212 protein-coding genes, 5 tRNA genes, 1 pseudogene and 1 riboswitch (1 of these 219 cut by a window edge) are annotated in these 225,365 nt (G+C 69.3%); of the genes and pseudogenes, 80 read left to right on the top strand and 138 right to left on the bottom strand.

Annotated elements, in window-relative coordinates:
- From folP to dacB, 8 genes and pseudogenes are all read right to left on the bottom strand, one after another.
- Positions 1 to 613 carry the 5' portion of a dihydropteroate synthase gene (gene folP, locus QQX04_RS03180; protein WP_301126215.1) on the bottom strand. It extends 194 nt beyond the left edge of the window, so only the first 613 of its 807 coding nucleotides appear in the window; it begins with the start codon at positions 611 to 613; the stop codon falls past the left edge of the window.
- Between the two features lie 180 nt (positions 614 to 793).
- A complete protein-coding gene (gene folE / locus QQX04_RS03185) occupies positions 794 to 1,360 on the bottom strand; it encodes a GTP cyclohydrolase I FolE (RefSeq protein ID WP_301126217.1) in 567 nt (188 codons plus the stop codon).
- A 75-nt stretch (positions 1,361 to 1,435) separates the two neighbouring features.
- Positions 1,436 to 3,439 carry an ATP-dependent zinc metalloprotease FtsH gene (gene ftsH / locus QQX04_RS03190; RefSeq protein ID WP_301126218.1) on the bottom strand — a complete coding sequence of 668 codons (2,004 nt, stop codon included), beginning with the start codon at positions 3,437 to 3,439 and terminating at the stop codon, positions 1,436 to 1,438.
- Between the two features lie 149 nt (positions 3,440 to 3,588).
- On the bottom strand, positions 3,589 to 4,185 hold the full coding sequence (locus QQX04_RS03195) for an endonuclease domain-containing protein (protein WP_301126219.1): 597 nt from the start codon (positions 4,183 to 4,185) through the stop codon (positions 3,589 to 3,591).
- A gap of 180 nt (positions 4,186 to 4,365) precedes the next feature.
- Positions 4,366 to 4,500: pseudogene (locus QQX04_RS14625) on the bottom strand (type IV toxin-antitoxin system AbiEi family antitoxin domain-containing protein); the annotation flags it as partial.
- Between the two features lie 300 nt (positions 4,501 to 4,800).
- Positions 4,801 to 5,337, bottom strand: a complete 537-nt coding sequence (gene hpt, locus QQX04_RS03200) for a hypoxanthine phosphoribosyltransferase (RefSeq protein WP_301126935.1) — start codon at positions 5,335 to 5,337, stop codon at positions 4,801 to 4,803.
- A gap of 137 nt (positions 5,338 to 5,474) precedes the next feature.
- A complete protein-coding gene (gene tilS / locus QQX04_RS03205) occupies positions 5,475 to 6,476 on the bottom strand; it encodes a tRNA lysidine(34) synthetase TilS (RefSeq protein WP_301126220.1) in 1,002 nt (333 codons plus the stop codon).
- A gap of 6 nt (positions 6,477 to 6,482) precedes the next feature.
- Complete coding sequence (dacB, locus tag QQX04_RS03210; RefSeq protein ID WP_301126222.1) at positions 6,483 to 7,931, bottom strand: D-alanyl-D-alanine carboxypeptidase/D-alanyl-D-alanine endopeptidase; 1,449 nt, start codon at positions 7,929 to 7,931, stop codon at positions 6,483 to 6,485.
- A gap of 89 nt (positions 7,932 to 8,020) precedes the next feature.
- Here dacB and QQX04_RS03215 point away from each other — a divergent pair, with 89 nt between their 5' ends.
- The gene (locus QQX04_RS03215) at positions 8,021 to 8,545 is read left to right on the top strand and encodes an inorganic diphosphatase (protein ID WP_301126224.1); all 525 of its coding nucleotides are present in this window, start codon (positions 8,021 to 8,023) and stop codon (positions 8,543 to 8,545) included.
- Between the two features lie 288 nt (positions 8,546 to 8,833).
- Here QQX04_RS03215 and QQX04_RS03220 read toward each other — a convergent pair whose 3' ends face one another.
- On the bottom strand, positions 8,834 to 10,348 hold the full coding sequence (locus tag QQX04_RS03220) for a C40 family peptidase (RefSeq protein WP_301126226.1): 1,515 nt from the start codon (positions 10,346 to 10,348) through the stop codon (positions 8,834 to 8,836).
- 292 nt (positions 10,349 to 10,640) lie between these two features.
- On the opposite strand from QQX04_RS03220, the gene metX (QQX04_RS03225) reads away from it, so the two are divergent.
- Together metX (QQX04_RS03225) and QQX04_RS03230 are read left to right on the top strand one after the other, a co-directional pair.
- Positions 10,641 to 11,837 (top strand): homoserine O-acetyltransferase MetX, encoded by a 1,197-nt coding sequence (gene metX, locus QQX04_RS03225; RefSeq protein WP_301126230.1) that lies wholly within the window; start codon positions 10,641 to 10,643, stop codon positions 11,835 to 11,837.
- A 35-nt stretch (positions 11,838 to 11,872) separates the two neighbouring features.
- Positions 11,873 to 12,817 carry an alpha/beta hydrolase gene (locus QQX04_RS03230; RefSeq protein WP_301126233.1) on the top strand — a complete coding sequence of 315 codons (945 nt, stop codon included), beginning with the start codon at positions 11,873 to 11,875 and terminating at the stop codon, positions 12,815 to 12,817.
- 200 nt (positions 12,818 to 13,017) lie between these two features.
- Here the strand turns inward: QQX04_RS03230 and QQX04_RS03235 are convergent, their stop codons facing one another.
- Positions 13,018 to 14,337 (bottom strand): aspartate aminotransferase family protein, encoded by a 1,320-nt coding sequence (locus QQX04_RS03235; protein ID WP_301126234.1) that lies wholly within the window; start codon positions 14,335 to 14,337, stop codon positions 13,018 to 13,020.
- A gap of 159 nt (positions 14,338 to 14,496) precedes the next feature.
- Between QQX04_RS03235 and QQX04_RS03240 the strand changes: the two genes are divergently transcribed.
- Positions 14,497 to 16,026, top strand: coding sequence for a PucR family transcriptional regulator (locus QQX04_RS03240; RefSeq protein ID WP_301126236.1), 1,530 nt, complete (start codon positions 14,497 to 14,499; stop codon positions 16,024 to 16,026).
- Positions 16,027 to 16,317: 291 nt separating this feature from the next.
- On the opposite strand, the gene QQX04_RS03245 is transcribed toward QQX04_RS03240, so the two are convergent.
- Together QQX04_RS03245 and QQX04_RS03250 are read right to left on the bottom strand one after the other, a co-directional pair.
- The gene (locus tag QQX04_RS03245) at positions 16,318 to 17,823 is read right to left on the bottom strand and encodes a CoA-acylating methylmalonate-semialdehyde dehydrogenase (protein ID WP_301126237.1); all 1,506 of its coding nucleotides are present in this window, start codon (positions 17,821 to 17,823) and stop codon (positions 16,318 to 16,320) included.
- A gap of 241 nt (positions 17,824 to 18,064) precedes the next feature.
- Positions 18,065 to 19,318: a CAP domain-containing protein gene (locus tag QQX04_RS03250; protein WP_301126239.1), complete on the bottom strand. Its 1,254-nt coding sequence runs from the start codon at positions 19,316 to 19,318 to the stop codon at positions 18,065 to 18,067.
- A 519-nt stretch (positions 19,319 to 19,837) separates the two neighbouring features.
- Here QQX04_RS03250 and QQX04_RS03255 point away from each other — a divergent pair.
- Together QQX04_RS03255 and metX (QQX04_RS03260) are read left to right on the top strand one after the other, a co-directional pair.
- Complete coding sequence (locus tag QQX04_RS03255; protein ID WP_301126241.1) at positions 19,838 to 21,193, top strand: bifunctional o-acetylhomoserine/o-acetylserine sulfhydrylase; 1,356 nt, start codon at positions 19,838 to 19,840, stop codon at positions 21,191 to 21,193.
- Entirely contained in the window at positions 21,193 to 22,389 is a 1,197-nt protein-coding gene (gene metX / locus QQX04_RS03260; protein ID WP_301126244.1) for a homoserine O-acetyltransferase MetX, read from the top strand. The genes QQX04_RS03255 and metX (QQX04_RS03260) overlap by 1 nt, the downstream gene beginning before the upstream one ends.
- 3 nt (positions 22,390 to 22,392) lie before the next feature.
- Here metX (QQX04_RS03260) and QQX04_RS03265 read toward each other — a convergent pair whose 3' ends face one another.
- Positions 22,393 to 23,016, bottom strand: a complete 624-nt coding sequence (locus tag QQX04_RS03265; RefSeq protein ID WP_301126247.1) for a hypothetical protein — start codon at positions 23,014 to 23,016, stop codon at positions 22,393 to 22,395.
- Positions 23,017 to 23,294: 278 nt separating this feature from the next.
- Here QQX04_RS03265 and QQX04_RS03270 point away from each other — a divergent pair, with 278 nt between their 5' ends.
- Positions 23,295 to 24,140 (top strand): hypothetical protein, encoded by an 846-nt coding sequence (locus QQX04_RS03270; protein ID WP_301126250.1) that lies wholly within the window; start codon positions 23,295 to 23,297, stop codon positions 24,138 to 24,140.
- A 61-nt stretch (positions 24,141 to 24,201) separates the two neighbouring features.
- Here the strand turns inward: QQX04_RS03270 and QQX04_RS03275 are convergent, their stop codons facing one another.
- The 13 genes from QQX04_RS03275 to QQX04_RS03325 all read right to left on the bottom strand — a co-directional run bounded on the left by QQX04_RS03275 (position 24,202) and on the right by QQX04_RS03325 (position 36,579).
- On the bottom strand, positions 24,202 to 24,771 hold the full coding sequence (locus QQX04_RS03275; RefSeq protein ID WP_301126252.1) for a hypothetical protein: 570 nt from the start codon (positions 24,769 to 24,771) through the stop codon (positions 24,202 to 24,204).
- A gap of 136 nt (positions 24,772 to 24,907) precedes the next feature.
- Positions 24,908 to 25,198, bottom strand: coding sequence for a hypothetical protein (locus QQX04_RS03280; protein WP_301126254.1), 291 nt, complete (start codon positions 25,196 to 25,198; stop codon positions 24,908 to 24,910).
- Entirely contained in the window at positions 25,195 to 26,583 is a 1,389-nt protein-coding gene (locus tag QQX04_RS03285; RefSeq protein ID WP_301126256.1) for an arsenate reductase/protein-tyrosine-phosphatase family protein, read from the bottom strand. Before QQX04_RS03285 ends, QQX04_RS03280 begins: the two co-directional genes overlap by 4 nt.
- Before the next feature lie 2 nt (positions 26,584 to 26,585).
- Entirely contained in the window at positions 26,586 to 28,007 is a 1,422-nt protein-coding gene (locus QQX04_RS03290) for a tyrosine-protein kinase domain-containing protein (RefSeq protein WP_301126257.1), read from the bottom strand.
- A 61-nt stretch (positions 28,008 to 28,068) separates the two neighbouring features.
- The gene (locus QQX04_RS03295; protein WP_301126258.1) at positions 28,069 to 28,269 is read right to left on the bottom strand and encodes a PqqD family protein; all 201 of its coding nucleotides are present in this window, start codon (positions 28,267 to 28,269) and stop codon (positions 28,069 to 28,071) included.
- Between the two features lie 106 nt (positions 28,270 to 28,375).
- Complete coding sequence (locus QQX04_RS14630) at positions 28,376 to 29,347, bottom strand: nucleotidyltransferase family protein (protein ID WP_367312927.1); 972 nt, start codon at positions 29,345 to 29,347, stop codon at positions 28,376 to 28,378.
- Positions 29,348 to 29,547: 200 nt separating this feature from the next.
- Positions 29,548 to 30,408, bottom strand: coding sequence for a hypothetical protein (locus tag QQX04_RS03300; RefSeq protein WP_301126260.1), 861 nt, complete (start codon positions 30,406 to 30,408; stop codon positions 29,548 to 29,550).
- Positions 30,409 to 30,561: 153 nt separating this feature from the next.
- Positions 30,562 to 31,209 carry an acyltransferase gene (locus QQX04_RS14635; RefSeq protein ID WP_367312928.1) on the bottom strand — a complete coding sequence of 216 codons (648 nt, stop codon included), beginning with the start codon at positions 31,207 to 31,209 and terminating at the stop codon, positions 30,562 to 30,564.
- A complete protein-coding gene (locus tag QQX04_RS03305) occupies positions 31,127 to 32,320 on the bottom strand; it encodes an O-antigen ligase family protein (RefSeq protein ID WP_301126262.1) in 1,194 nt (397 codons plus the stop codon). The genes QQX04_RS14635 and QQX04_RS03305 overlap by 83 nt, the downstream gene beginning before the upstream one ends.
- A 287-nt stretch (positions 32,321 to 32,607) precedes the next feature.
- Positions 32,608 to 33,924, bottom strand: a complete 1,317-nt coding sequence (locus QQX04_RS03310) for an oligosaccharide flippase family protein (RefSeq protein WP_301126264.1) — start codon at positions 33,922 to 33,924, stop codon at positions 32,608 to 32,610.
- A gap of 56 nt (positions 33,925 to 33,980) precedes the next feature.
- Entirely contained in the window at positions 33,981 to 35,138 is a 1,158-nt protein-coding gene (locus QQX04_RS03315) for a glycosyltransferase (RefSeq protein WP_301126267.1), read from the bottom strand.
- The gene (locus QQX04_RS03320; protein WP_301126268.1) at positions 35,135 to 35,989 is read right to left on the bottom strand and encodes a glycosyltransferase family 2 protein; all 855 of its coding nucleotides are present in this window, start codon (positions 35,987 to 35,989) and stop codon (positions 35,135 to 35,137) included. The genes QQX04_RS03315 and QQX04_RS03320 overlap by 4 nt, the downstream gene beginning before the upstream one ends.
- Entirely contained in the window at positions 35,986 to 36,579 is a 594-nt protein-coding gene (locus QQX04_RS03325) for an LbetaH domain-containing protein (protein ID WP_301126270.1), read from the bottom strand. Before QQX04_RS03325 ends, QQX04_RS03320 begins: the two co-directional genes overlap by 4 nt.
- A 44-nt stretch (positions 36,580 to 36,623) precedes the next feature.
- Here QQX04_RS03325 and QQX04_RS03330 point away from each other — a divergent pair, with 44 nt between their 5' ends.
- The 3 genes from QQX04_RS03330 (at position 36,624) to QQX04_RS03340 (ending at position 39,925) form a co-directional block, all read left to right on the top strand.
- Positions 36,624 to 37,850: a glycosyltransferase family 4 protein gene (locus tag QQX04_RS03330; protein WP_301126271.1), complete on the top strand. Its 1,227-nt coding sequence runs from the start codon at positions 36,624 to 36,626 to the stop codon at positions 37,848 to 37,850.
- Between the two features lie 66 nt (positions 37,851 to 37,916).
- A complete protein-coding gene (gmd, locus tag QQX04_RS03335) occupies positions 37,917 to 38,948 on the top strand; it encodes a GDP-mannose 4,6-dehydratase (protein WP_301126273.1) in 1,032 nt (343 codons plus the stop codon).
- Complete coding sequence (locus QQX04_RS03340; protein WP_301126274.1) at positions 38,945 to 39,925, top strand: GDP-L-fucose synthase family protein; 981 nt, start codon at positions 38,945 to 38,947, stop codon at positions 39,923 to 39,925. Before gmd ends, QQX04_RS03340 begins: the two co-directional genes overlap by 4 nt.
- Before the next feature lie 75 nt (positions 39,926 to 40,000).
- Here QQX04_RS03340 and QQX04_RS03345 read toward each other — a convergent pair whose 3' ends face one another.
- The 3 genes from QQX04_RS03345 to QQX04_RS03355 form a co-directional block, all read right to left on the bottom strand.
- On the bottom strand, positions 40,001 to 40,510 hold the full coding sequence (locus tag QQX04_RS03345) for an acyltransferase (RefSeq protein ID WP_301126276.1): 510 nt from the start codon (positions 40,508 to 40,510) through the stop codon (positions 40,001 to 40,003).
- Positions 40,511 to 40,671: 161 nt separating this feature from the next.
- Positions 40,672 to 41,865, bottom strand: a complete 1,194-nt coding sequence (locus QQX04_RS03350) for an acyltransferase family protein (protein ID WP_301126277.1) — start codon at positions 41,863 to 41,865, stop codon at positions 40,672 to 40,674.
- Between the two features lie 52 nt (positions 41,866 to 41,917).
- Positions 41,918 to 43,381 (bottom strand): sugar transferase, encoded by a 1,464-nt coding sequence (locus tag QQX04_RS03355; protein ID WP_301126279.1) that lies wholly within the window; start codon positions 43,379 to 43,381, stop codon positions 41,918 to 41,920.
- A 122-nt stretch (positions 43,382 to 43,503) separates the two neighbouring features.
- Here QQX04_RS03355 and QQX04_RS03360 point away from each other — a divergent pair, with 122 nt between their 5' ends.
- Positions 43,504 to 44,910 (top strand): tyrosine-protein kinase domain-containing protein, encoded by a 1,407-nt coding sequence (locus QQX04_RS03360; protein WP_301126280.1) that lies wholly within the window; start codon positions 43,504 to 43,506, stop codon positions 44,908 to 44,910.
- 105 nt (positions 44,911 to 45,015) lie between these two features.
- On the opposite strand, the gene QQX04_RS03365 is transcribed toward QQX04_RS03360, so the two are convergent.
- From QQX04_RS03365 to QQX04_RS03375, 3 genes are all read right to left on the bottom strand, one after another.
- Positions 45,016 to 45,159 (bottom strand): hypothetical protein, encoded by a 144-nt coding sequence (locus QQX04_RS03365; RefSeq protein WP_301126282.1) that lies wholly within the window; start codon positions 45,157 to 45,159, stop codon positions 45,016 to 45,018.
- A gap of 169 nt (positions 45,160 to 45,328) precedes the next feature.
- On the bottom strand, positions 45,329 to 45,895 hold the full coding sequence (locus QQX04_RS03370) for an LPXTG cell wall anchor domain-containing protein (protein WP_301126283.1): 567 nt from the start codon (positions 45,893 to 45,895) through the stop codon (positions 45,329 to 45,331).
- A 91-nt stretch (positions 45,896 to 45,986) separates the two neighbouring features.
- Positions 45,987 to 47,756 carry a DUF4012 domain-containing protein gene (locus QQX04_RS03375; RefSeq protein WP_301126285.1) on the bottom strand — a complete coding sequence of 590 codons (1,770 nt, stop codon included), beginning with the start codon at positions 47,754 to 47,756 and terminating at the stop codon, positions 45,987 to 45,989.
- Positions 47,757 to 47,800: 44 nt separating this feature from the next.
- Between QQX04_RS03375 and QQX04_RS03380 the strand changes: the two genes are divergently transcribed.
- Positions 47,801 to 48,355: an arsenate reductase/protein-tyrosine-phosphatase family protein gene (locus QQX04_RS03380; protein ID WP_301126286.1), complete on the top strand. Its 555-nt coding sequence runs from the start codon at positions 47,801 to 47,803 to the stop codon at positions 48,353 to 48,355.
- A gap of 24 nt (positions 48,356 to 48,379) precedes the next feature.
- Here the strand turns inward: QQX04_RS03380 and QQX04_RS03385 are convergent, their stop codons facing one another.
- From QQX04_RS03385 to QQX04_RS03395, 3 genes are all read right to left on the bottom strand, one after another.
- Positions 48,380 to 48,964: a YdcF family protein gene (locus QQX04_RS03385; protein ID WP_301126288.1), complete on the bottom strand. Its 585-nt coding sequence runs from the start codon at positions 48,962 to 48,964 to the stop codon at positions 48,380 to 48,382.
- 188 nt (positions 48,965 to 49,152) lie between these two features.
- Positions 49,153 to 49,284: a hypothetical protein gene (locus QQX04_RS03390; protein WP_301126289.1), complete on the bottom strand. Its 132-nt coding sequence runs from the start codon at positions 49,282 to 49,284 to the stop codon at positions 49,153 to 49,155.
- Positions 49,285 to 49,439: 155 nt separating this feature from the next.
- On the bottom strand, positions 49,440 to 49,568 hold the full coding sequence (locus tag QQX04_RS03395; RefSeq protein WP_301126291.1) for a hypothetical protein: 129 nt from the start codon (positions 49,566 to 49,568) through the stop codon (positions 49,440 to 49,442).
- A 397-nt stretch (positions 49,569 to 49,965) separates the two neighbouring features.
- On the opposite strand from QQX04_RS03395, the gene QQX04_RS03400 reads away from it, so the two are divergent.
- A complete protein-coding gene (locus QQX04_RS03400) occupies positions 49,966 to 51,549 on the top strand; it encodes an HNH endonuclease signature motif containing protein (RefSeq protein ID WP_301126293.1) in 1,584 nt (527 codons plus the stop codon).
- Between the two features lie 269 nt (positions 51,550 to 51,818).
- Entirely contained in the window at positions 51,819 to 53,111 is a 1,293-nt protein-coding gene (locus QQX04_RS03405; RefSeq protein WP_301126294.1) for a glycosyltransferase, read from the top strand.
- Positions 53,112 to 53,384: 273 nt separating this feature from the next.
- Here QQX04_RS03405 and QQX04_RS03410 read toward each other — a convergent pair whose 3' ends face one another.
- Entirely contained in the window at positions 53,385 to 55,190 is a 1,806-nt protein-coding gene (locus QQX04_RS03410) for a DUF4012 domain-containing protein (protein WP_301126296.1), read from the bottom strand.
- A 344-nt stretch (positions 55,191 to 55,534) separates the two neighbouring features.
- Between QQX04_RS03410 and QQX04_RS03415 the strand changes: the two genes are divergently transcribed.
- On the top strand, positions 55,535 to 56,287 hold the full coding sequence (locus QQX04_RS03415; protein ID WP_301126298.1) for a WecB/TagA/CpsF family glycosyltransferase: 753 nt from the start codon (positions 55,535 to 55,537) through the stop codon (positions 56,285 to 56,287).
- A 130-nt stretch (positions 56,288 to 56,417) separates the two neighbouring features.
- Here QQX04_RS03415 and QQX04_RS03420 read toward each other — a convergent pair whose 3' ends face one another.
- The 5 genes from QQX04_RS03420 to QQX04_RS03440 are packed head-to-tail and all read right to left on the bottom strand — an operon-like array spanning position 56,418 to position 62,700.
- Entirely contained in the window at positions 56,418 to 57,362 is a 945-nt protein-coding gene (locus tag QQX04_RS03420; protein ID WP_301126300.1) for a glycosyltransferase family 2 protein, read from the bottom strand.
- The gene (locus QQX04_RS03425; protein ID WP_301126302.1) at positions 57,359 to 58,924 is read right to left on the bottom strand and encodes an O-antigen ligase family protein; all 1,566 of its coding nucleotides are present in this window, start codon (positions 58,922 to 58,924) and stop codon (positions 57,359 to 57,361) included. Before QQX04_RS03425 ends, QQX04_RS03420 begins: the two co-directional genes overlap by 4 nt.
- A gap of 35 nt (positions 58,925 to 58,959) precedes the next feature.
- Positions 58,960 to 60,462 (bottom strand): glycosyltransferase, encoded by a 1,503-nt coding sequence (locus tag QQX04_RS03430; RefSeq protein ID WP_301126304.1) that lies wholly within the window; start codon positions 60,460 to 60,462, stop codon positions 58,960 to 58,962.
- A gap of 9 nt (positions 60,463 to 60,471) precedes the next feature.
- Positions 60,472 to 61,758, bottom strand: coding sequence for a lipopolysaccharide biosynthesis protein (locus tag QQX04_RS03435; RefSeq protein WP_301126305.1), 1,287 nt, complete (start codon positions 61,756 to 61,758; stop codon positions 60,472 to 60,474).
- A 15-nt stretch (positions 61,759 to 61,773) separates the two neighbouring features.
- Entirely contained in the window at positions 61,774 to 62,700 is a 927-nt protein-coding gene (locus QQX04_RS03440; protein ID WP_301126307.1) for a glycosyltransferase family 2 protein, read from the bottom strand.
- A gap of 188 nt (positions 62,701 to 62,888) precedes the next feature.
- Between QQX04_RS03440 and QQX04_RS03445 the strand changes: the two genes are divergently transcribed.
- Positions 62,889 to 64,634, top strand: a complete 1,746-nt coding sequence (locus tag QQX04_RS03445) for a tyrosine-protein kinase domain-containing protein (protein ID WP_301126308.1) — start codon at positions 62,889 to 62,891, stop codon at positions 64,632 to 64,634.
- A 317-nt stretch (positions 64,635 to 64,951) separates the two neighbouring features.
- On the opposite strand, the gene QQX04_RS03450 is transcribed toward QQX04_RS03445, so the two are convergent.
- From QQX04_RS03450 to QQX04_RS03465, 4 genes are all read right to left on the bottom strand, one after another.
- The gene (locus QQX04_RS03450; RefSeq protein WP_301126310.1) at positions 64,952 to 66,433 is read right to left on the bottom strand and encodes a sugar transferase; all 1,482 of its coding nucleotides are present in this window, start codon (positions 66,431 to 66,433) and stop codon (positions 64,952 to 64,954) included.
- A gap of 44 nt (positions 66,434 to 66,477) precedes the next feature.
- The gene (locus QQX04_RS03455; protein ID WP_301126311.1) at positions 66,478 to 66,966 is read right to left on the bottom strand and encodes a hypothetical protein; all 489 of its coding nucleotides are present in this window, start codon (positions 66,964 to 66,966) and stop codon (positions 66,478 to 66,480) included.
- A 178-nt stretch (positions 66,967 to 67,144) separates the two neighbouring features.
- Complete coding sequence (locus tag QQX04_RS03460; protein ID WP_436968455.1) at positions 67,145 to 70,135, bottom strand: FAD-binding and (Fe-S)-binding domain-containing protein; 2,991 nt, start codon at positions 70,133 to 70,135, stop codon at positions 67,145 to 67,147.
- Between the two features lie 92 nt (positions 70,136 to 70,227).
- Positions 70,228 to 70,878: an arsenate reductase ArsC gene (locus QQX04_RS03465; protein WP_301126314.1), complete on the bottom strand. Its 651-nt coding sequence runs from the start codon at positions 70,876 to 70,878 to the stop codon at positions 70,228 to 70,230.
- 383 nt (positions 70,879 to 71,261) lie between these two features.
- Here QQX04_RS03465 and QQX04_RS03470 point away from each other — a divergent pair, with 383 nt between their 5' ends.
- Positions 71,262 to 72,338 (top strand): hypothetical protein, encoded by a 1,077-nt coding sequence (locus QQX04_RS03470; RefSeq protein WP_301126316.1) that lies wholly within the window; start codon positions 71,262 to 71,264, stop codon positions 72,336 to 72,338.
- Positions 72,339 to 72,433: 95 nt separating this feature from the next.
- Here the strand turns inward: QQX04_RS03470 and QQX04_RS03475 are convergent, their stop codons facing one another.
- Entirely contained in the window at positions 72,434 to 73,297 is an 864-nt protein-coding gene (locus QQX04_RS03475; protein ID WP_301126318.1) for a L,D-transpeptidase, read from the bottom strand.
- A 268-nt stretch (positions 73,298 to 73,565) separates the two neighbouring features.
- Between QQX04_RS03475 and QQX04_RS03480 the strand changes: the two genes are divergently transcribed.
- From QQX04_RS03480 to QQX04_RS03490, 3 genes are all read left to right on the top strand, one after another.
- Complete coding sequence (locus tag QQX04_RS03480) at positions 73,566 to 74,264, top strand: hypothetical protein (RefSeq protein WP_301126320.1); 699 nt, start codon at positions 73,566 to 73,568, stop codon at positions 74,262 to 74,264.
- A gap of 409 nt (positions 74,265 to 74,673) precedes the next feature.
- Positions 74,674 to 75,408 (top strand): hypothetical protein, encoded by a 735-nt coding sequence (locus tag QQX04_RS03485; protein WP_301126321.1) that lies wholly within the window; start codon positions 74,674 to 74,676, stop codon positions 75,406 to 75,408.
- A gap of 193 nt (positions 75,409 to 75,601) precedes the next feature.
- On the top strand, positions 75,602 to 76,186 hold the full coding sequence (locus QQX04_RS03490) for a hypothetical protein (RefSeq protein ID WP_301126322.1): 585 nt from the start codon (positions 75,602 to 75,604) through the stop codon (positions 76,184 to 76,186).
- Positions 76,187 to 76,323: 137 nt separating this feature from the next.
- Here the strand turns inward: QQX04_RS03490 and QQX04_RS03495 are convergent, their stop codons facing one another.
- Positions 76,324 to 77,130, bottom strand: coding sequence for a L,D-transpeptidase (locus QQX04_RS03495; RefSeq protein ID WP_301126323.1), 807 nt, complete (start codon positions 77,128 to 77,130; stop codon positions 76,324 to 76,326).
- 135 nt (positions 77,131 to 77,265) lie between these two features.
- Here QQX04_RS03495 and QQX04_RS03500 point away from each other — a divergent pair, with 135 nt between their 5' ends.
- From QQX04_RS03500 to QQX04_RS03520, 5 genes are all read left to right on the top strand, one after another.
- Positions 77,266 to 79,119 (top strand): DUF389 domain-containing protein, encoded by a 1,854-nt coding sequence (locus tag QQX04_RS03500; protein WP_301126324.1) that lies wholly within the window; start codon positions 77,266 to 77,268, stop codon positions 79,117 to 79,119.
- Between the two features lie 243 nt (positions 79,120 to 79,362).
- Positions 79,363 to 80,502 carry a quinone-dependent dihydroorotate dehydrogenase gene (locus tag QQX04_RS03505; protein ID WP_301126325.1) on the top strand — a complete coding sequence of 380 codons (1,140 nt, stop codon included), beginning with the start codon at positions 79,363 to 79,365 and terminating at the stop codon, positions 80,500 to 80,502.
- 35 nt (positions 80,503 to 80,537) lie between these two features.
- Positions 80,538 to 81,377: a methylenetetrahydrofolate reductase gene (locus tag QQX04_RS03510; RefSeq protein WP_301126326.1), complete on the top strand. Its 840-nt coding sequence runs from the start codon at positions 80,538 to 80,540 to the stop codon at positions 81,375 to 81,377.
- Between the two features lie 123 nt (positions 81,378 to 81,500).
- A complete protein-coding gene (locus tag QQX04_RS03515) occupies positions 81,501 to 82,241 on the top strand; it encodes an aquaporin (protein ID WP_301126328.1) in 741 nt (246 codons plus the stop codon).
- A 91-nt stretch (positions 82,242 to 82,332) separates the two neighbouring features.
- On the top strand, positions 82,333 to 82,629 hold the full coding sequence (locus QQX04_RS03520; RefSeq protein ID WP_301126329.1) for a hypothetical protein: 297 nt from the start codon (positions 82,333 to 82,335) through the stop codon (positions 82,627 to 82,629).
- A 60-nt stretch (positions 82,630 to 82,689) separates the two neighbouring features.
- Here QQX04_RS03520 and QQX04_RS03525 read toward each other — a convergent pair whose 3' ends face one another.
- Together QQX04_RS03525 and QQX04_RS03530 are read right to left on the bottom strand one after the other, a co-directional pair.
- On the bottom strand, positions 82,690 to 84,366 hold the full coding sequence (locus QQX04_RS03525) for an ABC1 kinase family protein (protein WP_301126331.1): 1,677 nt from the start codon (positions 84,364 to 84,366) through the stop codon (positions 82,690 to 82,692).
- A 38-nt stretch (positions 84,367 to 84,404) separates the two neighbouring features.
- The gene (locus tag QQX04_RS03530; protein WP_436968456.1) at positions 84,405 to 84,962 is read right to left on the bottom strand and encodes a PadR family transcriptional regulator; all 558 of its coding nucleotides are present in this window, start codon (positions 84,960 to 84,962) and stop codon (positions 84,405 to 84,407) included.
- Positions 84,963 to 85,312: 350 nt separating this feature from the next.
- Between QQX04_RS03530 and QQX04_RS03535 the strand changes: the two genes are divergently transcribed.
- Both QQX04_RS03535 and QQX04_RS03540 read left to right on the top strand, forming a co-directional pair.
- Positions 85,313 to 85,594, top strand: a complete 282-nt coding sequence (locus tag QQX04_RS03535) for a hypothetical protein (protein WP_301126333.1) — start codon at positions 85,313 to 85,315, stop codon at positions 85,592 to 85,594.
- Positions 85,595 to 85,748: 154 nt separating this feature from the next.
- Positions 85,749 to 86,387 (top strand): CueP family metal-binding protein, encoded by a 639-nt coding sequence (locus QQX04_RS03540; protein WP_301126334.1) that lies wholly within the window; start codon positions 85,749 to 85,751, stop codon positions 86,385 to 86,387.
- Between the two features lie 72 nt (positions 86,388 to 86,459).
- Here the strand turns inward: QQX04_RS03540 and QQX04_RS03545 are convergent, their stop codons facing one another.
- Complete coding sequence (locus tag QQX04_RS03545; RefSeq protein ID WP_301126336.1) at positions 86,460 to 87,440, bottom strand: FUSC family protein; 981 nt, start codon at positions 87,438 to 87,440, stop codon at positions 86,460 to 86,462.
- A gap of 31 nt (positions 87,441 to 87,471) precedes the next feature.
- Positions 87,472 to 88,539, bottom strand: coding sequence for a tocopherol cyclase family protein (locus tag QQX04_RS03550; protein WP_301126338.1), 1,068 nt, complete (start codon positions 88,537 to 88,539; stop codon positions 87,472 to 87,474).
- 412 nt (positions 88,540 to 88,951) lie between these two features.
- Between QQX04_RS03550 and QQX04_RS03555 the strand changes: the two genes are divergently transcribed.
- A complete protein-coding gene (locus QQX04_RS03555) occupies positions 88,952 to 89,458 on the top strand; it encodes a hypothetical protein (RefSeq protein WP_301126340.1) in 507 nt (168 codons plus the stop codon).
- Between the two features lie 8 nt (positions 89,459 to 89,466).
- Here QQX04_RS03555 and QQX04_RS03560 read toward each other — a convergent pair whose 3' ends face one another.
- A complete protein-coding gene (locus QQX04_RS03560; RefSeq protein ID WP_301126342.1) occupies positions 89,467 to 90,315 on the bottom strand; it encodes an oxygenase MpaB family protein in 849 nt (282 codons plus the stop codon).
- Between the two features lie 269 nt (positions 90,316 to 90,584).
- Complete coding sequence (locus QQX04_RS03565; RefSeq protein WP_367312929.1) at positions 90,585 to 91,088, bottom strand: DUF2871 domain-containing protein; 504 nt, start codon at positions 91,086 to 91,088, stop codon at positions 90,585 to 90,587.
- 100 nt (positions 91,089 to 91,188) lie between these two features.
- Between QQX04_RS03565 and QQX04_RS03570 the strand changes: the two genes are divergently transcribed.
- The gene (locus QQX04_RS03570; RefSeq protein WP_301126343.1) at positions 91,189 to 91,416 is read left to right on the top strand and encodes an RNA-binding S4 domain-containing protein; all 228 of its coding nucleotides are present in this window, start codon (positions 91,189 to 91,191) and stop codon (positions 91,414 to 91,416) included.
- A gap of 176 nt (positions 91,417 to 91,592) precedes the next feature.
- Here the strand turns inward: QQX04_RS03570 and QQX04_RS03575 are convergent, their stop codons facing one another.
- The 15 genes from QQX04_RS03575 to topA all read right to left on the bottom strand — a co-directional run bounded on the left by QQX04_RS03575 (position 91,593) and on the right by topA (position 106,406).
- A complete protein-coding gene (locus tag QQX04_RS03575; RefSeq protein ID WP_301126345.1) occupies positions 91,593 to 92,024 on the bottom strand; it encodes a VOC family protein in 432 nt (143 codons plus the stop codon).
- A gap of 457 nt (positions 92,025 to 92,481) precedes the next feature.
- Positions 92,482 to 92,557, bottom strand: a tRNA-Thr gene (locus tag QQX04_RS03580).
- A 34-nt stretch (positions 92,558 to 92,591) separates the two neighbouring features.
- Entirely contained in the window at positions 92,592 to 94,133 is a 1,542-nt protein-coding gene (locus QQX04_RS03585) for an alpha/beta hydrolase (RefSeq protein ID WP_301126346.1), read from the bottom strand.
- A 135-nt stretch (positions 94,134 to 94,268) separates the two neighbouring features.
- Positions 94,269 to 95,477, bottom strand: a complete 1,209-nt coding sequence (locus QQX04_RS03590) for a DNA polymerase III subunit delta' (RefSeq protein WP_301126348.1) — start codon at positions 95,475 to 95,477, stop codon at positions 94,269 to 94,271.
- On the bottom strand, positions 95,474 to 96,136 hold the full coding sequence (gene tmk / locus QQX04_RS03595; protein WP_301126349.1) for a dTMP kinase: 663 nt from the start codon (positions 96,134 to 96,136) through the stop codon (positions 95,474 to 95,476). Before tmk ends, QQX04_RS03590 begins: the two co-directional genes overlap by 4 nt.
- A 75-nt stretch (positions 96,137 to 96,211) precedes the next feature.
- Positions 96,212 to 97,234 (bottom strand): Gfo/Idh/MocA family protein, encoded by a 1,023-nt coding sequence (locus tag QQX04_RS03600; protein WP_301126351.1) that lies wholly within the window; start codon positions 97,232 to 97,234, stop codon positions 96,212 to 96,214.
- Positions 97,235 to 97,289: 55 nt separating this feature from the next.
- Positions 97,290 to 98,852 carry a hypothetical protein gene (locus QQX04_RS03605; protein WP_301126353.1) on the bottom strand — a complete coding sequence of 521 codons (1,563 nt, stop codon included), beginning with the start codon at positions 98,850 to 98,852 and terminating at the stop codon, positions 97,290 to 97,292.
- Positions 98,843 to 99,598, bottom strand: a complete 756-nt coding sequence (locus tag QQX04_RS03610; protein ID WP_301126354.1) for an ABC transporter ATP-binding protein — start codon at positions 99,596 to 99,598, stop codon at positions 98,843 to 98,845. Before QQX04_RS03610 ends, QQX04_RS03605 begins: the two co-directional genes overlap by 10 nt.
- Positions 99,599 to 99,741: 143 nt before the next feature.
- A complete protein-coding gene (locus tag QQX04_RS03615; protein ID WP_301126356.1) occupies positions 99,742 to 101,097 on the bottom strand; it encodes a hypothetical protein in 1,356 nt (451 codons plus the stop codon).
- Complete coding sequence (locus QQX04_RS03620) at positions 101,094 to 101,609, bottom strand: sigma-70 family RNA polymerase sigma factor (protein ID WP_301126940.1); 516 nt, start codon at positions 101,607 to 101,609, stop codon at positions 101,094 to 101,096. Before QQX04_RS03620 ends, QQX04_RS03615 begins: the two co-directional genes overlap by 4 nt.
- Before the next feature lie 113 nt (positions 101,610 to 101,722).
- The gene (locus QQX04_RS03625; RefSeq protein WP_301126357.1) at positions 101,723 to 102,610 is read right to left on the bottom strand and encodes a hypothetical protein; all 888 of its coding nucleotides are present in this window, start codon (positions 102,608 to 102,610) and stop codon (positions 101,723 to 101,725) included.
- Positions 102,607 to 103,131: an RNA polymerase sigma factor gene (locus QQX04_RS03630; RefSeq protein ID WP_301126359.1), complete on the bottom strand. Its 525-nt coding sequence runs from the start codon at positions 103,129 to 103,131 to the stop codon at positions 102,607 to 102,609. The genes QQX04_RS03625 and QQX04_RS03630 overlap by 4 nt, the downstream gene beginning before the upstream one ends.
- A 92-nt stretch (positions 103,132 to 103,223) precedes the next feature.
- Positions 103,224 to 103,484: a hypothetical protein gene (locus tag QQX04_RS03635; protein ID WP_301126361.1), complete on the bottom strand. Its 261-nt coding sequence runs from the start codon at positions 103,482 to 103,484 to the stop codon at positions 103,224 to 103,226.
- Between the two features lie 10 nt (positions 103,485 to 103,494).
- Entirely contained in the window at positions 103,495 to 103,710 is a 216-nt protein-coding gene (locus tag QQX04_RS03640) for a hypothetical protein (RefSeq protein ID WP_301126362.1), read from the bottom strand.
- 2 nt (positions 103,711 to 103,712) lie between these two features.
- Positions 103,713 to 106,406, bottom strand: a complete 2,694-nt coding sequence (topA, locus tag QQX04_RS03645) for a type I DNA topoisomerase (RefSeq protein ID WP_301126364.1) — start codon at positions 106,404 to 106,406, stop codon at positions 103,713 to 103,715.
- Positions 106,407 to 106,583: 177 nt separating this feature from the next.
- On the opposite strand from topA, the gene QQX04_RS03650 reads away from it, so the two are divergent.
- Positions 106,584 to 107,408: an inositol monophosphatase family protein gene (locus tag QQX04_RS03650; protein ID WP_301126365.1), complete on the top strand. Its 825-nt coding sequence runs from the start codon at positions 106,584 to 106,586 to the stop codon at positions 107,406 to 107,408.
- Between the two features lie 63 nt (positions 107,409 to 107,471).
- Here QQX04_RS03650 and QQX04_RS03655 read toward each other — a convergent pair whose 3' ends face one another.
- The 8 genes from QQX04_RS03655 to QQX04_RS03690 form a co-directional block, all read right to left on the bottom strand.
- The gene (locus QQX04_RS03655) at positions 107,472 to 109,616 is read right to left on the bottom strand and encodes a leucine-rich repeat domain-containing protein (RefSeq protein WP_301126367.1); all 2,145 of its coding nucleotides are present in this window, start codon (positions 109,614 to 109,616) and stop codon (positions 107,472 to 107,474) included.
- A gap of 222 nt (positions 109,617 to 109,838) precedes the next feature.
- Positions 109,839 to 110,534, bottom strand: coding sequence for a hypothetical protein (locus QQX04_RS03660; protein WP_301126368.1), 696 nt, complete (start codon positions 110,532 to 110,534; stop codon positions 109,839 to 109,841).
- 305 nt (positions 110,535 to 110,839) lie between these two features.
- Positions 110,840 to 111,913: an anaerobic ribonucleoside-triphosphate reductase activating protein gene (locus QQX04_RS03665; protein ID WP_301126370.1), complete on the bottom strand. Its 1,074-nt coding sequence runs from the start codon at positions 111,911 to 111,913 to the stop codon at positions 110,840 to 110,842.
- 143 nt (positions 111,914 to 112,056) lie between these two features.
- On the bottom strand, positions 112,057 to 112,407 hold the full coding sequence (locus QQX04_RS03670) for an iron chaperone (protein WP_301126372.1): 351 nt from the start codon (positions 112,405 to 112,407) through the stop codon (positions 112,057 to 112,059).
- A gap of 57 nt (positions 112,408 to 112,464) precedes the next feature.
- Positions 112,465 to 113,997, bottom strand: coding sequence for a DUF7059 domain-containing protein (locus QQX04_RS03675; RefSeq protein WP_301126941.1), 1,533 nt, complete (start codon positions 113,995 to 113,997; stop codon positions 112,465 to 112,467).
- A 228-nt stretch (positions 113,998 to 114,225) separates the two neighbouring features.
- Complete coding sequence (locus QQX04_RS03680; RefSeq protein ID WP_301126373.1) at positions 114,226 to 115,680, bottom strand: M20/M25/M40 family metallo-hydrolase; 1,455 nt, start codon at positions 115,678 to 115,680, stop codon at positions 114,226 to 114,228.
- On the bottom strand, positions 115,677 to 117,242 hold the full coding sequence (locus QQX04_RS03685) for an MFS transporter (protein WP_301126376.1): 1,566 nt from the start codon (positions 117,240 to 117,242) through the stop codon (positions 115,677 to 115,679). Before QQX04_RS03685 ends, QQX04_RS03680 begins: the two co-directional genes overlap by 4 nt.
- Positions 117,243 to 117,490: 248 nt before the next feature.
- Positions 117,491 to 119,782 (bottom strand): sodium-translocating pyrophosphatase, encoded by a 2,292-nt coding sequence (locus QQX04_RS03690; protein ID WP_301126378.1) that lies wholly within the window; start codon positions 119,780 to 119,782, stop codon positions 117,491 to 117,493.
- Positions 119,783 to 119,958: 176 nt separating this feature from the next.
- On the opposite strand from QQX04_RS03690, the gene QQX04_RS03695 reads away from it, so the two are divergent.
- A complete protein-coding gene (locus tag QQX04_RS03695) occupies positions 119,959 to 120,504 on the top strand; it encodes a SigE family RNA polymerase sigma factor (protein WP_301126383.1) in 546 nt (181 codons plus the stop codon).
- A gap of 2 nt (positions 120,505 to 120,506) precedes the next feature.
- Positions 120,507 to 122,345, top strand: coding sequence for a hypothetical protein (locus QQX04_RS03700; protein ID WP_301126384.1), 1,839 nt, complete (start codon positions 120,507 to 120,509; stop codon positions 122,343 to 122,345).
- Between the two features lie 25 nt (positions 122,346 to 122,370).
- Here QQX04_RS03700 and QQX04_RS03705 read toward each other — a convergent pair whose 3' ends face one another.
- Positions 122,371 to 123,699 carry an ion channel protein gene (locus QQX04_RS03705; RefSeq protein WP_301126386.1) on the bottom strand — a complete coding sequence of 443 codons (1,329 nt, stop codon included), beginning with the start codon at positions 123,697 to 123,699 and terminating at the stop codon, positions 122,371 to 122,373.
- A 137-nt stretch (positions 123,700 to 123,836) separates the two neighbouring features.
- Between QQX04_RS03705 and QQX04_RS03710 the strand changes: the two genes are divergently transcribed.
- On the top strand, positions 123,837 to 124,601 hold the full coding sequence (locus tag QQX04_RS03710; RefSeq protein ID WP_301126390.1) for a hypothetical protein: 765 nt from the start codon (positions 123,837 to 123,839) through the stop codon (positions 124,599 to 124,601).
- Between the two features lie 61 nt (positions 124,602 to 124,662).
- On the opposite strand, the gene QQX04_RS03715 is transcribed toward QQX04_RS03710, so the two are convergent.
- From QQX04_RS03715 to QQX04_RS03725, 3 genes are all read right to left on the bottom strand, one after another.
- Positions 124,663 to 124,974, bottom strand: a complete 312-nt coding sequence (locus tag QQX04_RS03715; RefSeq protein ID WP_301126393.1) for a hypothetical protein — start codon at positions 124,972 to 124,974, stop codon at positions 124,663 to 124,665.
- Positions 124,975 to 125,045: 71 nt separating this feature from the next.
- Complete coding sequence (locus QQX04_RS03720; RefSeq protein WP_301126396.1) at positions 125,046 to 125,378, bottom strand: pilus assembly protein TadE; 333 nt, start codon at positions 125,376 to 125,378, stop codon at positions 125,046 to 125,048.
- A complete protein-coding gene (locus QQX04_RS03725) occupies positions 125,375 to 125,629 on the bottom strand; it encodes a DUF4244 domain-containing protein (protein ID WP_301126397.1) in 255 nt (84 codons plus the stop codon). Before QQX04_RS03725 ends, QQX04_RS03720 begins: the two co-directional genes overlap by 4 nt.
- Before the next feature lie 177 nt (positions 125,630 to 125,806).
- Here QQX04_RS03725 and QQX04_RS03730 point away from each other — a divergent pair, with 177 nt between their 5' ends.
- Positions 125,807 to 126,313 carry a cupredoxin domain-containing protein gene (locus QQX04_RS03730; RefSeq protein ID WP_301126399.1) on the top strand — a complete coding sequence of 169 codons (507 nt, stop codon included), beginning with the start codon at positions 125,807 to 125,809 and terminating at the stop codon, positions 126,311 to 126,313.
- 9 nt (positions 126,314 to 126,322) lie between these two features.
- On the opposite strand, the gene QQX04_RS03735 is transcribed toward QQX04_RS03730, so the two are convergent.
- From QQX04_RS03735 to QQX04_RS03755, 5 genes are all read right to left on the bottom strand, one after another.
- Positions 126,323 to 127,384 carry an ABC transporter ATP-binding protein gene (locus QQX04_RS03735; protein WP_301126402.1) on the bottom strand — a complete coding sequence of 354 codons (1,062 nt, stop codon included), beginning with the start codon at positions 127,382 to 127,384 and terminating at the stop codon, positions 126,323 to 126,325.
- Complete coding sequence (locus QQX04_RS03740; protein WP_301126404.1) at positions 127,381 to 128,967, bottom strand: ABC transporter permease; 1,587 nt, start codon at positions 128,965 to 128,967, stop codon at positions 127,381 to 127,383. The genes QQX04_RS03735 and QQX04_RS03740 overlap by 4 nt, the downstream gene beginning before the upstream one ends.
- 10 nt (positions 128,968 to 128,977) lie before the next feature.
- Complete coding sequence (locus tag QQX04_RS03745; RefSeq protein WP_301126406.1) at positions 128,978 to 130,030, bottom strand: iron ABC transporter substrate-binding protein; 1,053 nt, start codon at positions 130,028 to 130,030, stop codon at positions 128,978 to 128,980.
- A 117-nt stretch (positions 130,031 to 130,147) separates the two neighbouring features.
- Entirely contained in the window at positions 130,148 to 130,873 is a 726-nt protein-coding gene (locus QQX04_RS03750; RefSeq protein WP_301126409.1) for a hypothetical protein, read from the bottom strand.
- A 227-nt stretch (positions 130,874 to 131,100) separates the two neighbouring features.
- Entirely contained in the window at positions 131,101 to 132,084 is a 984-nt protein-coding gene (locus QQX04_RS03755; protein WP_301126411.1) for a TadA family conjugal transfer-associated ATPase, read from the bottom strand.
- 242 nt (positions 132,085 to 132,326) lie between these two features.
- Here QQX04_RS03755 and QQX04_RS03760 point away from each other — a divergent pair, with 242 nt between their 5' ends.
- Positions 132,327 to 133,160, top strand: a complete 834-nt coding sequence (locus QQX04_RS03760) for an HAD family hydrolase (protein WP_301126414.1) — start codon at positions 132,327 to 132,329, stop codon at positions 133,158 to 133,160.
- A 123-nt stretch (positions 133,161 to 133,283) separates the two neighbouring features.
- A complete protein-coding gene (acs, locus tag QQX04_RS03765; protein ID WP_301126415.1) occupies positions 133,284 to 135,359 on the top strand; it encodes an acetate--CoA ligase in 2,076 nt (691 codons plus the stop codon).
- A gap of 126 nt (positions 135,360 to 135,485) precedes the next feature.
- On the opposite strand, the gene QQX04_RS03770 is transcribed toward acs, so the two are convergent.
- Positions 135,486 to 136,256, bottom strand: a complete 771-nt coding sequence (locus QQX04_RS03770) for an Rv1352/Rv1906c domain-containing protein (protein WP_301126417.1) — start codon at positions 136,254 to 136,256, stop codon at positions 135,486 to 135,488.
- A 115-nt stretch (positions 136,257 to 136,371) separates the two neighbouring features.
- On the opposite strand from QQX04_RS03770, the gene QQX04_RS03775 reads away from it, so the two are divergent.
- Together QQX04_RS03775 and QQX04_RS03780 are read left to right on the top strand one after the other, a co-directional pair.
- Positions 136,372 to 137,370, top strand: a complete 999-nt coding sequence (locus tag QQX04_RS03775) for a phosphotransferase family protein (RefSeq protein WP_301126420.1) — start codon at positions 136,372 to 136,374, stop codon at positions 137,368 to 137,370.
- Positions 137,371 to 137,595: 225 nt separating this feature from the next.
- A complete protein-coding gene (locus QQX04_RS03780; protein WP_301126421.1) occupies positions 137,596 to 138,117 on the top strand; it encodes a hypothetical protein in 522 nt (173 codons plus the stop codon).
- A gap of 69 nt (positions 138,118 to 138,186) precedes the next feature.
- Here QQX04_RS03780 and QQX04_RS03785 read toward each other — a convergent pair whose 3' ends face one another.
- The 3 genes from QQX04_RS03785 to QQX04_RS03795 all read right to left on the bottom strand — a co-directional run bounded on the left by QQX04_RS03785 (position 138,187) and on the right by QQX04_RS03795 (position 139,831).
- Complete coding sequence (locus QQX04_RS03785; protein WP_301126423.1) at positions 138,187 to 138,606, bottom strand: hypothetical protein; 420 nt, start codon at positions 138,604 to 138,606, stop codon at positions 138,187 to 138,189.
- Between the two features lie 68 nt (positions 138,607 to 138,674).
- On the bottom strand, positions 138,675 to 139,049 hold the full coding sequence (locus QQX04_RS03790; protein WP_301126425.1) for a hypothetical protein: 375 nt from the start codon (positions 139,047 to 139,049) through the stop codon (positions 138,675 to 138,677).
- Between the two features lie 200 nt (positions 139,050 to 139,249).
- Entirely contained in the window at positions 139,250 to 139,831 is a 582-nt protein-coding gene (locus tag QQX04_RS03795) for a hypothetical protein (protein ID WP_301126427.1), read from the bottom strand.
- 155 nt (positions 139,832 to 139,986) lie between these two features.
- On the opposite strand from QQX04_RS03795, the gene QQX04_RS03800 reads away from it, so the two are divergent.
- The 3 genes from QQX04_RS03800 to QQX04_RS03810 all read left to right on the top strand — a co-directional run bounded on the left by QQX04_RS03800 (position 139,987) and on the right by QQX04_RS03810 (position 141,261).
- A complete protein-coding gene (locus QQX04_RS03800) occupies positions 139,987 to 140,322 on the top strand; it encodes a YnfA family protein (RefSeq protein ID WP_301126943.1) in 336 nt (111 codons plus the stop codon).
- 212 nt (positions 140,323 to 140,534) lie between these two features.
- Entirely contained in the window at positions 140,535 to 141,026 is a 492-nt protein-coding gene (locus QQX04_RS03805) for a GNAT family N-acetyltransferase (RefSeq protein WP_301126429.1), read from the top strand.
- A gap of 37 nt (positions 141,027 to 141,063) precedes the next feature.
- Entirely contained in the window at positions 141,064 to 141,261 is a 198-nt protein-coding gene (locus QQX04_RS03810; RefSeq protein ID WP_301126431.1) for a hypothetical protein, read from the top strand.
- Positions 141,262 to 141,324: 63 nt separating this feature from the next.
- Here QQX04_RS03810 and QQX04_RS03815 read toward each other — a convergent pair whose 3' ends face one another.
- The 6 genes from QQX04_RS03815 to QQX04_RS03840 form a co-directional block, all read right to left on the bottom strand.
- The gene (locus QQX04_RS03815) at positions 141,325 to 143,391 is read right to left on the bottom strand and encodes a S9 family peptidase (RefSeq protein ID WP_301126432.1); all 2,067 of its coding nucleotides are present in this window, start codon (positions 143,389 to 143,391) and stop codon (positions 141,325 to 141,327) included.
- A gap of 60 nt (positions 143,392 to 143,451) precedes the next feature.
- A complete protein-coding gene (locus QQX04_RS03820; RefSeq protein ID WP_301126434.1) occupies positions 143,452 to 143,709 on the bottom strand; it encodes a YkvA family protein in 258 nt (85 codons plus the stop codon).
- Positions 143,710 to 143,852: 143 nt separating this feature from the next.
- Positions 143,853 to 144,545 carry a phosphatase PAP2 family protein gene (locus tag QQX04_RS03825; RefSeq protein WP_301126435.1) on the bottom strand — a complete coding sequence of 231 codons (693 nt, stop codon included), beginning with the start codon at positions 144,543 to 144,545 and terminating at the stop codon, positions 143,853 to 143,855.
- 49 nt (positions 144,546 to 144,594) lie between these two features.
- Complete coding sequence (locus QQX04_RS03830; protein ID WP_301126436.1) at positions 144,595 to 146,211, bottom strand: hypothetical protein; 1,617 nt, start codon at positions 146,209 to 146,211, stop codon at positions 144,595 to 144,597.
- A 106-nt stretch (positions 146,212 to 146,317) separates the two neighbouring features.
- The gene (locus QQX04_RS03835) at positions 146,318 to 147,973 is read right to left on the bottom strand and encodes an efflux permease Rv1217c-related protein (RefSeq protein WP_301126437.1); all 1,656 of its coding nucleotides are present in this window, start codon (positions 147,971 to 147,973) and stop codon (positions 146,318 to 146,320) included.
- A gap of 2 nt (positions 147,974 to 147,975) precedes the next feature.
- Positions 147,976 to 148,947: an ABC transporter ATP-binding protein gene (locus tag QQX04_RS03840; RefSeq protein ID WP_301126439.1), complete on the bottom strand. Its 972-nt coding sequence runs from the start codon at positions 148,945 to 148,947 to the stop codon at positions 147,976 to 147,978.
- Positions 148,948 to 149,164: 217 nt separating this feature from the next.
- On the opposite strand from QQX04_RS03840, the gene QQX04_RS03845 reads away from it, so the two are divergent.
- From QQX04_RS03845 to QQX04_RS03855, 3 genes are all read left to right on the top strand, one after another.
- Positions 149,165 to 151,408 (top strand): RNA degradosome polyphosphate kinase, encoded by a 2,244-nt coding sequence (locus QQX04_RS03845; RefSeq protein WP_436968458.1) that lies wholly within the window; start codon positions 149,165 to 149,167, stop codon positions 151,406 to 151,408.
- Positions 151,405 to 152,379, top strand: coding sequence for an NUDIX hydrolase (locus QQX04_RS03850; protein ID WP_301126440.1), 975 nt, complete (start codon positions 151,405 to 151,407; stop codon positions 152,377 to 152,379). Before QQX04_RS03845 ends, QQX04_RS03850 begins: the two co-directional genes overlap by 4 nt.
- Before the next feature lie 270 nt (positions 152,380 to 152,649).
- Positions 152,650 to 153,306 carry a TetR/AcrR family transcriptional regulator gene (locus tag QQX04_RS03855; RefSeq protein WP_301126442.1) on the top strand — a complete coding sequence of 219 codons (657 nt, stop codon included), beginning with the start codon at positions 152,650 to 152,652 and terminating at the stop codon, positions 153,304 to 153,306.
- Positions 153,307 to 153,423: 117 nt separating this feature from the next.
- On the opposite strand, the gene QQX04_RS03860 is transcribed toward QQX04_RS03855, so the two are convergent.
- Positions 153,424 to 154,053 (bottom strand): hypothetical protein, encoded by a 630-nt coding sequence (locus QQX04_RS03860; RefSeq protein ID WP_301126444.1) that lies wholly within the window; start codon positions 154,051 to 154,053, stop codon positions 153,424 to 153,426.
- Positions 154,054 to 154,512, bottom strand: a complete 459-nt coding sequence (msrB, locus tag QQX04_RS03865; RefSeq protein ID WP_301126448.1) for a peptide-methionine (R)-S-oxide reductase MsrB — start codon at positions 154,510 to 154,512, stop codon at positions 154,054 to 154,056.
- 459 nt (positions 154,513 to 154,971) lie between these two features.
- Between msrB and QQX04_RS03870 the strand changes: the two genes are divergently transcribed.
- From QQX04_RS03870 to QQX04_RS03900, 7 genes are all read left to right on the top strand, one after another.
- A complete protein-coding gene (locus tag QQX04_RS03870) occupies positions 154,972 to 155,946 on the top strand; it encodes a siderophore ABC transporter substrate-binding protein (protein ID WP_301126450.1) in 975 nt (324 codons plus the stop codon).
- 48 nt (positions 155,947 to 155,994) lie between these two features.
- Complete coding sequence (locus QQX04_RS03875; RefSeq protein WP_301126452.1) at positions 155,995 to 156,939, top strand: ABC transporter permease; 945 nt, start codon at positions 155,995 to 155,997, stop codon at positions 156,937 to 156,939.
- Positions 156,926 to 157,957, top strand: coding sequence for an iron chelate uptake ABC transporter family permease subunit (locus QQX04_RS03880; protein WP_301126454.1), 1,032 nt, complete (start codon positions 156,926 to 156,928; stop codon positions 157,955 to 157,957). Before QQX04_RS03875 ends, QQX04_RS03880 begins: the two co-directional genes overlap by 14 nt.
- Entirely contained in the window at positions 157,954 to 158,712 is a 759-nt protein-coding gene (locus QQX04_RS03885; RefSeq protein ID WP_301126456.1) for an iron ABC transporter ATP-binding protein, read from the top strand. The genes QQX04_RS03880 and QQX04_RS03885 overlap by 4 nt, the downstream gene beginning before the upstream one ends.
- A gap of 77 nt (positions 158,713 to 158,789) precedes the next feature.
- A complete protein-coding gene (locus QQX04_RS03890) occupies positions 158,790 to 159,188 on the top strand; it encodes a DUF2218 domain-containing protein (RefSeq protein WP_301126457.1) in 399 nt (132 codons plus the stop codon).
- Positions 159,189 to 159,247: 59 nt separating this feature from the next.
- The gene (locus tag QQX04_RS03895) at positions 159,248 to 160,030 is read left to right on the top strand and encodes an AzlC family ABC transporter permease (protein ID WP_301126459.1); all 783 of its coding nucleotides are present in this window, start codon (positions 159,248 to 159,250) and stop codon (positions 160,028 to 160,030) included.
- Positions 160,027 to 160,341: an AzlD domain-containing protein gene (locus QQX04_RS03900; RefSeq protein WP_301126461.1), complete on the top strand. Its 315-nt coding sequence runs from the start codon at positions 160,027 to 160,029 to the stop codon at positions 160,339 to 160,341. The genes QQX04_RS03895 and QQX04_RS03900 overlap by 4 nt, the downstream gene beginning before the upstream one ends.
- Before the next feature lie 158 nt (positions 160,342 to 160,499).
- Here QQX04_RS03900 and QQX04_RS03905 read toward each other — a convergent pair whose 3' ends face one another.
- The 3 genes from QQX04_RS03905 to QQX04_RS03915 form a co-directional block, all read right to left on the bottom strand.
- Entirely contained in the window at positions 160,500 to 161,897 is a 1,398-nt protein-coding gene (locus QQX04_RS03905; RefSeq protein ID WP_301126463.1) for a hypothetical protein, read from the bottom strand.
- On the bottom strand, positions 161,894 to 162,436 hold the full coding sequence (locus QQX04_RS03910) for a sigma-70 family RNA polymerase sigma factor (protein ID WP_301126464.1): 543 nt from the start codon (positions 162,434 to 162,436) through the stop codon (positions 161,894 to 161,896). The genes QQX04_RS03905 and QQX04_RS03910 overlap by 4 nt, the downstream gene beginning before the upstream one ends.
- An 83-nt stretch (positions 162,437 to 162,519) precedes the next feature.
- Positions 162,520 to 163,101: a DUF1349 domain-containing protein gene (locus QQX04_RS03915; protein WP_301126466.1), complete on the bottom strand. Its 582-nt coding sequence runs from the start codon at positions 163,099 to 163,101 to the stop codon at positions 162,520 to 162,522.
- 86 nt (positions 163,102 to 163,187) lie between these two features.
- Between QQX04_RS03915 and QQX04_RS03920 the strand changes: the two genes are divergently transcribed.
- The 3 genes from QQX04_RS03920 to QQX04_RS03930 all read left to right on the top strand — a co-directional run bounded on the left by QQX04_RS03920 (position 163,188) and on the right by QQX04_RS03930 (position 166,373).
- Positions 163,188 to 163,883: a Pr6Pr family membrane protein gene (locus QQX04_RS03920; RefSeq protein WP_301126468.1), complete on the top strand. Its 696-nt coding sequence runs from the start codon at positions 163,188 to 163,190 to the stop codon at positions 163,881 to 163,883.
- The gene (locus tag QQX04_RS03925; protein ID WP_301126470.1) at positions 163,880 to 164,788 is read left to right on the top strand and encodes a phosphotransferase; all 909 of its coding nucleotides are present in this window, start codon (positions 163,880 to 163,882) and stop codon (positions 164,786 to 164,788) included. Before QQX04_RS03920 ends, QQX04_RS03925 begins: the two co-directional genes overlap by 4 nt.
- Before the next feature lie 145 nt (positions 164,789 to 164,933).
- Positions 164,934 to 166,373 (top strand): hypothetical protein, encoded by a 1,440-nt coding sequence (locus QQX04_RS03930; RefSeq protein ID WP_301126472.1) that lies wholly within the window; start codon positions 164,934 to 164,936, stop codon positions 166,371 to 166,373.
- Between the two features lie 57 nt (positions 166,374 to 166,430).
- On the opposite strand, the gene QQX04_RS03935 is transcribed toward QQX04_RS03930, so the two are convergent.
- Positions 166,431 to 166,610 (bottom strand): hypothetical protein, encoded by a 180-nt coding sequence (locus QQX04_RS03935; protein ID WP_301126474.1) that lies wholly within the window; start codon positions 166,608 to 166,610, stop codon positions 166,431 to 166,433.
- A gap of 216 nt (positions 166,611 to 166,826) precedes the next feature.
- Here QQX04_RS03935 and QQX04_RS03940 point away from each other — a divergent pair, with 216 nt between their 5' ends.
- Entirely contained in the window at positions 166,827 to 167,054 is a 228-nt protein-coding gene (locus QQX04_RS03940; protein ID WP_301126475.1) for a hypothetical protein, read from the top strand.
- A gap of 81 nt (positions 167,055 to 167,135) precedes the next feature.
- Here the strand turns inward: QQX04_RS03940 and QQX04_RS03945 are convergent, their stop codons facing one another.
- Positions 167,136 to 167,339, bottom strand: a complete 204-nt coding sequence (locus QQX04_RS03945) for a hypothetical protein (protein WP_301126477.1) — start codon at positions 167,337 to 167,339, stop codon at positions 167,136 to 167,138.
- 103 nt (positions 167,340 to 167,442) lie between these two features.
- On the opposite strand from QQX04_RS03945, the gene QQX04_RS03950 reads away from it, so the two are divergent.
- Positions 167,443 to 167,518 (top strand) — tRNA-Lys (locus QQX04_RS03950).
- 22 nt (positions 167,519 to 167,540) lie between these two features.
- On the opposite strand, the gene QQX04_RS03955 is transcribed toward QQX04_RS03950, so the two are convergent.
- The 4 genes from QQX04_RS03955 to QQX04_RS03970 all read right to left on the bottom strand — a co-directional run bounded on the left by QQX04_RS03955 (position 167,541) and on the right by QQX04_RS03970 (position 170,442).
- The gene (locus tag QQX04_RS03955) at positions 167,541 to 167,891 is read right to left on the bottom strand and encodes an HNH endonuclease (RefSeq protein WP_301126478.1); all 351 of its coding nucleotides are present in this window, start codon (positions 167,889 to 167,891) and stop codon (positions 167,541 to 167,543) included.
- Between the two features lie 175 nt (positions 167,892 to 168,066).
- Positions 168,067 to 168,525, bottom strand: coding sequence for a hypothetical protein (locus tag QQX04_RS03960; protein ID WP_301126480.1), 459 nt, complete (start codon positions 168,523 to 168,525; stop codon positions 168,067 to 168,069).
- Positions 168,526 to 168,817: 292 nt separating this feature from the next.
- Positions 168,818 to 169,792 (bottom strand): alpha/beta hydrolase, encoded by a 975-nt coding sequence (locus QQX04_RS03965; RefSeq protein WP_301126482.1) that lies wholly within the window; start codon positions 169,790 to 169,792, stop codon positions 168,818 to 168,820.
- Between the two features lie 278 nt (positions 169,793 to 170,070).
- Entirely contained in the window at positions 170,071 to 170,442 is a 372-nt protein-coding gene (locus QQX04_RS03970) for a hypothetical protein (RefSeq protein WP_301126483.1), read from the bottom strand.
- 124 nt (positions 170,443 to 170,566) lie between these two features.
- Here QQX04_RS03970 and QQX04_RS03975 point away from each other — a divergent pair, with 124 nt between their 5' ends.
- The gene (locus QQX04_RS03975; RefSeq protein ID WP_301126484.1) at positions 170,567 to 171,157 is read left to right on the top strand and encodes a thymidine kinase; all 591 of its coding nucleotides are present in this window, start codon (positions 170,567 to 170,569) and stop codon (positions 171,155 to 171,157) included.
- Positions 171,154 to 172,470, top strand: coding sequence for an MFS transporter (locus tag QQX04_RS03980; RefSeq protein ID WP_301126485.1), 1,317 nt, complete (start codon positions 171,154 to 171,156; stop codon positions 172,468 to 172,470). Before QQX04_RS03975 ends, QQX04_RS03980 begins: the two co-directional genes overlap by 4 nt.
- 36 nt (positions 172,471 to 172,506) lie before the next feature.
- Here the strand turns inward: QQX04_RS03980 and gtfA are convergent, their stop codons facing one another.
- Together gtfA and QQX04_RS03990 are read right to left on the bottom strand one after the other, a co-directional pair.
- Positions 172,507 to 174,000, bottom strand: a complete 1,494-nt coding sequence (gene gtfA / locus QQX04_RS03985; RefSeq protein ID WP_301126486.1) for a sucrose phosphorylase — start codon at positions 173,998 to 174,000, stop codon at positions 172,507 to 172,509.
- 76 nt (positions 174,001 to 174,076) lie between these two features.
- Positions 174,077 to 174,799 carry an SIR2 family NAD-dependent protein deacylase gene (locus QQX04_RS03990; RefSeq protein ID WP_301126487.1) on the bottom strand — a complete coding sequence of 241 codons (723 nt, stop codon included), beginning with the start codon at positions 174,797 to 174,799 and terminating at the stop codon, positions 174,077 to 174,079.
- A 108-nt stretch (positions 174,800 to 174,907) separates the two neighbouring features.
- Here QQX04_RS03990 and QQX04_RS03995 point away from each other — a divergent pair, with 108 nt between their 5' ends.
- The 4 genes from QQX04_RS03995 to QQX04_RS04010 all read left to right on the top strand — a co-directional run bounded on the left by QQX04_RS03995 (position 174,908) and on the right by QQX04_RS04010 (position 178,999).
- On the top strand, positions 174,908 to 175,282 hold the full coding sequence (locus QQX04_RS03995; RefSeq protein ID WP_301126489.1) for a hypothetical protein: 375 nt from the start codon (positions 174,908 to 174,910) through the stop codon (positions 175,280 to 175,282).
- Positions 175,283 to 175,361: 79 nt separating this feature from the next.
- Positions 175,362 to 176,246 carry an alpha/beta fold hydrolase gene (locus QQX04_RS04000; protein WP_301126490.1) on the top strand — a complete coding sequence of 295 codons (885 nt, stop codon included), beginning with the start codon at positions 175,362 to 175,364 and terminating at the stop codon, positions 176,244 to 176,246.
- 10 nt (positions 176,247 to 176,256) lie between these two features.
- The gene (locus tag QQX04_RS04005; RefSeq protein ID WP_301126492.1) at positions 176,257 to 177,105 is read left to right on the top strand and encodes an aldo/keto reductase; all 849 of its coding nucleotides are present in this window, start codon (positions 176,257 to 176,259) and stop codon (positions 177,103 to 177,105) included.
- An 88-nt stretch (positions 177,106 to 177,193) separates the two neighbouring features.
- Positions 177,194 to 178,999 carry a BCCT family transporter gene (locus QQX04_RS04010; protein WP_301126493.1) on the top strand — a complete coding sequence of 602 codons (1,806 nt, stop codon included), beginning with the start codon at positions 177,194 to 177,196 and terminating at the stop codon, positions 178,997 to 178,999.
- Positions 179,000 to 179,015: 16 nt separating this feature from the next.
- On the opposite strand, the gene QQX04_RS04015 is transcribed toward QQX04_RS04010, so the two are convergent.
- Positions 179,016 to 179,612 carry a TetR/AcrR family transcriptional regulator gene (locus tag QQX04_RS04015; RefSeq protein ID WP_301126498.1) on the bottom strand — a complete coding sequence of 199 codons (597 nt, stop codon included), beginning with the start codon at positions 179,610 to 179,612 and terminating at the stop codon, positions 179,016 to 179,018.
- A 113-nt stretch (positions 179,613 to 179,725) separates the two neighbouring features.
- Here QQX04_RS04015 and QQX04_RS04020 point away from each other — a divergent pair, with 113 nt between their 5' ends.
- Both QQX04_RS04020 and QQX04_RS04025 read left to right on the top strand, forming a co-directional pair.
- The gene (locus tag QQX04_RS04020) at positions 179,726 to 182,107 is read left to right on the top strand and encodes a glycoside hydrolase family 3 C-terminal domain-containing protein (protein WP_301126500.1); all 2,382 of its coding nucleotides are present in this window, start codon (positions 179,726 to 179,728) and stop codon (positions 182,105 to 182,107) included.
- A 73-nt stretch (positions 182,108 to 182,180) separates the two neighbouring features.
- Positions 182,181 to 182,798 carry an SIMPL domain-containing protein gene (locus tag QQX04_RS04025; protein ID WP_301126504.1) on the top strand — a complete coding sequence of 206 codons (618 nt, stop codon included), beginning with the start codon at positions 182,181 to 182,183 and terminating at the stop codon, positions 182,796 to 182,798.
- A gap of 301 nt (positions 182,799 to 183,099) precedes the next feature.
- Here QQX04_RS04025 and QQX04_RS04030 read toward each other — a convergent pair whose 3' ends face one another.
- The 8 genes from QQX04_RS04030 to QQX04_RS04065 all read right to left on the bottom strand — a co-directional run bounded on the left by QQX04_RS04030 (position 183,100) and on the right by QQX04_RS04065 (position 192,225).
- Entirely contained in the window at positions 183,100 to 183,822 is a 723-nt protein-coding gene (locus tag QQX04_RS04030; protein WP_301126506.1) for a flavodoxin family protein, read from the bottom strand.
- A gap of 114 nt (positions 183,823 to 183,936) precedes the next feature.
- Positions 183,937 to 184,425 (bottom strand): beta-class carbonic anhydrase, encoded by a 489-nt coding sequence (locus tag QQX04_RS04035; RefSeq protein WP_301126508.1) that lies wholly within the window; start codon positions 184,423 to 184,425, stop codon positions 183,937 to 183,939.
- A gap of 254 nt (positions 184,426 to 184,679) precedes the next feature.
- On the bottom strand, positions 184,680 to 185,909 hold the full coding sequence (gene mmsB, locus QQX04_RS04040; protein WP_301126510.1) for a multiple monosaccharide ABC transporter permease: 1,230 nt from the start codon (positions 185,907 to 185,909) through the stop codon (positions 184,680 to 184,682).
- Positions 185,910 to 187,484, bottom strand: coding sequence for a multiple monosaccharide ABC transporter ATP-binding protein (gene mmsA / locus QQX04_RS04045; RefSeq protein ID WP_301126512.1), 1,575 nt, complete (start codon positions 187,482 to 187,484; stop codon positions 185,910 to 185,912).
- Between the two features lie 104 nt (positions 187,485 to 187,588).
- On the bottom strand, positions 187,589 to 188,749 hold the full coding sequence (gene chvE, locus QQX04_RS04050) for a multiple monosaccharide ABC transporter substrate-binding protein (RefSeq protein WP_301126514.1): 1,161 nt from the start codon (positions 188,747 to 188,749) through the stop codon (positions 187,589 to 187,591).
- A gap of 162 nt (positions 188,750 to 188,911) precedes the next feature.
- On the bottom strand, positions 188,912 to 190,417 hold the full coding sequence (araA, locus tag QQX04_RS04055; protein WP_301126516.1) for an L-arabinose isomerase: 1,506 nt from the start codon (positions 190,415 to 190,417) through the stop codon (positions 188,912 to 188,914).
- A complete protein-coding gene (locus QQX04_RS04060; protein WP_301126518.1) occupies positions 190,414 to 191,127 on the bottom strand; it encodes an L-ribulose-5-phosphate 4-epimerase in 714 nt (237 codons plus the stop codon). Before QQX04_RS04060 ends, araA begins: the two co-directional genes overlap by 4 nt.
- Before the next feature lie 114 nt (positions 191,128 to 191,241).
- Positions 191,242 to 192,225 carry a LacI family DNA-binding transcriptional regulator gene (locus QQX04_RS04065; RefSeq protein WP_301126520.1) on the bottom strand — a complete coding sequence of 328 codons (984 nt, stop codon included), beginning with the start codon at positions 192,223 to 192,225 and terminating at the stop codon, positions 191,242 to 191,244.
- 236 nt (positions 192,226 to 192,461) lie between these two features.
- Here QQX04_RS04065 and galK point away from each other — a divergent pair, with 236 nt between their 5' ends.
- The 3 genes from galK to QQX04_RS04080 all read left to right on the top strand — a co-directional run bounded on the left by galK (position 192,462) and on the right by QQX04_RS04080 (position 196,155).
- Complete coding sequence (gene galK, locus QQX04_RS04070; RefSeq protein ID WP_301126521.1) at positions 192,462 to 193,661, top strand: galactokinase; 1,200 nt, start codon at positions 192,462 to 192,464, stop codon at positions 193,659 to 193,661.
- 34 nt (positions 193,662 to 193,695) lie between these two features.
- Positions 193,696 to 194,670 carry a UDP-glucose 4-epimerase GalE gene (gene galE / locus QQX04_RS04075; protein WP_301126523.1) on the top strand — a complete coding sequence of 325 codons (975 nt, stop codon included), beginning with the start codon at positions 193,696 to 193,698 and terminating at the stop codon, positions 194,668 to 194,670.
- 129 nt (positions 194,671 to 194,799) lie between these two features.
- A complete protein-coding gene (locus QQX04_RS04080; RefSeq protein ID WP_301126524.1) occupies positions 194,800 to 196,155 on the top strand; it encodes a uracil-xanthine permease family protein in 1,356 nt (451 codons plus the stop codon).
- A 238-nt stretch (positions 196,156 to 196,393) separates the two neighbouring features.
- Here the strand turns inward: QQX04_RS04080 and QQX04_RS04085 are convergent, their stop codons facing one another.
- Positions 196,394 to 197,629 (bottom strand): glycoside hydrolase family 1 protein, encoded by a 1,236-nt coding sequence (locus QQX04_RS04085; RefSeq protein ID WP_301126526.1) that lies wholly within the window; start codon positions 197,627 to 197,629, stop codon positions 196,394 to 196,396.
- Positions 197,630 to 197,758: 129 nt separating this feature from the next.
- The gene (locus QQX04_RS04090; protein WP_301126527.1) at positions 197,759 to 198,109 is read right to left on the bottom strand and encodes a metallopeptidase family protein; all 351 of its coding nucleotides are present in this window, start codon (positions 198,107 to 198,109) and stop codon (positions 197,759 to 197,761) included.
- Between the two features lie 68 nt (positions 198,110 to 198,177).
- Between QQX04_RS04090 and QQX04_RS04095 the strand changes: the two genes are divergently transcribed.
- The 3 genes from QQX04_RS04095 to QQX04_RS04105 all read left to right on the top strand — a co-directional run bounded on the left by QQX04_RS04095 (position 198,178) and on the right by QQX04_RS04105 (position 198,517).
- A tRNA-Glu gene (locus QQX04_RS04095) sits at positions 198,178 to 198,250 on the top strand.
- 60 nt (positions 198,251 to 198,310) lie between these two features.
- Positions 198,311 to 198,384, top strand: a tRNA-Asp gene (locus QQX04_RS04100).
- 57 nt (positions 198,385 to 198,441) lie between these two features.
- A tRNA-Phe gene (locus QQX04_RS04105) sits at positions 198,442 to 198,517 on the top strand.
- Between the two features lie 105 nt (positions 198,518 to 198,622).
- On the opposite strand, the gene QQX04_RS04110 is transcribed toward QQX04_RS04105, so the two are convergent.
- The 7 genes from QQX04_RS04110 to QQX04_RS04140 form a co-directional block, all read right to left on the bottom strand.
- On the bottom strand, positions 198,623 to 198,901 hold the full coding sequence (locus QQX04_RS04110) for a hypothetical protein (protein ID WP_301126529.1): 279 nt from the start codon (positions 198,899 to 198,901) through the stop codon (positions 198,623 to 198,625).
- A 356-nt stretch (positions 198,902 to 199,257) separates the two neighbouring features.
- Complete coding sequence (locus QQX04_RS04115) at positions 199,258 to 200,703, bottom strand: glycoside hydrolase family 43 protein (RefSeq protein ID WP_301126531.1); 1,446 nt, start codon at positions 200,701 to 200,703, stop codon at positions 199,258 to 199,260.
- Positions 200,700 to 201,890 carry a glycoside hydrolase family 1 protein gene (locus QQX04_RS04120; protein ID WP_301126533.1) on the bottom strand — a complete coding sequence of 397 codons (1,191 nt, stop codon included), beginning with the start codon at positions 201,888 to 201,890 and terminating at the stop codon, positions 200,700 to 200,702. The genes QQX04_RS04115 and QQX04_RS04120 overlap by 4 nt, the downstream gene beginning before the upstream one ends.
- 43 nt (positions 201,891 to 201,933) lie before the next feature.
- Positions 201,934 to 202,707, bottom strand: a complete 774-nt coding sequence (locus QQX04_RS04125) for a VOC family protein (protein ID WP_301126538.1) — start codon at positions 202,705 to 202,707, stop codon at positions 201,934 to 201,936.
- Positions 202,708 to 202,717: 10 nt separating this feature from the next.
- Entirely contained in the window at positions 202,718 to 203,587 is an 870-nt protein-coding gene (locus tag QQX04_RS04130) for a carbohydrate ABC transporter permease (protein ID WP_301126540.1), read from the bottom strand.
- 1 nt (position 203,588) lies between these two features.
- The gene (locus QQX04_RS04135; RefSeq protein ID WP_301126541.1) at positions 203,589 to 204,518 is read right to left on the bottom strand and encodes a carbohydrate ABC transporter permease; all 930 of its coding nucleotides are present in this window, start codon (positions 204,516 to 204,518) and stop codon (positions 203,589 to 203,591) included.
- Position 204,519: 1 nt separating this feature from the next.
- Positions 204,520 to 205,818, bottom strand: coding sequence for an extracellular solute-binding protein (locus tag QQX04_RS04140; RefSeq protein ID WP_301126543.1), 1,299 nt, complete (start codon positions 205,816 to 205,818; stop codon positions 204,520 to 204,522).
- 113 nt (positions 205,819 to 205,931) lie between these two features.
- Between QQX04_RS04140 and QQX04_RS04145 the strand changes: the two genes are divergently transcribed.
- From QQX04_RS04145 to QQX04_RS04155, 3 genes are all read left to right on the top strand, one after another.
- Positions 205,932 to 206,516, top strand: a complete 585-nt coding sequence (locus tag QQX04_RS04145; RefSeq protein WP_301126545.1) for a TetR/AcrR family transcriptional regulator — start codon at positions 205,932 to 205,934, stop codon at positions 206,514 to 206,516.
- A gap of 93 nt (positions 206,517 to 206,609) precedes the next feature.
- A complete protein-coding gene (locus QQX04_RS04150) occupies positions 206,610 to 207,662 on the top strand; it encodes a Gfo/Idh/MocA family protein (protein ID WP_301126547.1) in 1,053 nt (350 codons plus the stop codon).
- Positions 207,659 to 208,135 (top strand): heme-degrading domain-containing protein, encoded by a 477-nt coding sequence (locus QQX04_RS04155; RefSeq protein WP_301126548.1) that lies wholly within the window; start codon positions 207,659 to 207,661, stop codon positions 208,133 to 208,135. Before QQX04_RS04150 ends, QQX04_RS04155 begins: the two co-directional genes overlap by 4 nt.
- 23 nt (positions 208,136 to 208,158) lie before the next feature.
- On the opposite strand, the gene QQX04_RS04160 is transcribed toward QQX04_RS04155, so the two are convergent.
- The gene (locus QQX04_RS04160) at positions 208,159 to 210,120 is read right to left on the bottom strand and encodes an amidase (RefSeq protein WP_367312931.1); all 1,962 of its coding nucleotides are present in this window, start codon (positions 210,118 to 210,120) and stop codon (positions 208,159 to 208,161) included.
- A 190-nt stretch (positions 210,121 to 210,310) separates the two neighbouring features.
- The gene (locus QQX04_RS04165) at positions 210,311 to 211,552 is read right to left on the bottom strand and encodes a pyridoxal phosphate-dependent aminotransferase (protein ID WP_301126549.1); all 1,242 of its coding nucleotides are present in this window, start codon (positions 211,550 to 211,552) and stop codon (positions 210,311 to 210,313) included.
- Between the two features lie 226 nt (positions 211,553 to 211,778).
- Between QQX04_RS04165 and QQX04_RS04170 the strand changes: the two genes are divergently transcribed.
- The gene (locus QQX04_RS04170) at positions 211,779 to 212,156 is read left to right on the top strand and encodes a phage holin family protein (protein WP_301126550.1); all 378 of its coding nucleotides are present in this window, start codon (positions 211,779 to 211,781) and stop codon (positions 212,154 to 212,156) included.
- 29 nt (positions 212,157 to 212,185) lie between these two features.
- Here QQX04_RS04170 and QQX04_RS04175 read toward each other — a convergent pair whose 3' ends face one another.
- The 3 genes from QQX04_RS04175 to QQX04_RS04185 all read right to left on the bottom strand — a co-directional run bounded on the left by QQX04_RS04175 (position 212,186) and on the right by QQX04_RS04185 (position 214,030).
- Positions 212,186 to 213,112, bottom strand: a complete 927-nt coding sequence (locus QQX04_RS04175) for a DMT family transporter (protein WP_301126552.1) — start codon at positions 213,110 to 213,112, stop codon at positions 212,186 to 212,188.
- Complete coding sequence (locus tag QQX04_RS04180) at positions 213,109 to 213,705, bottom strand: methylated-DNA--[protein]-cysteine S-methyltransferase (protein WP_301126553.1); 597 nt, start codon at positions 213,703 to 213,705, stop codon at positions 213,109 to 213,111. The genes QQX04_RS04175 and QQX04_RS04180 overlap by 4 nt, the downstream gene beginning before the upstream one ends.
- 127 nt (positions 213,706 to 213,832) lie before the next feature.
- Positions 213,833 to 214,030, bottom strand: coding sequence for a BldC family transcriptional regulator (locus tag QQX04_RS04185; protein ID WP_301126555.1), 198 nt, complete (start codon positions 214,028 to 214,030; stop codon positions 213,833 to 213,835).
- 220 nt (positions 214,031 to 214,250) lie between these two features.
- Here QQX04_RS04185 and QQX04_RS04190 point away from each other — a divergent pair, with 220 nt between their 5' ends.
- On the top strand, positions 214,251 to 214,427 hold the full coding sequence (locus tag QQX04_RS04190) for a DUF3073 family protein (RefSeq protein ID WP_301126556.1): 177 nt from the start codon (positions 214,251 to 214,253) through the stop codon (positions 214,425 to 214,427).
- Between the two features lie 141 nt (positions 214,428 to 214,568).
- On the opposite strand, the gene purM is transcribed toward QQX04_RS04190, so the two are convergent.
- The 6 genes from purM to QQX04_RS04220 form a co-directional block, all read right to left on the bottom strand.
- Entirely contained in the window at positions 214,569 to 215,675 is a 1,107-nt protein-coding gene (gene purM, locus QQX04_RS04195) for a phosphoribosylformylglycinamidine cyclo-ligase (protein WP_301126558.1), read from the bottom strand.
- The gene (gene purF / locus QQX04_RS04200; protein WP_301126560.1) at positions 215,672 to 217,147 is read right to left on the bottom strand and encodes an amidophosphoribosyltransferase; all 1,476 of its coding nucleotides are present in this window, start codon (positions 217,145 to 217,147) and stop codon (positions 215,672 to 215,674) included. The genes purM and purF overlap by 4 nt, the downstream gene beginning before the upstream one ends.
- Positions 217,144 to 217,746, bottom strand: a complete 603-nt coding sequence (locus QQX04_RS04205) for a DUF485 domain-containing protein (RefSeq protein ID WP_301126562.1) — start codon at positions 217,744 to 217,746, stop codon at positions 217,144 to 217,146. Before QQX04_RS04205 ends, purF begins: the two co-directional genes overlap by 4 nt.
- Before the next feature lie 70 nt (positions 217,747 to 217,816).
- Positions 217,817 to 218,740 carry a carbohydrate ABC transporter permease gene (locus tag QQX04_RS04210; RefSeq protein ID WP_301126564.1) on the bottom strand — a complete coding sequence of 308 codons (924 nt, stop codon included), beginning with the start codon at positions 218,738 to 218,740 and terminating at the stop codon, positions 217,817 to 217,819.
- Positions 218,740 to 219,804 (bottom strand): carbohydrate ABC transporter permease, encoded by a 1,065-nt coding sequence (locus tag QQX04_RS04215; RefSeq protein WP_301126565.1) that lies wholly within the window; start codon positions 219,802 to 219,804, stop codon positions 218,740 to 218,742. The genes QQX04_RS04210 and QQX04_RS04215 overlap by 1 nt, the downstream gene beginning before the upstream one ends.
- 95 nt (positions 219,805 to 219,899) lie before the next feature.
- The gene (locus tag QQX04_RS04220) at positions 219,900 to 221,273 is read right to left on the bottom strand and encodes an ABC transporter substrate-binding protein (protein ID WP_301126567.1); all 1,374 of its coding nucleotides are present in this window, start codon (positions 221,271 to 221,273) and stop codon (positions 219,900 to 219,902) included.
- A gap of 348 nt (positions 221,274 to 221,621) precedes the next feature.
- A riboswitch (Fluoride riboswitch) is annotated at positions 221,622 to 221,695 on the top strand.
- A gap of 42 nt (positions 221,696 to 221,737) precedes the next feature.
- Here QQX04_RS04220 and QQX04_RS04225 point away from each other — a divergent pair.
- Genes QQX04_RS04225 through QQX04_RS04245 form a run of 5 tightly spaced genes read left to right on the top strand, consistent with a single transcriptional unit; the run spans position 221,738 to position 224,411 of the window.
- Complete coding sequence (locus tag QQX04_RS04225) at positions 221,738 to 222,277, top strand: universal stress protein (protein ID WP_301126568.1); 540 nt, start codon at positions 221,738 to 221,740, stop codon at positions 222,275 to 222,277.
- Entirely contained in the window at positions 222,274 to 222,702 is a 429-nt protein-coding gene (locus QQX04_RS04230) for a fluoride efflux transporter FluC (RefSeq protein ID WP_301126569.1), read from the top strand. Before QQX04_RS04225 ends, QQX04_RS04230 begins: the two co-directional genes overlap by 4 nt.
- Positions 222,699 to 223,067: a fluoride efflux transporter FluC gene (locus QQX04_RS04235; protein WP_301126571.1), complete on the top strand. Its 369-nt coding sequence runs from the start codon at positions 222,699 to 222,701 to the stop codon at positions 223,065 to 223,067. The genes QQX04_RS04230 and QQX04_RS04235 overlap by 4 nt, the downstream gene beginning before the upstream one ends.
- Positions 223,068 to 223,111: 44 nt before the next feature.
- Positions 223,112 to 223,738 (top strand): TetR/AcrR family transcriptional regulator, encoded by a 627-nt coding sequence (locus QQX04_RS04240; protein ID WP_301126572.1) that lies wholly within the window; start codon positions 223,112 to 223,114, stop codon positions 223,736 to 223,738.
- Positions 223,731 to 224,411, top strand: coding sequence for a DUF1295 domain-containing protein (locus QQX04_RS04245; protein ID WP_301126574.1), 681 nt, complete (start codon positions 223,731 to 223,733; stop codon positions 224,409 to 224,411). Before QQX04_RS04240 ends, QQX04_RS04245 begins: the two co-directional genes overlap by 8 nt.
- A 19-nt stretch (positions 224,412 to 224,430) precedes the next feature.
- Here QQX04_RS04245 and QQX04_RS04250 read toward each other — a convergent pair whose 3' ends face one another.
- Positions 224,431 to 225,309, bottom strand: a complete 879-nt coding sequence (locus QQX04_RS04250; protein ID WP_301126576.1) for a glycoside hydrolase family 6 protein — start codon at positions 225,307 to 225,309, stop codon at positions 224,431 to 224,433.
- Positions 225,310 to 225,365: the final 56 nt, after the last annotated feature.

Below are 225,365 nucleotides of genomic sequence, written 5' to 3' on the forward strand. Positions count from 1 at the left end.
ACCGCTTGCGTGAGGCCCCGATGAGGACGCGGTGACCGGCCGACCATTCGCGCCAGCGCGCGATCAACGGCCAGTTCGACTCGGCGACCTTCGCGAAGCCCAGGCCCGGGTCCAGGATGATCCGCTCCGGGGCGACTCCCGCGTCGGTGAGCGCGCCGATGCGCGCGTCGAGCTCGGTGGCCACCTCGGCCACCACGTCGGCGTAGCGGTCCGCTGAGTCCATCTCGGTGGAGTGGGCGCGCCAGTGCATCGCCACGTAGTCGCAGTCGAGCTCGGCGACCGTGGCGGCCATGCTTTCGTCCGCGAGGCCGCCTGAGACGTCGTTCACGAGCGTCGCTCCCGCCTCGACCGCCGCGCGGGCCGTCTCAGCATGCATCGTGTCGATGCTCACGCTGACGCCCTCGGCCGCGAGCGCCTTCACGACGGGGATGACCCGCGCCTGCTCCTCGCGCGGCTCCACGCGGGCCGCCCCCGGACGGGTCGACTCTCCCCCGACGTCGACGAGCGTCGCGCCGTCGTCCCTCAAGGCGAGTCCGCGGGCGATCGCCGCGTCGACGGTGTCCCAGCGTCCACCGTCGGAGAACGAGTCAGGGGTGACGTTCAGGACCCCCATCACGAGCGTCGGTCCTGAGGTGCTACGGCCGGCGCCGCTGCTGGCGTCGGCCCTCTCGCCCCGGGACGCGGGTCGCTCAGCGTCGCCGGTCCCCCGCGCGGGTCGCTCAGCGTCGGTCTGCACCGGTTCGACGCCCGTTCCGGGTCGCTCAGCGTCGCTCACGGCCGTGTCACCACCCCGTCAACGCCCGACGATGAGGCTCATCGCCTCAGCCCGGGTCGCCGCATGACGCATCACACCACGCACCGCCGACGTGACGGTGCGCGAGCCGGGCTTGCGGACCCCACGCATCGACATGCACAGGTGCTCCGCCTCGACCACGACGATCACGCCGCGCGCGCCCAGCTCCTCGACCAGCGCGTCCGCCACCTGGGTGGTGAGCCGCTCCTGCACCTGTGGCCGGCGGGCGTACATCTCCACGAGCCGCGCGAGCTTGCTCAGGCCCGTGATCCGGCCGTCGACCCCAGGGATGTAGGCGACGTGCGCCACCCCGTGGAAAGGCACCAGGTGGTGCTCGCACATCGAGTAGAGCTCGATGTCCTTCACGAGGATCATCTCCTCGTGGCCAAGCTCGAACACTGTCGAGAGGACCTCGGACGGCTCCTGGTCAAGTCCGGAGAAGAACTCCTCGTACGCGCGAGCGACGCGCGCCGGGGTGTCCTTGAGACCGTCGCGGTCCGGGTCGTCGCCGATGGCCGCGAGGATCTCCCTCACCGCCGCCTGGATGCGGGGCTGGTCGACTGCCATCTCAGGCCTGCCTTGTCGTCGGATCGGATGCTGTCGTCGGATCGGATGCTCTGGTCGGGCCGGGCTGCCGTCCCGTCAGGACTCGTCGGACTTCTCTGCCGTGTCGGCGTCGGCAGCGTCGTCCTTGGGCTCGACGATCTCCGGGGCCGGAGCCTTCGGCTCCTCCTCAGGAAGCGGCGCGGGCGGCTCGGTGGGCGCCCACTCGCCAGAGACCCAGTGGCCGCGGCGGTCGATGTGCTGCACCTGAGCGAAGATGCCGGCCAGCTCGTCCTCGCCGAGCGTCTCCTTCTCGAGCAGCTCGGCGGCGAGCCGGTCGAGGACCTCACGGTTCGCCTGCAGCGCCCACGTGGCCTCCGCCATCGCCTGGTCCATCAGCTTGCGGACCTCGTCGTCGACGATCGCGGCGACACGCTCCGAGTACTCGCGGCCGTGACCCATGTCGCGACCCAGGAACACCTCGCCGGAGCTTCCCGACAGGCGGACCGAGCCCACCTCGGTGCTCATGCCGTACTCGGTGACCATCTGCTTCGCGATCTCGGTCGCCTGCGAGATGTCGTTGCTCGCGCCGGTGCTCGGGTCGCCGAACACCAGCTCCTCCGCCACACGACCGCCCATCGCGTACGCGAGGTTGTCGAGAAGCTGGTTACGGGTCTTCGAGTAGCGGTCCTCCGCCGGCATCACCATCGTGTAGCCGAGGGCACGGCCGCGCGGCAGGATCGTGACCTTCGTGACCGGGTCCGTGTGGTTCATGGACGCAGCCACAAGCGCGTGACCGCCCTCGTGGTACGCCGTGACCCGCTTGTCGTGGTCGTTCATCACGCGGGTGCGCTTCTGCGGGCCGGCGATGACGCGGTCGATCGCCTCGTCCATCTCCGACGGGCCGATGCGCTTCTCGTCGCGGCGCGCGGTGAGCAGCGCCGCCTCGTTGAGCACGTTCGCCAGATCGGCGCCCGTGAATCCGGGCGTGCGGCGCGCGACCGACTCGAGGTCCACCTCGGGAGCGATCGGCTTGCCCTTCGCGTGCACCTCGAGGACCTTGCGTCGTCCCTTGAGGTCCGGGGCGTCCACGCCCACCTGACGGTCGAAGCGGCCCGGGCGCAGCAGCGCGGGGTCCAGGATGTCGGGCCGGTTCGTGGCCGCGATCATGATGATGTTCGTGTTGATGTCGAAGCCGTCCATCTCCACGAGCATCTGGTTGAGCGTCTGCTCGCGCTCGTCGTGACCGCCGCCCAGGCCGGCGCCACGGTGACGGCCGACGGCGTCGATCTCGTCCACGAAGATGATCGCCGGGGCGTTCTTCTTCGCCTGCTCGAACAGGTCGCGGACGCGGCTCGCACCGACACCCACGAACATCTCGACGAAGTCCGAACCCGAGATGGAGAAGAACGGCACGCCTGCCTCGCCCGCAACGGCGCGCGCCAGCAGCGTCTTGCCGGTGCCGGGAGGGCCGTACAGCAGCACACCCTTCGGGATCTTCGCGCCGACCGCCTGGAACTTCGCCGGGTGCTCGAGGAACTCCTCGATCTCCCGCAGCTCGTCCACAGCCTCCTCGACGCCCGCCACGTCGTCGAACTTCACCTTCGGCATGTCCGGGCTCACCTGCGAGGCGCGGGAGCGGCCGAACTGCATCAGCCTGTTGCCGCCGCCCTGCATGCTGGACAGCAGGAACCAGAAGACCACCACGATCAGCAGCAGCGGGATGAAGGTGATCAGCAGGCTCGTCCAGATCGACGTGGTCGCCAGCTCAGCGTCGTAGCTCTCCGCCGTCGAGGCCTCGACGGCGTCGATCACCGCCTGACCCTGCGGCTCCGCGTACGTGAAGTACACGACGTCGGAAAGATCCGGCCACGTCTCAGGCGCATCCGACGGCAGCCGGTCCGCGAAGTCCTCGACAAGGGTCAGCTCGACTCGCTGGTCGCCGTCGATCACCTTGGCCTGCTCCACCACGTCGGCAGAGAGCAGCGCGAAGCCATCGGACGTGTCGACTCGATCAGTGCTGGGACCGAAGAAGCCGGACACGATCCAGCCCAGGAGCACGATCATCACCACGAGGAGCAGGATGCGGGGAAGATTCTTCATCGTGCCTATGACTCTACGCGAGGGCTCGGAGTGGGTGGAGACCGTTTCGCCCCAGGCAGAGAGGCTCTCTCGGGGACCCCTTCGCGGTCGACCGGGCTGTCGCGCCCGGCGCGGCCCGACGCGCGGGGACCGGACACTTTGCACCAATCTCAGCCGCAACACCCCGGTCGGTCGCGCCAACCGAACCGCGACACGCGCGCAGCGGCGTCCAGATTGGTTCGCACTGTCGGAGTGAGCCAGCCCCTTCGCCACATCACGCCGATCACATCGTCGACGACCCCGGAAGCGGCCTGCAGGACATCCGCGCTCGTGTACCGCAGCACCGCGTAGCCGCTCAGCTCGAGCGCTCGATCGCGCTTGCGGTCGCGCGCGAACTGCTCGCGGTCGTGATGGAAGGCGTACCCATCCGTCTCCACGACGACGCGCCCCTCGACAAGCAGATCGACCCTGCCCACGCCGGGAAGGAGCACCTGGGGCGTCACCGAGAACCCTGCCTCCCGCAGAGCCACCCGTGCGACGGTCTCAAGCGGCGACTGCGCACGTCCGTCGATGGCTCCGATGACGCGGGAGCGCCTTTGTTCGGTCCCGCGGGTGAGGAGCAGGGACTCTTCCGACCGCACCAAGCCGCGGTTGATCGCCGCATCCCACAGCGCGACTTGCTCAAGCGGAGTCGTGCACAGGCCGACGATGTCGAGGTGCTGCCTCGCGAGCGCCCCGCGTGTCGGCAGGTGCCGGTGGATCACCACCTCGTCGACGGGACGGCTGCGCGGGTCACCGAGTGCTCGAGGCTGCGGGACCCCAAGATGGATGCGCTCATCCTCCGTGAGCAGTGGCAGACCATGTGACGCGCACCAGGTGAGGCACGTCGGCGTAGCCCGGAACACCGAGGCGAGAACCCGTTCGCGGTCGGTGCCCGGTAGCGAATAGCAGCCGCGATGCGGCCTGACGAGCTCTCCGCGATGCACAGCAGCCAGGAGAGCCTCTCGGCTGACGCCGACGCGCTGAAGCTCTGCCCAACGCGCGACACCGCCTCGTTGCTCGACCGCCCTCAGAGGTTCCATGGTTCGACGGTCGCGGAGTCGAGCTCTCGCACGGAGTCGTTGCGCACCGGCTGGGGGCTTCGCGAGCGACACCACGGACTGTGGACGCCGATGAGCGGGCTGTGGACGCCGAGGATTCGGACGCGTCACGCGCGTCGACGCGTCGGATCACCCCACCTCGCCCGCACTGCGAACCAAAGCCAACGGCGACACCCCGTCGACACGCCGACGCAGGGCGCGACACGCTCGCGTGTCGCGGCGAGATTGGTTCAAACTGTCGGGTTTGCGGGAGGTGCGCCGCGCGCCCCGCCCCTGGGCTGGTCAGCCCCCGTAGACCTCCGGGTTGAGGATCGCGACGAACGGCAGCGTCCTGTACTTCTCCGCGAAGTCGAGGCCGTAGCCGACCACGAACTCGTTGGGGATGTCGAAGCCCAGGTACTTGATCGGCACCTCGACCTTGACGGCGTCGGGCTTGCGCAGCAGCGCGGCGATCTCGACGGACTCGGCGCCGCGGGACTGCAGGTTGCCGAGCAGCCACGACAGGGTGAGGCCGGAGTCGATGATGTCCTCGACGATGAGGACGTGCTTGCCGGTGAGGTCGGCGTCGAGGTCCTTGAGGATGCGGACGACGCCGGAGGACTTGGTGCCGGAGCCGTAGGAGGAGATCGCCATCCAGTCCATCTGCACGGTGGGCGGCATGCGGCGCGCGAGGTCGGCCATCACCATGACGGCGCCCTTGAGCACTCCGACGAGGAGGAGGTCCTTGCCCGCATAGTCGGCGCGGATCTGCGCGGACATGACGTCGAGCTTCCGGCCGATGTCGTTCTCGCTCACGATGATCTTCGTGAAGTCGTTCATGTCGAACGTCTGGTCCACGTGTGGCTCCTGTGGGTGCGGTGAGGGGGGATGCCCGACGCTGGGCTGGCTCCGGGAGGGGACCCGGGGCCGGGGTGGGCGGCGACGATGCTCTGTCGCTGCCGTCGGCGAGCTGCGGCTCAGGTGGCCGGTCGCTCCAGGGGATGGCTGATCACAAGCCTGCCATATTCGCGCTTCGCCTCGTACCCGCCGGGCAGGGAGACGGCGCCTTGGCCTTTGTACTGGGTGACGAGCGCGTCGAGCGCGTTGACGTGCACAGTGGTGAGGGGGCCTGCGCCTTTGGCTTCGGCGAGCATCTTGAGCATGCGGGAGCGGATCGCGTCGGGCAGGGCGGCGAGCATGTCGCAGCGCCATTCGTCGGAGCGGACGGTGGAGGCGGAGGTGCTCATGGCGGAGCGTGCCTGGCGGTCGAGCTCGTCGGCGTCGGCTTGGAGGAGTGCGGCGGAGCGGGCGAGCCCGGAGACGACGCCGGGCCCGAGGACGTCGTGGAGGGCGGGCATGACGGTGGCGCGCAGGGCGGAGCGGCGGGGGCCGTCGGGGTCGGTGTTGGTGGGGTCGTGCCAGGGGTCGAGTCCGAGCGCGGCGCAGGCGGCGAGGGTGTCGGTGCGGCGGACGGAGAGGAGGGGGCGGGCGATGCGTCCGCGGCGGGGCGGGATGCCGGACAGGGCGCGGGCCCCGGAGCCGCGGGCGAGTGCGAGCAGCACGGTCTCGGCCTGGTCGTCTATGGTGTGGCCGGTGAGGATCTGCGGGTCCTGCCCGCCCTCAGCGTCGACGCGGGCGTTGATGGCGTCGTAGCGGGCCTTGCGGGCGGCGGCCTCGAGCCCGCCATCACGTCCGACGACGACCTTCTCGATGAAGACGGTGTAGATGCCTGCGAGCCGAGCCTGCTCGGCGGCGTGCTGGGCGATCCGGTCGGAGCCTGGCTGGAGGCCGTGGTCGATGATGATCGCGCCGGTGAGGTAGCCCTCCTTGCGGCCCACGTAGGCGGCGGCCGCGGCGAGGGCGAGAGAGTCGGGTCCGCCGGAGAGGGCGACCCACACCTTGGTGCCGATCGGCATGCCGTCGAGCGCTTGTCGCACGGCGCTCCGGCATGCTGCGACGGAGGGGTGTGGTGCGCTCATGCGGGGTCAACCTTCACAGCCACATCCTGCCAAAGCTCCGATGAACTCGTCGATGGCCGCGCGGGGGCGGGGCTGCCCGGGGGGCATGCCGTCGGCGAGGGTGGCGAAGACGAGCCAGCGGCCGTCGGCCGTCTCGATGAGGCCTGCAAGGGCGGTGACGCCGGTGAGGGATCCGGTCTTGGCGAGGCCGCGGCCGACGACGTCGTCGGTTCCTGCGCGGTCGGCGACGGTCCCTTCGACTCCCATGACGGGCAGCCAGTCGAGGATGCCGCTGGTGTCGTCGCTGACGGCGGCGGCGCGGAGGGCGTCGACGAGCTGGTTCGGGGTGATGCGGTTGCGGTCGGAGAAGCCTGCGCCGTCGTAGAGCTGGAGTCCTGTGGTGTCGACGCCGAGCCCGTCGAGCGCCTCGGTGACGGCGGCGGCGGCGCCCGAGGGGGTGGCCTTACGGCCCGTCTCGAGCGCGAGGATGCGGCCCACCTGTTCGGCGACGGTGTTGTCGGAGTCGCGCAGCAGGTAGGTGACGATGTCGGACATGGGCGCGGATTCGACGCTGGCGACGACGCTCGCGCCGCTGGAGGCGGTCCTGGTGACGGTGGTGCCGACGTCGATGCCGCGGTCCTCGAGAAGGGCGGCGAAGGCGTCGACGGTGTCGCCCACGGGGTCGTCGGAGCGCTGCGCATAGGCGTCGTCGGTGAGGCGGCCCTCGTCGATCGCGATGCCGGTGACGCGGCCGGCGTACCCCTGCTGCAGCGCATAGTCGGGCCACGACTCGGGGTAGGCGGGGCCTGGGTAGTCGCTCGTGTCGACGGCGACCGTCACCGTGCCGAGGTCGGTGCCGAGCGCGTCGACCACGGCGTCGGCCAGGTCCGCGAGCCCGGCGTAGCCGTTGGCGACGGACGGTCCTCCGAAGGCGGCGATCTCGTCGGCGCTGGCCGTCCCCAGGTCGCCATGGTGTCCGTAGCCCTCGGCGAGCAGGATGTCGCCGCCCGCGACGAGGGTGAGGGTGCGCGCTCCTGGATCCCACGCGGCGTCGGTCGACAGGGTGTGGTCGGGTCCGAGCGCGGTCGCGGCCGCCACGGCGGTGAGGACCTTCGTGGTCGACGCGGGCACCTGCGGCTCGTCGGCGTCCAGGTCGGCGAGCGGCTCGCCTGTCACCAGGTCGATGACGGACACGTTCGTGGACGTCCCCGTGCGCGGATCGTCACGAAGCTCCTGCGCGAGGATCTGAAGCTGATAGGGCGACGGGAGGGGCGCGTCGGCCCCGGTGCCGTCCGTCAGCGCCAGGCCTTCCATGGACGACGACGGGGCTGGGGACGCCGTCAGGAAGGGCGCGGCGACCGGCGGGGCGGGCTCGGCGGTGAGGAACCCGGGCACCACGTCGGCCACATCCGCGGCAAGATAGCCGAGGGCGAGCACGGAAGGGACCGCGATCGCGATCGCCAAGCGTCTACCCATTCCGCCCTCCGGTTCGATGCGTCAGACTAGTATCCAGTCAACGAACCTCGCGGCCCGACCCGGTCGCGTCCCCGAATGTTAGGACCAGCATGGAGTTCGACGTCACGATCGAGATCCCCAAGGGCTCGAGGAACAAGTACGAGGTGGATCACCACACGGGCCGCATCAAGCTGGACCGGATGCTGTTCACGTCGACCCGCTACCCGGACGACTACGGATTCATCGACGGGACGCTGGGCGAGGACGGCGACCCGCTTGACGCGCTGGTGCTGCTCGAGGAGCCGACGTTCCCCGGCTGCCAGATCCGCTGCCGCGCGCTCGGCATGTTCCGCATGCGCGACGAGGCCGGCGGTGACGACAAGGTGCTGTGCGTGCCCGTGGGCGACCAGCGTCAGACGTGGCGTCAGGAGCTGACCGACGTGTCGGACTTCCACCGCCTTGAGGTGCAGCACTTCTTCGAGGTCTATAAGGATCTGGAGCCCGGCAAGTCGGTCGAGGGCGCCACCTGGGTGGGCCGTGCGGACGCCGAGCGTGAGATCGAGCGGTCCTTCGACCGTGCGGCGGGCACCCCGTTCGCGCACATGAACCCGCTGTACCCGCCGCAGGAGCACTGACCTGAGGCGGTAGCGGTCGCGGATGTCCGCGACCTTGGTGTGAGGGAGGCCCCGGCGATGCCGGGGCCTTCGTCGTGTACGGGCTGTCCGGGCTCCGGGCTCCGGGCTCCGACACTTTGAACCAATCCCGGGGGCGACACGCGAGCGTGTCGCCGGCCGGCTCGGCGTGTCGACCGGGTGTCGCGGGGCGGAATGGTGCGAACTGTCGGAGACAGGCGGCGGGTTGGCCGGGCTAGCGGCTACCGCCTGCCGCCTGCCGCCTGCCGCCTGCCGCCTACCGGCTACCGGCTACGGGCGTCCCGCGTAGGGCATGATGTCGCCGACCGCCCAGTTGTTGTAGACGCGGGTGCCTGCGACGTGGCCGGGCGTGGTGGCCTCCATGACCTTGCCGTTACCGATGTAGATGGCCACGTGGTAGATCTGCGAGGCGTTGCGGTTGGTGCCCCAGAAGATGAGGTCGCCGACGCGCAGATCCGAGAACGACACGTGCGTGACCGCCGTGTACTGCATGCGCGAGCTGTGCGGCAGGTAGTGGCCTGCAGATCCCCAGGCCGCCTGCGTGAGGCCGGAGCAGTCGTAGGCGGGTCCGCTGCCGCCGTAGGCGTACGGGGCGCCGACGAGCGTCTGCGCGTACTGCGCCGCGGCGCTCCCCTGGGATGCGGTGGAGCTCCACCCTCCGGACGATCCTGACGAGCCGGAGCTCGAGCCGCCCGACGAGCCCGACGAGCCACCGGTCGCGGTGTCGTCGGAGCTGCCTGAGGACGAGCCTCCGCTTGAGGACCCACCCGAGGAGGAACCACCGGAGGTCGACCCGCCGGTCGACCCGCCGTCGTCGTTGGACCCGCCCGACGACGATCCACCGGAAGACGAACCACCGGAGGAAGAGCCCCCGCTGGACGAACCACCAGAGGACGACCCACCAGAAGTCGAGCCGCCGGACGACCCCCCGTTCGCGGCGTCCTGCGCGGCCTTGTCCGCTGCTGCCTTCGCGGCGGCCTCTTCGCGTGCGCGCTCGGCGGCGGCTGCTGCGGCTGCCTCGCGTTCGGCTTGGAGGCCCGCCTGGCGCTGCTGCTCGAGCGCGACGGTGGTGCCGTTGAGCTCGGCGAGGCGGTCGAGCGCCTCGGCCTGGATCTGCTGGGTCTGCTGGACGGCGTCGTTCGCGTCCTCCTGGGCCTGCTGCGCCTGCTGGAGGGTGGTCCGCGCCTGCTCCTCTGCGAGGACTGCCTTGTCGGCGGCGTCCTCGGCGTAGCCGCGCATGGTGGTGGCGACGAGCTCGGCGGCCTTGACCTGCTGGAGCACAGCGTCGACCTGGCCGGAGGCGCGGTCGAGCGATTCGGTGCGGGTGATGACGTCGTCGAATCCGTCGGCGGTCATGACGGCTTCGAGGGAGGCGAGGTCGCCTCCGCTGCGGTAGTCGGCGAGCGCGACTGCGGCGAGCGCTGACTTGGCGTCCTCGAGGGCGTCGTCGGCGTCGTCGGCGCGGGCGTTGGCGGCGAAGAGGTCCTGCTGTGCCTGCACGTTGGCGGCCTGGGCGACGTTGTAGTCCTCGCCTGCGGCGAGCGCGGCGATGTTGGCCTGGTCCGCTGCCGACTGGAGCTGCGCGATGGCGGAGTCGAGCTGGGCGACGGTGGCGGCCTGGTTCTCGGCGGCGGCGCGGGCGGCGGCGATGTCGTCGGCTCCGGGGTAGGCGTCTGCCTGGGGTGCGACGGCGACGGCGAGCATGGTGCCTGCGAGGGCGAGCGCGAGCGCGCCGGCGGTGCGCCGTCCGGCGGTGACTGCCCATGCCATGGGGTTCAGTTCCACGTTCTCCTCGCGCGTGTGCGCCTGTGATGTGCGGCGGGGGTGCCGCGGGGTCCTCAGGTTAGGTCCGGTTGTTCCGGATCGTCACCCCCTGAGGGGTGTGCGATTCCTCTCACCGTTATCGGCAACCATAGTGACACGCTTGAGGCTGATGTGACAGATGTGACCAATCTGACGAGCGACCCGAGACACCCGCGCCGACGCGTCGGCCGCCGTCGCGCCCCGTGCCGACCTCGGCGCCCCGGCCACCCCACGACAGGCCCGGTCGCACGGCGTTGCCCTAGGCTGAGCGCCTATGGACGACGACGGCATCGAGACCGACGCGTGGGCGGCCGACGAGGGCCCTGGCCCAGGCGCTCCGATCCCCGCCTCTGCCGCGTGGCGTGAGGGCGATCACCCTGGTAGACGCAAGTTCTTCCGCTTGGGCGACATGCCGCTCGAGGCGGATCCGAGGGGAACTCTGCCCGACGTCGTCCTGGCGTACGAGACGTGGGGCGAGCTCAACGCGGCGAAGGACAACGCGATCTACATCGCGCACGCGCTGACGGGCGACAGCCACGTGTTCGGACCTGCGGAGCCGGGCCACCACACTGGCGGCTGGTGGAACGCGATGGTCGGCCCGGACAAGCCGATCAACCCCGAGAAGCACTTCATCGTGTGCGCGAATGTGGTGGGCGGCTGCCAGGGCAGCACCGGGCCGGCGTCGCCACATCCGGAGGATGGCAGGCCGTGGGGCTCGCGCTTCCCTTACGTGACGATGCGGGACATGGCGCGCGCGGAGATCGCGCTCATGGACTTCTTGGAGATCGACCGGTGGCGGCTCATGACAGGCCCGAGCATGGGCGGCATGCGCGCGCTTGAGTGGGTCTCGATGGTGCCGGAGAGAGTCGGCGCGATCTCGCCCGTCGGGTCCACCGGCGCGACGACGGCGGACCAGATCGCGTGGTCCACGTCGCAGATCGCGGCGATCCAGGCGGACCCGCGCTTCCGCGGCGGCGACTACTACGACGCGGCCGACGGGGACGGGCCTCACGTGGGCATCGGCATCGCCCGCATGATCGCGCACACGACGTACAGGTCGGCTGGCGAGCTCAACGACCGCTTCGGCCGCAGCTACCAGGGCGACGGCGACCCGCTGGGCAAGGGCGGCCTGTTCTCGGTGCAGTCATATCTTCAGCATCACGCGCGCAAGCTGGCCCGACGGTTCGACGCGAACACGTACGTGACGCTCGCGCAGGCCATCCAGTCGCACGACGTGGGGCGCGAGCGCGGCGGCGTGGAGACGGCGCTGGCCCGGTACGCGAGCCCGGCGCTCGTCATCGCGATCGACTCGGACCGCCTGTACCCCATGCAGAACTCGCAGCGGCTCGACGCGGCGCTGTCGGGCTCGGACGGCATCAAGGTGGTGCACTCCCCTGTGGGCCACGACGGCTTCCTGGTGGAGGCGGCGCAGATGATCGCGTTCATGGAGGAGTTCGAGCGCTCGCTGTAGCGAGCGCCGTCGACTCGAGCCGAGGAGGAGATCCCGTGCCGCTGGACCCTGACATCGCCCGCATCCTCGAGTGGGTGAATGCGCAGCGTGCCGCGCAGACGGAGCCGCTGACGGTGGAGACGTTGCGTCAGCAGATGGCCGACTGGGGCCGCGGTGCATTCGGGGTGGACCGTGTGGAGGGCATCGAGGCGGAGGACGTGGAGATCCCGACGTCGGGCGCGAAGATGCACGCACGCATCTACCGTCCTGCTGGGCTTGCGACTCCTTGTCCCACGATCGTGTACGCGCACGGCGGGTCGTGGATCATGGGCAGCGTCGACATCTACGACGCTGTCACGCGGCGCATCGCCCGCGAGGTGGGCGCCGTGGTGGTGAGCATCGACTATCGGCTCGCTCCAGAGCACCCGTTCCCGGCCGGCTGGGAGGACGCACGCGATTCGATCCTGTGGGCGCACGAGCACATCGACTCGCTGGGCGGGGACGACGACGCGGTGGTCATCGCCGGGGACAGCGCGGGCGGCAACTTCGGCGCCTCACTGGCGGTGTGGGCACGAGACGCCGGCGTGAAGCTCGCCGCACAGCTGCTCATCTACCCGTCGTGCGACCTGTCCCAGCGCTACCCGTCCATGGACGAGTTCGCGACCGGCTACCTCTTGGAGACTCCCCCGGTCGACTTCCCCGACCGCGCCTACCTGGTGGACCCGGACCTGCGGTGGCATCCGATCGCGTCGCCGCTGCTGAGCGACAGCCTCGCGGGCCTGGCGCCTGCGGTGATCGTCACCGCGGAGTTCGACCCGATCAAGGATCACGGGACCGTGCTCGCGGATGCCTACCGGGAGGCGGGCACGCCCGTCGTCCTGAAGGAGTACGCGGGGCTGATCCACGGGTTCGTGTCCGCGGCGTCGTCCCCGGCGGCGATGGCCGCGATAGACGACTTCTGCGCGGAGCTGGTGACGGTGCTGGGGTCGACGCGGGGCTGAGCCGCCGCTCGCCCGCACGCCGCTCGCCCGCACGTCCCCACCCCGCACCGGCCAGCCTTCCGATCCCGGACAGTTCGCACCAATCTCAGCCCGACACGCGGAGCGACACCCCGGAGAGCAGGCGGCTCGCCGGGGTGTCGCGCGTCGGATTGGTTCAAAGTGTCGGGGGGCGATCTGGCCCAGCCCGAGCGGCCGCGGCGCTACCGCTCCGAGAGCACCTTCTCGATGATCGCGAGCCCGGTCTCGGCCTCGTCGGCGGTGATGACGCACGGCGGCACCACGTGGATGCGGTTGTCGGCGATGAAGGGCAGCAGGCCGTGGTCCATGAGCGCCTTCTTGATGGCGCCCATCTCCGCGGCGGGCAGCGGCTCCTTGGTGGCGGGGTCGGCGACGAGCTCCATGGCCCAGAACACTCCGACGCCGCGGACCTCGCCGATCACGTCGAGCCGCTCGGCCATGGCCTCGAGGCGTGGGCCGATGACGGTCTCGCCGATCGTCGCGGCGTTCTCCACGATGCCCTCGGACTCCATGGCCTCGATCGTCGCGACGATGGACGCCATGGCGAGCGGGTGGCCGGAGTAGGTGAGGCCGCCGGGGAACACGCGGTCGTCGAAGGTCTTGGCGATGGGGTCGGAGATCATGACTCCGCCCGCCGGCACGTAGCCGGAGTTGACGCCCTTGGCGAAGGTGATGAGGTCGGGCGTGATGCCGAAGTGCTCGTGCGCGAGCCACTTGCCGGTGCGGCCGAAGCCGGCCATGACCTCGTCGATGATCAGCATGATCCCGTAGCGCGTGGCGATCTCGCGGGCGCCCTGCATGTACTCGGCGGTGGGCATGATGACACCGGCGGTGCCGGGGATGGCCTCCAGCAGGATCGCGGCGATGGACGACGGACCCTCGGCGACGACGGTGCGCTCGAGGTGCTCGAGGGCGCGCGCCGAGTCCTCCTCGGGGGTGGTGGCCCAGAAGTTGGAGCGGTACGGGTAGGGGCCGAAGACGTGCACGTGGCCGGTGGCGTACTCGTTGGGGATGCGGCGCCAGTCGCCGGTCGCGACGATGGCCGCGCCGGTGTTGCCGTGGTACGAGCGGTAGCGCGAGATGACCTTGTCGCGGCCGGTGTGGAGGCGGGCCATGCGGATGGCGTTCTCGATCGCGTCGGCTCCGCCGTTGGTGAAGAAGATCTTGTGGAAGCCCTCGGGCGCGTGCTCGAGGATCTTCTGCGCGGCCTTGGCGCGGGCGTCGTTCGCGTAGGCGGGGCCGATGGTGGCGAGCCTGGCGGCCTGCTCCTGGATGGCGGTGACGACGGCGGGGTGCTGGTAGCCGATGTTGACGTTGACGAGCTGGCTGGAGAAGTCCAGATACTCCTTGCCGTCGAAGTCCCACACCTTGACGCCGGAGCCGCTGGCGATCGGGAGGGGCGCGAGCGCGCCCTGCGCGGACCAGGAGTGGAAGACGTGGCCGGTGTCGGCCGCGGTGATGGTCGCGTTGTCGCTGGGCTGGATGAAGGGCGACTGGCTCATGGGTCCTCCGGGTCGTGGGCGGCGCCGGCGGTTGCCGTGCGTCTTCGATCCTGTCGCATCCGGCCGACGGGCCGCGCTGTCGGATTCGACGATTCCAGTATGGTCGCTTCATCAGTTCCGACATCCTGGCGGGGTGTCTCGCCCGGAGAGGGGTGTCCGATGCCCACGACGCTGACCACGCTGGTCGAGGACCGTGCGCTCTCCCTGACGACGCTGGTCGAGGGTGATCCGGCGTTGCACGACGAGCCGCTCGCGTGGGCGCACAGCTCCGACCTGGCGGACCCCACGCCGTGGCTGGCCGAGGGCGGGCTGCTCCTGACGGACGGCGTGAGCTTCATGGAGCGCGCGACCCCGGCGCAGCTGCACGAGTATGTGGTGCGGCTGCAGCGGGCGCGGGTGATCGCGCTGGGCTTCGCGATCGGGATCGCGCACGACACGGTGCCGCCGGCGCTGATCGAGGCGTGCGAGAAGGAGGGCCTGCCGCTGCTGCAGGTGCCGCAGGCGACGCCGTTCATGCAGATCATCCGGCACGTCTCGGACGCGATCGCGAAGGACGAGCGGGCACGCCTCGAGGCGTCGCTGGATGCACAGCGCGCGGTGGCGCGCGCGGCCCTCCGCCCCGACGGCCTGCGGGCGATCCTCTCGGAGCTGGAGCTGCGTCTGGGCACGTGGGTCGCGATGTTCGATGCGTCGGGCGAGCGGGTGGACGTGGTGACGCGCCGGGAGGTGCCGGACCACGCCGTCGGCCCGGTGACTGAGGCGGCGCGCAAGCTGCTGTCGCGCGGGCGGCCCGGCTCGGTGCGGTTGGACGACGCGGGGGTGACGGCGACGCTGGAGACGATCGGCCGTCGCTCTCCCCTGCGGGGCGTGCTCGCGGTGGGATCGGCGGGTGACCTGGATCTGGCGGGGGCGGATCTGGTGTCGAGCGTGATCGCGCTGGCCGGCATCGCGCTCGAGCAGAGCCGCACGCTGGACACGGCGCGGCGGCGGCTGAGGTCGGGGATCCTGGAGCTGCTCCTGGAGGGCGCGTTCGACGTCGCGGACTCGACCGCGCGGGCGCTGTGGGGCGGGCTCCCGAGCGAGCCGCTGGTGGTCACAGTCGCAGCGTCCGACTCCCCAGGTTGGGGCCTGCTGGAGCAGCTGGAGACGTTCGCGGACCGGCATCACGGACGGATCTTCTTCGCGGAGCGCGACGGCCAGGTGGTGGCGGTGACGGCGCGGGGCGACGAGATGCTGACGCTGCCGTTCCTGGAGCGCTCGAGCGTGCGGGCCGGGTCGTCGGGGCCGGTGGCGTGGGCCGAGCTGGACCGTGGCATGGACGAGGCAGCGAGGGCGCTGGCGACCACCACGTCGGGCCGACCGCTCGCAAGGTTCCCGGAGCTGGCGGAGCGCGGCGTGCTCACCTACCTGGCGGAGGCGGGCGGAGAGGCGGTGGCGCATCGGCTGCTCGCTCCCCTGCTGGAGGATCCTGCGGATCGACAGCTGATCGACGCGGTGGGCGTGTGGCTCGCGCACCTGGGCCAGTGGGATCCGGCGTCGCGCGCGCTGGGGATCCACCGGCAGACGTTGCGCAGCCGGGTGGCGATCGCCGGCCGACAGCTGGGGCTGGACTTGGAGCGCATGGACGACCGGGCGGAGCTGTGGGCGGCGCTGTCGCTGCTGAGGCTGACGCCGTCGGACCAGGGCTGAGGCGTCGCGGCGGATGAGCCGACGCGACGGCGGCCCACCCCGATCGGGTCACTGAGCGCCGGTTCTCGGCGCTCGGCGCGCTTTGCGGGTCGGCCAGCGTCGTCCCGCGGCGCTGCGCGACCCCGAACCCGGCGAAGCGGTCGCAAAGCGACGCTGAGTGACCCGCGACGACGGCGCGGGGCAGCACCGCGACCACCAGGCACCCGGACAGCACAACGCCCGCCGACCGGTGCTGAGGCACGGCCGGCGGGCGCTTGCTCCCCGTGGCGTCCGAAAGGGAGGGGACGCGGGCTAGTCCGTCACGGGGAAGCCGAGGTTGATCCCGCCGTGCGACGGGTCGAGCCAGCGGGTGGTGATGACCTTGAGGCGGGTGAAGAAGCGGATGCCTTCGGCGCCGTGGGCGCGCGAGTCGCCGAACAGCGAGGCCTTCCAGCCGCCGAAGGAGAACGCGGCGACGGGCACCGGGATCGGGACGTTGACGCCGACCATGCCCACCTGGATCTCACGCTGGAAGCGGCGAGCGGCGCCGCCGTCGTTGGTGAAGATCGCGGTGCCGTTGCCGAAGGCGCCGGAGTTGATGAGCTCGACGCCGTCCTCGAAGGTGTCGACGCGGACCACGGACAGGACGGGCCCGAAGATCTCCTCGGTGTACACGGCCGACGTGGTGGGCACCTTGTCGATCAGGGTGGGGCCGAGCCAGAAGCCGTTGGGGTCCCCATCCACGGAGATGCCGCGGCCGTCCACGACCACATCGGCCCCGTCCTCGGCGGCGGTCGCGATGTAGCCGGCGACCTTGTCGCGGTGGACCTCGGTGACGAGCGGGCCCATGTCGCACGAGCGGCGTCCGTCGCCGACCTTGAGGGTGGCCATGCGCTCGGTGATCTTGGGGATGAGCGCGTCGGCCGAGTCGCCGACTGCGACGACGACGGAGATGGCCATGCAGCGCTCGCCTGCGGAGCCGAAGCCGGCGTTGATGGCGGAGTCGGCGACGAGGTCGAGGTCGGCGTCGGGGAGGACGAGCATGTGGTTCTTGGCGCCGCCGAGGGCCTGGACGCGCTTGCCGCGGGCGGTGCCGGTCTCGTAGACGTACTGCGCGATGGGGGTGGAGCCGACGAAGGAGATGGCCTCGACGTCGGGGTGGGTGAGGAGGCCGTCGACTGCGACCTTGTCTCCGTGGAGGACGGTGAAGATGCCGTCGGGCAGGCCGGCCTCCTTCCAAAGGGCGGCGAGCCAGTTGGCGGCGCTGGGGTCCTTCTCGGAGGGCTTGAGGACGACGGCGTTGCCGGCGGCGATCGCGATGGGGAAGAACCACATGGGGACCATCGCGGGGAAGTTGAAGGGCGAGATGATGCCGACGACGCCGAGCGGTGAGGGCACGGAGTGGACGTCGACGCCCGTGGAGACCTGGGAGGAGTGCTCGCCCTTGAGGTGGGCGGCGAGGCCGCATGCGAACTCGACGACCTCCTGGCCGCGGGCGATCTCGCCGAGCGCGTCGTCGATGACCTTGCCGTGCTCGGAGGTGATGATCTCGGCCAGCTCGCCCTTGCGCTCGTTGAGGAGCTCGCGGAAGCGGAACATGATGGCGGTGCGGCGGGCGAGGGGGGTCTCGGCCCAGGCGGGGAAGGCGGCCTTGGCGGAGGCGACGGCGGCGTCGACGTCCTCCTGGGACGCGAGCGCGACGTTCTTGGTGACGACGCCGAGCGCGGGGTCGTAGACGGGGGCGGTGCGGTCGGTGGCGCCGGGGGTCTCGGCTCCTGCGATCCAGTGGCCCAGGGTGGGCGGGGTGGCGTCGGTCACGGCGTGCTCCTTCGGGACGGTGGGGCGTTGCCTTGAACCTAGGGCGCTGTCACGTGGCGAGCAGTGGCGTATTCGGTGTTTCCGCGCCGGCGAAGTCACCGATCACGCTACGGCGCGGTCGGGAGGGCCGATGCGGCACCCGGCACGGTGCTGGACCCGTGAGACCACGCCCGGACAGAGGCCGACGCGGCGGCCCGAGGAGGGTGGGAGGGGGCCGCCGCGTCGAGTCTGGGGGTGCGGGTCAGGCGTCGAAGTCGCCGATCACCGCGTCGTCCGTGGACTTTCCGATCACCTCGGAGTAGAGCGACCACTTGCCGTAGATGAGGCCGTCCTTGATGTAGTACTTGTTGCCGCGCTTGAGGCCGACGGTGTCCCTGCCGTCGCCGTTGAAGTCGCCGACGATCGCGTCGTCAGAGGACAGCCCCATCTTGACGCCGTAGATCGGCCATCCGCCGCGCAGCAGCGTGTTCTTGAGGTAGTACTTGTTGCCTCGCTTGAGGCCGATCGTGTCCTTGCCGTCGCCGTTGAAGTCGCCGATCACGGGCTCGTCGGACGAGTAGCCCATGCTCTTGGCGTAGTAGACCCAGCTGCCTCCGCCCAGCTTGTTGCTGACGTAGTACTTGTTGCCGCGCTTGAGGCCGATGGTGTCCTTGCCGTCGCCGTTGAAGTCGCCGACGATCGCGTCGTCAGAGGAGTAGCCGAGCGTGAACTTCTTCCACACGCTGCGCGTGTTGATGCTGTTCCACAGGTAGTAGGTGCGGCCTCGTTTCACGCCGAGGTCGTCATCGCCGTCACCGTCCCAGTCGCCCACGAGGATCTCGTCGGTGCTGTAGCCGTGGCGGATGCTGTCGTGCGGGAGGCCTTCACCGAGGTTGTTCTTGATGAGGAACGTGGTGCCGCGGCGGAGGGAGACGGTGTCCATGGGCTCAGGCGCGGGGGCGACGCTGGCGAGCGGGGCCTCGTAGCTCGAGTCGGGGTTGGTGCCGATGTACTGGCCGAACACCTGGACGCCCCAGCTGACGCCGAACTTGTCGGTGTACCAGCCCGCGCCCATGTAGTTGAAGCGCGACTTGACCATGTTCTCGTGGTGGCTGGGGGACTTGATCCACTGGTCGTTCATCTTGGCGACGGGGTCGTTGTAGCCGCGGTTCCAGGCGACGTTCTCACCCCAGGCGTACCAGTTCGAGGGGATCTGCTTGCTCGTGTTCGGGTTGTGCGAGAGCGGGACGCCGGCGTAGGGGTCCTTGAGGAGCGCGCGCTCGTAGATCGCGGCGAGCTCCTCTGCCCATGCCTGGGCGACGGCGTCGAGGGCGCGGGAGCGCTTGACGTAGGACACGCCGTTGGCTGCCCGTTCCTTGTTCGTGAGCTCGATGATCTTGTCTGCCGGGTCGCTGTAGCTCACGACGGCCTGCGCGGGGGCGGCGACGGAGAGCGTCAGGGCCACGAGGATCGCGGCGACGAGAGGGGCGAGCAGGACGCGTGGGTGGGCGTGCATGGGTTCCTCTGCGGCGCGCCGTTCCGGGCGCATGCGGGCCGACGTCTGGTCCCGCCGGCGCGCGTCCACTCGTCCGTTTTGGGCTGGATTTCAGCCGCTGTGAGGTGTTCCACGCGCGCCGATAACCGCATTCCCCCTGCAAATGTGATTCATGACACACAAAGCGTCACAATCCTCACATTTCAGGATCGCTGCCGATAAAGGCTTGCTTTCCTATCGGCAGTCCTCTAGCGTGTGCGACATGTTCCGTCGAATGTGCCGCTGACCCGCGCACGTTCGGCGTGCGCCCAGACGGGCGCCGCTCGCGACTGAGACCTCCAGGCTGAGAGCCTGACGAGGACCGGCGAGCACAGACTCCCTGAAGGGCGCGAGAGCCCACGTGTCGCACCGCGCCCCTGGGGTTGCGGACGGTCGGCGCGCTTGCACGCCCGATGGTCGGTGACACGAAGCCCGGGGATCGCGGATCAGCCCCTGATCAGCTTTCTTCTTTCACCCCGGACCACACAGGAGCTTCCCGACATGACGAACGACAACTGGGCCTTCGAGACCATCCAGATCCACGCCGGCCAGACCCCCGACTCCGAGACCGGCGCGCGAGCGCTGCCGATCTACCAGACCACGTCCTTCGTGTTCGATGACACGACGGTGGCGGCCAACCGCTTCGCACTGGCGGACCTGGGCCCCATCTACACGCGCATCGGCAACCCGACGCAGCAGGCGGTCGAGGACCGCGTGGCGGCGCTCGAGGGCGGCGTGGCGGGCCTGCTCGTCTCGAGCGGCAGCGCGGCGAACACGCTCGCGATCCAGAACATCGCGGAGGCGGGCGACCACATCGTCTCCTCCCCCAGCCTCTACGGCGGCACGTACAACCTGTTCCACTACACGCTGCCGAAGTTCGGCATCGAGGTGACGTTCGTGGAGAACCCGGACGACCCGCAGTCGTGGCGCGACGCGGTGCGTCCGAACACGAAGGCGTTCTTCGGCGAGTCCATCTCGAACCCCAAGCAGGACCTGCTGGACATCGAGGCGGTCGCGAACGTGGCGCACGAGGTCGGCGTGCCGCTCATCGTGGACAACACGGTGGCGAGCCCGTACCTGGTGCAGCCGCTCAAGTGGGGCGCTGACATCGTCACGCACTCGGCCACCAAGTACCTGGGCGGTCACGGCACGGCGATCGGCGGCGTGATCGTGGACGGCGGCTCGTTCGACTACGCGCAGGACAAGGAGCGCTTCGCGAACTACAACACCCCGGACCCCAGCTACCACGGCCTGGTGTACGCCCGTGATCTTGGCGTCGGCTCGGCGCTGGGCGCGAACCTGGCGTTCATCCTGAAGGCGCGCGTGACGCTGCTGCGTGACACGGGTGCCGCGATCAGCCCGTTCAACGCGTTCCTCATCGCGCAGGGCATCGAGACGCTGAGCCTGCGCGTGGAGCGTCACGTGGAGAACGCGAAGGCGGTCGCGGAGTTCCTGGCGGACCACGAGGACGTGGACTCGGTCGCCTACTCGGGCCTGCCCAGCTCGCCGTGGCACGACCTGCAGCTCAAGTACGCGCCCAAGGGTGGCGGCTCGGTGCTGGCGTTCGAGATCAAGGGCGGCAAGGAGGCGGGTCAGGCCTTCGTGGACGCGCTCGAGCTGCACTCCCTGGTGGCGAACATCGGCGACGTGCGGTCGCTTGCCATCCACCCTGCGACGACGACGCACTCGCAGCTGACCGCGGAGGAGCAGGCGACGGCCGGCGTCACGCCGGGCCTGGTGCGGCTCGCGGTGGGCATCGAGAACATCCAGGACATCCTGGCCGACCTGGAGACGGGCTTCGCGGCGGCTGCGGCCGTGCGTGAGGCGCAGCAGGCGGCGGAGACGGTGACCGTCTGATGGATGACGACTACTCGTCCTGGGTTCCCGACGCTGAGGTGGAGGAGGGGCTCCGGCCCCTCCCCGCCTCGGCGGCGTGGCTGCCTGGCGATGAGCCGGGCCGGCGGCAGTTCTTCGAGATCGAGGGGCTGCCGCTGGAGGCCGACCCGCTGGGCTGGATCGACGTCACGCTCGCATATGAGACGTGGGGTCAGCTGAACGAGGCGGGCGACAACGCGATCTACGTGGCGCACGCGTTCACGGGCGACAGCCATGTGGCGGGCGCCGCGGGTGACGGCCACCTGACGGGTGGCTGGTGGAACGGGCTCGTGGGTCCGGGCAAGCCGATCGACACGGACCGCTACTTCGTCGTCTCGGCGAACGTGGTGGGCGGCTGTCAGGGGTCGACGGGTCCGGCTCACCCTCACCCGGTCGACGGCCTGCCGTGGGGGTCACGTTTCCCGTGGCTGACGTTGCGCGACATGGTGCAGGCGGAGGCGCTGCTGGCGGATCACCTGGGCGTGTCCAGCTGGGCGCTGGTGATCGGCCCGTCGATGGGCGGCATGCGTGCGATCGAGTGGGCGGCGACCTTCCCCGAGCGCGTGCGGGCGATCGGCGCGGTGGGCACCACGGCGGTGACCACTGCGGAGCAGATCGCGTGGAACGCGGCGCAGACGGCGGCGATCCGCCTGGACCCCGCGTTCCGCGGTGGGGACTACTACGGTGCGGCCGACGGCGCGGGCCCCTACCTGGGCCTCGGCATCGCCCGCGCGATCGCCCACACGACGTACCGGTCGGAGCCGGAGCTGGAGGAGCGGTTCGGCAACCGGGCGCAGATCGGGGACCCGTTGCGGCATGACGGCCTGTTCGCGGTGGAGTCCTACCTGGATCATCACGCGGACAAGCTGGCGCGACGCTTCGACGCGAACTCGTACCTGCGCATGATCCACGCGGTGAACACGCACGACGTGGGCCGTGGGCGCGGCGGGCTTGAGGCCGCCCTCAAGGACTACGAGGGCGAGGCGCTGGTGCTCGCGATCGACTCGGACCGCCTCTACCCGCTCAGCAACTCGGAGCGGCTGGCGGCGGCGCTGCCGGGCGACGCGGAGGTGACGCTGCTGCACTCGGAGATCGGCCACGACGGCTTCCTGGTCGACTCGACCGGCCTCAACGACGCGGTGACGCAGGTACTGCAGAAGGTGGCGGCGAAGGTCTAGCGGCTACTGCTTGGCCTTGATCTTCTCCGCGCTTGCGAGGGCCGTCGTGGCGCCTCCCTGGTAGGTCGCGTTGGCGGTGACGGTGACCACCTGGTTCTTGGCGGTCTTGAGGTCGTCGGCGGTGGCCAACCACAGGTTCGAGACGGACTCGCCCTTGTATGGACCCCACGAACCGGCGGTGGAGACGAGCACGAGCGTCGCCCAGCCGTCGGCGCGGGAGTAGCTGGCGAGCGTCCAGGGCTGCCCCGACGGAATGCCCTCGGTTCCGCCGATCCCCCACGCGTGGTCATCACCCGAGACCGGCACCTGCACGGTGAGAGTCACGGTGGTGGCAGCCGGTACGTCGTAGCCGATGTTCTGGACGTAGAAGCCGATGAGGATTGCCCTTCGCGGCCCGATCCAGAAGTCGTCCCAGTGGCGGGGCGTGAGCTCGCCGACCTGCACTCCCTGGCCCGCAGGGATGAGGACGACGCTCCCCGAGGACGACGCGGCAGGCACCGCCGTGGCCACGAGGATCGCTGGCGCTGCCCACGCCATCCCTTGGAGGGTCTGTCGTCGGCTCAGGCCGGTCGGCAGCTCTGTGACGTCACCGTCGTTGAACGGTCCGTCGGTGTGGTGGTCATGCATGTGAAACGGTCCTCGGCAGTCGTGCTGCGCCCCTCAGCAGAACGCACGATGGCCCCGGGGGTGGGGCGGCGTCCCTTCCACCGTAGAAGCCGTGGTGTGGCGCGCGAAACGATTCCCGGCACCCGAGGCCACGATTCGGTCACAAATGACCGGGCAAAACGGACGTATCCAGGTACTTCGTCCTAGAAGCGACACCGGATGCCCTAGGGTCCTTGACCGGACGAAGGGGTGCGCGCCCCCGCGCATCCTTCTCCACGTCACACAGGGAAGGGGCCCCTATGGACCAGATGGATACCGCCATGCCTGAAACGCTCGACGTCTCGCGCAGGCATGTGATGCAGGGGATGGCATGGGCGGCGCCCGCGATCCTCGTCGCGAGCGCCGTTCCGGCCGCGGCGAGCTCGTTGGTCACCTGCAACACCGCGAACAACGGCAGCGTCGCCGCGCTCGACTCGCTGGGATGGGCCGTCGCGCAGGGCGGGCTCCGCCAGGATGCGGGTGGCGGCGTGGAGACCGGCTGGACTCCGGCCGCCTCCGGAACTCTCAGCCAGTGGAATCTTGGGGGCGGCACCGGCTTGGCTGGCGCTTCGGGCTTCCAGTCGATGAGCGACAACACGCTCGACAACGGCAACACAGTGGTGACCGTGACCTACACCTTCGACGCGGTGGCGAACACGATCTACACGATCGACTTCTCGACGCGCATGCAGCACGGCTTCCACGAGGCCTCGAGGAGTGCTCGCCAGAGCCTGGTGCTGACGGCGGAGCAGTCGGCAGGCGCCACCCAGCTGATCGGCATCACGGTGGACCACGGTGGAAGCCAGTTGCCGGCGACCAACCGCACGGACGCGCAGATGCGCGATCTGGGCTACCAGATGCAGCCCGCGGCGCCGCAGCGCACCGAGGGGCAGGCGAGCGACGCGGACTTCGCCGACTGGAGCCCGACCTACACGGCGATGGAGACCGGACAGGTGACGCTCCAGTTCGTCTTCACGCTCGAGCCTGTGTACCCGATCGGCAGCACGATCGGCGACTGGGACGTGACGGCATGGGACCGTCAGGTCTCGGACGACATCTGGCTCAGCGAGCCGCGCGTGTTCCAGTCGGGCTGCCTGAGCACCTAGCCAGCCAGCAGACGCGAAAGTGCCCCGCACCCGAAAGGGTGCGGGGCACTTTGTGCGCAGATCAGCTGTACGCGAGGGTGGTGGTCATCGGCACGGAGGACGGGCTTCCCGTGGCCGAGAAGGCTCCGATGACGACGACGGAGACGTAGCCTGCGTACTTCGGAAGCTTCCAGTTGACGGAGAGCGACGACCCGCTGGCGAGGGAGATGAGGCCCGACTGCGCGGCAGGCTTGATCACCATCACGCCCGTGTCGGCGTCGGCCCCGGTCGCGGGGAAGTCCGAGCTGGCCAGGTCGATAGTCCACGCCGGGTCGACGACGATCGCGTCCTTGGTGCCGTTGGTCCACTTGGTCGCGGTGAAGGACACGCGGATCTCCGTGATGGAGTAGGTGCCGTCGAAGGTGTCGTTTCGAGAGATGTTGGCCGTGGTGCCCGCGAAGTTGCCATTGATGGAGGCCGAGTTGTTGTGCAGGTCGCCTGAGTAGGTACCCGACACGATCGGCGCGAGGTCCACGGTTCCGGAGTTCGCGGCAGCCGGCACCGCGGTCGCAATGACGATCGCGGGAGCAGCCCATGCGGCACCCTGGAGGATCCGGCGGCGCGAGACGCCTCCCTCGTTGGAAGCGGTCACGTCAGCAATCTCAGTCACGTCTTTGTCCCCTCAGGCACCCTCAGCACATCGCTCCTCAGGCGATGTTGCATTGGTCACATTAGGGCCTCAGTCCCACATTTGCCAATACCTGAAGGGTGTACGGCTACCAGGCGGTTCAGCGCTGTTCGAGCACGCCCCTTGCCACCAGTTCCCCAGCGAGGGTGCAAACCGCCGCAAAAGGGTCACCACTCGGAGGCGCACCGAACTCTTCGACGAGCAGCGTCGCGAGCGTCGACACGTCGGCAGGCTCATGCGCATGCCCGACGAGCGCGGTCGCGACAGCGGAGAGGAGCACCACCTCGGAACCGACGAGCACCAGCATCTCGCCGTCGCGCTCGACCGCATCCTCGTGGACGGCGACGACGACCGCGTCCTCGGCAAGCGGTGCGGGGGTGGGTTCGGTCATCGCTCCCCCAGCAGCTCGGGCATGAGAGGCAGGACGTCGACAGCCTCGCGGTAGCTGAGCCTGGTCAGTCCGCCGACGTGGTCCACGGTGTCGGACAGCGAGTTGAGCTTGCGCGGAAGCCGCGCCATGTAGGACGTCTGCTCGGTGAGCTCTGCAAGCCCGCGCAGGTGGGGCACATCCTCGAGGACAGGCGTGGTGGGCGCGTCGGGCCGACGATCGAGCAGCACGAGCCTCGTGAGCCTGAGATCGCCCGTGGGCCTGGCAAGGTCGAGCGAGTCGGGGCTCCACTGCAGTTTGATGCCCTGGTGCGACTCGGTGATGACGGACAGCGGCTTGGGGTACGGGATCACACGGTCACCGGAAACTGCGAGCGTCTCGTCGGTCACGTATCCGTAGTGGGCTCCGAGCACGCGCGCGAGGGTCGTCTTGCCTGTGCCGGAGGGTGCGACGAATCCGATCACGTCGCCGTCACGCGAGGCGATGCCGGCGGCGTGCAGCATGACGAGAGATCCGGCGCCTCGGTCGATCCCTCGCACGGTTGCTGCCGCGGAGAAGTGGTGCAGGGCCTGGAGGATGTCGGGGAAGGCGAGGGCCCCGCGTGCTCGAGCGGCGGCCACGGCCTCGGGCTCGCCGCCGACGTGCACCTCGACCGGCACGGACTCCTCGCTGTCCTCGCTGACGAGGCACCGGCTCCACACGCGGTGCATCTCGCGGGCAAGGTCATCGCCGCGCTCACCCGTGCAGGCGACGGCGAGCCGCGTGCCGAACACGTCGAGGGTGAGCCCGGAGGAGGGGGGCGTCGCGGCGGAACCCGAGGGGCCGACGAGCGCCGACCAGATCTCTGCGGCGTCCTCGCACGACTCGTCGAGCAGCCGACCTACCGCATCCGCGTGGGCGCCGGGACCATCCCAAGCGGGAAGTTCCCAGTCAGGTGAGACGGGGGTGCGGCCGCGTCGGTTCGCGAGGATCAGCGGGTGCTCGCGGAGCGGTGCGGAGAGCTCGACGACGGCCCGGTACAGGTGCTGCAGCTCGCCCATGGTGAAGGTGCGGCGGGCGGCGCGCGGGTAGCGGCGGACGAGCGCGTCGCGTTCGGCCTCGGTGCCGGTGAGAAGCATGTCTGTGGCGGCGACCATGGGGGCGCTGAGCGAGCGGGCAGCGAAGCCGTCAGCATTGCCGCCGTGGCGGGTGATGAGTTCGGCGGCGACGGGGTCGATCCGGGCGCCGTCGATGGCGTCGAGTCCTGCGGAGGTGACACGGATCTGGAAGGCGTCGACGCCATGGGCGGCGAGGCTGCGGCGCAGCAAACGTTCCGCGAGAGCAGCACGACCGGTGTGCTCGGTGTCGACGATGAGGATCCGGAAGGCGGACCGCAACCGTGCGGGCATGCCTACCGCTCGGCCTTCTTACCGGCGTGGCGGGCGCGCGAACTCTCGGAGCGGGAGCCGCTCCGGCCAGACTTCTCGGACGTGTACTCGTAACCGTAGCCGTAGAGCTCGGAGCCAGGCCCCTTGCGGCTGATGCCGTCCAGGATGACGCCGAGCGGGCGCCCGTTGACGCGCTCCAGGTTGGCGAGCGCGCGGTCCAGCAGGTCGATGGTGGTCTTGCCGGCGCGGGCGACGACGAGCGCGCCGTCGGTGCGGGCGGTGAGGATCGCGGCGTCGGTGACGGGGATCAGTGGCGGGGAGTCCACGAGCACGAGCGTGTCGTCGGGGAACGAGTACAGCAGGCTCTGCATGGCGCGTGAGCCGAGCAGCTCGGACGGGTTCGGCGGGATCGCGCCGGCGGCCATGACCCACATGTGCCCGGAGGTGCCGGACTGCTGGAGCACATCCTCGGGACGGGCCTTGCCCACGAGGACGTGGGTGAGGCCCGCGCCGTCGACCAGGCCGAGCACCTTGGCGACCGAAGGCCTCCGCAGGTCGGCGTCGATGAGGATGACGTTGCGACCGGTCTCGGCGACGGACTGAGCAAGTTTGATGGCGGTGGTGGACTTGCCGTCGCCCGGCAGCGCGGAGGTGACGACGACCACGCGCGGAGGGTTGTCCACGTCCATGAACTCGAGGTTGGTGCGCGCCTCACGGATCGCTTCGGAGAGCGGCGTGCCGATCGTGGTGACGCCGGCGCCCTTCTTAGCCACGGACTGGTCGAACGGCAGGGTACCGAGCACGGGGACGTCGAACTCGCGCTCCACGTCTGAAGGCAGGCGAAGGTAGCGGTCGCGGACGGCGCGGATGAGCGCGTAGCCGATGCCGAGCGCGAGGCCGAGAAGCAGACCGAGCGCGACGTTGAGGCGCGTGTTGGGCGAGCTAGGCGCTCCAGGGAGCGATGCGGTGTCGAGAGTCTGCAGCGCGATGACGGTCTCGGCGCCATCCGAGGTCTCGATGTCATCCACGACCTCGGTCATGCCGTAGATCCACGCCTCGGCGAGTGCCTGGGCCTCCTCCGGCGTGGCACCCTCGGCGTTGACGCGCAGCACGGCGGTATCGGTCGGGTTGGAGACGGAGACGCGCTGGATCAACGAGTCGGCAGAGTCGGTGGTGCCGAGCTGGGCGGCGGCGATCTCCGCGACCTGCCGCGACTTAGCGATGTCCAGGTACGACTTCACGCGCGACTTGGCGTAGTTATCGCCGACGAGGGCGTCACCCAAGGAGGCTGAACCACCAGTGGTGACGATGGCGGAGCCGGACGACGTGAAGACCTGCGGCTGGATGCTGGAGTACGCGAAGGCGGCCGCTGCGGCCAGCAGCGTGATCACCCCGATGACAAGCCAATGGGCGCGAAAGATCCGCAGATAGTCCTCGAACTCCATGAAACCGCCCCTCAGAACTGCGCGCTGAGCACGCCTACACTGCGGGCCAGTCTAAGTGTGCTCAGGGGCGCTGCTCGTGCGCGTCGTCCTGGATCAGCCCCAACTCGAGAAGTTGGGCGAGGAACTCTCGGACATCTCGGGCAATCTGGTCGCGCGGAGCGCCGAAAGCCTCGACCAGTTCGTCGACGATCTGCTCCTCGGTGCGGTCGCCGTCGATGCGGGACCAGATCTCAAGCGAGGATCCACCGACGCGCAGCGGCATGAGCGGACGCGGGAGACCGGCTAATAGCACTAGCGACCAGTACTGATCGCCGCGAGACTCTGCGATGTGCGGGGAACGAGCAAGTGGACGGCAACCCTTCGGAAACTCAGCGCCCACGCGAATGCTCTCCACTAGAGCGACCCGGAGTCGGCAGTATCCGCGTGATTCGACGGAGTCGATATCGGATCATCGCGAGCGCATCGGTTCCCGCCACGTCACCCAGCGATAGCAGATCCGCCTCCGACGGCCAAAGCGCTCGAAGTGCATGGCGCCACGGTTGCCCCACGCGACCTGACATTAGCGCTTCGCCAGCCGCCCCCGTGAAGTTGCCACCAAGACACCGTCGAAACTGCCAAGCCACAATGGCGCGAAGCGGCACACCGCTATCGCGCTTCCGACGAACGCCTAGCACCGACCGGAGCAAGGGGTGCGCCGACCACCGACAGCCGAGCGACTCGGCGCGAGTCGCAAGGACGGAAACCCCTTCATCGCCAGCAACCTGAACAAGGTTCCGTGCGAGCTCCTCAGTCTTGTCCGTCAAGTCGGCGCGAGATTGTGGGGTCCGGAGCTCGGCGACGACGGCGACAAGGGCATGGTCGACGGTCGATGGCACCGAGACAGAGCAGCCCGCAAAGACCTCTTGAACAGAGTCTTCCCAAAGGAGTTCAAACACCTTGGCGGGCTCCCCCAGGAGTCCCGGAAGCGCAAAATGCACGTCCACCGGCGCAGAAAAGAGCTCGTGCCGCACCTGTACAGCGTGCGATGAAAGCAGTTCCCACACGGTTCCACTACTCTGAGTCTCGAACCCGCAAGCCGCTAGGCCTGCGAGCAGGTCTGGTAGACGATTGGGCTCCACTAGAACATCAACATCAGTGCTCCATCGCCTAGCCCTGAGACCCTGCCTAGCAAGTGTCGGGCCCTTGATCACAAGGACTCGCACCGACAGCGCCCGCCCAAGTTCCGCAACCACCCCGTGAAGAAGGTCAACTGACTCCTGGACGCCCATTTGGGCGGAACTGTCCATGCTTGGCACGAATCCCACTCCTCTTGGGTCTGGGCTCAGAGAGCATCCCAACATCGGATAGCGAGCCGCCCCTCATCGATAGTCCGAGCCGGAACGTCAATCCGAGATCTGACGATGAACACAGAACGCCGCCCCACGCCGGACAACAGCACCGGGACCTACAGAGCACGTCGGTGCAGGCAAACCAGCTTCGTCATAGGCGCCGTTCGCGGAACCTCCCCGACGCAGAACCGCCCCTGCGGCACCCGCGGATCCTAGATATGCCGTCCGATGAAAGTAAGACGAATCTGCTCATCATTCGCATCCCGCACGACGTTGTCCCGACTAAGTCCTGTGTTTCTAGTTCCAAGAACCGCGGGAAAGTCTACGCTCTGACCCTCGACAAGCTGTATCTCGAAGCCCCCTTCCCGCGCTAGACGGTTCAGCCAAACGTCGTCCGCCTTTGGGCAGAGCCGACTGAAACCCCTCGCCTGAACCAGCGCCAACTCACAAAACTCCGGAGGATAGGCCACCCCGGAGACACCGGTGAGGAACATGTCAGCCGGACTGGTGGCATCGGTGGCAAAAGGCCAAGTACGGTACGGCGCCAGACCGCCAGTCCCGGTCCGGACGACTTCGCGGGCTCGATAAGCGGTCACGCGCTCTGCCTGCGCGGGGTAACCGCTGCGGCTCCGGAGGCCATCGAGCCAGTCGCGCGGATAGATGATGTCATCATCGGCCGTCACCAGAACTTCGCGTAGCTCAACTGAAACCCCAAGCGCATGGAAGTACTTGTTGTGCGGGCCGAGCCCCACCTCGGCCTGACCAACCTCGAGACCACGCCGGCTCAGCCTCCGCCAGCGCCAGCTGTCCGCACGGGAGGCGTCGCCAGGCTCGAGCCAAAGAATGATGCGCTTCGGCCGAACCTTGCCCGCGCCGATCGAGACCGCTGTGCGCCACGCCTTCGACGCTCGGACCCCGTGCGAGGTGTAAGAAACGATCCCGAATCCATCTGGCGACACCAGGCTCGTTCTCGAAAACACTGACAAGAACTCGACTCGCACGGTGGCGATAGCGTCGACAACCCGAAGCCGCAAACTCTCGAACACCCGACAAGACAGATCACGAATCGTCATCTACTTCAAATCCTTTCAACAGAGCAATCGCAAACGCTGCCCTTTGCTCATTTCCACGGCACCCACTGAGCCATATCCGCAGCTTGAATACTAGGGATCCACGAACACGCTCGCAGGCGCCAATCACTGTGGGAATCCGCCAACTCGCAGGACTCAATCGCCTCGAGTGCGGATCACTCTTGCCGGTGCGCCCACGGCAATGGCCAGGGGCGGTACAGTCCTCTTCAGGACCGAATTCGCGCCGAGGACGGCACCACTTCCGAGAACTGCACCTGGAAGCACCGCGCAACCACGGCCGACCCAGACGTCATCGCCAATGTCTACGACACCTCTTACAGTCTGATCCGCAACGAGTGCACCAATCTCCAACCCGTGCTCCGAGTCACGGATGGAAGAGTACTCAGCGATCTGCGTGTCCGCTCCGATCGAAATTTGGTTGGCTGCAGCGACAATAACTCCGTGCATGATCTTCACGCGGTCGCCAATGCGCAAGCCTGCATCGGGAAAAACTTCGAGGATGACGTTATACCCCATATAGACTCGGCTTCCCAAATGGATTCCCGGTCCAGGCGGCACGCGGAAATGAAACCCGGACTCAACCTCTAGAAGTCGCCCTACCGAGCCGCCCGCGGAAATAATCCGAGCTGACACCATGGCGCCCCGAACAAGCCTGACAGCGCGACGGAGGAACCTATTGACTCGCCTGAACGTCACCTCTCTAGGCATTACGACCATCCCTCCGAACCCTATAACCCGAACTTGTGACCCGGCGCCTTCCACGGACGACACGAGAGCTCGCATCCGCACCGCACCGAGATTCGACTGCGAATGCTCCCGGCAACAGGCAGCCCATGAAGGAAGCTCCGATTGCGGCCCACAGGAACGGACCAAAGGCACTCGGATTGGCAAACGCCGAGAAAGCCATGCCGGAGGCAATACCCGCAACACTGGACACGGCAAAATGCCTGTGGAGCGAAGGCACTATGAGCGGTCGCCACAGAATGTACGCCTGAACCACAAGGAGCAACGCGACACTGGCGACACCAATATCGAAAGCCAAACTTATATAGGCGTTCTCGAGGCTACTCTCAAGAGTCACGCCTTTGGTTCCCGATCCCAGTCGATAGCCAGCCCCCACAACGAGGTATTCTTGCCAGTTCTCAACGAAGTACTGCCATGCCTCGCCACGAACGGCGAGGGAATCATCAGCTCCGGCCTCAAATCTCGAAACGAGTCCGGCGGTAGTGCTAGTGGCGAGATAGAGCACGGAGATAATGGAAACGACAAGCACGGAGACACGCGCCGCGACTGATCTCAATCCAATGAAGGCGAGATAGGCCACGGCGACTAGAGATATTCCCGCAACGGAGCGCGATTGAGTTAGAAAGATGCCTGAGAGAATGGCCGCAAGCGAAAAGTATCGAACCCAAGAGCGTTCAATCACTGGTATAAGCGGGAGCGCCATCGCGAGAATGGCTGCAGCCTCAATAGGGCTGTCAAATGTGCCAAAGGGCCGATCTACATGGCTCGTCACAAACCAAGATTGGTTGCGAAGACGCGCCGACTCCCACACTAGAGCGCGAGACGCGACGGCCTGAGCGCCGATCAGCGCCGCCTCTGCGACAGCTATGGCAATCCAGAGTCGCGCCAGATAGCCGAGTTCCAGACGTCCTGTCGCATGCCCACCAGCAACTAGCGCTCCAAGGACAAGCGTCAATATGAACGTCGTCACATATGCCAGAATTTCCGAAGCACCAGCGAGCATAACCGTGGTCACGAAACCGATGCCGCCAATCACAGAGAGCGCAAGGGCGAGAATTGGCGCGATACGAGCAACTAGCAGTAGAGAGCCACTGGGGCGGAATAGGAGAGCGAACGCCGCGCCCACCAGCATCAAGTTCGCGGGGTGCATTGCTGGCGATTCAACCGGAAGGCCAGGAAGCAACACGGCGACCGCAGCTGGTGGGACGACAGCACGAGCAACTAGAACTGCGCTCAAGAGCCATGTGATTCGACCGTGGAGAGCGACCCCCACCGCGCCCCACGCAAAGACCAGCAAGAGACCGAGCACGAACTACTTCACCCCCGACACTCTCATCCGAGGCGCGGTGCGCGTTTGCGGCTGTGTCTGGATCGACAAGCATTGCCTGGAGCCCACCCAGAGCATCGATTGGCGCTGAAACCTGGCTGCTCTCGGGATCACGATCGTAGCGCCTTCCGGAACACGCCGGGCAATGCGGTCAGATCTGCGACACGGGGTAGCGCGAAGGCCACCGGCTCGGCGTCAAACACGATCCACATAGCCACAACTGCTCCAATACCTGCGGCCGCGTTGGCGACGGAGGCGGCCATAGCGGCCCCCAACGCTCCATAGTTTGGAACGAGGACAAACAACAGCACCACGTTGGTCACAACCGACGCGAAGAGGAGACCACTTCGGATTCCTGGCCGTCCTCGAGCGGCGAGGCCAGCCCCTGCTATAGAACCGGGGTTCCCGACGACGAGTCCGACAACCAACACGACTATCACGAGCGTGGATCCAGAAAAGTCATCGCCAAAGATCCAAGGCACTGCCAAGGGGGCTGCCACGCATACGCCAATCCCCACTAGCGCCGTGATCAATGTCGATGTCCTCGCAACTTGTGCCAAACGATCCAATGAGGGCGCGGCCGACTCCCTTGGGAAGATCACGTCGCGGAACGCGGTATTGAAAACCAAGATCGCCTCAGCCACGTTCACAGCTACGACGTAGATGCCAAGTTCTCCGGTCGCGGATAGAGGCGTGATTAGCACTTGGTCAATCCGCCCAAGCAAGGCCCCCGACAGGGTGCCGAACCACAACAGAGCTGCGTAGAGAAAATACTTCCTCGCTCCGTCCTCGGCTGGCGGCGCGGACTGCGTGCGTAGGCTCCTTGCGAACGCAGGCAGGTAAGAAACTCCGCCGATAGCATACGCAGCGGCCATTACGATTGTGGCGGTGGTGACTGTTAGAGCACCGCCCAGAGCTAGCCCGTATACTCCCAACAGCCGTACGGAGGCCGTAAGGTAGCGTTCGGCAGCGACCGAACGCCAGAGATGGTGGCCCATGGCCCACCCGCGGAGCGCACTTTGACCCAGCGCGGGAACTAGAGCGATGGACGCTAGGCGGATCAGCCTTTCCAAACTCTCCACTGATCCGCTCAAGACCGGTGCTAGTAGATATATCGAACTGACGCCAATCAGGCCAAGAACCACGAGAGCGGCAGTGAGATACAGGCCAACACCGCGTGCGAGGCGCCTGTCCCGGGCAAGAAAATGTGTGAGCGTCTCTGGAATGCCGAACGCAAGCACCACGATGGCGAGCGACAGCGGCGCCGTCGCTGCCGCGAGTTCACCCCTCCCCTCCACACCGAGCACTCGGGCAAGTACGGGAGAGACGATTAGCATCGACAAAGGGTTTGCGACCCCCGATACCGCGGCGGTCAGGGCGTCCCGTCCGAAACTCCTGCGCCCGCCAAGGGCCGAGTCGCTACGCATGGGCGAGCTCTCCCGATTTGCGGCGCTCAGGCCGGCTAGCGCAAGCGACCGGGCAACTAGTCAACGCCAACCTCTCCCAGTTTTGCAGCAACGTTGTGTGCGACAGCAGCCCATGTGAGGTTTGACTCGGCGTACTCTCGTGCGGCTCGACCTGACCTGCGGACATACGCCTCATCACTCAACGCATCAAGGAGGAGCTCTTCGAGTTCGTGAGCATCGTGGTAGACAGCACCACCGCCTGAGGCAAGGAGGTGAACGCTCGCGGCGACCTCGTCGGTCGTGACAACATGCATTCCGCCTAGCATCGCCTCTGCTACGGATATGCCGAAGTTCTCGTTCTCGGATGGCAGCGCGAACACGCCGCACCGAAGGAAGCACCACGATGCTTCGGCACGAGTGACCGGTCCCACAATCAACACCGTCTCTTCCAGGCCAGCAGCGTCCACGAGTTGCTGGAGGTCTTGCCTGGTCCACTCTCCATCCGATCCCGCAATAACGAGCTTCCCTTCGGCGCCCCGCTCCTTCGCAGCCCGCCATGCTTCAATCAGCGCGTCGGGCCTCTTCTTGCGCGCAAGTCGGCCGAGGAAGAGCACTGCCTTCTCGCGTTCGATATCTCCCAAGAACTCCGCCACGCTTCGCACGGTCTCAGGCTCTTCGAGCGCGGCGCCGAGCGGCACTATGCTCACCTGATCCGGTCGGACGATGTCTGAAGCCCGTTCGCACTCCGAGTCGGATGCGAACTGAATGAGACTGGCGCGACCAATCACATGCCGCCCGATAAGTGCATGGAAAACGCGCTTTCGCCTCCTCGAGTTGGCCCGTTGGTATGGCTCAAGTGAGCCGTGCGCTTGAATTACATACGGCTTTCTCATAAGGATCGCGAACAGAGCAGCGATTGTCGGAGTTGGCAGGTACTGTCCATGGATATGGACGGCGTCGCTCCTCCGAACCTCTCTCCACAGACGAAGCCAGACTGCCGGGCTAGTCTCGAAGCGTGTAGGCGGCATAGCTCGGCCGACGATTATTCGTGCGCCGCCAGAACTGAGTTGGCTGACGACTTCGTGGGATCTTGACCCGCTAGGGGATACTAGGTCGGTTGTGACAATCCGGGCATCTACCCCCTGGACACGTAGCGCCTTGTTCAAGCCAACGCTTCCGACCGCGGGTCCACCAAAGGCGGGACCAACGGCACCGATCACCTGGGTGATCCTCATGATTGGCGACCTTCTTCCTGTTGGCGCTTCAGCTCCCTGGATTTGAGCCCGATCTGCCAGTAGTAGGCGGACAGTGCAATCGAATAGTCGAAGCCCGCGCGTCCATCAAGGATCCCGAACCGCAAGAGGTACGAGTACATGAAGAACGCGAGCGGCTTGAAGGGCACCCGGTCGAAGAGCCTTCCCTGCCTCGAACGATTCACCCGATCAACCCCATGGGCCTCCCGCCGCGCCCGCAGACCGGCTTCCCAATCGGAGTACCGGTTGTGGCGATCGAACCACGTCCGCACGGGATCGAGGTCGTCGTGGCGGAGGAGCCCATCCAGAGTCACGACGGCACCGTCGCAGACAGGCTGATAGTGCCCCTCGAGTTCCCCCATGCCGATGAGACCGAGATCGTCGACCGGCTCGAATCGGGCGCGATCCCGATGCAGGAGCACCGTCTTATACACGCGATGCCCATACCTCAGCGCCTTGCCTGCAAAGTGGTACTCAAGCCTCAGCTGAGCGGCGGCAGCAGCGGGCGATTGCCCGACAAAGCGCCGGATCGACGCAGTCAACTCTGCGGAAGGCACTTCATCTGCGTCGATGAACAGCACCCAGTCATGCTTCGTCTGTACGTTCTCCAGCTGCCACTGCTTCTTCTTGGGGTACTCGCCATTCCAGTGGAAGTCCACGACTCGAACGCCCTTGCCCCTCGCGATCTCGACTGTCCTGTCATCGCTCAGCGAGTCGACCACAATGACCTCGTCGAACGCGTGGAGCCCGTCCAGGCAGACCGCTATGGCTAGCTCCTCGTTCTTGGTCTGCACAAGCACGGACACGGGGACCTTGGACTCCGAACCGGTCACTTGACGCCCTCCGTCAATGGAAACCGAGCAGCGCCACGCTCGGCTGGAACACCCGCATACACGAAGTTGGGATCCAGTTCACCGCTAGCAACCGATCCAGGCGCCACAAGGGCGGATCGACGCGCGAAGGTTCCCCCAAGCAACAAGCACCGGCTCGTGATCCAGACACCAGGCTCAATCACCACCGGCTTCGTGATGAGCGCCATGTCGCGCCGATGCGCGTGGCTGCCCGTCGTGATCATCGTCTCCTGCGAGATGACCACGTCATGACCGATGGTCACCTGGTCCTGGTTGTGGATCCAGACACCCTCGCCGATCCAGCAATCGTCGCCGATCTCGAGCTTCCAGGGGAACTTGACGCGGGTACGAGGGCGGAAGATCACGCCGGACCCGATCTTGGCGCCGAAGAGCCTCAGAACCGACACGCGGAGGCGCGAGGAAACCTGTAACGCATTCGTAACAAAAAGCCATTCGAAAATGCCCCACAAATAGACAACTGGGGCAGGCCTGCCCCACGCGGTCTTTTCACCGGGTGCATCTTTGAGCGGAATGACAGGAATCTCTTCCCCCGCTGTCTCAGAACTGCCCATAGCCCCTCACACTATCGGTCGTTTGCGTGCACTATTCTCTACCCGTGACCGACCCCATCAAGGCGGCGATTCTCAGCCTGAACTACTCTCCGGAGCCCACAGGCATCGCGCCGTACACCACGAGCCTCGCCCGGCATCTCTCGACCGCCGGGAAGCGAGTCACCGCCATCACCGGCTTCCCCCACTATCCGCAGTGGAAGCGTAACCCAGACGATCGAGGGTGGAGAAGACGCGACCTTGACCAGGGCGTTCACCTGCGTCGGCTCACCCACTACGTCCCGAATCCGCCCCGCGGATCGCGTCGGCTGGTCTCAGAGATCACGTTCGGACTGCATCAGGTGCGCGTCGGCTGGAACCGCCCTTCGGTGACCGTGTTCGTGTCCCCCGCACTGTTCTCCAGCGCCCTGTGCATGGCCCGCTCACGCACCTTCTCCCGCTCCAAGCGCGTGGTGTGGGTGCAGGACCTGTACTCGCAGGGCATGGCAGAGACGGGCGAGGGCAAGGGCCTCGCCGTCCGCGTCGCCGCAGGCGTCGAGGGCTGGTTGCTGCGCAACGCCGACGCTGTGGTGGCCATCCACCCGGCGATGGCGGAGCGGATCGCCACCGACCTGAAGGTGGACCCGGAGCGCATTCACGTGGTGCCCAACTGGTCCCACATCACCGTGGAACCCGTGGACCGCGCCTCGGTCCGTGCGCGGCACGGATGGGCCGAGGACGACTTCATCGTGCTCCACGCCGGCAACATCGGGAAGAAGCAGGGCCTCTCCAACGTGGTCGAGGCGGCCAAGCTGGCCGAGGCCTCAGAAAGCAAGGTCCGCTTCGTGCTGCTGGGCGACGGTGCCGACCGCGCCCGACTGGAGCAGGAGGCGGGCGACTGCTCGCGCCTCACCTTCATGGACCCGCTCCCCGGCGACGACTTCACGGCTGCACTTCAGGCAGCCGACGCGCTGCTCGTGAACGAGCTCCCCGGCGTGCGGGAGATGGCGGTGCCGAGCAAGCTCACCAGCTACTTCGCCGCCCGGCGCCCCGTGATCGCCGCGACCGACCCGACCGGTATCGTGGCGTCGATCATGAGCGACGCCCACGCCGGGCCGATCGTTCAGAGCGGCGAGCCAGACCTTCTGCTGGCAGCCGCCGAGGACCTCTCCGATGATGCGACGTTCGCCGACCACGCTTCCGAGGCCGGCTATGCGTACTTCCAGGAGAATCTCAGCGAGGCGGGCGCCATGCAGTCCTGGGACAGCATTCTCAAGGCTGTTACTCGCGCGTAATCCGCATCACCTAGACTTCGCATTCATAGCCAAGACGTGCCAGAGGGGGCACGCGAGGGGGTACGCATGACCAAGAAGGCTTTCATCACCGGCATCACCGGGCAGGACGGCAGCTACCTTGCAGAGCTGCTCCTGAGCAAGGGCTACGAGGTCCACGGGCTCATCCGCCGTGCCTCCACCTTCAACACGAGTCGGATCGACCACCTCTACGTGGACCCGCACAACCCGGACGCCAAGCTCTTCCTCCACTACGGAGACCTCTCCGATGGTGCGCGTCTCACCACGCTGCTCGCGGAGATCAAGCCGGACGAGGTCTACAACCTCGCGGCCCAGTCGCACGTGCGCGTCAGCTTCGACGAGCCCGAGCACACCGGCGACACCACCGGCGTGGGTTCCATGCGCATGCTCGAGGCAGTCCGCCTCGCCGGCATCGACACCCGCTTCTACCAGGCCTCGTCCTCGGAGATGTTCGGCGCCACCCCGCCGCCCCAGGACGAGGACACGCCGTTCTACCCGCGCTCCCCCTACGGTGCCGCGAAGGTCTACTCCTACTGGGTGACCAAGAACTACCGCGAGGCGTACGGCATGTTCGCCGTCAACGGCATCCTGTTCAACCACGAGTCCCCGCGCCGTGGCGAGACGTTCGTGACGCGCAAGATCACCCGCGCGGCCGCCCGCATCAAGGCCGGCCTGCAGGACGAGCTGTGGCTCGGAAACCTGGACTCCGTCCGCGACTGGGGCTACGCCGCCGAGTACGTCGAGGGAATGTGGCGCATGCTGCAGGCCGACGAGCCCGACGACTTCGTGCTCGCCACCGGCGTGGGCCTCACCGTGCGCGACTTCCTGGAGACCACGTTCAGCCACATCGGCTTGAACTGGCAGGACTACGTGAAGTTCGACGAGCGCTACCTGCGCCCCACCGAGGTGGACGCCCTGATCGGCGACGCCTCCAAGGCCGAGCAGAAGCTCGGCTGGAAGGCCACCGTCGACGGCTACGGCCTGGCCAAGCTCATGGTCGAGGCGGACCTGGAGTCGCTCGGCTTCGAGGGCAAGCCCTGGCACGACAAGGTGAAGCTCGCCTCGTGGAGCGTGGCGTGACCGCGTCCGACGGCGTCGACTTCACCCCGGGACCGCTCGACCGCGACGCAACCTTCTACGTCGCCGGCCACCGCGGCCTGGTCGGCTCCGCCATCTGGCGCCGACTCGAGTCCGCAGGCTTCACGAACCTGGTGGGCCGCTCGTCCTCCGAGCTTGACCTCAAGGACCGGGACGCCACGTTCGCGTTCTTCGCCGAGACCAAGCCCACCTACGTGGTGCTCGCCGCCGCGAAGGTGGGCGGCATCATGGCGAACAACACGTACCCGGTGGACTTCCTGTCCGACAACGTGCGTATCCAGACGAACGTGATCGACGCCGCGATCGAGCACGGCGTGAAGCGACTGCTGTTCCTCGGCTCGTCCTGCATCTACCCCAAGCTGGCCGACCAGCCGATCCGTGAGGACTCGCTCCTCACCGGCTATCTGGAGCCGACCAACGACGCCTACGCGATCGCCAAGATCGCCGGCATCCTTCACATCCAGGCCGCGCGCCGTCAGTACGGGCTGCCGTGGATCTCCGCGATGCCCACCAACCTCTACGGGCCGAACGACAACTTCTCCCCGCAGGGGTCCCACGTGCTGCCCGCGCTGATCCGCCGCTACGACGAGGCGGCCCGCTCAGGCGCCACCACCGTCACCAACTGGGGCACCGGCACGCCGCGCCGCGAGTTCCTGCACAGCGACGACATGGCCGACGCATGCCTGCACCTCATGGAGCACTACGACGGACCGGCCCAGGTCAACGTGGGCACCGGCTCGGACGTCACCATCAAGGAGATCGCCGAGACCATCGCCAAGGTGGTCGGCTACGAGGGCGAGACCGAGTGGGACACCTCCAAGCCCGACGGCACGCCTCAGAAGCTTCTGGACGTCTCCCAGCTCGCCGACGCCGGCTGGACCGCTCAGATCTCGCTCGAGGACGGCCTCCGCCGGACCTACGAGTGGTACCAGGAGAACGTCGAGCACCTGCGAGGATAGCGGAAGCCACTACATAGCTGCTCCAAATGGTTCCGCCTCCGAGCCATGCAATGCAGTGCCGGGCTTGCCACCTATCTATCCCGTTGCCTCTGGAGGGAGGTCGCGCTTGCGCCTCGCCGGCACTCCTGCGTAGAGGCCGTGTGCTTCGGTGGATTCGGCAACCACAGAACCGGCAGCCACTATGCACCCCGTAGCCACGCTGACCCCTGGTAGAACTGTTGCCCCGGACCCGATCCAGCAACCGTCGCCAATAGCGACGGCTTCGCCAAGCGATTTGCCCGCCCTGCGGTCGGCACCACCGATCTCGTGCGTCGAGGTTACGATCCTCACGTGATCGGCAATCTGAACACCGTCGCCAATAGCGATAGCCGCTTCGTTGTCGAGGTAGACGTCGTAGTTGATAAACACGTTGTCACCAATGGCGACCCGGCCGCCGCGCGGCAATTTCAGACCTGGCATCACGAGCGCCTTCCCGCTGATATGCACCCCGGACGCCTTGAGCAAGAGCGGCCGAAACCTGTGTGGAAGGACTGATGAAGAAGCCACGGTGCGTAGCACGTCGACCAGGTACCTTCTACTCGCCATGTTCCTGCTCCAGTTCTACTCTGCTGGGACTCTATCGGGACAGTCGCTGTTGCCAAAGCGGATTGTGCCGTCGCATTTCCCCCGCTGCTTAGAGATCTCGCAGGCTACCGACGTGATTCCAGCGCGGCCCGGGCGCTGACTCCTCGCGGACCAAGGACACGCTAGTTGCGGGTCCAACTTGCCAAGCGTGTCTTCATATGACCGTGAATGCTCTTGCCCGCCTTGTGCGAACCGTTCACCGCGTAGCGCGCCCATGGCACCCGGTTGGCGACCTCATAGAACGCCAGCGATCCCACGAGGGTGACTGACACCACGATCAGCCAGCCCACCACGCCGTCGACCCCCGCCCGGATCAGCAGCAGCGAGCTCACGAGCACGAGCGGCATGTGGATCAGGTACACCGGCAGCGAGGCGTCCACCAACCAGGTCACCCACGCGCGCGGCCGCGGGAACAGTCGCGGTGCCACGCGCAGGACCAGGACCGTCATGCCGAGCCCTCCCACGGTCCACGCCACCCCCTCCATCAGGACCGTTCCGCCTGATCCGAGCGTCGGCCACGACCTCGCCGCGAGCACGGCCCCCACCGCCGCTGCCGCCACCGGCACCACCGCTCGAAGCGGGATGCGCGCGAGCCGGTCGAGCAGCCCGTCCCGCGACCCCAGCAACACGCCCAGCAGGAATGCGGGGGCGAACAGCAGCACCGTCCTGGCCACCAGTCCGTTCGTCACCGCGCGAAGATGCCAGTGCTCCCACCCGGCGAGCCCCACCGTCACGAGCACGACGGACGTCGCAGCGAACACCGTCAAGCACACCCCGGGCCTGGCGACGAACCGCGCGACCAGCACGCGTGCCACGGCACCGGTGTAGCGGCGGAGCCACGGCGAGGCTGCCAAGGCGAGGACCGCCGAGTACAGCAGCAGGTTCACCAGGAACCACAGATGGATGGTCCACGCGCTCGATGGGGGCCACGCCGCGTCGGCCATGTAGGAGACCGCGCCCTCATGAGAGCCCATACGCGAGTAGCCGATCGCCCACCACTGCGCCGGCCACAGCAGCAGCACACCGGTCACCAGAGGGATCCCGAGCCGGCGAAGCCGGCCCCTGAACCACGCACCCGGGCCCCGCCTGCGCAGGATCAAGGCGCTGAAGAAGCCAGCGATCACGAAGAACGCCGGCATGCGCCACACATGCAGGAACTCGGCCAGGAACCACAGGAAGGCGCTGTCCTGCTCCGACCGCACCAACCACGGCTGACCGCTGAACGCCAGCGCCGCGTGATAAGGGATCCCGAACAGCATCAGGAACGCGCGCAGCCCGTCCAGATAGACGATGCGCGGCGACGTGCCGACGGCCATGCCCTGCCCCCCTCAAGGACCTGACACGGACGCCTACCCCCAGACGCTCCGGTCAGTACGCCCCGCTGCGACCGAACACCGCGGTGAACGTGCGCAGCAGGATCAAGGTGTCCCCCGCAGGAGACCAGTTCTCCGCATAGTAGAGGTCAAGGCGCACGGCCTCCTCCCAGGAGAGGTCGGACCGGCCCGAGACCTGCCACAGCCCCGTCATGCCTGGCTTCACCAGCTGACGACGCTGCACCTCACCCTCCCATGCCTCCACCTCACGCGGAAGGGGCGGACGCGGACCCACCAGGGACATGTCGCCGATCAGCACGTTGAACAGCTGCGGCAGCTCGTCGATCGAGTAGCGGCGGATGAACCTTCCGATCGGGGTCACGCGCGGGTCGTCCTTCATCTTGAAGTGGACGCCGTTGCCTTCGTTCAGATCCTCGATCTCCTTCAGACGCTCCTCCGCGTCCGCATACATGGACCGGAACTTGAACATCCTGAAGTGCTGCATCCCCAGGCCCACGCGCTCCTGCCGGAAGAACACCGGCCCGGGCGAGGTCACCTTGATAAGGATCGCGACCACCAGCATCGGGATCGCCCCGACGAGCAGCATGAGCGCGGCGAGCAGGCGGTCGAACGCCGACTTGGCCCAGTACTTGGCACCCGTGAACTCCGGCGAGTCCACATGCATGAGCGGCAGTCCCTGCACCGGGGTCATCAGCACGCGCGGACCGGCGACCTCCGCCAGCGCGGGCGCCACGATCAGGCCGATGTCGGTGCCCTCGAGCTGCCAGCCGAGACGACGCGCATACTCGTTGGACTTCGCATCGCTACCTGCCACCACGATCACCTCGGCACCGACGCTGCGCGCCAGCTCCACCAGGTTCGTGTCCGTGTCGATCACGAGCATCTCCGCCGCGCGCTCATCGCTGTCCGTCGTCCCCGCGATGCGCGCCACCCCCGCAAGCCGGTACCCGGCCAACTGCGACTTGCTGAGCCTGTCAGCCACGTCAGCCGCCAACGCTGTGGGCCCGATCACCAGCGCGTTGATGAGCAGGCGGCCACGCTGGCGCTCCGCATGCACCCACGTGCGCCACACCAGGCGGTAGACCATGATCGCGATCATGCCCACGGGCAGGGCGACCAGAAGATAGGAGCGGGAGATCTGCCACTGCGTCACGAAGCCGACCACGGCCACGATCAGGAACGCCCCGAGCGAGGCCCTGAAGACTCGCTGAAACTCCTGTGGGCCATGACCCAGGATGCGCACCTCACGGCTCTTCACCAGGCCCAGCAGCACCCACCACAGCACACCGATCGCCACCGAGAGAGTGGCGTACGGGAAGGAGTTGGATCCGGTCACGGCCGCATTGGGGTCCACTCCGAAGCGCGTGTACTGCGCGATCACCATGACCAGAGCCACGACGAAGGCGTCAGACAGCGCAAGCGCGATACGCAGTTGGACGGCCCAGCCGCTGCGTCCCCGCAGCAGACCTGCCGAACCCCCGCCCCTCCGGGAATTCATGATCGGATTCTAGCAATGGCGAATGTCCACTCTGGACACCTGTATCGGCGTGAGAGAATGCACGAGCCGGCATTTCTGGAAATGTCGCACCAAGTGCCGAGCCGAGGGGGAAAGCCCGCACCGTGGAGCTTCAGGACTACATCCGCATCCTGCGCAAGAACTGGATTCTGATCGCCGTCACGTTCGCGCTCGCCGTGGCCGCGGCGTTCACCTACACCGCAGTGACGCCGCCCACCTACACGTCCAGCTCCAAGGTGTTCGTCTCCACCTCAGGAGCCAGCTCCGCGTCCGAGCTCCAGTCCGGCAGCTCCTTCACCCTGGCCCGAGTCGCCACCTACGCGGACCTGGCCACCACCCAGTCCGTGCTCGGCCCCACCATCGACTCGCTCGGCCTCGCCGACACCTCCGTGGACGACCTCCGAAGCCAGGTGTCAGCATCGGCCCCTAGTTCCAAGTCCGTGATCGACATCACCGTCACCGACGAGGACCCCGCGCTCGCCACCGCGATCGCGACCGAGGTGGCCACCCAGCTCGCCGTGGTGGTCGAAGAGCTCGAGACCACCGACTCCACCGACGGCTCCCCCGTCCGCCTCTCGATCGTGCAGGAAGCGCAGGAGCCGACCATCCCGTCGGCCCCGAACATGCGGCTCAACCTGGCGCTCGGCGGCCTGCTGGGCCTCGCCCTGGGCCTTGGCCTGGCGCTCACGCGCGCCGCGCTCGACACCCGCGTGCACAACGAGAAGGACGTCGAGCTCATCACCGAGGTGCCGATCCTGGGCGGGATCGTGTTCGACCCCAAGGCCAAGCAGCGTCCTCTCGTCATCCAGGCCGACCCCAAGAGCCCCCGCTCCGAGTCGTTCCGCACGCTGCGCACGAACCTGCAGTTCCTGGACGCTGGCCGCGCCGAGCGCGCCTTCGTGCTCACCAGCTCCATGCCGGCAGAGGGCAAGTCCACCACCGCCGCCAACCTGGCCATCGCGCTCGCCGAATCCGGCAGCCGGGTCCTGCTCGTGGACGCGGACCTGCGCAAGCCCACGGTGCACAAGTACCTCAGCCTCGAAGGCGGAGTGGGCCTCACCGACGTCATCATCGGCCGCGTGGCCCCCGCCGACGTCATCCAGCGCTGGGGCAACGGCAACCTCTACGTGCTCGCCGCCGGCCAGATCCCGCCGAACCCCTCAGAGCTGCTCGGATCCACCGCCATGGAGCGCCTCATCGAGCAGCTCACCAGCCAGTTCGACGTGGTGCTGTTCGACGCGCCCCCGCTGCTGCCCGTCACCGACGCCGCCGTGCTCGCGCGACTCGTCGGCGGAAGCCTCGTGATCGTCGCCGCAGGCCGCACCCGCACCAACCAGCTGGAAGCCTCCATGGACGCGCTCGAGGTGGTCGGCGCGCCCCGCTCCGGCGTGGTCCTCACCATGGTGCCCACCAGCGGGCCCGACTCCTACGGGTACGGCCGCTACGGCTACGCCTACGAGGAGATCCCCGGCGCCAAGCCGACGCCCGCCGCGCGGCACCACGCGCGCTGACAGGCCGCCGGAACGGCGCCTGCGGGCATCGGCGGCGCGGGGCGGATGCCGGGATGTCGGAGCGTTTCGACGGGCTGCCGCGCGCGTTGACGGGGCGTCGGCGCGCTAGCCCCGCGTCACCGCATACGCCACCATCGCCGCCAGCAGCAGCGCGGCCACGAACATCCCCCACACCGGCAGGCCCCCATAGACCCGCCGATACCAAGGCTTATACGACTGCGACGTGTACGGCATAGGCCCCTCCCCCATAGACACGTACCCCACTGTCCACCAGCACCCTTTCATATTCACCAGAAATGAGAAAAGGGCTATCCGCCACAATTCACGCGAACGCAACAAAGCAGCTCTCGGCAGACAAAGAAAGAACCCCGCCGCCCTCACGGGCGACGGGGTTCTTCAGCGTCTATGCGGTGACGACTCAGACGGTCGCATCCACCTTCGCGCCAGCCTCACGACGGCGGGCCACGATGCCGACGGCACCGGCACCCGCGACGAGCAGACCACCCGCGACGGCGATCATGCCCATGTTCGAGGCACCCGTGTTGGCCAGCTCGTCGCCAGCGGCGAGCTCACCGGAGTCGGTGGTGGTGCCACCGGTGGAACCACCGGTGCCCAGCTCACCCGAGTCGGTCGTCGCGGTGACGTCGATCGTGCCGTTCCAGATCGGCTCCTGCTGCGGGCCGGTCACGACAGCGTTGAGGACGCCGGCCGCGGTGGGCGCGGTGAACTCGAAGACCATCACGCCGTTGTCCGGGGTCTTGGTGAGCTCGAACGTCACCGAGTTGCCGGTCGCCGGGTTGGTGACGGTGAAGACGTAGGTACCGTTCGGCACGTTCGCGAACGAGAAGGTGGTCGAGGTGCTGATCGGCATCGAGAAGGTCGTGCCGGGGACCTCGATAGCCGGGTAGGGAGCCGCAGACGCAGCGCCGGCCGACCCGAGCATCAGTGCGGCCGCGACAGCGACCGAAGCGAAAATCTTGCGCATTGAGCAAATCCCCCAACTATTTCTCTGCCTGTCCAGCAGGCCTCAAGGACATCTGTACGCACCATATCAGGCACGTTGCCCCTCGGAAAGATTAGCAGTCAGTGGAACGCGAGTCGACACCCACAAAGTTAAGAACAGGTTTCGAACCGGGGGTGACAAATACGTCCCCAAGAGTGAAAAAGGGCGATTCGGGCATCACGGTCATCGTGATCTCGATGGCCTCGCCAGGCGAGAGCGCGACCGGCACGATCACCAGATCCCTGCCCGCGACCACCGCAGGCGAGTAGCCCACCACATCGCCGTCCGCCATCACGCTCAACACCCGATACCCGTCCGGCACGATCAGCGAGAAGTTCGCCCCGAAGTCACCCTCCGGCACCCAGTTGCCCACGCCCGCGATGTAGTCAGGAAGCTCCGCCACCTCTCCGTCGAAGCTGTGCGTCGCGTTGACCGTCAGCGTCCCCTCGGCCACCCGGCCGTCGGACACGCACATGCTCACCTCAGCGCCCGCGGTGACGTCCACGTAGTAGCCGATCTTGGAGCCCGAGCCGTCGTTGACGAACACGCCCGACCACACGCCGTCACGCAGCTGGTCACCACCCGCGGGCGTCGGCTGCAGAAGCGACTGCTCCTCCGGCACCGACGACCAGACCGAGAAACGTGACTCGTCGAGCGCCCGAGCCAGACCGTCGACCGCCGACGACCCCCCAGCCAGCACCTCCGAGAACAGCGCACCCGCCGTCGCCGCGAAGAACGCGTCCTGCTCGCTCGGATCCTCGAACTCGAAGTACGCGCGATTGAGCATCACCTCGGCCAGGTTCGCGCCGCTCACCTCGATGCCCGCGACCTCCTGCGCCGGGGCGTCACCCAGCATGTAGCCGAGCGCCACCGGATCCAGGCTCACCACCCCGTCGGGCGCCTGCCCCGTCTCCCGCTCCACGAACTCGCTCATGAGCTGAGCCGCCCGCGGGAACTGCGGAGTGAAGTTCACGTCCTGCGCATACAGCGCGATCGCCTCACCGAAGGCGTCGATCTCCTCCTGCGTCGCACCCTCGATCGGCTCGCGCGGGATGTTCAGCTCGCCGGCCGAGTAGTACTCGCCCATCAGCGGACGACCGTCATCGATCGTCACCATGATCACCGCGCCCGGGATGCCCCCCGACGCACGCGGCTCCGCATTGTTCTGCAGCATCACCGCATACGTGCGCGGCCCCTCGCCGCCCAGCATCCCCGGCAGCAGCTGAGACAGCGTCGTCGCGTCGTCCACCAGAGCGACCAGGTCGTCCAGCTGGCCCGTCAGATCGCCGAAGGCCTCACCCACGACCGCCACTGAACCCGACGTGTCCACCGCATCCAACGCGTCGATCTGATCGCGCAGCACCGACTGCACCTGCTCCAGAGTGGGCCGATACGGCTCCATCAGGAACGGATCGATACGACCGTCCGTGAACTCCGGATTCGCGAGCGCATCCAGATCCTCCAGCTGCGAGAGAGGCGTCAAGGCCTCATCCGCGAGCGCCCTCACCGCAACTCCCGCCGCCTGCAGCGGCCGCACCTGATCCTGCACCCACGGGATCTGGGCCGCCAGCCACCACTGCGGGCCCTGCGTGTGATCCGCGAAACCGTTCGCCGCCACCGAGAGGGTCTCCACCTCAGCCCTGAGAGTCACCACATCCCGCGCCGACACCGCCTCCTGCGCGCGCGCCGCCGACGCCTGCAACGTCTCCGCCTCAGCCCTCGCCTGCCACGCATCCCAGCCCAGCAGACCCGCCCACGCAAACAGGACGAAAAGGAAACCAGCGACCAGCCACCAGCCCCACCGGCGCCGCCTAGGCGCCGCATGGACTGGCGGTCGCACCATGCATCCCCTCTACACTGGGCCCGAGTTCCTCGGGGGTACCAGCCATGACATCAATCCTGACCGTCTGCACCGGCAACATCTGCCGGTCGCCTGCCGCGGCCATCGCGCTCCAAGGCTACCTGGGCGACATCGCACAGCTGAGCAGCGCAGGCGTCGCCGCACTCGTCGACGAAGGCCTGCCCATCGCCATGTCCCTCGCACTCGAGGAGCACGGACTCGACGGCCGCGGCCACCACGCCCGCATGCTCACCCCCCGCATCGTCGACGACAGCGACCTCATCATCGCCATGACCGCCGAACACCGCCGACGCATCGTCTCCGAAAGCCCCCGCGCCCTCAAGCGGTCCTTCCTCTACATGGAGCTGGTCGCCGCCGCCCGCGCCGGAGCGCCGCTGCCCGGAGACACCCCCGCCGAACGCGTCGCCAACATCGCCCCCGCCATCCAGGCCTACCGCCCCTACCTCGCCGGCCAGGACATCCCCGACGTCCCCGACCCCTACCGTCGGCCCCAAGAGGTGTACGACGAGGTGGCCACCATGATCGTCGCCGGCGCCGGAGACATCGCCGCCTGGGTGCGACCCGAGGACGACGGGCGCTAGGCGAGGCCGGCCCGCGCGAAGGCGCTAGTCGCCGAAGACCGCCGACGCCGCCTCCGGGACAGGCTCGCCGCACGCCCCCTGGACCCACGCCTTCACCGTCGCGCCCGACTGATAGGCGTAGAAGTAGGCCCACAGCACCGGCGTCATCGGCTCCTCGGCCTCGAGCATCAGCACCTCGCCGTCGAAGCAGCTCCGCACGATCATCCTCGAGCGCGAGATGTGGTGCGTCACCGTGATCACCGCAGCGCTGTCCCACCCGCGCGCCGCCGCCTCATCCCGCAACCACTGCGCCTCACCACGCGTCGTGAACGGCTCCGGCTTCGCACAGGCGACGACCCCGTCGGGCGCCGCACACGCCTCCTGCGCCAGCTCATAGGTGCCCTCCGCGATCTCCGGATCCAACGACACCAGCACGTGATCCGTCAGCCCGTCCGCCACCAGCTGCTGCGCGATCTCCATCCGCTCATCCGTCGGCGGGCCCAAGACCAAGGCGACATCCACGTCGGCCGGCTCATCATGCGCAGGAGCGACCAGGAACGGCCACCCCACCGCCACCACACCCGCGACAGCCACGACCGCCGCGAGCGTCCACATCGCCGCACGTCGCATGCGGCACAGGGTAGCGGGCGGGAGGTGGCTGGCGGCAGCGTCGGGCTGGCGGGTAGCGCGTCGGGCGGGTGAAGCGTCGGCCGGGTGAGACGTCGGGCGGGTGAAACGTCGGCCCCGCGTCCGGGCGTGAAAAAGCCCCGCCGAGAGGTCTCTCGACGGGGCTCGCTAGGTCAGCGGCTGAGGTCAGATCAGCGGATGTCAGTCTTCGAGGTGGCCGACATGGCGTCCGCGATCTCGTCCTGCACCGACGCGGGCAGGTTGGCGAACTGGCGCTTCTCGGACTTCTTGTAGAAGCCGGAGAACAGCGAGGAACCGATCATGGTTGTCTCCTTCGTATCTCAGAGGGTGTGCCGCACGGCAGGTGCGACGGAGGTAGAAGCGGTGCAGCCCTGACGGCTGCCGCTCGGAAGCGCCGAGACCGAGCCGCTCAGGGCAGCGCCCCGGCACGATCCCTGGCGAGAGTTGACGAACATCGTCAGCGGATGTCGGTCTTGGAGGTGGCGGACATCGCGTCGAGGATCTCGTCACGCGTGTGCGCCGGGAGGTCGCTGTAGGCAAGACCGGTCGACATACGGCCGATCACTGCGCTGATCACGTCGAGCATTGGGCTCTCCTTCTCTTCGGTGTGAGACCGGGAGCCTGGACGTGGAGTCCGGAATCCCGGTTGGCCCCACGTTGGGACAATGCAAAAGTCCCGCCATGACCGTTGCTTTGGCGACGTTGTCATCAGCGGGACGCTGTGTTCACTATATCGGCCGACGGGGGTGGAATCCAAGCCCCCTGTCGCTCAGATCACACAGATTGCCGGATTGCATGCATGACCTGTCCCGGTGCGGGCGGTTTGCGAGGTTCCAGGGACGACGCTGGGGCGGCGCGGGGTCGCGGGAGGGCTGGCGGCGGGGGTGGCGCGGGGTGGCGACGGGGTGGCGACGGGGGTGGTGGCCCGCCCTTCGAGCGCACCTTTTGTCCCAATTGTCAGACCCTCCTGATTGGCTAGAGCCATGGACATCTCGACCGCCGCGATCGACGAAGCGCTCGACGCGCTGCGCGCGCTCGACGGTCAGGCCACGTCCGCGCTGAGCCCCGACGCCCTCGTGGACGGTGTCCAGCTCCTCACCCGGATCGGCCGCCTGTCCGACGCCCTGCGGGCTGCGCTCGCCGGCGAGCTCGAACGCCGGTCCACCCCCTCCAAGGGGGACGCGGGCGTCGCGAGGCAGCAGGGCTACCGCGACGTGCGGCGCATGATCGCCTCCACCGCAGGCACCTCCCTCGCGGAGGCGCAACGGTCCATCGACGCCGGACGCATGCTGCTCGGCGCCGCTGCGGGGAGCGACCCGGCGGCCGACGCGAGCGGTCCCGGGCTCCCTGGCGCGCCTAACGTGGGAGGCAGCGATGGGCTGGACAGTGGGCTGAGCGGTGGGCTGAGCGGCGGACTGGGAGGCGGGCTGGGCTCCGGGGGTGCGTCGTCCGCGACCGCGCCTGCTGGGCGTGAGCCGGCCGGGCGTGCGCATCTCGCCTCCGCCGTGCGAGCCGGCGACATCGCTGTGGACCGCGCCGCCCTCGTCACCCGCACACTCGACCGGATCACCGAGCTGCGCGCCGCTCTCGCGAGCACCCCCGACAGCTTCACTCCACCCGAATGGACCGACCCCGCAGTCCTCGAGGAGCGACTCGTCGACGGCGCCCTGCGCCTCACCTACCGCGACCTCAACCGCATGTGCCAGCGCGCCATCGCCGCCACCGACCCACGCGCCTGGGAACAGCAGGAAGAACGGCAGCACCGCGAGCGCCACGTCACCATCGCCCACCAGGACGACGGCATGGTCAGCATCCGCGCCGTGCTCGACCCGCCTTCGGCAGCCCCCGTCATCGCGCTCCTCGAGGCGCACGTCAAGGACGGACTGCGCCGACGCAGTGACGCCATCAAGGAAGGCGCCGAGCACGTCGACGACCGCACGGCCATCCAGATGCGCGCCGACGCGCTCACCTCCATCGCCCGGCACGCGCTCGGCTGCGACCAGACGCCCAGCGGCGTCACCACCACCGTGGTCGTGCGCATCAACCACGACGACCTGCAGGACGGGCTCGGCATCGGCGACGCCGACGACCTCCCCCACCCCGTCAGCGCAGGCGCCGCCCGGCGCATGGCCGCCGACGCACAGATCATCCCCGCCGTGCTCGGCACCGACTCGCAGGTGCTCGACCTCGGCCGCAGCGTCCGGCTCTTCACCAAAGCGCAACGCCTCGCACTCGGAGAACGCGACGGAGGCTGCGCCATCTGCCACGCCCCACCCTCCTACTGCGAAGCGCACCACATCCGCTGGTGGACCAGAGACCGCGGGCCCACCGACCTTGAGAACGGCGTGCTGTTGTGCGTCTCCTGCCACCACCGCATCCACGACGAGACATGGAAAGTCCACACCGACGGCAACGACATCCGCGTGACTCCGCCGCGCTCCGCCTTCCCCGCGCCACGCACCACCAGACCCCCAGGCCGCCACGACCGCCCGCACTCCAACCCGCCCCGACGCCCCCACCGAGTCGGCGGGCGTGCCGCACTCGACCCATCGCGACGGCCGGAGTAGATCGCGACATCCGGACTAGATTGCGGCAACCGGAGTAGCCGGGCGTGCGCGGCTCGGCCTGGTCACCCGTCGCGCGCGGCTAGTCCCGTGCGACGCAACCCCCGCGGCTCGGCCTGGTCACCCGTCGCGCGCAGCCGACCTAGCCGAGAACCGCCTCCTTCTGGTCTGATGGGGACCGGGAACCCGGTCGAGCGGGAACCGGGGCTTGGTCCGGTCCGGACCAGGAGCGCGACGCCCACCAGCGTCGCACCAGCGGAGGGGAGGGCGCCATGAAGATCCTGACGATGCACGCCTTCTACCAAGTGCTCGGCGGCGAGGACATCAGCCACCGCACCGAGACCGCCTACCTGCGCGAACGCGGACACGACGTGCACGACCTCACCGTCCACAACGCCGACCTCGGCGACCTCAGCACCCCCGCCCGCATCCGCGCCACCCTCTCCAACCCCCGCACCGGCGAAGCCGCCCGCCAAGCCATCGCCCGCTTCCAGCCCGACGTCGCCTACTGCAATAACCTCTTCCCCGGACTCTCCAGCTCCGTCATCGCCGCCTGCAACGACGCCCACATCCCCGTCGTCCGAGTCCTCCGGAACTACCGCATCACCTGCGCCGCCGGCTCCCTCTACCGCGACGGCCAACACTGCGACAGCTGCGTCGGCTCCTCACCCCTCCCCGGCATCATCCACGGCTGCTACCGCGGATCCCGCCCCACCACCGCCATCGCCACCCTCGCCCGCCAACGCGACCTCCACCGCAACCGCGACACCCACTGGATCGCCATCTCCCAGTACGTGCGCGACATCGCCATCCGCGCCGGACTCGACGCCGACCACATCACCGTCCGACCCAACCTCAGCCAGCCACCTGCCCCCAGCGCAAAGACCGACGGCGCGGGTGCAGGTAGGGACGCGGCGCAGGCGAGTGGCACAGGTGCAGGCGCGGCGCAGGCGGGCGGCGCGGGCGCGGGCGCGGGCGCGGCGCAGGGAAGTGGCACGGACGCTGTCACCGCGCGCCCCGGCGGCGACCACCAGCCACCCACCCCCACGGGAGGCGCGCCGACCATCCTGTACGTCGGCCGCGACACCCCCGAGAAGGGCCTGCCGCTCCTGCTCGACGCCTTCACCACCGTCCGCACCCACCGGCCCGACGCACAGCTCCACATCGTCGGCGCCTCCCGACCCCACGACACCACCCCCGGCGTCACCTGGGTCGGGTCCGTCCCCCACGAGCAGGTCGCCGCCCGCATGGCCGACGCCACCGTCCTCGCCGTCCCCTCCACCTGGGCCGAACCCTTCGGACGGGTCGTCGTCGAGGCGCTCGCCGTCGGCACCCCCGTCGTCGCCGCCGCCACCGGAGGACTCGCCGAGCTCGGCGGCCAAAGCGTCGACCTGTTCGACCCCACCTCACCCGCCCAGCTGGCCGAGCGCCTGCTCGACGCCCTCGCACGCCCCGCCGCCGAGACCGCGCCGCTCGCCCGCGCCCGCTACGACGCCGACTTCGCTCCCGACCGCTGGTACTCCATCACCATGGACGTGCTGCAGCGCGCCGCCGCAAGCCGCTGACCCCGCTGACCTCACTGACCCCGCGGACCATGCGGACCGTGCGCAAGCCGGGCACCGTCCAGGCAGAAGCCGGCGGCGAGACAACCCAGACGGGCAATCCCAGGCTCCAGCCGGCGGCGAGACAACCCAGACGGGCAATCCCAGGCTCCAGCCGGCGGCGAGACAACGCAGACGGACAGCCCCGGGCTCCAGCCGGCGGCGCGACAACGCAGACGGACCGTCGGCCGGGCGGAGAGGGGGGGAGCCGACCGCCCCTGAGGGCACCGCTCCCGCTCAGCAGCCCGCCACGTCCACCGTGACCGACGGCTCCCTCGCCCCCGGCGTGACCACCACGTCGTCCATGGCTCCCGCGCCCTCCAGGTCCAGCTCCAACGTCGTCGACCCGCCCGGCGCCAACACCACCGGCACCTCCACCAGGCGCCGCCCATCCACCGTCTCCGGCGCCAAGAAGCCCTGCTCGCCGTCCACCACCAGTGACGCCGCCACCGTTCCCCGCGGCGGAACCACCAGCACCGACAGATGCAGCTCACCCCGAGGCACCGCCCCCACCCCCTGCGCCACATAGTCAGGCAGGTCCGCCACGTCCCCCTCGAACGTGTGCGTCAACGTGAGCTTCACGGTGCGCGACCCCTCCGTCGGCCCCGTGCACGCCCCCGTGACCACTGCCTCCACGTCCAGGTAGTAGCCCATCTTGTTGCCCGAACCGTCGTTCACGTAGATGCCCAAAGCACTCAGGTCCGACGCGTAATCCCCCGCGATCGGAGTCTGCGCCAGCAGCTCCTGATCCGAAGCGTCGGCCGACCAGACGAGCAGCCGATGCTCCTCGATCGCCCGCTCCACCCCATCCATGGGCCGTGCCGAGCCCGACGACAACGCCCCGAACACCGCCGCAGCCGCCTTGCCGAAGAACACGTCCTGATCGCGCGACCCCGCATAGAGGGCGTACGCCTCGCTCAACATGAGCTCGGCCACGTTGTCAGCCGTGATCTCCACGCCATCGACCGCCACCGGATCCGCGCCCTCCAGCATCCAGCCGAGCGCGATCGGGTCGATCGACACGACACCGTCCACCGTCTCCCCCCGGGTCGACTCCCAGAACTCCGTGGCCAGCGCCGCCGCCCGCGGGAAGTCGGGGACCGCCGTCACGTCCTGCGGGTACGTGGCGAGGCGATAGCTGAGGACCCGCAGCTCATCCTCCGTGACGCCTGCGATCGGGCCGCCGTCCTTCAACATCCACGACGGCACATAGTCGCCCGTCGTGAGGCGACCGTCGTCGGCCGTGAGCTCAAGGAACGCACCCGGCACGCCCCCCGTCGCGCGCGGCTCCGCGTTGTTCTGGATCATCACCAGGTAGGTGCGCGCGCCCTCGCCCCCCAGCATCGCCGGCAGCAGCTCCGCCACCACGTGCGCGTCACCCACGAGGCCCGACAGCTCCGCCAGGTTGTCCTGCAACGAGGTGAACTGCTCCGCCAGCGGCTCGACGGTGCCCGTCAGGTCCACGGCCGCCAGCACCTCCCGCTGCTCGTCCAGCGTGGTCGCCGCAAGCGCCAACGGCTCCCGATAGTCGGCCAGCAGTCCCGGGTCCAGGCGACCGTCCACGAACTGCGGCGACTCCAGCGCCTCCAAGCCCCCGATCGACGCCAGCGGCACCAGCGCATCCTGGGCGATCCTGTCGACCGCCGAGCCCGCCGCCGACAGCGGCACCACCTGGTCCGCCACCCATGGAACGTGCGCCGCCACCCACCAGTGCGGCCCGTCCGTCGCCCCCGCGAAGTCCGCCGCGGCCACCGTCAGCTCGGAGACGGCGGCGTTCAATCCGGCGGCGTCCCGGTCCGCGAGCGCGTCCTGCGCTGCGCTGGCCGATGCCGTGAGGGACTGGGAGGAGCGGTCCAGGGTGCGGGCGTCGAGCGCGAACGCGACACCCATCGCGGCCACGCCCAGCAGCAGCACGCCGATCACGACGAGCACCACCTTCGGCCAGGTGCGACGCCGAGCGGGTGCTTCTCGACCGGGCGCGTTCTGATGCGTGTCGGTTGCGTCGCGATCCGACGCGGGCCCTTCCTGGCCCGACGCAGCCATGTCCCGACGCTCGGCAGGTGCTTCTCGACCGGGCGCGTTCTCTTCTTGACGCGCCTCGGGCGCCCCCTCCTGTGTCACGCCGCGCACCTCCCCCAGAACGGCGACGGCGGGGCCAGCCGGCCTCCCACCACTCGCGACACTACCTCGCACGTCCATGAACAGGCCACAGACCAGGCACTTTGTCTTAGGTGAAGTATCAACGAATTTTCCCCACACCGGTTGTGACATACGTCACACCGACCTATATTCGACTCAAGCGAGCCCTGGGGGGTCCTGTGCTCGCGAGTACCGCAGCCCGGGTGGGGGATCCGGGTGCGGCGAGTCCCCAGCTCAGGCGGTGACGCATGTCCCATGCAGCCACAGTGTCCATCGGCGGAGTGAGCATCTCTTCCGCCACCCTTGAAGAAGCGGTCGACGACGCGCTCCTGCACGCCAAGACCCACGACGGCACCTGCCTTCGATTCACCAACACCTGGTGCATCGTGCTCGCCGACCACGACGACGAGTACCGGCGCGTCCTCAACGAGTCCGGCGAGAACTTCGCCGACGGACGCCCCGTCGCCGACGCCATCGCCCACCGCACCGCAGCGTCCGACTGCCACGTCCGCGGAGCATCGTTCTTCGAATGCCTGCTCGACAAGGGCCGCGAGCACGGCGTCCGCCACTTCTTCTACGGCGCGGACGACCTCACGCTCGCCCGACTCACCCGCACGATCAACGAGCGGTACCCCGGAGCGATCATCTCCGGCCGGCTCGCACCCCCCTTCGGCACCGCCGAGGAGCTCTGCGCGACCGACCTGCTCGACACGATCGCCGCAGCCAAGCCCGACGTCGTGTGGGTGGGACTCGGCACGCCCAAGCAGGACCATGTCGCCACCCGGATCTCCCAAGAGCTCGGCGTCACCACCGCCGCCGTCGGCGCCGCCTTCGACTTCCTCGCAGGCACCAAGGCCACCGCACCGCTGTGGATGCGCCGCACCAAGCTCGAATGGCTGTTCCGGTTCGGCTCCGAGCCGCGTCGCCTCTGGCGTCGCTACACGTTCGGGATCGTCGACTACCAGCGGATCATGTGGCGTGAGAGGTTCCGCGCCGCCTGATCGAGCGACACCCGTGGCGGGGTCGACCATCGCCGCGGCCGATCCGACCCTCAGCGCAGCCGACACGGCCCTCACGTCCCGCCCCGGACACACGTGAGAACACTGAACGCGGCAGCGAAGGATCCGGCCACTAGCGCGATGGCTCGACCTCGCCGCCACGCTCATACTCCACGACCACCTGGCTGAGCGCCGAGCCCGCCACCCCCAGGCCTCGAGCAGTCCGGCCGACGAACCAGCGCACCGGCTCGCGGAACGTCACCGCCGACACGACACCCATCGCCAGCGCCTGACCCACACGCGCCACACCACCCGCGAGCACGACCGGGCGCGACCGGTCCTGAAGCATCACCCTGCCCAGCACGTTTCCTGCCCGCATGTGACGCTTCCACGCCCACCTCACGCTCATCCGCGAGCGCGGCAGCGGCTCCGTGACCGCCGCTTCCGCGGACCACACGAACCGGCAGCCGTGACCGTCGATGAGCCGGTGGAAGAAGTCGGTGTCCGACCCCCCGGTCCTCGAGAAGCTCTCCGAGAAGGTCGGCTCGCCCGCCTCCACCCATGCCTCGCGGCGCAGCAGGGTGTTGTTCGTCGCCGGGATGCCCTCCGAGGACCCCTCCGGGAACAGTCGACGCTGGAACAGCCCCGACCTCTCCACCCAGCCTGGCCTCGGCTCCGGATAGACGGTGAGGACATGCCCGTTGACGATGTCAGCGTCGTACCCGTGCGCGGCCCCGACCAGGGCGCCGAGCCACCCCTGCGGGACCTCCTCGTCGTCGTCGACGAACACCAGGGCGGCATGCGTCTCGCCCCACTCCGCCAGACACCGGTTGCGCGCCGCCGCGATGCCCGGCCGAGGCTCATGCGCGTACCGCACCTCACGCTCGTGGGACGCGGCGAACGCCTCCACCTGGGCCTGCGCGTCCCCGTCCGTGCTGTTGTCCACCACGAGGAGCGTCGCGTCCGACGTCGTGGCGTCGGCGGCGTACGAGTCGAGGAAGGCAGCCAAGCCCTCCGGCCGCTTGTACGTGCAGACGGTGACGAGCACCTCCGACGCAGCGAACGGTGTCCTGGTCATGGCGCCTCCTCCGGGGGGTGGGCTGACACTGACGGGCGGGCGGGCCCTGGGAGGCGGGCCGACGCAGATGGCTGGGTATGCGCTGACGGGTGAGCGGGTCCTGAGAGGTGGGCCGACGCAGATGGCTGGGTTGACGCGGCTGGCTGGGCAAGGGCAGGCGGCTGGGGTGGTGCCGCCAGGGGAGCCTGCAACCGCCCTGGTTCATCCCCCGAGCCGGCGGGCGCGTCGTCCGCATAGGTGAGCGCCACCGCGAGGACGTACAGCATGTAGCCGAACGGCGACTCCAGGATCACTCCCACCGCCGCCGAGAACAGCACGCCCACCTGCACCGCCGCCGCGATCGTCTCCGCACGCCCACGCCTCAACCGACGCAACGCCCCCACCGTGAGGACCGTGACCGCCGCCAACGCGATCGCCAACCCCACCATGCCGCCCGTCGCGAACCAGCCCACCAGGATGCTGTGAGGCTGGCGCACCGAGTGGTCGCCCGAGAGGAAGACGATCGCCCCCGAGTCAGCCACATAGCTCGAACCGAAGCCCTCGCCCAGCCACCATGTGCTCGGCTTCGCCGCCACGTGGTCGATCACCAGACCCCACGCGTCGATCCGTGCCGTCGTCGTGTTCGAGCCGCCGTCCGACGACACCGCACCCGCCACCAGACGTTCCAGACCGCGCGCCCAGCCGTCGGCCGTCGCCGCCGCCCTCAACGCCGCACCCAGCAGCGGGATCGCGATGAACACGGCCGCCAGCCGCACCGGCCCCGCACGCTCGTCACGGAAGGGGCGGGACGCCAGGATCGCCACGACCACCACCACCATCGCCGACACCAGGCCCGCGCGAGAGCCCTGCGCCAGCACCGCCGCTCCGCTCAGGCCCGCCACCATGAGACGCCACCCCAACGGCACCTTCGCCACCAGCAGCACCGACACGATCGCGATGCCGCTGACCAGACCGTCGAAGTCTCCGCGGGCGTCGAACACGTCCACCCCGACGAAGCCCACCCGGACCGCCGGCAGCACGCCCAGCACCGCCGCCGCGTACCAGAAGGTGTGCACCACCGCCGCGCGCATCAGCCAGGTCAGCACCACGTCGGTGCCGAGAGTCCTCACGACCCTCACGATCACCGGTGCCAGCGCCAGATACAGGTACGGGAGGGCATCGCGCAGGACCAGCAGCATCGGGCCGTCGGCACGCACCAGGCCGAGCAGCACCAGCACGCCCCACAGGATCGACGCCACCACCACCGGCCGCGGCGCACGCCGAATGGAACGGTCGGGGCCGTTGACCACGCGGTGCAGCCCCAGCAGCGCCAGGCCGCCCACCACCAGCAGATCCGACATATATATAGGTGTGCCCGGGATGCCGATGTGACTTCCCCAGCGCCCGAACGCCACCGGCACCAGCAGCCCCGCCAGGATCAGGGCGGCTCCACCCGTGAGCGCGCCCCGCGAACCCTGCGGGAGGGTGAGCGGCACGGGCGCGCCGGGAGCCGTGGGAGTGGCCGACGTGGGCGTGCCGGTAGCCGTGGGGGTGCCCGACGCGGGTGCGCCATTGGCGGTCACGCCGCGCCGTGGGCTCCCCGCGCTGCCGCCCGCCGTCATGCCTGCCCCTCCTGGCGCTCGACCACCTTCACTTCAGGCTCTGAGCGGCGTCGCACGTCGAGCCCTGATCGGGGCGGCGGCTCCTGCCCGTACAGGCCCGCCAGGAAGTCGACGTACCCCTCGAAGGTCCACGGCCGATGCGGCTCCGGGCTCTCCGCCACGGCCTTCCTGATCGCGTCCGCCAGCCGCTCCGGAAGCGTGCCGACGGGATGCGCCGGCACCACACGCGCCAGGTCGCCCGCCATGTCGGCCACGCCTCCCAGGTCCAGGCACACCACCGGCACCCCCACACCAGCCGCCTCCGCCGCCGCCCACGGCGCCGAGTCATGCAGGCTCGGCAGCACGAACACCTGGGCCGCCGCCATCCGCTCCATCGCCTCCGCATGGTCGACGGCGCCGTGGCAGCTCACCCTCGGGTCGTCCGCCATGCCCGCACGCTCCACCAGCGCGGCCGTGCCCCCGCCGCACACGTCCAGCTGCCACTGCTCCGGCAGGTGCCGCATCGCGCGCAGCGCGAGCGGCAGACCCTTCCATGCCACACCGCGTCCCGCGTAGAGGATCGACGGCGACGCTGTGGCGTCCGCGACGTCGGTCTTGGCGTGGGCGGCGTCGGTCCCGGCGGGGTTCGCCACATGGTTCCCGGAGTGCGTTCCGGCGCTGGTCGCGGCACCGGCCCCGGTGTCCCCTACGAATGCGGGTGCGGTGCGCGCAGGGATCCCGTCATAGTCGACGACCGCGTTCGGCCGCCTCACCACGCGGGACGACCTGCGCCACGCGTGGGCCGTGTCCGAGTTGAGGACCGCCACCACATCCACCTTGCCGCGCAGCAGCACGCGGTTCGCCGTCCGCCCCAGCGCGCCCGTCACCGTGCGCAGCGACTCCGACACCCACTCGCGTGCGCCGAGCCCGAGCACCAGCCTCACCGGGGGCCGCGTCGCGCCGCCCACCGGGCCCCACACCCACCGATCGCCCTCCCGGCGCCTCATCAGGCCGAGCGGCGAAGGAAGCCAGTCCGACGCGTAGGTCACGTGGTGCACCTCGCATGGACCCTCGGCGCCAGCCAGGCGAGAGGCGAACCTGCTCGCACGCGGAAGCCAGTCGAAGTAGCGCGCGTAGACGCCACGTCCCGCCACGCGAGACGCACCGACACGATGCACCGTCACCTCCGCCGGAAGCTCGCCGATCCTCTCCTCGAGCCGGCCGTCGTCGCCCGCACGCGTCACCAGGTGGATGCGGGATCTCAGCTCCGCCGCAGCCTTGAGCGCAACCCAGCCGGCGCCAGGCTCGCTGCCCTGATCCGGATGACAGGCGAACGCCAGGAGGATCAGCGGGCGGGCGGACCTCGAGACGTCGGCGTCGGAACCGCGCTCCACGCCGGCTTCCGTGCTCAGCCCCATGCCGACGTCGGCGTTCAGGTCGACGCCCGCAGCGGCGTCGGCACCCAGCTCCCCGACATCCCAGCGGTCCACCGTCTCGTCCCCCATGCGTCCCTCGCTCATGTCCGCCCCCTAGACCGAAGCCGCCGTCGGCTGCGACTCCTGCGACTCCGGCCGGGAGGCGGCCCGCCACCGGTATCCCGCGTGCAGCCCGATCCGCAGGATCGCCGACACCGCGCCCGCCAGCGGCACCGCGAACACTCCCATCGCGGGGATCGCCGCCACCAGCACGCCCAGCGCCACCAGCTCGCTCGTGAGCGTCAACGTCAGCGCGAGCCCGTACCGGCGCTCCGCCATCGCGTACGCGTTGAACGGGTTCGCCGCCGCCGACAGCGAGTACGCGCCGGCCCTCGCGCTCGCCAGCGGCGCATCCACCGGACGGCCCAGCACCAGCGACACGAGCCCCGAGAACGGAAGCAGCAGCAGCGCATAGACCACGCCCGTGGAGGACACGACCGCCACCAGCCGGCCCATCCTTCGCCGCGCCTCCCGCATGCGACCCGCACCGATGGCGCGTACCGCCTTCGGCATCATGAACGAGGCGACGCCCGTCCCCAGGATCAGCACCGGCTGCGCCGCCACGCGCGCCGCCTCCAGGCCTGCCAGCGCCGCCGGCGAGATCAGGGCGGCCACCAGCAGGTTCGCCACATAGCCGGCACCGTGCCGCGCGAAGCCGGTCGACGCGACCATCGCCTGGCTCGCCACCGGCAGACGGTCCCGCTCCTCCACCTGAGGCACGTCACGATGCCAGCGATACCCGGCCGCGATGCTGACCGCGTTGCCCAGCGCGAGCGACCCGAACGGTGCCGCCAGCACAGCCCACGCAGGAAGCCCGTCGACCGTCTCCACCGTCACCAGCACGACCGCCACCACTGCCAGGTTGAGGCCCGACACCCCCGCCGCGCGCCCATGCCTGTCCGCCACATGGAGCGACGCCCGCAGATGATCCTGGAACGGGGACAGCAGGGACAGCACCGCCGCGGTTCCGCAGATCGCGACATACGCCTCCGTGCCGTCCAGATGCCCCAGCATCGGCGCCCCCGCGAGGAACACCCCGACCGCGGTGAGCGCACCGTACGGCGCCGCCGTGGTCGCGTCGGCCCTGTACTGCGGCCTGCGCAGATCCTGCTGGCGGTTCGCGTGAAGCCGTTGCGGGATGTACGCCAGGTACTGCGGCGCGATCATCAGCGCCGTCATCGCAGCGAACACGAGCGCGTAGAGGGCGAGCTCCTCGTCGGTGAGCGAGCGCAGCGCGATCAGGGAGGCCAGGAACGTCGCGACCGACGCCGTGCCGGCGTCGGCAAGCGCCATCGCACCCCCGCCCAGCACGCCGAAACGGCCCTTGGCTCCCGCACCCATCCCGTCGTCCCCCGCTCAGGTCCGCGCGGCCAGATGGCGGCGCAGTCGGGGGAACGTGTAACGAGGAGAGACCGCGGCCGCCGCGACCAGACGCCACGCGCCGAGCCGGCGACCCTGCGAGAGCGCCAGTCCACCCTCCCGGTACGCGGCCGCCGCATAGTCGCGCCGACGGGTCGCGAAGGACGGCTTGTCGAGCTGCTCGAACTCCTCCCACGTGAGGTCCCCGCCCTCGTCACGGCGTGCGAGCCGCGCCTGAATGAAGCGCGTGTTCTTGCGCTGCCTCGCGTGAGCTCGGGCGCTGGCGGCGTTCGGGCTGAGCCGGTAGGCGCCGAGCGGTTCGGCGATCCAGCCGATCTCGCCCTGGCGTGCCACACGTGCGAAGAAGTCGAGGTCCTGGGCGTAGCGCAGCTCCGTGTCGTAGGGGCCGGCCGCCTCAACCGCGTCGGCCCTCATGACGATGCCCGACAGCGGGAACGGCATGAGCCTGCCCGCCCGGATCCTCTCGGGCGCATCTCCCACCGTCGGGTCCTCACCCGCGGCGCTGCCCAACGAGGCACCGACCTCGTCCACGTACCGCATCATCGATCCCACGGCGACGCGACCCTCCATCAGCGGGAGGGTGCGCTCAAGCTTCTCCGCATCCCACAGGTCGTCGGCGTCAAGGAAGGCGAGGAACGGTCCTGACGCCATCTCCGTGCCCAGGTTGCGTGCCGACGAGACACCACCGTTGGGCTTGCTGACGATCGTGAGACGCGGATCCTCGAGCCCGTCCAGGCTGCGCATCGTGTCGTCCGTGGAACCGTCGTCCACGACGATCACCTCGAGGCGCGCGTAGGTCTGCGCGAGCACCGACTCGACGGCGTCGCGGACCACCGAGCCCACGTTGTAGGTGGGCACGACGACGGAGACAAGGTCCGTCGATCCCCTCTGCGGAATGCCCATGTCCCTCCCCCGGGCCGTTCCTGTGCCTCATAGTAGGCACGAAAGGGATTCGTTGAGAAGTCCTCCATTTCACTGGGAACCGGCACACCCAGTGAGGTATGGTCCACAGAAGGCGCCCGCTGACGGCGGAGCGACCGGTGCGGTGGGGCAGCGAGGGGCGGCCCCGGCAACCGTGGGGAGGGGCCGTCATGGAACTGCACGATTACCTGGCTATTCTGCGAAAGCAGTGGATGGTCATCACCGTCATCACACTGCTCGGCGCACTGGCAGGACTCGCGCTCGCCCTCACCGGCACGCCCACCTACGCCGCCACCGCCAAGGTCTTCGTCTCCACGACCAGCGGAGACAGCGCCGCCGAGCTCGCCCAGGGCAACTCGTTCACCATGCAGCGAGTCGAGACCTACGCCGACCTGGTGACCACTGCCGCCGTGCTTGAGCCCACCCTCGAAGCGCTCGGACTCGAGTCGCCCCTGTCCAGCATCCGCGGACGGCTCTCCGCCACCTCGCCTGACGACACCACCATCATCGACGTCACCGCGACCGGCACCAACCCGCAGGCGACCGCCGCGCTCGCCACCGCCGCCGCGGAACAGCTCATCCTCGTCGTGGAGGACTGGGAGCAGCCCACCGCCGCGTCCGGGTCCCCCGTCTCCCTCTGGATCGCACAGCCGGCCGAGACCCCCGGAGCACCCCAAGGCGCCTCACCGCTGACGAGCTCGGCGATCGGTGCCTTCATCGGACTGTGCCTGGGCATCGCCGCCGCACTGCTGCTGACCGTGCTCGACACCCGGCTGCGCAGTCAGCGGGACGTGGCTCGGATCACCACGTCCGCCGTCCTCGCCTCGATCCCGTACGACCCCAGCACACCCAGCCACCCCGTGCAGGTCCTCGCCGACAGCCAAGGCCGCAACGCCGAGGCGTACCGCACGCTCCGCACCAACCTCGAGTTCGTGCAGGGCGGCCGCACGGGAGCACCCGTGCTCCTCACCTCGTCGGTGCCCGGAGAGGGCAAGACCACCACCGCCGTCAACCTCGCGATCGCGCTGGCGCACTCCGACGCCCGAGTGCTGCTCATCGAGGCGGACCTGCGCCGCCCCCGCGTGGGCAAGACCGTGGGCATCGAGTCCGGCGTCGGCCTCAGCGACGTGCTCGTGGGACGCGTCGCCATGGAGGACGCCTGCCAGCCGTGGGGCGCGAACGGGCTTGAGATCCTCGCCGCGGGCACCATCCCGCCGAACCCTGCAGAGCTGCTTGGCTCGGAGTCGATGCAGATGGTCCTGGACCTCGCCGCCAGCGAGTACGACCACGTGATCGTCGACGCGCCACCGCTGCTCGCCGTCACCGACGCCGCCGTGCTCGCACGCATGGTCAGCAAGGTCATGGTGGTCGTGGGCATCGGGCGCGCCAAGAGCCCCGAGCTGCGCAGCTCGCTCGAGTCGCTCGCCAACGTGGGCGCCGTACCGTCCGGCCTTGTCCTGTCGATGGTGCCCACGCGCGGGCCCGACGCCTACTCGTACACCTACGGCGGATACGCGTACACGCCCGAGCCCGAGGCACGCCCGTCGCGCCTGCGCTCGCTCTTCCGCCGCAAGCCCGCTGCCGCACCTTCGTCCGAGGGTGGCGACGCACCCGCTGCGGACGACGCCGGTCACGCGGGCGACGAGCCGCGGTTCGGTGACGACCACCTGCTGGACGAGGCCGCCGAGCCGATCGTTGAAGCCGACGGCGACCGCCCCGACGCGGAGGCCGGGCCCGAGTCCGAGGCTGAGCTCGAGGCCGCGCCTGAGCCCACGTCCGAGCCCGACGTCCGAGCCGGCGACAGGACCGGCGACAAGGACGACCTGTCAGAGGACGATGACGCCCTCACGGAGGACGGGGACTCCAGCGCCCTCTCGGCGGACGACGACCGGGTCAAGGCTCGCACCGGCCGCTGAGCATCGGGGTCGGCGCCCAGGCTGCCGCGGAGGCTGCACCGGGGGGTCGCCGAGGCTGCCAGACAGCCAGCCAGGGGCCGTCAGCCCATCCGCGCAACCCGAGCGGGCGACGCCGGGGCGCGAGTCACGCGCGGCGTGATCGTTGCATCGGCGCCCCGCAACACGTCGTCCAGCTGGCCCCCGCACCTCCACAAGCAACCCAGCGTCAGCGAGAGACGCCCCCGCGTGCTCTCAGCGCACGCTCGGCCTGCAGCAGTCGGCGCACCCCCAACTGCTGGCCGCCCCGCTGGAAGCGCTGTCCGCGAGCGGCTCGCCCGCTAGTAGGCGCCGCGTCCTGCCACGACCGCCCACGCCGTACGCGCCAGGATCAGAGCGTCGAGGCCGAGCGTCCAGTTCTGCGTGTAGTGAAGGTCGAGTCGCACGCTCTCCTCCCAGGAGAGGTCGGAGCGTCCGCTGACCTGCCACAGTCCCGTGATGCCCGGCTTGACCAGCTGCCTGCGCGAGACGTGGTCCTCCCATTGCTCCACCTCGCGGGGCAGCGGCGGGCGGGGGCCGACGATCGACATCTCCCCCTTGAGCACGTTGAACAGCTGAGGCAGCTCGTCCAGCGAGAAGCGTCGCAGGATGCGCCCGACCGGGGTGACGCGCGGGTCGTCCTTCATCTTGAACATGACGCCGTTGCCGTCGCTCGAGTCGCGCAGCTCGGCGAGCCGCTCCTCCGCGTCCGTGTACATGGTGCGGAACTTGAGCATCTCGAAGGGCTGGTGGTCGCGGCCCACCCTGATCTGCCGGTACAGCACCGGGCCTGGGCTCGAGATCTTGACCGAGGCCGCGACGATCGCGAGCGGGAGGGCGAGGACTGCGAGGATGGCGGCCGCCCCCAACCTGTCCGCCGCCGTCTTGAGGACGCGTCGGCCGCCGCGGAAGCGTGGTGCCTCCACGTGCATGAGCTGCATACCTGCGACGGACGCCACGGCCACACGTGGCCCTGCGACGTCGGCGATCGTGGGCGCGACGATGAGCCCTACGCCCTGGTCCTCCAGCTCCCATTCGATCTTGCGGGCCTCGCTGAGGGACACGGCGTCGGTTCCGCTGAGGATGATGAAGTCGGCGCCCACGTCGGCGGCCGTGCGCGGCAGCTCGGCCATGTCTCCGAGCACGGGCACTCCCCTGAGCAGGGTGCCCGACGCGGCCGGCACGTCGGTGGACCGCCTTCCTGGGGTTCCGACGTCGACCAGGCACACGCCCACCACGTCGTAGCAGATGTTGGAGTCGTTGCTCTGGAGCCTTCGGACGAGCTGCGAGGTGGTGCGATGCGGCCCCGCGATGATGACGCGATGGCGCAGCCGTCCGCTGGCGCGCTCCTCCCGCAGCAGGCCCCGGAGGGCTCGTCGGTAGAGGAAGATGATCGCCGTGCCGACGGGGATGGCGAACAGCAGGTAGCCGCGGCTGACCTGCCATTGGGTCAGGAAGCCGACGACTGCCACGATCGCGAAGGTGTGCCAGCCGGCTGTGCCGACGCGCTGGTACTCCTCGGGCCCCTCCCCGAGGACGCGGACGTCGCGCGAGCGGGTCCACCCGAGCTCGAGCACCCAGAGCACGCCGACGGCGAGCGTCATCCACCAGTAGGCGGGTGCCGCGGGACCGCTGATCGGCTCGAAGGGGTCCCATCCGAAGCGGACTCCGTGCGCGACGACCATCACGAGCGCCACGACGAACGTGTCCGCGAGCAGGATCCGGGCCTGGAGGCCCTTCACCCACCCGGCGGACATGTTCCTCGACGGCGCGAACGCTGTCATGGACATGACTGTCCCCCCATGCGACGCGTCGAGGCGACGACGCGTCAGACGCTGGTGCGCGAGGCGGTGCGTCGTGTGGCGATGGCGACCGACACGACGCCGCCGGCGAGCAGGAGCCCGCCTCCGACGGCCATGGCCGTTCCTTCGAACCCGGTGGACGCGAGCGGCGCGGAGGCCGTCTGGACGTCCGTGGTGACGGGTCCGGCCGAGAGCACCTCGGTCGTGGTGACTGCGGCCGGCGTGAAGGTCGCGGTGTCCACGACGTCCCCGTCGACTGCGGCCTCTGCCGTCACGTCCTCATCGATCCCCCCCGGAACCGTGAACGAGAACGTGGTGGGCGTCTGACCGAGCGTCTTGGTCTCCGACAGCACTCCGCCGCCGAGGTTGACCTTGAAGTCGATGACGGTGCCGTTGGGCCCCGTGAGCTGGCAGGTGATGACCTGGCCAGGAACGAAGGTGGCGGCGTCGCAGACCATGACGGGCGTCTGGATCGGGTAGTCGGCGGCGAGCGCCGCGGTTGGTGCCAGGGTCATTGCCCCGGCGAGCGCAAGTGCGCCAGCATAGCGAATTCTCATGGGTCCCCTCCCTCAATGTGACGTGTCACATGTGAGATACGCCACACGGAGAGGCTAACAGCGCATGTCCGATCTGTCTCTAGGAGTCCGATTTTCTCTGGAGAACGCAGATTTCCTGCGGACGACCCCTCTCGGCTCACCGACCCCGCTTCGCCGCCTGTACCAGGATCTCTGCGAGGTGGAGGCCGTCCACCCCTGCCACCTGATCGGCCTGGGTGCGGCAGCTCACCCCGTCCGCCATGTAGATCGCCTGCGCGCCTTCCACGCTCTTGCCGTCCTTGCTGAGCCCTGCCTTCTCGAGCGCGGGGACGAGCGAGGTGTGGGCGATCTCGACCGACAGGTCGTAGTGCCCGTTCTCGTAGCCCCAGTTGCCGGCAAGGCCGCAGCAGCCCGACGCCTCGGTGACGTTCGCGCCGGCGCGGGCCAGCAGGTCGCGGTCGGCCGTGTAGCCCATGACGGAGTACTGGTGGCAGTGCGGCTGCACGACCACGTCCTGGCCGTCGAGGCTCGGCACCTGCCACTCCGGGTCCGGCTTCACGGGCGCGCGTCCGGTGAGGACCTCGGCGAGCGTGTACGTGCCGAGCGAGACGGCGCGTGCGCGCGGGTCCTCGGGGAGGATCTCCGTGATGTCGCCACGCAGCACCGCCATGCAGGAGGGCTCGACGCCGATGATCGGGATCCCGTTGACCGCGTACGGGCCGAGCACGGTGAGCAGGTGCTCCAGATGCTTGCGCGCACCATCGAGCTGCCCGGTGGAGATCCAGGTGACACCGCAGCACGCATCGCCGGCGGTGACGATGACCTCGAAGCCCGCCGACTCGAGCACCTCGACGATCGCCGTGGGGATCTCCGGGTCGAGGCCGTCGGTGAACGAGTCGGCCCACAGCACCACGCGACGCTCGGTCCTCTCGGGGTTCGGGTCGTGGCCGCTGGACCCGGTCGACGGGTCGCTCACCAGCCCGGTGCCGCGCGTGGCGCGACGGGACTTGGCGACCTCGGTGCGACGGAACGGCTTCGCGGCGAACCGTGGCAGGGAACGACGCTTGTCCAGGCCCGCGATCGGGAGGATCAGCCTGCGCAGCCAGCCGACGGACATGACGCCGTTGACGAGCCACGGCACCCAGCCGATGAGGTTCATCCAGCGGGGCAGCCAGCCGATCGAGTAGTGCGGCATGGGGCGCAGACGTCCCTGGTAGGAACGGTGGAGCACCTCGGACTTGTAGGCCGCCATGTCGATGCCCGAGGGGCAGTCGGACGAGCAGGCCTTGCAGCTGAGGCACAGGTCGAGGCTCTCGCGCACCTCGGGCGCGGTGAGCCCGCCGATGAGCGAGCCGTTGATCGCGTCCTGGAGGACACGGGCGCGTCCACGGGTGACGTCCTTCTCGTCCTTCGTGGCCGCGTAGGACGGGCACATGAAGCCCGTGCCCGTGCCGGGAAGGTCGGCGCGGCACTTCCCGACGCCGGTGCAGCGGTGCACCGCCTCGGTGAGGTCGCCGTGGTCGTGCGCGAACGCGAGGCCGCCGGTCGACGGCGCGGTGCGCGGGGCCGACGGACGGCGCAGGTCCGCGTCGAGCGGCGCCGGGTCCACGATGACGCCCGGGTTGAGGAGGTTCTCGGGGTCGAACAGGGCCTTGACCTGGCCGAACAGGTCGATCGCCTCTCCCGAGTACATGGCGGAGAGCAGCTCGGAGCGGGCGCGGCCGTCCCCGTGCTCGCCGCTGAGGGAGCCGCCGTGGGAGGCGACGAGGGCTGCCGAGTCCTCCATGAAGGCGCGCAGCGGCCGTCCGTCCTCCTGAAGCGGGATGTCGAGTCGCACGTGGATGCAGCCGTCGCCGAAGTGGCCGAACGGCTGACCGTCGACGCCGTGGCGGGCCATGAGCGCGTCGAAGTCGCGCAGGTAGGCGCCGAGCCGCTCGGGCGGGACGGCGGCGTCCTCCCAGCCGGGCCAGCACTCCTTGTTGTCGGCGGAGCGTCCGGCGAGACCAGCGCCGTCGGCCCGGATGGCCCACAGCTTCGCCGACTCCTTGGCATCGCGCACCACGCGATAGGTGGAGGTGCCGGAGTCGGCGGCGATCGCCGCCATGGCCTCCTCCGCCTCCTCGGCCGACGGCGCGCCGACCTCGACGAGCAGCCAGCCGGCGCCAGGGGGCAGCTCGGGCACGCCTGCGTCGCCCTTGGCGGCGCGCACCCTCGCGACCAGCCGGGCGTCCAAGCCCTCGATCGCCTGAGGCTGGTGGGGAAGCATGGGGACGACGGCGTCGGCCGCGGCGGGCATGTCGTCGTACGCGAAGACCCCGGTGAGCCTCACCGTCGGCACCTGGACCAGGCGCAGCGTGGACTCGAGGGTGGTGGCGAGCGTGCCTTCCGACCCGACCAGGAAGCGTGCGAGGTCCGACCCGTTCTCGGTGAGCAGGTGCTCGAGCGAGTAGCCGGAGACCTGGCGGGTGAAGCGGCCGAACTCGGTGCGGATCAGCGCAAGGTTCGCATCCACAAGCTCCTTGAGCCCAGGGACGACGGCCGATCCGCCGCCGGAGCCTGAGCGCGACCGCGCGGTGAAACGCCGGCCGAGCCCGTCGACCACGTCGAGCGAGAGCACGTTGTCCGCCGTGCGACCGAAGGCGAGCGCGTGAGGACCGCACGCGTTGTTGCCGATCATCCCGCCGAGCGTGCAGCGGGTCCAGGTCGAGGGGTCGGGGCCGAAGCGCAGCCCGTGCGGCTCGACGAGGCGCTGCAGGTCTCCCATGACGACGCCCGGCTGGACACGGGCGGTGCGCGCCTCCACGTCCACATCGAGGATGCGGTTCATGTGGCGGCTCGTGTCCACCACGATGCCCGTGCCGATCGAGTTGCCGGCGACGGAGGTGCCGGCGCCACGCATCGTCAGCGGGGTACGGCTGGTGCGGGACACCTCGTGGATGGCGACCAGCTCGTCGGCGTCACGGGGGAAGGCGACCACCTGCGGAACCACACGGTAGTTCGACGCATCGGTGGAGTACTCGGCGCGGCGGCGGGAGCCTGTCTCGACCTCGCTCACCCCTGCCTGACGCAGGGCGGACGCGAGCTCACGGACGTCGGCGGCCGGAGCCGCGGCGGGGGGTTCGGGCGCGGTGGTCGTCACGCTCGCCATTCTTGCACCGGATGGCGGGGCGCAGACCGGGACCAGCGCCCGGGGCGACGTGACATCCGGAAGGGAATCGTCGCCCCGGGACAGCGAGAGGGTCAGGCGGCGGCCGTGACCCCGATCTCGGCGAGCAGCGCGAGCACCCGCCGCTCGATCTGATCGCGAGCGTTGCGGGCGCCCGAGAGACCGGAGAGGTCTCCTTCGAAGGTCCAGTCGAGGTAGCGCTTGCCCGGGTAGACGGGGCACGCGTCGCCACAGCCCATGGTGACGATCACGTCGGCGGCGCGCAGCGTCTCCTCGGTCCACGGCTTCGGGAACTCGCCCGTGATGTCGATCCCGACCTCCGCCATCGCGGCCACCGCGTCGGGGCTGATCTCGGAGCCGGGCTCGGATCCGCCCGACCAGCCGACGGCGCGGCCGCCGGCGTGCTTCTCGAAGAGGCCGAGAGCCATCTGCGACTTGCCGGCGTTGTGCACGCACAGGAAGAGGACTGCAGGCCGCTCGTCCTGACCGTGAGCGCGATGGCTGGACGCGAGCATCCTCTGGCGCGCGAACTTCTCGGCCAGCAGCGGGAGGTACTGGGGGATGCGTGCGTTGTCCCGCAGCACGTCGTACGAGTGGTCGAGCAGCACGCGCACCGTCTCGCGTCCGAACGCGCCCGCGAACTCGTCGACGAGCCGCTCGTAGGCACGGTCCAGCGCGAACTGCTGATCCAGGGGGATGGGGTCTCGGTGGGGCGTGGCGGTCATGATCGTCCTCGTCGGCATCTCGGGGCGCACTGGTTGCCTCAGCGCTCATTGAGATATTAATACCTCAACGATCACTGAGCAATAAACGCGACGACCTGGATCCGCAGTGGACGCCTCGCGCCACCCGCGCAACCCTTCCCCCACGCATCCACAGCCCTGCTTGGCATTCCGTGTGAGGTAGGCCACACTGTGAGCACACACATGCGCAAAGTAGACGTGTCAACTGATACCTACGCAAAGCGAACGGCGAAATTTAGCAGCAACTCACATCCAACGCATCATCGTGTTGCAAATGTCACACGAGGTCACTACCGTTGCTGCCGCACAGTCCTTCCAGGGGGCGGAAGGAGTCCCCGGGGCTGCGCGCACGCCAGGGGGCGGGCATGAAACTCAGTGAGAAGATCGCGGCCACTATCAGCGCCGCAGCGATGGCGATCGCCGCATTCGCGATCCCCGCAGTCGCCGCGTCGGACGACCCGACGCCCTACACCGTCGACGCCACGGGCCTGACGCTGCCCGCGGGCGACGTCTTCGTGGACAACCAGGAGATCAACGTCAAGACCACGGTCGGTGACGTCTCCGTCCACTTCGAGGCGAAGTGCATCGACCGGGACGACGCCGAGTGCGCAGGAGAGCGCCACGAGCTCGCCCAGTACATCGGGAAGAGCTTCATCCCGTGGTCCGCGTTCGGACTCACCGACTACTACTGCATCACCTGGGTGCAGGTGGGCGGCTACGACGAGCACTTCGGCGAGGGCGGCCAGCAGTCGGTGTGCAACACCGGCAACGGCCAGTGCCCCACCGACTACACGAAGCTCAGCGAGTCCTACAACGGGGGCAACTCCTGGACCGCCGACAAGGCCTACGCCTCGGTCATCCTGGTCGCAGGCAAGCCCGGCGAGTTCCGCAACTTCATCATCGACAACGTGCTGAGCGGCGCGCTCCTCCAGCGCGGTGACGCGCGGGACATCTCCCACATCTGCGTGAAGCCCCAGTCGGGCTCCACCCCCTCGGAGACCCCCAGCTCGACCCCGTCCGAGACGCCCAGCACCACGCCGTCCACGACCCCGAGCAGCACCCCGTCGTCGACGCCCAGCTCGACCCCGTCGACCACCCCGTCGACCACCCCGAGCAGCACGCCGTCCTCGACGCCCAGCACCACCCCGTCGAGCACGCCGAGCACCACGCCCTCGACCTCGCCGTCGCCCACCTCGAGCGCGTCGCCGAGCGAGACCAGCTCACCCTCGCCGTCGCCCTCGTACATCAAGCCGTCGACCCAGGTGAACTCGCCGACCCCGACGCCCACCGGCTCGGTCGCCCCGACCGGATCCGCATCGCCGACGCCCAGCACCACCCCGTCGACCGGCTCGACGCCGTCCACCAGCCCGTCGACCGACACGAAGGTCCTGTCCGCCGGTCCGGCGGTGCCCGTCCGCGGCACCCCGACCTACACGGGCTAGCACCGCACCGCTGCTCACCCGCCCCGAGCAGCACGAGAGGGCCGCGCCTGATGGCGCGGCCCTCTTCGCATGCCCGGCCCAAGTCGGTCGCAGACTCACTCGGTGATGCGCACCGGCGTCCCCAGCGGCGGACCGATGACCTCCGCAAGGCGGGTGATCGTCGCGTTCGGCACCCTCACGCACCCGCTCGAGACCACCCTCCCGAAGGACGTCGGATCGTTCGTGCCATGGATGCCGATCACCGCCTGGCCACCGTTGAAGGACTCGAGCGTGGACTGATAGCCGGAGAGCCCATAGGCGTACGGCCCGTAGGCGCCGGCAGAGTTCGGCACCCTGAGGAGCTCCTTCACGTAGTAGACCCCACCCGGCGTGGGCCGATCATCGCGCCCCACGCCGATCTCGGTCCGCAGCACCACCTCGTCCCCCTCGTGGACGACCATCTCGAAGTCGGACAGTGACACCTCGATCCAGAAGTCGGTCGTGTCGACGCTGACGTCCTCGGCCTTCACCCAACCCGTCGTGCCGTTGGGACGGATCGGTAGGTACACCTCGTACCAGTCGGGCGCCTGCGCCGCGACATCGGCGACCAGCATCACCAGCGGGGTCGCGCCGGGCACCGTGAGGACATCGGCGGATCGCAGCTCACGGACCACTGAGCCGTCAGGCTCGTCGTAGATGTCGATGTTCAGGCCGTTGACCGTGACGAACGTGCTCGACCAGTCCTCGATCACCGGCCCGTCCTCCTGCGGGGCAGAGGCACCCGCGGTGGCAGTGATCGGCCGTACGACCTCCGCCGCCACGGTCGGGGATGCGCCCGCCGCCCGCGGAGCGGGCTCATCGGAGAGGGGGCTGACGAGCGAGAGGCCGATGCCGATCGCCACCATCACGAGGAAGCCTGCGATGAAGGGCGCGACAGCGCTGCGCGCGAGAGGGGCGAAACCCTCCTCCGAGGTGCCCATGAGCCCTCCTCGCCTCCCGATGGCGGGGCCCGCCCGCCGTCAGAACGGGCGTGCCGCTGAGGCGAGTGTAGCCATCCGTGCGCGGCCTCAGAAGTGCCCCTCACGCACGAATAGGTTGACACTCATGCAAAAACAGCGAACTTTAGCGTACCCACGGGGGCATGTGCAAGAGTTCAGTTGGAAATTCCACTCACCGGGCGTACCGTGAGGGGTAGAGATCTTGGAGGGGATTGAGGGATTTCCCCGGGTCTCGGCTGAGGTGAGAGCAATGAAGCTCAACGAGAAGGTGGCGGCGACCATAAGCGCCGCAGCCCTGGCCACCGCGGCCTGGGCGATCCCCGCATTCGCGGATCCTGGTGGCGGCCAAGGCGGCACGGGTGAGGCCAACAACCTCAAGGTGTTCGTCTGCAAGTACGTCACCACGCCAGGTGAGGGCGAGATACTGCAGTCGGGCCACAACCCGATCGCGGTCGCGATCTCGTCTCTCGACTGGGACAGCATCGAGCTGCCCCCGCTAGGAACCTGGTTCAACGACAAGCACGGACGCTCTGTCGTCATCGGATACAAGGACTGGAACGGCGGCGGCCAGAGTGGCGAGCCCGGCGTCGAACTGTGCCCCATCCCCGAACCCACGGGCTCTCCGTCACCCACGGCGACAGAATCGCCGTCGCCTTCGGAGACCCCGACCACGACACCGTCGGAGACCCCGTCCCCGTCGGTCACTCCCACCGGCTCCCCCGAGCCCACAGGGACCACGTCGCCTTCGCCGTCGCCCTCGTACATCGAGCCGTCGATCCAGAAGACGACCATCTCGCCGTCCCCGACCGGCTCTGCGGAACCGACCGGGACGACCTCCCCGACGCCCACGACGACCAGCTCGCCGTCCCCGTCGGACACCACTGACACCAAGGTCCTCTCGGCAGGCCCGGCCACCGCGGTGAGCGGCACGCCGAGCTACACCGGCTAGGCCAGGAACGACGCGCGGGTCGGGTCTCGTCGCCCGGCCCGCTCGTCACCCTCAGGGCCCTCCGGGAGGCGCGCGGCGATCATCAGCGTCGCCGCGATCCCGGACGCAAGGGCCCCGGTCGGCGTCGGCCCGTGTCCCCCCACCCCTGCGGGCCGACGTCGATCGCCGAGCGCGCCCCTCCGTCACCCCTGGCCGGATGAAGTGACGTCTGTCACACTGTGAGCACGGAAGTCAGTTCACCTCAGGTTCTTTGGAGCAATTCGCTCAAGAATCGGGCGAAACTTACCGATAACCGCTCGCTTGAGCAACATCGTGTTGCCAATCTCACACTGACATGCCTACGGTGTCTCCAGAGACCCCCTTGGGGATTGAGGGAGTTCCCAGGTCTCAGCTGAGGGAAGTACTAGCGATGAAGCTCAATGAGAAGATCGCGGCGACTGTGAGCGCCGCTGCACTGGCCACTGCGGCCTGGGCCATCCCGGCCTACGCGAACGGAAACGGTGGGGGCGCCGACTCCGACGCGAACCACGCCTCCTACTGGGGCGAGGGCTGCTACAAGATCGACAACCTGAACCTGAAGAGCTTCTCGTTCGACGAGGCGTTCTCGCTGCTGATCGTCAAGGGCGGCACGGCGAACAAGGTGTACGAGGAAGCGACCCAGGACGGCGTCTACTGGGCGGCGATGAACCCGAACAGCGGGAAGCCGTACGGCGTCTCGCACGTGATCATCTGCCCGCCGGTGGAGGAGTCGCCGTCACCCACGCCGTCCGAGTCGGAGACTCCGACCGAGTCGCCGTCGCCCACCGGGTCGGCATCGCCGACGCCTTCCGAGACGTCGACGACCACGCCGCCGGCAGCCCCGTCGAAGCCGCCGAGCCAGTCGCCCAGCCCGTCTGAGACGCCGAGCGAGTCGCCGTCGCCCACGGGTTCCGCCGAGCCGAGCGCCACGGCCTCGCCGTCGCCGTCGTACATCGAGCCGTCGACTCAGGTGAACTCGCCGACGCCGACGCCCACGGGCTCGACCGCGCCGACCGGGTCCGCGTCGCCGACGCCGTCGGACACCCCGACCGAGACGACCGACACCAAGGTGCTGTCGGCTGGACCCGCCACGGCGGTCAGCGGAACCCCGACGTACACCGGCTGATCTCACGCTGAAAGGAAGGGGACGGATCGATGATCCGTCCCCTTCCTTGTGCGTAGAGTGCGAATTATAAGGAACTTCTCCACAGTCGTCCCTTTCATGTTGCGAACCTCACATTCCGGTGGAAATGTGAGGAGCGAGGCTCAGTTGGGGGATGAGGACTCCCCCAGGTCTCACGCCTTGGGGGGCGAGGGCAATGAAGCTCAATGAGAAGATCGCGGCGTCCATCAGCGCCGCAGCACTGGGCACCGCCGTCTGGGCGGTGCCGGCACTTGCATGCGAACCCGCACCGAACCCATGTCCGGACGGGTACACGCTCAAGTACGAGAACCTGAACCACAAGTCGTGGGTCGCTGACGCCGACTACGTGACGGTGCTCATCGGAGTGAAGAACCACTCGAGCATGACCTACGACGACGTGTCCGAGAACGACACGCTCGATCCACCCGGACAGAAGAGGATCACCTACGTGTGCGTGATGCCGCCGGCTCCGTCGCCCACGCCGTCCGAGGTGCCGACGACCTCACCGTCGCCGTCGTACATCGAGCCGTCCATCCACGAGACGACGCTGCCACCCACCGGCTCCGCAGAGCCGAGCGCGACAGCCTCGCCCACACCGTCGTACATCGAACCGTCCGTCCAGGAGACCACGATCACGCCGACCAGCTCCGAGGAGCCCGCGTCGTCCGTCTCGCCCACACCGGCAGAGACGACGGACACGCAGGTCCTGTCCGCAGGGCCCGCGGCGGCCGTGAGCGGCACACCCACCTACACAGGGTGACCTCTCGCGAATAGGGGGAGGGCCGGGGCGATCCGCCTCGGCCCTCGTCGCGTCCTTGAGAGGGTGGAGCCCGAGCCGACACGGAGGCCCCACTCGGTCAGCGCCGCAGCGCCGCGTCGCCTCGGCGAGGCAGCGCCCTACAGCTCGTCCACGAACACCGGCGTCCCGAGCGGCAGACCCACCTGAGTCGCCAGCTCCGTGATCGCGTCGTTGCTCATCCGGATGCAGCCGCTCGACACATCGGTGCCGAGCCGCTCCGGCTCGTTCGTCCCATGCATGCCGATCACCGCGTCGCCGCCGTTGAAGGAGTCGAGCACCGGCTGGAAGCCCGAGAGCCCATAGGCGTAGGGGCCGTAGATCCCGTCCGGGTCCGGCACCTCGAGCAGCTCGCGCAGGTAGTAGACGCCACCCGGCGTCGGCCTGTCCGAACGCCCGATCGCGATCGTCGTCTCGAAGATCTGCTCCGTGCCCAGGAAGCCGGTGAGCGTGTAGTCCGTGAGCGATACCTCGAGCCAGTAGTTGGTGGTGGTGATGTCCACATCCGAGGCACGCACCCAGCCCATCGTCCCGTTGGGACGTACCGGCAGATGCACCTCGTACCAGCCGGTCGCGCGCGTCTCCACCAGGAATGTCAGAGGCGTCGACTCGGGGACCGTCAGCACGTCCTCCGCGGCGATCGTCTGCTGCACCTCGCCGTTCGGCTCCGTGTACACATCCACCGAGTCCTCGAGCGCCGTCGCGAGGTAGCTCAGGTGCGTCTCGATCTCCACCTCGGACGGCGAGAACGTGACGATCCCGCCGTCGGCCGTGATGGCGGGTTCAGCGTCCGACGAGACGTGCAGCGCCTCGATCTCCTCAGGAGTGGGGGCCGTGTAGCAGCCCGCGAGCGCCAGCACCGCGACCGTGGCTGCCGCGACCTTCGCAAGCCTCGTCAGCCTCACCATGTCTCCCTCGCGCCGATGCACCCGACGCTTCCGGGGCACATCAGGAGTCTAACGACCGGACACCCGGCATACCAGGGAGGGTGGGCCCGCGCGGCTCTACGATAGGGACATCGGGCAGGTGCGGAGGAGGGGCCCATGGCCGGGTCGAGGAACAGCGACGACGAGGCGCGGGGCGACGTCGACGCGACGCCGCGTGAGGACGCGGCCCCGGGCGCTGGCGCGCAGCCGCCGATCTCCCCTGGGAACCGGAAGGACGACAGCCTCCCGAAGGCGGACGACCCCGTCAACGGCGCCGAACCCGCTCCAGAGACCGGAGCCATCCCGGCGCTGCGCAGCGGCGCCCCTGGCGTGGGCAGCACCGTCAAGGAGACGCTGATCGCGATCACCAACCCGGTCGCGCTGCGAGGCGTGGGCTCGGCGCTCGGCGGCGGGCTGGTGCTGCTGCTCCCCGGGCTCGCGTTCAACACGCTGCAGCTGGTCTTCGCCGTCGCCCTGTTCGGATCCGCGGCGCTCGACGTCATCTACGTCTTCTCCGGCCGACGCCGGTGGGGAAGGCAGCGCCATCGCGCCTACGTGATGCTGCGCGCTCTTCTCACGCTCGGGTTCCTCGCGCTCGTGGGCCTTCTCGCGTTCTACGGCGACGCGGGCGACGGCATCGGGCTGGAGCTCGCCGTCGTGCTGGCCGGCTTCTACGTCCTCGTACGGGCGCTGCTCGTGATCGGCTCGTCGATCCGAGGCAAGAACGTTGCGGGGCACCGCGTGATCAGGATCGCGAGCGGGGTCGCTGCGGCCGCCATGGCAGTGCTCGCGATCGCCTGGCCCGACGCCGTGGTCCAGGGCGCCCTCGTGATCCTCGCGGTGGGCGCACTGATCCTGGGCGCCCTGCTCGTCGCATGGGGGCTGCGCTACGCGGAGCACCCCGAGCGCACACAGATCGATCCCTACTCGACCACCATCGGCGAGGTGCTGTGGGACTGGATCCGCCAGTCGGACATCGGGAAGCGGTCACGCGCCGAGGTGAGCCAGACGCTGTACTTCGAGGGTCGCGACCGGCTGTCGAAGCTCGGCGCGTGGTGGGTGATGCTGGTCCTCTCCGTCGCGATCGCCAGCTACGCGGTCATGGCGGACTCCACCGCGGTCGTGATCGGAGCGATGCTCGTCGCACCGCTCATGGTGCCGATCCTCGGACTGGCGGGCGCGCTGGTGAACGGCTGGGCGAACCGTGCAGGCCAGTCCGTCCTTCTCGTCGGGCTCGGCACCGGAGTCGCCATCCTCCTCTCCTACGGCCTCGCCGCATGGGCGCCGGTCGCGATCGCCTTCGACACCAACACGCAGATCACGTCGCGGGTGAACCCCACTGCGCTCGACATGCTGATCGCGCTGGCTGCGGGGGCTGCCGGCGCCTTCGCCACCGTGAACTCCCGTGTCGCCTCGGGCATCGCGGGAGTCGCGATCGCCGTCGCCCTGGTGCCGCCGCTCGCGGTCACCGGCATCAGCCTGGCCAAGGGCCGCGAGGACGACGCACTGGGCTCGTTCCTTCTCTACCTCACCAACTTCGTCGCGATCGTCGTGGCGGCCGCCTTCGTGTTCGTCCTCACGGGCTTCGCGCGCCACAAGGTGCTGCAGCGCAACCCCTGGGGCATCGTCGCGACGGTGGCGCCGTACGTGGCGCTCGCCGCCGTCGTCATGGTGCCGCTCGTGTTCACGTCGCAGTCAGCGTTCAGCACCTCGTCGAACTCGGCGAGGGTGCAGACGCTCGTGGAGGACTGGCTCGGCGATGACAGCGATCTCCTGGTCCAGTCGATCTCGATCGACGGCTCCGAGATCACGGTGATGCTCGTCGGGCCTGGCCAGTCGCCCGATCCTCGGGACCTGCAGGATGCGATCGTCGACGACCTGAACTGGCGGGTGGCGCTGACCGTCGGTGTGACGCCGGTCGAGGTGACGGTGCTGCCGACGGCGACGCCGTCCACACTGCTGGGAAACTGACCTCGAGCCGAAGACTAGTGCCGGGCCGCGGTGAGGCAAGGCGGCAAACGTTGTCGCGTCACCATTCTCACGATGCCAAATAGCGCACCTACGAGGGGCTTTCGCCCGGGCACGAGGTCCCGACTCGTCCACGAATAGTCGGGATAGCGTGCCGTCAACCTCACCGACGAGCGACGCGACAGCGCCTTGCGGGCCCGCCCGCTCGTCACCGCCGCGGACGCGAACTGAGAAGGACGACGCCACATGGGCACCTTTGCGCGCAGTGCGATGACCACGGCCTACACCAAGGGCGTCAAGCCCGTGATCTTCAAGATGCACCCCGACAAGGTGCACGACGACATGATCCTCCACGGCTCCTGGGCACAGCGGATCCGTCCCGCCATGGCCGCCGCCGAGGCCCTGCTCAAGCACGACGACCCGGCGCTCGTCACCCAGGCCTACGGCCTCACCCTGCGCAACCCGCTCGGCCTCGCCGCCGGACTCGACAAGAACGTCGCCATCCCCGGCATCCTGCAGATGACAGGCTTCGGCTTCCTCACCTTCGGCTCCGTCACCTCGCGCGTCTGCCACGGCAACCCCAAGCCCTGGTTCCACCGCCTGCCCGAGCAGGAGTCGCTCGTGGTGCACGTGGGGCTCGCCAACGGCGGCGTCGACGCCGTCGCTCAGCGCCTGCGCGAGCTCAACGCCCAGGCGCACCCCCGCTACACGGCGCTCCCCTTCAAGATGTCGATCGCCCGTACCAACGATCAGCACGCCGGGGACACCGCCGAGGGCGTCGAGGACTACGTCACCTCCGTGCGCAAGCTCGATGGCCTGAGCGCGCTGCTCGAGCTCAACATCTCCTGCCCCAACACCACTGTCGGCGAGAAGTTCACCGAGCCCGAGGCGCTCGACCAGCTGCTCACCGAGATCGACGCCGCGAACCCTGCGCAGCCGATCGTGCTCAAGATGCCGTCCGACAAGACGTGGGAGCAGTTCCGCGACCTCATCGACGTCGCACTCGACCACAACGTCGCCGGACTCACGATCGCGAACCTCCGCAAGGACCGCGACTCCGTCACGATGGACCCCGCGATCAAGGGCAACCTGTCGGGTCGACCCGTCCGCGACCTCAGCACCGACATCATCCGCCGCAGCTACCAGCACGCGGGAGACAGGCTCACGATCGCCGGACTCGGCGGAGTCTTCGACGGTCAGCACGCCTACGACAAGATCTGCGCAGGCTCCACGCTCATCGAGCTGGTGTCCGGCCTGATCTTCCGTGGCCCCGCCGTCGTCGGCACCATCGCCAAGGAGCTCGTCGAGCTCGCGCACGCCGACGGCTTCGAGAAGGTCCAGGACGCCGTCGGCTCACGGGCCGACGCCCCCGTCCCCACCGACTGACTCACGCGCGCGGCCGGGGATGGTTTCATAGGGCGGTGACCGCGGACCGCATGCTGCTCGACGACTACTCGCTTGAGATCACCGCACGCGACGGCGACCGGCTCACCGAGGCGGCGCCGCTGATCCCTGCGGGGACCCGCGTGAACATCACCGCGCTCGGCACCGAGGACCCGACGGCCAGGCTCGCCCTTGCCGCGTCGGCGCACCGGCTGGGCCTCACCCCGGTGGCTCACCTGTCCGCCCGACGCCTCACGTCCGAGCAGGAGCTCCGCAGCGAACTGCAGGCCCTCGCCGACCAGGAGACGTCCGCCAGCGTCGTCGTGGTGGGAGGGGACCCGCGTCGGCCTGAGGGGCCCTTCGACTCGGCGCTGTCCGTGATCGAGACCGGGCTCCTGCCCGAGCATGGGGTGCGGCAGGTCGGCGTCGCCGGGTATCCCGACGGCCACCCCGACATCGACGACGCGACGCTCGTCTCGGCGCTGCAGCACAAGCTCGCGGTGCTCGACGCCCAAGAGCTCGAGGCGACGGTGCTCACCCAGTTCTCGTTCGATGTCGACGCCGTGGTCGCCTGGATCACGCGCGTGCGCGACCTGGGAGTGACCGTGCCGGTCAGGATCGGCGTGCCCGGTCCCACCTCCGTGAAGCGCCTGCTCGCCTTCGCCCGCCGCTGCGGCGTGAGCACGAGCGCCGGGGTGGCCCGAAAGTACGGGCTGTCGCTCGGCAACCTGCTGACGACCGCGGGCCCCGACGCGTTCGTGGACGAGCTCTCCGGACGGCTGGACGCGGCCTCGCATGGCGACGTGCGACTGCACCTGTTCGCCTTCGGAGGGCCGCAGTCGACTGCCGAGTGGGCGCGGGTGCACTCCCGCCGCTGACCGACGCGCACCTACGCGGCGCCCTGGCCGAGCTGCAACGATTCTCCGCCGTCCCCGACTCGAGCGCTCACCACATTACCTCAACGTTGACTGAGGCATCGCGATGCGCCAGGATGGTGCGACGTGAGCAACGAGCACGTCCCTGACCCCGCCGCCCCCGCCACCCCGGCCGGCGCCGCCACCCCACCCGCTCCCGCACTCTGGCGCCGCGCCCTCGCGGAAGGCCTGGGAACCGCACTGCTCGTCGCCGTCGTCGTCGGATCCGGCATCATGGCGCAGCAGCTCTCCTCCGACGTGGGTCTGCAGCTGCTCCAGAACTCGCTCGCCACCTTCTTCGGGCTCACCGTGCTCATCCTGCTGTTCCAGCAGGTCTCCGGATCGCACTTCAACCCCGCCGTGACCCTCGTCGAACGGATCGTCGGCGGCATGGACCGCACCGGCGACGCGGCCGCCTACATCGGCGCGCAGATCGTCGGAGGCCTCGCGGGGGCCGTGCTCGCGAACGCCATGTTCTCCGCGCCGACCACGTGGTCCACGACCGACCGGGCCACCTCCGCAACCGTGCTCGCCGAGGTCGTCGCCACCGCCGGGCTCGTGCTCGTCATCCTTGCGCTCGTCAGGACCGGCCGGGCGGCCATCGTCGCCCCCGCCGTCGGCGCCTACATCGGCGCCGCCTACTGGTTCACCTCATCCACCTCGTTCGCGAATCCCGCCGTCACCATCGGCCGCATGATCACGGACACGTTCGCGGGAATCGCCCCCGCCTCCGTCCTGCCCTACATCGGCGCACAGCTCATCGGCGCGGCGCTCGCCGTCGTCATCGCGAGCGCGCTCTTCCCCCGCACCGCGTCGCCGACGGCCTGACGGAGGCGCTTCCGCCACCGGCACAGCGGCCCCGTCCACGCGCACGAACATCCCTCTGGCGAAAGTCACAAACCGGATATATCGTGCAGGCATGAACTTCCGCGCCTCCACCCTCGCACTCGCCGGACTCGCGCCGCTCGTGCTGGTCCTGGCGCTCACGTTCGGAGCCATGCTCGGCTACGCGCAGACGAGTCCCGGCGACCTTGGGGACTGGCGCGTCGCGTCGGCCTGGTCGTTGCTCGTCATGGGAGGCGCAGCCACGGCGACCGTCGTCGGCACGTGGAGGAGCGATGCCGACCGCGCACCCGGCAGGCTCAGCCTCGGGTACGCCGCCGCCGCAGCGCTCGGCATGATCGTCTTCGTGTACTTCCTCAGCTACACGGGCTGACGCGGTCGAGCGCCAGCGCGCTGAATCTGCACGGCCGTCGCCCGGTGACGCCCTCGACCGCTACTTGGACGAGCGTCGGCCGAACACCGCGTGGAGCCCCGGCAGGATCGAACCGATCATCATCAGATTGCCGCCCAACGGCGCATCGGCGTGGACGCGCGACCCGGCGACCAGGAGCGCGGCGAAGATCATGGCCGACACCACCCGTCGGCCAGTGCGCTCCACCCGGGTGAGAGCGGTCTCCATCTGAGGCACCGTCACCGCAAGCGTGCCATCCTCCGCCTTGCCCAGGACCGTGTCGAGCCGACGCGGCATCCGCCACAGCATGCCCGCCGACTCCCACGCCTGATGGGCGTAGTGGTTCACGAACTCGACCGGCTCGCCCCGCAGCATCTTCTGCGCGTAGGGATCCACGGCATCCCACACGTTGAACGACGGATCCAGCGCCGAGCACACTCCCGACGTCAGCGAGCCCGCGCGGATGATCAACAGGTAGTCCTCCGGCATCTGGAAGGGCATCTCGATCATCAGATCGCTGAACTCGAGCGCGAAGTCACGCAAGTCCCGCACATCGATGTCGCGCAGCTCTGCGAGGCCCATGCCGCCGAACCTGGCGAAGGCCTTCGTCACGGCGCGCTCCAACTCGCCCAGGTCCGCCTCCGGCAGGAGCACGCCCGCGTTGTGCATCGCCTCGACCATGCCCCGACCGTCACGGCCCACGGCGGCCAGCACCAGCTCCCTCAGGGCAGTCCTCAGGCCCGGCGGCACCTCGCCCATCATCCCGAAGTCCACGAACGTGAGCCGCCATCCGAGACCGTCGCCTCCCTTGGTCGGCGAGACGAACAGGTTGCCCGGGTGAGGGTCGGCGTGGAAGAAGTTGTGCTCGAAGAGCTGGTCCAGCATCACGGCCGCGAACACCGACGCCACCTTCGCAGGGTTGATCCCTGCCGCTCGCAGCGCTGCGAGGTCGGTGATCTTGATCGCCGAGACATCCTCAAGGGTCAGCACACGACGTGATGTCCGCTCCCACACGACCTCGGGCACGCGCACCCGCTCGTCCTTCTCGAACGTTGCCGCGAAGCGTTCGCAGTTGGACGCCTCATGCAGGTAGTCGATCTCCTCGAGGCTCGCACGCGCGAACTCCTCGACCAGCGACGGCATGTCCACCCGCTTGGCCACGACGCGCACGCGCTGAAGCCAGCGCGCCACCCGCCGCAGTGCCGCGAGGTCCACCGCGACGATGCCCGCGATGCCCGGCCGCTGCACCTTGAGGATCACGTCCTCATAGCCGGTCTGCATCGCGTCGGAGGGGGTGAGCCGTGCCCTGTACGCCTGGCCCAGCGAGGCCGCCGCGACCGGGTCCTCGTCCACGCTCGCGTAGACGCTCTCGAGCGGGAGCCCCAGCTCCTCCTCCGCGAGCGCGCGGATCTCCGAGAACGGTGCCGCGGGCACCTCGTCCTGCAGGCCCTCGAGCTCCTTCGTGATCTCGGGCGGCAGCACGTCAAGGCGCGAGGACATGAACTGCCCCAGCTTGATGAGCAGGCCGCCCAGGTCCACAGCGATCAGGCGGAAGCGTGCGGCGATCTTGCGCAGGCGCGCAGTGCGGGTGCGCTCCGTGACCGCGCGCAGGCCGATCTTCGGCAGGACGAGCTCGTACCAGCCCATCGCGATGAACTGCATCGCGGCGAACCGCATGATGCGGCGGTACCGGGCGCGGTCAAGACCGGCGTCAGGCATTCAGCCTCCTCGTTCCCGCCGGCCGTGACGGGTCTGCGTCACTCCTTGGCAAGGATCGAATAGATCGTACGTCGTGCCTCGTTGAGCGCGTCAGCGACGGCCTCCTGCTGCGCCTCGGAGCCGACGCGCGCCGCCTGCGTCGCCGCCTGGGCGAGCTCGACAGCCGCCTTGGGAACAGACCCCAGGTGCAGACCCTCGGACCACGAGCCGCTCGACTCCCACGGGACGTCGTCGGCCACATCGGCGGCGACCTCACGACCCTCCTCGGTGAGCGCGTAGATCTTCCTGTCCTGCTTGGTCTCGACGGTGACGAGGCCCTCGTCGGCGAGCATCTGCAGCGTCGGGTACACAGAGCCTGGGCTCGGCTTCCAGCGCCCATCCGTGCGGGACTCGATCTCGCGGATGATCTGATACCCGTGCATCGGCTGCTCGGCGAGCAGAGTGAGCACGGCGGCGCGGACATCGCCGCGACCCACGCGCGTGCCGACCCGCTTGTCGAACTCGGACTTGAACTGGTTCATGGCGTCGCGCAGCGCATCCGCCGCGTCGTCCGCGTTGAAGCTGCGTGCACCGCTCGATCGGTACTGAGAACCCATGATGACCTCCTTCGTCCGTATCGTCAGCGATAGTGAACGATACATCGCTAGTGTCACTCCGATAGTCGTCAGATGCAAGACCTCGCCGCACGCCCAGGTCAGAGGTCCGGTGCGACGGGCGGCGACCGCTGCCTGCACTCCTCACGTGGAACCACGGCAGGGCACCGCGCTGAGAAGGCTCGCGAGCACGCGCGCCCGACTCGTGCTGCTCATCGTCGCCACCGCACTCGTCAGCCTCGTCGCGCTCGCGCTCCTCCACTCGCCGCACGGCGTCGCGGCGTCGCCCAGTGAGATCGTCGCGACCGACGGCGGGGGGGCACGCCGCCCACATCGTCGCCGGACACGGCGACATGACCCCCGACCAAGGCTTCGCGGCCATCGCCGGCATGGTCACCTCTGGAGGCCTCGACGCCGGCCTCACCGCCGACTGCGCCTCGTGCGGACCATCCGACAGCGGCATCGCCGTGGCATGCGCGATGATGCTCCTCCTCATCGCGATCCTCGCGCTGCCCTTCGTCTCCCGGACGCGCGTCGTCACAAGGACGCCACAGGCCGTCGCCCGCCAGCGCGTGCGCAGCCCACGGCTGCCCGCGGCCCCCGACCTCACCTCCCTCTGCATCAGTCGCACGTGAGCGCGCGGCGATCGCCCCGGCGGCACCTCCGCCCGGCGGCCCCCATCGCCCCGCACCTGAGCGCCCCCAGGACGCCACCGCCTCACTCCTGAGGCTCCCGTCGACGGCCCGCACTCCGGCGCCCCGACCTCACACGACTTCAGAAGGAACTCTCATGTCATCTCGCACCACCCTCACCCGTGCCCTGCGCACTCTCACCGCTGGCACGATCGCCGCCGCTGCGGCGCTCACCCTCGCAGCCTGCTCGACGGACGAGCCCGCCGCCTCACCGGGAACGTCGGACGACGCCGTCGCCGAGGCACCCGCAGACGACTCGGCTCTCGCCACGCTCGGGCTCGACGGCGCAGACGCGCGAACCATCATCGACACGCTCGACGCGCTCCCCCGCGACGAGCGGCCCGAGACGCTCTACGCGTCGATCCGACCCGACGCGCTGCTCGTCACCGACGGCGACGGCGAGGAGACCTCCATCGCCACGCCCGACGACGCCTTCTACGTCTCGCTCGCGCCCTACGTGAACCAGACCCACGACTGCTACTTCCACAGCCTCACCACCTGCACCGGCGAGATCCAGAACGAGGAGGTGCACGTCGTCGTCACTGACGACGCCACCGGGGAGGTGCTCCTGGACGAGACACGCACGACGTTCGACAACGGCTTCGTCGGCCTGTGGCTCCCCCGGGACCTCGACACGACCGTGACGATCGAGAAGGACGGGCTGTCCGCGAGCGCCGCAGTGTCCACCGGAGACCCCGAGGACGCCACCTGCATCACGACGATGCAGCTCGCCTGACAGCGTCGCGCGCGTCGGGTCGCAGTCACTGGGCTTCGGCTCGGCGCGCGCCACCGCGGGCGGTGGACGCCGTCAGCCATCCGACGCGGGCGCGCCGTTCTGCTCGGACTCCTCCACTCGCCGCTCGAGGCCGGCCACCACCAGCTCCGCGCCGATCAGCGCGACCACGGCCCCGGCACCGATCGCCACCACTCGCGCCAGAGCGATCTCCCAGGTCGTGTCGGGATCCGCTGCCGCACCCGCCGAGACCACCGTGATCGTCTGCAGCGCGATGAGCTCGACACGGCGATCGATCGCCGCATAGGCGAGCGCGGCGACCATCGCGACGCCCGCGACGACCAGGACGAGCCAATGCGGCAGGACCACTGCGAGCCCGATCGCGACCACGGCGCCGATCGCCGTGCCGACCACCCTCGCACCGGTCTCCGCACGCACCTTCAGGTGCTCCGGAGAGAGCACGACGCACAACCCGATGACCATCCAATAGCCGTGGCCCCACTCCTGCCACAGCACCACGGCCACCGCGACCGCGGCGAGAAGCGCGAGCACGATGCCATGCCCCCATGCGACCGGCACCTTCACGGGCGTCGCCGGGGCCTTGAGACCGATGAGCCGCACCACGACCGCCACGCCGAGCGCACCGAACGCCGCCAGCAGAGCCGTCGACCAGGGGCCTCCCTGCCCACCCAACGCGCCGATCACCGCGGGAAGCACAGGCACGGCGAGCGCCACAGCGCCGTAGCGGATCGTGAAGGGGATCGTCGCGAGCGCGGTGGCTCCGACGACGAGCGGCAGCAGGGCAGCGTCGGCGCCGACAGCCGCGGCAGCCCCACCGGAGACGGCGAGGAGCGCCACCATCCCCGCCTTCGCCGGCATCGGAGCCTCTCGAGGCGCAAGCCCCACCATCCCGACGACGCCGAGCAGCGCAGGCACGAGCCCGTCGGCCCCGGCGAGCATCGCCGCACCCGCGAGGATCGCGCCGATGCCCAACGTCGCGACGATGGCCAGAGTCCACGCCTTAGCAGGCGGACGTCGAAGCGAGCGCGCGGTCATGCTTCGGAACCTAGCAGGGCATCGCCTGTGTTCAGCCGCGCTCGCCGATCCCGGGCATGGCGACGAGGTTTCCGTGGTCCCCGTGGACCTCCAAACCGGCCGCTTCCCCCGTGTCGGCGAACTCGACCGTGCCGTCGGGCGCGACGAGCTCCACATGGACGTGGCCGTCGAGCGTCTCCTCCACACGGCGATGCATGCTCGTGCGGATGGGCGCGTGAAGCAGACCGCCCCGACGCCTCTCCGCCCGCAGACGCAGGGCCGCGCCCGACTTGGCGCGCAGCACCCACCTGACCTCGTCGTCGTCGATCTCGAGGCTCTCGGTGCGCGCGCCCGTATAGGTGGCGAAACGGTGCAGCTCGTCCCGTCCGTCACCGGCCATCCGCAGGCCGACGATGAACCCGCGGAAGCTCGTACGCCCCCAAGGGATCGTCGCGATCGACGCCGACAGGCTCACGCCCGGGGTCGAGAAGTGGTTGGTCTGCATCCACACGTACGCCGACGGGAACGCTCTTCCCCAGTCCTTCTCGAGGTAGCCGAGCCCGCAGTCGAACACCATCTCCCGCTCGCCCAGCATCAGGGTCCCTCGCAACTCATGGCCGAAGGAGACGAGCCCGTGATAGCACTCCATCACCGGCACCCAGCCGTAACGACCCATGATCCCTGGGGACCCGAGAGTGACGGGCCATGGGTCGAGCGGCGTCGTGAACGTCACCGCACCCCGCAGATCGGAGGCTGGCAGATCGACGGCGATGCCCGTGCGTCCGAAGAGGTTGTCCCCGACCGCCACGTCGAACCGTCGGGGGTCGGCGCGGAAGTCGGACGCGGGGAACACCTCGTACCAGGACTCTCCCGTCACGCCGTCGAGCACCTGCACGAAGGCCTCATCGCCGCCGTGCTCGCCGCCCTTGAAGATGCCGGGGATCACCGCGATCCGCGCGCTCCGATCCTCAGAGACCAGCTTCACGTACCAGCCCTCGAAGAAGCCGACGTCGCCCTGGTAGTCGCCGTGATAGCCCTCCGGGTGGCGTGCCGCTGCGAGCGTGCCGAGCGTGCGCGTCACGGCCTGCGACGCGCTCGTCAGCGGGGACGTCATGCCCATCGCGCCAGGGTAACGGGTGCACGCGCCGCGCGCGGGGCGAGTGCTCCTTGCACGCTGCTCGGGGGACGCACCACCGGCGCTCGCCGCCACCGGGACGAAGGTCACGGTGGCCGGGTGGCCCGCGGGTGTAAAGCGGAAGTTGGGGGGCGTGGGACTGAGGAGGGCCGCGCCATGACCGGCATCGCCACGACGCGCGTCGGTCCCACGACCGCCTTCGCACGACACCAGCGACCGACGCCGTGCACCACTTCCCCACGCATCCGCCGCACGACCCCTTTCCAGTGCACCCACGAGGGGAGGTGTCCATGAGCGAAGCACACCCACCGATCAATGACGTCGACGCGCGTGAGAGGGACGACGCGTCCCCGCGCAAGTCGCACGTCGGGCATGACCATACGCATGGAGGTGCCTCATGAATGCCCGGATCAGCACACTGCGGACAGCCCTTCCCCTCGCACTCTGCGCGCTCGCGCTCGCAGCCTGCTCGACGACGGACGACACCGCAGACGCCGCGAGCGCAGCAGCTCAGGCCACCGGCTCAGCCATGGCCGAGGGCGGCACACGTATCGCCGTGACCCTCACCTTCGAAGGTGAGACCTGCACCTACGACGGACCCTCCGAGGCCGCCGCAGGCACTGTCGAGCTGACGTTCGTCAACAACACCGAGGGCTACGGGACCGCAGAGCTCTTCGGCCTCGACGAGGGATACTCCCACGAAGATGCAGTGGCGGCCCTCGCCGAGAGGACCGACGGAGGCTGGCCCTCCTGGATGCGGGAGATCGGCGCCTACGACCTGACCCCCGCGGGAGAGACCAACGTCTGGACCAAGGACCTCGACCCCGGCGCCTACGCGGCATTCTGCGTCGACACCTCCCCCAAGGAGGCGTTCGCCGCCGGAGGCCTCACGCTGACCGAGTAGCCCGCGCGTCAGAACAGCGGCTGGCCTGCGGCGATCCGCTTGCGGATGCCGCGGAGCGGCCGACGGAGCGGCGCCTCGCGCACGGCGCGGGGCACCGCTCTCTGGAACGCGGCCATGCGGCGATTGAAGCGGTCGTAGCGACGCTGCTCCTCGTCGTCCCACTCGATCCGCATCATGTCGCGGAAGCGGGGACCCAGATAGCCCGCGGTCATGCGGATGCGCCATCGCAGCAGCCGCTCCGGAACGTCGCGCCCCAGGTACTCGAGCCTCAGCACCCGCCACAGGTAGTCGCGCGCCGTGTCGTCGATCTCAAGGTCTGCTGCGGCCTTGTCCCACCACGTCTCGAACTCGTCGCGCGTGGCCGGCCAGTCCTCGGGCGGCATCTGCAGCGTCGTGCCGAACACCATGCCCTGCCGATAGAACTCCTCGCGGAACTCACCGGCGAGCGGGCCGTGCACGAACTCGTAGGCGTTCTCGGCACCTCGGTAGAGGCACGCTGCCACCCAGATCTGCAGCGTCGGGTCGAACGCACGGTACGGCACCTTGGCCCCCGGCTCCGACTTCACGGGAGCATGCGACTGGTTGGTGGCGGCACGGTAGGCCGCCCGGTCATCGGCCGAGCCCAGCATGGTGACCGCGATGTAGCCGATCGTGGTCCGCATGCGCCTCTTCGGATCATGGAAGAGCGCGCCGGGTCCCTTGCTCTCCATCACGCCGTAGGCCACGGGCGGGCGCGAGAGCTGCCAGATCACGTTGGCGGTGCCAGCAAACGAGATGAACCAGTTGGCGCCCTCACGGAGGGCGCTCGTGTCGAGGGCGTCGAGCTCCTGTCGACGCTCGGCTTTGAGTGTCGCCATAGCGGCACAGTAGCACGAATGTGAATCTGCGTTAACTTATGGAGGCTGGAGGTTCGCAAGGTCACGCCAGAGACCGGTCCCCGAACCGCGCCACCCCCGAGGGCCGAGCCCGCTACCCGAGAGGGGCGATGACCCACGAGCACGCTCCATCACACTGCGCGGGCCACTGGGGCGGCCGAGGCGCTCGATGCTCGAACGGGGCCGGCGTGAGCATCGAGCGCCTCCAGAGTGCGGCGCACCCCTGCGAGCGAGCCGCGCCAAAGGACCGATCAGGCAGCGACAGCGACCCGCTCGACGTCGGAGTCGACCGAGTCCCGCTTGAGCGCCTTGCCGAGAGCAAGGAAGAGCAGGACGAAGGCAGCGCTCATCGTCATGTGCCCCAGCCCTGCAGTGCCGGCGATTGCGGGGCCAGACTCCTGCCCGAGGACCGTGAGCGTGCCATGCCAGCCCATCATGAGCGCGGTCACGACAAGCGCCACGTTGTAGAGCCAGAAGAACCAGCCGAACAGCTTGCTGTCGGAGAGGCGGAACAGCTTCTCGAGCACAAGCACGATCAGCAGGACCAGGGTGCCCAGCGCGAGGAAGTGGGTGTGCACGCCGCTGAGCATCGTCGGCTGACCCTCGAAGTCATTGAGCTTGGTCAGCTCGCGATAGTAGAGCCCGGAGCCGAGCCCCGCGATCGTGTAGGTGAAGGCGGCCAGGAAGAGTCGTCGCACCAGGATTCCTTTCATCGAGGTGTCGCGCAGCCCGGGGAGGGCCATCTTTACCGACACCAGTGTCGGGATCCTAACACCACGTTCTCACTCCCGGGAACAGGGGCTTATCGGCAGCCCTCTGCGTATGCCACGGAGCCGGCCCGGATAGCATGCAGGCATGGCCAACTCTGCACCGATCGACGACGTCCCGGCCGGAGGCGACGTGATCCGCCTGGGCCAGTTCCTGCAGCTCGCCGGACTGGTCGACTCCGGCGGCGAGGCCAAGGAGGCGATCCGCAGCGGCGAGGTCACCGTGAACGACGAGGTGGACCTGCGCCGCGGACGCCAGCTCCAGGCGGGCGACATCGTCTCCTTCGCGGGACGGAAGTCGCGCGTCAGCCACTGAGCACCGCACGCGTCAGCCACTGAGAACGGCGCGAGACGACCACTGGGCGTCATCCGGGACGCGCGCTAGGCACCGTCGCGGAAGAGCGCCGGGCGTGGTGCAGGACGCACTGCTCGGGGATGCAGCCGCGCGCGCTCGTGCCGTCACCTGCCATGCAGTCCCGGCAGCGCCAGCGATCACTGCAGACAGAACTCGTTTCCCTCAGGATCACGCATCTGGAAGTAGACCTCTGGCCACGGCCCCCACGACTGATCGACCAGCCGCACCACCTCGGCACCCAGGGCGACCAGGCGATCCTTCTCCTGCTCCAGCTCACCCCTCGACGGTCGCCGCCCAGGCGTCGTCTGGATGTCCAGATGCAGGCGATTGCGCCCCACCTTCGGAGCGTCGGCGTGCTGGAAGAAGAACCTGGGCCCTTCCTGACCCTCGGCAGGCTCCGCGAGCCCTCGCTTGTTGAGATCGCTCTCCGTCAGTCCGGCTGCGAGCAACTCGCTCACGAACGGCTCCTCCCACTCGGTGACGGGATAGCCGAACGCTCCAGCCCAGAACCGGGCGAGCCGCTGCGGATCGTCAGCGTAGATGGTGATGTTGCCGAGTCTGGATGGCATGGGGTCTCCACGGGGTCGTCGCGTGACCTCGACGGTACGCCTGCATCGGCGCCGACGCCGACGCGGGCCGCAGCCAGTGCAGCGGCCGTACCGACTCACCCGCGACGCGCGCCTCAGGTGGCGGGCGAAGGCTGCCCCACGCCACCGAGCCCCGCCCGATGCTCCCTGGCATCGCATGGGTGCCGAAACCGGACGCATTCTCGGCACCCATGCGATGCCAGGACGCTTGAAGCGCGGTTCGGTCAGCCCCAGCCAGACACGGCCGCCCCGAGTGACCTACGCGCCCACCCACTGCGCCCTAGTAGTCGCTGAGCGCCGAGATCCGGCCGATTTCCCGCACTCAACGACTGCTGGCGCACAGGCGCCCGGCCGCGAGAAACGCGAAAGGCCCCGGGCGTCACAGGCGCTCGCCCAGGAACGCGAAAGGCCCCGGTCCAGTGGACCGGGGCCTTCTCGTTGGAGCCGCCTGTGGGAATCGAACCCACGACCTATTCATTACGAGTGAATCGCTCTGCCGACTGAGCTAAGGCGGCTTGCACCACGAGGGCGCGGAGACATCCTACAGGCTCAGCACACCAAACCCGAATCCGGCACCGTGCCGTCCACGAGGAACTCATCGACCGTGTCACCGATGCAGTCGTTCGAGCGCCCGTAGGCCGTGTGACCGTCGCCGTCGTAGGTGAGGAGCACCGCGTTGCCAAGCTGCTCGGTGAGGCTCTCCGCCCACTCGTAGGGCGTCGCGGGGTCGCGCGTGGTGCCGACCACGAGGATCGGGTTGGCAGTGTCCGGGTAGTCCAGCGACTCGATCGTCTGGTGCGCCACCCACGGCCACGCGGAGCAGCCGCCACCTGAGGCGAACCACCAGCCGAACGTGGGCGAGGCCTCCTCCATCGCGGCGGTCAGCTCCTGCTGGTCAGCGACCGTCCAGTCGGACCGGTCGGTGCTGTCGAGGCAGCTGATGGCGGTGAAGGCGATCGTGGAGTTCGCCGTGTACTCGCCGCTGATGGTGTCGCGGTCCAGGTAGAAGCCCGCCAGCTGATAGAAGATGAAGGCGGTGCCCTGGGTGTAGACCTCGTTGATGGCCTGAAGCAGGTACGGCCAGCTGTCCTCCGAGTAGAGCGTCACGACGATGCCGTAGACCATAAGGTTGCCGTTGACCTCAAGACCGTCCTCCCCCGTGGGCAGCGGACTCTCGAGCGCGTCGCGCGCGAGGTCGCCGATCTGCTCGCGGGCGGTGTCCATGTCCGCGGAGAGCGGGCAGGTGGGCTCGCCCTGGCAGTACTCGAGGAAGCTGGTCAGCGCCGTCTCGAAGCCGGCGGCCTGACCCTTGCCCGCCTCGATGTCGTCCAGCAGGAAGTCGACGGCCCCATCGAGGACCATGTGGCCGACAGTGTCGGGGTACAGCTCCGCGTAGGTGGCGCCGAGCTGGGTGCCGTAGCTCGCCCCGACGAAGTTGAGCTGATCGTCACCGACGACGGCACGGATCACGTCCATGTCGCGCGCGGCCGAGACCGTGTCCACGTTGGCGATCAGATCACCCGTGAGCTCCTGGCAGCCGGCAGCGAACTCCGCGGTCCGCTGATCGGCGGCCGCGAGGTCATCCTCGGTCTCGAACGAGTAGTCGGTGATGTAGTACTCGTCGAGCACGTCACCGTCGCCGCACTCGATGCCGGTGGACTCGCCCACGCCGCGCGGATCGAAACCGATGACGTCGTACGCGGCCGCCACCGAGTCGCCGTAGTAGGACGTGAAGTACTCGAGGAAGTCGAGCCCGGAGCCGCCCGGGCCGCCCGGGTTGATGAGCAGCGATCCGACCCGTGCGTCGCTCGATGTGGCGGGCGCCCTGTTGATCGCGATCTCGATCGACTCGCCACCCGGATCCGTCCAGTCGAGCGGCACCTCGACGTTCGCGCACTCGAAGTCGCCGCACGAGGACCAGTCGAGCGTCTGCTCGTAGTACGCCGACGCGTCGGCCGGTGCCGAGGACGACGGCGCGCCGTTCTCGGAGGGGCTGCTGCTGTCTCCGCCGAACAGGTCGCCGGGGCTGCAGGCGGCGAGGGCGAGGGCGGAGACGGCGGCGAGAGCCACCCAGTGACGGCGTGAGGTCATGGCGTCCAACCTAGTCGAGCCAGATGCGCGGAAAGTCCCATTTCACAAGGTCGGACGCGCCACGGTGTCAGTCACACCACTCGGTCGCGCACGACACGGCATCACACGAGCCAAGGAGCCGAACCGGCCACGAGATCACGCGACGGGCTTGGGCCTGAGCGCCAGCAGCATCGCCTCGACCGCGAGCAGCGGGGCGACGTTGCCTGCGAGCCGCTCGCGCGTGAGCGCGAGCGCGTCGAGCACCCGCACGGTGTCCTGCACGGTGGAGCGTTCGGCGATCTGCGCGATGTGACCCTTGTGCGAGGCGTTGACGAGCGGCACGCCTGAGCCCACCTGCATGACGGAGACGTCGCGGTACAGGCTCATGAGGTCGACGATCGCGCGGTCGAGCACGTCCCGCTTGTGACGGGTGGCGCGCCGCTTCTGGTCGTCCTCGAGCTGCTTGACCTGGGAGCGCAGGGCGGGCGGGAGGCGTCCACCGTCGTCGGCGCCCAGAGTGCGGAGCAGCTCGTTGCGCTCCTGTGCGTCGCGCTCCTCCGTCGCGGCCTTCGCGTCGTCGTCCGCGACCTGAACCAGGTCGGCCGCGGCCAGGACCGCGTCGCCCACTCCCCTGATCTCCGTCGCGAGCGCGAGCACCTGGTCGCGGCGAGCACGCGCCTGCGGGTCGCGGGCGAGGCGCCGGGCGATGCCGATGTGGCTCTGCGCCGCATGCGCGCATTCGAGCGCGAGCTCCGGGTCGATCCCATCACGGCTCACGAGCAACTGCGCGACGACCTGCGGGTCGGGGACGCTCAGCCCGACCACGCGGCAGCGCGACCGGATGGTGACCACCACGTCGTCCGCGGACGGCGCGCACAGCACCCACACCGTGCGCGGCGGCGGCTCCTCGATGGACTTGAGCAGCAGGTTGGAGGTGCGCTCCGTCATGCGGTCAGCGTCCTCGACGATGATCACGCGCCACCGGCCCTGGCTGGGCGACGTCTGCGCGAGCGACACGAGCTCGCGCACCTCATCGATCGAGATCGTCACCTTCTCCGTCGCGACGACGGTCACGTCCGCGTGGGCTCCGCTGAGAGATGTGGTGCACTCGCGGCACTCTCCGCAGCCGTTGTCCGAACATTGGAGCGCGGCCGCGAAGGCGCGCGCCGCCTGGGAACGCCCGGAGCCTGGAGGGCCCGTGATGAGCCACGCGTGGGTCATGGCCGACGCATGGGCGGCGGCCGCACGGAGCGGCGCAGTCGCGTTCTCCTGGCCGACGACGTCGACCCACACCCCTGCGACAGGCGGCGCATGCTGTGGATCGGCGACGGCCGTCCCCAGGTCCTCGGAGGCGTCGTCGATCATGGCGTCCTCGGGGACGGCGGGGCCTGGATGCCGGACGCGGCGAGGATCTCACGCTTGCGCTTGAGCGCTGCCCGCACCGCCGAGAACACGTCGTGGAACACCTCGCCCTCGGGCCGAGCCGCATCCACGACCGCGTAGCGCGCCGGATCGCGCTGCGCGAGGGTCAGGAAGCCCTGCCGGATGGTTTGCGCATGCTCCACGGTCTCCCGCTCGACCCGGTCCAGATCTCGGGCCATCCGCGACTCGTCGGGCGCCATGTCGAGCACCACGGTCACGTCCGGCAGGAGCCCGTTCGTGGCCCAGCGGGAGATCCGCTCCACCTCCGGTCCGAGCCCGCGCGCACCGCCCTGATAGACGATCGACGAATCGATGAACCTGTCCTGCAGCACCACGGCGCCGCGCTCGAGCGCAGGCATCACGACGGTCTCCACGTGATGGGCGCGGTCGGCCGCGTACATGAGGGCCTCAGCGCGAGGCGCGACGTGGTCGCCGTGCATGATCAGCTGACGCAGCTGAAGCCCGAGCTGGGTGCCGCCAGGTTCGCGGGTCATCACGACCTCGCGACCCGCGGTGTGCATCGCCTCGGCGAGGCGGCGCAGCTGCGTCGTCTTGCCGACGCCGTCCCCACCCTCGAACACCACGAACAGGCCCGTCTTCATGGAGCAAACCTACCCGCGGAATCTGACGCGGCGAATCGGACCGAGGGCCTGAGGCACCCCGATCGCCCTCGCCGACTACCGCTCGCCGGGACCGCCGTGCTCGTCGGGGTAGATCAGGCCGATCTGGTTGCGCACCTCGTCCATGATCCGCATGATCTCGAGCGAGTTCTCGAGCGTGTGCAGCGGCGACTCGGTGAGCCCGGCGGCGACGCCGCGCGCGACCTCGGCCGCCTCGAACTGGAAGCCGTTCGGCACGGTGCCGTCGTACTCCCACATGGTCCCGTCATTGCGGACCACGCGGAACGAGGTGGGGTTGTAGAAGACGCCATCGACCTCGATGTAGCCCTCGGTGCCGCCGATCAGCGCCATGCAGGGCGACTTCGCCTCCATGGTGGTGGTGAGCGACGCCTGCGCGCCGAGGCTCGCGTAGTCGAAGACCATGGAGACCTGGCCGTCGACGCCCGTGTCGGTGAGACGGCCGACGGCGGTGATCGTGTCGGGGACGCCGAGCATGTCGTGCGCGAAGGCGATCGGGTACACACCAAGGTCCAGCAGGGCGCCGCCCGCGAGCGCGGGGTTGCGCAGGCGCTCCACGTGGGAGATGGGCTGGCCGTGGTCGGCCTGGACGGACACGACCTGGCCGATCTCGCCGCGCTCGATCGCCTCACGCAGCGCGTACATGTGCGGCAGGTGACGGGCCCACATGGCCTCCATGACGAAAACGCCCTTGGCTCGAGCGGCGTCGACCACGAGCTGCGCCTGCTTCTCGTTCTGGGTGAAGGCCTTCTCCACCATCACGTGCTTGCCTGCCTCGATGGCGAGCAGCGCGGGCTCATGGTGGTTGTTGTGCGTGGTCGCGACGTAGACGATGTCCACGTCCGGGTCGGCGACGAGCTCCTCGTAGCTGCCGTACGCCTTCGGCACGTCCATCTCGTCGGCGAAGGCCTGCGCCCGGTCCAGCCCGGAGGCTGCCGCGACTGCGACCACCTCGGACTTCGTGTAGTGGGTGACGGCCTCGGCGAGCTTGTGGGCGATCCCGCCGGCCCCCAGGATTCCCCAGCGGTAGGCGGGCGCGGACATCGGCAGCGGTGCACTCATGGCTTTCACCCTAGACCCGAGCAGGCCGCCTGGCACACCGTGCCTCGCCGAGGATTCATGCCGGGGCCGGCACCTTGTCGGTGATCAACTCGGGGGTCCGTTCGAGCACGCTCTCGCACCGTCGCAGCGAGAGCCGATGAAGCAGGCCCGCGATCGCGACGAAGACGAGACCGCCGACCCAGCGCGGCACCCACATTCCTGCAAGACCGTAGAGCAGGGCGACCACTCCCATGCCGACGATCACCCAGCCGAGCACCGCGAACGACGGGCCCATCGCCGAGTACCGGTTGGCGGAGGAGCGATCAGCGTCGAACGCGTAGCGGGTGGACATGAGGACAGAGGCCGCGACGGTCCACAGCGCCATGCCGACCACGAAGAGCAGAGCAGCGAGGAGGTTGCGCCACTGGTCCCGCCACGCGGCCTCCGCGACCGCGAAGACGGTGCCGAGCGTGATCGCGAAGCCGATCACCACCGCCTGCTTCGCGGCGAGCGCGTCCTTGAGGCCGCTGCCTGCGACGTGAAGGTAGGCGATCCCCTGCCCGTCGAAGTTGAACATGCCTCCGCCGATCATGATGGCCATGTAGGCGGCGCTGAACGCGGCCCCGGTGGCGAGCCAGTCGCTGCCGACGAACGAGTGCGAGACGAAGGCACCGAGCGCGAGCCCCATGCCCGTGGCCTGCAGGAGCCGAGGGTGACGTCGCATGTAGCGCAGGTGCTGCGAGGCAGCGGCGAGCACCTGGGGAGACCTCACGCCGCGCAGGACCAGTGGCGGGAGCGCGAGTCCTGCACGAGCGCGCCGCGCAGACCGGTCTGCGCCGCGTCCGGCGCCTCGCTCCGCTCGGGACATCGCCCACACCCACGCGGCTGCGAGCGCGACGACCCAGAGCGCGGACACCCCTACCCAGCCGATCGCGGGGATGAGCGCTCCGCCTTGCATCTCGACCATCGCCCGGCCGACGGAGGCGCCAGGCAGCCAGCCGACGAGCGAGGTCACGACCGGGCTCACGGTGGGCGCAGCGCCGTCGGCCGGCACCAGATAGGGCAGTGCCTGCATGACCGCGTAGAACCCGAGGCCGAGCGTGCCTGCGAGCAGCACCGAGAGGTCCCGACCGCGGCGCCCCGCGATCGCTCCCGCGAAGATCGCCTGGATCACTCGGGACACGAGGACGCACGCCGCAGCGAACAGGACGGCCAGCACGGGCGTGAGCAGGCGGCCGACGACCGGAAGCCCCGCGGACGCCACCGGCCCGAGCGCGGCGAGGAACGCGAAGAGCGCCGTGGGCGACAGCAGCGCACCCACGCCGAGCCCGACCACCTTCTGCGTGGTCGACATCGGGTACGTCTCGAGGCGCGACGGGTCGACTATCTGGTCCTGAAGGCTGGGGATCGACAGCGGGATCAGCACCCAGCCGGCAAGGATCGAGAACAGCAGCGATTCGTACAGGAGCCCCATCACTGCGGCGCCGTCGCCGCGCGCGAAGGAGACGAGTGCCGCCGAGAGCACTGCGGCGCCCAGCCCGAACAGCGCGGCGAGCACCCACACGCCCCGCACCTGGAAGCCGCTCGAGATCGTGCGACGCCGGATCGCCCAGCGCAGGCGGATCAGGACTACAGCCACGACAGCTCGCCCTCGCCCAGGTCACGGCCGCCGACCAGGTCGACGAACGCCTGCTGAAGCGTGGGCGCCTGGCCGCGCACCTCGGCGACGGCGCCCTCGACCCGGGCACGCCCGTCGGCCACGACGACGACGCGGTCGCACAGACGCTCCACGACGTCCATCACGTGGCTCGAGAAGACGACGGTGCCGCCGTTCGCGCGGAAGCGCTGCAGGAGGTCCTCCATCACCTGGGTGTTCACCGGGTCCAGAGATCCGAACGGCTCATCCAGCACGAGCACACGTGGGCGGTGGATCAGCGCGACCGCGAGGCCGATGCGCTTGCGCATGCCCAGCGAGTAGTCGGCGATCATCTTGGACTGCGAGTCCTCCATGTCGAGCACGTGCAACAGGTCCGTGGCACGACGGTCCGCCTCCTGGGCGTCCATGCCGCGCATGAGGGCCGCATACTCGAGCATCTCCCGGCCGGACAGTCGCTCGAACAGCGCGGGATTGTCGGCCACCCATCCGAGCCGACGCTTCGCCTCGCGCGGGTCGGGCCACACCTCCACGCCGTCCACCGACGCCTGGCCGTGGTCCGGCCGCAGCACCCCGATGATCATGCGCAACGTGGTCGTCTTGCCCGCGCCGTTCGGGCCTGCGATGCCGTAGAAGCTGCCCGCCGGCACGGCGAGGTTCATCCCGTCGACCGCCCACGTGCCGTCCCCGAACGACTTGTACAAGCCGGTGGCCTCGATGGCCGTAGTCATGCGTCCCCCTTGAAGCGTCCACGACGACGCGCAGGCCCGCGCAGGCCATGCCCCCTCAGGCGGCGCGCCGCGTCCTCCCAGGGTAGACCCGCACGATGACGCCGAGTGTCAGCCTCGGAGTGCGTTGCCAGAAGCCCGCGCTGCTACGCGTCGCCCACGTGGATCCAGGTCTGCATGCCGTCCGTCGGCTCGTCCCACGCGGCGCCGTATGCGGCCAGATTCGGTGCCACGGCGTCGACCACGAGGAAGGCGGAGCCGAGAGCCTCATACGCGTCCGGGAACACGCAGGAGGCGGCCGGTGGCAGCATGGGATCCACGGCCGCATCGCCGAGCTCGAGCACCTCCCAGCCGTCGCCGTCAGTCCGCCATTCCAGATACCTCGAGCGGGCACCCTCAGGCGTGTCGAACACGAGCCAGGCATCCTCGCCCACCATCCAGTGGTCCGGTGGCACGTCCGCGAACGGAGCCTGCACGCCGAACAGGCGAGCGAGCGTCGCGACCTCGTCGCCCAGGTCCAGGAACGTCGAGGTGCTCCCCACCGCCGGCTCCCCGCCCTGACGAAGGTCACCCAGTGCGTTGCACGACCGCTCCGGAGTGTCGACGGCGAACGCCTGGAAGACCCCGTCCGACGGCGCTACCAGGCTGGGCGTCGCCGACGGCTCCGGCGCGTCGATCGGTGACCGCGGGTCGAGCACGGCTGTCGCGAGCAGGGTCGCCTCGCCCCCGAGCGCCACCAGCTCCTCGTCGGTGAGCGCCCCGAGCTCGTCCCAGTCGACGCTCATGAAGGGATCGGAGTACGCCTGCGCCACGACCACCGGAGTGCCCACGGTGTACGCCGAGTACACGGGACCCTGACTGCACGTGCCCCCGACGGGCACCAGGACATCACCCATGCCCGAGTAGTAGCCGCCGGTCACGCCACCGCTTTCGCCCGCGGTGGACGTTCCGACGATCACCCCGTCCGAGACGAGCAGCGACGTCACCGTCCACAGCACATCACGCCCGCCCCACGAGCCCCGCCAGACGAGCCGATCGTCGTTGTCGTCCACGTCCGCCTCGTCGCTCACCAGCGGCTCAAGAGTCTCTGTCACGCGCGCCCCACGCGTCGCCGCCGAGGCGTCATGGATCGTGACGCCGGGTTCAAGGTCGAACGGCTGACCGCAGCCGAGCCTCCGGTCGAATCCCATGGAGGTGTCCACCTCGGCCGGCACCACGGGCGCATCGCCGTAGTCGTCGAGCCGCACCTCGAACGACATCGGGGACGGAGACGCCGGATCCCACTCCGCCTGCGCACCACCGGGAAGCACCGCCCACGCGCCTGCCACGAGGAGCGCGACCACCGCCGTCGTCCCGGCCGCACCCAGCACACCACGACGACGACGCCCCGACGCGACCCTGCCCGACAGCACCTGGATGCGGTCCTCCGAGGCGAGACGAGGCGCCATGCCCTCCGCACCGTCGTCCCCGAGCGCCTTCAGGCGCCCATGCAGATCGCTCATGACGTCCTCCTCGACACGATCGCGGCGGTCTCGCCCAGCAGCTCCAGGCTGTCCGCACGCTCGCCCAGCTTCGCGAGGGCGTTCGACAGGTATCTCTTCACAGTCCCGTCCGCCAGACCCATGGCGGCTGCGGTGGCGGCGACCGTGAGGTCGTCGTAGTAGCGGAGCACGACCGCGGTGCGCTCCTGCGCGGTGAGGGAGGCGAGGGCCCGACGGAACGCGTCCTCGTCGGCGAGCGCCTCGGCATGGTCGGGACCCACCTCGGCCGCCACCAGGCCGGGCGCCACCCGACGCCAGCGCGCCTCGCGCCGCACCCGATCCAGGTGAAGCGTCCGCATGGCCGCCCGCACGTATGCCTCCGCGGCCTGCACGTTCGGCAGCCGACGCCGACGCACGAACACCTTCACAACCGCGTCCTGCACCAGGTCCTCGCCCGCGGCCTGCGACCCCGTCAACAGGTAGCCGTAGGCGGCCAGGCGTGGCGCGGCGGAGCGCATCAGCTCGGTGAGCATGTCATCCACGTCGGTCGATCCCCCGTCCCTCGACACATGAACGCTTCGACGCGTCGGAGGGTTGTAGCGACCCTAGCGGGACGACGCCTGTCAGAAGACGGGACGTGCGCCGGTCAGCCGGCGAGGCCTGTGAACTCGACCGTGGGGAGCCGCTCGGAGTCGAGGATGTCGATCCAGGCCCCCCTCACCTGCCCCTCGGGACCCAGCGCTCTCACCACCAGATGCAGGCGCGCCTCGCCATCCCCGGCGCGCGCACCGCGTACCGATCCCTCCGTGCACAGGCCCGGCGCCACCTCGCTCGAGAGCGGCACCTCCCAGTCATCCGTGTAGCTGGAGGGAAGCGCGCCCAGCTCCGCCACCGGGATCTCGAGCGGGCTCACACCGACGACCATGTCGTCCCGCACCACGACCACCGCGGCATCGAGCGTGATGCCCTCAGGCACCACGTTCGCGACCGCCTGCACGAACAGCGGTGCGAACCCAGCGACGGCCTCCGAGGGCGAGCCCTCCACGCGGAGCGTGTCGTCGATGGTCAGGGCGCGCGCCTCGAAGCGAATGCCCACCTGCAGCCACTCCCACAGCGCGCTCGGGTACAGGCCCGGAACCTCGTCCCCGCACACGAACCCTCGGTCGCGTAGCGCGCGCACGAACCTCGACTCGCGCAGCCTCCACGGACCCTCCGCGAGCACGCCCTCGCCCGACCGCGTGCCTGCACGCGGCGACGGCGGCACGAGAGGGGCTGCCGGCATCGTGGCCGTCACAGTCGGCGCGGGCTGCGCCTCGGGCGGGTCGCTCGGCGTCGCCACCATGCCGCCCACGAACAGCGAGACGAGGGCGAGAGCAGCCGCGCCCAGCCCTGCCCCGCGCAGGAGCCGCCTGCGACGCAGCGGTCGTGCATGCGCGGCGGCCGCCTCGACCGCCCCTGCGGCGCGCAGCGACTCGGCGACCCGCTTCCCTTCGCCCGCCACGCCGTCGCCCAGCAACGCCCTGAGATCCCTCATCGCCGCGCCTCCCGCACCTCGACGAGCTCGGGCTCGGGGCCCACGTCGTCGGCGCCCAGAAGAGCTGCCAGCCGCGCACGCCCGTCATCGAGGCACCGCTGGGCGGCACCTTCCGAGAGGTGCAGGCGCTGCGAGATCGCCGATGCCGAGCATCCATCCAGGTAGCGCATGGCCAGCGCGGTTCGCTGCTGAGGCGGCAGCGCCGCCATGGCGATCGCGACGGGGTCCGTCGGTTGCTCCTGGCCGTGCTGCGCCGCGTCATCGTGGGCGGAAGGCGGGACCACCCAGCGCGCCTGACCCCGCGGACCTTCCAGGTGAAGCGCGAGGACCGCGTCGGTCAGCCGCGACTCCACGGCAGCCTCGCCCGGGAAGCGCAGCCGTGAGGCCAGCACCTTCACGATCGCGGCCTGCACCAGCTCCTCCGCGGCTGCGCGAGAGCCCGTGAGGGCGTACGCATACGCCCCGAGTCGCGGAAGCGCTCGGGTGCACGCGCTCTCCCACTGATCTGCCACGTCGCTCACCAGTCCCTGCAGGGTAGGCACGCGAGGCGATGCTTAGGAACCTGCGAACCTCGCGACGTCAGGCGACAGGCGACAGGCGACAGCCGACCGCGTCAACCCACCCTGGAGGTCTCGACGAGGTCAGCGCGGTCGGCGGTGCGCCCACCGAAGACTGCGGCTGCGAGCAGCAGCGCGAGCGCGAGCGTCGCGACGATCACCCAGGGGCTGACGCTGAGAGCATTCGGATCGCACGCGTCCGTGTAGTTTCCTTCGTCGTCGTACGGGTAGCACGCTGCCGCCGTGTCGAGGAGCCAGACCAGCGCGATCCCCCCGACGGCCGCGACCCCCATCGCCCACCGCATCCATGACCTCATGCAGCGGACATTACTCCCGGCGGGTCGCCCTGACCAGGGAGAACGCGGCGACGAGCCCGAGCACGAAGGTGGCGATCACGCCGCCGGGGACGCCCATCACAGGGCCTGCGTTGCAGACCTCATGCCCGGCGGAGTCGATGTCGCACAGCGTGCGCGTGTTGAGCCAGATGAGCGCGATGAATCCGGCGGCCGCCAGCGCGACCGCCGCCCAGAGCAGACGACGCACCCTCACTTCTTCTTGGGCGCCGCCTTGCGCGTGGTCGTGGTCTTCTTCTTCGCTGCGGTCTTGCGCGCGGGCTTCTTGGCGGGAGCCTTCTCGCGCTTCTCCTGCAGAAGTTCCACGGCGCGCTCGTGGGTCAGCTCGTCGACGGTGGTGCCGCGCGGGATCGTGATGTTCGTGACGCCGTCGGTGATGTACTCGCCGAAGCGTCCCTCCTTCACGACGATCGGCTTCTCCGACACCGGGTCCACGCCGAGCTCCTTGAGCGGCGGCTTCGCTGTGCGGCCACGACCGCGCTTGGGCTGCGCGTAGATCGCGAGGGCCTCGTCCAGGGTGATCGAGAGGAGCTGCTCCTCGGACTCGATCGTGCGGGAGTCCGTGCCCTTCTTGAGGTACGGGCCGTAGCGGCCGTTCTGCGCGGTGATCTCCTCGTCCGTCGCAGGGTCCTTGCCCACGACGCGGGGCAGCTCCATGAGCTTCACCGCGTCCTCGAGCGTGACGGTCGCGAGGTCCATCGACTTGAACAGCGAGGCGGTCTTGGGCTTCTGCTTCGAGCCCTCGGGAAGCACCTCGGTCACGTACGGGCCGAAGCGTCCGGCCTTCGCGACGATCTCGGTGCCGAGGTCGGGGTGCGTGCCGAGCGAGCGCTCGTCGCCTCCCTGGTTCTCGAACAGCTCGTTCGCCTTGGCGACGGTCAGCTCGTCGGGCGCCAGCTCCTCGGGGACCGACGCGGTGTCCATCTCGCCCTCGTCGCCGTCGGCCTTGGGACGCTGGATGTAGGGACCGTAGCGGCCGACGCGCAGCTCGATGCCGTCGCCGATCGAGAAAGTGTTGATGGCGCGGGCGTCGATCTCGCCGAGGTTGTCGACGAGGTTCTTGAGGCCCTCGCCTCGACCGTCGGCGTCCTCGCCGGAGCCGAAGTAGAACTCGGACAGCCAGTCGACGCGGGCCATGCCGCCCTGCGCGATCCGGTCCAGGTCCTCCTCCATGTCGGCCGTGAAGTCGTAGTCCACGAGCCAGCCGAAGTGCTCCTCGAGCAGACGGATGATCGCGAACGCGAGCCACGTGGGCACGAGCGCCTGCTTGTCCACGCGGACGTAGCCGCGGGCGATGATGAGGTCCACCATCGACGCATACGTGGAGGGGCGGCCAAACTTGCGGTCCTCGAGCTCCTTGATCATGGAGCCCTGCGTGAAGCGCGGCGGCGGTGTGGTCGAGTGCGTGAGCGGCTCGAGGTCGGCCGCGTCCACGGCCTGACCCTCCGTCAGCTGCGGCAGGCGGTCGTCGTCGGCCTTGCCGCCCGACGTGGGCGCGTCGTCTTCCTCGTAGCGGGACTTCTCGCGCGTCTCCTCGTAGACCGCCATGAAGCCCGGCTGCGTGATGATCGTGCCGGACTTGGAGAACTCGACCGCGTGGTGCTCGGCCGTCGTCGCGGCGAGGCGCACCGTGGAGGTCGTACCGACGGCGTCGGCCATCTGCGAGGCGATCGTGCGCTTCCAGATCATCTCGTACATGCGGAACTCGTCGCCGCGCAGCTCGGCGCGCAGCTGGTCCGGGGTGCGGAACGTGTCTCCCGCGGGGCGGATCGCCTCGTGCGCCTCCTGCGCGTTGGAGTCCTTCGAGGCGTAGACGCGTGCCGACGGGGCGACGGCGTCGGCCCCGAACAGCTCGAGCGCCTGAGCGCGGGCCGCGCGGGTCGCCTCGCCGGACAGGCCAGGCGAGTCGGAACGCATATAGGTGATGTAGCCGCGCTCGTACAGGCCCTGGGCCACACGCATCGCGTCGCGGGCGCCCAGGCGGAGCTTGCGGCTCGACTCCTGGATCAGGGTCGACGTGATGAACGGCGCCGCAGGACGACGCTTGTACGGCTTCGAGTCGACGCCCGCGACGGTGAACTCCGCCGAGGCGAGGCCCGCAGCCAGCGCACCCGCCGTCGCGGCCGTGATGTGGGTGACCTTGTCGCTCTTGAGCACGCCGCGGTCATCGAAGTCCTTGCCGGTCGCGACGCGCTTGCCGTCGACCGTGGTGAGGCGGGCCACGAAGCTGCGACCCGCGTCGGGCCCCTCCTTCGCGGTGAACGTCGCCTGCAGGTCCCAGTACTCGGCGGAGCGGAACGCCATGCGCTCCCGCTCACGATCCACGACCAAGCGCAGCGCGATCGACTGCACGCGACCCGCGGACAGTCCGCCCTGGATCTTGCGCCACAGGACCGGCGACACCGAGTAGCCGTACAGGCGATCGAGGATGCGGCGCGCCTCCTGCGCCTCCACGAGCTCCATGTCCACCTCGCGCGGCGACTGGAGCGCGCGGGCGATGCCCTCCTTGGTGATCTCGTGGAACGCCAGGCGCTTCACGGGGACCTTGGGCTTCAGCACCTCGAGCAGGTGCCACGCGATGGCCTCCCCCTCGCGGTCCTCATCAGTCGCGAGGTAGAGCTCGTCCGCCTCCTTGAGGCGCTTCTTCATGTCCGCGACGACCTTCTTCTTGCCCGGGTCCACGCGGTAGTAGGGCATGAAGCCGCCGTCGATGTCGATCGAGAACTCGCCGGCCGGCGACTTCTTGACCTCCTCGGGCAGCTCCGACTTCTCCGCCAGATCGCGGATATGGCCGACGCTGGACACGACGTCGTAGTCGTCACCCAGATAGCCGCCGATCGTGCGCGACTTGGTGGGCGACTCGACGATGACGAGCTTGCGGGGCATCGGACCTGCCTTGCCTTGGAGGAAGAGAAGCGGTGAGGCGACCTGCAGGGGTCGGAACGCACTCAATATACATACGGACGGCGACACCGTTCCCGGGCACAGGTCACGCCCCCTTTGGGGGCGGTCGGTGCCGCAGGTCCCGCGGGGCATCCTCGATCACGTGCCACGATGGGGGACGTGAGCCTTCCTCCCGACACCATCACCCCGCAGCTGTCCGAGGCCGTGCTGGCCGCCATGAACGCCGCCACCGAGGCCGAGGTCATGCCCCGCTGGCGTGCCCTCGAGAGCCACGAGATCCGCACCAAGTCCTCCGAGTGGGACCTGGTGACCGACGCCGACGAGGCCGCCGAGCGTCACATCACGGCCGCCCTGCGCGAGCTGGTGGACGTTCCCGTGGTCGGCGAGGAGGCGACCGCACAGGACGGCTCGCTGCTCGACCTCGTGGACGGCGAGGGTGCGGTCTGGGTCGTGGACCCTGTGGACGGCACCAGGAACTTCGTGGCGGGGTCTGAGGCCTTCGGCTGCATGGTCGCGCTCATCGACGACGGTCGCACCGTCGCCTCATGGATCACCTACCCGGCCGTCGGCCGTGAGATCCACGCAGCCAAGGGCGTCGGGACGTTCCTCGACGGCGAGCGCCTGCTCGCGTCGGCACCGGCCGACCCTGCCGCGCTCCGAGGGGCGGTCTCCGCGAAGTTCCACGACGGCGACCGCGACGCCCTGCTCGCCGCCGCCGAGTCGATGGGACCCGCACAGCCGATCCGCTACTGCGCCGCCTGGGACTACCTCGACGTCGTCACCGGGGCGACGGACTATGTCGCGTTCACCCGCACGCTTCCCTGGGACCACGCCCCCGGTGCGCTGATCTGTCAGGAGGCCGGCCTCGCCTCGGCTCGGCCGTCAGGCCTCGAGTACCTGCCCGGCGGCGATGTGAACGCAGGCATCCTCACCGCGCACCCGTCCGTGTGGGAGCGGGTCGCCGCCACCCTGCGCACGGCCTGACGCGGCGTCCGAGAGGGGGGAGCCCCCGCCCATCCCCTCCCGGACACCACACTCGGTTGGCCGCTAGGACGTGATCCTGCGCGCCCACATGAGGGCACCGCCCACGCCCAGCAGGGCCATAGCGAGCAGCGCCATCGCGTAGTGCTCGCCACCGGTCGACGCGAGCACGCCAGTGCCACCGGCGCCTGCGCCCGCCGGGACCGGGCGCTCGTCACCTGCGGCAGCGACGCCCTCGTCGGGCGCGTCCTCGCCGCCGGAGCCTGCGGCCTCCTCACCGCCGCCCTGGCCCTCGCCGCCAGCGCCGCCGCCGTTCTCGCCTCCCGGCGCGGCGTCAGGCGCCGCCAGCACCGTGATCGGCTGCCAGCCGGCCAGCTCACCGAACACCGAGTAGACGGCGACCTTGTGCTCGCCAGGCGTGACATCGGCCGGGATCTGCACCGTGAGCGAGGTCTCCGTGAAGTCCAGGATCTGCAGTTCGACCGGCTCCGAGAAGAGGAGCACGTCGATCTGGGTGTCGGGGTCAACAGTGGGATCAGGGTCGGGAGTCGGCTCGGGGTCGGCCGACGGAGGGATCAGATCCGGCTCGGGTTCGCCCGTGCCGCCAGGCGCAGGCGTGCGCGTCGACGCCGGGGTCGGGTCCTCGGTGCCGCCCTCGCCGCCGAGCGACCTCGTCGCCGTCGGCTCGAGCGGGGTCGGCGGCTCCGGAGTCAGCGTGAGCGTGCCACCCGCGACGACGGTCGGCGGCACGACGAAGCCGCCCTGCGCCTCCTCGACCAGGTCGTCCTCGCTCGGGATGTAGTCGCCGGGAACCTTGAACTCGAGCACGGGGGTGAAGACGGTGTCCGCAGTCACGGCGTGCGGCAGCGCAGGGCTCCAGCCGACGAACACCTGGTCGAACGGCACGAACACGTTGAGCGTGACGTCCTCCTCGGTGATGATCGTGCCCTCCTTCACATGCGGCAACGCCGGCGCGATCGACAGGACCTCCTGCTGGAAGTCCACCGTGTAGAGGCAGCGAGTCGGCAGCGTCGCGCCTCCGACCTTGAGCTCGCGCACGTCGCCATCGCAGTCGAAGCCGAAGGCCCCGTCGTGGAAGAACGCGGTGGGCCGCGCGCCAGGCTGGCCGACGCCCTGGAAGATGTTGCCCGCGAACGTGGCAGACGCCTGGGTCGAGTGGAACTCGATGGACTCAAGGCTCGGCGAGTTGAGGAAGGTGAACTTCGGGAACGCAGACGGGTCCCCTTCGATCAGCAGCGTGCGCAGCGCGGCGATGTTGCCGAACGCGGTGTCTCCTGCGTCCGTGACGCTGGCCGGGACCACCAGGTCGACGATCGCCGTCCTCGAGAATGCGAGACCACCCACCTCGGACACCTGTCCCAGGTCGACGGACGAGAGCGACGTCGCATTCTCGAAGGCTCGTCCGCCGATCGAGGTCACCGTCGACGGAAGCACCAGCGAGGTGAGGGCGTCCGAGGCGGCGAACGCTCCCCCGCCGATCCGCTCGAGGCCCTCGTGCAGCGTGAGGGTCGCGAGAGCGTCCGCGTCGCGGAAGGCGTTGTTGCCGATCCGGGTGACGGATGCCGGGACGTCGAGCGAGGTGAACGCGTCGGCCCCCGACATCGTGTCGCCGTCGCCGACGATCGTCACGGGCAGGCCCGACACCTGCGAGGGGATCACCACGTCGGTGCAGCCGCGGACGTCGTCGATCGTCACCTGAGCCTCGCCGGGGTACAGCACGTCGAACGTGCAGCCGTTCACCTCCACCGTCCCCGGGTCCTCGCTGAGCGGAGACTTCTCCACGCCCGCAGTGGTCACGCTCGGACTCACGGCCGGCTCAGCGAGGTCGGCCTCGGGGTCGGCGGACGCCGAGGGGGCCACGGGCTCACCCTCGGGCGCGAGCTCCTTGCTCGCGAGGGCGGCAGGCTCCGCCGACGGCGCCTCGCCCGGCATCTCGGATGACGCCTCAGCAGGCTCCTCGGGCGCCTCGGAGTAGGCGGGGTCCGCCTCCTCCGTCGGCGCACCTGCCGGGGCTGTGACCTCCTCGACCGGCGGCTCGGCGGACACCGACACGGACGGCGACGCAGCAGAGCCGTCGGCGGGCTCACTCGGAACGGCGCCTGCGACGGCGGTGGACAGGACCACGAGCGTCGCGGTGGCCGCGGCGACGGCGAGCGCGGTCGTGGAGCGTGGACGGGGCAGGGGACGCACGGAGGACTCCTCAGGCTGATGGAAGCCCCGTCGGCCGACAGGGCACAGACCTGGGAAGTTACGGGGACTCGAGGCCTTCGACCAGGGTTTGAGACGGTTCCTCAGGCCCTCCTCAGGAATCCCTCAGCCACGCGGACGATCCGGGACGAATCAGACACGCCAGAGACGAAGAAGGAGGGGCCCCGGCGAACCGGGACCCCTCCTGGAGAGAGTCGCTGACGCTTACGCGTTGACCAGCTCCTTGTCGTCGGCGGCGACGGTGGCGGCCGACTCCTTCTTGAGGCCCGAGGCGAACCACACGGCGGCGGCGCCGAGGGCGATGAACACCAGGCCGAGGCCACCGATGAAGGCCGAGATGCCGGTGCCGAGCTGCAGGGTCGAGGCGGTCACGGAGCCGACGCCGAGCTCACCGAAGAGGGCGTGCGCGGTGGGGTTCCAGGCCTGGGCACGAGCCGGGCCCTCGAGCGGGTGCATGCGGTCGAAGTCGGCCCAGTAGCGACCGTCGGTCTCGACCTCGTAGGTGCCGGCCTCGAAGACCTCACCGTTGTACTCGACGTCCTCCTCGAGGACCACGGTGGTGGTGCCGTGCAGCGTGTGGTAGCCGACGAGCGCCATCTGGTACATGTACTCGCTGCCGGTGTTCACGAGCGGGTCGTTGGGGTCGAGCTCCGAGTAGTTGACGTTGTAGCCCCAGTCGTTCTCGAGCAGGTCGAGGATGCCCTCGGCGCCCTCGACGGTGCCGCGGTCGATGAGCACGCCGTCCTCGTTGTAGGACAGCTGCACGTTCTGGGCCTCCGAGAACTTCTGGAGGGAGTTGGCGCCTGCGGCGACCTGGGAGTAGGCGAACAGACCTGCTGCGACGAAGGCTGCGCCGACCAGAGCGAGGAACGCTCCGAGGATGTTGAGCTTCTTGACCATGGGGATCAGTGGTTCCTTCCGGGGGGTTTCGGATCTTGCTTGTGACACCCACGGTTCCAGCCGGTTGACACGTCCCCTAGGGACCTTCTTCCCGACGCCCGGGCCTAAACCCGGGACCTTCGCACCAAGTTTTTCCGCCGTCGGGACCGACGTCCTGGACGTGTCACCAAAGCGTGTGGGCAACGCGTCACCCAGGGACATCGGCGCAGCGGCCGCACTGAGGACATGAAGAAGCCCCCGTCCGCCATGGACGGGGGCTTCCGACACCCAGGCACCCCGATGCCGACCACCGGGCGCCTGGAGTCTCAGCGGCGCACGAGCTCGGGAAGATCCCCTGGCTCAAGCACGTCCGCGAGGCAGCGGTCGCCGACAGCCTCGGCATACGCCGGGCTCGTGCCCGCGAGCTGCACCTCCTGCAGCACGGGCGCTCGGCCCGTGCGACGCTCGATCTCCGCCACCGTGTCGAGGATGTCCTGGCGCGAATGCGTGAGCGGATCCACCGTCAACCGCACCTCGTACTCCACGCCCGAATCGCGCACGATCTCGAGCGACTGGTACGCGCGTCGACCCGCGACTCCCGTCCGGGTGATGTCCGAGTACCCCTCCGGGGTCCCCTTGATGTCCAGCGCCACCCAGTCGCAATGCTGGAGCGCGAGCTCCAGGCGCCCCGGGAACGCGCCAGCGGTCTGCAGGCCCACCTCGTAGCCCATCTCCTTGGCCAGGCGCATCGCCTCCGAAAGCGCGCCCTGGCGCGTCGGCTCCCCTCCCGAGAAGACGACGGCCTGCGTGTGTCCACGCCGTGCCCGCAGCTCCCGCTCCACATCCTCCCACTCGACGGCGCCGCCCTTGCGGGAGTCCTGCAGGTCCGTGCCGAAGCAGTACGTGCAGCGCCATGGGCAGCCCTGGAGGAGCACGGTCGACGCAAGCCGACCCGGCCAGTCCTCCAGGTTCGGAGCGCTCAGCGCCGCGATCGCCAGGAACTTGGGATCGAAGCCCTCACCGAAGCCCTGCCGGGCCGCATCTGCGGAGCTCGCGCGCCGGCGATCCGGGCTCGGCACCTCGACCACGACGTCCTGAGCCGCACCCACCTCCTCGCGCGCCTTCGCGCAGACCTCCTCGAAGGTCAGCTCGCCCGTGGGCAACGGCGCCTTCCACCCCTCAGTGAACACCGGGCGGTGCAGGGGGCGCTCGCGAAGCACCTCGTCGGCGTCGGAGCTCGCGACGGGCTCATCGGAGCAGCATGCGTCGCCGCCGTGCCCCATTCCCCGGCCCTTGCCCCGACCTCGACCCTCGCCACGGCACTCGCCGTCACCCTTGCCGCGGCCGCCGCAGCACTCGTCATCGGTCGTATCGGTGAGGTTCAGCGGATCGAGCGCCATGATGCGGAACTCCTGGGGATGAGCGTCGAGGACGCAGGGCGGGACGCCTCGCAGCGGGCGCCGCAAGACCCGTCGAGCGCCGTGAGGCCGCTCGGCTCCCTCATTCTCGGTCGGTGACGAGCCACCGACCTGGGCATCAGGGCCTAGGCCAGCTCCGCGAGTCTCGCCTCCACCACCGTCGCGATCAGCGCGCGTGGAGGCGCCTCCCCGAGGGGGATCTGAACGGCCCCCTTCGACCACCTGAACCCGTCGAGCACCGTCGCGTCGAGCGATCCCAGCACCGTGCCCGAGTGCGGAAAGAACGTGACGTGCGCCTTCGCAGCGGAGAACCCTGCAGCCAGCTTCCCGCCGACCCTGTACGCGGGCGCGCCGTAGCTGAGACACGGCTCGGCGTCCGGAAGCAGCTCCTCCAGGAGCGCGCGCAACTCGGCCATGGTGCTGCGATGCTCACCGTCATAGCCGGACAGGTACTCGTCGATCTCCTGGGCTGTCACGCTGCCAGCGTATGGCCGCCCCTGCGGCCGTGCACGGCACGTGCGCAGCGCGCACCCTCAGTCCGAGGACATCGGCAGCAGGAAGCCATCCACGACCAGGCCCCGCACGGCGTCGGCCAGGCCCGATGCCATGGCCGCCGTCGGGACATCGAGCAGGGCCGCGAGCGCCGCCGAGATCTGGCCGGCCGTCAGCTCCCCGTCACAGGTCGAGACGAAGCCCGCGAGCGCGGTGTCCGCGCGCACCGCCCGCCCGAGCCCGCCGCCCTGACGGATCAGGATGTGCTCGGGATCGTGCTCCGTCGCGCGGCCGTACGTCTCCTTCGTCACGTCCGACGCGACCACGTAGCGCTCGGCGAGCAGCGCGTCATCCGTGAGACCTGCCTGCCAGTCGTGCGCGTCGAGTGCGGCCGCCAGGTGCGCGCCCAAGGGGCCGGAGACGGCCCCTTCGTGCTCCTCAAGCCTGCGCAGCGTCGGCGTTCCCGACACAGGGCGCCGCAGCGTCACCACCCCGAAGCCGATCGACTCGACCCCACGCGCATCGAAGTCCGCCAGGTACGCCTCGTACGCGGCGCGGAAACCTGCGCGGTCCCGCTCCGGGGTCACGCCGGCATCACGCAGCCACGTCTCCGCGTACTCGGCAGCGTCGAGCAGGTCGCGCTGGATCACCCACGCGTCCAGCGGGACCTCGGACGCGTCGAGCCACTCCTCGAGACGCTGCTCCCAGGTCATGCCCGCGCGGATCTCCCAGTTCCCCAGATGCTGCGCCACGCCACCCGGAGCGAGCACGGTGCCGACCTCACGGATCAGTCCGCCCACCAGGCCATCGCCGCCGACCCCGCCGTCGCGATACTCGAAGCTCGGCGCCCCCGGCGGAGTGATGACGAACGGCGGGTTCGAGACCACCAGATCGAACTGCTCACCCGCGACAGGCTCAAGCATCGACCCCTCGCGCAGCTCCCACGCGGCGGGCGGCGCGTTCAGCGTGCGGTTGAAGGCCGCGAAGCTCAGCGCGCGGCGCGAGATGTCGGTCGCGACCACCTCGCGCGCGTGCGTCGACGCGTGCAGCGCCTGGATCCCGCAGCCCGTTCCCAGGTCCAGCACGCGGCCCACGGGACGACGCATCGTCGCGCCGGCCAGCGTCGTCGAGGCGCCGCCGAGGCCGAGCACGTGGTCGTCCGCCAGGCGCGCGCCCGTGACAGCCTCGCCCAGATCCGACGCGAGCCACCAGTCGACCGTCGACTCGCCGTCCGCGCCGGCGGCGGCTGTCGGGCGGAGGTCGACGCGTGCGCGCACGGAATCGGCGTCGCCCGCGCCCGCCGCCTCCACCAGGCCCGACGCGATCGCCCGCTCCACGCCGAAGCCGGCCAACGCGTCGGCCACCTGAGACCGCGGGACCTCGTCGCCGAGCGTGAAGAGCCTGCTGAGGATGCCGATCGGGTCTCCGCCAAGCCGCCTTGCCTCGCGCTGCGCAGGCACCGTCTGCTCTCGACCGAGGGCACGCATCGCGCGATCCCCCAGCGCCTCGGTCACGGTGTCGACGGTCCAGCCTGCGAGGGCGGCCCGGAGCGCATCGGCGTCCGACTCGGACAGGGTGACAGGGGTGCTGCGTTCGCCACTGCGGGGGGTGTTCCCGTCAGCGCGGCGGGGGGTGCTGGGGTCGGTGCTGCTCACTCCGGCGAGCCTACCTTCGGCCCCTGCGCCCGACACTGCGAACCAATCTCGGGGCCGACACGCCGCACACCCGCCCGCCCGTGGACCTTCTCTCGGTGTGGCGCGGTTCAGCGTGGTTCGCACTGTCCGAGCAGCACTCCCCGCGCCTCAGATCCCGGTCAGCAACGCCCTGTAGAACGCGACGCCGCGACCGAGCGACTCGACCTCGACCTTCTCGTTCGGCCCATGCACGGCGGTCCGCTGCGCAGAGTTCATCCTGAGCGGCGCGAACCGGTAGGTGGCCGGCGCGATCGACGCGACATGCCGGGCGTCGGAGGCCGCGAGCATCACATACGGAAGCGTCACAGCGTCCGGGTACGACGCGGCGACGGCGCCCTTGAGGAGCTCCCACCGCGGGTCGGTACCGCTGGGCGAGACGGGCGACGGCTCGTAGGACTCGAGGATCTCGATCGTCACTCGCTTGTCGCGCACGGTGCGGCGGATGTGCTTCACCGCCTTCGCGACGGAGCTGCCGACCGCGATGCGCATGTTGAGGATCGCCGAGGCCGACGTGGCGAGCACGTTATGCCCTGGGCTTCCCTGGAGCTGGGTGATCGCGGTCGTGGTGCGGACCATCGCGGCCATCTCCGGGCTGATGCCCGGCAGGGCCTTGGTGAGCACTGCCTTCAGCGACCCGGCCCGGCTCAGGATGCCCCCCAGGCGCCCCTTCACGTGGGGCCCGACGGTCTCGAACATCTCGACCGACACGTCGTTCATGGACGACGGATGCGGGTGCCTCTCGATGCGGTCGAGCGCCCGCGCGAGGATGCCGGGCGCCGACTCCTTGGGCGGCGTCGAGGCATGGCCGCCGGTCGATTCGACCGTGAGGCGGACCGTCGCGATGCCCTTCTCGGAGACGCCGATCACCGCGGCCTCCGAGTCGAGCCCAGGGAAGGCGCCGAGCGTGACGGCCCCGCCCTCGTCGAGCACGAGCCACGGCTTCACGCCACGTTCCTTGAGCAGCGCGGTCGCCTCGATCGCGCACGAGCCGTACGACTCCTCGTCGGCGCCCATCAGCAGCAGCAGGTCCTGCGGAGGGGTCCACCCCTCGGCGAGCAGCGACTCGACGGCGTCCAGCAGGACGACGAGCGCACCCTTGTCGTCGAGCGTGCCGCGCCCGTAGACCCAGCCGTCCTCGATGACGCCATCGAACGGCGGATGCTCCCAGCCTTCGGCCTTCCAGTCCTCGGGGATCGGGACGACGTCCTGGTGGGCCATGAGCACGACGGGACGGTCCGACGCGACGCCCGGGATCCGGATCAGCAGGCCCGCACGACCGACGATCTCGGGATCGTGGTCGAGCACGCGCGGGTAGAGCTCGGTGAGGGCCTCGTGGAAGCGCGCGAAGACCGCGGCCTGCTCAGGAGTCAGGTCGCCTTCGGTGCCCGGCGTGACGGTCGGGATGCGCACGAGCGCCGCGAGGCGCTCGGCAGTGGCGGCGGCGTCGGCCGGGCTCGCCACCCCGTCGGCCGGGTTCCACGCACCCGCGGACGGCACGTCCCTGACGTCGGGGCCCCTGTCCTCATAGCCGGGACCCGAGCCGAGCACGTCGTCTGCGCTCATCGTTCATCCTCCTGTGCGATGTCAGGGGACTGCGGTGCGGGGGCTTCCGGGGGCCGGGGTCGACGCTGGGTCTCGGAGACCACGACGTCGGGCCCGATGGCTTCGAGCGCGAGCGCGTCGGAGCCCTCCCCCAGGCCCTCGGCGTCGGGGTCGGCCGACGTGAACGCCACCTTGGGCACGGTGAGGAGAGCGCCGACGGCGATGATCGCGGTGACGCCGCAGATGGCCCACACGGTCTGGTAGCCGGAGAGTGAGGCCGCGGTGGTCGTCTCGGAGTCCACGCCGGACGCGAGCGCGAGCGCGAAGATCGCCGACGCGAACGCACCTCCGAGCGTCTTGGTCGTGTTCGTCAGGCCCGTGGCGACGCCGGTCTGATGCGGGGGCGCCGCGGCCGCCGCCGTGGCGGGCAGAGCGGCGACGAGCGCGCCCGAACCGAGACCGGCCACGATCATCAGGGACGCCACGATCAGCACCCCGCCATGGAAGGGCACGAGCAGCAGGTAGCCGGCACCCACCAGGCCCGCGGCGGCGATCAGCACCGGGCGCGGCTGGAAGATGCGGGAGATGCGGGCGTAGAGCGCGGCCCCGATCAGCAGCGACAGCACGTACGCGCCGATCAGATAGGAGCGCTCGGCAGACGCGAGGCCCAGTCCGTAGCCGACCTCGTCGGGGTTCGTGCCCGCGAACGTGGACAGCGGCCCCTGCGCGCCCAGCACCGACACCCCGAACAGGGCGGAGGTGAGGATGACGGGCCACAGCGTCGGCCGGGAGATGAGGTGCATGTCGATGACGGGGTCGTCCTTGCGCTTCTCCACCTCGACGAACCACCACAGCAGGGCACCGCCGGCGAGGATCACACCCCACACGAACGGGGTGAAGCCGTTGACGCGGGCCAGTGCGAGACCGCCGGTGATCGCAAGCAGCGCCAGCGAGAGGAGCACGGTGCCGGACGAGTCGATCTTGCCTCCGGCGCGTGTGCCGGGGTCCTCGACCTTGAAGATCACGACGAACAGCGCGATCGTCACCAGGACCGCGGGCACCGACAGGGTCATCCACAGCGGCAGCAGGCCGCCGAGCTGTCCCGCGACGAGCGCGCCACCGATCGCACCCGCCTCGAGCGCGACCACGATCAGGCCGGCACCCTTGCTCGTGAGCTCCGCCGTGTTCGGATGCTTGCGCGCGCGGGCGTGGATGATCGACACGTTCATCGGCAGCCACACCACGTAGAAGCCCTGGATCGCCCACACGAGCGTGAACAGCCAGAACGACGGCGCGAACGCGATCCCCCACGACGCTGCGGCGGTCACGATCAGCGAGCCGATCAGCACCTTGCGGTGGCCGATCATGTCGCCCAGGCGCGCGAGCAGCGGCACGACGATGGCGCTCAGCAGCAGCTGCGCGGCCTCGAACCAGTTGATGTCGGAGTCGTGGATGTCGAGGTTGCGGGCGACGTCGGTCAGCAGGGGCGTGTAGAAGCCCTGGATGACTCCGGACGTCGCCTCGACCACCACGAGGGCGCCGACGACGCCCGCGAGAGGTCCTACGGTGCGAGAACGGGACATACGCGCATCTTGGCACTGCTTCGTTTCGGACGTGTGTCCAACTTTTGAGAACGTCTACCTTCCAGCGCGGCGGTGCGCGGTAGCGCCCGCGACGTGGCCCCGGGTCCCCAGCCCTGCCCCGGCCCTGCCGCCACCCGGCCGCGCGACAGTTCGCACCAATCCCAGCCGCGACACGCCGGGGACACGCCGCATCGGGGCGCGACACGCTGGCGAGTCGGCGCTGAAATGGTTCGAACTGTCGGACACTGCTAGTCCGTCGTCGCCGCCGCCTTGTCCGCCTCGTGCTCCACGTCGCCTGCGTGGGCCCGACGCCCGGCCGCCATCACCGCGACGACGGCGAGCGCGGCCGCGATCAGCGCGATCCCCCATCGCAGCCACGCGTTGGCGCCGTCGCCGAAGCTGAGCGCGACGACTGCGGGCGCGATGAGCAGCGCCACGAGGTTCATGACCTTGATGAGCGGGTTGATCGCGGGGCCCGCCGTGTCCTTGAACGGGTCGCCGATGGTGTCACCGATGACGGTCGCCTCGTGGGCGGGCGAGTACTTGCCGCCATGGTGGCCGTCCTCGACGATCTTCTTGGCGTTGTCCCATGCGCCGCCGGAGTTGGCGAGGAACACCGCCATGAGCACGCCTGTGCCGATCGCCCCGGCGAGGAAGCCTGCGAGCGCGCCTACGCCCAGCCCGAAGCCGACGAAGATGGGCGCCATCGCGGCGAGCAGTCCGGGGGTCGCGAGCTCGCGCAGGGAGTCGCGGGTGCAGATGTCCACGACGCGGCCGTACTCGGGGCGCTGCTGGCCGGTCATGATGCCGGGCATCTCGCGGAACTGGCGGCGGACCTCGAACACGATCGCGGAGGCGGCGCGGGTGACAGCGTCGATCGCGAGCCCGGAGAAGAGGAACACCGTCGCGCCGCCGATGATGACGCCCACGAGCGTCATGGGGCTGATGATCGCGAAGTCGACGGAGTCCATCGCGGCGGCAGCGTCTGCCAAGGCGGTCTCCACGGCGTCGGAGTAGGAGCCGAACAGCGCCGTCGCGGCGAGCACGGCGGTCGCGATGGCGATTCCCTTGGTGATGGCCTTGGTGGTGTTGCCGACGGCGTCCAGGTCGGTGAGGGTCTGCGCGGCCTCCTCGTCGACCTCGCCGGACATCTCGGCGATGCCCTGGGCGTTGTCGCTGACCGGCCCGAAGGTGTCCATCGCGACGATCACGCCGACGGTGGTGAGCAGTCCGCAGCCGGCCAGCGAGACCAGGAAGAGCGCCAGCGGGATCGACGAGCCCGCCACGAAGAACAGGATGACCACCGCGCCCGCGATCACGGTGGCGGTGTACACGGCCGACGTGAGGCCCAGGCCGATGCCGGACAGGACGACGGTCGCGGCGCCGGTGAGCGACGTCCTGGCGACCCTCCGCGTCGGCGTGGCTGCCGTGTCGGTGAAGTAGCCGGTGAGCCACAGGATCAGCCCGGCGAGGCCGATTCCCACGAACACCGCGACAGTGGCCATCAGCCGCGGGTCGCCGTCCAGGTCCGCGAGCCTCGAGCCGGACAGCTCGGCGAACGAGCCCGGCAGGTAGACGTACGCGGCGATCGCGGAGAGGACCGCGCCCACGAGCGCCGAGAGGTAGAAGCCACGGTTGATGGCCTTGAGGCCGGACTCGCCGCGACGGACCTTGGTGACGAAGATGCCGATCGTGGCGACGAGCGCGCCGACCGCGGTGATGATGAGCGGGAAGACCAGCCCGTCCTCACCGAACGCCGCCTTGCCCAGGATCAGCGCGGCCACGAGGGTGACGGCGTAGGACTCGAACAGGTCGGCCGCCATGCCCGCGCAGTCGCCGACGTTGTCGCCCACGTTGTCGGCGATGGTCGCCGCATTGCGGGGGTCATCTTCGGGGATGTGCTGCTCGACCTTGCCGACCAGGTCGGCCCCCACGTCGGCCGCCTTGGTGAAGATGCCGCCGCCCACGCGCATGAACATGGCGAGCAGCGCGGCGCCGAAGCCGAAGCCCTCGAGCACCGCCGGCGCGTTCTCACGGAAGAGGAAGACCACGGCAGCCGCACCTGCGAGGCCCTGACCCACCACGCCCATGCCCACGGCCCCGCCCGTGCGGAACGCGATCCTCGCGCCCTTCGCGCGCCCGTCGGGCTCCGTCGCCGCCGATGCGACCCGCACGTTCGCCCGCACAGCGAGCCACATGCCCATGTAGCCGATCGTCGCCGAGCAGCCCGCGCCCAGCAGGAAGAACAGCGACCGGCCCCACCGGACGCCCGCGTCGCCCGGCAGCAGGAACAGCAACGCGAACACCACTGCCGCGAACACCGCGAGCGTGCGCAGCTGACGGTTGAGATAGGCCGACGCACCCTCCTGCACCGCCCCGGCGATCTCCTGCATCTTCTCCGTGCCCTCGCGCGCCTTCAGCACCTGTTGGCGCAGAGTCCACGAGAGCACGAGTGCGGCGGCGGCGATCAGACCGATCACGACCACGATGACGATGCTTGACGAACCGAGCTCGACGGGCTCGGACACGGCGACGCGCATGACGCCCTCCTGAGGGGACATCCCGCAGGAACTCCGTTGTCACCGCGGGCTCGGTAACCCGACTTTAAGGGACGATAGGTGCAGGTGCACCCGCTGACGCGCGCCCCAACGTTTTTCGCAGGTCGTGCGTCGACATTGCGAGAGCGCCTCATGACAGCCATGCGAGGGGATCGAGGATGAGCGACTGGCGAGCCACGATGGAACAGCTCGTGCGCACACGCGAACGAGCGTTGCTGGGCTACGCCTACCTGGTGTGCGGGGACCCTGTGCAAGCACAGGACCTCGTGCAGGACGCCCTGGTCAAGACGTTCGCCAAGCCCCGCGCGGGCCTGGAGATCGACAAGGCCGAGGCCTACGTCCGACGGGCGATCACCACGGTCTTCATCGATCAGTACCGGCGCGGCCAGCGTTGGCAGAAGGTCCGTCACCTGTTCCAGCCGGAGGAGGTGGGCGGCGACGAGTTCGCCCCCATCGACGCCGGCGCGGAGGTGGCCGACGCTCTGCGGACGCTGCCACCACGGGTACGCGCATGCGTCGTCCTGAGGTACTTCGACGATCTCACCGTGCCTTCCATCGCGAAGGAGCTGGGGATCGCCGACGGGACGGTGAAGCGGTACCTCAGCGACGGTATCGCCCATCTGGAGCAGGCATTGGGGGCTCTCGACGATGCCGACAGGCAGGTCGAGACGACCCTCGTCTCCGATCGCGGTGGAAGGAGCTGATCATGAGGCTTTCGGATTCTCTGCACGGCGCGGCCGACAAGGCGCCCGTGGACGGCATGCAGATCTCTGCGGTCGAGGCGGCACGACGGGTGCAGCGGCGCAGGTCGCTGCGGGCCGGAGGCACGGGCCTGCTGGCGACGGCAGGCGTGGCCCTGCTCGCGGTGGGCGTCGTGGCGCCGAACCTCGGGGGCAGCTCGGGCAGCGACGGCGCCGACATGGCGGCGGGGCTCCCTGAAACGGCGATGGACGACGCGGGCGGCACGATGCTCGCGTCGGGCTTCTGCGGCGGCACCGTGGAGGGGCTGGCGTACGGGGACTCACCCGTGACGCTCGACGCGGCGCTGACCCGCGGGGATGCCGACGTCACCGCCTACGAGCCCGCCGAGATGCTCTCGTGGGAGACGACCACGACGGCCCGCGACGACGTGTCTCTCGGCGCCGGGCGACCGCTCACCTACGCGTACGTGCTGTGGGACGGCGTGGTCGTCGGCAAGTACCCGGGACCCGACGACGTGTTCACCGACGACCTCTTCCTGCTCGACCTCGAGTCAGGTGAGTCGTACACCGACGAGTCCGGGATCGAGCTCGTCAACTGCTGGGACGGCGCCCCGCTGCCGGCCGCCGACTACGAGCTGGTGCTTGCCCAGGAGTTCTGGAGCACCGAGCCGATCGCTGAGCCGACCCTCCCGACGGACCCCGACTCCACCGCAGCGCCGGAGGAGACGGGCGTGCCGGAGCCTGACCTCACCGAGGAGTCGGTGGACCCTGTCGAGCCGACCGTCGAGCCCCTCGACCCCGACAGCGCGGTGAGCAACGACAACGGTGACGCTTCCAGCTCGGGCATGGCCGACAGCGACATGGGCACGTCCACTGACGGAGCGGCGAGCAGCGGACTCGCCGCCGACCAGGGCTTCCGCGTGGTGGCCGAGCCGCTCGCCTTCACCATCGACGGGGACCGGATCGAGGACCCGTTCGCCCAGTACCTCGGCGTCCCTGAGCCCGCACCGGGACCCGTCGAGACCCCCGACGACCTGCTCACGCCCGACACGGCGCGCTCGCTGTACGAGCAGGGCCTCACGGGAGCGTGGGACATGGCGGCAGGCAGCCAGCGCGTGGTGCTCACGAACGACAGCACCCAGACCGACGGCGACCTGTGGTCGCGCCAGTGGTTCGGCTGCAGCTACGAGCCAGGAGTCGACAGCGCCTTCCCGAGCGAGTCGGCGGTGATCGACCTGGTCGACGTGTCCGCGCCGCTGCCCTCGCGCGTCTCGGTGAGCTACGGCTGGATCGTGGACGGCAACCCCGCGATCGACGCCGCCGTGACCAACGTGTCGGACTGGACGCTTCCCTTCTGGGACGGCGGTCAGCCGAACCTGGTGCTGGTCCAGGACGGCCGCGTGGTCGCACAGGCCTACCCGACGAACGCCGACCGGAACGGCGGCATCGTGATGATGGAGGGCGCGGCCGACTCGGCCGAGTCGTCGCTGATCGCACCGGAGTACTTCACCGACGGCTTCATGTCCCCCGGCGAGGCCTACACCGGGACCTACCTGTGGCGCGACGTGAGCACGTGCGACCAGATCGGTTCGCTGGCGGCCGGCACCTACACGGTGCTCGACCAGCGCAGCATCTATGTCGACTCGGGCGCGGGCTACTACGAGTACGACATGCCCGCAGTCGAGGAGGGTGCGGCAGTGGAGGGCTTCGCGAGCGACGGGGAGTCCACCGAGGGCTCGTCGGGAGCCGCCGACGCGATGCCTGTCCCTGATCCTGATGCCAACTACGACTGGGTCGAGCTGACCGTGTGGACGTCGCTCGGCACCGTGACCGTCACGACCTGACCCTCTCCGCAGGCTGAGGCGGGGCTCACCTCTCGGTGGGTCCCGCCTCTGCCGTCGTCGGCTCGTGCGGGTCCAGGTACGACGCGTCGCGCTCGTCGAGGTCGTCAGGCTCGCCTTCCCCGACGATCATCTCTGGGGCGCGCGCGACCAGCAGCCAGACCGGCAGGAGCGCCAGGGTGAGCACCGTGAGGCTGGCCATCGATCCGCCGAACACCGCGGCCATGAACAGTGCGAGCCAGCCGTTGCGGCCGATCGCGAGCACCGCACCGAGCACGCCCGCCGCGACCGCGAGCGCGAGCGGCATGTCCGGCATGAGCGAGTAGCCGAACAGGCCGGCCGCGGAACCGATGAAGACCGCGGGGAAGATGCGGCCGCCTCGGAAGCCGGCAGCGGCGGCGACGACCAGGGCCGCGGTCTTGATGAGCGCCATGCCGAGCAGCTGCCAGGTGCCGTAAGAGTCCATCTCGGCGATCAGCTCGCCGGTCTCGTTCGCTCCCTTGAACAGGGTCAGCGGTCCGCCGATCCAGCCGAGCAGTCCCAGCACCACGCCGCCCACGGTCACGTAGAGCAGAGGGTGGCGAAGCCTGCGGAAGAGGGCGTGCAGGGGCGGCATGGCGATCGACGCGAGAACGCCGAGCACTGCGGCGATCAGCGCGACGGCCGACGCGGTGGCCAGGTCGACGAGGCGCGGGTCCGTGTACTCGGGCAGGTCGAGCGCGAAAGACTGCGCATGCAAGAGCTGCATGGTGATGGTGGCGGCCCCGGCTGCGATCAGGGGGGCGAAGAGCCGGTCCCAGAGCAGGCCGCCGCGCTTCGCGGCGGCGACCAGCTCGGTCAGCAGGAGCGCGGCGGCGACGGGTGTGCCGAACATCGCGCCGAGCATGCCTGCCGCGGCGAGCATGAAGGCGCCCTGCGTGCCGATGCCGGGAGCGATCTTGCCGAGCAGCCACACGGTGAGCGCCACGTCGATCGCGATGATCGGGCTCTCGGGGCCGAGGCTGACGCCGCCTGCGAGCCCGAGGATCAGGACGAGCGCGACCCCGGGAAGGGCGCTGAGCCTGAGGACCGGGGCGAAGAGCTCGACCGTCGCGGAGTCGTGGCCGCCGTGTCCTGGCACCTTCCACAGGGCCAGGCCGACGAGGGCGCCGATGACCGTCATCACCACCAGCGTCCACCAGCCGGCGTGCTCCTGGACGCCCAGGGACGACGGGATCGTCTCCCACAGCGTGTGCTCGAGCGCCTCTGCGACGATGTCGATGCCCGCGAGGAGCAGACCCGACAGCACACCGACCACGAGCGCCGGGATCGAGACGAGGACCAGCTGCTTGAGGCTCGGATGCGATGCGCTGCTCACACCTCGCGAGCCTAGAGCACCCTGCCTGATCAGGCACGAGAGCGCCCTCGCTCTCCGGAGATCACTCCCCGGGCGCCCGCTCCGCGCCGAGCCTACGATGGAGATGAGGGCGCCTCAGGTGCTCTCCGGAGGCGACCATGGCACAGCACGACGATCCTTCCCGCGGCGGGGGCGCTTCGGACGGTCGGGCGCGCTCGCGTTCCACCGCAGTGGCGTGGGTGGTCGCGACCGTGGCCCTGATCGCGCTCGGCATCGTCGCCTGGATCGCATGGGGGCCGGCCACGTCGGACGACGAGCCGGAGCCCAGCCCGTCGGACGCCACCCACACTCCTTCCGTCACGGTGACTGAGACGGTGGAGGCCGACCCGAGCCCGTCGCCGGACCAGACCGTCCCCGGAGGCGCGGGCACACGTGAGGACCCCTACTGGATCGGCATCGACTTCACCTTCGACGGCTCCCTCGTCGATGGCACCGACAGCGTCTTCAACGTCGCCGTCGCGGCAGCCCTGCCCGGCACGGCGACCGAGACAGGGGTCGCATGCTGGGCGGTCTCCGGCACCATGACGCCCCAATCCTGGCCGACGCAGCCCGACGACCCGTCGCGAGAGTCGGTGCCTGAGATCGGCATCTCAGAGGCGACGTTCGAGGGCGCGACCGCGAGCGGCGTCGATGCCGGGGATCGGTGCGACCGCGGCGATCTGTCGGGGTCGGTGGATCTCGGCTCCCCGGAGCTCGAGTCGGTGCCTGCGGACGGCTTCGACTTCGTCGTCATGTTCTTCGCGGAGTACGACCAAGCCGCGCCGGATCCACAGGTGGCGCTCGACTACGTCACGGTGGGCGCGCTGCAACGCCCCGACGGCAGCGACTCGAGCCTCATCTACGTCAAGCCGACGGGGCAGTAGCCCGGAGCCGCACGCCGCTGCCCACTCGGCGTCTGTGCGCCGTGCGCCGAACCTCTGAGGCCTAGCGCGAGAACGCGGGGCCCGCACGGGCGACAGCCGTCCCGACCAGAGCTCCCGAGCCGACCCAAACTGTGACCTGAACGTCCGCGCGATCCTCGGCCGTACAGACCACCACCACCGCGGCGTTGGCCGCGGCAAGATGCGACGCCACGACGCATCCGTCGCCGTCCCGCCGCTCCGCGAACGCGCCCGCCAACGCCGCCGCGTCGGCGATCGCCTGGGCGCGAGTTCCCCGAGCCGACTGCCCCGCCAGCCCCGCCACCGCGACCGCGAGCGCGACGGCGCAGGCGATCAGCCCGACGACGACTGGCACGGCCGAGCCTCGCTCGAGATTCAGGTCCCGCGCCCGGGGCCACCGGCGCAGCCGAACTGCCTGCTCGACCCTCACGGCGCGTCCGTGACGACCACGCTGGCCCGGGCGTCGGGAAGCCAGCCACCCGCCTCGACGACCACGGTGACGATGACCGACGCTCCCGACTCCGCGACGCTCACCGTGGCGCCGTCTCCGACAGCAGACGCGGCGGCCGCGGCAGCTTGTCCGGGCTCGCCCACCAGCACCGCACGCGCCGCCGCTCCAGCGGCCTGCTGTGCCGCGACCTGACGCGCGCCCCACACCCCGGCGCCCGCCACGGCGCCCAGCAGCAGGGCGACGGCGGGCATGGCGGCCGCCAGCTCGACGGCCGCCGACCCGTCGTCGCGAGACGATGGGCGCCTCACCCGCCGAAGGCTCCCCTGATCACTCCGGCGAGAAGCTCACGCACCTCGTCGGAGCGGATGAGGACCGCGAGCACCCCGGCGAACGCCGCGGCGGCGACCGTCACCATCGCGTACTCCACGGTCGCCATGCCGCGGTCGTCCCAGGCGCGAGCTCGCTCTCGCGCCCGCTCTCGTGCGAGCTCCAGCTCGATCCGCTCGCACTCCGACAACTCGCATTCACAGGTGGAAACGTGCTCTGTCTGCTCGGCCATCTGGGCCTCCTCTCCTCGGGCCTTCAGCCTCGCCGAGCAGGGATCGCGAGGGGCACGAGCCTTCGCGATCGGTGGATGAACGGGCCAGAACGCGGGGACTGTGCACGCCCTGGGCGAGCAGGCGACACGCCCCTGACGTACCGTGAAAGTCCGCGCACACGGATCCGGAGGTCCCCGATGAACCGCACCGCGCCCGCGTCCTCACGCACCGTCCTCGCCGCCTCGATCGCCGTCCTCGCGCTGCTGCTCGCCGCATGCACCGGCAGCCCGGACACCACGAGCTCAGGCTCGGGCGACGTGCCGTCAGAGACCGCCACCACCAGCGCGCCGGGCACTGCGACTCCGAGCGGCTCCGACCCGTCCAGCGCGAGCACCGCGTCCACCGCGCCAGCCGAGCCCGACGCCGCCGAATCGGCCGTCGTGGAGGTCTCGGCAGTCGAGTTCACCTACATCGTCTCGACCACCGAGGTTCCCGCGGGCACGGTCGTCTTCGAACTGCGCAACGACGGTGGCGCCGACCACGACCTGGTGCTCGAAGGCGGTCCCGGCGGCGCGACCGCGGTCATCGGGCCTCAGGAGACGGCCACCCTCTCGGTCGACCTTGAGCCCGGCACGTACACGCTCTACTGCTCGATCGGGAACCACCGCGCGCTCGGCATGGAGTTCCAGATCACCGTCTCGTAGGGGCCACGCTCAGGCGGGACGCTCCGCGGCGAAGGCGATGCCAGGCCGTGCGACCCGCACCCTCACCTCGGTGTCGGGGACCACGGGCGAACCGCCGATCACCCGCGCCTCCACGGGGTCTTGAACGCCGGGCAGATCCAAGGTGACCACGGCGTCGTGCCCGAAGTAGGCGACGTTCCTCACCAACGCCACCGTCCCGTCGGACGCGTGATCGGGCCGCTCGAGCACGAGATGCTCCGAGCGCACGGCCACTTCCACGCGATCCCCTGCGTGCGCTGTCTCACCGAGTCCGAGAGTGGCGGGCACCTCGCCCAGCGCGCACGTGACGGCGCCTCCGGTCCAGGTGCCGGGGAGCACCACCGCGCCGCCCACGAACTGCGCGAGCCACCGGGAGTGCGGCGACTCGTAGATCTCGGTGGGCGATCCCACCTGCACCAGTCGGCCTCCGTCGAGCACGGCGACGATGTCGGCCATGGAGAGCGCCTCGTCCTGGTCATGGGTCACGAGCACCGCGGTCGTGCGGGTGCGGCGAAGCACCTGCCGGACCTGCGCCCGCACCTCGGCACGGAGGGAGGCGTCGAGCGCGGAGAAGGGCTCGTCCAGGAGGATCACGTCGGGCTGGGGAGCGAGGGCACGCGCGAGCGCGACCCTGTGACGCTGCCCGCCGGAGAGCTCGCCTGGCATGCGCGAGCCGAGGCCTTCGAGGCCGACCATCGTGAGCAGCTCGTCGGGGCGGCTTCCCGCCCGCTCGGCGCGGGGCAGACCGAAGGCGACGTTCGCTCGCGCATCGAGGTGAGGGAACAGCGCAGCGTCCTGCGGGACCAGGCCGATCCGGCGCCGCTCCGGGGGGACCTCGACGCGCGGACCCGTGAGGACGCGGTCGCCCACGACGATGGCGCCCTCGAGCGGCGAGTGAAGGCCGGCGATGACGCGCATCAACGTGGACTTGCCCGATCCGGAGGGGCCGAGCACGGCGGCCAGCTGGCCCGACGGGACCGTGAACGTGACACCGTGCACGACGGGAGCGCCGTCGTAGGCGGCGACGACCTTGCGCACCTGCAGCTCGCTCACGCGCTCTCCCTCCGTTCACGGACCGTCGCGACGGCTTCGCGGGTCAGCAGCAGCGCTGGTCCCGCCGCGACGGCGACCAGCACCAGCGCGTAGGGCGCCGCCGCACCGTAGGCCGCGGACTCGGTCAGCCGCCACAGGGACGTCGCCAGCGTATCCGTGCCGGTCGGACGCAGCAGGAGGGTGGCGGGCAGCTCCTTCATGGCGGTGAGCGCGACGAGCAGCACGGCCGCGCCGATGCCAGGCCAGGCGATGCGTGCGGTCACACGCGTCCAGACTCCCGCGCGCGTCGATCCGAGCGTCCGCGCCACGTCCTCGAGCCCCGGCTCCACCTGGCCGACGCTGGCCCGCACTGCTCCGACGGCCTTCGGCAGGAACAGGACGCCGTACGCGAACGCCAGCATCCACACCGACTGGTAGAGCGCCGGGACCACGGCGAGTGAGAAGAACACGAGCGAGAGTCCGACCACGATGCCGGGAAGCGCGAGACCGATGTAGCTCGCGGATTCGAGGACCTGGCTGAGGTGCGACCGGAACCGGGCCGCGAGCAGACCGATGGGGAGGGCGAGCGCGAGCGCCACCGCCGCTCCGCCCGCGGAGAGCGTCACGGTGGACAGCGCGTCCGAGGCGAGGTCCGCGGCCCCGACGGTCGTGGCGGTGTCGGCGCGACCGGTGAAGTACCTCAGGAGCGTCGCCATGGGGACGACGACGGCGGCGACCGGGGCGACCGACAGCACGACGGGAGCGGCCCACGTCCACCGACCCAGCGCCACCGGGGTTCGCGCCGCGCGGGCCGTGACCGCGGAGCCCTGCTCGGACTCCCTGCCTCGCAGCCGGCGTTCCGCCCACACGAGCGCGATGCCCATCGCGGCGAGGACGGTCGAGAGCGCGGCGGCGAGGGTGCGGTCGAACTGGCTCGTGTAGGCGGAGTGGACCGCCCACGTGAACACCTCGAAGCGCATGAGCGCCACCGCGCCGAAGTCGCTGAGCACGTACAGCGCGACGAGCAGCACGCCCGCGAGCGTCGCGGGTCGGATCTGCGGCCACGTCGTCTCGAGGAAGGCACGCGCACGCGATCGCCCGAGGGTCCGGGCGACATCCTCGTGCGACGGGTTCGCCATCCTGAGGGCCGCGAGTGCCGGCAGCGTCACCAGCGGCACGTTGCACACGGTCAGCACCAGGAACGCGCCCCAGAATCCACGCACAGGGCTGAGGGCCACCCACCCGAACGCCGCGACATACGAGGGCACCGCGAGCGGCAGCGTGGAGACCACGGTCCACACACGTCGGCCCGGCAGCCGCGCCTGGCTGAGCACCCACGCCGTCGCGGTGCCGAGCACGAGGCACGCCGCCGCGACCGCGACGGTGAGACCGACGGTGTTCGCGGCGAGCTCGAGCGTGCGGGGACGCATCAACGCGGTGAGCACGGCGTCCGGCTCCGCGCCGAGCACCCGCACCAGCAGGTAGACGAGCGGGATCGAAGCGAGGCCCGCAGCCACGACGGCCGACGCTGTCAGCACGAGCCGCGCGACCGAAGGACGCACGGCCCCCCGGTTCGCGGGCGTGGTGAGCAGGGCGGCGCGCATCGCGGGGCTGCTAGAGCAGGCCGACCTCGGTCAGAAGCGCGGTCGTGTCGCCCAGGGTGTCGAGATCGGAGAGGTCGAGCTCGGAGTTGGTGAGGTCCGCGAGCGCGGGAAGACCCTCGGGAGCGTCGATGCCGGGCGCGAGCGGGTACTCGTAGGTGGCGTCGACGAAGTACTGCTGGCCGTCCTCGGACACCAGGTACTCGAGGAACGCGAGCGCGTCCGCGTCGTCGGCGGCGCCGTCCAACAGGCCGGCGCCGGTCACGTTGACGATCGAGCCCGCATCGCCCGCGGCGGGGAACGACAGCTGGGCGCGCATCCCGTCCTCGCCGAGCTCCGCGAGCGCGCGGTACCAGTAGTAGTGGTTGATGAGGCCGAGCTCGATCTCGCCCGCCTGGACAGCCTCGAGGATCGCGGTGTTCTTGGGGTAGAGCTGGACATCGTTCTCGACCATGCCCTCGAGCCACTCGCGGGCGACGTCCTCACCCTCGAGGACTCGCAGGGCGGTGACGAAGGACTGGAACGAGGCGTTGGTGGGCGCGATGCCGACCTTGCCGTTCCACTCGGGGTCGGTGAGGTCGAGCACCGACGCGGGGACGTCGGCGGCGTCGAGCGCCTCACTGTCGTAGGTGAGGACGCGAGCGCGCCCGGTGACCCCGACCCACGATCCGTCGGTGGATGTGAACCCGGGGTCCACCGCCGTGGTGATGCTCTCGGGGAGCGTCGCGAAGAGGTCCGCCTTGGCGACGGCGCCGAGCGCGCCGGCGTCCTGGGACAGGAACACGTCGGCGGGGCTGGCGGCGCCTTCCTCCTGGAGCAGGGCCGCGAGCTCGGTGGTGCCCGCGTAGCGCACCTCCACCTCGATGCCCGTGTCGGCGGTGAACTGGTCGATGAGGGGCTGGACCAGATCCTCCTCGCGCCCTGAGTAGAGGGTGAGGGTGCCGTCGGAGCTCGCGGACGCGTCCGATCCGGCGGTGGCCGACGGGTCTGAGGTCTCTCCTTGGGCGCAGCCGGCGAGGACGAGCACGGACGTGCAGACTGCTGCGAGGGTGCGGGCGATGGCCATGACTGCGGCTCCGGGGGTTGTCGAGTCGGTACGCCGGGAGGATAGCCCGAATTACGCGACAAACCAATATCGTAAATAGGAAGGATCTGCGCAACGCAGCGAGCCCGCGACCGTCGGTCACCCCACGCCCACCCCCACCCCCACGCCAGACGCGACCGCCGCGAGCATCGGGACGACCCCGATCATCACGAACGCGGGCAGCAGACACAGCGACAGCGGCAGCGCCACGCGCACCCCGAGCTCCGCAACCTTCGCCTCCCGCCGCGAGGCCTCCGCACGCTCGAGCGCGAGCCTCGCGGCCGCGAGCGCCGGGCCCGGCGCACCTCCCGCGACCCAGCACCAGCGCAGCGCCTCCTTCAGCGGACCCAGACGAGGCGGGGCGCCCTCCCAGGCGGCATCCCATCCCTCTCCCTCCCTGAGCCTCGACGCCGCCTCGACGAGCGCCTCGGCATTCTCGGGCGCCAGGCTCTCCAGCGCGCCGCCCACCCCCTGGAGTGCGCCCCGCACGTCCAGCCCGGAGGCGACAGCCACCTCGGTGAGGAGCATCGCGAAGGGCACGGCGGCCTCCTCCGCGGGCGGCGACGCCGTCGCGCGCCGCACCATCCGCGCGAGCCACCGCCGCCCCGCGAGCGTCAGCAGCAGGCCCGCGACCAGGCAGGTGCCGCCGAGCGGGCTCGTGACGAGCCACCCGACCGCTCGCGTGTCGATCGCGGCCGCGAACACCACCCCCACTGCGGGGAGCCACCCGAGGATCCGCGCCGAGAGCCGCGCGCCCGCGGCGCCTGCCTCCGCCCGGGCCTCGGCGTCCTCCGTGTCCGCGAGCCTTCCCGCGAGAGCCTCCACTGTCGGCGCGAGAGGACAGCCGGCTCGATGAGCGAGCCTCGTCGCAGCGACGAGCTCGGGCGGCGCCCCCGCAGGAGCGCCATCCGGCCCTGGAGCGCCCAGCCCGGCAGCTGCCCATGCCGTCGCAGGAGGTGCACCGGCCCGCAACAGCCCCGCGGCCGTCGACAGCTCCGGTGCACCCACCGCGATCGCCTCCCGCGTCGTCCACGGAGGGAGCGGACGCCGCGTCATGAGGTGGGCCCCGGGAGCCGTTCCACACCGAGCGCGCCGCCGCGAAGCACGAGCCTCACGACCTCGACGACCCGCCGCACCCCGTCGGCACCTCTCTCCAGGTGGATCACGGCGTCGAACGCGGCGGCGGCGTGGAGCGCGACAGCGTCGGGCCGCATGTCTGCGAGCGCCCCGAGCGCCGTGAGCCGAGCCGGGACGTCGGCCGCCGAGTTGGCGTGCATGGTCACCAGCCCGCCACGGTGGCCCGTATTGAAAGCGAGCAGCACCTCTCGCAGCTCGGCCCCGCGACACTCTCCCAGGACGACGCGGTCGGGACGCATCCGCAGCGCCTCCCTGACGAGAGCCGAGAGCGGCACCGCGCCTGCGCCGTCGACGTTCGCGCGCCGCTCCACGAGGCGCACCACGTGCGGGTGATCCGGGGCCACCTCCCCCGCCTCCTCGATGACGACGATCCGCTCGGTGGGGGCCGCAAGGGAGAGCAGAGCGGTCAGGAGCGTCGTCTTGCCGCTGCCGGTGGCGCCCGTGACGAGCAGCGAGGCGCGGCGTCGGACCATGTCACGCAGGGCGTGCATCCCGGCGGGATCGACCATGCCGCTCGCGACGAGCTCGCGCGGATCCAACGCCCCAGCGCCGAGCCGCCGGATGGAGACGGCCGCGCAGCCGTCGGCCACGGGAGGCAGCACCGCGTGGAGCCGAGACCCGTCGGGCAGGCGCGCATCGACGCACGGGGATGCGTCGTCCAGGCGACGCCCCGCGAGGGAGGCGAGCCGCACCGCGAGATCCCGCACCGACCTGACGCTCGCGAGCGCCGCCCTGACACCCAGGTCGGCCCGTTCCAGCCCGGAACCGCGGTCGAGCCAGACGTCCGCGGGCCCGTTGACGAGCACGTCGGTCACGCCGGGCAGCGCCAGGAGGGGACCCAGCGGGCCAGCCCAGCCAGGCTCGTCGTCCGGCGGGGTGGAGTCGAGCACGGCATGCACCCGGTCATCGTGACTCGCGCCGTGGAGCCGGTGAGCCGCCCCGCTCGGCCCGGTGGACAGCCGCAGGCCGCAGACGACCCGTGGACGACTCCGCGATGTCGGGACCCTGGAACGCTCGCACCGGGTGCATCCACCTTTAGGCTTGTGGCGGGCGGGCCCGCCCGGCGGGATGTGGACACTCCTCCGGTCGGGTCCGTTCCCTGTTCCCGGGCTACGCTGTCCCCGATAGGGGAGGTAGGGCCATGGCCAGCCACGCACGAGGCCGGCGGGGCACGCACATCCGCGTGCGGACCGCGGCGTTCTTCGACCTGGACAAGACCATCATCGCGACGAGCTCGTCGTCCGCGTTCGGCCGGTCGTTCCTTGACGAGGGCCTGCTGACACGGTCCGACGCGGTGCGTGCCGCCTACGCGCAGCTGCTCTTCCAGATCGGCGGAGCGGACGAGCGGCAGACGAGCCGACTGCGCGACGCCCTCAGCGAGCTCATCGAGGGGTGGGACGTCGCCACGGTCCAGCGGATCGTCGCGGAGACCGTGCACGAGCACATCGACCCTGTCGTCTACGCCGAGGCGCTGGACCTGATCCGCCGCCACCAGATGAACGGCCGCGACGTGATCATCGTCAGCGCCTCCGTGGAGGACGTGGTCCAGCCGATCGCCGACCTGCTCGGCGCCGACGGGATCCTCGCGTCCCGACTCGAGATCGAGGACGGCCGCTACACCGGCAAGATCACGTCCTACATGTACGGGCAGGCGAAGGCCGACGCGATCCGCGACCTCGCCGCCCAGCGCGGCTACGACCTCGGTGGCAGCTACGCCTACTCCGACTCGGTCACCGACGTGCCGATGCTCGCCGCCGTCGGCCACGGCTTCGCGGTCAACCCCGACCGCGCGCTCCGGCACGCGGCGGTCGAGCGCGGCTGGGGCATGCTCAGGTTCCGCAAGCCTGTCGAGCTGCGCAGCGGGGTGGGCGGCCGCCACGTGCTGGTCACCCTCGGCCTGCTCGCCGTGGGCTTCCTCGTGGGCATGTGGCTGTACCGGGCGACGCAGCGCCTCGACGAGGACGAAGACGTCTGACGGGCCCCGTGACGGGCAGCGGGAGCCGCACGCACTTGCCCGCCGACACGCTTCTTGACCTGATCTAGCAGGCCGCTTAACAAACTCTGGAAGATTCGTTGGATCACGCCTAACCTGGCGGGCATGGCCAACGATGTCCATGAGTCCCCGTCTGCAGTCCCCGCCGAGTCCCCGAGCTCGAACGACGTCCGTGAGGATCGTCCGCACGACCCACGCCACCATGTGACGCTGGAGAACCTCCACACCGAGCGCCGCAGCTTCGCGCCGCTCGCCTCCTTCGCCGCACACTCCAACGCCACGCTCTTCGAGTACAAGAAGGCCGAGGCGGACTCGCTGGAGTACTGGAAGGAGGCGGCCCGTCGGCTGGTGTGGAAGGAGGAGTTCTCCGAGATCCTCGACTGGTCCGACGCGCCCGTCGCCCGCTGGTTCCACGACGGCGTGCTGAACGCCTGCGACAACGCCGTGGACCGGCACGTGCGCGAGGGCCGCGGCGACCGGATCGCGTTCCACTTCGTCGGCGAGCCCGGCGACACCCAGACGATCACCTACTCCGATATGCACGAGCGCGTGCAGAAGGCCGCCAACGGGCTGCTCAGCCTGGGCGTCGGCAAGGGGGACCGCGTCGCCATCTACCTGCCGCAGATCCCCGAGGCCGTGGTCGCCATGCTGGCGTGCGCGCGCATCGGCGCGATCCACTCGGTCGTCTTCGGCGGCTTCTCCGCCGCGAGCCTGCGTCAGCGCATCGACGACGCCGAGGCCAAGCTGGTCATCACGGCCGACGGTGGCAACCGGCGCGGCTCCCACCTGCCCCTCAAGCCCCTGGTCGACGAGGCGCTCGCCCCGTCGATCGCGCACCCCGGGTTCGCGGCATCGGTGGAGCACGTCCTGGTCGTGAAGCGCACGGGCCAGCCCACCGAGTGGACCGATGAGCGTGACGTCTGGTGGCACGACGTCGTAGACCCGCAGCCGGCCGAGCACGAGCCCGAGTGGGTCGACGCCGAGCACCCCCTGTTCATCCTCTACACGTCCGGCACCACCGGCGCCCCCAAGGGCCTGTGGCACTCGACCGGCGGCTATCTCACGGGCGCCGCGCACACGCATCGGATCGTGTTCGACCTCAAGCCGGAGACCGACGTCTACTGGTGCTCCGCCGACGTCGGCTGGATCACCGGCCACACGTACATCGTCTACGGCCCCATGATCAACGGCGCCACGCAGGTGCTCTACGAGGGCACTCCTGACACCCCGCACCAGGGGCGATGGTGGGAGATCATCCAGGAGTACGGCGTCACGATCTTCTACACCGCGCCCACCGCGATCCGCACGTTCATGAAGTGGGGCGAGTCCATCCCGGACGGCTTCGACCTCAGCTCGCTCCGGCTCCTGGGAAGCGTGGGCGAGCCCATCAACCCCGAGGCGTGGATGTGGTACCGCCGCGTCATCGGCGGCGAGCGCTGCCCCATCGTCGACACGTGGTGGCAGACCGAGACTGGCTCCATCATGATCTCCCCCCTTCCCGGCGTCACTGCCACCAAGCCCGGCTCCGCCATGACGGCCATGCCAGGCATCGCGGCCGACGTGGTGGACGACGAGGGTCGACCCGTCCGCGGCGGTGAGGGCGGCTACCTGGTCATCAAGGAGCCCTGGCCGTCCATGCTGCGCGGCATCTGGGGCGACCGCGCCCGCTTCGCCCGCACCTACTGGAACCGCTTCGACGGCATGTACTTCGCCGGCGACGGCGCCAAGAAGGACATCGACGGCGACCTGTGGCTGCTCGGCCGCGTGGACGACGTCATGAACGTCTCGGGACACAGGCTCACCACCACGGAGATCGAGCACGTGCTCGTCGCGCATCCGTGGGTGGCCGAGGCGGCGGTCGTGGGGGCGACCGACGCGATCACGGGTCAGGCGGTGGTCGCCTTCGTCATCGTGCGAGGCGATGCTGAGGGGGTCCCGGACGACGGGGCGGCCATCGCGGACGCGCTCCGCACGCACGTCCGCAAGGAGATCGGCCCGCTCGCCAAGCCGCGCGACATCCTCGTGGTGTCCGAGGTGCCGAAGACCCGGTCCGGCAAGATCATGCGGCGCCTGCTGCGCGACGTGGCCGAGAACCGACCCGTCGGGGATGTCACGACCCTCGCCGACTCGTCGGTCATGGACGCCATCAAGGACGGGCTGGCCAGCGGCAAGTCCGACTGAGCCACTCCGTTCGGCCGGTGATCTTCCCGCTGGGCGCGCCACTCTCCCGGCACGCCCGGCGGGTCACCCACCGCCGCTTCTGCGCCCGTTCCCGACGTTCCGGGTCAGCCACCGCCACCACGCGGGTCACTCCACCCGCACCCAGGGCCCACACACGTCCGACGTGAGCACCTGGCCCTCCTGGACCGTCGCCGTGCTGGTGGTCGCCTCCATCACGAGCTCGTAGTCGACGCCCTCTGCCTCGACCTCGAACGTCGACCACACCGTCCACCCGCACCATGTGTCCACGTCGTCGGGATCGGGCACCGCCGTGCCCTCGTACGTGCCTGGAGCGATGTCGAGCCCCACCACCCAGTAGCCGTCGTCGAAGGTGTCGGGGAACTCGGTCGGAGGGTTCGCCTCATCGACCAGCTCCCATGCCCCGCACCACTGCGTGTAGGCGCGCTGCCCCTCCGCGATGCGCATGACCGGATGACCTCCGTCCGTGCCTCGCGCCATGACGATGTTCTCGAGCCCGCGCTCGGCGCCCTCGTACAGCCCCCACTTGCAGCTGCGGTCGAACAGCGCACCGTTGTTGCCCGGGTCAGCCTCGATATCGCCCACCGCGCGATACAGGCCAGGGACGACGTCGACGCCACCCACGACGGCGAGATCGACGACGGTGGTGCTGAGCTCCGTGTCGTCGAAGCTCGTCGCGAGCTGCCCTGACCCGTCGGCGGCAGCCACGCTCGGCTCTGCGGTCGGGCCCAGCCCCTCTCGGCCCGCGGTCGCTGCCGTCGCCGACGCCTCTGCCGAAGGTGTCTGCTCCGATGCGGCTGCAGAGCACCCGGCCACCGCCACCATGACCGCCACGACGCCTACCGCCCACCACGTGGCCGCACCGCTTCGCTCGCGCATCAGATCCCCCCGAATCCGTCCGCGCTCCCCTGGCGCGGTGTGCGCCAAGCCTGCCACGTCGTCTGCCCCTTCACCAGGCCTTTTCGCGAGTTCTCGACGCCACTAGGGTGAGGCGATGAGTAGCCCCTCTTCCTCAGTGCCCGAGCCACGCAATCCCGCGCGGCTGCGTTGGGAGGGGCTGCCCGAGGCAGTTCAGCAGCGCATCGGCGACCTCGCGGGTGCGCCCGTCAGGTTCGCTGACACCTCCACCACGGGGTTCAGCCCAGGTTTCGCCGGCGTGCTTCGTCTCGACGACGGGCGGCACGTCTTCGCCAAGGCGATGAACGAGACGGACCACCCGCACTCGATCTGGCTGAACCGCCGTGAGGCGAAAGTGGCGCGCGCTCTCCCCGAGTCGACGCCCATGGCCCCGCTGCTGTGGGAGGACGACCTCGATGGCTGGCACCTGCTCGGCTTCGAGGCGATGCTCGGCCGACCCCTTGACCCGCGGTCTGCTCGGGACCGTGAGGAAGCCGCCGGCCTCTACAGCAAGGTCGCGGCGATCGACGGTTCGCGCGTCACTGTCGCCGGCGAGCGCCTCGAACCGTTCTCGGAGGCGCTTTCGGACCTCTTCGACCGCTGGGCGAGACTCTTCGACTCGAAGGACTGCGACAGCCGCCTCACTCACGTCGGCGAGCACTCAGGCTGGGTCGCTCGCCACGCGGACGAGCTCTGCAGCTGGGAGGCTGCCGCCCCCGCGCTGTCGCAGGGCGCCGCTCTCGTGCATGCTGACCTGCGAATGGACAACATGGTGCGACGGGCCGACGGTGCGGTCGTGGCAGTCGACTGGCCGTGGGCCTGCGTCGGCGCGCCATGGCTCGACGCGCTGTCGGCGAGCTGTGGGCTATCCATGCAGACAGGCATCCCGGCTCGGCAGCTGTTCCACGCGAACCCGGTGGCGAACAAGGCCACGCGCGATGCAGAGGTCGCTCTCGTCACGACAATCACCGGCTACTTCACGCAGGCGGGCACTGAGCCGGACGTGCCGTCATTGCCTGGACTTCGCGAGTTCCAGCGTGGGCAGGCCAAGCCTGCACTCGCGTGGCTGCGGAGCCTCGTCCCCGAACTCACGTAGCGGAAACGCTACGACGGCGCGTGACGGCACACGCGTCCGGGGTCTCGAAACCCTAGACTCTGGCTGACACAGGAACCGGGGGTGGGGGTGTCGAATCTGCCCACAGTGCGACGGTGGCTTCCGAAGACTGATCAGCTGCTGACTGAGAGAGGCTTCACGCCCGACGGCGAAGGTGGCGCAGTCCTCTCAGGCTCCGATCTCCAGTTGGCGGCATGGATCAACCGGATGACGCACGACGACCACCCGAGCACGCTCACCCCGCAACTTGATCTCCGCTCCGATGGTGCGCTCAGCTTCGTGGCGACCATCTACTTCGCGGAGGCTCTCGGGAACCCGCTCTGGTACGGAAGGTCAACTGCCGACCGGCGCGCGATGGACGACGAGGCCCTCCTCTTGCTGAGCGACCTCCTGTCGCTGCCGTTCGAAGGAGATTCACTTCCCCGGATGCTGCTGGCCAAGGGCGCTGCGATGCCGCCGTCGTCCCATGCGCGGCTCAACGCTCTGATGGCGGCGCTCATGATCGCCACGCAGCGCGGTTTCGATGCCTTGCGCGACGAGGCGGCCGCGCTGGTCACGCGCGACACGTGGGAACAGATCGATGCCTGGGGCTGGTACGAGTCCTGCCGCACGTACCGGATCCCGGTCACGTTCACCATCCGGCGATGGAGGCCTTCGCCTTGGTGGAGGTTCTGGGGCCGCGGCGAGCGCTACGTGGAGACGATGCCCGCGTGCGACTCGGGCGCGTGACCACGCCCGCACCAAGACCCGCAACTCCCTGCGTGCGGGCAATCCGTCGGCGCTCCGCTTGAGCTCAGGTCACCGTTGCGGTGATGTCCTGACCAGCCCATCGATGAGGCGCGCGACATCCGAGGGATGCAGCGCGACGACGAACTCGAGCAGCCGACTGCCCCATGGCGCCACGATGACGGCGCGGCCACGTCGGGCTCCGATCGTGAAGCCGGGCCGGATACGGTCCAACGGCACGCTTCGGAGAAGGTCGATACCGGGCGGCGTGAACAGGAACGCACGCTCACCCGTGCGGAGAAGGTAGAGGGAACCGAGCCGGCCGCTCACCTGACGCGGGGCCAAGAGAAGTCGGGTGACGCACACAGGGACCTGGATGGCGAACCATGTCACAGCGAGCGCGAGGAACCCGGCAGTCGCGCCTCGCGGCTCGCCGATCAGGAGGATCGTCATGCAGGCTCCGCCCACGGCGACGGACGCGACCAGGGTCATGAGGTCACGCCTGCGTGCATCGCGTGCCACTCGACTCGAACCATAGGCGTCGGCGACTCGCTCGATCCTCATGCCTCGCTCACGGCCCCGAGCAACTCCTGGCCGGAGTGCACGACCTCAACGGGAACGTCGCGAAGCTCCGCAGGCAGGGCCGCCAACTGATGCTCGCCGACAAGGCATACCGGTCCACCCACTGGGATGACAACCCAGTCCGCCGCCTTCGCAACCTCGAAGATGACCTCCCACGCCCTCTTTCCAGCGACGTGGTTGAACATGAGTCCATTCATCGGCGACTTGCGCGCACCGTATACATCTGCACTCCCGTCGCCGGTGCTGATAGATAACCCGTCCACACTCAGCAGCGGCGCAAGAATCGGGCCGATTGTCGCCGCCATGTCGACCGGATCGTCGCCGAATCCCTGCACGTAGATGTCGAAACTCATACACGGATCGTGGCATCACACCCACACCACGGCAACGCCCAGCGGGCAGCCTTGCCACGCTTGGATCGTAGGGCGTGCACACATCCGCACGCGTACTGCTTTGCGCGCAGCACTGCCGTCGAGCGCCGCAGGAGAACGGGGTGGATTGAGAACTACCGGGCTTGCCGGCGTCTTCCGTGCCTCGTCGGCTCGCTCCGCCGCTAGAACGCGAGGGTCAGCGCCACCACGGCCACGAGCACCAGCACGAGCGCCGCAACCCCAAGAATCACCAACCGAGAACCGCGACCAGCATCGCGAGCGGCCCAGCGGTCCACCGTCGGCGCGAGCGCCGCTCCGACGATCGCCGGCGCCGCGAACACGCCGATCACGAACAGGTCGGACGGCAGATCCATGCCTCCGTTCTGCACCGTCTGCATCACCCACCCGAACAGTGGCAACGGGAGCGCGACAGCCGCTGCGATCCCGGCGTGCGCCAGCGCGTTCGTTCCGGAGGACCAGCCCTGCGCGCGGTGGGACAGGCGTCGCGCGAGCAGGCGCGTCAGCACCGGCACAGCGATCAACGCGCCGATCAAGGCGTAGATGATCCCGACGACGAGGCTGATCCCACCCACCATCGCCGCGCTGCCATCGGGATAGGTCGCGGACGCCGCCCAGGACATCACCGGGACGAGGAGGGCGGACGCAAGCACGAAGGTCACCTCGCCCGAAAGCAGCGCGCGGGTGAGCAAGCCATCGCGGGCGCCAGGTGCGCGCCCTGACGCATCAGTAGGTACGGCCGCCATCGGGGACCTCCTCAGCGACGTCGCGACGTGCGCGTCGTCACCTCCATCGTCCCACTCGGCTACCGTTCCCGCCCTGCGACGAGCGCGCGCCGCAACTCGTGTTCGACCTCGCTGCTCCGCTAGCGTTCATGCCACGATCCCAACCCGGGGGCCTCATGTTCTTCCTCAAGTCCGCGCTGCTGTTCGTGGTCGCCGCCCTGTTCGAGATCGGCGGCGCATGGCTGGTGTGGCAGGGCCTGCGGGAGCATCGTGGCTGGCTGTGGGTCGGCGGAGGCGTGATCGCGCTCGGCCTGTACGGAGTGTTCGCGGCGTTCCAGCCCGATGCGAACTTCGCGCGAGTGCTGGCCACGTACGGCGGGGTCTTCATCGTCGGCTCGATCCTGTGGGGAGTCGTGGCCGACGGGTTCCGCCCCGACCGCTGGGACGTGATCGGGGCGCTGATCTGCCTCGCGGGCGCCGCGGTGATCATGTACGTGCCGCGAGGCGCGTAGCTGCGTTCACGAGCGGGCCACAGCGGCGCTGAGCGACCCCGAACAGCCGGAAGCGGCTCGGAAGCGACGCTGAGTGACCCCGAACAGCCGGAAGCGGCGCGAATGCGACGCTGAGTGACCCGCACGTGGGCGGGCCGTTCACGGGCGACACACGTGTACCCGGAGAGCGACAACCGTGTACCCGGTGCCGCTTCAGTGAGACGATTCGATCCATGCGGATCACCCCGGAAGATCCGGCGATGCCGGACGTCGTCGCACTGCTTGAGGAGCACCTGCGCGACATGCACGCCACCTCGCCTGCCGAGTCCGTCCACGCGTTGGACGTCACCCGCCTGAAGAAGCCCGGCATCGTCTTCCTCGCCGCAAGGGACGACGACGGGACGCTGCTGGGCGTGGGCGCGATCGCCGAGCTCGATGCGAGCCACGGCGAGATCAAGTCGATGCGCACGGCGGAGGCCGCGCGAGGGAAGGGCGTCGCCGCCGCAGTGCTTCGCGAGCTCCTCAGCACGGCGCGCGACCGGGGCTACTCCCAGGTCAGCCTCGAGACGGGGACGCAGGAGTTCTTCGGCCCCGCACATCGGCTCTACACGCGTGCAGGATTCACCGCGACAGGCCCGTTCGCGGACTACACGGAGGACCCGCACTCGAGATACTTCACGATCCGCATGGAAACAGAAACGCCCCTCAGACCGTTGGAGGGGTGAGAGTCGCGACCAGCGCGGCGTCGACGTAGGAGCGCACATGACCGTCCCCCGACGCATGTCCGTCGTCCACCGCACCACGATGCGCGCCGTCGCCCTCGGCGCCGCCGCGGGCCTCTCGGTAGGCGGTGCGACCGCCGCCGCAGCCGCTCCGGAGGAGTCGTCCGACGACGCTCCCGCCACGACGCAGTCCATCCAGATCGTGGACCAGGACGACGTGGTGGACGACCAGGCGTAGCGCCTCACCCACAGCAGACGCGCGAAGGCCCGGCGGGACAGCCCGCCGGGCCTTTCGCATGCGCTAGCCGAGGATCGAGGGACGCTCGGGCATCTGGTGCAGCACGTGCTCGCCGAGGAACGCGAACACCGTCTCGTACCAGACGACCGCGTGCTGCGGCTTGAGGATCCAGTGGTTCTCGTCCGGGAAGTACAGGAACTTGTGCGGCATGGAGCCGTCCTCGTCCATGAAGTGCGCGGACAGCTCGGCCCACAGACGCAGGCCCTCCCCGATCGGCACGCGGTAGTCCTTGTCGCCGTGGATGATGAGCATGGGGCTCACGATGTCCTGCACGAAGCGGTGCGGCGAGTTCTCGAGCGCCGACTCGGGCGTGAAGATCTCCTGCCAGTACTCGGCGTGGTCCGTGGTGGGACCGAACTGGTCCATGGCCCACAGGCTCGCGTGGGTGACGATCGCCTTGAAGCGGTCGGTGTGGCCGGCCACCCAGTTGGCCATGTAGCCACCGAAGGAGCCGCCCATCGCGGCGGTGCGCTGCTCGTCGATGTCGTCACGCGCGACGGCGGCGTCGGTGATGGACATGAGGTCGGTGAACGGCTTGTCGCCCCACGAGTTCCAGCCGCGCGCGATGAAGTCGAGGCCGTAGCCGGTCGACAGCGCGGGGTCCGGGAGCAGCACGGCATAGCCGCGAGCGGCGGCCAGCAGCGGGTTCCAGCGCCACGACCACGCGTTCCACGAGCCGAGCGGCCCGCCGTGGATCCACAGCAGCAGCGGCGCGGGCTTCTCGGCCGACGCGCCGTCGGGCAGTACGAGCCAGGCGCGCACACGCGCGCCGTCCTCCGCGACAGTCTCGACCTCGGTCAGGGTCCCGGGCACAGCGGGCACCGGCGCGGGTGTCGCGAACTCCGTGACGGCGCCGTCGAAATCGACGCGCACCGGGTGCGCGGGAGCCATGTACGACGAGCGCAGCGCCACCAGCCCCGCGCCCGTGCGGTCGAGCGCGACCGCCGTGTACGCGTTGTCGTCAGCGACGACGGTCTCGACGGGCGAGCCGTCGAGCGGGATGCGGAAGATCGGCGCTCGGCCGTCCTGGTCGGTCGCGGTGATCAGAGCAGTGCCGTCCACCGTGAAGGCGATCTCGCCAGGCCAGCGGTCCCAGCCCTCGGCGACGCGGCGCGGCTGCGAGCCGTCGATGCCGCTGAGCCACAGCTCCTGGTCGGTCGGCCCGTTCGGGTCGGCCTTGGGCATCCGGATGTGCGCGAGCATGGACCCGTCGGGGCTGATCGCGGGGACGGCGTGGTCCACGTGGGCCTCGTCGAAGAGGACGGTGTGCGCTCCGGTCGCGACGTCGATCGAGACGAGGCGGGCGCGTGAGCCTCGGCCCTCAGGCGTCGGCATGGCGGCGACCAGCGTCGTGCCGTCTGCGGACAGCGCAGCGCCGTCAACGTCGGCGGAGCGGCCGGGGTGCGGCGTCAGGTCCACCGGGCGCGGAAGCCAGCCCGGGTAGGGAGCCGGACCATCCGACGGCATCTCCGCGTTCTCCATCCCTGGCGTCTCCGCGGGCAGGTCGCTCAGGTCGATCGCGAGCAGGTGCGTCTCGTCCGGGCCGAGGTCGTGGTCCCAGTGGCGCACCGGGTAGGCCTCGTGGAGGATCGCGTTGACCTTCTTCTTCTTGCGGTCGGCACGGATCTTGGTGTCGTCCTCAAGCGTCTCGGCCGAGCGCATCAGCGGCGCCGCGATGACGACCACAGGCGCGGACTCGGCGACGGCCACGAGGCCGGACACACCTCCGGCGAGCGCCGTCACCGGCCGAGCCTCGCCGCCGGCCGCAGGCAGCACCCACAGCTGCGGCACGTCATCCTCGCCGGCGCCCGGGCGGGCCGACACGAACAGCAGGTCGCCCGCGGACGTGTACGCCGCACCACCCTCGCCCTTCGCCGAACGCGTGAGACGCACGGGTGTGCCTGAACCGTCGGCCGGGACCGCCCAGAGCGCCCGCTCGTAGGAGGTCTTGTCCTCGCTCAGCGACGCGACGGTGAGGGCGGCGCGAGCACCGTCGGGGCTCAGCGCGAGGCCCTCCACGCGAGGGATCGAGATGTAGTCGTCAAGGGAGTCGAAAGGCGTCGTCGGCATGCCTGCCACCCTACTCGCGGACGGCGACAGAACCGCCCCTGGGGACGACGCTGAGGAGGGTCAGACGGGCTCTGCGTCGACGACGCGCGCGCCGCCCTTCCAACCTGCCTCCCACTGCTGCTTCTCGCGCGTGGCGAGCATGACGACCACGCCCCACAGGCCCAGGTCGTCGATGAACCCGAAAGGTCCCAGGAACAGCTCGGGGATCAGATCCACGGGCAGCAGCGTGTACAGCACTGCAGTGATCGCCGTGAGCCACGTCGTGATCGACAGCCTGTGCTCACCGCGCCGTACCGCTTGCGCGAATCTCCACCACATACTCGTTCTCCCTTCCGCCCCCAGAGCCTGTGCACGACGCTTCCGCGCGCGCCGACTGGTTCTTCCCAACGTTGAGGATGGCCTCCACGCTAACCCGCGATCGGCGGTCGCGCGACCGAGGCACCGGGTGGCGCCGGGCTACGTCAACGCTGCGCCGCGCCGTCTGCTTCCCGTGCGGCGCGCTCGCGCAGGTCCAGCCACCTGTCCACGCTGGCCACCAGCCCGAGCGTGAATACCCCCAGGCTCGCCCCGGCGAGCACGTCGGTGAAGAAGTGATAGCCCAGGTACAGGCGGCTTCCTCCCACCAGCACGATGACGACGACGGACAGCACCGCCCACGCCACAAGCGACTTCCGGGGGTGCCGACGCCGCAGCACCAGGTACCCGAGCACCAGCACGAGCGTGGCCGCGCCCGTCGTGTGCCCTGACGGGAACGAGAAGGACGTCTCGAGGCCCGGGATCACCTGCAACGACTCGTCCGGCCGGGGCCGCTCGATGATCGCCTTCACGATCATCGCGATGAGAGTGGACAGCACCATCGCCCCCGCGAGGAGCAGCGGGTCTCGCCACTGCCTGCTGCGCGCGCCCCAGATCGCGCACACCACGCCCACCACGATCGGCAGGATCACGGGTCCGAAGGCGTTCGTGATCGCGGTCAGCGTCGTCGTGAGCCATTCGGTCCGGTGCGACGCGAGCCAGTCCACGAGAGGCTGGTCGACCACGTACAGGTCCTCCTGCTCGAGCAGCGCGTCGAGCAGGCCCGCGAAGGCCCACACGGCCAGCCCGGAGACGACGAGGCCGGGCAGGACGGCTCGAAGGAGGTCGCGGCGGGTCATCAGTCGAGTATGCCGAAGGACGCGACGCGATCACGCCGGACGATGCCGGTCACGGTGCGATCGGCAGCGCCTCGACGTAGGTCACCACGTCGTCGAAATCGGGGTCACCCACCTGGATCGCCTCGACGTCGGCCGCGACCTCCACGGGGACCTGGACGATGTCGTAGAAGAAGTACTCGGTCCCCACCGACACCTCCGCGTCCCACAGGGACTCGTAGCCGCTCAGCCCAGTGCCGGTCCAGTCGCAGTTCGCGTACCCGAAGTGGCTCTCGCCGCCGGCGACGAGGTAGAGGTCCGGGGTCGCAGCCCAGTCCGACACCGTCCCGGTCGCGATCGAGGTCGGCGTGATGGTCCCGACGATCGCCTTGCACTCGCCGCTGTCCTCGCCGTCGGGGGTCGGCAGGTCGATGTAGCCGTCGATCACGACCTCCCACGCGTCCTCACCCACGCCCCACCACGACTCGTAGGAGAACGCCTCCCCGGCGGACACGAGCTCGAGGCCATCCGGAGCGGAGGCGCCCGCCGCGCCATCGAGCGAGCTCTCGGGGTCGGCGCCCACGTATGGCAGCTCGGCTGCCTCGACGTAGACGGAGCCGTCAAGACTCGGGTCGCCGATCACGAGCGCTTGGATGTCACCGGTCACGTCCTCGGGGATCCAGATGTCGTAGTAGTAGAGGTAGAGCGTGTTCTCGGGAACCTCGGCGCTCCACAGGTGCCCGTAGCCCAGGGCAACGAGCTCGCCGGTGTCGCAGTTCTGATTGCCCTCGTAGACCTCGCCGTCCACGATCGCGTAGGCGTTCGGAGTGTCGATCAACGAGGACGTGCGCTGCCCCTCAGGCACATACGTCGGTGTGACGCCACCGACCACTGCGATGCACCGACCGGGCCCGGTCCACGTGGACTCAGGCAGCGGCATGTACCCGTCGACGGTCACCTCCCACACGGTCGCGTCCTCGCCGATCCACGCCGAGTCGTAGCTGAACGGCGTGCCCGCCGCGATCGGGTCCTCGACCGAACCGAGCCCGGGTTCCCCATCCGGGCCCGTCGCACCCGCAGGGCCGCCGGAGAACAGCGTGCTGTCGAAGAAGTCGCCGAACTCGTCCTCGGCGCTGTCCACGAACACGACGATGGACACGACCATCGCCACGATCGACGCCACGAGTGCGATCACCGGCAGCAGGTTGCGGTCGCGCTTGCGGGCCAGACCGATGATCGCGAGCACCAACGCGGGGATCGTGAAGAACCACGACGTGAACGCGAAGATGCCGAGGAAGGCGAGGCCGAGCCCCACCACGGCGAGGATGACGCCGATCAGGCCGACGGTGCTGCGCTTGGGCTCCTCGGGAACGGGCGGCTGCCCCCACTGCGGCTGGCCGTACGGACCGGGCTGGCCGTAGGGCACCTGCTGACCGTAGGGGGCCGCCTGCGGTGCCTGCATGGGCTGACCCCACGCGGGCGCAGGCTGGGGAGGCGCGGGCCACTGTCCGGCGGAGGGCTGGCCCTGCACGGTGTGGTCCTGTCCCTGCGGCGAGACCGACGGGTGCTGAGCGGGCGTGCCCTGCGGGCTCCACGTCTGTCCTGGCGCAGCGAACGCGTCCGGAGCATCCGTCCCGCCAGGCGCGGACCACGGGTCCGGGGCGGGCGGCTGCTGAGGCTGATCGGTCATGCTGTCCCCCTTCGACCGCTGCGCGGCACCCGGGAACGCTACCGCTCGCGGGGCCGGTGGAACAAGAGCCACATCTGAGCGTGGGGCGCGAGCCCGACGGGGCGGTTCAGCCCCTGAGGTCGCGCCGCGTGTAGGCCCAGACGCCCGCGGACCCGAGCACCGCCGTCGCGACCGCCAGCACACCCACATGCCACCAGATCAGCCCGTTCTCGAGCGGGACGTTCGACGAGTAGTAGTAGAACGGCGACAGCCGGGCCCACGGCTCGAGCGCGTCGTTGATCTCCGCGAAGGACGCCACCGCCCACCCGACGATCGCTACGCCGATGCCCGCGCCGTTCGCCACCGACGGGTTGCCGCTCAGCGCGCCGCCGAGGAACGCGACGGCGGCGAGCGTCGTCCCCAGCAGCATCAGTGAGAGGGTCGCGCCGGCGACGTTGCCCCAGTCGAGGCCCAGGCCTGCGACGAGGTTGCCCGCCGCCATGCCTGCTCCCGCGAGCGCACCCGCGCCCGCGGCCATCAGCACCGCGGCCGCAAGCTTGCGCCACGCGAAGGCGGCACGCGAGATCGGGCTGCCCATCACGAAGCTGACGCGACGCGTCCGCTCCTCGAGCGCGAGGCTCGCGCCGCGACCGATCGCCACGACAGCCACCGCGACGGGCGCCACGATGCTCAGCCCCTCACCGTGGTACCAGCCCTCGGGCGTCGAGTAGTCGGCGAAGCCGACGAGCGCCATGATCGAGTCCGGGAAGGCCGATGCGAACTCACCCACGAAGTCGGACACCGCGAGGAACAGCGGGCCCAGGGCGAACATCATGAGGAAGATGCCGCCGCCCGCGATCGTGAGCGCGGCACGACCCTCGGCCATGGTGATGCCCACCACCCCGGTCGCGTTCGAACGGCCGCGCAGCATGGCGAGCGCCTTCTCCACCCGCGGGTCGCCGGTCACGCGTTCGACGAGCGGCAGCCGCCCCTCGCCGGACTTCAGGTCGCGGGCGTCCAACGTGAGGAACGCGACCGCGATCAGCACCACGGATCCCGCGAGCATCCACAGCACGGGCGTCCATTGCACGCCGTTCGCCAGGGGGTCGCCGTCGGAGATGTAGTACCAGGGGGAGATCTGCGCCCAGTCCTCCCACCCGGAGATGAGGGGCACCACCCCGGAGATCAGGAACGACAGGACGAGCAGGCCCGTGGCCACTCCCGATCCGAGCGCCTGCTGGCCGGTCGACGTGCTGAGCATCAGGGCGAGCGAGCCGAACAGCAACGACACCGCGAGCACGTGCACCGTCGCCGCCCCGACGTCGACGCCCTCTGTCGTCTCCCCGAAAGCGACCACCGAGAGGGCGTAGCCGCCCCAGCTCGCGAGGCCCGCGCCCAGAAGCACGGTGACCATGGCCGCCGTCTTGGACCACAGCAGCCGCCGACGCGAGCGGGGCACCGTGGTCAGGATGTTGACGGTGCCGGTGCGCTCCTCGCCCGCGAACGTGGCCGCGCCGATCGAGATGGCGATCCCTGCGATCACGAAGGGGCCCAGGAAGTTGAGCATCATGCTCATCATCAGCATCGTCACGCCGCCGACGGAGCTGAGACCGATCGCCGTCGAGTAGAACTCGGGCATCTGGTCGAAGAAGGTGAGGACCTCGTCGCCCATGCCCGAGTAGGCCCACATGCTCAGCAGCGCCGTTGCAGTGAGCGCTGCGACGCCGATCAGCGCACCGATCCACCGGTCGCGGATCGACTTGAGGTAGAGCGTGCGGAGCATCATCACACGCCTCCGGCGCCCGTCGTCGTGGGCTCGTCGGCGGCGTCCCCGCGGGCAGTGTCCGCGTCCGCTCCAGCCTCGGCCACCTCGTCGCGATAGAACTCGAGGAACATCTCGTCCAGGTCGAGCGAGCCGGACTCGACGGACAGGACCTCGCGACTCGTGGCCGCCTTCAGCAGCGGCGCCATCGAGCCCTCGTACTGCAGCGTGAGCGTCGCGCCGTCGGCCGTCGCCTCGTGAACGCCTTCGACGGACAGGAACTCCTCCGCGGCGACGGGGGCCGCGAACTCGAGTCGCAGCCGCCGGACGGCCTTCGCGCGCAGATCGTCCATCCGCTCCACCGCGACGAGCCGCCCGTGGCGGATGAAGGCGACGCGATCCGTCACCCTCTCCACCTCGGAGAGCGTGTGGGAGGACAGGAAGACGGTGTTGCCCTCGGCGACATGCTGGCGAAGCATCGCGTGGAACTCGAGCTGGACGAGCGGGTCCAGGCCGGTGATGGGCTCGTCGAGCACCGCGACCTTCGGGCGGTTCATGAAGGCCTGGATGATGCCGACCTTCTGCCTGTTGCCGGACGAGTACTCGGCGACGCGTCGGCCCAGGTCGGCGTCGAGCCGTTCGCACAGCTCGTCGACCCACGCCCAGTCGACGCCGCCACGCAGATGGGCGAGGAACTCGAGCGTCTGACGGCCCGTGAGGTTCGGGTACATGGCGAGGTCGGACGGGAGGAAGCCAAGGCTGCGGCGGATCTCCACCGCGTCCTTGCGGGAGTCGAGCCCGAGCACGCGGCACGAGCCCGACGTGGGGCGGATCAGATCCAGCAGGCAGCGGATCGTCGTGGACTTCCCGGCGCCGTTGGGACCGAGGAAGCCGAAGATCTCCCCCTCGGCGATCTCGAAGGACACGTCGTCCACGGCGACCACGTCGCCGAACCGCTTGGTCAGGTGATCGATCTCGATCGGTGCGGGCGCCATCGCCACTCCTTCCGGCGCTGCATGGCGGCCCGCGGGAAGGCGGTCCTGACGGCAGCGTCCTCACCTTCAGTTCTAGTGGAATCCCGGCGTGCGGAGCATCATTCTCAGGGATGAATGCGTAGGTGCCCCGTCCCCAGTCCCGCAACCTGTGCCATTCAGGCCTCAGACCAGCACAAAGGGGTCGCCACCGAAGGGCCCGCGTGCAACGATAAGAACCATGTCGGACAGCATCGATCTCAGCGAGGCGGGGCCGCAGCCCGCACCGGACCCGAGCGCCCCCATCGACATCGTCTCCGACGAGACCATGGCGGTGCCCGTCTATGAGACCGAGGAGACGTCCGAGGACCTCCCCGAGGACCGCTTCCTGGACCGCGAGCTGTCCTGGCTCGCCTTCAACCAGCGCGTCCTCGAGCTCGCGAAGGACCCTGCCACCCCGCTGCTGGAGCGCGCACGGTTCCTCGCGATCTTCGCGTCCAACCTGGACGAGTTCTTCATGGTCCGCGTCGCGGGCCTCAAGCGACGCATCGCCGCGGGCTTCGCCGTCCCGTCCGCCACCGGCATGAGCCCCACCCGCCTGGTCGAGGCGCTCACCGACCGCGCCCACCAGCTCATGGACGAGCACGCCGCGGTCTTCGAGGACGTCGTGCTCCCGGAGCTGTCCCGCGAGGGCATCCACCTGGTCCGCTACGACGAGCTTGGCGACAGCGAGCAGAACCGCCTGCGCAAGCTCTTCCGCTCCGACATCTTCCCCGTGCTGACGCCGCTCGCCGTGGACCCCGCGCACCCGTTCCCCTACATCTCCGGCCTGTCCCTCAACCTCGCCGTCGAGATCCGTGACCCCGACTCCGAGAAGGAGTACTTCGCGCGAGTGAAGGTCCCCGAGACCCTCCCCCGCTTCCTCTCCGTGGACATGAAGGGCCGCCCCTCGCAGCTGGTCGACGCCTGGGCCCTGTCCGACGAGCCGCGCAGCTTCGTCACGCTCGAGGACGTCATCGGCGCCCACCTCGACTACCTGTTCCCCGGCATGGACGTGCTCAACCACTACACGTTCCGCGTCACCCGCAACGAGGACATGGAGGTCGAGGAGGACGACGCCGAGAACCTCCTCAAGGCCATGGAGCGCGAGCTGCTTCGCCGACGCTTCGGCCCCGCTGTGCGACTCGAGGTCGCCGAGAACCTTCCGCCCAAGATCCGCGAGCTGCTGGTCCGCGAGCTCGGCATCACCGAGATGGACGTGTTCCACCTCCCCGCCCCGCTCGACCTCACGGGCCTCAACGTGATCGCCGACCTGGACCGCCCCAAGCTGCAGTTCCCGGCGTTCCGACCCACGACGCACCACCGGCTCGCACCGGTCGAGACGGCGCAGCAGCAGAACATCTTCGCTGCGATCACGCGCGGAGACGTGCTCCTTCACCACCCGTACGACTCGTTCTCCACGTCAGTCCAGGCGTTCCTCGCCCAGGCGGCGAACGACCCCAAGGTCCTCGCGATCAAGCAGACGCTCTACCGGACCTCCGGAGACTCGCCGATCGTGGACGCACTGATCGAGGCCGCCCGCAACGGCAAGCAGGTCCTCGCGCTCGTCGAGATCAAGGCGCGCTTCGACGAGCAGCGCAACATCTCGTGGGCCCGCAAGCTCGAGCAGGCGGGCGTGCACGTCGTGTACGGACTCGTCGGCCTCAAGACGCACTGCAAGCTCTCGCTCGTGGTGCGTCAGGAGGAGGACGGCCTCCAGCGCTACAGCCACATCGGCACCGGCAACTACCACCCGCGCACCGCGCGGCTCTACGAGGACTACGGCCTCCTGACCAAGGACCCCGACGTCGGAGCCGACCTCACCAAGCTGTTCAACCAGCTCTCCGGCTACGCGCCCAAGGCGAAGTTCCGCCGCGTGATCGTCGCCCCGAACGGCATCCGCAAGGGGCTGATCGACCGCATCGAGGCCGAGGCGGCACGCGCCCGCGCGGGCGAGGACGCCTGGGTGAAGATCAAGGTCAACTCGCTCGTGGACGAGCGCACCATCGACGCCCTCTACCGCGCGTCGCAGGCGGGCGTGAAGATCGACCTGGTCATCCGAGGGATCTGCGCCATCCGCCCCGGCGTCCCTGGGCTCAGCGAAAACATCCGCGTGCGCTCCATCCTGGGCCGATTCCTCGAGCACTCCCGCATCTACGCCTTCGGAGGCGGCGGCGAGCCGGAGGTCTTCATCGGTTCCGCCGACCTCATGCACCGCAACCTCGACCGACGCATCGAAGCGCTCGTGACCATCGTCGACGAGGCGCAGGTCGCCAGCCTGCTCGAGAACGTCGACCTCGCCATGGCGGAGACCACCGGCGCATGGGAGCTCCAGCCCGACGGTGCTTGGAAGGCGATGAGGTCCGACGCGGAGGGCCAGCCCCTGCAGGATCTCCAGTCCCTGTACATCGAGCGTCAGCCCCAGCGGAGGAAGAGCGGGAAGTGAAGCGCTACCCTCCCGGCACTGTCGTGGCGGCGGGAGCACTGGTCTGGCGGGTCCGGAACGGTCAGCTGCAGGTGCTCGCCGTCCACAGGCCGCGCTACGACGACTGGTCCTGGCCGAAGGGCAAGCTCGACCCAGGCGAGACCCTCCCCGCCTGCGCGATCCGTGAGGTCGCCGAGGAGACCGGCAAGCAGATCGTGCTCGGGCAGCCTCTGCCGACCCTCCGCTACCCGATCGCCGGCGACAAGACGAAGGTCGTGAAGTACTGGGCCGCGAAGGTCGCGTCCAAGGAGACCGGCCCCATCCGCGCTCGCCCTCCGTACCCCAAGATCGACAAGTCCGAGATCGACAGGTCGGCCTGGCTGACGATCGACGAGGCCGCACGCCGCATCACGTTCAAGGACGACCTTCGCCCGCTTGAGGCGCTCGTCACCGCTTACGAGAACGAGCGCCTCGAGACGCACGCGTTCATCATCGCCAGGCATGCGCGCGCCAAGCGTCGCAAGGCGTGGCACCGCTCGGACATCACGCGCCCCATCACCAAGCGGGGACAGGAGCGCGCACGGCAGCTCGTGCCGCTCTTCGCCGCGTTCGGCGCCGCGCGCATCACGTCCTCGCCTGCCGAACGGACGATGGCGACCATCCGTCCGTATGCGGAAGCATCCGGCATCGAGGTGAAGACCTACGAACGGCTCACCGAGCCAGGACATGCCGAGAAGCCGCTCGCCACCGCGAAGCTGCTCCAGAAGATGCTGGACAAGGACGTCGCGCGCGTCATCTGCGTGCATCGCCCCACGTTGCCCACGATCATCGAGATGGTGCGCGCGGCTACCCGCTGGTACACCAGGGGTGCCCTGCCACGGTCAAACCCCTACCTGCCTGCGGGCGGGGTGCTCGTCGCGCACGTGCAGGCGACCGACAGCGGATCGCGCGTGGTCGCGGTGGAGTCTCACGGGCTTCAGGTGCCGCTCTAGGCGCCGAGCCTGGACATGAGACGACGTCGGACCGGGAGCGCCAGTCGGCGCAAAGGCCGCTCATGGCGGCTGGTGTTGGAGCCCGGGGCTACCGCGGTCCGACGTCACCACCACTGTAACCCCGAATCACCCCTGTGTCCGCCCCCTTCGGCGCTGCGCGAACACCCGCGATTCGGGTTGCGAAACACCGCTCATCCGCCTCCGCCTCGTAGGCGTGCGACGCCCGGCTCAGGTGACCGCCGACGCCCCGCATCTGCCTAGGATGGACGGATGACGAACGCACGCCGCCCACGCCGCGATGCGATCGCCAACCGTGAACGGCTCATCGATGCCGCCTTCGTGCTGCTGGGGTCACGCGACGCGGACATCTCGGTCAGCGAGCTCGCCGCCGCCTCCGGCGTCGGGGTCGGCACCGCATACCGCCACTTCCCCAACCACGAGGCGCTCGTGCGTGCGCTCTACGATCGCGCGGTCGACGAGTTCGCCAGCCGTATCGAGTCCGTGGCGGTGGCCGGGTCCGCATGGGACCAGCTCGCCAAGTTCGTCGAGGAGGGGACGCTGATCGTCGCGGACACCCCTGGCGTCAGGGCTGTCATGCGCCTCATGTACGACCTTGACCCCGACTACGCGCCGGCGCGCCGCGCCGTGGCCCCGTTCGACCAGCTGATCTCCGCTGCGAAGGCGGAGGGTGCGCTGCGGGACGACATCACCGCGGCCGATCTGACACTGACGGTGTTCTCGCTGGGCTCGTTCGTCGGCCGCCCGGTCGGACCGGAACGTGAGGCTCTCTCGCGGATCTCCCGCCTGGTCGTGGACGGGATGCGCGCGGACGGCGCCAAGAGCGACCTGCCTCCCGCGCAGATGGACCAGCCGGCGTTCCACGCGTTCATGCACCGCTCGAACGCGGCGCCGCCTCAGGTGGACTGACGCCCGTGGGCGCGGTGAGCCCACCTACTGAAGTAGCGAAGGGCGACGCGGCGGCGTGAACGCCGCGTCGAGCCGTGCGCCGCTGTTGACGCGCTCGCGCGTCAACAGCCAAACAACTCAGTCGAGCCGCTCCTCGCGCCACATGCGGGCGTTGGTCTCGAGGTCTTCTCCGGTGCGGAGGAGCTGGGCGGCTCGCATGGTGGTGCGGTGGGCACGGGCGTCGGAGTGACCTTCGTCGGTCTCGGCTTCGAAGGCGATGCCGGTGGCGACGACGCGGCAGAAGGCGCCTGCGCGTTCGAGCGCGGTGGCGAGGTCGCCGGAGTAGACGCCGGAGAGGATCTTGTCGGCGAGGCGCTGGACCTCTTCGGGTCCGGGCGGGTCCTCGACGCCGGCGATGGCGTGGCGGACGTGGGCGGCGTGGACGCCGTGGTGGTAGGACCGGGCGACGGCCTCACCGTCAGTCTTGACCCATTCGCGGATCATGTAGAGGCGCCAGAGCGAGCCGGGCAGGGTGTGCGCTTCAGCCTTGGACCAGAGCATGGCGACGGTGTCGATGCCTTCTTCGTCGACGAGCCGGATGAGGCGGTCGACGAGCTCGGGGTCCTGTGAGGCGCGTGCTTGGGAGACCATCGCGTGGGCGGTCTCGTGGGCGATGAGCGCGCGGTCGGCGGGGTCGATGTCCCCTTCGATCTGCTCGGCCTCCTCCATGTCGAGCATGGCGGGCCGGTGGAAGCGTCGTTCGGCCACTCAGAGGTCTCCGTCTGAGGCGCCGAAGTCGTCGCTGCGTCCGGGGGTGCCGGCTCCCTCGTCGGCCTGGAAGTCGAGGCTGACGGAGTTGATGCAGTAGCGGTCGCCGGTGGGCGTCTGGGGCGCGTCGGGGAAGACGTGTCCGAGGTGGGACTCGCAGGCGGCGCAGCGGACCTCGGTGCGGACCATGCCGTGGCTGAGGTCTTCGTGGAGGGTGACGGCGTCGGAGTCCTTGGGGTCGAAGAAGGACGGCCAGCCGCAGTGGGAGTCGAACTTGGTGTCGGACTTGAAGAGCGCGGCTCCGCAGGCGCGGCAGGTGAACGTGCCGCTGCGCTTCTCTTCGAGCAGCTCTCCGGTCCAGGGGCGTTCGGTGCCTGCCATGCGGAGCACCTGGAACTCGATGTCGCTGAGCTGGGCGCGCCATTCGGCGTCGGTCTTGACGATCTTGTGTGAGGTCACGGTGGGGGCTCCTTCCGGCAACCAGGGTACGCGTCACGGGGTGAACGTCGGACGGCGTCAGTGGCTTCCCGTCGTCCGGTCGGGGAAAGGGAGACCGCCCGGCCGAGCCCACCGAGGGGGGGTGGTGGTGCGCGTATGCGTCGCGGGACGGCCATCAGGTGGGAACCCGACCTCCCGAGGGGGGGGAGGGAGGCCGGTGTGGCCACGACAGTCAGCGTGTGTCCCGCGCGGCTCAGGCCGAGCGGTTCTACCTGTATCGACGCTTTCGTGGGGCGGTTTGTTCCCGGTGACGCGAAACCGTCTCGGGCGGGCTTCCACGCAGGGCGGGGGTGGCCTCGCATCTGGGAGTTTGCTTTTACGAAACTGTCGTGTAGCGTAATTCGCGGCCACCCGGTAAGGCCTGCCTTACCTCACTTTTCGTCGCGACTCCTGACCGTCCCTTCTCACCCAAGGAGAACCATGCACACGTCCCGACTCGCGCGCTCGGTCGCGCTCGTCGCGGTCGCCTCCGCCGCTCTCGCCGCATGCTCGAGCGCTGACGCCGACACCGCCGCCGACGCCACCTCCGCAGCCGCCGAGGCCGCTCAGGTCACCATCGCCACCGCGACCGGGGACGTCACCCTCGACGCCGACCCGCAGCGCGTCGTCGTGTTCGAGCACGGCATCCTCGACATCATCGACACCCTCGGCCACGGCGACTCCGTGGTCGCGATCCCGCACCACGCGCTTCCGTCGTACCTGAACGGCTACACCGAGAGCACCGCAAACGGCGGCACGCTCTTCGAGCCGGACTACGAGGCGATCAACGCCGCCGAGCCGGACCTCATCATCGTCGGTGGACGCTCGGCCTCCACCTTCGACCAGATGGAGGAGATCGCGCCGACGATCGACCTCAGCTACGACTGGGGCTCCGAGGGCTACTCGACCTCGCTCGAGCGCAACGCCCTCGCCATCGGCGCGCTGTTCGGCGAGGAGGACGCGGCACAGACCGCGGTCGACGAGCTCACGGCTCAGGGTGACGCGATCGCCGCCGACGCCGGCAACGCTGGCGCAGGCCTCGTCGTCCTCACGACCGGCGGCCAGGTCTCGGCCTTTGGCCCGAGCGACGAGGGCCGCTTCGACTTCGCCTACGGCGTGCTCGGCCTCGAGGCCGCGACCGACCAGGGCACGATCGACGAGCACGGCGACTCGATCTCCTACGAGTTCCTCGCCGACCTGGACCCCTCGTGGCTCATCGTGATCGACCGCGACGCGGCGATCGGCGAGGAGGGCGAGAGCGCCCAGCAGCTGCTGGACAACGACCTGGTCAACGGCACCACCGCCGCTCAGGAGGGACGCATCGTCTACGTCACCCCCGAGAACTGGTACCTGTCGATGGGCGGACTCACCGCGATGAGCACCGTCTACGACGAGGTCGCCACCCTGGTGGGCTGACCCCTGTCCGCACCTTCGCGCGCCACGGCCGCGACGCTCGCCCCCTGGGTGGCCGTCGCGGCCGTCGGCGTGCTCTCAGTGGTCTCGCTGGCGGTCGGCGCCGCGGGCGTCGGGCTCGGAGAGCTCGTCGGCTCCGACGAGGGCCGCTCGCTCCTCACGCTGTCCCGCTGGCCGCGCACCGCGGCGCTCATCCTGTCGGGTGCCGCGCTCGCCGTCGCCGGCCTCATCATGCAGCAGCTCACCCGCAACCGCTTCGTCGCACCGTCGACGGCGGGCACGGTCGACGCCGCCACGCTCGGCGTCCTCACGTCGCTGCTGTTCTTCGCGAGCGCGCCCGTCATGGGCAAGGTGCTCATCTCGACCGCGTTCGCGCTGGCCGGCACCGCGGTCTTCGTGGTGCTGATCCAGCGCGTCCAGTTCAAGGACGTCGTGTTCGTACCGCTGGTCGGCCTGCTGCTGGGCGGCGTCTACCGAGCGATCGCTGAGTTCGTCGCCTACCGCGAGGGCCTTACGCAGAGCCTGTCCGTCTGGACCAACGGCGACTTCTCCGGCATCATCCAGGGCCGCTACGAGACGCTGTGGCTCGCGGGCGCCGCGGCCGTGCTCGCGTACGCGTTCGCCCACCACTTCTCCGCCGCCGGCATGGGCCGCGACTTCGCGACCGGCATCGGCGTGGACGTGCGCAGGGTGACGGCGCTCGGCCTGTCGATCGCCGCGTTCACCACCGCCGTGGTGGTCGTGACGGCCGGCGCGATCCCGTTCCTCGGCCTGATCGTGCCGAACCTCGTCACCATGGCGATCGGCGACAACCTGCGCCGCACCCTGCCCGTCACGGCCATGGCCGGCGCCGCGCTCACCTTGGCGTGCGACATCCTCGGCCGCCTCCTGATCTTCCCGTACGAGATCCCCATCGGATCCATCGCGGGCGTCCTCGGCGCCGTCATCTTCGCGGCGCTCGTCCTGCGCAAGGGGAACCGCTATGCCCACGCCTGACCAGGCGACGCGCGTCGTCCAGGAGCCCCCCGCGTCGTCGCTTCCCCCGGCCGACGCGCCACGCCGCCTCTCCCGCACCGCCTGGGTCCTGCTGGGGCTGTCCGCGCTGGTGCTGGCCTCCGTCGCGCTGTTCCTCACCTGGGGGGTCGACGGGCACTGGGACTTCGCGCTTCCCCGCCGCCTCGAGCAGGTGGCCGCGCTGGCCGTCGTCGGCACGGCGATCGCCGTCTCCACCGTCGTCTTCCAGACCCTCACGCACAACCGGATCCTGACGCCGTCGATCATGGGTTTCGACGCGCTCTACGCGCTGTTCGCGACCGTGCTCGTGTTCGTGCTCGGATCCGCAGCGGTCGAGACCATGAACCCGTGGGTGATGTTCAGCTCCACCACGGTGCTGCTGCTGGTCGGCGCCACGGCGCTGTACCGATGGATGCTGGGCGACGGCTCGCGAGGCCTCTACACGCTCGTCCTCATGGGCGTGATCGCGGGCACGCTCTTCGGTTCGGTGCAGGGCTTCCTGGTGCGGATCATGGATCCCAACGAGTTCGACTCGCTTCTGGACCAGCTGCTGCCCAGCTTCGGCGACCTCGACACCTCGGTGCTGGCGCTCGCCGCCGCGCTGATGGTGACGGGCGTCGTGCTCGCCTTCCGCCTCGCCCCCACGCTCGACGTGCTCACGCTCGGTCGCGAGCGCGCCGTGACGCTCGGGGTCGACTACCGCCGCACCGTGACCCGGCTGCTCATGCTGGTCGCGCTGCTCGTCGCGGTGGCGACGGCCCTCGTCGGCCCAGTGACGTTCCTGGGCCTGCTCGTGGCGAACCTCGCCTACCAGGTGACCCGCACCCACCGGCATGTGGTGACGATGGTCGCCGCGTCGTTGATCGCGGTCGTCGCCCTGGTGCTGGGGCAGGCGCTGCTCCAGCACGTCCTGCACTTCAACGCGACGCTCGGCTCGATCATCAACCTGGTCGGCGGCGTCTACTTCATCCTGCTGATCCTCAGGGAGGCTCGCGCATGATCGCCGTCGACAACCTCACCAAGTCCTACGGTCCCGCGACCGTCGTCGACGGGGTCTCGCTCCAGCTTCCGCAGACGGGCATCACCTCGATCATCGGCCCCAACGGCGCGGGCAAGTCCACGCTGCTGTCCATGATCACGCGCATCCTCGGCGCCGATGCCGGCACGGTCACGGTGGACGGCGTCGACGTCTTCGCCTCGCCTGGCAAGAAGGTCGCGCGGCTCCTGTCGGTGCTGCGCCAGGACACCTCGATGACGGCGCGGATCACCGTGCGGGAGCTCGTCGAGTTCGGACGCTTCCCGCACTCCGGGGGACGCCTCACGCCCGAGTGCCGCGCCGCGGTGGACGAGGCGCTCGCCTACTGCGACCTCACCGAGCTCGAGTCGCGGCCCATCCACGAGCTCTCCGGCGGCCAGCGTCAGCGGGCGTTCGTCGCGATGGTGCTCGCGCAGGACACCCGCTACGTGCTGCTCGACGAGCCGCTCAACAACCTGGACATGGCGCACGCGACCGGCGTGATGCGGCTCCTGCGGCGCCTCGCGGAGGAGCGCGGCAAGTCGATCGTGCTCGTGCTCCACGACATCAACTACGCGTCCGCCCACTCGGACCGCATCATCGCGATGCGCGACGGCGCCGTCGTCCACGACGGGCCGCCGGAAAGCGTCATCACCCCTCATGCGTTGCACGAGGTGTACGGGATGGAGTTCACCGTCCACCGCATCGAGGGCGACTGGATCGCCGCCTACTACCGCTGACCTTCTGCGGGTACCTGGTTGTCGCCATCCGGGTACCTGAGAGTCGATCGGCCCGCACCACCCCGAAGGAGTCCCCCATGACCGTCACCCTCACCGGCCACGCCGCCACCGACCGCGCCGCGCGCTGGAACAAGCAGCTCGCGAGCCACCTGGGCCGCAAGATCGACGCGCAGTTCGACGCAGAGACCGGCACCGCCGTGATCCGCCGCGAGGACACCGCCCTCACCATGGGCGCCACCGACGCGGGGATCGCGTTCTCCGTGGTCGGACCCGACGAGCAGTCCGTCTTCACCCTCACCGCCATCATGCAGAGCCACCTGGAGCGCTTCGCGGAGAAGGAGGGGCTGCGTTGCGAGTGGGACGAGTCCGAGCTCGCGACCCGCTATGCCGAGGCGCTCGCCGAGTTCGAGGCGAAGCGCGCCGAGCGCAAGGCCGCGCAGGCGGCCGCGGACGCTGCCGAGGCTGCCGCCAATTAGCCGCCCGCGGTGCCGCATCGCCGCCCGGCGGCACCGACCCTGCGTGACACACTGGCGCGGTGACCGACGCCACCCCCGCCCGCCGCGCAGTGCTCGGCATCGCGCCGCTCCAATGGGCTGACGCGCGGGCAGGTTTGAAGGCGATCGGCCCACTCATGCCCGGCTCGGTGCTCTTCGGCCTGGCCTTCGGCGCGCTCGTCCGGGTGGCGGGCATCGACCCGTGGGTCGGGTCGTACGCGTCCGTCTCCGTCGTCGCAGGGGCGAGCCAGATCGCGATCGTCGAGGCGATCCGCGCGAACGCGCCCGCGATCATCGCGATCGTCACCGCGCTGGTCATCAACGCGCGCTTCGCGCTGTACTCGGCAGCGCTCGCGCCCGTCTTCTCGGCCTTCCCGCTCCGCTGGAAGCTGGGCCTCGCCCACCTCATGACGGACCAGGCGGCCGTCGTCTCCCTGCAGAACGCCGATCGCTACCCCGACCCTGTGCGCCGACGCTGGTTCATCGTCGGCGGTGCGCTGCCCTTCGTCGTCGTGTGGGCGGTCGGATCCATCGCAGGCATCGTCCTCGGGCCTGTGATCCCGGACGCGTGGCAGATCGGCTTCATCGTCCCGCTCATGTTCCTCGCGGTCCTCGTGCCTGGACTCCACGACGCCCCGGGCGTGGTCGCCGTCGCGGTCTCCACGCTCGTCGTCGTACTCGCCAAGGACCTCCCGTGGGGCCTCAACGTGCTGGCTGGCGCTCTGATCGGCATCGCCGTCGGCGCCTTCGTGCCCTTGCGCGCGAAGCCTGAGCCCGAGGTGCCAGACGACGGGCTCGCCCACGATGCAGGAGGTGGCGAATGACCACGTTCCTCATCTTCACCTTCGCCGCGATCGGCACCTACCTGATCCGCATCAGCGGCATCGTCATCTTCGGGCGCGAGCGCGACATCCCGCCGCGCATCGAGAGGGCGCTCCAACTCGTCGGCCCCGCCGCGATGGCCGCGATCGTCGCCAACACCCTGCTGCTCGACGAAGGCCAGTGGCGCGGCTTCGGTGCGTGGCACCTCGCCGCGATCGTCGCGGTGGGTGTGGCCCTGTGGCGGCGTTCGTCGGGCGTCACCATGGCCGCCGGCGCAGTGGCCTTCGCGGCGCTGCTGCTCGCGGGGCTGTAGGCGGCAGGCGGGCCTGACGCGCCTACAAGAGACGTTAGCTCCCGAGTAACGACCCTCAGTCTCCTAGGGCAGGCAACGAGAGCCCCTGGGCGGTCGTCAGTCTCCTGACAGCGCTGCGGATAGTCGCCAGAACACCGACGCCATCACGTCTCGGACACCTACCGCTCAGGCACATCGAAGGGGATGACATCGATCCACGCGTTGTGCGCCGGCGCCGGATAGCCGACAAGGTCCAGCAGCTGCACCGCTCCAGTTTCCAGGTCGACGAGCACGACCGACTCGCGAGGATGGTCGATACCTTCCGAGACGGCGCCCGCACACTTCACGATCGCCTTCGAGCCTGAATAGACGACCGCAGGGACGACGGCGTAGTCGCCGGCAGAGCAATCGAACGAGGTGAGCAGCGTTCCCTCCGCCCCATAAAACTCGGTGATCCCGCCCTCTGACCTCACGTACGTTTCGGACTCGTTGTCATAGGTCGCGACAGCATACGAGGCGGCCCACGGAACAGCGACCACTTCGATCGATCCCGTCTCCAGATCGAGCGCGAAGTAGCCGAAGCCCTCGTCTCCGGACTCCGCGAACAGCACTGTCGTCTCGTCAACCCAGCCGACGACGACGACGGTCGGCCAGTTGGATTGGAGGTCCGCCACCTCGCGCACGTAGGACCCGTCAGTCGCCGCCATCTCGACTGACGAACGCCCCGCGTCAACGTTGAAGCAGACCACGGAGTCTCCGCTCGGAGAGACGGACATCGCAGCCAGCAGCGCAAACGAGTGGCAGAGGACGCTCGACACCGAGCCCATGCTCGCCCGAGCGATGCCCCAAGACTCCGACGTCGGGAGTCCCACGACGAACTCTGACGCGCTCACTCCGCCCACCCATTGAGGACCACCGATCGCATAGCTCTCGTCGTAGCTCGGATGCGCCTGCGAGATCACCTGCCCGGACTCGAGGTCCACGGTCAGCAGCCGGTTCTGCTCCGTGTCCTCGAGCACCGCGTAGAAGTACTGCCCGTTGTCCTGATCCAGCCACATCTGCTCGCCGGTCCAGCCCACGAGCCGGCTCGCGTCGTACTGATCGAGCGTCCCGATCTCGGTGAGCTCGCCGTCCGGCGAGACCATGAGGAGCGCGTCGGTAGCGCGGGAGCCGACGGGCTCGATGCCGCCTCCCAGGTCGACCTCGAAGTACGGCGCGTCCTGATCGACCTGGACGCTCAGCAGGAACCAGCCGTCAGTCGCGTCGGCCGACGTGACGACGCCGTCGTCAGTGGGCGACGCGCTCGCCGAGGCCGACGGAGACGCGCTCACGCTCGGAGTCGGTGACGGGCTCACACTCGTCGCCGGTCCACCGTCACTACCGCCACCCCAGGCCAGCGCCCCCACACCCACCGCGGCCATCGCCAGCACACCACCGGCAGCCACCGTCATCGTGCGCGTGGTCCGACGTCGACGCACCGACCGCACCGCAGCCAGCTCATCGAACTCGGGCGCATCCCGCAGCGACGCCGACAGGTCACGGAACTCGTCGTCGAACATGCCCTTCAACCCGCTCATCGTGCACCCCCCTTCATCGACACCACCGCGGCCGTCTCGCCCACGTCCTCAGGCTCATCCGTGCCTATCAGAGCGTTGAGCGCCCGGATCCCATCCGACGTGTACCGCTTGACCGCACCCTCGGACAGCCCCAACGCCTGCGCCGTCTCACGCACCGACATCTCCGACAGGTAGCGCAACGTCACACACGCACGCTCACGCGCCGACAAGTGCGGCAACGCCTCACGCAACGTCACCCTCACGGCCACCTGCTCCGACGCATCCGGAACCGCCTCCACAGGCGCCACCCGCTCCGCCCGACGCCGATCCGCCGACTGAGACCTCACCCGATCCACATACCGCGACGCGATCGCCTTGCGCACATACGCCTCCGCCTGCGCGACATCATCGAAGCCCCGCCCCCTCGAGAACGTCGCCACGATCGCCTCCTGCACCAGATCCTCCGCATCCGACGGACCCGCCAGCATGGACGCGAACCCCAACAACCGCCCACGACGCTGCGACGCCAACTCATGCAACGCCGACTCCCACCGAGCCATCAGGCCATCACCCCCATCACAGGAAGAGGACGGGGCAGGGCGCGCATCGGTTGGTCACGGAAGGATCACGGATGTCAACACGCTCAATGGAGCGCCGCGTCGGGCTCGCCCAAGCGGAAGCCGGTGAACGCCACCCGCAGCCCGGAACGCGACGGGGCGCAGCAGAACGGGCCGACGCTCGCGTCGGCCTCGGGCGGGAGCGGCGCCACACGGACGAGCCGCCAGGGCTCGTCGTCCACGCGAGCCCTCACGGTGATCGCATCGCCGGAGCGCGAGGCTCGCACCGTCACCTCGCGCCCCACCCACTCGGGTACGGGCGCGACCGACCAGTCGGACATCCCATGGGTGACGACGGCCCCGACCTGGGGCGAGCCGTCGGAGACCTCGACCCCGGCCTTGATCCACGTCTCGGAGTCGACGTGGATCATCACGCCTGCCTGATCGAACTGCTCGGCGTAGTCGAGGACGAAGGACACCTCGGCCGCGGCAGCCTGCCCGAGAGGCACCACAAGTGCGTGGGCATCGTCGTGGACGAAACCGTAGCTGGTGGTCCGCCACGCGTCGGATCCTTCGCGCGCCTCGACCACCAGCCGCGCGCCGTCGACCTCGGCCGAGACCGGCTCCGTGGTCCACGTTCCCTGCGAGAGAAGCTCACCCCAGTCCATGCCGCCCACGCTAGCCCTCGCGACCTCCGCGGGCGACGCAGACCCGCGCCGCCCGCGAAAGCGAAGCCGCTGCTAGCGTCGTCCCCGTGAGAGTGGCGTGGTACTGGGTGCGCATCATCGGGGCGGTGACGATCTTCACCGCGCTCGCGGCGACGTTCTACGCCGTGCTGCAGGCGGGGGACCTGGAGTTCTGGAACTTCTTCGGCTTCTTCACGATCCAGTCGAACATCATCGCGATGCTGGTGCTGTTCATGTCGGCGCTCTACACGGACCGTCCCAGGTGGGACTGGTTGCGGTACGCGCGTGCCGCCTCCACGACGTATCTGGTGATCGTCGTGGCCGTCTACTGGACGCTGCTGGTGAACGTGGACGTGCAGACGCCGCAGGTGTGGACCAACACGATCCTGCATGGCGTCTCGGGCGCGATCATGCTGGCCGACTGGATGCTCGAGGGTCCGCGCAAGCCGTTGAGCTGGCGACAGTCGTGGACGGTCCTGATCTATCCGGCGGTGTGGCTGACGGTCATCCTGATCCGCGGCGCGACCGACGGCTGGGTGCCCTACCCGTTCCTGGACCCGGCGAACGGGTACGCGTCGGTGTTCGCGGTCGCCGCCGGCATCGTCCTGCTGGGCTGGGTCGTGGGGCTGGGCATGTTCCAGCTGACGCGGTGGCGGCCGATCACGCCGGACGACAACCACGTCGCGGCGCATGAGGCCGCGCCCGCCACGCTCAAGGACGATGATCCCGACGATGACCCGGCGCTGGAGCCGGACCCCGTATGAGCTTCGACACTGTCCCGCCACCGGCGCATCCGTCCATCTCGGAGGAGACGGTCGTCGCGCTGCTGGCTGACCAGCATCCGGAGTACTCGGACCTGCCGCTCGGCCCACGCTTCGACGGCTGGGACTGCGCGATGTTCCGCCTGGGCGACGGGCTCGCCGCACGCCTGCCCCGCACGCAGGCGGCGGTGACGTTCCTCCAGACGGAGATGCACTGGGTCCCGCAGCTGAGCCGCGGCTGGGACTTCCCTTCGCCCGAGTTCACGGCGCACGGCCAACCCGGTCATGGCTATCCGTGGCCGTGGGCGGTCATCACCTGGATCCCGGGCGATACGGCTGACGAGGTGCCGCTCGCCGCCCACGCGGGCGCTGATGTCGGCCGGGCACTCGCCCAGGTGCACGTCGAGGCGCCGGCGGACGCGCCGTTCAACATCGAGCAGTCGATCCCCATGGCGGACCGCAGTGAGAAGACGCTCGAGCGCGTGCTGAAGGCATACAGCTCAGGCGGCCCGCATGGCGAGCGCCTGGACGTGGATGCGGCGATGACGTTGTGGGAGCAGGCGCTTGCCGCGCCCTCGAACACCGAGTGGGTGTGGTCGCACGCCGACCTGCACGGCGCGAACGTGCTGAGCCACGACGGTGCGTTCGGCGGGATCTTCGACTGGGGCTCGATGGCGATGTGCGACCCGGCGGTGGACGTGGGCTTCACGCATTCGCTGCTTCCCGCGCAAGGGGTCGACGCGGCGCTCGCCGCGTATGACGATGCGACGGGCCGCGTGGACGACGCGTTCGTCGCCCGGGCACGCGGCATCGGGCTGAGCAAGGCGGTGGGCATGGCGCTGTCGCCTCGCGAGGTGACGCAGAGGATGGCGTGGCGCACGCTCGAGGCTCTCGGGCTTCTTCACTAGACGCGAATAAATACCCCCGAGGGCATTTCCACCGCACTCTCTCACACGCGGGCCACCGGTGCCGATAGGCGAGATCGAACCGGTTCGAGCACCCGCAGTCCCCCCTGTCCTCCGCTCGGGCCCCGACCCATGCCCAAGGAGCGCTGTGAAGCGTCGCATTCTGACCATCGCCACTCTTGCCCTCGCCACCGTCGTCCTAGCCCCCACTGCCGCGTCGGCTGCGGACTGGGACATCAGCTGCCCGTTCCCGCAGAACTACACGCTCACGGGCGACCTGGACTACAGCGGCATCTCCATGTCCGCCAACTGCGACTACTACGTCAATCTGAACGGCTACACGCTTCGCATCGGCGGCGTCACGATGGCGCCGGGCTCCGACGCCACGATCGTCGACACCTCGGGCGGCGGCAGCTTCTTCAGCATCGCGAAGTACAGCACCGACGCGGGGGTCTCGATCCCGATGGGCTCGGTGCTGACCATCGGGAGCGGCGTGAGCTTCGTCGCCACGGGCGGAGTGGATGGCGCGGGCATCGGCGGCCTCTCCGGCCAGTCCGCAGGCACCGTCGTCGTCGAGTCAGGCGCGACGCTGGTCGCCACAGGCGGCGCGAACGCGGCAGGGATCGGCGGAGGCAACGGTGGCGACGGCGGCACTGTGCTCCTCGAGGCCGGCAGCGACGTCACCGTGACCGGCGGTACGTCCGCGTTCGGCGCCGGCCTCGGTGGCACGGCCTTCGGAACCCTCAACGTGGCAGGCACCCTCGCGCTCCCGTCGGGCTCGCTCCTCATCCCTGACTCTGAGGCCGGGGATGAGGTCACGGTCACCTCGACGGGACTCATCGCGGGCCCGTCGGGAGACGAGACCAACGGCGCGGCACTGACCGGCACCGGTCAGATCGCCAACTCGGGCATCATCGCGCTGCGCTCGAACCTCGTGGCGGAGACGCTCACGGTGACGGACCGGGCCTACGCGGTCACGTTCGACGATCAGGCGGGGACCACCTCGATGGATCGCGCGTTCGCACCCACCTTCGATGCGGGCTACCGCACCGTTCCGACGCCGCCGTCGGACACCGCATGGAACACCGCGGCCGACGGCTCGGGCGACTGGTTCACCTCCACCACCTCCCTCACTGCCGACACCTTCCTCTACGCGGTCCCGGACGTGTTCATCACCTTCTCCGCACCGCCCGCGACCACCGTCGATGACGGCGGTTCGCTCACGTTCTCGGTCGCCGCCCAGGATCACCTGGGAACCCCGATCGATGCGAGCGCCGCGACGGTCTCCAGCTCGAACACCGCCGACACGGTCGACGGCATGACCGTCACCTTCCACGAGCCGGGCACCCGGACCATCACCGTGGCCTACGCGACCGGGAGCACCTCCACCAGCGTGACAGTGCCGACCCCCGAGTTGCTGCCGCTCAGCGCGCCTGCCACGGCTCCCGCGCAGACCGTGGCGACCGAGCAGCGTGACGCGCTCGCGGCGACGGGCGTCTCCTCGACCGTGCAGGCGCTGCTCGGCGCAGGATCGGTGCTGGTCGTGGGAGGCATCTCGCTGCTCCTGATGCAGCGTCGCCACGGCTGACCGCCCGGAGGGGCGGTAGCAGTCCGACGCCCGTACCGAACGGCGCGGCGAAGCCCGCTACGCTTCCGCGGCCTCCGAGCGACGGCGCGCCATCTTCGCCTTCACCACCCAGTAGACGACGGTGAGCGCGAAGAGCAGGATTCCGATGCCCGCGAGCCAGAGGAGCGCCTCGACGACGAAGCCGACGATCGCGATGGCGAGGAACAGGACCAGGAGGACTACCAGGAGAGTTCTCATGGTGAGGGAACATCTGGCTGGGGTTCGCCATTCCGAAGGCTGGCGCCCATCATCCGTGAACGGGCCGCGAGCGCCGCGCCTCATGAGCGTCCTTCGTGGAGCCTCACCTCCAAATGCGTACTGTTGCGTATTTATTTGAGGCATGCCAGAGTGAGTGCCGAAGTTGCGGGGTCATCACCACGGTGCGAACCCGCTCGCAGTCCCCGAAAGGTCCCCATGCCGCACGCGCTCCTCGCTCACCTCGCCTCCTTGCCGCCCCTTCAGGCCGCGACGGGGACGACGCCCGCGTCGGATGCGTCAGCAGTCGGAAGCGCGACCGATGCGCAACTCGCTGCCACAGGACCTCTCGAGGCCGCGCTGCTGTTCGGCCTCGCCGCCGCGCTCGTGGTCGCAGGCATCGGAATCGTGCTCGCAGGACGCCGGGACGACATCATCGAACGGTGACCCGCTGAGCGCACAGCGGCGCGGCCGGATGGGGGTTCCGGCCGCGCCGCTCCTCTGGAGCTGACTCCCGCTTAAGGTGACTCAGCCCGCGTGGTTCATGCCCTGACTGCGCTGCTGCTTCTGCACCTGTGACGGGTTCGGAGCCTTCGCGTCAGGATTCTGGTTCCGTGCATCCTCATCGTGGTGGCCGTGCCCGTGAGCGTCACCTTCTTCGGCGGGACGATGCGAGGCGGCATTGTCCATCGGGATCGGCTTGTCCTGGTCTCGGTCAGCGTGCTCATTCATCGCTGCTCCCTCCTTCGGTAGCCGTTCTCCTATGACAACGCACACGCGTGCCGATCGCATCCGCGGATCAGAAGGTTCGCGGAGCGCGGATACCATGGCAGGCGGGCCTCTAGCTCAGTTGGTAGAGCAGCGGACTTTTAATCCGTAGGTCGTGGGTTCGAGCCCCACGGGGCCCACCAACGTCGGCCTGGCCGGGAAACTTCAACCCTCGGGAGAGGCGAACTCCCGGTTCACCTGCGCCCACCGGATGAGGAACGCGGGTTCATCGAGCCGACGGCGTCGCATCCAGGACGTCACCTCGTCGTTGCACTTGCTCGCGTTGCATGACCGACAGGCGGGGACGACGTTGTCGAGCGTGTAGCGGCCGCCCCGTGAGATCGGCAGCACGCAGTCCTTCTGGAGCGCGGACGCCGCGTCGCCGCAGTAGGCGCAGCGCTCCCAGGCGTCGAGGATGCGCTGCCACTGATCGGTGGTGAGGTCGCTGCCTGAGGCGGCGACGCGTCGGGCACGGCGGCGCGAGGAGCGAGCCTTGCGGGTGCGTGCGACTGCCATGATCCGCACCCTAGTTCCAGCCCCGGCCGCAGGACTGCGCCCGCGCCGCACGCGCGGCGACCTCCATCCGAGCGCCCCTGAACGCAAAGCGAGGCCCGCCGAACGACTCACGTCGTGCGGGGGCCTCGCTGATGCTCTGGCGGATCCGGCCGCCGCGCCAACGATCTGCGAACAGCTATCGAGCTACCTCGTCGCCCACCAACGCACGACCGAAAAGGACACAGTCCTGAGACACGGCGTGGATCGGATGCGGCTGGCGCTTCCGCAGTGCGCGCAGGATCGGCGCTCGCACTTTGAGAGCCCAGATAACGGCGGCTCCAAACAGCGGCACGACCACCAGAAGCGGCAACGCCGCCCACGCTTCGCCCGTGTCGGCGAAGACGATCACGCCGATCATCAGCGCGACGAACGCGACCCAGAACACGAAGCTGGTGATCCACTGCGTGAAGTACCACCGGCGAACCTGCTGGTTGGCAATCGCCTCAACTGATCGCTCATAGGCGCGAAGAGCAGCCCCATCGACATTCGAGCCTGCGTGTGCGCCGACGGCACCGAACTCGACAGCGCGGGCGTAGATCGACTTCCGGACGTCCAGAGGCGGCCCCTCGCCCGGCCGGATCGACATCAGGTCCACATCATCCTCCCCCCCCGGCGAGCCCTCGATGGAAACCTAGCAGCGCGGGCATCAAACGTGCTGTCAGCGGCGGCGCGAGGCACGAGCCTTGCGGGTGCGTGCGACTGCCATGACCCGCACCCTAGTTCCGGTCCCGCGTGCAGGGGTGCGCTCGCGCCGCAGACGCGGTGGCCTCCGTCCGAGCGACCCCCGAACGCAAAGCGAGGCCCGCCGGACGACTCGCGTCGTGCGGGGGCCTCGCTGAAGCTCGGGCGGATCCGGCCGCCGCGCCGCAGACGCGGCGGTCTCGTCCTTAGAGGTTGGCGTTGAAGAACGCCTCGATCTTGTCGAACGGGATCACGTCGACCTGGTCGTACAGGTCGGTGTGGCTCGCGCCCTCGATGGTGACGAGCTCCTTGTTGTCGCCGGCCATGGACTCGAATGCGTCCTTGCTGAAGTAGTACGAGTGCGCGGCGTCACCGTGCACCAGCATCACCGGCTGGCGAATCTCGCCCGCGTACTGGTTCAGCGGCATGTTGAGGAACGACTCGGGCGTGGTGACGGTCCAGCCGTCGTTCGAGTTGACCGAACGCGAGTGGTAGCCGCGGTCCGTCTTGTAGTAGTCCACGTAGTCCACGAGGAACTGCGGTGCACCCTCAGGCGCCTCGGCAGGAAGCCCGCCGACGAGCTTCGGCTCACCGTTCTTGAAGTCCTCAGTGCGCTGTGCGGCCATGGTGGCACGCTTCTCGTGACGCTGCTCCTCCGAGTTCTCCGACTGGAAGTAGCCCTCGGCGTTGACGCGGGTCATGTCGTACATGGTCGACGTGACGGTCGCCTTGATGCGGGGGTCGATCGCCGTGGCGCTGATCGCCATGCCGCCGAAGCCGCAGACACCCAGGATTCCGATGCGCTCGGCGTCGACGTTGTCCTGCACGGAGAGCATGTCCACCGCGGCCTGGAAGTCCTCGGTGTTGATGTCGGGCGAGGCGACGGAACGGGGCAGGCCGCCGCTCTCACCGACGAACGACGGGTCGAAGACGAGCGTGAGGAAGCCACGCTCGGCGAGGGTCTGCGCGTAAAGGCCGGACGACTGCTCCTTGACGGCGCCGAAGGGGCCGGCGAGGGCGATCGCGGCGAGCTGGCCGGTCGCGCCCTTGGGGGTGTACATGTCGCCGGCGAGCGTGATGCCGTAGCGGTTGGTGAAGGTGACCTTCTGGTGGTCGACCTTGTCGCTCTGCGGGAAGGTCTTGTCCCACTCGGTCGTGAGCTGAAGGTTCTCTGCAGTCATGTTCTTGCTCCTTGCCTCGTGCTGCGCCCTGCGGCGTCGCGAGTGGCGGATGCCGTATCGCTGCGCCGTCCGGGCGACTCTGTTGCAGAAGCCCCCGCCTGGCCGGGGGAATCCGATCGCTCGGGTTCCGCTCCACCAACGACGGATGCTTCACTGTGTGACAACTTCAGCGTAAGGAGAGTTCATCCCTTCCTCTGAGACCCCGTGAGACCCCCGGTCGTGAGACGCGTTCCGACAGGGACCCCCTCGCCGGGAATGCCTGGCAGCGCACCTCACCACTAGTTCACGGGCTTCGCCACCGCGGCGCGGAACCACGCTTCCGAGTCGGCCGGCATCGCCACCTCGACCACAGGGCCGGGACCTCGCACGGTCAGCACGACGGCGTCCAAGCCGGCCGGGAGCATGAAGTCCCCGGCCGCGCCCGTGCGGACCGCGTCGTCAATGCTCTCCACGACCACGGTGGTGGAACCGACGTGGACGCGCCCCGGAGAGACATGCCACTCGCTCGACAGCCATTCGCGCCCGAACCTCCCGAGGTCCGCATCGACGCCGCGCAACGCGCCCACGAGGATCCCTTCGCTCTGCAGCCGCGCGATCCGTCGGCGCACCACGCGGCTCGCGGCCGCATCCCCCACGGCGATGCCGAACACCTGCCCCAACAGATCGAGTACCAGCGCACACCCCCCTCAGATGGAGGAAGCATCCCACCCCGCCCGGACTCCGCGCGCCGCCGCGCCGATACGATGTCCACCGAACCCGAGAGAGGACCCCACGGTGGCGAAGCTGTACTTCCGCTATGGCGCGATGAACTCGTCCAAGTCGGCGCTGCTGCTGACGGCGGCCTACAACTATGAGGAGCGCGATCAGCATCCGGTGATCGTGAAGCCCGGCATCGACACCAAGGCGGGAGAGTCTGTCCAGTCCCGCATCGGTGTGGAGCGCAAGGTCGACGTCCTCCTGGGTGCCGAGGAGTCGTTCCTGGAGAAGCTGACCGCCTACCGGGACCTCTCGCAGATCGACGCGGTGTTCGTGGACGAGGCGCAGTTCCTGACCCCGTCCCAGGTCGACGAGGCGTACGAGATCGCCGTCATGCGCGGCGTCCCGGTGCTCTGCTACGGCCTTCGTGGCGACTTCATGACGCGCTCCTTCCCCGGCTCTCTCCGCCTGTTGGAGATCGCCCACGCGATCGAGGAGCTCAAGACGATCTGCCGATGCGGCTCCAAGGCCGTCTTCAACGGCCGCCGCATCAACGGCGAGTTCGTGAGCCATGGCGCGCAGGTCGCGATCGACGGCCAGCAGGCCGAGTACGAGTCGCTGTGCGGCCGCTGCTACATCACGAAGGTGGGCCCGGTCCGCCACGCATGACAGCCGACGCCAGCCCCACCCGCACCTCCCGTCTTGCGTGGACGGTTTTCGCGGTCGCGTCGGCCACGTACTTCATCGCGGTGATCCACCGCACGGCGCTGGGCGTCGCGGGGGTGGACGCAGCTGAGCGCTTCGGCGTCGAGGCGACCGCGCTGTCGCTGCTCGCCGTGCTGCAGATCGCCGCGTATGCGGGCATGCAGGTGCCGGCCGGGGTGCTGCTGGACCGTTGGGGTCCCGCACCGGTGATGGTGGCCGGGTCGCTGGTCATGGCGTTGGGTCAGGGCCTCATGGCGTTCGCGCCGGACCTGGGGTGGGCGCTCGCGGCGCGCATCCTGATCGGCGTGGGCGACGCCCCGATCTTCATCGCTGCGACCCGCGTGGTCGGGCTGTACTTCCCGCCAAGACGCGTGCCGGTGATGGTCCAGATGACGGGCCTGCTGGGTCAGTCGGGCCAGCTGGCGACGGCGATCCCGGTCGCATTCGCGCTGCATCACGCGGGCTGGGAGGGCACCTTCACCGGCCTGGCCGTCGTCGGCATGCTTGCGGCGCTCGGGGTCTGGTGGACGATGCTGCGGCCGGGCCACGGGAAGCCGACGGAGGCTCCCGACAGGTTCTCCATCGCACAGGCGCTGCGGCTGCATTGGCGGACGCCGGGCGTGAGGCTGGGGTTCTGGTCGCACTTCCTCGGCCCGTTCTCGATCAACACGATCGCGCTGCTGTGGGGCGTCCCGTTCTTCACGCAGGGTCAGGGGCGCTCGACGGCGGAGGCGAGCATGCTGCTGACCGTCGCCGTGGTCACCAACATCGCGGTGGGCCCGGTCATCGGTGCCCTCACGTCCCGCTATCCGATGCGGAGGACGTGGCTGGTGCTCGGCGGGGCGAGCCTGACGGCCCTCGCCTGGGTGATCGTGCTGATCCCCGGCACGCCACGGCCACTGTGGGAGCTGATCGCCTTCGTGGTGGTCGTCGCGGCGGGCGGGCCCATGTCGCTCGTGGGCATGGACTTCGCGCGGTCCTTCGCCGTGCAGCGCCGCGTGGGCAGCGCCACCGGGTTCGTCAACATGGGCGGTTTCGTCGCGAGCATCATCAGCATCCTGGTGGTCGGCATCGCGCTTCAGCTCGCCTCCCCCAGGGGAGCGACCACGTACACCCTCGACGAGTACAGGATCGCGTTCGCGACCCTGCTGATCCCGTGGCTCATGGGCGTGCTGGGGGTCGTGATGAGTCGCCGCGAGACGCGGGCGACGATGGCCCAGGACGGTGTCATGGTGCCCACCGTGCGCGAGGTGTGGCGCCGCTTCCGGCAGCGCTGACGCTTCGCCTGGCTCGGCCGCGAGGGGCCGGCGCGCTTACGCCTTGGGCGGGTCCTCCAGCAGGTCCTCGGTGGCGCCCAGACCGGTCGGCCCCTCCCATTCGATGACGGTCGCGCCGGACCCCAGGTCGACTGCGAGGGTGGCCCAGGCGTCGTCGCCGCGTCGGGTCATGGTGAGCACCGAGCCTTCGACGGTGGTCTCCACGTCGCCGTCGAAGGCGGGCAGCTCATTGCGGAAGGCGCACAGCGCGAGCAGCGCCTTGACGACGGGACGGTCGAGCGCTGCCTTCCTCGAGTGCTGGTCGTAGTAGGGCCGGTTGATGTCGCGGCCCACCCCGGTGGCCCTGAGCAGTGCCATGTCGTTGGGGGCCGCGAACGCACCCGCGTAGTAGACCTGCGGGATGCCTGGGGTGAACAGCTGGATGGCGCGGGCCGCGAGGTACCGGCGATCGTCCTGGCCGAGCGCATCGTAGAACGTGCAGTTCACCTGGTAGAGGTCAAGGTTCGAGGCGGCCGCTCCCGTGGACTCGCGCGACGTGCCGCCCGAGTGCTCGTGGATGCCTTCCACGAGCTCGTCCATCTGCGCGTCGGACAGCAGGCCGGGTCCACCGCCGGGGTCGGAGGACGGGCCGACGTCGATGATCCCGATCCCGTCGTGCGTGTCGAGCACCGTGACGGCGTTGCGCGGCCGGATCCGCATCCAGTGCTCGAGCACGGCGGGATTACCGGTGTAGAGCGCGTGGAGCACCAGCGGGGGAAGCGCGAAGTCGTAGACCAGGTCCACCTTGGAGGCGATCTCCATCTGACGGCGGAAGTAGGAGTGCACCTCCACGAGCACGTCCACGCCGCGAGCGCGTGCCTGGTCGGTGAACTCCTCGATGAAGTCGAAGGACTCGGGGATCATGAACGACGTGGTGCCGGGCACCTTGACCGCGTATCCGACGGCGTCGAGCCGCACGAGCCGTACGCCTGCCTCACCGGCACGGTCGAGGATGCGCTCGAGGTAGGCCCGCCCGCCCTGGGAGGAGACGTCGATGTCGATCTGCTGGGACGTGAACGTGGTCCAGACAAGACGCTTCTCGCCGCCCAGGGTCATCGGCGTGAAGGGAAGCCCGGGCCGGGGCCGATAGATGGCGGTGAGCTGCGCCTCGGTCGCCCCCTCGGGGAAGACGCTCTCCATGGTGAGGAACACGTCGGCGAACTCGGACTCACGTCCGTGCGCGACCACGTCCTGGAACATGGGCGACTCGGACGAGACGTGGTTGACGATCAGGTCCATCATCGTGGTGTGCGTGGTGGAGAGGTCTCGCACGTCCTCCCACGAACCCAGCCGAGGGTCGACGGCGGTGTGGTCGCTTGGGTCGAACCCCGCGTCGGCGCCGTCGAAGGGCGTGTAGAAAGGCAGGACGTGCACGCCTGCGAACGCCGAGGCGAAGGGCTCCTGCCTGAGAAGGTCCCGCAGGCCTGGCAGGTCGCCGGCGAGCCTGTCGGCGTAGGTGATCAGCTGTACTCGCTCGTCCGGACGCACCATCGCGCACCTTCCTTCCGTCGTGTCCAGCATCCCGCAGAACGGAGGTCGGCGCGACCGAACCGCACGGACTGCGCCGTCATCCGATCAGGCGCTCTACCAGCGCGGGCACGGCAGTCTCGATCGGCTGGCGGATGACCTCGTCGGCGTACCGGTCGTAGGCCGTCGGCTCTGCGTTGACGACGATCAGCGTGGCTTGAGAATCCAGCGCGACCCCCGGCAGGGAGGCCACCGGGTACACGGTGAGGGTCGTGCCGATCGCGAGGAAGACGTCGCACACGTCCGACGCGGCCACGGCCCGCCTCAGCGCCGCCTCGGGGAGCTGCTCGCCGAAGTAGACGACGTCGGGCTTGAGGATCCCCCCGCACTCGGCACATCGCGGGTCGGGCTCGGAATCGAGGCGCGCGAGCACGTCCACCGTGGGGAGCGGCCCCGCTGCGCAGGCGACGCACGAGGTGGTGGCAAGCGTGCCGTGAAGCTCGACCACGTCGTCGGCGCGGGAACCTCCGGCCTGGTGGAGACCGTCGATGTTCTGGGTGAGCAACGCCTCGAGGGCGCCGGCGTCGGCCAAGCGCGCGAGGGCACGATGCGCCTCGGTGGGTCGCGACTCCCAGGTCGGGTGCGAGCGCCAGTCCCGCCACCCTTCCTCCCGCGCGGCGCGGTCACCCAGGAAGACGTCGATCTCGAGCAGGCGCGCTCGCTCAGGGTGGAGCGTCCAGACCCCTTGGGGCCCACGGAAGTCCGGGATGCCCGCGCCCGTCGAGACGCCGGCACCGGTCAGCACTGTCACGCGAGTCGTCACGCTCCGACACTACGACCGCCCGGGGCGCGTCGAGTCACGCGACCACCTCGGAGGCACCTCGCAGACGGCTCACAGCGGACTGTGAGCATGCGCGAGTGGACTGAGGTCATGAGCACCACGCACCGCACCATGGCCGCGATCGCGGCAGCCTCCGCCGGCGTTCTCCTGCTCGCCGGCTGCACGACGGATCTGGACGCTCAGGGCCCCGTGTCCTCAGCGACGGCTGCCTCCGTCTCCACCACCAGCGCGGGCGACGACGCGTGGCACGCCGACGCCGAGGACGTGCCTGGGGACGACGGGCCGGGACCCGCGATCGATGCCCCGAGCCTCGCCACGAGCATCGCAGTGTGGGATCTCGACCTGAGCTTCGCCGCCGCGAACGCCGTGAACGGCACGGAGTCGAGCCCGGAGACGATCGGCAACACCGCCGCGATGGCGGACGACGAGTCGACGCTCGACCCCCGCGTGAGGATCGCAGCATGAACGCGCACGCAGCCGCCCTGAGCCGCCGCGAGCGCTCGCCACCATGAACGCGAGACGTGTCGCGCGCTATCGTGCCGTCATGACCGACGGCACTGTGGCCATCCGGGACACGACCTACACCGACGCGCACGGCGTCCGCATCCACGTGCGCGTATGGGAGGCGGCCTCGCCGAGAGGCGTCGTCCAGCTCCTGCACGGCGTGGGGGAGCATTCAGGGCGGTACGACCACGTGGGACGGGCGCTCGCCCTGGCGGGCTTCACGACATGGGCGGACGATCATCGCGGCCACGGACGGACAGGGCTCGAGCAGCACGACGCGACGGCCCGGCTCGGCACTCTCGGCCCCGGCGGTCATCGCGCTGCGGTGGCAGCGGTGCATCAGCTCACGGGCATCATCGCCGCCGCCCATCCGGACCTGCCGCTGATCCTCGTCGGCCATTCGTGGGGCTCGCTCATGGCGCAGATCCTCCTCAACGAGCACGCCGAGGACTACGACGCCGCCGTGCTGATCGGCTCCGCGCATCGCACCCTCCGCCATATGAACGGCGGCGACCTCAATGCCCGGCACAAGCATCTGGGCCACACGGGGCTCGAGTGGCTGAGCCGAGACGAGTCGGTGCATCACGCCTTCAAGGCTGACCCCCTCACGACTGACCGTCCCCTGCTGAAGCTGTTCGGCCTGCCCGACACGATGCGCCTGCTGGGCCGCCCCGCGCGCGACTTCACGGCCGACCTCCCGTTGCTGCTGATGGTCGGGGCCGATGACCCGCTCGGCGGGCCCGCCTCGATCAGCCACCTGGCTCGCGACTACCGCGACCGCAGCGGCCTCACGGATGTGACCGTGAAGGTCTACGCGGGCGCACGCCACGAGATCCTGAACGAGACCAACAAGGACGAGGTGATCGGCGACCTGATCGCATGGCTCGGCCTGCATACGGACGGCCATGTCCCAGGGAGGGCATAGCGTGGGACGCATGAGCATCCCCACCCACACCCTGTCCGACGGCCACGAGATCCCGGCGCTGGGCTTCGGCACGTATCCCCTGCTCGGCAGCGATGGCTACGCGGCGGTCCGCTCTGCACTGGACGCGGGCTACCGCCTGCTCGACTCCGCCGTGAACTACGAGAACGAGGGCACGGTCGGCAAGGCCGCGCGCGACTTCCTCGCCGAGTCCGGCCTGGACCGGGACGCCCTGACGATCCAGTCGAAGATCCCCGGCCGCCACCACGACTACGACCGCGCGCTCGCCTCGATCGAGGAGTCGCTGGCCCGCACGGGCCTTGACCGGATCGACGTCATGCTCATTCACTGGCCGAACCCGAGCGTCGGCAAGTATGTGGACGCGTGGAAGGCGCTCGTGGAGGCGCAGAAGCGTGACCTGGTGCGCTCGATCGGCGTCAGCAACTTCACGCCCCGCCTTCTCACGGAGATCGTGGACGCCACGGGCGTCTCCCCGGTGGTGAACCAGGTGGAGATGCACCCCTGGTTCTCGCAGGCCGACCTTCGTGCCGTCCACGCCGACATGGGCATCGTGACCGAGGCGTGGAGCCCGCTCGGCAAGCGCAACGCCCCGTTCGACGAGGCGCCGGTGGCCGACGCGGCGGAGGCTCACGGCGTCAGCCCCGCCCAGGTGATCCTGCGCTGGCATGTGCAGCTGGGCTCGCTGCCGCTGCCCAAGTCCGCGACGCCCGCACGCCAGGCCGCGAACCTCGACGTGTTCGGATTCGAGCTGACCGCCGCGGAGGTCGAGGCGATCTCCGCTCTCACGCGCGAGGACGGGCGCCTGTTCGACGGCGACCCGGAGAAGCACGAGGAGATGTAGCCGCGAGGGGTGCCTTCCCCGGTGAGCCACGCTAGGTTCAAGGAGGGCATCACGCGCAGGGCGTGACGATCGACGAGGCGGGGGCCACATGGCGATCCTGGGCACAGCGGACGTGAAGGGTCGCCTGTCGCGCGCAGGGCTCGCGAAGGCGGTCTTCGTCCCCGCGGCGATCATCATCTTCGCGTTCGTGCTGTTCGCGCTGATCTGGCCCACCGGCGCGGCCGCGGTGTTCGAGGCTGTGAACAACGAGGTCATCTCGGTGTTCGGCTGGTACTACGTGCTGATCGCCGCCGTGTTCGTCGTGTTCGTGCTCTACCTGGGCTTCAGTCAGTACGGGGACGTCGTGCTCGGCAAGGACGACGACGAGCCCGCCTTCTCGAACTTCAGCTGGTACGGACTGCTGTTCGCCGCAGGCATGGGCATCGGCCTCGTGTTCTACGGGGTCTCCGAGCCGCTGTCGCACTTCGCCTCTCCCCCGCCCGGCGTGACAGGAGCACCTGAGCATCTGGCCGAACAGGCGATGGCGCGGACGTTCCTCCACTGGGGGGTGCACGCGTGGGCCATCTACATCGTCGTCGGCCTCGCGGTGGCGTACGCGGTGCACCGTCGGGGGCGGCCGGTGTCGATCCGCTGGACGCTCGAGCCGGTGCTCGGCGACCGCGTGAAGGGGCGCTGGGGCAACGTCATCGACGTGGCCGCGGTGGTGGGCACGCTGTTCGGCCTGGCCACGTCACTGGGCTTCGGGGTGCTGCAGCTCTCCGCAGGCCTGGACAGCACCGGGATCGCCGACCCGACCGTGTCGACCCAGGTGTGGCTGATCGTCGGCATCACGCTGGTGACCATCTTCTCGCTCGTCACGGGCGTGCAGAAGGGCATGAAGTGGCTGTCCAGCACGAACCTGGTGCTCTCCGGCGCGATCCTCCTGTTCGTGCTGTTCGCCGGGCCGACGCAGTTCCTCCTGGCCGAGTTCGTCCAGTCGATGGGCGCCTACCTGTCCGGCTTCATCTCGATGGCGTTCGACACGTCGGCCTTCGCCGGCGAGGCGGGCCGCGAATGGCAGTCGTCGTGGTCCACGTTCTACTGGGGCTGGTGGATCTCGTGGGCGCCCTTCGTCGGCGTCTTCATCGCGCGCGTCTCCAAGGGGCGCACGGTGCGCGAGTTCGTGTGGGGCGTGCTGCTGGTGCCGGCGCTTCTGACGTTCCTGTGGTTCTCGGTGCTGGGTGGCGCCGCCATCTACCGCGAGCTGTACGGCGAGGGCGGGATGATCGGCGCCGACGGCACCGTGGACATCGAGGGCTCGCTCTTCACCCTGCTCGAGGGGCTGCCAGGCGGGTCGGTGGCGATCGTCGGCGCGATGATCCTGATCGCGCTGTTCTTCGTGACGTCCTCGGATTCCGGTGCGCTCGTGCTGTCGATGCTGTCCACGGGAGGGAATGAGGAGCCGCCCTCGTGGGTGCGGGTCTTCTGGGCGACGACCACTGCGACCGTCGCGATCGCCCTGATGGTCTCCGGCGGGTTGACGGCGCTGCAGACCGCGGCGATCCTCACGGCGCTGCCGTTCTCCATCGTGATGATCCTGATGATGATCTCCACGGTGCGCGCGCTGGCGCTCGAGCATCGTCGCAAGGTGCGGGCAGGGCGCGAGGAGTTCGTGGAGCACGTCGCCTCGCGGATCGGCGACCACTTCGGGCTTGAGCCGACCACCACGGAGATCGACCTGCGCGGCACGCGTATCCGATGGCGGCGGCGCGGTGCGGCGTCCCCCTCCGAAACCCACGCGCCAAGCGCGGACACTCCTCCAAGCGGTGGCGCCGTCACCTACACGCGGGTGGACGCCGACGAGGTGGAGACCGTGATCCCGGCAGACGAGGACCCCGACACGGATCGACGGTGAGCGTCGGCGCCGGCTCCTAGACCTCGCCGTCGCGGCAGGCAGCGGCGACCCTGCGGTCGGCGTCACCGAGCAGGTCGTCGCCCGCGAGCCCCCACTGCTCGCGCAGGTCGAAGCCTTCCGCGTCGGCCAGGTATTGGAGCTGAAGGCCGTCGACGGCGGCCATGCAGCGTCGTGCAAGTCCGCGGGCGTCCGGGACCACGTCACCGAAGAGCGCCTCGAAGTGCTCGGCCTCGCGCGCATACCTGTCGACGAACCATCCGTGACCTGGGTGCGAGGGGTCGATCGCGGCCGACTGCACCGCCACGAAGAGGCGGGCGGCCTCGGGGCGGGCGAGGATGCCGTCGATCATCTGGTCGAACACTGCCCGGGGGGTGAGTCGGCGGCCGAGCGACTCGATGCCTTCGGCCTCGTCCCGCTTGTCGCGGCGTTCCACGAGCGCGACGAGCAGGTGGTCGAGCGTGGGGAAGTGGTGCATGAGGCCAGGCGCCGTCATGCCGCACTCGCGGGCGACCGAGCGGAGAGTGAGGCTGCGGTGGCCGTGCTCGTCGGTGAGCGCCATCGCGGTGTCGAGGATGCGCTCACGGCGGACGGCTGGCACGAGCCTCTCGCTCATGAGCCCTCCCCTCGTGGCGCCTCGTCGGGATCGGTCGAGTCCGAGCCTGGAACTATCTAACATTGTCAGATAGTGTGTTCGCAACCGCAGGACACCGCCCAGGAGGGACACCGATGACCGACATGGATCGCGCCCGCGAGATCGTCGCAGGCCTCACGACCGACGAGAAGATCTCGCTGCTCTCGGGAGCAGACTTCTGGACCACGGTCGCCATGCCGGAGCACGGCATCCCCGCCACCTCGCTCTCGGACGGCCCGCACGGCCTCCGCCACCAGGACTCCGACGCCGACCATGTCGGGCTCGGCGCGTCCGACCCTGCGACCTGCTTCCCGACCGCCTCCGCGATCGGAGCGACCTGGGACCCCGAGCTCGCCAGGGAGATCGGCGCCGCCCTCGGACGCGAAGCCCGCGACCTGGGCGTGGACGTCATCCTCGGCCCAGGACTGAACATCAAGCGCCACCCTGCCGGAGGACGCAACTTCGAGTACTTCTCCGAGGACCCCGTCGTCTCCGGCCGCATGGCCGCCGCGATGGTCAACGGCATCCAGTCCGAGGGCGTGGGCGCCTGCCTCAAGCACTTCGCCGCGAACAACCAGGAGCACGATCGCATGCGGTCCGACTCGGTCGTGGACCAGAGGACGCTGCGCGAGATCTACCTCACGGGCTTCGAGATCGCCGTCAAGGAGTCTGAGCCCTGGACCGTCATGTGCTCCTACAACAAGGTCAACGGCACGCACGCGAGCCAGCACCGCGGCCTGCTCACCGACATCCTGCGCGACGAGTGGGGCTTCGACGGCCTCGTGATGTCCGACTGGTACGCCGTCGCCGACCGTGCCGCGGGTGTGCACGCCGGGCTCGACCTCGAGATGCCTGGCTCCGGTGGCACGTGGGACGGGCAGGTGAAGCGCGCACTCGCCCAGGGCACACTCTCCGCCGAGGACCTCGACCTCGCGGCCGCACGCGTCGTCACCCTCGCCCTGCGCGGACAGGCGGGCAGGGAGCAGCACCAGCACGACGCCCCCGTCGACCTCGATGCCCACCACACCCTCGCCCGCAAGGCCGCCGCCGCGGGTTCGGTGCTCCTCTCCAACGACGGGATCCTGCCCCTCGCCGACGACGCGAGCATCGCCCTCATCGGCGCCTTCGCCACCGCGCCGCGCTACCAAGGCGCCGGCTCGTCGCAGGTGAACCCCGCCCGCCTCGACACGGCCTACGCCAGCCTCCAGGACCGCCTCGGCTCGCGGCTCACCTACGCGCCCGGATACGACGCCGTCACCGGGGAGACCGACGACGCCCTGGTCGCCGAGGCCCGCCGCGCCGCATCGTCGTCCGACGTCGTCGTGCTCCTGCTCGGCCTCCCCGGCTCCTACGAGGCCGAGGGCTACGACCGTGACCACCTGCGCCTGCCCCACGGGCACACCCGGCTGCTTGAGGAGGTGCTTGACGCCAACCCCGACGCTGTCGTGGCGCTCGCAGGCGGCGCACCGATCGAGGTGCCGTGGGCCGCGCGTGCGCGTGCGGTCCTGATGGCCTACCTGGGCGGTCAGGCCTCCGGCTCCGCGCTCGCCGACGTGCTCCTCGGTGATGCCGAGCCCGGCGGTCGGCTCGCCGAGTCGTTCCCGATCCTCGGCGCCGACCTGCCGTCGCACGGCACCTTCGCCAACCACCCGACGCAGGCCCTGTACCGCGAGAACCTCTACGTTGGCTACCGCTTCCACGACACGTGGGACACGCCTGCGCGGTTCCCGTTCGGCCACGGCCTCGGCTACACGACGTTCAAGGTCTCCCACCTGCGCACCTCCGGTCGCGGAGCGAAGCGCACCGTGACCGTCGACGTGACGAACACCGGCGAGCGAGCCGGCTCCACCGTCGTCCAGGCATATCTGCACGACGTCGCCTCGTCGGTGCCTCGTCCCGAGCAGGAGCTCGCCTCGTGGAAGAAGGTGACGCTCGAGCCCGGCGAGACGACGTCGGTGTCGCTGATGATCGACGAACGGGCCTTCGCCGTCTACGACGTCGCGGCCGGCAGCTGGGCCGTCGAGGCCGGTGAGTTCGCCATCCGCGTCGGACTCTCGTCCACCGATATCCGCGCGACCGCGACGGTGCGCGTCTCCGGAGGCGACGAGGTGCGCCCCGTCGCCTCGCCCGAGGGCCCGGTCGCCACGGCTGCAGAGATGTCGACGCTGCTCGGCCACCCCGTGCCGTCCCCGATGCCCACGCTCCCCTTCAACCGAGAGACGACGGTGAGGGAGCTCAAGCTCAGCGCTCTGGGAATGGGCATGCGCGGGATCATCCGCAAGGTGACGGAGAAGGAGCTCGGGGCCGCCACGGAGGACGACCCGGTGGCCGACAACTTCTACGAGAGCACTCCCCTTCGCGTGATGGCGATGGGGTCGAGCGGAGCCGTGTCGCTGCGCGCTGTCGACGCGATCATCCGCACCCTGAACGCGAGCACGGCGAAGGTGCGGCGAGCGCGCCGCACGCAACGTTCCTGACGCCTCGGCGACGTCACCGCTGGGGCCGTTCACTCGACGCGACGGCGCCGTCGGCGCGCCCTAGGCTGGCGGCATGACCGAGGGCTCCGCGACGATCACAGTGACCGGGCATGGGGCGGCCTGCCAGGCCGCCGACGCCGCGACCATCCGCATGGCGTGCCACGCGGAGCGCGCGACGGTGGCGGACGCGGTGGCTGATGCGAACGCCGCGGTTCGGCTGGTGCGCGCGGCGCTCGCAGAGCATGGGGTCGACCTGGAGCGGTCGTCCACCGCGGCGGTGGAGATCAGGGCGGTCGAGCGCCGTGGCCCCGAGGGCAGCGTGCACGTGAGCGGCTATGCGACGACGCATCGACTCACCGTCGAGGTCGACGAGCTCCATAGGCTCGGACAGCTGCTGTCGGCGGCCGTGGCGGCCGCGGGCGACTCCGCGCGGCTCGAGGGCGTGACGCTCTCGGTGCGGGACAGCGGAGCCCTGGCGGCGACGGCGCGGGACCGTGCCTGGGCGGATGCCGTGCATTCGGCAACTCAGCTCGCCGAGCATGCCGCGAGACGGCTGGGAAGTGTGATGCGCATCGAGGAGGGCGCCGGCGCGGGCCCTGCTCCTGCGGTGCGCATGGCGGCGGCCATGCCGGTCGAGCCGGGGGGCGTGGAGGAGCGCTCGTCGGTCACGGTCACCTGGGCGCTGGCCTGATCCTCTCTCGTGTGCGGGGCCCCGGGGTTCCGCATGGAGGGGGAAGGAAGACCCCGGGGACCCGCATCATTGAGGTGCTCTGAGTCGCGCCAACGCTCGACTCAGAGCTGATCGGGGACCTCCGGCGCGGCTGGGCTCGAAGGGGGGGTTTGCCCGCCTGCAGCCTTGAGGTCTTTCCGATCGGGCGATCAGATCGCCTGAAAGAAACATTATCGAAAGTGATAACACACAATCGGGGACAAAGGTCACCCTCAGCGAACTCTGAGACTCCGAAGCACCCCGGTCCTCCGCGGACCGTCCGTCAGCGGTACTCCGGGTTGGGGTGCCCGAACCGCTCCCCCTCGTCCCACTCCTGCCGCGAGTTGCCGCCCGCAGGGAATCCGCCCGAATCCCGCAGCCAAGCGGCCGTGTGCATCAGGTTCCAGGTCATGAACGTCAGGTTCCGCTGCGTGAACTCCGTCTCCGGACCCCCGCTGCCCTCATCCAAGTACGACGGCCCAGGACCGATCGCGCCCAGCCAACCGGCGTCGGCATTGGGCGGGATCACGTAGCCCAGGTGCTGCAGCGAGTACAGGACGTTCATCGCCACATGCTTGACGCCGTCCTCGTTGCCCGTGACGATCACGCCCGCCGTCTTCCCGTAGTAGAGGTACTGGCCGCGGTCGTTCAGCTCGCCGGAGAGCCCGTACAGGCGCTCGATCACGCGAGTCGCGACCGACGATTTGTCGCCCAGCCAGATGGGCGTGCCCAGGACGAGGATGTCGGCGGCGAGGATCCGTTCGGCGAGCTCGGGCCAGTCGTCGGCGTCCTGATTTCCGCCCGGCACATCCTCCCGCATGTCCGGATAGACACCCGGTCGGATGTCATGGTCGGCCGCGCGGATCACGTCCACCTGCACCCCGTGCTCACGCATGAGCGCGATGGAGTCGTCCATCAGCCCCTGCGTGTGGCTCAGCGCAGGGCTGGGCTTCAGAGTAGTGTTGAGGTAGACGGCCTTGAGGCCGCTGAAGTCGGCTTCGGTCACGATGCTCCCACCCGACGCGCGGGCCGTTCGCCGGCTCTCGGCTGGCCGCGTCGCCTCGTGTCGGGAACGTCTGGAACCGGGACGCACATTCCCTTCGCGGGCGTGCCGCCTCCGCTAGACGACCTCGCGCAGGCGGCCCGTGTGCACGTCGAACACGAAGCCACGCACCTGGGTCGAGTCGACCAGGAAGGGGCTACGGCGCAGGCGCTCCATCGACTGACGCAGATCCGCGTCCAGGTCCACGAAGCTCTCCGGAGTCCAGGTGGGCTTGAGGCCCGTCTCCTCGAGCAGCTGGTTGCGCAGCTCGTCGTCGGTGAAGGTCAGCGCACCACAGTCCGTGTGGTGGATCAGGATGATCTCGCGGGTGCCGAGCTTGCGCTGGGAGATGGTGAGCGAGCGGATCATGTCGTCGGTGACGACGCCGCCGGCGTTACGCATGATGTGCGCGTCACCGATCTCCAGGCCGAGCAGCGCGAAGATGTCCAGGCGCGAGTCCATGCACGAGACCACGGCGAGCTGCCGCTTGGGGGCGAGCGGACGGTCGGGCGTGTACTGCTCCGCATACGCCTCGTTGTTCTTCAGCAGCTCGTCGGTGATACCCATCGGACCCTCCCGGTCTCGTCGTGCGATCAGTTCATCGTAGGTGGCGCCACTCGAAACGGCGCTCACCTGACCTCACAGCAATCGGGTCACCACTGTGCTGTTGCCGACAACCATGTACCCGGCGGGCGACAACCAGGCACCCGGTGAGCGACGTTCACGCACTCGAAGCGAGTGGTGCGCCTCCCCATGAACGCCACGAGGGGCCCTGCGGATTCCGCAGGGCCCCCCGGGCTGTGTCGCTGAGTGCTGCGCGCCTAGCGCGAGGCACCTGCGCGGCGCTTGTTGTAGACGTCGAAGGCGACAGCGAGCAGAAGCACGAGGCCCTTGACGATGTTCTGGAGCGACTGGTCCCAGCCGATCAGCTGCATGCCGTTGGTCATGGTGGCCATGATCAGACCACCGATGATGGCGCCGGTCACCTTGCCGACACCACCGGTGACGGCCGCACCACCGATGAACGACGCGGCGATCGCGTCGAGCTCGAACATGTTTCCCGCACCAGGCTGGGCACCGTTCGAACGGGCACCGAACAGGACGCCCGCCACACCGGCGAGGAAGCCCATGTTCAGCATGATGCCGAAGTTGACCCACTTGACCTTCACACCGGACAGGGTCGCGGCGGTCAGGTTTCCACCGATCGCGTAGACGTTGCGGCCGAACACCGTGCGGGTCGTGACGAGCGTGTAGACGATGACCAGGATGGTCAGGATGATCAGCACGTTCGGCAGACCGCGGTTGTTCGCGAGCAGCCACGACAGCCACATCACAACGGCGGCGACGGCGACGAGCTTCACGATGAACAGCGGCATCGCGGCGACGTGCTGGTTGTAGCTGACCGCCGCGGCACGCTGACGGAACTGCGTGAAGATGTAGGCCGCGACGGCGATGGCGAACACGACGAGCGTGAACACGTCATAGCCGGGCCCACCCAACAGTCCGTTCTGGAAGCCGACGCCGATCCGCGCGTACTCGGCCGGGAACGGCGAGAGCGAGATGTTCTCCAGCGTCAGGTACGTCGCGCCACGGAACATGAGCATGCCCGCGAGCGTCGTGATGAACGCCGGGATGCCGACGAACGCGACCCAGAAGCCTTGCCATGCGCCCACGAGGATGCCCACGCCGATGGCGGCGAGCACACCGACCCACCAGGGCATGCCGTTCTTGATCACAAGAACTGCGGAGACCGCTCCCGAGAAGGCGACCACCGATCCGACCGACAGGTCGATGTGGCCGCCGATGATGACGATCACCATGCCGATGGCGAGCACCAGGATGTAGGAGTACTGAAGGATGATGTTGGTGACGTTCTGACCCGTGAGCAGCGTGCCCTCGGTCAGGAACGTGAACAGGATCACGATCGCGATGAACGCGATGAAGATGCCGGACTGCCGGAGGTTCGTGGTGAATGCCGCGCGGATCGAGGCCCCGATCGACTCGGTGCTCTCATCCGAGCCCGGCTTCTTTGCCGTTGCAGTGGTGGACATTTACTTGCCTTCCCCAGCGGAAGCCGCGGCGGGCTTCGCAGTTCGTTCTTGAGTCATGAGCTTCATCAGTGCCTCGGGGTTCGCCTCATCGATGGGCAGCTGCCCAGTGATGCGCCCGAAGGCGAGGGTGAAGATGCGGTCGCAGGTGCCGAGCAGCTCGGGAAGCTCGGACGAGATGATCACCACGGCCTTGCCCTCAGAGGCGAGCTTGTTGATGATCGTGTAGATCTCGTACTTGGCTCCCACGTCGATGCCGCGTGTCGGCTCGTCGAGGATGACCACATCCGCATCGGTGTACATCCACTTGGACAGCACGACCTTCTGCTGGTTTCCACCGGAGAGGTTGCCGGCCTTCTGGAGCACCGAGGGCGTCTTGATGTTCATCGCGACGCGGTACTCCTGAGCGACCTTCAGCTCCTCGTTGGTGTTGATCCAGCCGTTGCTGGTCAGCTTATGGATGCCGGCTGCCGAGATGTTGTGCCGGATGTCGTCGATCAGGTTGAGCCCGTAGCGCTTGCGGTCCTCGGTCGCGTAGGCGATGCCGTTCTGGATGCACTCGGCGACGGAACGCGTGTGGATCTCCTTGCCACGCTTGTAGACCTTGCCGGAACCGTGACGGCCGTAGGTGCGGCCGAAGACGCTCATCGCCAGCTCGGTGCGCCCGGCGCCCATGAGTCCGGCGATGCCGACGACCTCGCCCGCCTTCACGTCGAAGGAGGCGTTGTCGATCACGATTCGATCGGGCTGCGTCGGGTGGTTCACGGACCAGTTCTCGACCCGGAAGAGCTCCTCGCCGACGTGTCGGCCGGTCTTCGGGGGATACCGGTTCTCGAGCTCTCGGCCGACCATGCCACGGATGATGCGGTCCTGGTTCGACTCGGGGTCGGACATGTCGAGCGTCTCGATCGTCTGTCCGTCGCGGATGATCGTGGTGGTGTCCGCCACGTACTCGATCTCGTTGAGCTTGTGGGAGATCATGATGGAGGTGATGCCCTGCTCGTCGCGCAGGCGCTTCATCAGGTCCAGCAGGTGCTGGGAGTCCGAGTCGTTCAGTGCGGCGGTGGGCTCGTCGAGGATCAGCAGCGACACGTCCTTGGAGAGCGCCTTCGCGATCTCGATGAGCTGCTGCTTGCCGACTCCGAGCTGCCCGACAGGGGTGGTCGGGTTCTCGTCGAGTCCGACCTGATGCATCAGCTCGATCGCCTGGGTGTTGGCCTCGTTCCAGTCGATGAGACCGAAGCGGCCCTTGCGCTCGTTGCCGAGGAAGATGTTCTCGGCGACCGTCAGGTGCGGCACGAGTGCCAGCTCCTGGTGGATGATGACGACACCGGCGTGCTCCGACTCCTTGATCGAGTGGTAGCGAGCCTCCTTGCCCTGGAAGACGATCTTGCCGTCGTAGGTGCCGTACGGGTACACACCCGAGAGCACCTTCATGAGAGTGGACTTTCCGGCGCCGTTCTCGCCGCAGATCGCGTGGATCTCGCCCTTCTCTACCCTGAGCTCGACGTCCTCCAACGCCTTCACTCCGGGGAACGTCTTGGTGATGGAGTGCATCTCGAGGATGTTCTCAGCCATCGTTCCTCTCCATTGACGTGATGACTAGTGCCCTGCCTTGCGGTGCCGGCCCCGGCGAGGGGCCGGCACCGCAAGGATCAGGATTGTGAGGTTTCGGTGATGCCTTACTCGGCGACGCCGGAGGCGACCTCAGCCTCAGTCCAGTAACCGCTGTCGACCAGCAGCGACTGAATGTTGCCCGCGTAGACGATGTCCGACTCGAGGAGGTACGACGGCACGACCTTCACGCCGTTCTCGTAGGTCTCGGTGTCGTTCGCCTCGGGCTCCTCGCCAGCAAGGAACGCGTCCGCAGCGGTGACGGCCTGGGCCGCGAGCTTGCGGGTGTCCTTGAAGATGGTCGAGAACTGGACGTCGTCCGCGATCAGCTTCACCGAGGCGATCTCAGCGTCCTGACCGGTCACGATCGGGAAGCCATCCGAGATGGTGTCGGGGTAGCCAGCGTTCGACAGGGCGGTGATGATGCCTCGCGACAGACCGTCGTAGGGCGACAGCACGCCGTCGACCTCTTCACCCGACGAGTACGTCGAGGTCAGCAGGTCCTCCATGCGCTTCTGCGCGGTCTCCTGCTGCCAGCGGAGGATCGCCACGGTGTCGAAGTCAGTCTGACCCGAGGTCACGACGAGCGTGCCGTCGTCGATCAGCGGCTGGAGCACCGACATCGCGCCGTTGAAGAAGAATCCGGCGTTGTTGTCGTCGGGCGAACCGGCGAACAGCTCGATGTTGAACGGTCCGGTCGCGTCGCCCTCGGAGCCGTCCTCGTTGAGCAGGCCGAGGCCCACGAGCAGCGAGGTGGCCTGCTGGACACCGACGGTGTAGTTGTCGAACGTGACGTAGAAGTCCACGTTGGCCGAGTCGCGGATCAGGCGGTCGTACGAGATGACCTGGATGCCGTTGTCAGCTGCGGTCTGCAGCTGGCTGGCGAGGGCCGTGCCGTCGATCGCGGCGATGATCAGCAGGTCGGCGCCGTTGGTGATCATCTGGTCGATCTGCTGCGACTGGGTGTTGATGTCGTCGTTGCCGAACTGAAGGTCGACCTCGTAGCCGAGCTCCTCGAGCTGGGACTGAACGGCGTCACCGTCAGCGATCCAGCGCTCCGACGTCTGGGTGGGCATCGCCACGCCGATGCGGTAGGACTCGCCGGTGTCGCCGCCAGGTGCGGCGCTGTCCGAGGTGTCCGTGTCACCGGCGCCTCCGCCGCCACACGCCGCGAGGGTGAGAGCCATCGCGGTGCCGGCTGCGGCAGCCATGAGCTGCTTTGCCTTCATATCTCCTCCTTGAGATCCACCCCACGCTGCGTTGCGTGGGAACGGTGGTACTGCCCATTGTGTTTGCGTTCACATCCGGGCGTCAAGCCGGTCAGGTCACGATCACGTAACTAAGGAATCACGATCGCCGATACCGGTTCGATACCCTTTTTACCAGGTGCTTCAGTCAGCGAAGACCTTGGCGTTCAGAGCGAGGTCGCGGGTGAACCCGTCGATCGTCGTCTCCTCGGTGATCGCGGCGAGCTCGACACCGAGCATGCGCGCGAAATCCTTCCAGCAGGCGAGCGAGGTCTGGGTTGACATCACCGTGTGATGCGCCGCTCCAGCCTCGAGCCAGCAGGTGGTCGCCGTCGCGAAGTCCGGCTTGGAACGCCAGACGGCACGGCCGACGGGGAGGTTCGGCATGGGGGCCGGCAGGTCGACGTTGTCGACCTCCGCCGCCACGAGCCGGAACCTGTTGCGGACGTCGGACATGGCCACGACGATCGCGGGACCCGGGTCGGCGGTGAAGACCAGGCGGACCGGGTCGTCCTTGCCTCCGATGCCGAGCGGGTGCACCTCGAGGCTGGCCTTCTTGGAGCTCAGCGACGGGCTGACCTCGAGCATGTGGGCGCCGAGCGACAGCTCCTCGCCCACGGCCAGGTGGTACGTGTAGTCCTCCATGAGGCTCGCTCCACCGGGGCGGCCCGATCCCATGACCGCGGCGATGCGGACGAGCATCGCCGTCTTCCAGTCACCCTCGGCGCCGAAGCCGTAGCCCTCGGCCATGAGGCGCTGGACCGCGAGGCCGGGAAGCTGCTTGAGCCCGCCCAGGTCCTCGAACGAGTCGGTGAAGGCGTGGAAGCCTCCCTCCTCGAGGAACGACCGCAGGCCGATCTCCACCGCGGCGCCGTAGCGCAGCGACTCGTGCTTGTCGCCGCCCGGCTTGAGCTCGTCGACCACGTCGTACAGGTCGAGGTACTCAGCGACGAGCGCATCGATCTGCTCGTCGGTCGCGGCGTCCACACGCTCCACGAGCTCGTTGATGCCCCACGTGTTGATCTGCGTGCCGAACACGGTCTCGGCCTCGGTCTTGTCACCCTCGGTGACAGCCACGTAGCGCATGTTGTCGCCGAAGCGGGCGACCTTCATGTCGAAGGCGGCCGCACGGCCGGCGCAGGCACGGCTCCACTCGCCGATGCGGGTGGACACCTCGGGGTTGGAGGCGTGGCCCACGACCGTCGTGCGGGGGATCGCGAGGCGCGACTCGATGTAGCCGAACTCGCGGTCGCCGTGCGCGGCCTGGTTGAGGTTCATGAAGTCGAAGTCGATCTTGTCCCACGGCAGCTCGACGTTGGCCTGCGTGTGGAGGTGGAGCATCGGCTTCTGGAGTGCGTTGAGCCCCGAGATCCACATCTTCGCCGGGGAGAAGGTGTGCATCCAGGTGATGATGCCGATGACCTTCGGGTCGGCGTTGGCGGCCTTGATCGTGTCGAGGATCTCGTCGCGGCTCTTCACCACGGGCTTCCACACGAGCGTGGCGGGCACGTCGCCCGACGCCTTGAGGGTGTCGACGACGCCCTGGGACTGCTCGGCGACCTGCGCCAGCACCTCGGGCCCATAGAGGGTCTGCGACCCCGTGAGGAACCAGACCTCGTACTCGGCGAGGTTCGGGACGATCCCGGTCATGCCATGCCTCCCTGCGGCTTCTGTCCGTAGACGTTCTGGTAGCGGTCGAACAGCGCGTCGATCTTGTCCTGAGGAATCGGGACCAGGTCGCCGCCCTGCTTCGCGATGTGGGTGGTGCGAGCCACGTCCTCGCACATGACGGCGGCCTTGACGGCGTCCTTGGCGTCCTTGCCGATGGTGAACACACCGTGGTTGGCCATGATCACGGCGCGCGAGCGGTGGCCGTCGAGCGTCTCGACGATGCCGCGGCCGATCGAGTCGTCGCCGATGATCGCGAACGGTCCGACGGGGATGGGGCCGCCGAACTCGTCAGCCATGCCGGTGATGACGCACGGGATCTCCTCGTTGCGCGCGGCCCAGGCGGTCGCATACGGAGAGTGGGTGTGCACCACGCCGCCGACATGCGGCATGTTCCGGTAGACGTAGGCGTGGGCTGCGGTGTCGGAGCTGGGCGAGCGCTCGGAGCCGAGCGTGCCCTCGATCAGGTTGCCGTCGAGGTCGCAGACGACCATGTTCTCGGGCGCGAGATCGGGGTACATGACGCCCGAGGGCTTGATGACGAACAGGTCGTGACCGGGGACTCGGCCCGAGACGTTTCCGCCGGTCCACATGACCAGGCCGTTCTCGGGGAGAAGGGCGTGCAGGTCGCTGACCTGCTTCCTGAGGTCGGCGACTGCCGCCTCGATGGCTGCGACGTCGTAGTCGCTCATGGAGGGCCTCCTTGCCTTCAATGGTTCGATGATAACGCTAACATTCCGGGGGCACCTCCGGGACCGAGGTCCCAGAGCCACCGATTCCTTGCCGCAGCGGCTCCGCGATCAGGGTCACCCGCCACCCGGTGCGGGCGCCGCGACCGAGTCCCGCCGGACGATCTCCGCGTCGAGCGGAGCGGTCGACGGCGGCTCCTCACCTGCGAGGGTCGCCTGCAGGAGATCGACGGCGAGCAGGCCCACCCTGCGGAAGTCCTGCCGCACGGTCGTCAGAGGCGGGAGCGTGTGCGCAGCCTCGGGGATGTCGTCGAATCCGACGACGCTCAGCTCCTGCGGCACCTTCCTCCCGGCGAGCGCTGCCGCATGCATGAGCCCCATGGCCATCTGGTCGTTCCCGCAGAACACCGCGGTGGCTCGCGGGTCCAGACGCTCGTAGGCCTCGTAGCCCGACTGCGGGCTCCAGTCGCCCTCGAGGATCGGCAGACGCGGAAGCGAGTGCCGCGCCATGAACCGTGCGTAGGTGTCGGAGCGCAGCTGACCCTCGGTCGAGTCGAGCGGGCCACGCACGTGCTGGATGGCGGTGTGCCCCGCGTCGAAGAGCTCCTGCATGGCCAGATCGGATCCGCCGATCTGGTCCACGGACACCGACCAGCGGCCGCGCTCATCGCCGGTGAGTAGGTAGGCGGTCGGCACCTCGGCACCCATGCGGTCGTGCACCTCGAGCACCGCGCGCGACGGCGCCATGATCACGAGCGCCTCCACTGCCCTGCCGTAGAGGAACTCGAGCGCGCTCTCGATCGACGAGGACTCGCGCGAGGTGGTGGTGATCAGGGGCTGAAGGCCGGAGTGGCGCAGCGCCGACTCGACGGCGTACAGGCTCGAGGTGGCGCCGAACGTCGGATTGTCGGGGGCGAGCACGCCCACCACACCGGTGCGACCGGTCGCGAGCGAGCGTGCCGCGAGGTTGCGGCGGTAGCCGAGCTCCTCGATCGCGTCGATCACTCGCTGGCGAGTCTCGGGACGGATCCCCTCGAATCCGTTGAGCACTCGCGACACTGTCTGATGCGAGACGCCGGCGAGCGCCGCCACGTCATGCATGCTGGGACCACGGGCTCCTCGGCCCATCGCCACCTCCTCGGGACGTCACCGGCTGCCCGCTACAGCCGGGGGTGTCCTGGACTGACCTCTGCCTGGCATCCTGCACCGCGCTTCCTTGCGCGGTTCAGGACCAAATGCCCCGCAGGCTCGGTCTCTTCGCCTGGACGATGTTCACGGTAACATTCCCGTAGGCAGGTTGTGCACTTCGGAGCGTGCAACCGTCATCAAACCGAGACATGGACGACGAAGAGGCACCCATGAGCAACGAGGCTCCCGCACGAGACATCGCCGCCGAGGCGGCGACCGCTCTGACCCACCTCACCTCCGCACCGCTCACCGGCGTGTGGTCCGCCCCCGGGCGCGTGAACCTGATCGGCGAGCACACCGACTACAACGACGGCCTCGTGCTGCCCTTCGCGATCGAGAACCGCACCTGGTGCGCCGTCTCGGTGCGCGAGGACCGCCTGGTGCGCGTCTATTCCACCTTCTCCCAGGAGACGCGCGAGCTCTCGCTCGACGGCATCGCCGACGCGGAGTTCGACGGGTGGAGCGCCTACGTCTTCGGCGTCGTGTGGGCGCTCGATGAGCAGGGCGTCGACCTGTCCGGCGTGACCGGCGTCGATCTGGCGATCGCATCCGACGTGCCGTCAGGAGCAGGCCTGTCGTCCTCGGCCGCGATCGAGTGCGCCGTCGCGACGGCGCTCAACGAGCTCTGGGACCTCGGCCTCGACTCCGGGCAGCTCGCCAAGGCATGCCAGCGGGCGGAGAACGTCGCCGTGGGCGCTCCCACCGGGATCATGGACCAGACCGCGTCTCTGCGCGGCGAGCAGGGCCACGCGGTCATGCTCGACTGCGAGAACCTCGTGTCAGAGCTCGTCCCGCTCCCCCTCGAGGAGGAGGGCCTCACCATCCTGGTGATGAACACCCACGTGGAGCACGCGCACGCCACCGGCGGCTACGGAGAGCGCCGGGCCGCGTGCGAGCGCGGCGCCGAGGCGATGGGGGTGGCGACGCTGCGTGGGCTCACGGTCTCCGACCTTCCGCGCGCCCAGGAGCTGCTGGACGACGTCACGTTCCGCCGCGTGAAGCACGTGGTGACCGAGAACGAGCGCGTCGTCGAGACCGCCGCCGCACTGCGTGCCGATGGGCCCCGCGCGATCGGCGATCTGCTGCTCGCCTCCCACGCGTCGATGCGCGACGACTTCGAGATCTCCGTGCCCGAGCTTGACCTCGCGGTGGACACCGCGATGGCGCACGGCGCCGTCGGCGCGCGCATGACCGGTGGCGGCTTCGGCGGCTCGGCGATCGCCGTGATGCCCAAGGAGCGTCTCGAGGAGGCGTCGAAGGCGGTCAAGGCGGCGTTCGCGGACGCAGGCTTCACCGCGCCGTCCACGTTCACCGTCACGCCCTCGCAGGGGCCCCGACGCGACGTCTAGTCTGAACCGCGGCAACGCACGAGGAGGAGCAGGGATGAGCTGGCTGGTCACCGGAGGAGCGGGATACATCGGGTCGCACGTGGTGCGTGCGCTCGCGGGAGCGGGCATCGCGCCGGTCGTGCTCGACGACCTGTCGACCGGCCTGGACAAGTTCATCCCGTCGGACGTGCCGTTCGTGCGGGCGTCGATCCTCGATCGCGGGGAGGTCATCGCGGCGCTCAAGGACTATGACGTCACCGGGGTCATCCACTGCGCGGGCTACAAGTTCGCCGGCGAGTCCGTGAAGTATCCGCTGCACACGTACGAGCAGAACGTCGACGGCACACGCGTGCTGCTGGACGCGATATCCGCGGCCGGCGTGACCAAGCTGGTGTTCTCGTCGTCCGCGGGCGTCTACGGCACCCCCTCGACCGCCGTCGTCACCGAGGAGACCGGGACGTTCCCCGAGTCGCCCTACGGCGAGTCGAAGCTGATCGGCGAGTGGTTGATCCGCGACCAGGTGCGCGCGACCGCGGACTCCGAGGCACCGCTCAAGGCGACGTCGCTGCGGTACTTCAACGTGGTCGGCTCCGCGTTCCTCGAGGTGTGGGACGCCTCGCCGCACAACCTGCTCCCCAAGGTCTTCGCGCGCATCGTCGACGGCCAGCCGCCGGTCATCGCGGGCACCGACTACCCCACCGCCGACGGCACCTGCGTGCGCGACTACGTGCACGTGCAGGACCTGGCGATCTCTCACGTCGCTGCCGCGCAGGCGCTCGACAAGGGCAAGGAGCTGGAGAAGGTCTACAACCTCGGCTCGGGTGACGGCTCGTCGGTGCGCCAGATCATGGAGGCCATCGTGAAGGCCACCGGCACGGACCTGCCGATCCAGGAGGGACCGCGTCGTCCGGGTGACCCCGCGTCGATCGTGGCGAAGGGCGAGCTCGCCGCCCGCGACCTCGACTGGAAGATGCGCTACTCGGTGGACGAGATGGTCGCGAGCGCCTGGGCGGCACACCCCAAGGCCTGACCGCCGAGTCCAACGTGCGCCGGGGCGTCGGCCCCGATACCCTCACCGCGTGCGCCCATGTCCCCGGAGGCGCGTCACCTCACCGACCCGCACGGGCGCGGGTCGGCTCGGACACAGGGAGATCACGGCATGAGCATGTTCAGCTGGACGCTGCACGGAGACGGGCGCACCATCGCACCGGGCGGGGCTGTGGCTCCCGACGAGCGCCTCACCTACCCCCGCACCATCGGCATCGGCATGCAGCACGTGCTCGCCATGATGGGCGCGACGCTGCTGGTGCCCGCCATCACGGGCATGCCTGCCGCGACCACCATGTTCTTCTCGGCCATCGGCACCGCGCTGTTCCTCACGATCACGCGCAACAGGGTGCCGAGCTACCTTGGCTCGAGCTTCGCGTTCCTCGCGCCGCTCGCCGCCGCGGGTGTGAACTCGGCGAACGCCCCGCTCGACGGTGCGACCATCTCCCGCGGCCTGGGCGGCGTGCTGCTCGCGGGCGTCCTGCTCGCGCTCGTCGGCGTGCTCGTGAACTGGCTGGGCGCCGACTGGATCGCGAAGATGATGCCGCCCGTGGTCACGGGCGCGATCGTCGCACTCATCGGTCTCAACCTGGCCGGCACCGCGCGCAGCCAGTTCGAGGCGAGCCCGTGGACGGCGCTCGTCACGCTCGTCGCGGTGCTGGTGTCGATGGTCGCGTTCCGCGGCTTCCTGGGCCGCATCGCGATCCTGGTGGGCGCGCTGATCGGCGCGCTGTTCGCCGCGCTGCGGGGCGAGTGGACCACCGCGCTGGACTCGCTCGGCGGCCTCACCCCCACGGAGTTCATCGGCCAGGCGGCATGGTTCGGCCTTCCCGAGCGGCACAGCCCCACCTTCGACGGCTCGGTGCTCGTCGCGTTCGTGCCCGTCGTCCTGATCCTCATGGCCGAGAACATCGGGCACCTGAAGTCAGTGACCGCGATGACCGGCCGCAACCTGGACGGCGAGACGGGCCGCGCGCTCTTCGCCGACGGCCTCGCGACCACCGTCGCCGGCCTGGGCGGCGGTTCCGGCACCACCACCTACGCAGAGAACATCGGCGTCATGGCCGCCACCCGCGTCTACTCGACGCTCGCGTACTGGGCCGCGGCGGCGTTCGCGCTCCTGCTCAGCCTCGTCCCCAAGTTCGGCGCGATGGTCGCCGTCATCCCCGCCGGCATCCTGGGCGGCCTGTCCGTCCTGCTGTTCGGCCTCATCGCCGTGCTCGGCGGCCGCATCTGGGTGGAGAACGGCGTCGACTTCACGAAGCCCGTGAACCTGGTCACGGCTGCGGTCGCACTGATCGTCGGCACCGCCGACTTCACCGCCACTGCGGGCTCCATGGTGTTCAACGGCATCGCGCTCGGGTCGATCGCGGCGCTGGCGATCTACCACGGGCTCGGCTGGATCGCCCGGGTGCGCGGCACCGACGTGGAGGAGACGCACGGCACCCCGGCCGACGCGGACATCTAGCCGGTCCCGCACCTCGCCCGGTCCCCGGTCGCCGGGCGCCGCGCTTCGGAAGCGTCGGTTGCCGACAGCCCCCACCTCCGACACTTTGAACCAATCCCGCAGCCGACACCCCGCAAGAGCGGGCTTGGCGCCCTGAATCTCGGGGTGTCGCGCGTCGGATTGGTTCAAAGTGTCCAGGAGGCGAGGGTGGGAGCGGGCGCGGCAGGCAGGCCAGCTCGCAGCAAGCGGTCGAGCACGGTCAGGAGCGGGAGCTCCAGGCCACCTCTGCGAGCCACCTACCCGACGGCTTGAGGGCTCGATCGAAGGTGACGGGGTCCACTGCGGCGAGCCCGAACGTCGGCCGGTAGCCCTCCGCCCACTCGAAGTTGTCCAGCAGGCTCCACGCGTAGAAGCCGCGCACCTCTACGCCGTCGTCCATCGCCTGCCGGAGCGACGTCAGGGACCGCGAGTAGTACTCGATGCGCTCGTCGTCGTTCATCGTCGCGATGCCGATCTCCGTGACGATCACGGGCACCTGCGCGACCGCGTGCGCATGGCGGACCGAACGGCCCAGCGCCTCGGGCTCGAAGCGCCAGCCCATCTGCGTCACCCGGGTCTCCTCCGGCACCGGCAACAGGTTGCCCGCTGCGTCCAGGTGCTCGGTGGTGTACGTCTGCACGCCCACGTAGTCGTCGTCCTGCGCCGCCTCCAGGTAGACGCCGGCCCACATCCGCATACGCTCGGCCTCCGGCGTTCCGGGCGTCAGCTCGTCCCAGCGGAACCCCGGGCCGTCAAGCGTGCCATCGGGGTGCGTCACCTGGTCCGGAAGGGCCAGCGTGAGGCCGACGGGGAAGTCACCCGGTCCCGCCTTGAGGACCTCACGCGCCTTCAGGTGGGCGCCCACGAAGTTCTCCGTCGCGGCCCGCAGGCCCACGTCGCCCGCGGCGATCCCCGGCGCGAAGCCACCATGCTGATAGCCCATGCCCGCTACCACGTTGGGTTCGTTGATGGTCGCGGCCAGGTCGATGTGGTCGCCCAGATGCTGCACCGCGATGTCCACGTAGCGGGCGAAGCGGTCCACGATCTCCGCGTTCATCCAGCCGTCCTGCAGGGCCATCCACTGTGGGGTCGTGAAGTGGTGGAACGTGACCGACGTCTTCAGCCCCATCTCCTGCGCCGTCGCCAGGATGATCCGATAGTGCTCCAGGGCCGCGAGCGAGAACTCCGCCTCCGCCGGCTCGATCCGTGCCCACTCGATGCTCATCCGGTACGAGTCGAGTCCCATCTCGCGGACCAGCTCCAGGTCGTCGCGCCAGCGATGCCACGAGTCGCATGCGTCGCCGCTCGACTCCTTGGCCGGGCTGCCCTCCTGATGCTCGAAGGCCCACCAGTCGCTGTTGGTGTTGCCACCCTCGATCTGATGCGCGGCAGTCGCAGCGCCCCACAGCCAGCCCGACGGGACCGGCCCGAAGTCAAAGGTCGTCGACTCGGACATGGCCTGCTCCCTCGCTCAGCGCGTCCTCAGGGGCGCACCTCAAGCCTAGGGCGGGCCCTCGCGTCGGGCACCTGGAAGGCTCAGCTCCTCGTGCCGTTCGGGCCAGGGGACGACGCACGTCGCCCGCACTCAGTCCCAGCCGAGCTCCGCCAACCGGTCGTCGTCGATGCCGAAGTGGTGGGCGATCTCATGCACGACGGTGACCGCCACCTCCTCGCGCACATGGTCCGCGTCCTCGCACATGCGTAGCGTCGGGTTCTTGTAGATGAAGATCCGGTCAGGCAGCTCGCCGAACCCGGTGTCGCCGCGGTCGGTCAGCGCGATCCCGTCGTACAGACCAAGCAGGTCAGGGTCGTCGCCGTCGGGCTCGTCCTCGATCAGGATGACCACGTTGTCCATCAGATCGAACAGAGCATCAGGCACTGCATCCAGGGCATCGTCGACCGCGGACTCGAACTCCTCGTCGCTCATGGAGACCATGGCGACATGGTCCCACGGGCCGGTATGATGTCGGGGTTGCTCAGGCCCCTTCGAGGGTCTGGAACGATGCCCTCATCGTCTAGCGGCCTAGGACTCCGCCCTTTCACGGCGGCAGCACGGGTTCGAATCCCGTTGGGGGTACGTAGCACTGTTCAGAATGGTCTACACTAGTCGTCGCGCCTCTTTCAGAGGAGCGAGCAAGGCCCTGTAGCGCAGTTGGTTAGCGCGCCGCCCTGTCACGGCGGAGGTCGCGGGTTCAAGTCCCGTCAGGGTCGCGGTAGCGACAGCCCCTTCTCGTAAGGGGTTTTCGTCCATCGGGGGTCCGCCCCCACGGCTCTGTAGCTCAGTTGGTAGAGCGTTCGACTGAAAATCGAAAGGTCACCGGATCGACGCCGGTCGGAGCCACCACAGAGAAGAACCCCCGCTACGGCGGGGGTTCTTCGTTTTCTGCGGCTTGACTGTTTGGGGTCGACCCCGCACTTTGAATCTCTGACTGACTTGTCGGCAGACTCTCTATTCTTCGTAGCCCTCGGCGGCCCCATCGGCGATCGCGAGGTAGCTCTCCGCCAAGGCGCAGGCGCCGCGAGCGGCGTCCGCCTCCTCACCAGACACGTACTCCCCCGTGACGCGCCACGTATAGCCGACGGGAAGCGCACCGAACTTGGCCTCGCTCACGAGATAGTCGGCGTCCGGCTCGCTGAACATGTGCGGACCCGCGATGAGGGGGACCGATTGCCCGTCGACCTCAAGCGAGTAGCAGGCCCAACCCTCGACGATGACAGACTCCGCCATACCCTCGACAGTGACCTCGGCTTCCGGCTCACGCGTCAGCGTCGGCGTGAGTGGACCATCTTCGGAGCTCACGGTGCACCCGCTGAGGAGCGAGGCCACAATTGGCACGACCACCCCGGCCAAGACGACGCCAGAGCGGAGCGACCACGCGTCGGTACCGGCATCTCCACCTGTGCGGTTGAGCCCTCTCAGCGGCATGATCACGAACGTACACGGAGCAGCGCGCAGTCGGCACGACAACTACGTGCCGCCCTCGGCCTCGCCTGTGCACGCCAGGGCTACCTCACGCGGAACACAGCGATTGCCGCAGTGGCGAGATGTGACACCGTGAACCGCTGCACCCGCGCGGGCGGTGGTCAGCGGGCGGTGCAGGCGATCGTCGTGACCATCGCCTCGCCGCGCACGGCGAACCCGAGCATCCGGCCCGTGAAGCCGCCGGCAACCTCGGTCGAGAGGTAGCGACCGTCCAGCCGCGCGAGCACCTGCTCGCCCTCATCGGTGTGGACCGCGAGCGTGATCGTGTCAGGCCCGGGCCTGGCGAGGAACTGACCGTGATCAGGCACGGCCGCGATAGTGACCGTCACCTCCTGACCTGGCGCGATGACGATCGACCCGTGCTCCGTGCGCACTTCTCCGATCACACTTGTCGCGACGACGCGCTCGCCCTCGACCTCCACCGCGTACATATGCGCCTCGTCGAGCCGTAGCGCGAACGCGCCCCAGCCCTCGCTGACTGCGAGCGTCGCCGTGGACGTCCATTCGAGGTCCTGGACCCGTGCACCCACGAACCGGACGACGTCGCTCGCAAGCCGCAACCCGTGCGCGCCGGTCTGTGCGAACGTCTCGGGGAAGACTCCGGGCGACGCCCACCGGGCGTGGAGCCGGTCGCCGCGGAAGTCGTCGAGGAACGAGTGGTCCGTGGCGACGATCTCGTGCCGCGGGTCGATGACGACGGGCCAGTCGTCGTGCCACTCGATGCCCGCGAGGAAGGTCTCGCGGCCGTTCACATGGAATCCGGGGCTCACGCCGCGCGGGCGGGTGCCAAGAAACGTGATGGCCCAGTCACCGTCGGCCTTCTCGAAGATGTCGGCGTGCCCGGTGTTCTGCACGGCGACCGCGCGGCTCCGGTGGCTGAGGATGGGGTTTGCGGGACAGCCCTCGAAGGGACCCGTAGGTGAGACGCCTCGGGCGACGCTGACGCTGTGACCACGCTCGGTGCCGCCTTCGGCGATCACCAGGTACCACCATGACCCGCGCTTGAAGATGTGCGGCCCCTCGGGGTGCGCCAGACCGGTCCCGCTCCACAGCCGACGCGGCTCCTCCTGCAGCTGCGCCGTGTCGGGGTCGATGCGCGCTTGCGAGATGCCGACGCCCAGCTCGCACCAGGTCAGGTAGCACTCGTCGCCGTCCCAGCACAGATCGGGGTCGATCCCGACGGCGCCCTGGGTCACGGAAGGCTCGGACCAGGGCCCGGCGATGCTCTCGGCGCGCAAGATCACCTGCTCGGGGGCCTCTCCGACGACGTTCGTGGTCACCAGGTAGAAGACGCCGTCGTGGTGGCGGAGGGTGGGCGCGAAGATGCCCGTGCTCCCCAGACCCTCCGAGTCGGGCAGCTGGCTGGTCCTGGTGAACGCATGTCCGACGAGGTCCCAGTGCAAGAGGTCCGTGCTGACGCGGAGGGGGACGCCGGGCCGGTACTCGAAGCTCGAGTTCGCCAGGTAGTAGGTGTCTCCGACCCTGCAGATGGTGGGGTCGGGGTGGAAGCCCGCGACCGCGGGCTCCGAGACCTCGACGGCGGTCACGGTGCCACCCCGCCTCGACCGGCAAGGTCACCGAACCAGGCGCCGCTGGGCTTCACCGTCCGCTCGAAGGTGGCGTGGTCGACCGACACCAGCCCGAACGTCGGGGCGTAGGAACCCCATTCGTAGTTGTCCAGGAGGCTCCAGTAGAAGTAGCCGCGGATGTCCACGCCGTCGGCGACCGCCTGGCGCAGTCCTGCGATCGACTCGCGCACGTAGTCCTTGCGGCGGGCGTCGTCCGCAGTGGCGATGCCGTTCTCGGTGACCAGGATCGGCACCCCGGGAGCGAGCTCGGCGGTGTGACGCGCCGCCTCCGCCGCGGCGGCGGGGTAGTACTCCCAACCGTTCAGGGTCCGCTCCACATCGTCGCCGATGGGGAGGGCGCCGTCGGGCCCGAGCTGGACCCGGGTGTAGGCCTGGACGCCGATGAAGTCGTCGTCCTTGGCGGCGTCGATGAACACGTCCTCCCGGGGCCACCCCCACTCGCGTGCCACCTCCTCCGCGCCGGGCTCGGCCTGGAAGTTCTGATTCGCGATGGTCCAGCCGACCTGCGCATCGGAGGCGCGGCGCAGCACCTCACGTGCGGCGTGATGGGCGTCGATCACGCGTGCGGAGACCTCAGCGTCAGGCGGCGGCATGGCGCCCGCGACGAGCTCCTCCCTCTCGCCCTGAGCGACCATCGCCGCGAGCATCGCCAGCATGTTCGGCTCGTTCATGGTGACCACGTGGGACACGTCGCCGAGGATCGTCGCCGCGGCCTCGACATACTCGAGGAAGTGGGCCAGGTTCTCGGACTTCTGCCACCCGCCCAGGTCGGAGAACCATCGTGGGTTCGTGAAGTGGTGAAGCGTCACGATCGGCGCGATGCCCCGCTCGAGGCAGCCGTCCACCATGCGCCTGTAGTGCGCGAGCTCGGCCTGCGACACCTTCCCGGGAGCCGGGACGATGCGGCTCCACTCGAAGGAGAAGCGGTAGGCGTCGAGCCCGAGCGAGGTGACGATGTCCAGGTCCTCGGGCCAGCGGTGATAGGAGTCGCACGCGTCCCCGGAGCGCTCGGGAAGGAAGGAGCCCTCCTGGTTCTCGAGCGCCCAGAAGTCGCTGTTCACGTTGTTGCCCTCGATCTGGTGCGCCGCCGTGGAGGCACCCCACAGGAACGTGTCGGGCAGTGCGGGAGCGGAGTCGTCGGTCATCGTGGTCCTTGCGATCGTCATCGATACATCGGTTGCGGGGCCGCTAGGCGGGCGGGGCGATCGCGTAGGGCAGGTTGTCGGGGTCGACGAGCACGTCCACGTCGTCCAGTCGACCCAAGGGTCGCGACCCGGCGACGGGCTTGTCGGCCTCGATCACGACGGCCTGGAACCCGAACGTGTCGATGCCGACATGGGGCCGGTGGGTGGCGGACTCGAACGAGAAGACCTCGAGGATCGTGGGTCCGGAACGGAGGTAGTCGATACGGAACCCGCGGGGCTCCTCGGGAGGGATGAGCGATCCGATCGCCGCGAAGCCGAGCTCGCGGTACGCGCCGATGGTCTGGTCGCGGTCCACGACCGTGCTCGCCACGTGGTCGAACCGGGGACGGCCGGGTGCGCCGAGCGAGCGCTCGGCGGCCACCTCGGACGGGTCGGCCTCCCGCGTGTAGTCCACGAAGCCTTCGATGACCTCGAGCACGGTGCCGTCCGGATCGAAGAAGAAGGCGGTGCGGACGCCGACCCCGGTGTCCATCGGTTCGGCGCGGAACCGCACGCCCGCCTCACGGAGCCGGGCGACGACGCGGTCGAGGTCGGACACCTTGAAGCCGACGTGACGGAACCCGAGCGCGAGGTCGTCCTCCTCCCACGTGCTCGGCTGGGCGTCGGCCCTCCTCAGCAGGATCTCCGCGGTGACGACGTCGAGCACCGCCGATTCCGAGGTGACAGAGCCGTCGACGACGGCGCTCAGCATCTCTCGATAGAACTCGACGGCGCGCGGCACGTCGGCAACGTTCAGGATGACCCGTGTCATCGCCATGGGCTTCTCCTTACTTGATTCCGGTGGACGCGACGCCCTGGATGAACTGGCGCTGGAGGAGGAGGAACAGCACGAGGATCGGGAGCACGACGAGCGCGGCGCCTGCCATCAGCAGCGCGTAGTTCGTGCCGTTCTGGCCGATCGAGTACAGCGCGAGCGCGACGGGCAGCGTGTACTTGTCCTCGGTCTGCGCCACGACCAGCGGCCACAGGAAGTTGTTCCACTGGGCGAGGAAGGTGAGGATCGCGAGCGTCGCGAGCGGCGGACGGCACAGCGGCAGCACGATCTGCCAGAAGATCCGCCACTGGCTCGCACCGTCGATCTGGGCCGCCTCGAGCAGCGCGTCGGGGATCTCTCCGATGAACTGCCGCATCAGGAAGACGCCGAGCGGGGTGACCAGGTACGGGAGGATGAGGCCGTACAGGGTGTTGCTCAGTCCCATGTTCGTGACGAGCACGAACAGCGGCACGAAGGTCGCGATCGGAGGGATCATCAGCATGCCGAGCACCAGCCCGAACAGGAGCCGGCGTCCCGCGAAGTCGATCTTGGCGAGCGCATAGCCGGCCATCGAGCTGAACGCCAGGTTGCCGATCACGCAGGCGACGGCCACGACGAACGAGTTCACGAACGCGTTCGAGAAGTTCAGCCCGCCGACCAGGTCCGCGTAGTTGGACAGGGTCCACTGCTCGGGCAGCCACGCGGCGGGGTTGGCGATGATCTCGCTGTTGTCCTTGAACGACCCGAGGATCATCCAGGTGAACGGCAGCACCATGAGCAGCGCGGCGGCCGTGAGCGCGATGTAGGTGAGCGGCTGCGAGATCCGGAACGGTCGCCGGTTGGTCGCACGCTCGTCGGTGGCGGGGAGGGTGGCGGTGGTCATGTCAGCCCCTGTTTCTGAAGATGCGGAACTGCAGCAGGCTCAGCAGGACGATGAAGGCGACGAGCACGTACGACGCTGCGGCGGCCATGCCGTACTCGCCGAAACCGAACTGCTCGTACGCGTAGTAGCCGATGGAGATCGTGGAGTCGAGGGGTCCTCCGCCCGTCATCACGAAGGGCTCCTCGAAGAACTGGAGGTAGCCGATGCTGAGGAGGACCGCGACGACGAGGGTGGTGGGGCGCAGCAGCGGGAGCGTGATGCGCCAGAAGGTGGTGAAGCCGCGGGAGCCGTCGACGGCGGCGGCCTCGTAGACGTCCCGGGGGATGCCCTGGAGGCCCGCGAGGAAGATCACCATCGGGAGTCCGATGTTGCGCCACACGGCCATCACGATCAGGGCGGGCATCGCCCAATGGGGATCGTTGAGCCAGTCGGGACCGGCGATGCCGATGCGGGCGAGCACACCGTTGATGAAGCCGTCGTCCTGGTAGAGGTATCGCCAGACGACCGCGATCGCGATGATGCTGGTGACGAACGGGGCGAAGAACGAGACGCGGAACACACCCTTGAGGCGGTTGATGCCGCTGTTGAGCGCGATCGCCGCGACGAGGCCCAGCCCCATGGTGAGGGGGATGCCGACGGCGACGAAGTAGAGGGTGTTGAGGATGGCTCGGCGGAACTGCTCATCGCCGAACAGCTCGGCGAAGTTGCTCAGTCCCACGAAGTTGACGCCGAAGGGGGATCGGACGTCGCGGACTCCGATGTCGGTGACGCTGAAGCCGAGCGAGGCGATCACAGGGCCAGCGCCGAAGACGACGAAGAGCAGGAAGTACGGTGCGGCGAACGCCCACGCGATCAGGCTGCGGCGCCGCCGCCCGTGGGCGGGTCGCGCGGTACGCGACCCACCCACGGACTTGAGCTCGGGGACGGACATGTCAGTCGCCGACGCCGATCGACTCCGCCTCGGCCTGGAGCGCGGCGAGCGCCTCGGCCGGGGTGGCGGCGCCGCTCGCGACGCGCTCGATCTGAGCGTCCATCTCTGCGGCGACCTGGGGCCAGGTCGTGACGGCCGGCGGCGAGTTGGTGTCGTCGAGCTGCTCGCGCATCACCGAGTACATGGGGTTGTCAGCGATCGGCGAGTAGTCCCATGCGGTGGCGACGGAGGGCAGGTCGAAGGAGATGTCGAACCACTTCTGCTGCACCTCGGGCTCGGACAGCCAGCGGACCAGCTTCCATGCGCCGTCGGCGTTCTGCGCCTCCTTGAACACGCCCATGTGGGCGCCTCCGACCCAGCTCGTGTTGCCGGCGGGTCCGGCGGGGAGCGGGGCGACGGCGATCTGGTTGTCGTAGAAGTCCTGGCCGCCTGCGGCGACGAGCAGGCTCGACTCCCACGGTCCGGAGATGATCGAGCCGACGTTGCCGGCGACGATGTCGGGCTCCACCTCGCCGATGTTCGTCGGGCCGTTCTGCGCGGTGTGGCCGTCGGTGATCAGCGACTGGTAGTACGCGAGGCCGGCCTCGGCCTCGGGGGTGTCGAAGGTCCAGGTGGTGCCGTCGTCGGACAGGATCTGGGCGCCGCCCTGCCACAGGAACGGGAGCACGAACTGGTAGCTGTTGGGGGCTCCGGTGAAGATCGTGGTGCCGTACTCGGCACCGCCGTCCTCAAGTGCGGAGAAGAACGTGTCGGTCTCCTCCCAGGTGGTCGGCGCCTCGACCCCCGCGGCCTCGGCCAGGTCGGAGCGGTAGAACATGACGCGGGTCTCGACGTACCAGGGGACGGCGAACATGGTGCCGTCGATCTGCGCGGCTGCCGCGGAGCCCTCGAAGAAGGCCGAGGCGTCGATGAGGCCCTCGGGGACGGGGGCGAGCGCGTCGGCCGCGACGGCTGCGGCGAGGTCGGTGGTGCCGACCATCGTCATGTCGGGCGTGCTGCCGGAGGCGACGGCTGTCTGGATCTTGGTCATGTAGTCGGACCAGGGGACCGCGGTGACCTCGACGGTCGCGTCGGGGTTGTCAGCCTCGAAGTCGGCGGTGAGCTGGTCCAGGAGCTCGCCCTCGGTGCCCATGGCCCACACCTGGATGGTGCCGGTGGCGGGTGAGTCGTCGATGGCTGCGGTGGTCTCGCCCGGCGCGCTGGAGTCAGCGGGAGGGGCGTCGGCACGGCCACAGGCCGTCAGCGTGAGGGTGAGGGCCGCTGCTGTCGAGATCGACGCAGCCAGGGCTCTGCGGTTCATCGGTTTCCTCCTCGTTGAGAAAAGTGGCGGGTCGACGACCTCGCCTGCGGTGACGGTACATCGAAAACATTGCAAGTGCAACACTTTCATTTCGGGACAAGTAGAGTGTCTCCATGAGCACTGCAGAGCCGCGAGTGCGACGCGGCCCCTACGCGAAGTCGCGCGAGCGACGGGCGGAGGTCCTCCACGCCGCGATCGCGGTGTTCGGCGCCAAAGGCTACAACGGGGCCTCGATGCGCGAGGTGGCGCGCGAGCTCGGCATGAGCCTGACCGCGGTGACCCACCACTTCGGGAACAAGGTCGGCCTGCTCGAGGCCGTGCTCGAGGAGACGGACCGTCAGGGTGAGGACGTCGACATGTCTCAGGGGCTCGTCGACTGGGCGACGAACCTTGCCGAGCGCAACCTGGCCCGACCCGAGCTGCTGCGCGTGCTCGCGATCGTCGCGGCCGAAGCATCGTCACCCGAGCACCCCGCGCACGAGTGGGTGGTGCAGCGGTACGACCGGATCCGCGCGCTCGTCATGGAGCTCGTGCTTGAGGACCAGAGGGCGGGTCGCATCGCCGCGAGCCATGACCCCTCATACGTGGTCGACTCCGCCCTCGCGCTGTGGGACGGCCTCCAGCTTCAGTGGCTGATCGACCCGAAGGTGGACATGGTGTCCCGCCTGAACTTCGCCCTGAAGGCACTCGTCGCCTGACCTGCATCGTCCCGCTGGACGAAATTGTTGCAAGTGTCATATGTTGGGCCGAGCGTGCCACGACGGCGCGCCCGCAACCCCTGGAGGTCACCGATGCCCTCGCTCACCACCCTTCCGACCCCACGCCCGTGGGCACCGGAGCGATCCCTGCGATGGGGGATCATCGCCCCCGGCTACATCGCCGGATACTTCGCCGGCGCCATCAACCGACGCACCGACCACACCCTCGCCGCAGTAGGCTCACGCTCGCTCGAGCGCTCCCAGAAGTTCGCCGCGGAGCACGGCATCGCCCTCGCCTTCGGGAGCTACGAGGAGCTCGTCTCCTCCGACGACGTGGACGCCGTCTACATCGCGTCGCCGCACTCCGCCCACCTCGACCAGGCGCTGCTCGCCATCGAGGCAGGCAAGCATGTGCTCGTCGAGAAGCCGCTCGCCACCACCGGCGCCGACGCCGCACGAATCCTCGAGGCCGCGCGAGCAAAGGGAGTGCTCGCGATGGAGGCCATGTGGACGCGCTACCTGCCGCAGTCCGACATCATCCGCCAGCTGCTCGCCGACGGCGCGCTCGGCGAGATCACCTCGGTCGCCGCGGACTTCGGGTTCGCGTTCCCCTTCACGCCGGAGCACCGGCTGTACGACCCCGCCCAGGCCGGCGGCGCCCTGCTCGACGCGGGCATCTACCCCGTGTCGTTCATCTCCTCCGTGCTCGGCGCACCCCGCTCGGTCCACGCAGTCGGCAGCGTCGCCCCGTCCGGCGTGGACAAGCTCGCGCTCGTCTCCCTGGACTACGACGGCGCAGTCGGCACCGCCCTCACCTCGCTCAACGGCTGGCAGCCCATCAACGCCACCATCTCGGGCACCGAGGGACGGATCGAGGTGCACCGCGAGTTCATCCAGCCGAGCGGCCTCACCGTCACCACCTACGACGACTTCATGCAGCCGCCCAGCGTGCTCGAATGGGACGGCCGCGACTACGACCCCGCCTACGACGCACTCAGCTGCGAGGCCGACGCGTTCGCCGAGTTCGTCGGCAAGGGCCTCCTCGAGTCCCCGATCCACTCGCACGCCGAGGTCGTGTCCGTGGTCGACACCCTCGATCGAGCACGCACCCAGATCCTCACCGCACACCAGGAGGCGCAGTCATGACCGCGGAGACCGAGCTCGCCGAGACCGTCGAGAGGCTCGCTGCGGAGCAGACCGAGCTTGTGCTCGACTCCCTCACCCTCAACGACGCGTGGGCGCTCGGCAGCATCGCCGTCGAGATCGCCCGCGAGCGCGAGCTCCCCGTCGTGATCGAGATCCGCCGCGGCGAGCAGGAGGTGTTCCACGCCGCGATGGAGGGCACCAATGCTGACAACGACACGTGGGTCGCCCGCAAGGCCGCCTCAGTACGTCGGTACGCGATGTCGAGCCTGAGGCTCGGGCTGTTCTTCCGCATGCACGGCGTCGACTTCCACGAGGCGTCCGGGCTCGCCAAGGGCGAGTTCGTCGCCGCGGGCGGATGCATCCCGCTCGAGGTGCGCTCGGCAGGGATGGTCGGCACGCTCGCCGTCTCCGGCCTCACCGACGAGCAGGACCACGCGCTCGCCGTCGAAGCCCTCCGGCGCCACCTGGCCTGAGCAGCGCTGGCGCCGCGGTCCGCTCAGGCGGGCAGCGGCGCCAGGCTGTACTCGCCGGCGCCTCGACCAGCCTTGACCAGGACGAACACCTCGTCGAACAGTCGGTGGCGGCGCAGCGAGATACGCCCCGAGAACGCGCCCGGCTCCCCGTCGACCGGCGCAAGGATGTGCCCGTCGGCCCATACCTGCGTGCCGTCGGCGCCGCCGTCGACGCGGACGGTGACCTCCCAGAAGGCGTCACCCTTCACGATCTCGACGGCATGCGCGGTGGTGCCCGGCGCGTCTTTCGTGCCTCCAGAGCCCGCCGGGATCACGTCACTCGGCAGGCTGGGCGTGAGGAACGCCGGCAGGCGCCGAGCCGTCGCCTGCTCGTACGCGTAGGCGCGGTCGATCAGCACGTCGTCCGAGTACGCGGGCCCTGCGAAGGTGAGGCCCACCGGCATCTGGGTGTCCCCCATGAAGCCCATCGGGACGGTCACGGTCGGGATGCCCAGGTGCCGGATCACGCGGTTGCCGTTCGAGTAGACGACGCCGTTGCGTGAGGCGTCGGCCAGGCTTTCCGGGCGCGTGAAGAGGTCGTCGCGACCCACGTCACCCGCGGCAGGGAAGACGATGAAGTCGAGCCCCTCCGAGACGAGCCACGCCTCGAAATCATCCTTGCGCGCCTGTTCGAGCCCGGTGAGAAGCTGGTCGAAGCCAGGCACCTCGTCGAAGGAGGACGGCACCCCCGCCTTGGCCATCTCCGCGAGCCGCTGCCAGTCGAAGCCACCGCGCGCACGCGTGATCCACACGGGCCACAGCGCATCCTCGACGGGGAAGACCGAGTCTCCATCCACGTCGGCCCACGACCTGAGGTTCGGGTCGCCGTTCACCTGGAGGAACTGGTCGAGCACCATCGCTGTGACGGGGCCGCCCTCCATGGTCCGCCAGTTCGCGGGCACCAGGCCGCGCGCGGCGAGGCCCTGCGCCCCGGGGCGGTCCTCCTCGTAGTTCTCCCATGCCGGGAACGAGACCTCGATCACCTCGGCGCCCAGGGCGCGCAGGTCGTCGGCCGCCTGATCCCACAGCTTCCGCACGCTCGGGCGGATGACGGGGGGTTCGAGCGGGGCGTCGTCCTCCCCGATGAAGATCCTGGGCACGCCGATCCTGAGGCCATCGAGACGAGTCGGGCGCTCGCGGAGCATCGGCTTCGAGACGACGCTCTCCGGCTTGGGGAGCTCCACGGCGGTCTGCTGCCGCCAGAAGTCACCCGTGGTGTCCGGGTCCTCGGCGATCAGCACGTCCAGCAGGATCATCAGGTCGGAGACCGTGCGGGTGTGCGGGACCACGACGTCGCACGTGGGACGCAGCGGCCAGTTGCCGCGGATCGAGATCAGACCTCGCGAGGGCGTGTAGGCCACGAGCGCGTTGTTCGACGCAGGCGACCGGCCCGATGAGACGGTCTCCTCCGCCATGCCGAACGCCGCCATGCTCGCGGCCGTCGAGGTGCCCGAACCGTTCGACGAACCGGAGCCGTAGGCCGCGGTGATGTAGTCGGGGTTGTACGGGCTGCGCGCGTAGTCGTAGACGCCCGGCTGGATGCCGCCGGCCGCCATCGGGGGCATGTTGGTCTTGCCGATCAGCACCGCCCCGGCCTCCTTGAGGAGGGCCACGCTCGCCGCGTCGTCCGTCGCGACCAGGTCCTTGAGCGCCGGGCTGCCCGACGCGACCGTCAGCCCCTTCGCCTTGTAGGAGTCCTTGATCGTGAAGGGGATGCCCTCGAGCAGTCCCGCCTCGCCCCGCGCACGGCGCGCATCCGAGGCGGCTGCATCGGCCAGGACGTCAGGGTTGAGCACCGCGAGCGCATGCAGGCAGGGTCCAGTGCGGTCGTAGTAGGCGATCCGGTTGAGGTAGGCGACCACCAGGTCGACGCTGGTGACCTCCCCCGCCTCAAGCGCCGCGCGCATCTCCGGCAGGCCCATCTCCACGATGTCGAAAGCCTTCACGATCCCAGAGCTCCTTCGTCCAGACCCGGGTGAGAAGCCTCACGGTAGACCTCGCTGTTTGCAGGGAGGTTTCGTGGCGTCACCGCGTGCTGGCATCGCATGAGTGCCGAATCAGGCGTGCATGTCAGCACTGGTGCGATGCCAGGACGCGCGAGGTGCGCGCGTCAGGCGACGCCGGCGCGGTTGCGGGTCAGGCGACGGACGCCGCCTCAGCACCCACAGCGGCGGCTGGCACAGCACTCGCCGCACCAGCACTCGCCACCGCAGCGTCGGCCCTCACGGCCGCAAGCATCCGACCGATGCCTGCGATCCCGGCGAGGATCTCCTCGTCGGAGGCCGCGAGCGCGAGACGCACCCACCCTTCTCCGGAGGCGCCGAACGTGGATCCGGGCGCGACCGCGACGCGCTCCTCCTCGAGAAGCCTGAGCGCCCAGTCGTCCACAGGCAGGTCGCCGGCCAGCTCCGTCACGTCGATCCACAGGTAGAACGCGCCGTCGGGCCGGACGTACGGGATGCTGAGGCGATCGAGCTCGGCGACGGCAAGGTCGCGCCGACGCTCATAGGCGGACCTCATCTCCTCGACGCAGTCCTGGGGTCCGGTGAGCGCCGCGACCGCGGCGAGCTGGGCGGGAGTGTTGACGCAGGCCAGGATCGTCTCCTGCAGCTTGCCGACCACGGACAGCAGCTCGGGCGAGCCGACCAGGTAGCCGACGCGCACCCCCGTCATCGCGTAGGTCTTGGAGAAGGAGAACGTGGAGATCACGAGGCCCTTCGTGTCGAAGACGGCGGGTGACACGTGCTCCACTCCGAAGGTGAGGGCGTCATAGCACTCGTCGGAGATCAGCCAGATGTCGTGCCGCTCGGCGAACCGCACCAATGCCTCGAGGGTCTCGGCGCTGTAGACGGTCCCGAGCGGGTTCGACGGGCTGTTCACCAGGATCGCCCTCGTGCGCTCCGTGACAAGCGCGTCGAGCGCGTCGATCTGCGGCACGAAGTCGTGCTCGGGTTCCAGTCGGTACGGGACGGCGCCGCACTGGAGCATCTCCATCGCCATGGTGTAGTTCGGCCAGCCCGGGTCGGGGATCAGCACCTCGTCGCCGGCGGTGAGGATGGCCGAGTAGGCCGCGAACAGGGCCTCGGTGCCACTCGCGGTGACGGCGATCTGATCCGGTGTCACCTCGAGCCGGTTCACCCTCGCCAGCTTGTCGGCGAGGGCGGCGCGCAGTTCGGGGATGCCCACGTTGGAGACGTAGTGGGTCTGACCCTCGAGGTAGGCGGCGGAGCCCGCGTCGAGCACATGCTTCGGGGGGATGAAGTCCGGCTCACCCACGTGCATGCCGACGAACGGCTTCCCCGACGCCCATGCGGCATCCATGATCTTGCGGATGCCCGAACGCGGCATCCTCTCCACCTGCGGTGAGACCTGCGGCACGACGTACTCCTCCCGACGAGCGATGACGAGGCAGGAGGCGCGCGGGGACGGCACGGCCTCCTCGCACTGTGCTCATCGTGACACCGCGCACGTCCGCGTGCCAGTGGCTGCGGCGCATCGGTGCCACCTCGCCGCCGGGTGGCCTGGTCGGCAGTCGAGGCTCACGCGTTTGCGGCCGCAGGCCGATACACGATCTACTAGGACTATCCAACAAGGGGAGCAGTCGATGTCGTCTTTCGCCAAGTCCGCCGCCAATGCACTCTTCGGCAACATCGTGGGTCGCTACCAGACCATGCTGAAGATCGAGCTCGAGCGCGCCAAGGCCGACGTCTCGGCCAAGCTCAAGGAGATCGGGATCGGCTCCGCGCTGCTCGCGGTCGCCTACCTGTTCGCGTTCTTCGCGCTGCCGCTGCTGCTGACCGCGGCCGTCGCCGGCCTGTCGACGGTCTGGCCGGTGTGGCTGTCCGCGCTGGTCCTCGGCGGCGTGGTGATCGTCATCATGCTGATCCTCGTGGCCATCGGTGTGTCCAAGATCAAGAAGAACAAGGACCTCACCCCCACTGAGTCCGTGGAGAACATCAAGAAGATGTTCTCCTGGGAGTAGCCCCGGGTCTCCTCAGGTTCGGCTGACGCTCAGGCGGCCAGGTCCGTCTCCGTCGGCACCACCGGCGTGCGCGGCTTGCGCCCAGCGAGCCACACGCCCACCAGGACGACGGCCGCGCCTGCGACCTCGTACCAGTGCAGCTTCTCCCCCAGCACCAGGACGCCCAGCGTCGTCGCAACTACAGGCACCAGGTACGTGACGGACGACGCCGTGGTCGCCCCCGCGATCTTCACCACGCGCCAGAACAGCACGTACGCGTACGACGTGCCGAGCACGCCGAGCCCGATCAGTCCCCACAGGGCGACAGAGTCGAGTGCGAAGGCGCTGGGTTCGGGGCTGCCTGACACCACCGCGAAGGGCGCGAGCATCACCGCGCTGACCCCGATCTGCGTCGCAGACAGGACGGTGTGCGATTCGTCGACCCTCGCCAGGAGCCGACGCGACAACGTGGACCCGATGCCGTAGCAGGCAGTCGCCCCCAGCATCAGCAGCACTCCGCCCAGGGGGAAGTCGGCGACGTTCCACGCGCCCACCAGGATCGCGATGCCCAGCACGCCCACGAGCAGCCCCGCGAGCTGAGACCGGGAGATCCGCTCCGCAGGGATCAGCAAAGCAACGAAGAACGCCGTCCACAGAGGCGTCGTCGCGTTGAGCAGGCTCGCGAGGATGGACGTCAGCGACTGCTGCGCCATCGGGATGAGGATCAGCGGGATGCCCGACATGAAGAGGCCCACCGCGGCGACGGCCGCCACACCTGTGAGACCCAGGCGAGGCCGGCGTCGCTGCGCGGCCACCATGAGCCACAGCACCAAGGCTCCGACGGCGAGGCGTCCGAAGCCCACCTGGCTCGGCGAGAAGGATCTCAGCGCGAGCTCGATGAAGAGGAAGGAGGAGCCCCAGCCCAGGGCGATGAGGGCGAGCAGCGGAGCCCACTGGCGGGCAGGGGCCGCACTCACGGAAGGCTCTGCTCGGAGAAGCGGGAGGGGGCGGCGTCGTCCTCGTGGGCGGCGGACTCCACCAGGGGAAGACGGCCGACGGGGGTGCCCGCCTCGAACGCGAGCATGGAGGCCTTGATGCCCACGCCGCCGAAGCCGTACGAGCCCAGGCGCCCTCCGGCGCGGATCACACGGTGGCAGGGCACGAGGATCGCGACGGCATTGCGCCTGCAGGCGGTGCCCACCGCACGCATCGCACGGGGACGACCGGCGGCCGCCGCGAGCTCCTGATAGGAGACGGGCTCACCTGCCGGGACCTCACGCATCGCCTGCCAGACATCCTGGAAGAACTCGCCACCAGGCTGCTCCACGGGCACCTCCAGCAGGGCGTCGAAGTCGCCTCCGAGCCACGCCTGCACCGGGCCGACGACAGCATCGAGAGGATCCTCGACCACCGGACGCGCCGCATGCGGGGACGGGAGCCGCCGCACCAGATCGCGGTCGTCCTCGTCGAGTCCTGCCGCACGCACCACCCCGTCCTCCGGGGTGACGAGCAGCCGCAGCACGCCCCAAGGCGTGTCGACGTGAGCACCGTGCAGCGGGGAATCCGTCATGGATGAAGGCTAGATCGCCGGCACCATGCCAGTCACCGCAAGGTGGTTCCGATCGTGGCGCCGCGCACCACGGCGCGGCATCCTCCTGCCTGCAGGGGTGGGGGGACCCTCGGCAGGAGACGGACGGTCAGTTCTGCTCGCGAGCCTGGGACAGGAGAGCCTGAACCTCGGCCTCACGGAAGCGGCGGTGTCCGCCAAGGGTGCGGATCGAAGAGAGCTTGCCCACCTTGGCCCAACGGGTCACGGTCTTGGGGTCGACGCGGAAGATCGCAGCAACCTCGCTCGGGGTGAGCAGCTTCTCCGGCTCCTGAACAGTGTCAGCCATCATTTCCTATCCCTCAGTCTCAGTCGGGGGGTCCTACGGACGGGTTTACGTCACATGAGACGCCCCAACACCCCCATCATGACGCGAAACGTGAAAATTGGTCGGATATGCCCGAGAGGGGTAGTCGCGGTGAGGCGAACAGGCGTTGTAAAGTATGGGGGAACTCGACACGCAGGACCCGCGGAAGACGCGGCTCCGAGACGGTGGAAGGGGCGGCGACATGGGGCGCGGCCGTCAGAAGGCTAAGGACGCGAAGATCGCGCGTCAGCTGAAGTACACGAACCACACCTCTGACCTGAGGGACCTTGAGCGTGAGCTCATGTCCGGACGGCAGTCCTCTGCGCCCTCCGAAGAGTCCGACGAGTACAGGGACCGCTGGGCGGACGACGAGGACTGACCTCACGCTGAGTCAAGGCCCGGGCAGCGCCCGGGCCTTCGGCGTAGTGGGCGCGTGACGCACGGCTGATGTGCCATGCGACCGAGCCCTCCCTACCCGGGCAGCCACGTGCCTCGGCGCAACGGCGAGACGACGCGCGCGTCAACCCAGGCGGTACGCGCCGCTGAGGTTCACCGCGCCGCCCGTCACGCCCTTCGCGCCGCGGATCGTGTCCGGCGAGGCGATCCGGCCGTCGTCACTCTGGATCTGACCCAGCACCCACGCGGGCACCCCTGCAGCCTCAGAGGCGGCGATCAGTCCGTCCGCATCATCGGCGGAGACGATCGCGACCATGCCGACGCCCATGTTGAGGGTGGACTCCAGGTCGTGCCACGGCACCGCTCCCGCGGCCTGCACGAGTGCGAAGACGGGCGGGAGCGTCCACGAGTCACGCGCGACCGTCGCGGCGAGCCCCGCGGGGATGATCCGGGCCACGTTGGCCGCGAGTCCCCCGCCGGTGACGTGCGACAGGGCGTGCAGGCCGTCGAACTCCACGGCCATGTCCACGCACAGCCTCGCGTAGATGCGCGTCGGCTCGAGCAGCTCGGCGCCGACGGTGCGGCCAAGCTCGTCCACGTGGGTGTCGAGCTCCCAGCCTGCGTGCGCCGCCACGCGACGCACGAGCGAGTACCCGTTGGAGTGCAGTCCAGAGGACGCCATCGCGACCACGACGTCGCCCTCGGCCACGCGCTCCGGGCCCAGCAGCCTGTCGGCCTCCACGACGCCGATCGCAGCGCCGGCCACGTCGTAGTCCTCGGGGTCCATGACGCCGGGGTGCTCCGCCGTCTCGCCGCCGACGAGCGCCGTGCCTGCCAGCTCGCAGCCCTCGGCGATGCCCCGCACGATGTCGGCGATCCTCTCGGGCACGACCTTGCCGCACGCGATGTAGTCGGTCATGACGAGCGGCTTGGCCCCGCACACCACGATGTCGTCGACGACCATCGCGACAAGGTCCTTGCCGATCGTGTCGTGGACGTCCATCTGGCGTGCGATCACGATCTTGGTGCCCACACCGTCGGTCGACGAGGCGAGCAGCGGGCGGTCGTAGTCCTTCAGCGCGGAGGCGTCGAAGAGCCCCGCGAACGCACCGATGCCACCGAGGACCTCGGGGCCGTGCGTGCGCGCGACGGCGTCCTTCATCATCTCGACGGCCTTGTCACCCGCCTCGGTGTCGACGCCGGCGCCGGCGTAGGTGATGGGCTCGCTCATCCGGCGACCTCCTCGCGCTGCTCGAGCAGCAGGTGGCGCGCGTCCACGGGAGGCGCGATCGGGTACTCGCCGGTGAAGCACGCGGTGCAGAGCCGCTCCTGCGCCTGGTTCGTGGCCTTGACCATGCCCTCGAGCGAGATGTGGCCGAGAGAGTCGGCGCCGATCTGGTCGCACACGTCCTGCACGGAGTGGCCGACGGCAGCGAGCTCGGTACGGGTCGGGAAGTCGATGCCGTAGAAGCAGGGCCACTGCACAGGCGGTGACGAGATGCGGACGTGCACCTCGGCAGCGCCGGCGTCGCGCAGCATCTGCACGATGGCGCGCTGCGTGTTGCCTCGCACGATCGAGTCGTCCACGACCACGAGGCGCTTGCCCTCGATGACCTCGCGGAGCGGGTTGAGCTTGAGGCGGATGCCCAGCTGGCGGAGCGTCTGGGACGGCTGGATGAAGGTGCGGCCCACGTAGGAGTTCTTCACCAGGCCCTGGCCGAACGGGATGCCGGAGGCCTGCGCGTAGCCGACGGCGGCGGGAGTGCCGGACTCGGGCGTCGGGATGACGAGGTCGGCCTCGACCGGGTGCTCGCGGGCGAGCTCGCGTCCCATCTCAAGGCGAGACGCCTGCACCGAGCGGCCGGCGATCGTCGTGTCGGGGCGGGCCAGGTAGACGTACTCGAAGATGCAGCCCTTGGGGTCGGGCTTCGCGAAGTGCTGCGAGTGCACGCCGGACTCGTCGATCGTGAGGAACTCGCCGGGCTCGACCTCGCGGACGAACGCGGCGCCGACGATGTCCAGCGCGGCGGTCTCGGAGGCGACGACCCAGCCGCCGCTGGGCAGCTCGCCGAGCACGAGCGGGCGGACGCCCTGCGGGTCGCGCGCGGCGTACAGGGTGGTCTCGTCCATGAACACGAACGAGTAGGCGCCCTCAAGGTGCGGCAGCAGTTCGAGCGCGACGTCGGCGAGAGACTCGCCCTCCCCGCCGAGCAGCGCGGTGACGATGGCGGTGTCGGTGCACTTGCCACCCTTGAGGTCGAGCCGCTTGGGGTAGCCCTCACGCTCGATGAGCAGGTCGATCAAGGCCTGCGTGTTGGTCAGGTTGCCGTTGTGGCCGAGCGCGACGGTGCCGTTGGCGGTGGGGCCGAGCGTCGGCTGGGCGTTCGCCCACACGGAGGCGCCGGTGGTCGAGTAGCGGGCGTGGCCGACGGCGATGTGGCCCGTCAGCGCCTCGAGCGCCGCCTCATCGAAGACCTGGGAGACGAGGCCCATGTCCTTGAAGACGAGGATCTTCTCGCCGTCGGACGTGGCGATGCCCGCAGACTCCTGTCCGCGGTGCTGCAGAGCGTAGAGGCCGAAGTAGCTGAGCTTCGCGACCTCCTCGTGCGGCGCGTACACGCCGAAGACGCCGCACGCGTCCTGCGGACCCTTCTCGTCCGCCATCAGGTCGTGATTGAGCCGACCGTCGCCTCCGCGCCTCATCGGGTCTCTCCTTCGTCGGTGGTGGCGGGCGTCGTGGAGCCCTGTGCTGCCGACGCGGGGGCGGCGGGAGCGTCGGTGGTGCCGGGGGCCGCGTCGGTCTCGACCGGCATGAAGGGGTTCGGGGCGCCTGCCTGCTCCGCGAGCAGGCGGGCCCGCTCTGCGTCGGCACGCTTGGAGGCGACGGCGTCGGCCCTCGCGACGTACAGCCCGGTGAGGGTGCCGCCGATGATCGCGAAGCCGAGCGCCACGATCAGACCGGTGACGACACGTCCGGCGACCACCGAGTTCGGGAGGAGCGATCCGAGGAGGAAGCCGACGGCGGCGGGGGTGCCGGCGCCCGTCAGCATGACCCGGCCGAAGCGCGGCGCACGTCGCACGACGGCGGGGACCGCTGCTGCGAGCTCCTCGTCCGTGGGTTCGGGCGTCGCGTCGGTGGCGGGGGCCTGGTCGGTCTGTGCCGCTGGCGACTCCGGCGTCGGCGGCGCGAAGGTCGAGTCGGCGTTGCCGCCAGGGTGTGCAGGGGTGGACGCGTCGCTGGTCTCGGGGACCGTGGAGTCCTCGCCGGCGGTGGCGTCCTCAGGGCGGGGGGCGTCGCTCACGTGGCAAGTCTAGGCGGTGTGCGAGGGCCCCGGCACGTCTCGTGACGTGCCGGGGCCCTCGTGGTCGGGATCAGCCCTTCGTGGAGCCCGCGAGCAGGCCGCGCACGAAGTAGCGCTGAAGCGAGAAGAACACGATCAGCGGGATGATCATCGAGATGAACGCCGCAGGCGGCACCAGGTACGCGGTGGCACCGTAGCTTCCTGCGAGGTTCGAGATCGGGTAGGTCAGCGGGTAGGTGTTGATGCTTCCGAACACCGCCGACACGAGCAGGTCGTTCCAGACCCACAGGAACTGGAAGATCGCCAGCGAGGCGATCGCAGGAAGCGACAGCGGGATGATCACCCGGAAGAAGATCTGGGTGTGGCTCGCGCCGTCCACGCGCGCCGCCTCGATGATGTCGCTGGGGATCTGTGCGATGAAGTTGTGCAGCAGGAACACTGCAAGCGGCATCGCGAAGATCGTGTGGGCCAGCCAGACGCCTGGGAACTCGCCAGCGATGCCGACGCCGTTCGGGCCGAGCAGTCGCAGCAGCGGGATCAGGGCCAGCTGGATCGGCACCACCTGGAGAGCGAAGATGAACACGAACAGGAAGTTCGAGCCCTTGAACGGGATCCACGCGAACGCGTAGGCCGCCATGAGGCCGATCACCAGGGGGAACACGACCGTCGGCACGGTGACCACGATCGAGTTCATGAGGTTGCCGAGCAGCGGATCTGCGCTCGAGCTGTCCCCGAACGAGTTGAACAGGACGTAGCCGAAGTTCTCGAACGTCATGTCGCCACTGAGAAGGACGTCCCACCAGGCCTCGGTGCGGTACTGGTCGCCCGGGACGAGCGACGTCATGAACAGACCGATGGTGGGGATGGTCCACAGCGCGGCGATGATGATCGCCGCCCCGGTGGCCCACGGGGAGGTGAGGTTCTCCTTGGCCTTCGCCGCCTTGCTCTTCGGCTGCTTCGTCTCGTCGGGGATCGCGGGTGCGGGGGTGGCCATCAGCGGGTCTCCTTCACCTTCTGGAGCGATCGCACGTTGTAGATCACGATCGGGATGACGAATATGAACAGGATCACGGCAAGCGCCGCACCGAGTGGCTGTCTCTGCTCCACGAACGACAGGACGTACATCTTGTTCGCCACGACGTCGGTGTTGTAGCGGCCCTGTGTCAGCGTGCGGACGATGTCGTAGACCTTCAAGGTCGCGATGGTGATGGTCGTCATGACGACCACGAGCGTGCCGCGGATCGACGGGACGGTGATGCGCCAGAACCGCTGCCACGAGTTCGCACCGTCGAGCGACGCCGCCTCATTGATCTCAGGCGGGACGCCCTTGATCGCCGCAGAGATGATGACCATTGCGAATCCGGTCTGGATCCACGACAGGATGACGATCAGGAAGAACGTGTTCCATGGCTCCTCGGCGAGGAAGTTGATGGGCCCGATGCCGAACGTGCCAAGAACGGCGTTGAGCATTCCTGTCTGAGCGCCCGTCTCGTTGTAGTCGTACATGATCGAGCCCCAGATGACCGAGGCGCCGACGAACGAGATCGCCATCGGCATGAAGACCAGCGACTTCAGCGCCTTCTCGCCCTTGGCACGGTCGATGAAGACCGCGTAGGCGAGGCCGACTCCGGTGGACAGCAGCGGCACCAGGACGATCCAGACGAGCGTGTTGAGGATCGTGCGGAAGACCGTGGGGTCAGTGAACGCGTAGATGTAGTTCTGGAGACCGACGAAGTTCGACGTCTCCGTGTTGATGCCCGTGACCGGGTCAGGCTCCTTGACGATCTCGGTGAACGACAGCCAGACGGTGTCGATCACCGGATAGACGAGACCGATGCCCAGGAGCACGAGCACCGGTGTGATCAGGACGACGAGCTGGACCTTGTCGCGGATGCGTCCGCGCACAAGGTCGGCGCCGAACATGACAAGAGCGACGACTGCGATGAAGGCCACGATCGAGATCGCGGCGAGGAGCAGGTTGCTCCCCTGGGTCGACCAGAACTCACCGTCCAGTCCCGACTGAGGTACGAGCGCTGCGGCCTCGTGGATCCCCGACATGGGTGTGCCTCTTCTCCCTTGAACGATCGTGTACGCGGAGTGCTCAGCCGGGCCCCGCGGAGTGCGGGGCCCGGCCGGTCACTGTGAGCCTGGGTTTACGGCCAGGCTGCGTCGATGTCCGCGAGAACCGTGTCGAGGTCCTTGCCCTGGACGTAGTTGACCATCTCGGTCCAGAACGCCGAGGCGCCCACTGCCGAAGGCATCAGGTCGGATCCGTCGAAGCGGAAGACCGTGTCGTCGGACTGGAGGATCTCGATGGCCTGCTGACCGATGGCGCTCGAGGCGTTCGTCGGGTCGAGGCCCTTGTTCGCCGAGATGACGCCACCGAGCGAGACGCGGATGTTGGCCCACGTGTCGGACGACATGTAGGTCTGGACCGCGTCGACCTCAGGAGCGTCCCGGAAGGAGGCCACGAACTCGCCACCGCCGGTGACGGCCGAGGGGTCACCCTCGGCGATCGGCGGGGTCAGGAAGGCCCAGATGTCGCCGTCCTCGGCGACGGTGGTGCCCTCCGGCCACTGTGCCTCGTAGAACGAGGCCTGGTGGTGCAGCGAGCAGGAGCTCTCGAGGATCTGCAGACCGGCCTCCTGGAAGGAGGTGTCCACGATCGACTGGGTGCCACCGAGACCACCGTTGATGTAGTCGGTGTTCAGGGCGATGTCGCCGAACTTCTCGAAAGCCGACTTGATCTCGGGCGAGGCGAAGTCGAGCTCGCCGGTGACCCACTGGTCGTAGGCGTCAGCGCCGGCCTCGCGAAGGACGATGTCCTCCACCCAGTCGGTGCCGGCCCAACCGGTCGCGGTGCCGGACTCGAAGCCGATGCACCACGGCTTGTAGTTGGGGCCTGCGCCACCGTTGTCAGCCATGGTCTGGGTGAGCGTCATGAGCTCATCCCAGGTGGCGGGAATCTCGTAGCCGTTGTCAGCGAACTCGGCTGGCGAGTACCAGACCCAGCCCTTGACGGAGGCCATGAGCGGTGCCGCGTAGAAGGTCTGGCCGACGGTGCCGTACTGCTTCCAGTCGGCGGACCAGAACTCGTCCACGTTCGCTTCGACGGCCTCGGATGCGGGGATCACCGTTCCGGTGCCGACGAGCGTCTGGAGAAGGCCCGGCTGCGGGATGATCGCCAGGTCGGGCGGGTTTCCTCCGTCGACGCGGATGTTGATCTCGGTCTCGAACTCGTCCGAGCTGACCACGTTGACGGTGATGCCGGTGCAGCTGGAGAAGTCGGTGAACGTCTCCTCGAGCTGGCCGAGCTCGACTCCGGTGATGGTGGTGTAGACCTCGACCTCGCCACCGTCGAAGGTGCCGTAGTCGGCGTAGTCCTCACAACCTTCCATCATCTCGCCGCCGCCGCCAGAGGCGGAGTCCGAGGTGTCAGGGTCGTCGCTGGACGAACAGCCAGCGAGTGCAAGGCCCGCGATCGCCGTCGCGGCGATCGGAGCGATATAGCGTCGCTTGATGGACAAGGTGTCTCCTCTTCATTGAGTAGCACTGCGTAGTGCCGCTACCCCATTCCACGAGCGGCACACACGTCCGCGCCGGTGGAGACACCGGTCCGCATCGCCGTCGACGCAAACGCTTACATTCAACGTAGGGGCATCGTGAAGCAGTGGCAACCGCTGAATGGTTTCAAAATGGCAATCGTTACTCCCGCGTGACCTCGATCCTGCGCCGTCGAAACGTCTGAAAGTACCTCCTACCAGGGACTTCGATCATCGACCCTGCACTTGTACGGAAACCGCTTCGATGGGCCCATGTCACGAAAGCCGGACCCTCGCCGCTCCGTCGGCCGCACGTGCACAGCCCGGTGTAATGTCGTGAACGGCGATGGAACCCGCCTGGAGGCCACCTCCGAACCGCCGATCTGGCTGATGGCTCCTGTCCCGCCGACGCACGGGCAGGCGACTGCCGCCCAGGAAGGTCACCGGCCATGGACCGCACACCTCCCCAGCCGAGCGTCTCCCGACTGCCGGGCTTCCGCGCCCAGCCGCTCGTCGTCGGCGTGCTCCCAGAGACCTCGCCCATCCTCATCCACGCCGCCGAAGGACTCGCGCTCAGCCTGGAGGCCACCCACCTGGTCTTCGCCTACGTGGACCCCACCCGGGTGGTCGTCGAGGAACGAGCCGACGGCGGCGTCGTCCATGCCGCACTCGACTCCGACGCCGACGACTCGCAGTGGGAGACGACGCGCGACACCCTGGCGGCTCACCTCGGGGACCAGCTCGCCGGCACCACGCTCCCGTGGGAGCTGCACTACCTCGCGGGACGCGCCGACCGCGCCCTCACGCACCTCGCACGCGCCGTCGACGCCTCGATGATCGTGGTCGGCAGCCGCGGCGGAGGTTGGCGCGAGCAGGTCAAGGAGACGTTCGAGGGTTCGCTCACCACGCACCTCAGCCAGCACCAGCATCGGCCCGTCGTCACGGTCCCGCTCAGCGTCGTCGACTGGAAGGATCCGGTGGTCAGGTGAAGGCCACCCACCCTGCGGTCGTCACGGCGGCCGTCATCGTCGGCGCGGCCGTGGGCACCACAGGGCGTGCACTCCTGGGCCACGCTCTGCCCACGGCCGACGGCGCCATCCCCTGGGCGACGCTGCTCGCCAACATCGTGGGCGCATTCCTGCTCGGGATCCTCGTCGACTGGATCGCGCGGATCGGCGACGTGGGCGGCTGGCGCCTGGCCCGCATGGGACTCGGCACGGGCGTGATGGGCGGCTTCACCACGTACAGCGCCTTCGCGGTCGAGACGACGCGACTGCTCGAGGGCGGGCACCTGTGGGTCGGACTCGCGTACCCCGTCGGCAGCTTGCTGCTCGGCATCGCGGCCGCTGGGATCGGCATGTGGGTCGGCGGACGGCTGCCGCTGCCGGGTCGAAGCCGGGCGGTGGCGACGTGACGCTGCTGCTGACTGCGATCGCCGGCGGACTGGGAGGCGCCGCGCGCTTCTGGGTGGACACCGGCGTCGGCCGCGTGAACCGGACCGCTTTCCCTTGGGGCACCTTCGTGGTGAACATCAGCGCATGCCTCTTCCTGGGCGTCGTGGCGGGGGTCGTGTCCGCGCGGAGCGCACCCGAGGCCGTCCTCGCCGTGCTCGGAACCGGATTCGCGGGCGGATACTCGACGTTCTCCACGGCGCTCGTAGAGACGGTGCGGCTCATGCGCGCCGGAGAGTTCGGCATGGCCGCCGCGCAGTGCCTGGGAATGGTCGTGGCGGGAGTCGCTGCGGCTGCGGCAGGTTTGGCGATCGGGGCGGCGGTTTAGCAGGAGCGTTGCGGCAAGTGTGAACATCTGTTTACAGTAGGCATGTGACCCCTGCCAGCTCCACCAACCCTCCCGTCATCCGCGACGCAGCCATGCGACTCTTCGCCGAGCCCGGCGGCGACCGCGCCACCGTGAGAGACATCGCCGCCGCCGCAGGCGTCTCGCCCGCGCTCGTGATCCGCCACTTCGGATCGATGGACGGGCTCCGTGCCGCAGTCGACGAGCACGTCGCCACCCAGATCGCAGGCTTCCTCGCCGGCATCGATGCCGATCCCAGCACCGCCGTCGACCCTGACCAGACAGGCGCGCTCGCCGACTCCGCCACCCAGGTGCTCGCCGCCAACCCCTCGCTACCGCGCTACGTGCTGCGGAGCATCGCCGACGGCGGGGAGCGAGGCACCGCACTCGTCGCCATGCTCGTCCAGTCGAGCGTCAGCACCTGGGAAGGGATGGTCGACGCCGGCGTCGTTGAACCCGGCCCCGACCCTCGCGCACGGGCGGCGCTCGTCGCGATCCTCGACCTGGCCGTCCTCGCCCTGCGCGAACCCCTCGCCTCCGCGATGGGCGACGACCCCCTCACCGGCGACGGCGCACTCCGGTGGACAGCAGAGGTCGCTCGGCTGCTCGGCCCCACCACCGCATCCACCACCGAAGGACCCACCGATGAGTGACACCGCATCCGCCACCGACACCTCCCGCGCCCCGAAGCTCACCGCCGCCGCCATCCACGGCGCCGGCCTCATGCTGGGACTCGTCTACCTCGCGGGCGGGCTCGACGGGCTGCTCGGTTCGTACGCCCCCGCCGCCTCACCTGGTCGACGCTGGCTGCTCGCCGCCGCCGGGATCATCTACTTCGTGCGGTTCCTCGTCACCCAGTTCGTGATGGTGAAGCGCGAGTTCCCGTGGTCCGAGGCGTGGGCCGTCGGCCCCTGGGCCGCGCTGCTTCAGGCGGGACTCATCGGGATCGGCGGCCAGGCGTCGGCTCCGCTCGGATGGCTCGCCGCCCTCGCCGTCGCGCTCTACCTGGTCGGCTCCTACCTCAACACCGGCTCTGAGTGGCAGCGACGCGAATGGAAGAAGGACCCCTCACACCGAGGCAAGCTCTACACCGAGGGCCTCTTCTCACGCTCGATGCACGTCAACTACCTGGGCGACTGCCTGCTGTTCACCGGCTTCGCCATGCTGACCCACTCGTGGTGGGCCGCGATCTTCCCGGTGCTCATGACCGCGAGCTTCATCTGGGTGCACATTCCACGGCTCGACGCACACCTCGCCGACCACTACGGCGAGCAGTACGACGCCTACGCGGCCCGCACCAAGAAGCTGGTGCCGTACGTGTACTGAGGCCGCCCGCCGCAGGTGCTCAGGACGCGTTGCGCGCAAGCTCCAAAGCGACGTCCTCCCACCACTGCCCCGCAGCGGGTCCACCGTTGCAGGTGCCATCCGACTCGCCCGGCACCTTCGCCCACACGCGGGCGATGAGCCCCTCGGTCGCACCGGTAAGTCCAGGGTTCTCACCCAAGGCGCGTCCGCGCGGGTTGCACCACTCGCCGTTGGAGCCGTTGCCGTTCCGCGAGGTATCGGTGACGTACGGGAGCCCGACGGCCGCCGCGACCTGATCGGCCCAGGCCTGCTCGTCGGCGGTCGCGTTGTAGTTCGAGGTGTTCGTCGCGAAGCCCGCCAGATGCTCGGTGCCGACCTGCTGAATACGGGACGCCGTGTCGTCTGCCGCGCGCCAGCCCGAATGCCCCACATCAAGGAAGACCTCAGCGCCCGCCTCATCGAGGATCGCCGCGGCGCCCGCCAGGAACGACACCCGATCGCCCTGACCGTCGCAGTCGCCCAGGCTCGCAAGCCCGTCGGGCTCGAGGATCACCCACGTGGTGCCGCCATCCGCAAGCGACTGAGCCACCTGCGACACCCAGCCCAGGTACTCGTCCTCCGCGGCGCCGCCAGCGCTGTAGAGACCGCAGTCGCGACCGGGGATGTTGTAGACGACGAACAGGGCGATCTCGCCTGCGGCGGTGGCCGCCTCAGACACGGCGGCGGCCTCGGCCACCGCGCCGTCCCCTCCGTTGAGCCACACCCCGATGGGCTGGGATGCGATCCGGTCGATCAGCTCGGCGTCCGTGTCCCGCCCCTCCTCACGCGCACGCTGCAGCGCAACGTCCGCGCTGCCTGGCGCACGGTAGAACGACGACGCTGCCGGAGCCGCCTCCTCCTGAGTTCCGCCTGAATCCATGTCCCCCTCCTTCGTCGCAGGAGCCGACGGCGTCGTCGCCGCCACTACGTCACTCG

Source organism: Demequina zhanjiangensis, assembly GCF_030418315.1.
Classification (GTDB): Bacteria; Actinomycetota; Actinomycetes; order Actinomycetales; family Demequinaceae; genus Demequina; species Demequina zhanjiangensis.

What these genes read in the sequence shown, in the direction of transcription:
- QQX04_RS03600 (WP_301126351.1), bottom strand. Translation starts at nt 97,234, where the DNA reads ATGAGTGCACCGCTGCCGATGTCCGCGCCCGCCTACCGCTGGGGAATC.
- QQX04_RS04215 (WP_301126565.1), bottom strand. Translation starts at nt 219,804, where the DNA reads ATGTCGGGGATCCACGAGGCCGCAGCGCTCGTACCTCAGTCGGGACTG.
- QQX04_RS03550 (WP_301126338.1), bottom strand. Translation starts at nt 88,539, where the DNA reads ATGGGCATGACGTCCCCGCTGACGAGCGCGTCGCAGGCCGTGACGCGC.
- purM (WP_301126558.1), bottom strand. Translation starts at nt 215,675, where the DNA reads ATGAGCGAGCCCATCACCTACGCCGGCGCCGGCGTCGACACCGAGGCG.
- QQX04_RS03410 (WP_301126296.1), bottom strand. Translation starts at nt 55,190, where the DNA reads ATGGCTGCGTCGGGCCAGGAAGGGCCCGCGTCGGATCGCGACGCAACC.
- QQX04_RS03350 (WP_301126277.1), bottom strand. Translation starts at nt 41,865, where the DNA reads ATGGCCGTCGGCACGTCGCCGCGCATCGTCTATCTGGACGGGCTGCGC.
- QQX04_RS04210 (WP_301126564.1), bottom strand. Translation starts at nt 218,740, where the DNA reads ATGGCCACCCCCGCACCCGCGATCCCCGACGAGACGAAGCAGCCGAAG.
- QQX04_RS03910 (WP_301126464.1), bottom strand. Translation starts at nt 162,436, where the DNA reads ATGGCTCGGTGGGAGTCGGCGTTGCATGAGTTGGCGTCGCAGCGTCGT.
- QQX04_RS04065 (WP_301126520.1), bottom strand. Translation starts at nt 192,225, where the DNA reads ATGCATGACGTGGCGGCGCTCGCCGGCGTCTCGCATCAGACAGTGTCG.
- QQX04_RS03430 (WP_301126304.1), bottom strand. Translation starts at nt 60,462, where the DNA reads ATGAGCGAGGGACGCATGGGGGACGAGACGGTGGACCGCTGGGATGTC.
- QQX04_RS03730 (WP_301126399.1), top strand. Translation starts at nt 125,807, where the DNA reads ATGAACCGCACCGCGCCCGCGTCCTCACGCACCGTCCTCGCCGCCTCG.
- QQX04_RS03800 (WP_301126943.1), top strand. Translation starts at nt 139,987, where the DNA reads ATGTTCTTCCTCAAGTCCGCGCTGCTGTTCGTGGTCGCCGCCCTGTTC.
- QQX04_RS04080 (WP_301126524.1), top strand. Translation starts at nt 194,800, where the DNA reads ATGAGCATGTTCAGCTGGACGCTGCACGGAGACGGGCGCACCATCGCA.
- QQX04_RS03325 (WP_301126270.1), bottom strand. Translation starts at nt 36,579, where the DNA reads ATGGGCAGTTCTGAGACAGCGGGGGAAGAGATTCCTGTCATTCCGCTC.
- QQX04_RS03660 (WP_301126368.1), bottom strand. Translation starts at nt 110,534, where the DNA reads ATGGTCAAGAAGCTCAACATCCTCGGAGCGTTCCTCGCTCTGGTCGGC.
- QQX04_RS03915 (WP_301126466.1), bottom strand. Translation starts at nt 163,101, where the DNA reads ATGGACTGGGGTGAGCTTCTCTCGCAGGGAACGTGGACCACGGAGCCG.
- QQX04_RS03745 (WP_301126406.1), bottom strand. Translation starts at nt 130,030, where the DNA reads ATGGCCATCGCCCGCACCCTCGCAGCAGTCTGCACGTCCGTGCTCGTC.
- QQX04_RS03725 (WP_301126397.1), bottom strand. Translation starts at nt 125,629, where the DNA reads ATGGCCGAGCAGACAGAGCACGTTTCCACCTGTGAATGCGAGTTGTCG.
- QQX04_RS04015 (WP_301126498.1), bottom strand. Translation starts at nt 179,612, where the DNA reads ATGAGCGAGAGGCTCGTGCCAGCCGTCCGCCGTGAGCGCATCCTCGAC.
- topA (WP_301126364.1), bottom strand. Translation starts at nt 106,406, where the DNA reads ATGCCCCGCAAGCTCGTCATCGTCGAGTCGCCCACCAAGTCGCGCACG.
- QQX04_RS03435 (WP_301126305.1), bottom strand. Translation starts at nt 61,758, where the DNA reads ATGGGTGCGGGAGCCAAGGGCCGTTTCGGCGTGCTGGGCGGGGGTGCG.
- QQX04_RS03695 (WP_301126383.1), top strand. Translation starts at nt 119,959, where the DNA reads ATGAGCGACTGGCGAGCCACGATGGAACAGCTCGTGCGCACACGCGAA.
- QQX04_RS03825 (WP_301126435.1), bottom strand. Translation starts at nt 144,545, where the DNA reads ATGACCCGCCGCGACCTCCTTCGAGCCGTCCTGCCCGGCCTCGTCGTC.
- QQX04_RS03980 (WP_301126485.1), top strand. Translation starts at nt 171,154, where the DNA reads ATGACAGCCGACGCCAGCCCCACCCGCACCTCCCGTCTTGCGTGGACG.
- QQX04_RS14635 (WP_367312928.1), bottom strand. Translation starts at nt 31,209, where the DNA reads ATGCGAGCTCTCGTGTCGTCCGTGGAAGGCGCCGGGTCACAAGTTCGG.
- QQX04_RS04185 (WP_301126555.1), bottom strand. Translation starts at nt 214,030, where the DNA reads ATGGCTGACACTGTTCAGGAGCCGGAGAAGCTGCTCACCCCGAGCGAG.
- QQX04_RS03235 (WP_301126234.1), bottom strand. Translation starts at nt 14,337, where the DNA reads ATGAGCCAGTCGCCCTTCATCCAGCCCAGCGACAACGCGACCATCACC.
- QQX04_RS03995 (WP_301126489.1), top strand. Translation starts at nt 174,908, where the DNA reads ATGAGCACCACGCACCGCACCATGGCCGCGATCGCGGCAGCCTCCGCC.
- QQX04_RS03500 (WP_301126324.1), top strand. Translation starts at nt 77,266, where the DNA reads ATGGCCGGGTCGAGGAACAGCGACGACGAGGCGCGGGGCGACGTCGAC.
- QQX04_RS03615 (WP_301126356.1), bottom strand. Translation starts at nt 101,097, where the DNA reads ATGAGCGATCTGCATGGGCGCCTGAAGGCGCTCGGGGACGACGGTGCG.
- QQX04_RS04130 (WP_301126540.1), bottom strand. Translation starts at nt 203,587, where the DNA reads ATGACCACCGCCACCCTCCCCGCCACCGACGAGCGTGCGACCAACCGG.
- QQX04_RS03740 (WP_301126404.1), bottom strand. Translation starts at nt 128,967, where the DNA reads ATGCGCGCCGCCCTGCTCACCACGCCCGCGAACCGGGGGGCCGTGCGT.
- QQX04_RS03315 (WP_301126267.1), bottom strand. Translation starts at nt 35,138, where the DNA reads ATGAGGATCACCCAGGTGATCGGTGCCGTTGGTCCCGCCTTTGGTGGA.
- QQX04_RS03305 (WP_301126262.1), bottom strand. Translation starts at nt 32,320, where the DNA reads ATGCACCCCGCGAACTTGATGCTGGTGGGCGCGGCGTTCGCTCTCCTA.
- QQX04_RS03310 (WP_301126264.1), bottom strand. Translation starts at nt 33,924, where the DNA reads ATGCGTAGCGACTCGGCCCTTGGCGGGCGCAGGAGTTTCGGACGGGAC.
- QQX04_RS04225 (WP_301126568.1), top strand. Translation starts at nt 221,738, where the DNA reads ATGGACCGCACACCTCCCCAGCCGAGCGTCTCCCGACTGCCGGGCTTC.
- tmk (WP_301126349.1), bottom strand. Translation starts at nt 96,136, where the DNA reads ATGAAGACGGGCCTGTTCGTGGTGTTCGAGGGTGGGGACGGCGTCGGC.
- QQX04_RS03840 (WP_301126439.1), bottom strand. Translation starts at nt 148,947, where the DNA reads ATGGCGCCCGCACCGATCGAGATCGATCACCTGACCAAGCGGTTCGGC.
- QQX04_RS03400 (WP_301126293.1), top strand. Translation starts at nt 49,966, where the DNA reads ATGGACATCTCGACCGCCGCGATCGACGAAGCGCTCGACGCGCTGCGC.
- QQX04_RS03790 (WP_301126425.1), bottom strand. Translation starts at nt 139,049, where the DNA reads ATGAGTTTCGACATCTACGTGCAGGGATTCGGCGACGATCCGGTCGAC.
- QQX04_RS03855 (WP_301126442.1), top strand. Translation starts at nt 152,650, where the DNA reads ATGACGAACGCACGCCGCCCACGCCGCGATGCGATCGCCAACCGTGAA.
- QQX04_RS03635 (WP_301126361.1), bottom strand. Translation starts at nt 103,484, where the DNA reads ATGAGGTCATGGATGCGGTGGGCGATGGGGGTCGCGGCCGTCGGGGGG.
- QQX04_RS03420 (WP_301126300.1), bottom strand. Translation starts at nt 57,362, where the DNA reads ATGACCAGGACACCGTTCGCTGCGTCGGAGGTGCTCGTCACCGTCTGC.
- QQX04_RS03295 (WP_301126258.1), bottom strand. Translation starts at nt 28,269, where the DNA reads ATGCCGCTGCGCGTCGGTGGATCCTCGCTTGAGATCTGGTCCCGCATC.
- QQX04_RS04250 (WP_301126576.1), bottom strand. Translation starts at nt 225,309, where the DNA reads ATGGATTCAGGCGGAACTCAGGAGGAGGCGGCTCCGGCAGCGTCGTCG.
- dacB (WP_301126222.1), bottom strand. Translation starts at nt 7,931, where the DNA reads ATGGGTAGACGCTTGGCGATCGCGATCGCGGTCCCTTCCGTGCTCGCC.
- folE (WP_301126217.1), bottom strand. Translation starts at nt 1,360, where the DNA reads ATGGCAGTCGACCAGCCCCGCATCCAGGCGGCGGTGAGGGAGATCCTC.
- QQX04_RS03250 (WP_301126239.1), bottom strand. Translation starts at nt 19,318, where the DNA reads ATGCACGCCCACCCACGCGTCCTGCTCGCCCCTCTCGTCGCCGCGATC.
- QQX04_RS03495 (WP_301126323.1), bottom strand. Translation starts at nt 77,130, where the DNA reads ATGGTGAGGCTGACGAGGCTTGCGAAGGTCGCGGCAGCCACGGTCGCG.
- QQX04_RS03290 (WP_301126257.1), bottom strand. Translation starts at nt 28,007, where the DNA reads ATGGAGTTCGAGGACTATCTGCGGATCTTTCGCGCCCATTGGCTTGTC.
- QQX04_RS03570 (WP_301126343.1), top strand. Translation starts at nt 91,189, where the DNA reads ATGGCCAACTCTGCACCGATCGACGACGTCCCGGCCGGAGGCGACGTG.
- acs (WP_301126415.1), top strand. Translation starts at nt 133,284, where the DNA reads ATGGCCAACGATGTCCATGAGTCCCCGTCTGCAGTCCCCGCCGAGTCC.
- metX (WP_301126244.1), top strand. Translation starts at nt 21,193, where the DNA reads ATGGATGACGACTACTCGTCCTGGGTTCCCGACGCTGAGGTGGAGGAG.
- QQX04_RS03405 (WP_301126294.1), top strand. Translation starts at nt 51,819, where the DNA reads ATGAAGATCCTGACGATGCACGCCTTCTACCAAGTGCTCGGCGGCGAG.
- QQX04_RS03240 (WP_301126236.1), top strand. Translation starts at nt 14,497, where the DNA reads ATGCCCACGACGCTGACCACGCTGGTCGAGGACCGTGCGCTCTCCCTG.
- QQX04_RS03945 (WP_301126477.1), bottom strand. Translation starts at nt 167,339, where the DNA reads ATGAATGAGCACGCTGACCGAGACCAGGACAAGCCGATCCCGATGGAC.
- QQX04_RS14630 (WP_367312927.1), bottom strand. Translation starts at nt 29,347, where the DNA reads ATGTTGGGATGCTCTCTGAGCCCAGACCCAAGAGGAGTGGGATTCGTG.
- chvE (WP_301126514.1), bottom strand. Translation starts at nt 188,749, where the DNA reads ATGAAGGCAAAGCAGCTCATGGCTGCCGCAGCCGGCACCGCGATGGCT.
- QQX04_RS04090 (WP_301126527.1), bottom strand. Translation starts at nt 198,109, where the DNA reads ATGGTCTCCATGAGCGACGAGGAGTTCGAGTCCGCGGTCGACGATGCC.
- QQX04_RS03810 (WP_301126431.1), top strand. Translation starts at nt 141,064, where the DNA reads ATGACCGTCCCCCGACGCATGTCCGTCGTCCACCGCACCACGATGCGC.
- QQX04_RS03890 (WP_301126457.1), top strand. Translation starts at nt 158,790, where the DNA reads ATGACCGTCACCCTCACCGGCCACGCCGCCACCGACCGCGCCGCGCGC.
- QQX04_RS03625 (WP_301126357.1), bottom strand. Translation starts at nt 102,610, where the DNA reads ATGAGGGATCTCAGGGCGTTGCTGGGCGACGGCGTGGCGGGCGAAGGG.
- QQX04_RS04060 (WP_301126518.1), bottom strand. Translation starts at nt 191,127, where the DNA reads ATGAGCGACTACGACGTCGCAGCCATCGAGGCGGCAGTCGCCGACCTC.
- QQX04_RS03505 (WP_301126325.1), top strand. Translation starts at nt 79,363, where the DNA reads ATGGGCACCTTTGCGCGCAGTGCGATGACCACGGCCTACACCAAGGGC.
- QQX04_RS03460 (WP_436968455.1), bottom strand. Translation starts at nt 70,135, where the DNA reads ATGGCGAGCGTGACGACCACCGCGCCCGAACCCCCCGCCGCGGCTCCG.
- QQX04_RS04170 (WP_301126550.1), top strand. Translation starts at nt 211,779, where the DNA reads ATGTCGTCTTTCGCCAAGTCCGCCGCCAATGCACTCTTCGGCAACATC.
- QQX04_RS04085 (WP_301126526.1), bottom strand. Translation starts at nt 197,629, where the DNA reads ATGTCCGAGTCGACGACCTTTGACTTCGGGCCGGTCCCGTCGGGCTGG.
- QQX04_RS03455 (WP_301126311.1), bottom strand. Translation starts at nt 66,966, where the DNA reads ATGACCCTGGCACCAACCGCGGCGCTCGCCGCCGACTACCCGATCCAG.
- QQX04_RS03345 (WP_301126276.1), bottom strand. Translation starts at nt 40,510, where the DNA reads ATGGCGAGTAGAAGGTACCTGGTCGACGTGCTACGCACCGTGGCTTCT.
- galK (WP_301126521.1), top strand. Translation starts at nt 192,462, where the DNA reads ATGGACGACGAAGAGGCACCCATGAGCAACGAGGCTCCCGCACGAGAC.
- QQX04_RS03785 (WP_301126423.1), bottom strand. Translation starts at nt 138,606, where the DNA reads ATGACCCTGGTCGCGTCCGTCGCCGTGGGCGGAGCCTGCATGACGATC.
- QQX04_RS03690 (WP_301126378.1), bottom strand. Translation starts at nt 119,782, where the DNA reads ATGCGCGTCGCCGTGTCCGAGCCCGTCGAGCTCGGTTCGTCAAGCATC.
- QQX04_RS04110 (WP_301126529.1), bottom strand. Translation starts at nt 198,901, where the DNA reads ATGGCGGAGTCTGTCATCGTCGAGGGTTGGGCCTGCTACTCGCTTGAG.
- QQX04_RS03955 (WP_301126478.1), bottom strand. Translation starts at nt 167,891, where the DNA reads ATGGCAGTCGCACGCACCCGCAAGGCTCGCTCCTCGCGCCGCCGTGCC.
- QQX04_RS03470 (WP_301126316.1), top strand. Translation starts at nt 71,262, where the DNA reads ATGAAACTCAGTGAGAAGATCGCGGCCACTATCAGCGCCGCAGCGATG.
- gmd (WP_301126273.1), top strand. Translation starts at nt 37,917, where the DNA reads ATGACCAAGAAGGCTTTCATCACCGGCATCACCGGGCAGGACGGCAGC.
- QQX04_RS04035 (WP_301126508.1), bottom strand. Translation starts at nt 184,425, where the DNA reads ATGGGTATCACCGACGAGCTGCTGAAGAACAACGAGGCGTATGCGGAG.
- QQX04_RS04000 (WP_301126490.1), top strand. Translation starts at nt 175,362, where the DNA reads ATGACCGACGGCACTGTGGCCATCCGGGACACGACCTACACCGACGCG.
- QQX04_RS03780 (WP_301126421.1), top strand. Translation starts at nt 137,596, where the DNA reads ATGACGCACGACGACCACCCGAGCACGCTCACCCCGCAACTTGATCTC.
- QQX04_RS04025 (WP_301126504.1), top strand. Translation starts at nt 182,181, where the DNA reads ATGACCGAGGGCTCCGCGACGATCACAGTGACCGGGCATGGGGCGGCC.
- QQX04_RS03280 (WP_301126254.1), bottom strand. Translation starts at nt 25,198, where the DNA reads ATGACCGAACCCACCCCCGCACCGCTTGCCGAGGACGCGGTCGTCGTC.
- QQX04_RS03375 (WP_301126285.1), bottom strand. Translation starts at nt 47,756, where the DNA reads ATGGTGCGACCGCCAGTCCATGCGGCGCCTAGGCGGCGCCGGTGGGGC.
- QQX04_RS03760 (WP_301126414.1), top strand. Translation starts at nt 132,327, where the DNA reads ATGGCCAGCCACGCACGAGGCCGGCGGGGCACGCACATCCGCGTGCGG.
- QQX04_RS03555 (WP_301126340.1), top strand. Translation starts at nt 88,952, where the DNA reads ATGAATGCCCGGATCAGCACACTGCGGACAGCCCTTCCCCTCGCACTC.
- purF (WP_301126560.1), bottom strand. Translation starts at nt 217,147, where the DNA reads ATGAGGCGCGGAGGCGACGGTCGGCTCAATCACGACCTGATGGCGGAC.
- QQX04_RS03520 (WP_301126329.1), top strand. Translation starts at nt 82,333, where the DNA reads ATGAACTTCCGCGCCTCCACCCTCGCACTCGCCGGACTCGCGCCGCTC.
- QQX04_RS03590 (WP_301126348.1), bottom strand. Translation starts at nt 95,477, where the DNA reads ATGATCGACGACGCCTCCGAGGACCTGGGGACGGCCGTCGCCGATCCA.
- QQX04_RS04135 (WP_301126541.1), bottom strand. Translation starts at nt 204,518, where the DNA reads ATGTCCGTCCCCGAGCTCAAGTCCGTGGGTGGGTCGCGTACCGCGCGA.
- QQX04_RS03265 (WP_301126247.1), bottom strand. Translation starts at nt 23,016, where the DNA reads ATGCATGACCACCACACCGACGGACCGTTCAACGACGGTGACGTCACA.
- QQX04_RS03905 (WP_301126463.1), bottom strand. Translation starts at nt 161,897, where the DNA reads ATGAGCGGGTTGAAGGGCATGTTCGACGACGAGTTCCGTGACCTGTCG.
- QQX04_RS03365 (WP_301126282.1), bottom strand. Translation starts at nt 45,159, where the DNA reads ATGGGGGAGGGGCCTATGCCGTACACGTCGCAGTCGTATAAGCCTTGG.
- QQX04_RS04150 (WP_301126547.1), top strand. Translation starts at nt 206,610, where the DNA reads ATGCCCTCGCTCACCACCCTTCCGACCCCACGCCCGTGGGCACCGGAG.
- QQX04_RS03770 (WP_301126417.1), bottom strand. Translation starts at nt 136,256, where the DNA reads ATGCGCGAGCGAAGCGGTGCGGCCACGTGGTGGGCGGTAGGCGTCGTG.
- QQX04_RS03540 (WP_301126334.1), top strand. Translation starts at nt 85,749, where the DNA reads ATGTCATCTCGCACCACCCTCACCCGTGCCCTGCGCACTCTCACCGCT.
- QQX04_RS03300 (WP_301126260.1), bottom strand. Translation starts at nt 30,408, where the DNA reads ATGACGATTCGTGATCTGTCTTGTCGGGTGTTCGAGAGTTTGCGGCTT.
- QQX04_RS03885 (WP_301126456.1), top strand. Translation starts at nt 157,954, where the DNA reads ATGATCGCCGTCGACAACCTCACCAAGTCCTACGGTCCCGCGACCGTC.
- QQX04_RS03820 (WP_301126434.1), bottom strand. Translation starts at nt 143,709, where the DNA reads ATGTGGTGGAGATTCGCGCAAGCGGTACGGCGCGGTGAGCACAGGCTG.
- QQX04_RS03835 (WP_301126437.1), bottom strand. Translation starts at nt 147,973, where the DNA reads ATGCTCCGCACGCTCTACCTCAAGTCGATCCGCGACCGGTGGATCGGT.
- QQX04_RS04005 (WP_301126492.1), top strand. Translation starts at nt 176,257, where the DNA reads ATGAGCATCCCCACCCACACCCTGTCCGACGGCCACGAGATCCCGGCG.
- QQX04_RS03255 (WP_301126241.1), top strand. Translation starts at nt 19,838, where the DNA reads ATGACGAACGACAACTGGGCCTTCGAGACCATCCAGATCCACGCCGGC.
- QQX04_RS03775 (WP_301126420.1), top strand. Translation starts at nt 136,372, where the DNA reads ATGAGTAGCCCCTCTTCCTCAGTGCCCGAGCCACGCAATCCCGCGCGG.
- QQX04_RS04140 (WP_301126543.1), bottom strand. Translation starts at nt 205,818, where the DNA reads ATGAACCGCAGAGCCCTGGCTGCGTCGATCTCGACAGCAGCGGCCCTC.
- QQX04_RS03535 (WP_301126333.1), top strand. Translation starts at nt 85,313, where the DNA reads ATGACCCCCGACCAAGGCTTCGCGGCCATCGCCGGCATGGTCACCTCT.
- QQX04_RS04180 (WP_301126553.1), bottom strand. Translation starts at nt 213,705, where the DNA reads ATGACGGATTCCCCGCTGCACGGTGCTCACGTCGACACGCCTTGGGGC.
- QQX04_RS04010 (WP_301126493.1), top strand. Translation starts at nt 177,194, where the DNA reads ATGGCGATCCTGGGCACAGCGGACGTGAAGGGTCGCCTGTCGCGCGCA.
- QQX04_RS03805 (WP_301126429.1), top strand. Translation starts at nt 140,535, where the DNA reads ATGCGGATCACCCCGGAAGATCCGGCGATGCCGGACGTCGTCGCACTG.
- gtfA (WP_301126486.1), bottom strand. Translation starts at nt 174,000, where the DNA reads ATGGTGCGTCCGGACGAGCGAGTACAGCTGATCACCTACGCCGACAGG.
- QQX04_RS03285 (WP_301126256.1), bottom strand. Translation starts at nt 26,583, where the DNA reads ATGCCCGCACGGTTGCGGTCCGCCTTCCGGATCCTCATCGTCGACACC.
- mmsB (WP_301126510.1), bottom strand. Translation starts at nt 185,909, where the DNA reads ATGTCCACCACTGCAACGGCAAAGAAGCCGGGCTCGGATGAGAGCACC.
- hpt (WP_301126935.1), bottom strand. Translation starts at nt 5,337, where the DNA reads ATGAACGACTTCACGAAGATCATCGTGAGCGAGAACGACATCGGCCGG.
- QQX04_RS04120 (WP_301126533.1), bottom strand. Translation starts at nt 201,890, where the DNA reads ATGACCGACGACTCCGCTCCCGCACTGCCCGACACGTTCCTGTGGGGT.
- QQX04_RS03815 (WP_301126432.1), bottom strand. Translation starts at nt 143,391, where the DNA reads ATGCCGACGACGCCTTTCGACTCCCTTGACGACTACATCTCGATCCCT.
- tilS (WP_301126220.1), bottom strand. Translation starts at nt 6,476, where the DNA reads ATGAGCGCACCACACCCCTCCGTCGCAGCATGCCGGAGCGCCGTGCGA.
- QQX04_RS03270 (WP_301126250.1), top strand. Translation starts at nt 23,295, where the DNA reads ATGGACCAGATGGATACCGCCATGCCTGAAACGCTCGACGTCTCGCGC.
- QQX04_RS03880 (WP_301126454.1), top strand. Translation starts at nt 156,926, where the DNA reads ATGCCCACGCCTGACCAGGCGACGCGCGTCGTCCAGGAGCCCCCCGCG.
- QQX04_RS03700 (WP_301126384.1), top strand. Translation starts at nt 120,507, where the DNA reads ATGAGGCTTTCGGATTCTCTGCACGGCGCGGCCGACAAGGCGCCCGTG.
- QQX04_RS03830 (WP_301126436.1), bottom strand. Translation starts at nt 146,211, where the DNA reads ATGACCGATCAGCCTCAGCAGCCGCCCGCCCCGGACCCGTGGTCCGCG.
- QQX04_RS03395 (WP_301126291.1), bottom strand. Translation starts at nt 49,568, where the DNA reads ATGCTCGACGTGATCAGCGCAGTGATCGGCCGTATGTCGACCGGTCTT.
- QQX04_RS03445 (WP_301126308.1), top strand. Translation starts at nt 62,889, where the DNA reads ATGGAACTGCACGATTACCTGGCTATTCTGCGAAAGCAGTGGATGGTC.
- QQX04_RS04190 (WP_301126556.1), top strand. Translation starts at nt 214,251, where the DNA reads ATGGGGCGCGGCCGTCAGAAGGCTAAGGACGCGAAGATCGCGCGTCAG.
- QQX04_RS03385 (WP_301126288.1), bottom strand. Translation starts at nt 48,964, where the DNA reads ATGCGACGTGCGGCGATGTGGACGCTCGCGGCGGTCGTGGCTGTCGCG.
- QQX04_RS03490 (WP_301126322.1), top strand. Translation starts at nt 75,602, where the DNA reads ATGAAGCTCAATGAGAAGATCGCGGCGTCCATCAGCGCCGCAGCACTG.
- QQX04_RS03480 (WP_301126320.1), top strand. Translation starts at nt 73,566, where the DNA reads ATGAAGCTCAACGAGAAGGTGGCGGCGACCATAAGCGCCGCAGCCCTG.
- QQX04_RS03465 (WP_301126314.1), bottom strand. Translation starts at nt 70,878, where the DNA reads ATGACCGCCACGCCCCACCGAGACCCCATCCCCCTGGATCAGCAGTTC.
- QQX04_RS04155 (WP_301126548.1), top strand. Translation starts at nt 207,659, where the DNA reads ATGACCGCGGAGACCGAGCTCGCCGAGACCGTCGAGAGGCTCGCTGCG.
- QQX04_RS04245 (WP_301126574.1), top strand. Translation starts at nt 223,731, where the DNA reads ATGAGTGACACCGCATCCGCCACCGACACCTCCCGCGCCCCGAAGCTC.
- QQX04_RS04145 (WP_301126545.1), top strand. Translation starts at nt 205,932, where the DNA reads ATGAGCACTGCAGAGCCGCGAGTGCGACGCGGCCCCTACGCGAAGTCG.
- QQX04_RS03610 (WP_301126354.1), bottom strand. Translation starts at nt 99,598, where the DNA reads ATGACTACGGCCATCGAGGCCACCGGCTTGTACAAGTCGTTCGGGGAC.
- QQX04_RS03525 (WP_301126331.1), bottom strand. Translation starts at nt 84,366, where the DNA reads ATGCCTGACGCCGGTCTTGACCGCGCCCGGTACCGCCGCATCATGCGG.
- QQX04_RS03380 (WP_301126286.1), top strand. Translation starts at nt 47,801, where the DNA reads ATGACATCAATCCTGACCGTCTGCACCGGCAACATCTGCCGGTCGCCT.
- QQX04_RS03545 (WP_301126336.1), bottom strand. Translation starts at nt 87,440, where the DNA reads ATGACCGCGCGCTCGCTTCGACGTCCGCCTGCTAAGGCGTGGACTCTG.
- QQX04_RS03900 (WP_301126461.1), top strand. Translation starts at nt 160,027, where the DNA reads ATGACCACGTTCCTCATCTTCACCTTCGCCGCGATCGGCACCTACCTG.
- mmsA (WP_301126512.1), bottom strand. Translation starts at nt 187,484, where the DNA reads ATGGCTGAGAACATCCTCGAGATGCACTCCATCACCAAGACGTTCCCC.
- QQX04_RS04125 (WP_301126538.1), bottom strand. Translation starts at nt 202,707, where the DNA reads ATGGCGATGACACGGGTCATCCTGAACGTTGCCGACGTGCCGCGCGCC.
- QQX04_RS03415 (WP_301126298.1), top strand. Translation starts at nt 55,535, where the DNA reads ATGTCCCATGCAGCCACAGTGTCCATCGGCGGAGTGAGCATCTCTTCC.
- QQX04_RS03475 (WP_301126318.1), bottom strand. Translation starts at nt 73,297, where the DNA reads ATGGGCACCTCGGAGGAGGGTTTCGCCCCTCTCGCGCGCAGCGCTGTC.
- QQX04_RS03355 (WP_301126279.1), bottom strand. Translation starts at nt 43,381, where the DNA reads ATGAATTCCCGGAGGGGCGGGGGTTCGGCAGGTCTGCTGCGGGGACGC.
- QQX04_RS03935 (WP_301126474.1), bottom strand. Translation starts at nt 166,610, where the DNA reads ATGAGAACTCTCCTGGTAGTCCTCCTGGTCCTGTTCCTCGCCATCGCG.
- araA (WP_301126516.1), bottom strand. Translation starts at nt 190,417, where the DNA reads ATGACCGGGATCGTCCCGAACCTCGCCGAGTACGAGGTCTGGTTCCTC.
- QQX04_RS03685 (WP_301126376.1), bottom strand. Translation starts at nt 117,242, where the DNA reads ATGTCCCGTTCTCGCACCGTAGGACCTCTCGCGGGCGTCGTCGGCGCC.
- metX (WP_301126230.1), top strand. Translation starts at nt 10,641, where the DNA reads ATGGACGACGACGGCATCGAGACCGACGCGTGGGCGGCCGACGAGGGC.
- QQX04_RS03965 (WP_301126482.1), bottom strand. Translation starts at nt 169,792, where the DNA reads ATGACTGCAGAGAACCTTCAGCTCACGACCGAGTGGGACAAGACCTTC.
- QQX04_RS03870 (WP_301126450.1), top strand. Translation starts at nt 154,972, where the DNA reads ATGCACACGTCCCGACTCGCGCGCTCGGTCGCGCTCGTCGCGGTCGCC.
- QQX04_RS03710 (WP_301126390.1), top strand. Translation starts at nt 123,837, where the DNA reads ATGGCACAGCACGACGATCCTTCCCGCGGCGGGGGCGCTTCGGACGGT.
- QQX04_RS03485 (WP_301126321.1), top strand. Translation starts at nt 74,674, where the DNA reads ATGAAGCTCAATGAGAAGATCGCGGCGACTGTGAGCGCCGCTGCACTG.
- QQX04_RS03795 (WP_301126427.1), bottom strand. Translation starts at nt 139,831, where the DNA reads ATGGCGGCCGTACCTACTGATGCGTCAGGGCGCGCACCTGGCGCCCGC.
- galE (WP_301126523.1), top strand. Translation starts at nt 193,696, where the DNA reads ATGAGCTGGCTGGTCACCGGAGGAGCGGGATACATCGGGTCGCACGTG.
- QQX04_RS04020 (WP_301126500.1), top strand. Translation starts at nt 179,726, where the DNA reads ATGACCGACATGGATCGCGCCCGCGAGATCGTCGCAGGCCTCACGACC.
- QQX04_RS03680 (WP_301126373.1), bottom strand. Translation starts at nt 115,680, where the DNA reads ATGAGCGCAGACGACGTGCTCGGCTCGGGTCCCGGCTATGAGGACAGG.
- QQX04_RS03665 (WP_301126370.1), bottom strand. Translation starts at nt 111,913, where the DNA reads ATGGCGCTCGATCCGCTGAACCTCACCGATACGACCGATGACGAGTGC.
- QQX04_RS03450 (WP_301126310.1), bottom strand. Translation starts at nt 66,433, where the DNA reads ATGACAGCGTTCGCGCCGTCGAGGAACATGTCCGCCGGGTGGGTGAAG.
- QQX04_RS03390 (WP_301126289.1), bottom strand. Translation starts at nt 49,284, where the DNA reads ATGATCGGTTCCTCGCTGTTCTCCGGCTTCTACAAGAAGTCCGAGAAG.
- QQX04_RS03940 (WP_301126475.1), top strand. Translation starts at nt 166,827, where the DNA reads ATGCCGCACGCGCTCCTCGCTCACCTCGCCTCCTTGCCGCCCCTTCAG.
- QQX04_RS03370 (WP_301126283.1), bottom strand. Translation starts at nt 45,895, where the DNA reads ATGCGCAAGATTTTCGCTTCGGTCGCTGTCGCGGCCGCACTGATGCTC.
- QQX04_RS03845 (WP_436968458.1), top strand. Translation starts at nt 149,165, where the DNA reads ATGTCGGACAGCATCGATCTCAGCGAGGCGGGGCCGCAGCCCGCACCG.
- QQX04_RS03440 (WP_301126307.1), bottom strand. Translation starts at nt 62,700, where the DNA reads ATGGGCATTCCGCAGAGGGGATCGACGGACCTTGTCTCCGTCGTCGTG.
- QQX04_RS03530 (WP_436968456.1), bottom strand. Translation starts at nt 84,962, where the DNA reads ATGGGTTCTCAGTACCGATCGAGCGGTGCACGCAGCTTCAACGCGGAC.
- ftsH (WP_301126218.1), bottom strand. Translation starts at nt 3,439, where the DNA reads ATGAAGAATCTTCCCCGCATCCTGCTCCTCGTGGTGATGATCGTGCTC.
- QQX04_RS03620 (WP_301126940.1), bottom strand. Translation starts at nt 101,609, where the DNA reads ATGCTCACCGAGCTGATGCGCTCCGCCGCGCCACGCCTGGCCGCCTAC.
- QQX04_RS03925 (WP_301126470.1), top strand. Translation starts at nt 163,880, where the DNA reads ATGAGCTTCGACACTGTCCCGCCACCGGCGCATCCGTCCATCTCGGAG.
- QQX04_RS03585 (WP_301126346.1), bottom strand. Translation starts at nt 94,133, where the DNA reads ATGACCTCACGCCGTCACTGGGTGGCTCTCGCCGCCGTCTCCGCCCTC.
- QQX04_RS03215 (WP_301126224.1), top strand. Translation starts at nt 8,021, where the DNA reads ATGGAGTTCGACGTCACGATCGAGATCCCCAAGGGCTCGAGGAACAAG.
- QQX04_RS03560 (WP_301126342.1), bottom strand. Translation starts at nt 90,315, where the DNA reads ATGGCGACACTCAAAGCCGAGCGTCGACAGGAGCTCGACGCCCTCGAC.
- QQX04_RS03575 (WP_301126345.1), bottom strand. Translation starts at nt 92,024, where the DNA reads ATGCCATCCAGACTCGGCAACATCACCATCTACGCTGACGATCCGCAG.